This window comes from Arthrobacter sp. TmtSoilC51, from assembly GCF_055388015.1.
In genome coordinates this window covers 57,672-284,549 of the sequence record NZ_AP035877.1, presented here as the reverse complement: position 1 = coordinate 284,549, position 226,878 = coordinate 57,672, and the positions used below count along the sequence as shown (strand labels likewise).

210 protein-coding genes, 1 tRNA gene, 6 rRNA genes and 3 pseudogenes (2 of these 220 running past the window's edge) are annotated in these 226,878 nt (G+C 61.9%); 84 read left to right on the top strand and 136 right to left on the bottom strand.

Translation table 11 applies throughout. The annotated features are described in order from the left end of the window. Positions 1–1,436, top strand: the 3' portion of a protein-coding gene (gene ptsP, locus ACZ5G6_RS01390; RefSeq protein ID WP_498688904.1) for a phosphoenolpyruvate--protein phosphotransferase. 289 nt of this gene lie to the left of the window's left edge; only the last 1,436 of its 1,725 coding nucleotides appear in the window; its start codon lies beyond the left edge, outside the window; the stop codon is at positions 1,434–1,436. Between the two features lie 34 nt (positions 1,437–1,470). Then, a complete protein-coding gene (locus ACZ5G6_RS01385) occupies positions 1,471–1,749 on the top strand; it encodes an HPr family phosphocarrier protein (protein WP_223935423.1) in 279 nt (92 codons plus the stop codon). A gap of 100 nt (positions 1,750–1,849) precedes the next feature. Here ACZ5G6_RS01385 and ACZ5G6_RS01380 read toward each other — a convergent pair whose 3' ends face one another. The 8 genes from ACZ5G6_RS01380 to ACZ5G6_RS01345 all read right to left on the bottom strand — a co-directional run bounded on the left by ACZ5G6_RS01380 (position 1,850) and on the right by ACZ5G6_RS01345 (position 11,177). Continuing rightward, positions 1,850–2,953: a membrane dipeptidase gene (locus ACZ5G6_RS01380; protein WP_498688902.1), complete on the bottom strand. Its 1,104-nt coding sequence runs from the start codon at positions 2,951–2,953 to the stop codon at positions 1,850–1,852. Further along, the gene (locus ACZ5G6_RS01375) at positions 2,934–3,896 is read right to left on the bottom strand and encodes an ABC transporter substrate-binding protein (protein WP_498688900.1); all 963 of its coding nucleotides are present in this window, start codon (positions 3,894–3,896) and stop codon (positions 2,934–2,936) included. Before ACZ5G6_RS01375 ends, ACZ5G6_RS01380 begins: the two co-directional genes overlap by 20 nt. Further along, positions 3,889–5,331, bottom strand: a complete 1,443-nt coding sequence (locus tag ACZ5G6_RS01370) for an MFS transporter (RefSeq protein ID WP_498688898.1) — start codon at positions 5,329–5,331, stop codon at positions 3,889–3,891. Before ACZ5G6_RS01370 ends, ACZ5G6_RS01375 begins: the two co-directional genes overlap by 8 nt. Positions 5,332–5,524: 193 nt before the next feature. Continuing rightward, positions 5,525–6,265 carry an SDR family NAD(P)-dependent oxidoreductase gene (locus ACZ5G6_RS01365; RefSeq protein ID WP_498688896.1) on the bottom strand — a complete coding sequence of 247 codons (741 nt, stop codon included), beginning with the start codon at positions 6,263–6,265 and terminating at the stop codon, positions 5,525–5,527. Next, positions 6,262–7,347, bottom strand: a complete 1,086-nt coding sequence (locus ACZ5G6_RS01360) for an NAD/NADP octopine/nopaline dehydrogenase family protein (protein ID WP_498688894.1) — start codon at positions 7,345–7,347, stop codon at positions 6,262–6,264. The genes ACZ5G6_RS01365 and ACZ5G6_RS01360 overlap by 4 nt, the downstream gene beginning before the upstream one ends. After that, positions 7,344–8,765 carry a dihydroorotase gene (locus tag ACZ5G6_RS01355; RefSeq protein ID WP_498688892.1) on the bottom strand — a complete coding sequence of 474 codons (1,422 nt, stop codon included), beginning with the start codon at positions 8,763–8,765 and terminating at the stop codon, positions 7,344–7,346. The genes ACZ5G6_RS01360 and ACZ5G6_RS01355 overlap by 4 nt, the downstream gene beginning before the upstream one ends. Further along, complete coding sequence (locus tag ACZ5G6_RS01350) at positions 8,765–10,219, bottom strand: aldehyde dehydrogenase family protein (protein WP_498688890.1); 1,455 nt, start codon at positions 10,217–10,219, stop codon at positions 8,765–8,767. The genes ACZ5G6_RS01355 and ACZ5G6_RS01350 overlap by 1 nt, the downstream gene beginning before the upstream one ends. Then, entirely contained in the window at positions 10,158–11,177 is a 1,020-nt protein-coding gene (locus ACZ5G6_RS01345; protein ID WP_498688888.1) for a polysaccharide deacetylase family protein, read from the bottom strand. The genes ACZ5G6_RS01350 and ACZ5G6_RS01345 overlap by 62 nt, the downstream gene beginning before the upstream one ends. Before the next feature lie 182 nt (positions 11,178–11,359). On the opposite strand from ACZ5G6_RS01345, the gene ACZ5G6_RS01340 reads away from it, so the two are divergent. Further along, positions 11,360–12,130 (top strand): FadR/GntR family transcriptional regulator, encoded by a 771-nt coding sequence (locus ACZ5G6_RS01340; RefSeq protein WP_498688886.1) that lies wholly within the window; start codon positions 11,360–11,362, stop codon positions 12,128–12,130. Here the strand turns inward: ACZ5G6_RS01340 and ACZ5G6_RS01335 are convergent. Together ACZ5G6_RS01335 and ACZ5G6_RS01330 are read right to left on the bottom strand one after the other, a co-directional pair. After that, the gene (locus ACZ5G6_RS01335; protein WP_498688884.1) at positions 12,127–13,083 is read right to left on the bottom strand and encodes a DNA topoisomerase IB; all 957 of its coding nucleotides are present in this window, start codon (positions 13,081–13,083) and stop codon (positions 12,127–12,129) included. The two genes, ACZ5G6_RS01340 and ACZ5G6_RS01335, sit on opposite strands and share 4 nt — an antisense overlap. Positions 13,084–13,125: 42 nt before the next feature. Beyond that, positions 13,126–13,605 carry a Dps family protein gene (locus ACZ5G6_RS01330; RefSeq protein ID WP_223935421.1) on the bottom strand — a complete coding sequence of 160 codons (480 nt, stop codon included), beginning with the start codon at positions 13,603–13,605 and terminating at the stop codon, positions 13,126–13,128. A 329-nt stretch (positions 13,606–13,934) separates the two neighbouring features. Between ACZ5G6_RS01330 and ACZ5G6_RS01325 the strand changes: the two genes are divergently transcribed. Next, positions 13,935–14,105, top strand: a complete 171-nt coding sequence (locus tag ACZ5G6_RS01325) for a hypothetical protein (RefSeq protein WP_223935420.1) — start codon at positions 13,935–13,937, stop codon at positions 14,103–14,105. Between the two features lie 221 nt (positions 14,106–14,326). On the opposite strand, the gene ACZ5G6_RS01320 is transcribed toward ACZ5G6_RS01325, so the two are convergent. Next, on the bottom strand, positions 14,327–14,593 hold the full coding sequence (locus ACZ5G6_RS01320) for a hypothetical protein (protein WP_223935419.1): 267 nt from the start codon (positions 14,591–14,593) through the stop codon (positions 14,327–14,329). Positions 14,594–14,708: 115 nt separating this feature from the next. Between ACZ5G6_RS01320 and ACZ5G6_RS01315 the strand changes: the two genes are divergently transcribed. From ACZ5G6_RS01315 to ACZ5G6_RS01305, 3 genes are read left to right on the top strand one after another with little or no spacing between them, the layout of a single operon-like run. Beyond that, complete coding sequence (locus tag ACZ5G6_RS01315; RefSeq protein WP_498688880.1) at positions 14,709–15,227, top strand: DUF6328 family protein; 519 nt, start codon at positions 14,709–14,711, stop codon at positions 15,225–15,227. 53 nt (positions 15,228–15,280) lie between these two features. After that, positions 15,281–15,943 (top strand): DUF6766 family protein, encoded by a 663-nt coding sequence (locus tag ACZ5G6_RS01310; RefSeq protein WP_498688878.1) that lies wholly within the window; start codon positions 15,281–15,283, stop codon positions 15,941–15,943. Positions 15,944–15,968: 25 nt separating this feature from the next. Beyond that, a complete protein-coding gene (locus ACZ5G6_RS01305) occupies positions 15,969–16,235 on the top strand; it encodes a DUF7218 family protein (RefSeq protein ID WP_223935416.1) in 267 nt (88 codons plus the stop codon). 10 nt (positions 16,236–16,245) lie between these two features. On the opposite strand, the gene ACZ5G6_RS01300 is transcribed toward ACZ5G6_RS01305, so the two are convergent. After that, positions 16,246–16,938, bottom strand: a complete 693-nt coding sequence (locus ACZ5G6_RS01300) for a FadR/GntR family transcriptional regulator (protein WP_498688875.1) — start codon at positions 16,936–16,938, stop codon at positions 16,246–16,248. A gap of 281 nt (positions 16,939–17,219) precedes the next feature. Between ACZ5G6_RS01300 and ACZ5G6_RS01295 the strand changes: the two genes are divergently transcribed. The 5 genes from ACZ5G6_RS01295 (at position 17,220) to ACZ5G6_RS01275 (ending at position 23,083) form a co-directional block, all read left to right on the top strand. After that, positions 17,220–18,401, top strand: a complete 1,182-nt coding sequence (locus tag ACZ5G6_RS01295; protein WP_498688873.1) for an aminotransferase class V-fold PLP-dependent enzyme — start codon at positions 17,220–17,222, stop codon at positions 18,399–18,401. 104 nt (positions 18,402–18,505) lie between these two features. Next, the gene (locus tag ACZ5G6_RS01290) at positions 18,506–19,801 is read left to right on the top strand and encodes an ABC transporter substrate-binding protein (RefSeq protein ID WP_498688871.1); all 1,296 of its coding nucleotides are present in this window, start codon (positions 18,506–18,508) and stop codon (positions 19,799–19,801) included. A gap of 6 nt (positions 19,802–19,807) precedes the next feature. After that, positions 19,808–20,767: a carbohydrate ABC transporter permease gene (locus tag ACZ5G6_RS01285; RefSeq protein WP_498688869.1), complete on the top strand. Its 960-nt coding sequence runs from the start codon at positions 19,808–19,810 to the stop codon at positions 20,765–20,767. Then, positions 20,764–21,600 (top strand): carbohydrate ABC transporter permease, encoded by an 837-nt coding sequence (locus ACZ5G6_RS01280; protein WP_223935411.1) that lies wholly within the window; start codon positions 20,764–20,766, stop codon positions 21,598–21,600. Before ACZ5G6_RS01285 ends, ACZ5G6_RS01280 begins: the two co-directional genes overlap by 4 nt. Before the next feature lie 376 nt (positions 21,601–21,976). Beyond that, positions 21,977–23,083 carry an IS110 family RNA-guided transposase gene (locus ACZ5G6_RS01275; RefSeq protein ID WP_498685838.1) on the top strand — a complete coding sequence of 369 codons (1,107 nt, stop codon included), beginning with the start codon at positions 21,977–21,979 and terminating at the stop codon, positions 23,081–23,083. Positions 23,084–23,410: 327 nt separating this feature from the next. On the opposite strand, the gene ku is transcribed toward ACZ5G6_RS01275, so the two are convergent. After that, on the bottom strand, positions 23,411–24,277 hold the full coding sequence (gene ku, locus ACZ5G6_RS01270; protein ID WP_223935410.1) for a non-homologous end joining protein Ku: 867 nt from the start codon (positions 24,275–24,277) through the stop codon (positions 23,411–23,413). 38 nt (positions 24,278–24,315) lie between these two features. Between ku and ACZ5G6_RS01265 the strand changes: the two genes are divergently transcribed. Then, positions 24,316–26,898, top strand: a complete 2,583-nt coding sequence (locus tag ACZ5G6_RS01265; RefSeq protein ID WP_498688867.1) for an ATP-dependent DNA ligase — start codon at positions 24,316–24,318, stop codon at positions 26,896–26,898. Positions 26,899–26,969: 71 nt separating this feature from the next. Here the strand turns inward: ACZ5G6_RS01265 and ACZ5G6_RS01260 are convergent, their stop codons facing one another. Together ACZ5G6_RS01260 and ACZ5G6_RS01255 are read right to left on the bottom strand one after the other, a co-directional pair. Beyond that, a complete protein-coding gene (locus tag ACZ5G6_RS01260) occupies positions 26,970–27,230 on the bottom strand; it encodes a hypothetical protein (RefSeq protein WP_223935408.1) in 261 nt (86 codons plus the stop codon). A gap of 88 nt (positions 27,231–27,318) precedes the next feature. Further along, entirely contained in the window at positions 27,319–27,552 is a 234-nt protein-coding gene (locus ACZ5G6_RS01255) for a hypothetical protein (protein WP_498688865.1), read from the bottom strand. A 240-nt stretch (positions 27,553–27,792) separates the two neighbouring features. Between ACZ5G6_RS01255 and ACZ5G6_RS01250 the strand changes: the two genes are divergently transcribed. Continuing rightward, positions 27,793–28,590 (top strand): putative protein N(5)-glutamine methyltransferase, encoded by a 798-nt coding sequence (locus ACZ5G6_RS01250; protein WP_498688863.1) that lies wholly within the window; start codon positions 27,793–27,795, stop codon positions 28,588–28,590. 271 nt (positions 28,591–28,861) lie between these two features. Beyond that, complete coding sequence (locus tag ACZ5G6_RS01245) at positions 28,862–30,481, top strand: MFS transporter (protein WP_223935405.1); 1,620 nt, start codon at positions 28,862–28,864, stop codon at positions 30,479–30,481. 150 nt (positions 30,482–30,631) lie between these two features. On the opposite strand, the gene ACZ5G6_RS01240 is transcribed toward ACZ5G6_RS01245, so the two are convergent. Further along, the gene (locus tag ACZ5G6_RS01240) at positions 30,632–32,047 is read right to left on the bottom strand and encodes an aminotransferase-like domain-containing protein (RefSeq protein WP_498688861.1); all 1,416 of its coding nucleotides are present in this window, start codon (positions 32,045–32,047) and stop codon (positions 30,632–30,634) included. Here ACZ5G6_RS01240 and ACZ5G6_RS01235 point away from each other — a divergent pair. Together ACZ5G6_RS01235 and ACZ5G6_RS01230 are read left to right on the top strand one after the other, a co-directional pair. After that, a complete protein-coding gene (locus tag ACZ5G6_RS01235) occupies positions 32,046–32,978 on the top strand; it encodes a DMT family transporter (protein WP_498688859.1) in 933 nt (310 codons plus the stop codon). The two genes, ACZ5G6_RS01240 and ACZ5G6_RS01235, sit on opposite strands and share 2 nt — an antisense overlap. Positions 32,979–33,017: 39 nt before the next feature. After that, positions 33,018–33,419, top strand: coding sequence for a VOC family protein (locus ACZ5G6_RS01230; protein ID WP_223935402.1), 402 nt, complete (start codon positions 33,018–33,020; stop codon positions 33,417–33,419). On the opposite strand, the gene ACZ5G6_RS01225 is transcribed toward ACZ5G6_RS01230, so the two are convergent. Genes ACZ5G6_RS01225 through ACZ5G6_RS01215 form a run of 3 tightly spaced genes read right to left on the bottom strand, consistent with a single transcriptional unit; the run spans position 33,420 to position 35,432 of the window. Then, entirely contained in the window at positions 33,420–33,935 is a 516-nt protein-coding gene (locus tag ACZ5G6_RS01225; protein ID WP_498688856.1) for a GNAT family N-acetyltransferase, read from the bottom strand. Next, positions 33,932–34,399, bottom strand: coding sequence for an SRPBCC family protein (locus tag ACZ5G6_RS01220; protein WP_223935400.1), 468 nt, complete (start codon positions 34,397–34,399; stop codon positions 33,932–33,934). The genes ACZ5G6_RS01225 and ACZ5G6_RS01220 overlap by 4 nt, the downstream gene beginning before the upstream one ends. 46 nt (positions 34,400–34,445) lie before the next feature. Further along, the gene (locus ACZ5G6_RS01215) at positions 34,446–35,432 is read right to left on the bottom strand and encodes an aldo/keto reductase (RefSeq protein ID WP_498688855.1); all 987 of its coding nucleotides are present in this window, start codon (positions 35,430–35,432) and stop codon (positions 34,446–34,448) included. 200 nt (positions 35,433–35,632) lie between these two features. Between ACZ5G6_RS01215 and ACZ5G6_RS01210 the strand changes: the two genes are divergently transcribed. Then, on the top strand, positions 35,633–36,721 hold the full coding sequence (locus tag ACZ5G6_RS01210) for an FUSC family protein (RefSeq protein ID WP_498688853.1): 1,089 nt from the start codon (positions 35,633–35,635) through the stop codon (positions 36,719–36,721). On the opposite strand, the gene ACZ5G6_RS01205 is transcribed toward ACZ5G6_RS01210, so the two are convergent. The 4 genes from ACZ5G6_RS01205 to ACZ5G6_RS01190 form a co-directional block, all read right to left on the bottom strand. After that, complete coding sequence (locus ACZ5G6_RS01205) at positions 36,684–37,463, bottom strand: SDR family NAD(P)-dependent oxidoreductase (RefSeq protein WP_223935397.1); 780 nt, start codon at positions 37,461–37,463, stop codon at positions 36,684–36,686. The genes ACZ5G6_RS01210 and ACZ5G6_RS01205 overlap by 38 nt on opposite strands. A gap of 9 nt (positions 37,464–37,472) precedes the next feature. Beyond that, positions 37,473–38,402, bottom strand: coding sequence for a class C sortase (locus tag ACZ5G6_RS01200; protein ID WP_498688850.1), 930 nt, complete (start codon positions 38,400–38,402; stop codon positions 37,473–37,475). Positions 38,403–38,546: 144 nt separating this feature from the next. Then, entirely contained in the window at positions 38,547–40,028 is a 1,482-nt protein-coding gene (locus tag ACZ5G6_RS01195; protein ID WP_498688846.1) for a SpaH/EbpB family LPXTG-anchored major pilin, read from the bottom strand. A 97-nt stretch (positions 40,029–40,125) separates the two neighbouring features. After that, positions 40,126–42,723 (bottom strand): CLIPPER-2 domain-containing protein, encoded by a 2,598-nt coding sequence (locus tag ACZ5G6_RS01190; protein WP_498688844.1) that lies wholly within the window; start codon positions 42,721–42,723, stop codon positions 40,126–40,128. 120 nt (positions 42,724–42,843) lie between these two features. Between ACZ5G6_RS01190 and ACZ5G6_RS01185 the strand changes: the two genes are divergently transcribed. Beyond that, the gene (locus tag ACZ5G6_RS01185) at positions 42,844–43,731 is read left to right on the top strand and encodes a hypothetical protein (RefSeq protein ID WP_498688842.1); all 888 of its coding nucleotides are present in this window, start codon (positions 42,844–42,846) and stop codon (positions 43,729–43,731) included. A gap of 181 nt (positions 43,732–43,912) precedes the next feature. Here the strand turns inward: ACZ5G6_RS01185 and ACZ5G6_RS01180 are convergent, their stop codons facing one another. The 10 genes from ACZ5G6_RS01180 to ACZ5G6_RS01135 all read right to left on the bottom strand — a co-directional run bounded on the left by ACZ5G6_RS01180 (position 43,913) and on the right by ACZ5G6_RS01135 (position 58,518). Next, positions 43,913–45,754, bottom strand: coding sequence for an IucA/IucC family protein (locus ACZ5G6_RS01180; protein WP_498688840.1), 1,842 nt, complete (start codon positions 45,752–45,754; stop codon positions 43,913–43,915). Beyond that, a complete protein-coding gene (locus ACZ5G6_RS01175) occupies positions 45,751–46,341 on the bottom strand; it encodes a GNAT family N-acetyltransferase (protein ID WP_498688838.1) in 591 nt (196 codons plus the stop codon). Before ACZ5G6_RS01175 ends, ACZ5G6_RS01180 begins: the two co-directional genes overlap by 4 nt. Further along, positions 46,338–47,681: a lysine N(6)-hydroxylase/L-ornithine N(5)-oxygenase family protein gene (locus ACZ5G6_RS01170; RefSeq protein ID WP_498688836.1), complete on the bottom strand. Its 1,344-nt coding sequence runs from the start codon at positions 47,679–47,681 to the stop codon at positions 46,338–46,340. The genes ACZ5G6_RS01175 and ACZ5G6_RS01170 overlap by 4 nt, the downstream gene beginning before the upstream one ends. Further along, a complete protein-coding gene (locus ACZ5G6_RS01165; protein ID WP_498688834.1) occupies positions 47,678–49,240 on the bottom strand; it encodes a pyridoxal phosphate-dependent decarboxylase family protein in 1,563 nt (520 codons plus the stop codon). The genes ACZ5G6_RS01170 and ACZ5G6_RS01165 overlap by 4 nt, the downstream gene beginning before the upstream one ends. Before the next feature lie 178 nt (positions 49,241–49,418). Further along, a complete protein-coding gene (locus tag ACZ5G6_RS01160) occupies positions 49,419–52,100 on the bottom strand; it encodes a CLIPPER-2 domain-containing protein (protein ID WP_498688832.1) in 2,682 nt (893 codons plus the stop codon). Positions 52,101–52,302: 202 nt separating this feature from the next. Then, positions 52,303–53,880: a sigma-70 family RNA polymerase sigma factor gene (locus ACZ5G6_RS01155; RefSeq protein WP_223935388.1), complete on the bottom strand. Its 1,578-nt coding sequence runs from the start codon at positions 53,878–53,880 to the stop codon at positions 52,303–52,305. A gap of 170 nt (positions 53,881–54,050) precedes the next feature. Continuing rightward, positions 54,051–54,407 carry a GNAT family N-acetyltransferase gene (locus ACZ5G6_RS01150; RefSeq protein ID WP_223935387.1) on the bottom strand — a complete coding sequence of 119 codons (357 nt, stop codon included), beginning with the start codon at positions 54,405–54,407 and terminating at the stop codon, positions 54,051–54,053. Then, complete coding sequence (locus ACZ5G6_RS01145; protein WP_498688830.1) at positions 54,404–55,801, bottom strand: acyltransferase family protein; 1,398 nt, start codon at positions 55,799–55,801, stop codon at positions 54,404–54,406. The genes ACZ5G6_RS01150 and ACZ5G6_RS01145 overlap by 4 nt, the downstream gene beginning before the upstream one ends. A 90-nt stretch (positions 55,802–55,891) precedes the next feature. Next, positions 55,892–57,103, bottom strand: coding sequence for a M20 family metallopeptidase (locus tag ACZ5G6_RS01140; protein WP_223935385.1), 1,212 nt, complete (start codon positions 57,101–57,103; stop codon positions 55,892–55,894). Beyond that, complete coding sequence (locus ACZ5G6_RS01135) at positions 57,100–58,518, bottom strand: MFS transporter (RefSeq protein ID WP_498688827.1); 1,419 nt, start codon at positions 58,516–58,518, stop codon at positions 57,100–57,102. Before ACZ5G6_RS01135 ends, ACZ5G6_RS01140 begins: the two co-directional genes overlap by 4 nt. Before the next feature lie 142 nt (positions 58,519–58,660). Between ACZ5G6_RS01135 and ACZ5G6_RS01130 the strand changes: the two genes are divergently transcribed. After that, on the top strand, positions 58,661–59,758 hold the full coding sequence (locus tag ACZ5G6_RS01130; protein WP_498688825.1) for an Lrp/AsnC family transcriptional regulator: 1,098 nt from the start codon (positions 58,661–58,663) through the stop codon (positions 59,756–59,758). Here the strand turns inward: ACZ5G6_RS01130 and ACZ5G6_RS01125 are convergent. Next, complete coding sequence (locus ACZ5G6_RS01125) at positions 59,679–60,254, bottom strand: MarR family winged helix-turn-helix transcriptional regulator (protein WP_498688822.1); 576 nt, start codon at positions 60,252–60,254, stop codon at positions 59,679–59,681. The genes ACZ5G6_RS01130 and ACZ5G6_RS01125 overlap by 80 nt on opposite strands. Positions 60,255–60,458: 204 nt before the next feature. On the opposite strand from ACZ5G6_RS01125, the gene ACZ5G6_RS01120 reads away from it, so the two are divergent. Next, positions 60,459–60,977, top strand: a complete 519-nt coding sequence (locus ACZ5G6_RS01120) for a cupin domain-containing protein (RefSeq protein ID WP_498688819.1) — start codon at positions 60,459–60,461, stop codon at positions 60,975–60,977. A 161-nt stretch (positions 60,978–61,138) separates the two neighbouring features. Here ACZ5G6_RS01120 and ACZ5G6_RS01115 read toward each other — a convergent pair whose 3' ends face one another. From ACZ5G6_RS01115 to ACZ5G6_RS01035, 17 genes are all read right to left on the bottom strand, one after another. Beyond that, positions 61,139–62,236 carry a Rieske 2Fe-2S domain-containing protein gene (locus tag ACZ5G6_RS01115; RefSeq protein WP_498688817.1) on the bottom strand — a complete coding sequence of 366 codons (1,098 nt, stop codon included), beginning with the start codon at positions 62,234–62,236 and terminating at the stop codon, positions 61,139–61,141. A gap of 3 nt (positions 62,237–62,239) precedes the next feature. After that, positions 62,240–62,458, bottom strand: a complete 219-nt coding sequence (locus tag ACZ5G6_RS01110; RefSeq protein ID WP_223935379.1) for a recombinase-like helix-turn-helix domain-containing protein — start codon at positions 62,456–62,458, stop codon at positions 62,240–62,242. Continuing rightward, a complete protein-coding gene (locus ACZ5G6_RS01105) occupies positions 62,451–63,077 on the bottom strand; it encodes an alpha/beta fold hydrolase (RefSeq protein WP_498688814.1) in 627 nt (208 codons plus the stop codon). The genes ACZ5G6_RS01110 and ACZ5G6_RS01105 overlap by 8 nt, the downstream gene beginning before the upstream one ends. Beyond that, the gene (locus tag ACZ5G6_RS01100) at positions 63,078–64,763 is read right to left on the bottom strand and encodes a thiamine pyrophosphate-binding protein (RefSeq protein WP_498688813.1); all 1,686 of its coding nucleotides are present in this window, start codon (positions 64,761–64,763) and stop codon (positions 63,078–63,080) included. Between the two features lie 55 nt (positions 64,764–64,818). Beyond that, the gene (locus ACZ5G6_RS01095; RefSeq protein WP_498688812.1) at positions 64,819–65,607 is read right to left on the bottom strand and encodes an SDR family oxidoreductase; all 789 of its coding nucleotides are present in this window, start codon (positions 65,605–65,607) and stop codon (positions 64,819–64,821) included. Between the two features lie 97 nt (positions 65,608–65,704). Further along, a complete protein-coding gene (locus ACZ5G6_RS01090; RefSeq protein ID WP_498688811.1) occupies positions 65,705–66,430 on the bottom strand; it encodes an SDR family oxidoreductase in 726 nt (241 codons plus the stop codon). A 14-nt stretch (positions 66,431–66,444) separates the two neighbouring features. Next, complete coding sequence (locus ACZ5G6_RS01085; RefSeq protein ID WP_498688808.1) at positions 66,445–67,290, bottom strand: alpha/beta fold hydrolase; 846 nt, start codon at positions 67,288–67,290, stop codon at positions 66,445–66,447. Next, on the bottom strand, positions 67,283–68,275 hold the full coding sequence (locus tag ACZ5G6_RS01080; protein WP_498688806.1) for a VOC family protein: 993 nt from the start codon (positions 68,273–68,275) through the stop codon (positions 67,283–67,285). Before ACZ5G6_RS01080 ends, ACZ5G6_RS01085 begins: the two co-directional genes overlap by 8 nt. A 31-nt stretch (positions 68,276–68,306) precedes the next feature. Next, positions 68,307–69,371 (bottom strand): PDR/VanB family oxidoreductase, encoded by a 1,065-nt coding sequence (locus ACZ5G6_RS01075; protein WP_498688805.1) that lies wholly within the window; start codon positions 69,369–69,371, stop codon positions 68,307–68,309. Positions 69,372–69,377: 6 nt separating this feature from the next. Next, positions 69,378–69,722 carry a RidA family protein gene (locus ACZ5G6_RS01070; protein ID WP_223935371.1) on the bottom strand — a complete coding sequence of 115 codons (345 nt, stop codon included), beginning with the start codon at positions 69,720–69,722 and terminating at the stop codon, positions 69,378–69,380. Between the two features lie 4 nt (positions 69,723–69,726). Next, positions 69,727–71,328: an aldehyde dehydrogenase gene (locus ACZ5G6_RS01065; protein WP_498688803.1), complete on the bottom strand. Its 1,602-nt coding sequence runs from the start codon at positions 71,326–71,328 to the stop codon at positions 69,727–69,729. A gap of 218 nt (positions 71,329–71,546) precedes the next feature. Then, positions 71,547–72,731 carry an XdhC family protein gene (locus tag ACZ5G6_RS01060; RefSeq protein ID WP_498688801.1) on the bottom strand — a complete coding sequence of 395 codons (1,185 nt, stop codon included), beginning with the start codon at positions 72,729–72,731 and terminating at the stop codon, positions 71,547–71,549. A 5-nt stretch (positions 72,732–72,736) separates the two neighbouring features. After that, positions 72,737–75,067, bottom strand: coding sequence for a xanthine dehydrogenase family protein molybdopterin-binding subunit (locus tag ACZ5G6_RS01055; RefSeq protein ID WP_498688799.1), 2,331 nt, complete (start codon positions 75,065–75,067; stop codon positions 72,737–72,739). Continuing rightward, entirely contained in the window at positions 75,064–75,606 is a 543-nt protein-coding gene (locus tag ACZ5G6_RS01050; protein ID WP_498688797.1) for a (2Fe-2S)-binding protein, read from the bottom strand. The genes ACZ5G6_RS01055 and ACZ5G6_RS01050 overlap by 4 nt, the downstream gene beginning before the upstream one ends. Positions 75,607–75,616: 10 nt before the next feature. Beyond that, a complete protein-coding gene (locus tag ACZ5G6_RS01045) occupies positions 75,617–76,486 on the bottom strand; it encodes an FAD binding domain-containing protein (RefSeq protein ID WP_498688795.1) in 870 nt (289 codons plus the stop codon). A gap of 145 nt (positions 76,487–76,631) precedes the next feature. Further along, the gene (locus ACZ5G6_RS01040; RefSeq protein ID WP_223935366.1) at positions 76,632–77,486 is read right to left on the bottom strand and encodes a TauD/TfdA dioxygenase family protein; all 855 of its coding nucleotides are present in this window, start codon (positions 77,484–77,486) and stop codon (positions 76,632–76,634) included. A gap of 16 nt (positions 77,487–77,502) precedes the next feature. After that, positions 77,503–78,855, bottom strand: a complete 1,353-nt coding sequence (locus ACZ5G6_RS01035) for an MFS transporter (RefSeq protein WP_223935365.1) — start codon at positions 78,853–78,855, stop codon at positions 77,503–77,505. 235 nt (positions 78,856–79,090) lie between these two features. Between ACZ5G6_RS01035 and ACZ5G6_RS01030 the strand changes: the two genes are divergently transcribed. Then, entirely contained in the window at positions 79,091–79,510 is a 420-nt protein-coding gene (locus ACZ5G6_RS01030; RefSeq protein ID WP_498688792.1) for a VOC family protein, read from the top strand. A 15-nt stretch (positions 79,511–79,525) separates the two neighbouring features. Here ACZ5G6_RS01030 and ACZ5G6_RS01025 read toward each other — a convergent pair whose 3' ends face one another. From ACZ5G6_RS01025 to ACZ5G6_RS01005, 5 genes are all read right to left on the bottom strand, one after another. After that, positions 79,526–79,918, bottom strand: a complete 393-nt coding sequence (locus ACZ5G6_RS01025; RefSeq protein ID WP_223935363.1) for a DUF1304 domain-containing protein — start codon at positions 79,916–79,918, stop codon at positions 79,526–79,528. A gap of 51 nt (positions 79,919–79,969) precedes the next feature. Then, entirely contained in the window at positions 79,970–80,845 is an 876-nt protein-coding gene (locus ACZ5G6_RS01020; protein ID WP_498688789.1) for a class II fructose-bisphosphate aldolase, read from the bottom strand. Continuing rightward, the gene (locus tag ACZ5G6_RS01015; RefSeq protein ID WP_498688787.1) at positions 80,845–82,314 is read right to left on the bottom strand and encodes a GntP family transporter; all 1,470 of its coding nucleotides are present in this window, start codon (positions 82,312–82,314) and stop codon (positions 80,845–80,847) included. The genes ACZ5G6_RS01020 and ACZ5G6_RS01015 overlap by 1 nt, the downstream gene beginning before the upstream one ends. Before the next feature lie 101 nt (positions 82,315–82,415). After that, positions 82,416–83,318, bottom strand: coding sequence for an NAD(P)-dependent oxidoreductase (locus tag ACZ5G6_RS01010; protein ID WP_223935360.1), 903 nt, complete (start codon positions 83,316–83,318; stop codon positions 82,416–82,418). Positions 83,319–83,345: 27 nt separating this feature from the next. Beyond that, positions 83,346–84,839: a four-carbon acid sugar kinase family protein gene (locus ACZ5G6_RS01005; protein WP_498688784.1), complete on the bottom strand. Its 1,494-nt coding sequence runs from the start codon at positions 84,837–84,839 to the stop codon at positions 83,346–83,348. Between the two features lie 131 nt (positions 84,840–84,970). On the opposite strand from ACZ5G6_RS01005, the gene ACZ5G6_RS01000 reads away from it, so the two are divergent. Both ACZ5G6_RS01000 and ACZ5G6_RS00995 read left to right on the top strand, forming a co-directional pair. Continuing rightward, on the top strand, positions 84,971–85,774 hold the full coding sequence (locus tag ACZ5G6_RS01000) for an alpha/beta fold hydrolase (RefSeq protein WP_498688781.1): 804 nt from the start codon (positions 84,971–84,973) through the stop codon (positions 85,772–85,774). A gap of 79 nt (positions 85,775–85,853) precedes the next feature. Further along, positions 85,854–86,564: a FadR/GntR family transcriptional regulator gene (locus ACZ5G6_RS00995; RefSeq protein ID WP_223937450.1), complete on the top strand. Its 711-nt coding sequence runs from the start codon at positions 85,854–85,856 to the stop codon at positions 86,562–86,564. Between the two features lie 62 nt (positions 86,565–86,626). Here ACZ5G6_RS00995 and ACZ5G6_RS00990 read toward each other — a convergent pair whose 3' ends face one another. Beyond that, positions 86,627–87,058 carry a universal stress protein gene (locus ACZ5G6_RS00990; RefSeq protein ID WP_223935357.1) on the bottom strand — a complete coding sequence of 144 codons (432 nt, stop codon included), beginning with the start codon at positions 87,056–87,058 and terminating at the stop codon, positions 86,627–86,629. A gap of 173 nt (positions 87,059–87,231) precedes the next feature. Here ACZ5G6_RS00990 and ACZ5G6_RS00985 point away from each other — a divergent pair, with 173 nt between their 5' ends. Both ACZ5G6_RS00985 and ACZ5G6_RS00980 read left to right on the top strand, forming a co-directional pair. Further along, positions 87,232–88,038 carry an SDR family oxidoreductase gene (locus ACZ5G6_RS00985; RefSeq protein ID WP_498688776.1) on the top strand — a complete coding sequence of 269 codons (807 nt, stop codon included), beginning with the start codon at positions 87,232–87,234 and terminating at the stop codon, positions 88,036–88,038. A 107-nt stretch (positions 88,039–88,145) separates the two neighbouring features. Beyond that, positions 88,146–88,355: a dodecin gene (locus ACZ5G6_RS00980; protein ID WP_216922612.1), complete on the top strand. Its 210-nt coding sequence runs from the start codon at positions 88,146–88,148 to the stop codon at positions 88,353–88,355. Between the two features lie 50 nt (positions 88,356–88,405). Here the strand turns inward: ACZ5G6_RS00980 and ACZ5G6_RS00975 are convergent, their stop codons facing one another. After that, complete coding sequence (locus ACZ5G6_RS00975) at positions 88,406–89,290, bottom strand: helix-turn-helix transcriptional regulator (RefSeq protein WP_223935356.1); 885 nt, start codon at positions 89,288–89,290, stop codon at positions 88,406–88,408. A gap of 232 nt (positions 89,291–89,522) precedes the next feature. On the opposite strand from ACZ5G6_RS00975, the gene ACZ5G6_RS00970 reads away from it, so the two are divergent. The 5 genes from ACZ5G6_RS00970 to ACZ5G6_RS00950 all read left to right on the top strand — a co-directional run bounded on the left by ACZ5G6_RS00970 (position 89,523) and on the right by ACZ5G6_RS00950 (position 94,349). Then, positions 89,523–90,344 carry an aldo/keto reductase gene (locus ACZ5G6_RS00970; RefSeq protein ID WP_223935355.1) on the top strand — a complete coding sequence of 274 codons (822 nt, stop codon included), beginning with the start codon at positions 89,523–89,525 and terminating at the stop codon, positions 90,342–90,344. Positions 90,345–90,379: 35 nt separating this feature from the next. After that, entirely contained in the window at positions 90,380–91,351 is a 972-nt protein-coding gene (locus tag ACZ5G6_RS00965; RefSeq protein ID WP_223935354.1) for an aldo/keto reductase, read from the top strand. Beyond that, positions 91,348–92,370, top strand: coding sequence for an NAD-dependent epimerase/dehydratase family protein (locus tag ACZ5G6_RS00960; RefSeq protein ID WP_498688771.1), 1,023 nt, complete (start codon positions 91,348–91,350; stop codon positions 92,368–92,370). Before ACZ5G6_RS00965 ends, ACZ5G6_RS00960 begins: the two co-directional genes overlap by 4 nt. Positions 92,371–92,453: 83 nt before the next feature. Further along, positions 92,454–93,284 carry an aldo/keto reductase gene (locus ACZ5G6_RS00955; RefSeq protein ID WP_498688769.1) on the top strand — a complete coding sequence of 277 codons (831 nt, stop codon included), beginning with the start codon at positions 92,454–92,456 and terminating at the stop codon, positions 93,282–93,284. A 39-nt stretch (positions 93,285–93,323) separates the two neighbouring features. Next, complete coding sequence (locus tag ACZ5G6_RS00950) at positions 93,324–94,349, top strand: lactonase family protein (RefSeq protein WP_498688767.1); 1,026 nt, start codon at positions 93,324–93,326, stop codon at positions 94,347–94,349. Between the two features lie 11 nt (positions 94,350–94,360). Here the strand turns inward: ACZ5G6_RS00950 and ACZ5G6_RS00945 are convergent, their stop codons facing one another. Together ACZ5G6_RS00945 and ACZ5G6_RS00940 are read right to left on the bottom strand one after the other, a co-directional pair. Continuing rightward, on the bottom strand, positions 94,361–94,591 hold the full coding sequence (locus ACZ5G6_RS00945) for a hypothetical protein (RefSeq protein WP_498688765.1): 231 nt from the start codon (positions 94,589–94,591) through the stop codon (positions 94,361–94,363). Continuing rightward, positions 94,588–94,785, bottom strand: coding sequence for a hypothetical protein (locus ACZ5G6_RS00940; RefSeq protein ID WP_223935350.1), 198 nt, complete (start codon positions 94,783–94,785; stop codon positions 94,588–94,590). Before ACZ5G6_RS00940 ends, ACZ5G6_RS00945 begins: the two co-directional genes overlap by 4 nt. A 411-nt stretch (positions 94,786–95,196) precedes the next feature. On the opposite strand from ACZ5G6_RS00940, the gene ACZ5G6_RS00935 reads away from it, so the two are divergent. Continuing rightward, positions 95,197–97,875 carry an alpha-amylase family glycosyl hydrolase gene (locus ACZ5G6_RS00935; protein WP_498691716.1) on the top strand — a complete coding sequence of 893 codons (2,679 nt, stop codon included), beginning with the start codon at positions 95,197–95,199 and terminating at the stop codon, positions 97,873–97,875. Positions 97,876–97,943: 68 nt separating this feature from the next. Here the strand turns inward: ACZ5G6_RS00935 and ACZ5G6_RS00930 are convergent, their stop codons facing one another. Both ACZ5G6_RS00930 and ACZ5G6_RS00925 read right to left on the bottom strand, forming a co-directional pair. After that, positions 97,944–98,957 (bottom strand): hypothetical protein, encoded by a 1,014-nt coding sequence (locus ACZ5G6_RS00930; RefSeq protein ID WP_498688762.1) that lies wholly within the window; start codon positions 98,955–98,957, stop codon positions 97,944–97,946. 1 nt (position 98,958) lies between these two features. Continuing rightward, complete coding sequence (locus ACZ5G6_RS00925; RefSeq protein WP_498688760.1) at positions 98,959–99,468, bottom strand: RNA polymerase sigma factor; 510 nt, start codon at positions 99,466–99,468, stop codon at positions 98,959–98,961. A 137-nt stretch (positions 99,469–99,605) separates the two neighbouring features. Between ACZ5G6_RS00925 and ACZ5G6_RS00920 the strand changes: the two genes are divergently transcribed. Then, positions 99,606–100,583 carry a serine hydrolase domain-containing protein gene (locus tag ACZ5G6_RS00920; protein WP_223935347.1) on the top strand — a complete coding sequence of 326 codons (978 nt, stop codon included), beginning with the start codon at positions 99,606–99,608 and terminating at the stop codon, positions 100,581–100,583. Here the strand turns inward: ACZ5G6_RS00920 and ACZ5G6_RS00915 are convergent. From ACZ5G6_RS00915 to ACZ5G6_RS00875, 9 genes are all read right to left on the bottom strand, one after another. Next, positions 100,580–101,623 (bottom strand): HoxN/HupN/NixA family nickel/cobalt transporter, encoded by a 1,044-nt coding sequence (locus ACZ5G6_RS00915; RefSeq protein ID WP_498688757.1) that lies wholly within the window; start codon positions 101,621–101,623, stop codon positions 100,580–100,582. The genes ACZ5G6_RS00920 and ACZ5G6_RS00915 overlap by 4 nt on opposite strands. Further along, the gene (locus ACZ5G6_RS00910) at positions 101,624–102,637 is read right to left on the bottom strand and encodes an urease accessory protein UreD (protein WP_498688755.1); all 1,014 of its coding nucleotides are present in this window, start codon (positions 102,635–102,637) and stop codon (positions 101,624–101,626) included. Then, on the bottom strand, positions 102,634–103,251 hold the full coding sequence (ureG, locus tag ACZ5G6_RS00905; RefSeq protein ID WP_223935344.1) for an urease accessory protein UreG: 618 nt from the start codon (positions 103,249–103,251) through the stop codon (positions 102,634–102,636). Before ureG ends, ACZ5G6_RS00910 begins: the two co-directional genes overlap by 4 nt. 12 nt (positions 103,252–103,263) lie before the next feature. Further along, on the bottom strand, positions 103,264–103,935 hold the full coding sequence (locus ACZ5G6_RS00900; protein ID WP_498688753.1) for an urease accessory protein UreF: 672 nt from the start codon (positions 103,933–103,935) through the stop codon (positions 103,264–103,266). A gap of 195 nt (positions 103,936–104,130) precedes the next feature. After that, entirely contained in the window at positions 104,131–104,604 is a 474-nt protein-coding gene (gene ureE, locus ACZ5G6_RS00895) for an urease accessory protein UreE (RefSeq protein WP_223935341.1), read from the bottom strand. Between the two features lie 7 nt (positions 104,605–104,611). Next, the gene (ureC, locus tag ACZ5G6_RS00890) at positions 104,612–106,345 is read right to left on the bottom strand and encodes an urease subunit alpha (protein WP_498688749.1); all 1,734 of its coding nucleotides are present in this window, start codon (positions 106,343–106,345) and stop codon (positions 104,612–104,614) included. After that, on the bottom strand, positions 106,342–106,710 hold the full coding sequence (locus tag ACZ5G6_RS00885) for an urease subunit beta (RefSeq protein ID WP_498688747.1): 369 nt from the start codon (positions 106,708–106,710) through the stop codon (positions 106,342–106,344). Before ACZ5G6_RS00885 ends, ureC begins: the two co-directional genes overlap by 4 nt. A 10-nt stretch (positions 106,711–106,720) precedes the next feature. Continuing rightward, positions 106,721–107,023, bottom strand: a complete 303-nt coding sequence (locus tag ACZ5G6_RS00880; protein ID WP_223935338.1) for an urease subunit gamma — start codon at positions 107,021–107,023, stop codon at positions 106,721–106,723. A 94-nt stretch (positions 107,024–107,117) separates the two neighbouring features. After that, positions 107,118–107,738 carry a DedA family protein gene (locus ACZ5G6_RS00875; RefSeq protein WP_498688744.1) on the bottom strand — a complete coding sequence of 207 codons (621 nt, stop codon included), beginning with the start codon at positions 107,736–107,738 and terminating at the stop codon, positions 107,118–107,120. Between the two features lie 154 nt (positions 107,739–107,892). On the opposite strand from ACZ5G6_RS00875, the gene ACZ5G6_RS00870 reads away from it, so the two are divergent. Then, positions 107,893–109,092 carry a pyridoxal phosphate-dependent aminotransferase gene (locus ACZ5G6_RS00870; RefSeq protein WP_223935336.1) on the top strand — a complete coding sequence of 400 codons (1,200 nt, stop codon included), beginning with the start codon at positions 107,893–107,895 and terminating at the stop codon, positions 109,090–109,092. After that, positions 109,089–110,048 (top strand): 2-hydroxyacid dehydrogenase, encoded by a 960-nt coding sequence (locus ACZ5G6_RS00865; RefSeq protein ID WP_498688741.1) that lies wholly within the window; start codon positions 109,089–109,091, stop codon positions 110,046–110,048. Before ACZ5G6_RS00870 ends, ACZ5G6_RS00865 begins: the two co-directional genes overlap by 4 nt. A 72-nt stretch (positions 110,049–110,120) precedes the next feature. Here the strand turns inward: ACZ5G6_RS00865 and ACZ5G6_RS00860 are convergent, their stop codons facing one another. After that, positions 110,121–111,224: a D-TA family PLP-dependent enzyme gene (locus tag ACZ5G6_RS00860; RefSeq protein ID WP_498688739.1), complete on the bottom strand. Its 1,104-nt coding sequence runs from the start codon at positions 111,222–111,224 to the stop codon at positions 110,121–110,123. 207 nt (positions 111,225–111,431) lie between these two features. Here ACZ5G6_RS00860 and ACZ5G6_RS00855 point away from each other — a divergent pair, with 207 nt between their 5' ends. The 6 genes from ACZ5G6_RS00855 (at position 111,432) to ACZ5G6_RS00830 (ending at position 114,809) form a co-directional block, all read left to right on the top strand. Then, on the top strand, positions 111,432–112,139 hold the full coding sequence (locus tag ACZ5G6_RS00855) for a GAF and ANTAR domain-containing protein (protein ID WP_223935333.1): 708 nt from the start codon (positions 111,432–111,434) through the stop codon (positions 112,137–112,139). Positions 112,140–112,157: 18 nt separating this feature from the next. After that, positions 112,158–112,328, top strand: coding sequence for a hypothetical protein (locus ACZ5G6_RS00850; protein ID WP_498688736.1), 171 nt, complete (start codon positions 112,158–112,160; stop codon positions 112,326–112,328). 9 nt (positions 112,329–112,337) lie between these two features. After that, the gene (locus tag ACZ5G6_RS00845) at positions 112,338–113,132 is read left to right on the top strand and encodes a GAF and ANTAR domain-containing protein (protein ID WP_223935332.1); all 795 of its coding nucleotides are present in this window, start codon (positions 112,338–112,340) and stop codon (positions 113,130–113,132) included. A gap of 127 nt (positions 113,133–113,259) precedes the next feature. Continuing rightward, the gene (locus ACZ5G6_RS00840; RefSeq protein ID WP_498688733.1) at positions 113,260–113,982 is read left to right on the top strand and encodes a GAF and ANTAR domain-containing protein; all 723 of its coding nucleotides are present in this window, start codon (positions 113,260–113,262) and stop codon (positions 113,980–113,982) included. A gap of 11 nt (positions 113,983–113,993) precedes the next feature. After that, complete coding sequence (locus ACZ5G6_RS00835) at positions 113,994–114,308, top strand: hypothetical protein (protein WP_223935330.1); 315 nt, start codon at positions 113,994–113,996, stop codon at positions 114,306–114,308. Between the two features lie 111 nt (positions 114,309–114,419). After that, positions 114,420–114,809, top strand: a complete 390-nt coding sequence (locus ACZ5G6_RS00830; RefSeq protein WP_498688731.1) for a hypothetical protein — start codon at positions 114,420–114,422, stop codon at positions 114,807–114,809. On the opposite strand, the pseudogene ACZ5G6_RS00825 reads toward ACZ5G6_RS00830, so the two are convergent. Beyond that, a pseudogene (locus tag ACZ5G6_RS00825) lies at positions 114,806–115,309 on the bottom strand (alpha-L-arabinofuranosidase C-terminal domain-containing protein); the annotation flags it as partial. The gene ACZ5G6_RS00830 and the pseudogene ACZ5G6_RS00825 sit on opposite strands and share 4 nt — an antisense overlap. A 263-nt stretch (positions 115,310–115,572) precedes the next feature. Further along, a tRNA-Lys gene (locus tag ACZ5G6_RS00820) sits at positions 115,573–115,645 on the bottom strand. A 133-nt stretch (positions 115,646–115,778) separates the two neighbouring features. Between ACZ5G6_RS00820 and ACZ5G6_RS00815 the strand changes: the two genes are divergently transcribed. The 3 genes from ACZ5G6_RS00815 to ACZ5G6_RS00805 all read left to right on the top strand — a co-directional run bounded on the left by ACZ5G6_RS00815 (position 115,779) and on the right by ACZ5G6_RS00805 (position 118,420). After that, positions 115,779–116,438, top strand: coding sequence for a hypothetical protein (locus ACZ5G6_RS00815; protein WP_223935328.1), 660 nt, complete (start codon positions 115,779–115,781; stop codon positions 116,436–116,438). A 346-nt stretch (positions 116,439–116,784) separates the two neighbouring features. Further along, complete coding sequence (locus tag ACZ5G6_RS00810) at positions 116,785–117,402, top strand: DUF47 domain-containing protein (protein WP_223935327.1); 618 nt, start codon at positions 116,785–116,787, stop codon at positions 117,400–117,402. A gap of 1 nt (position 117,403) precedes the next feature. Continuing rightward, positions 117,404–118,420: an inorganic phosphate transporter gene (locus ACZ5G6_RS00805; protein WP_223935326.1), complete on the top strand. Its 1,017-nt coding sequence runs from the start codon at positions 117,404–117,406 to the stop codon at positions 118,418–118,420. 91 nt (positions 118,421–118,511) lie between these two features. Here ACZ5G6_RS00805 and pstB read toward each other — a convergent pair whose 3' ends face one another. The 4 genes from pstB to pstS all read right to left on the bottom strand — a co-directional run bounded on the left by pstB (position 118,512) and on the right by pstS (position 122,660). After that, positions 118,512–119,291 carry a phosphate ABC transporter ATP-binding protein PstB gene (pstB, locus tag ACZ5G6_RS00800; RefSeq protein ID WP_498688725.1) on the bottom strand — a complete coding sequence of 260 codons (780 nt, stop codon included), beginning with the start codon at positions 119,289–119,291 and terminating at the stop codon, positions 118,512–118,514. A 74-nt stretch (positions 119,292–119,365) separates the two neighbouring features. Further along, positions 119,366–120,469 carry a phosphate ABC transporter permease PstA gene (gene pstA, locus ACZ5G6_RS00795; RefSeq protein ID WP_498688723.1) on the bottom strand — a complete coding sequence of 368 codons (1,104 nt, stop codon included), beginning with the start codon at positions 120,467–120,469 and terminating at the stop codon, positions 119,366–119,368. Next, complete coding sequence (pstC, locus tag ACZ5G6_RS00790; protein WP_498688721.1) at positions 120,470–121,402, bottom strand: phosphate ABC transporter permease subunit PstC; 933 nt, start codon at positions 121,400–121,402, stop codon at positions 120,470–120,472. A 136-nt stretch (positions 121,403–121,538) separates the two neighbouring features. Beyond that, the gene (gene pstS, locus ACZ5G6_RS00785) at positions 121,539–122,660 is read right to left on the bottom strand and encodes a phosphate ABC transporter substrate-binding protein PstS (RefSeq protein ID WP_223935322.1); all 1,122 of its coding nucleotides are present in this window, start codon (positions 122,658–122,660) and stop codon (positions 121,539–121,541) included. Positions 122,661–122,907: 247 nt separating this feature from the next. On the opposite strand from pstS, the gene ACZ5G6_RS00780 reads away from it, so the two are divergent. Beyond that, on the top strand, positions 122,908–124,035 hold the full coding sequence (locus ACZ5G6_RS00780) for an FUSC family protein (protein WP_223935321.1): 1,128 nt from the start codon (positions 122,908–122,910) through the stop codon (positions 124,033–124,035). Positions 124,036–124,059: 24 nt separating this feature from the next. Next, entirely contained in the window at positions 124,060–124,779 is a 720-nt protein-coding gene (locus tag ACZ5G6_RS00775) for a phosphatase PAP2 family protein (protein ID WP_498688718.1), read from the top strand. A 108-nt stretch (positions 124,780–124,887) separates the two neighbouring features. Here ACZ5G6_RS00775 and ACZ5G6_RS00770 read toward each other — a convergent pair whose 3' ends face one another. The 6 genes from ACZ5G6_RS00770 to ACZ5G6_RS00745 form a co-directional block, all read right to left on the bottom strand. Continuing rightward, a complete protein-coding gene (locus ACZ5G6_RS00770; protein ID WP_498688716.1) occupies positions 124,888–125,898 on the bottom strand; it encodes a LacI family DNA-binding transcriptional regulator in 1,011 nt (336 codons plus the stop codon). Between the two features lie 46 nt (positions 125,899–125,944). Further along, positions 125,945–128,170, bottom strand: a complete 2,226-nt coding sequence (locus tag ACZ5G6_RS00765) for an arylsulfatase (protein ID WP_498688715.1) — start codon at positions 128,168–128,170, stop codon at positions 125,945–125,947. 102 nt (positions 128,171–128,272) lie between these two features. Then, the gene (locus ACZ5G6_RS00760) at positions 128,273–129,583 is read right to left on the bottom strand and encodes a sulfatase family protein (protein WP_498688713.1); all 1,311 of its coding nucleotides are present in this window, start codon (positions 129,581–129,583) and stop codon (positions 128,273–128,275) included. Between the two features lie 71 nt (positions 129,584–129,654). After that, on the bottom strand, positions 129,655–130,425 hold the full coding sequence (locus ACZ5G6_RS00755; protein WP_498688711.1) for an ABC transporter permease: 771 nt from the start codon (positions 130,423–130,425) through the stop codon (positions 129,655–129,657). Next, positions 130,413–131,237, bottom strand: a complete 825-nt coding sequence (locus ACZ5G6_RS00750; RefSeq protein ID WP_498688710.1) for an ABC transporter ATP-binding protein — start codon at positions 131,235–131,237, stop codon at positions 130,413–130,415. Before ACZ5G6_RS00750 ends, ACZ5G6_RS00755 begins: the two co-directional genes overlap by 13 nt. Beyond that, the gene (locus tag ACZ5G6_RS00745) at positions 131,234–132,208 is read right to left on the bottom strand and encodes an ABC transporter substrate-binding protein (RefSeq protein ID WP_498688709.1); all 975 of its coding nucleotides are present in this window, start codon (positions 132,206–132,208) and stop codon (positions 131,234–131,236) included. Before ACZ5G6_RS00745 ends, ACZ5G6_RS00750 begins: the two co-directional genes overlap by 4 nt. Before the next feature lie 395 nt (positions 132,209–132,603). Here ACZ5G6_RS00745 and ACZ5G6_RS00740 point away from each other — a divergent pair, with 395 nt between their 5' ends. From ACZ5G6_RS00740 to disA, 6 genes are all read left to right on the top strand, one after another. Further along, positions 132,604–133,590, top strand: coding sequence for a nucleoside hydrolase (locus ACZ5G6_RS00740; RefSeq protein WP_498688707.1), 987 nt, complete (start codon positions 132,604–132,606; stop codon positions 133,588–133,590). 8 nt (positions 133,591–133,598) lie between these two features. Beyond that, positions 133,599–134,435, top strand: a complete 837-nt coding sequence (locus ACZ5G6_RS00735) for a ribokinase (RefSeq protein ID WP_498688705.1) — start codon at positions 133,599–133,601, stop codon at positions 134,433–134,435. Then, the gene (locus tag ACZ5G6_RS00730; RefSeq protein WP_498688703.1) at positions 134,436–135,410 is read left to right on the top strand and encodes a formylglycine-generating enzyme family protein; all 975 of its coding nucleotides are present in this window, start codon (positions 134,436–134,438) and stop codon (positions 135,408–135,410) included. Positions 135,411–135,469: 59 nt separating this feature from the next. Next, positions 135,470–136,843 carry a DNA repair protein RadA gene (gene radA / locus ACZ5G6_RS00725; protein WP_223935320.1) on the top strand — a complete coding sequence of 458 codons (1,374 nt, stop codon included), beginning with the start codon at positions 135,470–135,472 and terminating at the stop codon, positions 136,841–136,843. A gap of 81 nt (positions 136,844–136,924) precedes the next feature. Further along, entirely contained in the window at positions 136,925–137,548 is a 624-nt protein-coding gene (locus ACZ5G6_RS00720) for a Pr6Pr family membrane protein (protein WP_498688701.1), read from the top strand. A 264-nt stretch (positions 137,549–137,812) separates the two neighbouring features. After that, on the top strand, positions 137,813–138,889 hold the full coding sequence (gene disA, locus ACZ5G6_RS00715) for a DNA integrity scanning diadenylate cyclase DisA (RefSeq protein WP_223935318.1): 1,077 nt from the start codon (positions 137,813–137,815) through the stop codon (positions 138,887–138,889). Positions 138,890–138,937: 48 nt separating this feature from the next. Here disA and ACZ5G6_RS00710 read toward each other — a convergent pair whose 3' ends face one another. Beyond that, positions 138,938–139,657 (bottom strand): hypothetical protein, encoded by a 720-nt coding sequence (locus tag ACZ5G6_RS00710; protein WP_498688698.1) that lies wholly within the window; start codon positions 139,655–139,657, stop codon positions 138,938–138,940. A 178-nt stretch (positions 139,658–139,835) separates the two neighbouring features. On the opposite strand from ACZ5G6_RS00710, the gene ACZ5G6_RS00705 reads away from it, so the two are divergent. From ACZ5G6_RS00705 to ACZ5G6_RS00690, 4 genes are all read left to right on the top strand, one after another. Beyond that, positions 139,836–140,786 carry an HhH-GPD family protein gene (locus ACZ5G6_RS00705; RefSeq protein WP_498688695.1) on the top strand — a complete coding sequence of 317 codons (951 nt, stop codon included), beginning with the start codon at positions 139,836–139,838 and terminating at the stop codon, positions 140,784–140,786. A gap of 114 nt (positions 140,787–140,900) precedes the next feature. Beyond that, on the top strand, positions 140,901–141,386 hold the full coding sequence (locus ACZ5G6_RS00700) for a hypothetical protein (RefSeq protein ID WP_223935316.1): 486 nt from the start codon (positions 140,901–140,903) through the stop codon (positions 141,384–141,386). 85 nt (positions 141,387–141,471) lie between these two features. Continuing rightward, positions 141,472–142,053: a hypothetical protein gene (locus ACZ5G6_RS00695; protein WP_498688692.1), complete on the top strand. Its 582-nt coding sequence runs from the start codon at positions 141,472–141,474 to the stop codon at positions 142,051–142,053. 141 nt (positions 142,054–142,194) lie between these two features. Beyond that, positions 142,195–143,547 carry a cation:dicarboxylate symporter family transporter gene (locus tag ACZ5G6_RS00690; RefSeq protein ID WP_498688691.1) on the top strand — a complete coding sequence of 451 codons (1,353 nt, stop codon included), beginning with the start codon at positions 142,195–142,197 and terminating at the stop codon, positions 143,545–143,547. A gap of 38 nt (positions 143,548–143,585) precedes the next feature. Here the strand turns inward: ACZ5G6_RS00690 and ACZ5G6_RS00685 are convergent, their stop codons facing one another. Further along, the gene (locus tag ACZ5G6_RS00685) at positions 143,586–144,371 is read right to left on the bottom strand and encodes an AraC family transcriptional regulator (protein WP_498688689.1); all 786 of its coding nucleotides are present in this window, start codon (positions 144,369–144,371) and stop codon (positions 143,586–143,588) included. 73 nt (positions 144,372–144,444) lie between these two features. On the opposite strand from ACZ5G6_RS00685, the gene ACZ5G6_RS00680 reads away from it, so the two are divergent. Continuing rightward, positions 144,445–144,957 (top strand): VOC family protein, encoded by a 513-nt coding sequence (locus ACZ5G6_RS00680; protein WP_498688687.1) that lies wholly within the window; start codon positions 144,445–144,447, stop codon positions 144,955–144,957. Here ACZ5G6_RS00680 and ACZ5G6_RS00675 read toward each other — a convergent pair. The 13 genes from ACZ5G6_RS00675 to lysS all read right to left on the bottom strand — a co-directional run bounded on the left by ACZ5G6_RS00675 (position 144,954) and on the right by lysS (position 158,270). Next, positions 144,954–145,313: a VOC family protein gene (locus tag ACZ5G6_RS00675; RefSeq protein ID WP_223935311.1), complete on the bottom strand. Its 360-nt coding sequence runs from the start codon at positions 145,311–145,313 to the stop codon at positions 144,954–144,956. The genes ACZ5G6_RS00680 and ACZ5G6_RS00675 overlap by 4 nt on opposite strands. A 4-nt stretch (positions 145,314–145,317) precedes the next feature. Next, entirely contained in the window at positions 145,318–145,602 is a 285-nt protein-coding gene (locus ACZ5G6_RS00670; protein ID WP_498688686.1) for a DUF4235 domain-containing protein, read from the bottom strand. A gap of 69 nt (positions 145,603–145,671) precedes the next feature. Next, positions 145,672–145,848, bottom strand: coding sequence for a CsbD family protein (locus ACZ5G6_RS00665; protein WP_223935309.1), 177 nt, complete (start codon positions 145,846–145,848; stop codon positions 145,672–145,674). 98 nt (positions 145,849–145,946) lie between these two features. Further along, a complete protein-coding gene (gene dhaM / locus ACZ5G6_RS00660) occupies positions 145,947–146,636 on the bottom strand; it encodes a dihydroxyacetone kinase phosphoryl donor subunit DhaM (protein WP_223935308.1) in 690 nt (229 codons plus the stop codon). Next, positions 146,633–147,292, bottom strand: a complete 660-nt coding sequence (gene dhaL, locus ACZ5G6_RS00655) for a dihydroxyacetone kinase subunit DhaL (RefSeq protein WP_498688683.1) — start codon at positions 147,290–147,292, stop codon at positions 146,633–146,635. Before dhaL ends, dhaM begins: the two co-directional genes overlap by 4 nt. 2 nt (positions 147,293–147,294) lie before the next feature. Then, complete coding sequence (gene dhaK / locus ACZ5G6_RS00650) at positions 147,295–148,296, bottom strand: dihydroxyacetone kinase subunit DhaK (RefSeq protein ID WP_223935306.1); 1,002 nt, start codon at positions 148,294–148,296, stop codon at positions 147,295–147,297. A gap of 369 nt (positions 148,297–148,665) precedes the next feature. After that, a complete protein-coding gene (locus ACZ5G6_RS00645) occupies positions 148,666–150,141 on the bottom strand; it encodes an FAD-binding oxidoreductase (protein WP_223935305.1) in 1,476 nt (491 codons plus the stop codon). 150 nt (positions 150,142–150,291) lie between these two features. Continuing rightward, positions 150,292–150,801 (bottom strand): amino-acid N-acetyltransferase, encoded by a 510-nt coding sequence (locus ACZ5G6_RS00640; protein ID WP_223935304.1) that lies wholly within the window; start codon positions 150,799–150,801, stop codon positions 150,292–150,294. Positions 150,802–150,944: 143 nt separating this feature from the next. Beyond that, entirely contained in the window at positions 150,945–153,053 is a 2,109-nt protein-coding gene (locus ACZ5G6_RS00635; RefSeq protein ID WP_498688680.1) for a S9 family peptidase, read from the bottom strand. A 154-nt stretch (positions 153,054–153,207) separates the two neighbouring features. Next, entirely contained in the window at positions 153,208–155,700 is a 2,493-nt protein-coding gene (locus ACZ5G6_RS00630; protein ID WP_216922749.1) for an ATP-dependent Clp protease ATP-binding subunit, read from the bottom strand. A gap of 409 nt (positions 155,701–156,109) precedes the next feature. After that, positions 156,110–156,436 carry a histone-like nucleoid-structuring protein Lsr2 gene (locus ACZ5G6_RS00625; RefSeq protein ID WP_223935302.1) on the bottom strand — a complete coding sequence of 109 codons (327 nt, stop codon included), beginning with the start codon at positions 156,434–156,436 and terminating at the stop codon, positions 156,110–156,112. A gap of 128 nt (positions 156,437–156,564) precedes the next feature. Beyond that, positions 156,565–156,738, bottom strand: coding sequence for a hypothetical protein (locus tag ACZ5G6_RS00620; protein WP_223935301.1), 174 nt, complete (start codon positions 156,736–156,738; stop codon positions 156,565–156,567). Between the two features lie 2 nt (positions 156,739–156,740). Continuing rightward, entirely contained in the window at positions 156,741–158,270 is a 1,530-nt protein-coding gene (lysS, locus tag ACZ5G6_RS00615) for a lysine--tRNA ligase (protein ID WP_223935300.1), read from the bottom strand. Positions 158,271–158,326: 56 nt separating this feature from the next. On the opposite strand from lysS, the gene ACZ5G6_RS00610 reads away from it, so the two are divergent. The 3 genes from ACZ5G6_RS00610 (at position 158,327) to ACZ5G6_RS00600 (ending at position 160,989) form a co-directional block, all read left to right on the top strand. Next, complete coding sequence (locus tag ACZ5G6_RS00610) at positions 158,327–159,217, top strand: alpha/beta fold hydrolase (RefSeq protein ID WP_223935299.1); 891 nt, start codon at positions 158,327–158,329, stop codon at positions 159,215–159,217. A gap of 9 nt (positions 159,218–159,226) precedes the next feature. Then, entirely contained in the window at positions 159,227–160,081 is an 855-nt protein-coding gene (locus ACZ5G6_RS00605) for an alpha/beta fold hydrolase (protein ID WP_223935298.1), read from the top strand. Between the two features lie 74 nt (positions 160,082–160,155). Then, positions 160,156–160,989, top strand: coding sequence for an alpha/beta fold hydrolase (locus ACZ5G6_RS00600; protein WP_223935297.1), 834 nt, complete (start codon positions 160,156–160,158; stop codon positions 160,987–160,989). A gap of 104 nt (positions 160,990–161,093) precedes the next feature. Here the strand turns inward: ACZ5G6_RS00600 and rrf (ACZ5G6_RS00595) are convergent. From rrf (ACZ5G6_RS00595) to ACZ5G6_RS00585, 3 genes are all read right to left on the bottom strand, one after another. Further along, positions 161,094–161,210: ribosomal RNA gene (gene rrf, locus ACZ5G6_RS00595) — 5S ribosomal RNA — on the bottom strand. Positions 161,211–161,373: 163 nt separating this feature from the next. Continuing rightward, positions 161,374–164,519: ribosomal RNA gene (locus ACZ5G6_RS00590) — 23S ribosomal RNA — on the bottom strand. A gap of 545 nt (positions 164,520–165,064) precedes the next feature. Beyond that, positions 165,065–166,585: ribosomal RNA gene (locus ACZ5G6_RS00585) — 16S ribosomal RNA — on the bottom strand. The 16S, 23S and 5S rRNA genes sit together here, the layout of an rRNA operon. Positions 166,586–167,078: 493 nt before the next feature. On the opposite strand from ACZ5G6_RS00585, the gene ACZ5G6_RS00580 reads away from it, so the two are divergent. Further along, positions 167,079–167,672, top strand: a complete 594-nt coding sequence (locus tag ACZ5G6_RS00580) for an HhH-GPD-type base excision DNA repair protein (protein ID WP_498688674.1) — start codon at positions 167,079–167,081, stop codon at positions 167,670–167,672. Positions 167,673–167,794: 122 nt separating this feature from the next. Next, a complete protein-coding gene (locus ACZ5G6_RS00575) occupies positions 167,795–169,306 on the top strand; it encodes an HNH endonuclease (protein WP_498688672.1) in 1,512 nt (503 codons plus the stop codon). A 213-nt stretch (positions 169,307–169,519) separates the two neighbouring features. On the opposite strand, the gene rrf (ACZ5G6_RS00570) is transcribed toward ACZ5G6_RS00575, so the two are convergent. From rrf (ACZ5G6_RS00570) to dacB, 19 genes are all read right to left on the bottom strand, one after another. Then, positions 169,520–169,636, bottom strand: a 5S ribosomal RNA gene (rrf, locus tag ACZ5G6_RS00570). A gap of 160 nt (positions 169,637–169,796) precedes the next feature. Then, positions 169,797–172,942 (bottom strand): 23S ribosomal RNA (locus ACZ5G6_RS00565). Between the two features lie 545 nt (positions 172,943–173,487). Beyond that, a 16S ribosomal RNA gene (locus ACZ5G6_RS00560) occupies positions 173,488–175,008 on the bottom strand. 824 nt (positions 175,009–175,832) lie between these two features. Then, on the bottom strand, positions 175,833–177,317 hold the full coding sequence (locus tag ACZ5G6_RS00555) for a DHA2 family efflux MFS transporter permease subunit (protein WP_498688670.1): 1,485 nt from the start codon (positions 177,315–177,317) through the stop codon (positions 175,833–175,835). Between the two features lie 116 nt (positions 177,318–177,433). Then, positions 177,434–178,336 carry a pantoate--beta-alanine ligase gene (gene panC, locus ACZ5G6_RS00550; protein ID WP_223935294.1) on the bottom strand — a complete coding sequence of 301 codons (903 nt, stop codon included), beginning with the start codon at positions 178,334–178,336 and terminating at the stop codon, positions 177,434–177,436. 5 nt (positions 178,337–178,341) lie between these two features. After that, positions 178,342–179,250, bottom strand: coding sequence for a Rossmann-like and DUF2520 domain-containing protein (locus tag ACZ5G6_RS00545; protein ID WP_498688668.1), 909 nt, complete (start codon positions 179,248–179,250; stop codon positions 178,342–178,344). Next, positions 179,243–180,766 carry a PH domain-containing protein gene (locus ACZ5G6_RS00540; RefSeq protein WP_498688665.1) on the bottom strand — a complete coding sequence of 508 codons (1,524 nt, stop codon included), beginning with the start codon at positions 180,764–180,766 and terminating at the stop codon, positions 179,243–179,245. The genes ACZ5G6_RS00545 and ACZ5G6_RS00540 overlap by 8 nt, the downstream gene beginning before the upstream one ends. Positions 180,767–180,786: 20 nt before the next feature. After that, positions 180,787–181,299 (bottom strand): PH domain-containing protein, encoded by a 513-nt coding sequence (locus ACZ5G6_RS00535; RefSeq protein WP_223935291.1) that lies wholly within the window; start codon positions 181,297–181,299, stop codon positions 180,787–180,789. Then, positions 181,280–181,801, bottom strand: a complete 522-nt coding sequence (locus ACZ5G6_RS00530; RefSeq protein ID WP_498688664.1) for a DUF3180 domain-containing protein — start codon at positions 181,799–181,801, stop codon at positions 181,280–181,282. The genes ACZ5G6_RS00535 and ACZ5G6_RS00530 overlap by 20 nt, the downstream gene beginning before the upstream one ends. After that, the gene (gene folK / locus ACZ5G6_RS00525; protein WP_498688662.1) at positions 181,798–182,343 is read right to left on the bottom strand and encodes a 2-amino-4-hydroxy-6-hydroxymethyldihydropteridine diphosphokinase; all 546 of its coding nucleotides are present in this window, start codon (positions 182,341–182,343) and stop codon (positions 181,798–181,800) included. Before folK ends, ACZ5G6_RS00530 begins: the two co-directional genes overlap by 4 nt. After that, on the bottom strand, positions 182,340–182,699 hold the full coding sequence (folB, locus tag ACZ5G6_RS00520; protein ID WP_223935288.1) for a dihydroneopterin aldolase: 360 nt from the start codon (positions 182,697–182,699) through the stop codon (positions 182,340–182,342). The genes folK and folB overlap by 4 nt, the downstream gene beginning before the upstream one ends. 12 nt (positions 182,700–182,711) lie before the next feature. Beyond that, positions 182,712–183,617, bottom strand: a complete 906-nt coding sequence (gene folP / locus ACZ5G6_RS00515) for a dihydropteroate synthase (RefSeq protein ID WP_223935287.1) — start codon at positions 183,615–183,617, stop codon at positions 182,712–182,714. A 7-nt stretch (positions 183,618–183,624) separates the two neighbouring features. Continuing rightward, complete coding sequence (gene folE, locus ACZ5G6_RS00510; protein ID WP_223935286.1) at positions 183,625–184,257, bottom strand: GTP cyclohydrolase I FolE; 633 nt, start codon at positions 184,255–184,257, stop codon at positions 183,625–183,627. A gap of 10 nt (positions 184,258–184,267) precedes the next feature. Further along, entirely contained in the window at positions 184,268–186,337 is a 2,070-nt protein-coding gene (gene ftsH, locus ACZ5G6_RS00505; protein WP_498688660.1) for an ATP-dependent zinc metalloprotease FtsH, read from the bottom strand. A 166-nt stretch (positions 186,338–186,503) separates the two neighbouring features. Beyond that, positions 186,504–187,556: a LacI family DNA-binding transcriptional regulator gene (locus tag ACZ5G6_RS00500; RefSeq protein WP_223935284.1), complete on the bottom strand. Its 1,053-nt coding sequence runs from the start codon at positions 187,554–187,556 to the stop codon at positions 186,504–186,506. A 52-nt stretch (positions 187,557–187,608) separates the two neighbouring features. Continuing rightward, positions 187,609–188,160 carry a hypoxanthine phosphoribosyltransferase gene (gene hpt / locus ACZ5G6_RS00495; RefSeq protein WP_216924216.1) on the bottom strand — a complete coding sequence of 184 codons (552 nt, stop codon included), beginning with the start codon at positions 188,158–188,160 and terminating at the stop codon, positions 187,609–187,611. A 31-nt stretch (positions 188,161–188,191) separates the two neighbouring features. Beyond that, complete coding sequence (gene tilS / locus ACZ5G6_RS00490; RefSeq protein WP_346347181.1) at positions 188,192–189,262, bottom strand: tRNA lysidine(34) synthetase TilS; 1,071 nt, start codon at positions 189,260–189,262, stop codon at positions 188,192–188,194. Positions 189,263–189,387: 125 nt separating this feature from the next. Next, positions 189,388–190,509, bottom strand: a complete 1,122-nt coding sequence (locus tag ACZ5G6_RS00485) for a zinc-dependent metalloprotease (protein ID WP_223935283.1) — start codon at positions 190,507–190,509, stop codon at positions 189,388–189,390. Positions 190,510–190,583: 74 nt separating this feature from the next. After that, positions 190,584–192,029, bottom strand: a complete 1,446-nt coding sequence (gene dacB, locus ACZ5G6_RS00480; RefSeq protein ID WP_498688656.1) for a D-alanyl-D-alanine carboxypeptidase/D-alanyl-D-alanine endopeptidase — start codon at positions 192,027–192,029, stop codon at positions 190,584–190,586. Between the two features lie 143 nt (positions 192,030–192,172). Here dacB and ACZ5G6_RS00475 point away from each other — a divergent pair, with 143 nt between their 5' ends. The 6 genes from ACZ5G6_RS00475 (at position 192,173) to ACZ5G6_RS00450 (ending at position 196,560) form a co-directional block, all read left to right on the top strand. Beyond that, complete coding sequence (locus ACZ5G6_RS00475; RefSeq protein WP_144663396.1) at positions 192,173–192,661, top strand: inorganic diphosphatase; 489 nt, start codon at positions 192,173–192,175, stop codon at positions 192,659–192,661. 199 nt (positions 192,662–192,860) lie between these two features. Further along, a complete protein-coding gene (locus ACZ5G6_RS00470) occupies positions 192,861–193,841 on the top strand; it encodes a hypothetical protein (protein WP_223935281.1) in 981 nt (326 codons plus the stop codon). Then, positions 193,838–194,614, top strand: a complete 777-nt coding sequence (locus ACZ5G6_RS00465; protein ID WP_223935280.1) for a hypothetical protein — start codon at positions 193,838–193,840, stop codon at positions 194,612–194,614. The genes ACZ5G6_RS00470 and ACZ5G6_RS00465 overlap by 4 nt, the downstream gene beginning before the upstream one ends. 4 nt (positions 194,615–194,618) lie before the next feature. Beyond that, positions 194,619–195,254 carry an RDD family protein gene (locus ACZ5G6_RS00460; protein WP_223935279.1) on the top strand — a complete coding sequence of 212 codons (636 nt, stop codon included), beginning with the start codon at positions 194,619–194,621 and terminating at the stop codon, positions 195,252–195,254. Continuing rightward, on the top strand, positions 195,199–195,876 hold the full coding sequence (locus ACZ5G6_RS00455) for a hypothetical protein (protein ID WP_498688653.1): 678 nt from the start codon (positions 195,199–195,201) through the stop codon (positions 195,874–195,876). The genes ACZ5G6_RS00460 and ACZ5G6_RS00455 overlap by 56 nt, the downstream gene beginning before the upstream one ends. An 84-nt stretch (positions 195,877–195,960) precedes the next feature. Continuing rightward, entirely contained in the window at positions 195,961–196,560 is a 600-nt protein-coding gene (locus ACZ5G6_RS00450) for a hypothetical protein (protein ID WP_223935277.1), read from the top strand. A gap of 93 nt (positions 196,561–196,653) precedes the next feature. On the opposite strand, the gene ACZ5G6_RS00445 is transcribed toward ACZ5G6_RS00450, so the two are convergent. The 3 genes from ACZ5G6_RS00445 to ACZ5G6_RS00435 are packed head-to-tail and all read right to left on the bottom strand — an operon-like array spanning position 196,654 to position 198,673. Beyond that, on the bottom strand, positions 196,654–197,229 hold the full coding sequence (locus tag ACZ5G6_RS00445) for a DUF3618 domain-containing protein (RefSeq protein WP_498688651.1): 576 nt from the start codon (positions 197,227–197,229) through the stop codon (positions 196,654–196,656). Next, a complete protein-coding gene (locus ACZ5G6_RS00440) occupies positions 197,226–197,657 on the bottom strand; it encodes a phage holin family protein (protein ID WP_498688650.1) in 432 nt (143 codons plus the stop codon). Before ACZ5G6_RS00440 ends, ACZ5G6_RS00445 begins: the two co-directional genes overlap by 4 nt. Beyond that, positions 197,654–198,673 carry a F0F1 ATP synthase subunit B family protein gene (locus ACZ5G6_RS00435; protein ID WP_498688648.1) on the bottom strand — a complete coding sequence of 340 codons (1,020 nt, stop codon included), beginning with the start codon at positions 198,671–198,673 and terminating at the stop codon, positions 197,654–197,656. Before ACZ5G6_RS00435 ends, ACZ5G6_RS00440 begins: the two co-directional genes overlap by 4 nt. 162 nt (positions 198,674–198,835) lie before the next feature. On the opposite strand from ACZ5G6_RS00435, the gene ACZ5G6_RS00430 reads away from it, so the two are divergent. Next, positions 198,836–199,918: an FUSC family protein gene (locus ACZ5G6_RS00430; RefSeq protein WP_498688647.1), complete on the top strand. Its 1,083-nt coding sequence runs from the start codon at positions 198,836–198,838 to the stop codon at positions 199,916–199,918. A 232-nt stretch (positions 199,919–200,150) separates the two neighbouring features. Here the strand turns inward: ACZ5G6_RS00430 and ACZ5G6_RS00425 are convergent. From ACZ5G6_RS00425 to ACZ5G6_RS00415, 3 genes and pseudogenes are all read right to left on the bottom strand, one after another. After that, positions 200,151–200,661 (bottom strand): annotated as a pseudogene (locus ACZ5G6_RS00425) (glycosyltransferase family 1 protein); the annotation flags it as partial. Further along, a pseudogene (locus ACZ5G6_RS00420) lies at positions 200,658–201,747 on the bottom strand (glycosyltransferase family 9 protein). The pseudogenes ACZ5G6_RS00420 and ACZ5G6_RS00425, both read right to left, overlap by 4 nt. Further along, positions 201,744–202,322 carry a D-glycero-alpha-D-manno-heptose-1,7-bisphosphate 7-phosphatase gene (locus tag ACZ5G6_RS00415; RefSeq protein WP_498688646.1) on the bottom strand — a complete coding sequence of 193 codons (579 nt, stop codon included), beginning with the start codon at positions 202,320–202,322 and terminating at the stop codon, positions 201,744–201,746. Before ACZ5G6_RS00415 ends, ACZ5G6_RS00420 begins: the two are co-directional and overlap by 4 nt. 107 nt (positions 202,323–202,429) lie before the next feature. On the opposite strand from ACZ5G6_RS00415, the gene ACZ5G6_RS00410 reads away from it, so the two are divergent. After that, positions 202,430–203,380, top strand: coding sequence for a glycosyltransferase family 9 protein (locus tag ACZ5G6_RS00410; RefSeq protein ID WP_498688645.1), 951 nt, complete (start codon positions 202,430–202,432; stop codon positions 203,378–203,380). Between the two features lie 84 nt (positions 203,381–203,464). Here ACZ5G6_RS00410 and ACZ5G6_RS00405 read toward each other — a convergent pair whose 3' ends face one another. Beyond that, positions 203,465–204,235 carry a sigma-70 family RNA polymerase sigma factor gene (locus ACZ5G6_RS00405; RefSeq protein WP_498688643.1) on the bottom strand — a complete coding sequence of 257 codons (771 nt, stop codon included), beginning with the start codon at positions 204,233–204,235 and terminating at the stop codon, positions 203,465–203,467. 141 nt (positions 204,236–204,376) lie between these two features. Between ACZ5G6_RS00405 and ACZ5G6_RS00400 the strand changes: the two genes are divergently transcribed. Together ACZ5G6_RS00400 and ACZ5G6_RS00395 are read left to right on the top strand one after the other, a co-directional pair. Then, positions 204,377–205,117, top strand: a complete 741-nt coding sequence (locus ACZ5G6_RS00400; protein WP_223935262.1) for a GAF and ANTAR domain-containing protein — start codon at positions 204,377–204,379, stop codon at positions 205,115–205,117. A 41-nt stretch (positions 205,118–205,158) separates the two neighbouring features. After that, a complete protein-coding gene (locus tag ACZ5G6_RS00395) occupies positions 205,159–205,608 on the top strand; it encodes an SRPBCC family protein (RefSeq protein ID WP_223935261.1) in 450 nt (149 codons plus the stop codon). Positions 205,609–205,661: 53 nt separating this feature from the next. Here the strand turns inward: ACZ5G6_RS00395 and ACZ5G6_RS00390 are convergent, their stop codons facing one another. Next, positions 205,662–206,507, bottom strand: coding sequence for an HAD family hydrolase (locus ACZ5G6_RS00390; RefSeq protein WP_223935260.1), 846 nt, complete (start codon positions 206,505–206,507; stop codon positions 205,662–205,664). Between the two features lie 350 nt (positions 206,508–206,857). Between ACZ5G6_RS00390 and ACZ5G6_RS00385 the strand changes: the two genes are divergently transcribed. After that, positions 206,858–207,766, top strand: a complete 909-nt coding sequence (locus ACZ5G6_RS00385) for a putative endonuclease domain-containing protein (RefSeq protein WP_498688639.1) — start codon at positions 206,858–206,860, stop codon at positions 207,764–207,766. A 34-nt stretch (positions 207,767–207,800) separates the two neighbouring features. On the opposite strand, the gene serS is transcribed toward ACZ5G6_RS00385, so the two are convergent. Then, positions 207,801–209,081 (bottom strand): serine--tRNA ligase, encoded by a 1,281-nt coding sequence (serS, locus tag ACZ5G6_RS00380; RefSeq protein WP_498688638.1) that lies wholly within the window; start codon positions 209,079–209,081, stop codon positions 207,801–207,803. 55 nt (positions 209,082–209,136) lie between these two features. Between serS and ACZ5G6_RS00375 the strand changes: the two genes are divergently transcribed. Further along, a complete protein-coding gene (locus tag ACZ5G6_RS00375) occupies positions 209,137–210,198 on the top strand; it encodes a diacylglycerol/lipid kinase family protein (protein WP_498688636.1) in 1,062 nt (353 codons plus the stop codon). Here ACZ5G6_RS00375 and ACZ5G6_RS00370 read toward each other — a convergent pair. The 3 genes from ACZ5G6_RS00370 to ACZ5G6_RS00360 all read right to left on the bottom strand — a co-directional run bounded on the left by ACZ5G6_RS00370 (position 210,195) and on the right by ACZ5G6_RS00360 (position 211,848). Beyond that, positions 210,195–210,425, bottom strand: a complete 231-nt coding sequence (locus ACZ5G6_RS00370; RefSeq protein ID WP_498688634.1) for a hypothetical protein — start codon at positions 210,423–210,425, stop codon at positions 210,195–210,197. The genes ACZ5G6_RS00375 and ACZ5G6_RS00370 overlap by 4 nt on opposite strands. Before the next feature lie 118 nt (positions 210,426–210,543). Then, positions 210,544–211,473 (bottom strand): prephenate dehydratase, encoded by a 930-nt coding sequence (gene pheA, locus ACZ5G6_RS00365; RefSeq protein WP_498688633.1) that lies wholly within the window; start codon positions 211,471–211,473, stop codon positions 210,544–210,546. A gap of 48 nt (positions 211,474–211,521) precedes the next feature. Next, positions 211,522–211,848: a rhodanese-like domain-containing protein gene (locus ACZ5G6_RS00360; protein WP_216924267.1), complete on the bottom strand. Its 327-nt coding sequence runs from the start codon at positions 211,846–211,848 to the stop codon at positions 211,522–211,524. A 140-nt stretch (positions 211,849–211,988) separates the two neighbouring features. Here ACZ5G6_RS00360 and ACZ5G6_RS00355 point away from each other — a divergent pair, with 140 nt between their 5' ends. The 3 genes from ACZ5G6_RS00355 (at position 211,989) to ACZ5G6_RS00345 (ending at position 215,727) form a co-directional block, all read left to right on the top strand. Continuing rightward, entirely contained in the window at positions 211,989–212,732 is a 744-nt protein-coding gene (locus ACZ5G6_RS00355; protein ID WP_498688631.1) for a Type 1 glutamine amidotransferase-like domain-containing protein, read from the top strand. Further along, complete coding sequence (locus tag ACZ5G6_RS00350) at positions 212,725–214,164, top strand: amidase (RefSeq protein WP_498688630.1); 1,440 nt, start codon at positions 212,725–212,727, stop codon at positions 214,162–214,164. The genes ACZ5G6_RS00355 and ACZ5G6_RS00350 overlap by 8 nt, the downstream gene beginning before the upstream one ends. A 63-nt stretch (positions 214,165–214,227) precedes the next feature. Continuing rightward, entirely contained in the window at positions 214,228–215,727 is a 1,500-nt protein-coding gene (locus ACZ5G6_RS00345) for a peptide MFS transporter (protein ID WP_498692014.1), read from the top strand. Positions 215,728–215,853: 126 nt separating this feature from the next. Here ACZ5G6_RS00345 and ACZ5G6_RS00340 read toward each other — a convergent pair whose 3' ends face one another. Next, the gene (locus ACZ5G6_RS00340; RefSeq protein WP_498688628.1) at positions 215,854–216,522 is read right to left on the bottom strand and encodes a DUF4190 domain-containing protein; all 669 of its coding nucleotides are present in this window, start codon (positions 216,520–216,522) and stop codon (positions 215,854–215,856) included. A 254-nt stretch (positions 216,523–216,776) separates the two neighbouring features. Between ACZ5G6_RS00340 and pgm the strand changes: the two genes are divergently transcribed. Then, positions 216,777–218,438 (top strand): phosphoglucomutase (alpha-D-glucose-1,6-bisphosphate-dependent), encoded by a 1,662-nt coding sequence (gene pgm / locus ACZ5G6_RS00335; RefSeq protein WP_498688626.1) that lies wholly within the window; start codon positions 216,777–216,779, stop codon positions 218,436–218,438. Positions 218,439–218,534: 96 nt separating this feature from the next. Here pgm and ACZ5G6_RS00330 read toward each other — a convergent pair whose 3' ends face one another. After that, on the bottom strand, positions 218,535–219,053 hold the full coding sequence (locus ACZ5G6_RS00330; RefSeq protein WP_498688625.1) for a 2'-5' RNA ligase family protein: 519 nt from the start codon (positions 219,051–219,053) through the stop codon (positions 218,535–218,537). A gap of 178 nt (positions 219,054–219,231) precedes the next feature. Beyond that, positions 219,232–219,837 carry a malonic semialdehyde reductase gene (locus ACZ5G6_RS00325; RefSeq protein WP_223935250.1) on the bottom strand — a complete coding sequence of 202 codons (606 nt, stop codon included), beginning with the start codon at positions 219,835–219,837 and terminating at the stop codon, positions 219,232–219,234. A 259-nt stretch (positions 219,838–220,096) separates the two neighbouring features. Between ACZ5G6_RS00325 and ACZ5G6_RS00320 the strand changes: the two genes are divergently transcribed. The 6 genes from ACZ5G6_RS00320 to ACZ5G6_RS00295 all read left to right on the top strand — a co-directional run. Then, the gene (locus tag ACZ5G6_RS00320; RefSeq protein WP_498688623.1) at positions 220,097–221,446 is read left to right on the top strand and encodes a uracil-xanthine permease family protein; all 1,350 of its coding nucleotides are present in this window, start codon (positions 220,097–220,099) and stop codon (positions 221,444–221,446) included. Positions 221,447–221,650: 204 nt separating this feature from the next. Next, complete coding sequence (locus tag ACZ5G6_RS00315) at positions 221,651–222,217, top strand: type 1 glutamine amidotransferase domain-containing protein (RefSeq protein ID WP_223935248.1); 567 nt, start codon at positions 221,651–221,653, stop codon at positions 222,215–222,217. Between the two features lie 170 nt (positions 222,218–222,387). Next, complete coding sequence (locus ACZ5G6_RS00310) at positions 222,388–222,939, top strand: dihydrofolate reductase family protein (RefSeq protein ID WP_498688621.1); 552 nt, start codon at positions 222,388–222,390, stop codon at positions 222,937–222,939. A gap of 121 nt (positions 222,940–223,060) precedes the next feature. Then, positions 223,061–224,404 carry a purine-cytosine permease family protein gene (locus tag ACZ5G6_RS00305; RefSeq protein ID WP_498688620.1) on the top strand — a complete coding sequence of 448 codons (1,344 nt, stop codon included), beginning with the start codon at positions 223,061–223,063 and terminating at the stop codon, positions 224,402–224,404. Continuing rightward, a complete protein-coding gene (locus ACZ5G6_RS00300; protein WP_498688619.1) occupies positions 224,401–225,957 on the top strand; it encodes a hydantoinase/oxoprolinase N-terminal domain-containing protein in 1,557 nt (518 codons plus the stop codon). The genes ACZ5G6_RS00305 and ACZ5G6_RS00300 overlap by 4 nt, the downstream gene beginning before the upstream one ends. 4 nt (positions 225,958–225,961) lie before the next feature. Continuing rightward, positions 225,962–226,878, top strand: the 5' portion of a protein-coding gene (locus ACZ5G6_RS00295; RefSeq protein ID WP_498688617.1) for an S-methyl thiohydantoin desulfurase family protein. Its footprint extends 226 nt past the window's final position; only the first 917 of its 1,143 coding nucleotides appear in the window; its start codon is at positions 225,962–225,964; its stop codon lies beyond the right edge, outside the window.

The following is a 226,878-nucleotide window of genomic DNA, read 5'->3' as shown; positions in this document are numbered from 1 at the left end:
TGTCCCCTGATGCGCCAGGCGGTGCACGGACTGCGGAACGTGCCATCTGGGAGGCCGGCGGCACGGTTGCCGAGACCCTTAAGAACCTGGGCGGCTACATGGCAGAGCGTGTGGCGGACGTCCTGGATGTCCGGGCTCGCATCGTCTCGGAACTGCGCGGCCTGCCTGCCCCCGGCATCCCGGCCTCCGACGTTCCGTTCATCCTGGCCGCAGAAGACCTGGCTCCCGCGGACACGGCCACCTTGGACCCATCCAAGGTAGTCGCGCTGATTACCTCCAGCGGTGGCCCACAGTCCCACACGGCCATCCTGGCCCGCGCGCTGGGCCTGCCGGCCGTGGTCGCCGCCCTGGGCGTGGACGAGATCGCCGACGGTACCGAGGTCTATGTGGATGGCGCTGCCGGCTCCATCACCGCTGAGCCCGGTGAGGACCTGCGCCTGGCCGCCAAAGCCTGGGCCACCCAGGCCTCCACGCTTGCGGCGTTCAGCGGCACCAACACCATGGCCGACGGTTTCCGTGTGCCGCTGCTCGCCAACGTCGGAACGGGCGCGGACGCGGTCAAGGCCGCCGACGCAGGGGCCGAGGGCGTGGGCCTGCTGCGCACTGAATTCTGCTTCCTGGACCGGGACGACGAACCCACTGTGGAGGAACAGATTGCCGCCTACAGCGCAGTCTTCGCCGCTTTCCCTGGAAAGAAGGTGGTTGTCCGCACGCTCGACGCCGGCGCAGACAAGCCGCTGCCCTTCCTGACAAACGCTGACGAGCCCAACCCCGCACTCGGTGTCCGCGGGTACCGGACGGACCTCACCTCCCCCGGGGTCCTCGAGCGGCAACTGGAAGCCATTGCCGCAGCCGAGGCGGCCAACAGCGCCGAGGTCTGGGTCATGGCCCCCATGATTTCGACGGCGGACGAGGCCGCGCGGTTCGCCACGCTTTGTGCGGCTGCAGGCCTCAAGACACCGGGCGTCATGGTCGAGGTGCCGTCCGCGGCCCTCACTGCCGCCACAGTCCTGCGCGAAGTCAGCTTCGCGTCGCTGGGTACCAACGATCTCACCCAGTACGCCATGGCAGCGGACCGCCAGCTTGGGCCGCTCGCCACCCTGAACGATCCGTGGCAGCCTGCAGTATTGCAGCTGGTCAAGCTAACGGCCGACGGCGCCGCGAAGGTCAGCGGCGAAAGCGGCACGGCTAAGCCGGTTGGCGTCTGCGGTGAGGCAGCAGCGGACCCAGCCCTCGCCGTCGTACTCGTTGGACTCGGCGTAGCGACGCTGTCCATGAGCGCGCGGGCGCTGGCCGCCGTCGCAGCCGTGCTTGCCACGGTGACCGTTGCCCAGGCGCGGCAGCTCGCGGCAACCGCTCTGGCCGCACCCAGCGCAGCCGCGGCGCGCAGCACAGTCCGGGCCCAGCTTCCCATCCTGGACGAGCTCGGCCTCTAGAATTCCCCCAACCACCCACATCAAAGGAGCACCAATGCCTGAACGTACCGCCACCATCGCAAGCCGCGTCGGCCTCCACGCACGCCCGGCAGCCATCTTCGCTGAAGCCGCCGGCGACCTTGACCTCGAGGTCACGATTGCCCGTGAAGGCGAGCCGGCCGATGACGCCATGGATGCAGCAAGCATCCTGTCCCTCATGAGCCTGGGTGCCTCCCACGGTGACGTCGTAGTGCTGCGCGCCGAAGGCGAGGGCGCAGAAGCGGCCCTGGACAGCCTGGTAAAGATCCTCGAAACAGACCACGACGCCGAGTAGGGCGCGAAGCCGCTCGGCGGCACGGAAAAGGCCGGAGGACGCCCGGATGTGAGTGCCCTCCGGCCTTTCTGTGTCTTTTGCAGGAATGCCGTCTTGCGTTCTAGCCGACTACCCGGCTCATCAGGTCAATGAAATTGCCGCCGAGCGCAGCCAGGACGGTGTCGTCATCAACCCCACGGATGACCAGTTCCCGGGTGACGTTGGGAAGGCCCTCGTAAGTTTTGATGCCCTCGGCGTAGGGGTACCACGGGGGGCTGTCCAGACAGCCCGGGCCTTCCCACTTCATCCGCTTGACGTAGAGCGTGCCGTCGTACTGGATATTGAGATATCCATGGTCATCGATGTATGCGGAGTCATAGACGCTCCGTCTGCCCTTGGGAAAGTCCGTGCAGATGCCTACGCCTCCGGCCCCGAAAATTTCCAGAGTATGCATAAGGTGGTCAACCATGTTTGCCACTGTCGGCTTGTATCTATCGTTGATTTCCAAGGGCATGGTGCTCATCATGCCCCCCTTGTCGGCAACCACTTGCATGGTCTCGTCCGTGGCATTCCTGCGGTTCCCGAACACGGAGTAGCAGTTGTTGTGGGAAAAGTATGGCGGCGCATTGGAGGCCCTCGCGGCAGTCAGTTGGGTCCGCTTTCCGCCGTGGGAAAGATCGACCAGCATACCCACCCGGTTCATCTCAGAGATCATGTCGCGACCGATGCTGCTGATCCCGGAGTTTTCCGGCTCAGCGCAGCCGTCGCCCAGGAAGTTGCGCTTGTTGTATGTGACCGCCGATGAGACTACCCCCATGTCTTTGAAGAGTTCTACATTGCCGGGATCATCCCCAAACGGCTTGGCGTTCTGGAAAAGGTAGTACACGCCGATTCGGCCGTCCTCCTTGGCTTGGCGGATGTCGTCGGCGCTGGTGACCTTAACCAGATCCGCCGAGTGCTTGCGGATATTGCGGTTCCAGAAAGTGATCTGGTCCATGGCCGCCCGTTGATCATGCTCCTCTGCCGAGAGGGTCATGCCCACGCAGTCCACGCCTCCGCGGCGAAGGAGGGCGATGGAATCGTCCAGGGATCCGTCCCCACCCGGAGGAATCGCACCGCAGGTGTCCACCACCGTTGCTTGGGCGTGGAGTTCCAGGGCGCGTTGCTCCTCGTCCCTGCTCAGCTCCCGGGAGAGGTAGGGGTGATCAAGCTGCGTCTGTGTCATTCTCTTCTCCTTGGAATTCCTTGCCCGAGGGTTCTTCAATCATTTCCAGGAGTTCCGTGTCGCTTGTGAGCAACCCGGCCCGCACCAGCGCGGCCTTCCACGCATCGAACTCCTCCGGAACGGGCTGTGGCTTCTTCGCCCAGAACCCGATGCGCTGGAACTGTTCAATGGTGGCCCGCAATTCCCCGAGCGGGATGGCAGGAAACCATTCCCCTGCTGCTGCAGCCACATTGGCGGAGCTTTGCGCTGCCAGCCAGGCCTGCGCTTCCTCCAACGCGGCGCGGAAGGCATCGAGTTCGGCGGCGTGATCCTGTGCCCACACCCGGGTGGCGCAGTAGACAGACCATGGGACGGGACCTAGCCCATTGGCCAGGGGGACCGCTTCACGTACACGGGGGTCCTGGGCTTCCTGCCCGCCAGCCAGGAGGAAGTCTCCCGGTCCGCTGAGGAACTCCTCCACCACAACTTCAGGCTGGTAGCCAACCAGGAGCCTGACCTCCCCCAAGGGGATGCCGCGCTGGTGCAGGACCTCCAGGAAGGCGACCCATGATGTAGGGACAAAGCTGGGGGCCACGAGCACAACCCTTCCACGCAGCTCCTGCCAGTCGAAGGAATCCGGGCTTCCACCAATCACTGCGTCAGCCGCTCGTTGAAAGAGGAAATGCCGGGTCTGGGTGTTGCTCACAGCAGCAATGACGCTCGGTGCCGTCCTGTTGAGCCGGTCTGCAAAAACGACGCTTCCCAGGACGAGCTCGGCTTCACCGCGTACCACCGAATCAGTGATAGTGCCATGCCCGGGCTGCTTCTCGATCACCTCGACGTTAATCCCCTGGCCGGCAAAGTAGCCGCGGGAGATTCCCACGTAATGGGGAAGGTAGGCAAGGTTCCGGGCGGCGGCGATGCGTAAGGTGCCGCCCGGAACGGACATCAACGTTTCAGCCATGGAAGACGGGCCTCGCCTCGTTGGCCTCTTCGAGCGTCTGGTCCTTGGTTTCAACCCCAGCCAAAGCCAGGACGGCCGTTATGGCGAACATGATTGCCATGGTGGTGAAGACCCCCGGAAGGCCTGCGCTATCGAAGATGAGGGCAATCAACGGCGGCATGACGATGATGCCCAGGCCACCGGTGCCCTTGACGAAGGAGACTCCGAACCCGCGCACCCTTGTGGGGAACAGTTCCGGGGCCCAGGACCACAAGGTGGTGGTTAGCAGGAGCGTGAAGAACTGGAACAGGGATCCGAAAACCAGAATCAGCGGGTCCGTGTTCGCCAGCAGGCCGAATCCCAGGCCAACCAGGCAGCCCAGCACGGCTCCGGTGACCATAACAGTGCGGCGCTTGAACCGATACGTGACGGTTGCAGCGCAAAGGGCGCCGAATAGACTGCCAATTTGCATGATCAGCGTGTACAGCAAGCTTTGGCCGAGAGTTGAACCGCGGGCGACAAGAAATGTAGGCATAAGGGTCAGGAGTGACATCTGCGCGGCCACAACCATGAAGTATGCGCCACTGGCGGTGGCAGTCCGGCGGCGCAGGCCGCTGGTGAAGATCTCGCCCAAACGTACCTTTCCGGGGCGGACAATGCGGTTGCTGTCTACGGCCTCAAGGTCTTCTTCGCTGATATGGATCTCTTCGTCAGGGACTTTGCCAGCTGCCAGCGCGGTCAGGCTTCGGTTTGCGCCAGCAATGTCGCCCCGCGTGAGGAGAAAGCGCGGTGATTCCGGCATTTTGCGCCGGATCACCAAAACAAGAAGGACCGGCAGGATCAGAAGGCCGAACAGCCAACGCCATGCAACCTGCGGTCCACCGAAGAAGTTACCCAGCGCTACAAGGACCAGGGCGGCGTAAGCAGGGGCGACGACATTGCCAAGCCCACCAGAACCAACATTGAGGGCGGCTACCGCCTGGGCGCGGTATTTGGTGGGCATGATTTCGCAGATCAGCGCAATTCCCACTGCCAGCTCGCCGCCGAGCCCGATACCGACTATCAAACGCGATCCCATGAGAACTTCGTAGTTTGGGGCCAGCGCGCAGAGTACGCCCCCCACCGAGTAGACGATCAGATTTGCTACGAGGGCGAACTTTCGGCCTTTGATATCCGAGAGCATCCCACCCATGTATGCCCCGATCGTGAGTCCGATGAATGTCATGGAGCTGATCAAGGCAAATTCGGCTTTCGAGATGCCGAACGTCGCGATGATTTGGGGGCCGGCTAGTCCAAGGGAGTTGGACTCGAGGATGTCGAAGAACATACCCGCGACAACCAGCAGGATTGTTGTCCAGTGGGTCCGCGTCAGCGGAATCCTGTCGACCGATTCGGAGAGCTTCAACAGCATGGAATTAAGTCTGGGGCTGCCGCCCTTTATGTCTAGTGAACTCATTTTTTTGCCTCCTGAGAATGGGCTGAGTGCTTCCAGAAACAGTGGCTGCACCGTTGCCTGCCACCTGTTACTTGGTGAAGCCGGAGCCTGAGCCCCTTACGGGCTTCAGTGTGATCCGTACCACCAAATGTACTTCATCATCAATGATGATGCAATGATCTTTTTTCCCTTTTATGCCCCCCACTCCGGCCCCCTACCGGGACATGGCGGAGAGGGACAGCCCACCATCCAGGACGACCATCTCCCCCACTGCATAGCTTGCTTCGGGGCCGGCAAGCCACAGGTAGACGCCGGTTATTTCGTCTATGCGCGCGGGTCTCCCCAGCGCTCCGCTGTAGACGCCTGAGTCGGCTGTCTCGCTGAGGAACCTTGTCTGGACATCCCCCGGGCACACACCGTTGACAAGGATCCCCGAGGGTGCAAGCTCCATGGCCATTGACTTCACCAGTCCCATAAGCCCCCACTTGGCAGCTGCATAGACGGCATAGCCGGGCTCAGCCGTCAGGCCTGCTACTGAGGATGTGGCAATGACTCTTCCAGGAACCCCATCCCTGAGCATGCGGGCCGCCCCGCAACGCATCGTATTGAAGGCCCCTCTGAGGTTGTTGTCCATCAGCCAGTCCCAGGTTTTATCCGAGGTGTCCAGGGCGGACTGTTTGGGCAGCGACACGCCGGCGTTGGCTATGACGACGTCGAACGCGTGCTCTGCGTCAGCAAAGAAGCCCTCCGTGGCGCTGGTGTCGGTCACGTCGAGTTCAATGGCCGTGGCATTCGGGATGTCCATTGCCGTCCGCTCAGCTTCCGGCCCGTCCTTGTCGAGCAGGGTGACATGGGCACCTGCGCCCGCGAAGCGCTCGGCAATCCCGCGGCCGATCCCCCGGGCTGCTCCCGTAACCGCAACCCGCTTGCCAGTGTGCGGCGATTCTCCGTTCATTTCAGGGCTCCTACCCGGTGCCGTTGTCCTGCCATGCCGTTTGGTCCCAGACCAGCCACTCGACCGGGCACAGCGGGGTGTTCCCTGAAGTCCTGGCCTTCCAGCGTGCAGATCAAGGAGATCACGGCAGTCATCGCTGGCGTGGGAGTACCTGCCCGTTGGCCGAGTACTTCCAGAGGAACGAGACCGCACGGAACGTCCTCTGTGACGAAGCGCCGTTGGAAGGTTGGACCAACCCGGGGCGGCAGCATTTCCCGCGCATTGGGTCCATAGGCCCGCGACGAGAAGTCGTTCCTGCTTACGCCATGCCGGCCAATGCCAAGGGCTCTCATGACAGCGAGTCGTTCGGCGTCGAGCACGTTACGCAGTGCTTCCAGCGCCGGTGCACCGAAGTCGCCCAAGTGGAACGCCCCCTGGGGTGGGATCAACCCGTGCGCCTCTTGAGAGGCCATGACCGCATTCAGCACCGCTGCGGGTACATGGGCAACGGGGTTCGGGTTGTTCAGGGACGAGGCCACCTGGTGGCGAGCCAGCGTTGCGGCAGGAAACCATGGCGTCAGCAAAGGCATGGCTTTCCTGACGGCAAGCTCACTCGCCCCAGAGACTTCGAACCAGCTCTTCACTGCGGAAATATGTACCGAACCGTCACCAGGGGCGTACGACAGGTGGGGTGTGGTGTTCATCGCAACGACGCAGTCCTCGCCACCGGCGAACCCTGTTGTGGTGAGCGCCTTCGCAAATGCGGATGCCCCGTTGGCGTAACCCGTGGCCAGTACACAAAGTTGGCCTTCGTGCAGGACGCTGGCAAGACCTTGAGCCACAGCCAGATGTCGGTCCGCGGTGGTCGCAATGAAGATCAGTCCGCATTCCGCGAGGCTCTCGTAGCCGTCAGACAACTCTGGAAGAGCAAATACGGCGTCTCCCAGATGACCGCTCATCGTGAGCGTTCCTGAGCGGCGAAGCCTGTCCAACAAATGATGATTCTGATCGACCATCGTCCGTACCGCCCCGCCCTGCTGCGTCACATGCGCGGCAAGGGCAAGCCCCGTGCTTCCGCAGCCGATGATCCCTACCGGTGTCATGGGCGGCCGCCGGGTCGGACCAGCTGACCAAACCCGGGCTGGCCGAGTACCTTGCCGTCCTTGGCGACGATCCGTCCGCGGACATACGTGGCAACCACAGCTCCGCGCATCCGGCGTCCCACCCACAGTTTCGCCGCTTCACGACTCACTGAGTGCTGCCTGCCCGGGTCGATCACGCCGCTTCGGTCCATGTCCACCAGAATGAAGTCCGCATCGGCGCCCTCACGTACTTCGCCTTTGGACACAAGACCGAAAACCTGCGATGCGCGCAGGGAGATTGCCCGCGTGAGCTGGGGCAACGTCAGTTTGCCCTGGTTGACCGCGGTCAACAGTGCAGGCACGACGGACTCCAGCCCATGGACTCCGGATGGTGCGCTCCAGATGTCATCCCAGCCTTTGTCCTTGTCCACGGTGGTGTACGGGGCATGGTCCGTACCGATGTAGTCGATCGTGCCGTCGGCGATGCCTGCCCACAACGCCACAACATCAGCCTCCTCACGTAGGGGCGGATTGATCTTGGCATAGGGGCCCAGATGTTCGCTGGCAGTCAATGTGTGGAACAGGTGATGGGGGCACGCCTCGGCGGTTACCATCTGCCCTTCGGCCTTTGCCCGACGGACGCGCTCCACTGCGGCTCCGGTGCTGATATGGGCAATTGAAAGCCGGGCGCCGGCAGCGCCCGCTAACAGGATGGCCCGGGCCACTGCTTCCTCCTCGGCCAGAGGCGGCCTTGACTCTGCATGTGCGCGCAGGTCTTTGCGTCCGCTTGTTTTCATTTGCGCCGCAAGGCATCCGCAGATGGAGTCGCTTTCTGCGTGAACGACGGCGACACGCCCTGTTGCCGCGATAGCCTTCATCGCAGCAAGAAAGGATGCATCATCCGGGAGGGCGCGCGAATCAAATCCGGGATCCGCTCCGGGCGCAGGTGCGTTCATGAAGGACTTAAAGGCAACTGCACCGGCCTCGGCTTGTTCAGCGATTTGCGCTGTGTTGGTATAGCCGGCGCCTCCGTACAGCCCGTAATCGACATAGGCTTTGGGGCCAACTAGGTCGTTCTTGTACTGCCAGCTTTTGGCATCAGAAACCGCGGGAATCCCGGAAGGCATCTCCAGGACGGTGGTAACCCCACCAACGGCCGCGGCGCTGGTGCCCGTGCCGAAGGTTTCCCGATGTGGATGCCCGGGGTCCCGCAGGTGGACGTGAGTATCAATCATGCCCGCCATGACCATCAGGCCGCTTGCGTCCACAGTCTCAACTCCGGAGAGTTCGGGCGCAGCTTTCGCGGCCGTGTCGTGGCCCAAGCGTTCACGGAGGGCCACGATCTTTCCGTCCCGAACCAGAAGGTCGGCGTCGATAATTCGTTCGGGAAGGACCACCCGCCCCCCGGCAACGACCAGCCCGTTTCGTGACGCGCCCATTAGTGTTCGGCCATCATGATCACGGCACCCTTGGACTGGGTGTAACCAAGAAGCGCCTCATAACTCTTTGATGTCCCATAGCCGGACTGTTTCCGGCCGCTGAACGGCAGTTCCACCCCGTTGGAGAAGGTGTTGACCATCACCTGGCCGCAATTCAGGTCCCGGATCATCCTGTGGGCGCGCCCAACATCAGCGGTCCACACACCTGCCACCAGTCCATAGTCGGTTCCATTGGCCAGTTCCACTGCTTCATCCGTGCTATCAAAACTTGTCACCGTAAGAACGGGTCCGAAGATTTCCTGTTGGGCAATTGATGCGGTCGGCGCCACGCGGTCAAAAATAGTGGGGAGCACAAAGTTTCCTCTGGACAGCGATTCGTTTTCGGGCACTCCCCCACCTACCAGGAGTTCCCCCTCGCCTCGCCCCAGGGCAATGTAATCGAGTACCCGTGCTTGCTGTTTGCGCGAGATCACCGGGCCCAAGCCGGGGTTCTCCAGTCCCGGGCCGAGAGTGGTTCCCTGGAAGATACGCACGAGCCGGTCGACGAATTCATCGTGGACGCTGTCATGGACCAGGAGGCGGGAACCGGCCGAGCACGTCTGGCCGGCGTTCTGCAGGATCGAAGCGGCGACCGTCGAAGCAGCGGCGTCCATGTCTGCGTCCGCGAAGACAATGTTGGGCGATTTTCCGCCCAGTTCCAGGTCTGCCGGGACGAGGTTGGCTGCTGTGGCCTGCCCGATCTTGACGCCGACCGGCACGGAGCCCGTGAAGGAGAGCTTGCCGAGGCCGGGGTGGGCTGCCAACGCGGCTCCCGCTTCTGCCCCGATGCCTGGGACGACATTGAGGACGCCGTCCGGAAGGCCTGCTTCGGACATGATTTCGGCTAGGCGCAGCGCCGATAGTGGTGCTTCTTCAGCGGGTTTGAGCACGCAGCAGTTTCCCGCTGCCAGGGAAGGCGCAAGCGTTCGGGTTGCCAGGCCCAGCGGGTAGTTCCAAGGAGTGATATGCCCGGTGACACCGAATGGTTCTCTGACCGAGAAGGTCATACGGTCCGTCGCGGCGGGAATGACGCTGCCAAATACAGCCTCAACCATGTTGGAGTAGTACTCGAAGAAGCGCGCGGCAAAGTTGACGTCCACCACCGCCTGTCGCAATGGTTTTCCCGTATCCTGGCTCTCTATCCGGGCCAGTTCATCCCCGTTCGCAACAATTGCCGCCGAAATATTGCGAAGAACCCGCGCGCGTTCGGCCGCGGACGTCCGCTTCCATCCGCCGTCGAAAGCCCTGCGTGCTGCGCTTACCGCCTGGTCCACTTCATCGGGGCCGCAGGCCGCCACTTGGGCCAGCTCCAGCCCCGTCGCGGGATCCAGAACAGCGAAGGACTCCTTGGCATCAACAGGTTTTCCGTTGATGTGAGCATTCCGGCGCTGGGTTCCGAGTATCTGATGGGTCATTGTTCTCCTCCTGCGTTTGCTGATGCTTGAAGCTTTTCCCCGCTGCCGGCCGTTCCCGAATCCAATGCCTGGCGATCCCTTCGCGGGTGCTGAACAGCACGTCCCCGGACCCTAGTGCGTGCTCGACAAAGTCGCGCAAGCCCGCCATACGGCCTGCCTGTCCGGTGTGGCGGGGGTGGATGCCGATCGACATCATCTTTGGGAACCCCCGGTGTCCTTCGCGCCTTAGCTCATCGAGGCCGCGGCGACATGTCTCCCAGAAATCGAAGGGACTTGTGAACCCCATGGGCTGAACGAGCCGGCCCTCCGTGTAGGTCAAGGTGTACGGCACCACCAGGTGCTCGCGGGCTCCGACCTCCGTGAAGTAGGGAAGGTCATCGTTATAGGCATCCGAGTCGTAAATGAACCCGCCTTCTTCGACAAGCAGACGACGGGTGTGCAGGCTTGGCCCCGTCCGCGAGCGCCAACCAACCGGCCGGCGTCCGCAGGTCTGCTCTATTGATTCAACCGCCAGCTTGATCCGCTCCCGCTCCTGGTCCTGCGTCAATTCCGCGGGGTCGGTCCAGCGCCAGCCGTGTGCACAGATGTCGTGTCCCCGTTCGGCCACCCATTGGGAGACCTCCGGGTTCTTTTCCAGAGCAACAGCTGGGGCGAAGAGCGTAGCCGGAAGGCTGTACTCATCAAGCAGATCGGCAATCCGCCAGATCCCGGCCCGACTGCCATATTCGTAAATGGACTCGACGGCGAGGTCCCTGTGTCCAGGCTTGGGTTCACGCCCCGGCCCGAGGCTCTCGCCCCGGGCATCCCCATCGAGGATGCTGCGCTCAGCGCCTTCCTCGTAGGCGATGCAGAAGTTCACCACGGCGGCTGCGTTTTGCGGCCAGGATACGCGGGGCTTATGTCTGCCATAGCCAATGAAGTCCCGCACGGGCCCCGGATCACTCGGAGAATTTTTCATTGATTCCACCCACACTTCAAACCTAGGTTCCTCGACAGCATTAGTACTTCATCACCAATGATGAAGTACTAATGCGCCGCAGTCAACAACGGCTTACTGAGCGGTGTCCGTTCCGGGAGCTGTGGGAAGATGGCTTCCATGCAGACGCGCGAACCCCTACGCCACGGGAAAGGAGGCCGCTGGTGACATCGCCCAACCTCGAGATGGAAATCCTGGCACTCACACTGATCCGGGAGTCAGAACGGCCGGTAGGCTCGTCTCGTTTGGCAGAGGCTTTCAATGAGTCGGGCATCCATGTAGCGGAGGCAACGGCCGGGCGTTTCCTGCGCTCACTTGATCAACAGGGCCTCACCCTCATCCCACGCCCGAAGCAGGGACGGGTAGTTACGAAACTAGGCCAGCAGCGACTTGAAGAACTCAGGGCAGCCCTGCGCGTCCAGGAAAACGGAGCAAATCTGGTCCGGGCCGCCAGCACTACCGACCTAAATGAACTCCTGGACATTCTGGTGGTCCGCCGCGCGGTCGAATCCGAGGGCGCCCGCCTGGCCGCGGCAAACGCCTCCGATGAGGAGCTCGACGAGATCTCCCGCCAGGCCACCAGCCATGGCGACGCCGTAGCGGCCGGGGCAACCCCCAACAGGGATTCCTCCACCCTCTTTCATCGCACCGTTGCCGCCGCAACGCACAACAGAATCCTCGAGTCCATGGCGCATCTGCTTATCGAACCGGCCAACCCCAATCTGACCAGCGTCCTCGAAGAAGTTTCGCTAAACTCCCAGGTTGTCTCCGAACAGGCACATGACCACGCGCAGCTGGCCGCCGCCATGGCCCGGCGGGATGCGGACGCTGCGGGGCAACTGATGCACCAACACATCGGCCACTTGATCGATGCGGTAAGGGTCTACCTCGAAAACAGCGCTAAACAAACCGGCCGGGGCGCGAAGCCCAGCTAGCTCTGCTTCCCGATCAGGAACGCAGCGACCGAGCCCTCGGTCGGATTTACCTCCTGCAACTCTCCCGACAGAAATGCCTCCACGATCCTGGGGTCGACATACGAGGTACGCGCCACTGTGGGAGTGTTGCCCAGCAGGTGGGCTGCGTCCTTCATGGCCTTCACCAAAGCCTGGGGGCGTGTCATTGTGCCTTCGGATTTCAAGAGGGATAAGGCTGCGGCCGCGGTCCCCTTCCAGGTCCGGAAGTCCTTGGACGTGTACGCTGCTCCGGCGATGCTCCGCAGATACTCGTTGATCATGGAAGCATCCACGGAAACCCACGAACCTTCGGATTTGTAGGCCAGCAAGCGGTCCTTGCCTGGTCGCCTTGCCAGCGGTTCAAGGAAGGCCGCCAGCGCGGGATCCTGAATGGACATGTCCCACCACTGCCCGCTCTTGCCAGGAAACTTCAGGGCAACCGCGCTCTCCTTGACGCGGGCATGCCTGCACCTGAGCGTGGTGAGTCCGTAGGAGCCGTTTTGACGCATGTAGCTTTCAGAACCCACGCGGAGAGCACCGAGGTCCATAAGCCTGACGGCCGCAGCCAGCGTTTGCTGCTTGGGCGAAGACGTGTCCTTCAAGTGCACGGTGACGGCACGCCTGACCGAGGGAAACACCGAGCCCAGCTCTGCCGCCCGTTGGAACTTCTCGGTGTCTTTGCGTTCCCGCCACCGGGGGTGGTAGATGTACTGGCTCCGACCTGCCGCGTCCACCCCCGTGGCCTGGATGTGCCCATTGCCATCCGGACAAATCCACACCTCGGTCCACGCAGGCGGGATCGCCAGCGCATTAATGCGCTGGCGCTCCTCTTGGTTTACCAGACTTCCATCGGGATACCTGTAACTGAATCCTTTGCCGGCCCGACGGCGTTCGATACCGGGCCTGGAAAGATCACTTCGCCGCAGCCTTGGCACGTTCGCCTGCCTAACCGGTATTGGGTCGGGACCCGGCCTGCACTAGGCTTCGTCGGGATCCGTGACGGCGGCTCCGGCACTCATGATCTCGGCGTTGATCATCCAGACGAGCTGCTCCAGCCGGGCGATGAACTCGTGAAGGAGGTCCGCCGTGGTGGGGTCTTCTTCGTCCACCTCGTCATGGACGTCCCGCATGGTCTGGACGGTGCGCTCCACACGGTCCGTGACCAGCTTGACGGCATTCTTGGTGTTGACCAGCCCGCCGGGGAATTCTTCAAGGCGTGTTCCGGCCGAGATTGTCCCGCTGCGGCCGTCCGGCAGGGCGTGAAGTGCCCTCATCCGCTCGGCTGTGTCATCCGCGAATTTCCGGGTGGCGGCCACGAGTTCGTCCAGCTGGAGGTGGAGGTCCCGGAAGTTCGGACCAACAATGTTCCAGTGCGCCTGCTTTCCCTGGAGCTGTAGCTCAATCAGGTCTGTCAGGACGATTTGAAGGTTGTCTGCAAGCTGCTGTGACGCTTTCATGTGTTCCTCTCCTTGGACGGTCGTGCAAGTTGGACGGTCGTGCAAGCGAAAAACCCTGGTGTCGAATTCCTTCGACGTAGGTTAATCATCAAGTGGCGACTTCAATAACTCTTTCATAAGGTTGCTTAGTAGTACAATGAAGAGTGTTGCTGTTCACATCGGGCGAACTTCACCCCACGGTGAGGGCCGGAAGTGGTAGCGATACAAGGCACTTGGAGGCGGTGGAACGCTCCCAAGTACCCGTACAAATAAATCGAAGTAAATAGGAATGCATAGTCAGGAATCCAAGAGATTCTTTGCGGATTCCCCCAGAAAGGAATGTGCTGACCATGAACACGCTTCTGATCATTGCTGGTGTAGTTGCAATTGTCCTTCTCTTGGTGGGCGGCTTCTCGTCGGCCCTGAACTGGCTGCTGTGGGTAGGCGTCGTCCTCCTCGTCATCGCAGCTATCGGCTGGCTGCTCAGCTTCATGTCGGGCCGCAGGGGACATACGGTATAGGGCACGCACCGCGACAATGACCCGCACCGGCCAAGTACTATGGTCGGCCTGCCGATGAATACCGCGGAACGTGAGGACTGCCCCACTGCAGTGGAACTGCAGGCAGGGGCAGTCCTCCGGCGCATCCGGCACCCGATACCTGCTCCTGAAAGGGTGCTTCAGCCGCCCGTGCTGGTTCTTTAACCGCCCGTGCTGGTTCTTTAACCGCCCGTGCTGGTTCTTTAACCGCCCGTGCTGGGAGGTGGCGCAGCGTCAGGATCCCGCGGTGTGGGGAATTCGTCCGGTGATTCGGGAACGGGAGAGGTATCCGGGTCTTCAGGAGTGGGGCTGCCCTCAGGAGGCTCCCCGGGCCCGGGAGGCGTTCCCGGTGAGGGCCGTTCCGGCGTTTCGCGCTCCGACCCCTGGCCTGGCAATTCCTGCTCGGGTGTTGGCGTGCCGTAACCACCGGCAGCGTCTTCCGGGTTAACCCGGTGTTCGTCCTGACTCATTGCTTCCTCCTTGGAAATGCTTTGAGGCCCCGAAAAATGTTCGAGGAATGCTGACAGTTCGACCGTAGCCCGGTGTACTGTCGTCGTCCACCAATAGCTATCTGGAGGTGTACGAATGGTAGAGCCGGAACAGGTTCCCAGGACCGGCAGGAACGAATCCGTTGAAGAACGGATGGACCGCAACTGGATGGAGTTGATCCAGGAACTGCGGGTGCTCCAGACCGGTGTACAGATCCTGGGCGGATTCCTGCTGACGCTGCCTTTCCAAGCGCGCTTTGAGCACCTGGACGACTGGCAACGCGGCCTCTACCTCTTCAACGTCATGGCAGCAGCCCTCACCACCGCCTTGATTCTGCTTCCGGTCAGCGTGCACCGGAGACTGTTCCGCAGGGGGCTCAAGGCGACACTCGTCTCCAGCGCCGATGCCATTGCCAAATGGGCATTGGCCGGTGTAGCCATCTTGATCGTGGGCTCAGCCACCTTGGTCTTCGATGTCACAGCTGGCCGGATTGCTGCGGTGATTGCAGGCAGCCTCATCATCCTCGTCCTGCTGGTGCTGGTTGTGGCAATGCCTCTGTGGCTGCAACGGCGCGCGCTGCGAAACGGCAACGGCAACAAGGGAATCGGGCACTGAGCAAAATGCTGCGAGCATCTAAACACCAGGATGTTTCAACAAAGGGAGAACCGGTGCGTCAATGGATCAAGGACCATGGCTTGCTGCTCGCGAACGTCGGCTTGTTCGTTGCATTCCTGGCCGGGATGGTGATTTCCGGGGCAGCCACCTACAGCGAAGAGCAGCAGACCCACGGCGGCCAGCCCGTGGGCATTTTGGGGTATCTGGGCACTGGAAACTTCGTGGAAGCCGTCTTTGAAAACTGGGAGTCGGAATTCCTTCAAATGGCCATGTATGTGCTGCTGACGGTGTTCCTGTTCCAGAAGGGCTCCTCCGAATCCAAGCCTGTGGGGAAGCCTGCTCCGCAGGACGAAGATCCACGGGAAGCCAGGAAGTCCGTCAAGACTCCTTGGCCTGTGCGGCGCGGAGGCTGGGTGCTGAAAGTCTACGAGCACTCACTTTCGGGCCTGTTGGGCCTGCTTTTCCTGGCCTCGTTCACTATGCACGCGGTGGGCGGAACGGCCGCCTATAACGAAGAGCAACTCAGCCATGGCCTGCCCGAAGTATCCACGTGGGAGTACATCGGATCCAGCCAGTTCTGGTTCGAATCCTTCCAGAATTGGCAGAGCGAATTTCTTGCCGTGGCTGTGCTGGTAGGCGCATCCGTGTACCTCCGGGAACGTGGCTCGCCGGAGTCCAAACCCGTAGCCGAGCCACATTATGAGACAGGCGCATAATCAATACGCAAAAGGAAAACACGCCATGCCTGGAAAGAAGAATTCAAGTTTGAAGGACCCGAAGCTTTATGAAGAGCTCCGGGATGATGGCGCCTCCAAGGAAAAAGCGGCCCGCATTTCAAATGCTGCTGCCAAGCAGGGGCGCAAGGAAGTAGGGCGCAAGGGGGGCAAGTCCGGCGACTACGACGATTGGACAGTGGACAAACTGAAGTCCCGCGCCAAGGAACTCGGAATCAAGGGCTACTCCGGCAAGAAGAAGTCCGAGATCATTTCAATGCTGCGGAACCACTAGGCACGCGAGTCTAATCCTGCAACCTCGGGGCAGGCCGCAACTTCTTGAGCCAGGACTCAGTCTGGGCAATATGCGCGGCCGTCGCGGTGGCTGCCAACGTAGGGTCCCTACGGGCTATCGCGTCCACGATTGCGCTGTGCCCGGCCGTGCTGCCTTCCCGGACTTGGGCTCCCACCTTGCCGTCGAAGATATGGAAGTGTCCACCGCGGGAACGGAACAGGCGGACAAGTGCCGCGAGAGTCGAATTGCCGCTCGCGCGGCAGATTTCTTCATGAAAGCGTGAATCAAGTTCGGAATATTCGGCAGGGCTATCCGTAGCCTCCATGGTTTCAACGAGCGCCTTCAGCTTGGCCAGGACCTCCGGCGTGGCATTCGCCGCGGCGGTAGCTGCAGCGTGTGATTCCATCAACCTTCGGATCTCGAAGAGTTCCAGCAGGCCGTCCAGCGGAAGCAGGTCCACCAAGAGGGCAAAATTCTGGAGAATAACCGTCGGCTCCAGGGAAGACACATAAGTTCCCGAGCCATGCCGTGACTCCATTACGCCCAAGGCAGACATCGCCCGCACAGCCTCCCGAAGGGAGCTCCGCGATACACCAAGCTGGGCGGCCAACTCGGCTTCTGGCGGGCATTTCTGCCCAGCCGCGAGTTCGCCAGAGGCAATCTTGCTTCTTAGGCCCTGCATGGCCGTTTCGACAGCACCCAATACGTCGCCTCCTTCAGATACTCGTAACAACCTACCGCACGCTCGCGGCGCCTGAGTCGATGAGCCTCATTGTCATACCTCAAACGACAAGACATCGTACCTATACTCCGAGAATCCCGTAAAATTGGCAGCTATTCCGGCGTAATCCACAAAGTCATCTTATGACTATTTCTGATTGTCCGTTGTCTTGGGGCCGGCTGTGATGTAACTTACAGAGCGTTCCCCCTTCCCCGACCCCGAAGAACATCGTGCTCCCAGCGCCACTCACGGCCCCGCCTCCCATGTTGACCCCCGAGGGCGAACCCTCCATGGCCGACTGGAGCCTCACGCCGTCCAAGGTCCACCTCAACCACGGGTCCTACGGCTCCGTCCCCCGCGCAGCCCAGGCCAAGCAGCTCAGCCTCAAGGCACACATGGACCAGAATCCGTGCCCGTGGTTTATGAGTCAGTTTGAACTGGTGGCCACGGCGAGGACAGAGATCGCAGAGTTCCTCAACGTCACGGCTCAGGACACCGCCCTCGTGCACAATGCCAGCGCTGGCGTCAGCACCGTATACAACTCGCTGAGCTTCGAGCCCGGCGCCGAAATTGTGACCACAAACCACGCTTATGGTGCGGTGTTGCAGGGCGCAGAGCGCGTTGCCCGCAGGAACGGTGGCCGGGTGAGGATCGCCGATATACCTCTCGACGCGGACGCCGGGACCGCCTGTTCCCTTGTCATGGGCGAGGTCACCAGCAATACAGCCCTCATCGTGGTCGACCAGATCACGTCCGCCACGGCCCGGGCCTTCCCCGTCGAGGCGATCGCCCAAGCAGCTTCCCGCCTTGGGGTGCCGGTCCTGGTGGACGCAGCCCACGCACCGGGCGTGATGAAGTTCCCCGTACCGGACTTCGAGGGGTTCTGGGTAGGAAATCTCCACAAGTTCGCCTGCGCGCCGCGGGGAACAGCGGCGCTCGTAGCACGCGGCCCAGCGGCGAAGATGCTGGAACCCCTGATCGATTCGTGGGGCTTCCCCTACGACTTCCCGGAGAATTTCGACCATGTCGGAACGCAGGACGTGACCGCGTGGATGGCCGCCCGCACCGCGTTCGACACCATCGAGGAGCGATACGGCTGGGCAACCTTCCGCAGCTACGCCCGTGAACTGTGTGACTACGGACAGACCCTGATTGCCGGCGCCTTTGCCGACGTCACCGGCGAGGATCATACGGTCAAGGTCGGCATGCCGGTGGGTCCCTTGCGCCTGGTCCGGCTGCCGAAAGGCCTCGCCACCACACACGAGGATTCGCATGCCGTCCGCGCCCACATTTCCGATCGGCTGGATATCGAAACGGCCATCACCACCTTCAACGGCGAGGGCTTCCTGCGGCTCTCGGCACACCTGTACAACTCGCCCAAGGACTACGAAACCTTTGCGGAAAGGGCGGTCCCGGAGCTCGTCCGGCTCGCCCGCTCCCGCTAACCACGACCTTGCCAGCAATCTAGTCACCAACTTAGCCACCACCGACCATGCCGCCCCGCCGGGGCAGCGATTACCCACGCTCACCAAGTCATTGGAGGATCCACGTGAAATCAAGATTCATCATGTCTGCCGCAGCCGGTCTCGCGGCCGTCCTTGCGCTTGCCGGATGTGGCGGCGCCGAGCCCGCCAAAGACGGAAAAGTCACGCTGAAAATGGTGGAGAGCCTCACCAATCCGACACGGACAGACACGTTGAAGAAGCTCATTTCCGGCTTCGAGCAAGCGAACCCGAACATCAAAGTTGACCTCATCTCTCCGCCAACTGATCAAGCGGACCAGAAGATCCAGCAGATGCTCCAGTCCGGCAAGGGAATCGACGTCGTCGAGGCCCGCGACATCACCGTGGGATCGTTCGGTGCCAACGAGTGGCTGTATGACATGTCGGCCGACCTCAAAGGCTGGGAGGGCTGGGACAACCTGACGGACAACGCCGTCACGTATTCGAAGCAGAACGGCAAGACGTACTACATTCCTTACGGCTTCTACGGGCTTTCGCTGTTCTACCGTTCCGACGTGGTCAAAGAGGCTGGCTTCTCCGGGCCACCTGCCAGCTGGTCCGAGATGCTGGAGCAAGCGTCGGCCATCAACAAGCCGGCAGAGAACAAGTTCGGCTACGCATTCCGCGGGGGCACCAACGCCAACTCCAACGCCGTCGCCATCATCGAGGCCTACGTGGCTGACGAGATCGACAAGGAAAACGCCTTCAAGCTGACCAGCGGCAAGACGATCTTCTCCTCGCCCAAAGCGCAAGAGGCCATGGATCTCTACATTGATCTCTTCAAGAAGGGTTCGCCGCCATCCTCAGTCGCCTGGGGTTACCCGGAAATGGTGCAGGGCTTCAGCAACGGCTCTACCTCGTTCCTGCTCCAGGACCCTGAGGTCATCGCTACCGTGCGGGAATCCAAGTCCATCAAGGAGGACCAGTGGAACGTGGCTCCGCTGTTGGTAGGACCGAGCGGGAAAGCCATTCAACCCGTGGCATCTGCCGGCTGGGGAATTGCCGCCGCATCCACATCCAAGCCCGAGGCCGTGAAACTCATCAAGTACCTCGCACAAGGCGACGCTGCAACCACGTTCAGCAAGGACAACAGCCTGGTGCCGACCTTGAAGTCCGCCGCCCAGGACAGTTTCTACAGCACCGGTCCTTGGGCCGCCTACGTCAAGATGACGGAAAATCCGGAGACCTATGTCTCCGCTGTCCAGCCGCGAAGCGTGTCCTGGTGGAGCGAATGGATCAAGAAGTCCGACGGTGAACTCCAGCGCGTCCTGACCGGGAAGATGTCCACGAGCGAGTTGCTGGCCAGCTGGGACACTTACTGGTCTCAAAAGTGGGCAGGCTAGGTTCCGGTGAGCCTCGATACCAAGCTCCCCTCGAAGAAGGCCAATGCCGGGTCCGTGGCGGGCACCGGCTCTCAGCCCAAGAAGCGCTTCAATCCCAGGACAGCCTTCACTCTGCTGATCTTCCTGGCCCCGGCTGCAGTGTTCGTCGGCATCTTCACCTACTACCCGATGATCGCAGGCAGCCAGATGGCGTTCCGCAACTGGAACCTGAACGATCTTTCCGACACCTCGTGGGTAGGGTTCGGCAATTTCACAAGCCTGCTCGAAACGCCGGAATTCTGGGGGATCGTCCGAAACACGGTGGTGTGGGTGGTTGGTTCCTTGGTGCCGCAGGTGGTCATTGGCTTTGCCGTGGCGTTATTCCTGAAGCGAAAGTTCAGGATGCGCGGGGCTTACCAGGCCATGATTTTCTTCCCCTGGGCAGTGTCCGGATTCCTGATCGGCATGCTGTTCCGGTGGATGTTCAACGCGGAGTTTGGCGTGGTCAACGACTTGCTGATGAAGGCGGGGATCATTAACTCGCCCATCCCGTGGCTCTCGGACCCCGGATTCGCGATGACCGCCATCATCATTGCCAACATCTGGTACGGCGTCACGTTCTTCGCCATCATGATCCTCGCCGCACTGCAGTCCGTCTCCGACGAAATGTACGAGGCCGCAGCGCTGGACGGCGCCGGGAAGGTACGCACGTTCCTCAACATCACGCTGCCGAGCATCGCTACCACGTTGGCTTTGACCATCCTGCTGAGGGTGATCTGGATCTTCAATTTCCCGGACATCATCTTCGCCATGACAGGCGGCGGTCCGGCTGACCAGACGCACATCATCACGACGTACATGATCAAAGTTACCCAGGAGGGTGACTACGGGAAGGCTTCCGCCCTGGGGCTGATCGTCGTCCTCACGCTTGCCCTCTTCGCCGTCTTTTACCTCATGGCCGTCCGTCCTCGAAAGGAAGCCCGATGATCAATCAGCAGAGCTTCATAGGGCGCGTGGGTAAATTCGTCTTCCTGGGAGCGTGCCTCGTCGCCACGGTTTTCCCGCTGTACTGGATCATCCTGACGTCCTTGAAGGAACCCGGCGCCATTTACTCGCTGCCGTTGGACTATTGGCCCCGGCAGCTCTCCTTCGAAAACTACGTCGGGCTGTTCACCAAGTCGGATTTCGGCCAGTACATGCTCAACAGCTTGGTAGTTGCCCTGGTAGCTTCGACGGTGGCCACTCTGATCTCCTTGCTCTCGGCGTATGTCCTGGCTCGGTTCCACTTTGCAGGTCGCGGCGCGGTGTTGGGGGCCTTCCTGATCACCCAGATGATTCCAGGCTTCATTGCCTTGGGGCCGCTGTATCTGATGATGACCAATATGGGCCTTGTAGATTCCAAGACCGGGCTGATCCTCATTTACATCGCGATCTGCATTCCGTTTTGCACAATCATGCTCCGGGGTTTCTTCGAGAACGTTCCTGACGCTTTGGAAGAGGCCGCGATGATCGATGGCTGTTCGCGGCTGGGTGCGTTGTTCAGGGTTTTGGTTCCAGTGATGCTGCCCGGCGTGGCGGCAAGCTTCGTCTTCAACTTTGTTAACTGCTGGAATGAGCTTTTCTTATCGGTGACCTTGATGAACAGCGATAGTAACAAGACGATTCCGACGGCGTTGGCCGGGTTCATCTCGAGCTTCAACATTGACTGGGGGTCGATGTCCGCCGCGGCGGTCCTGACGGTCGTTCCAACGCTGGCAATCTTTGCCTTTGCAAGCAAGTTCATTGTCCAAGGACTAACGGCCGGGTCAGTCAAGGGCTGAGTCGAACGCACCCAACTGGGTCGCATTTGTGCGCGTTTTGGTCGCCCTAAACGCGCACAAATGCGACCTAGACGATATGTATGGGCTGGCTGCGGTTTGGCTGGTTGGTTTCCTTCTGAGGGGGCGATTGTCGCCGGGCAAGGTTTCGGAGCGCCAGCTTTGGGCGGGCCTTCGGGGGGTTTGTTTGTTGATGGCGCTCCGGAGCCTTGCCCGGCCGGGTCTGGCCCGTATCAGAAGGACGTGTGGGGTGGGGGTTCCGGCGGGCCAGGGCTATGGGTGTGTGGGGGCTGGAACCTTCTCTTCAAAGCATCCCGTGGGTTGCCCCAGACTCGTTTTAGGGGGGTAGAGCCACATTTGAAGTTTGGAGGTTCCAGCTATGTTTGAGCGTACTCATGTGGGCTTGGATGTCCACGCTTTGACTGTCGTCGCGTGCGCGATTGATGGTCAGACCGGCGAGATTTCCCGGGCACGGCTGACGCCGGACCATCAGGAGATTCTGGGATGGATCAAGACACTGCCGGGCCCGTGCCAGGTGGTGTATGAGGCCGGTCCTACCGGTTTTCCGCTGGCAAGGGCTTTGCTGGCTGCTGGGATCGAGTGTCTGGTCGCGGCTCCCTCGAAACTCCAACGCCCGCCCGGGGACAGGGTCAAAACAGACCGCAACGATGCCTTGCATCTGGCCCGGTTGTTGAAACTGGACCAGATCACCGAGGTCACGGTCCCGAGCCCCTCTCAGGAAGCTGCCCGGGACTTGGTCCGTGCCCGCGAGGATATCCGTGGTGATCTGATGCGCGCCCGGCACCGGGTTTCCAAACTCCTGCTGCGCCAAGGCATCCACTACACCGGCGGCAGAACCTGGACCCATGAGCACTTGTCCTGGCTCTACTCCCAGAACTTTGACTCACCGGCACTGCAACTGGCCTACGACCTCGCCGTGGAGTCCGTCATTGAAACACTTGTCCGCCGTGACAGGGCCGATCAAGCCATCCGGACCATGGCCTATGACAGCGAATACACTCCCGTGGTGCGCTCTTTGGAGTGCTTGCGGGGTGTCTCCACGCTGACAGCGTTCGGTCTGGCCGTCGAAATCGGCGACTGGACCCGCTTTACCGGCTCGACGATAGGCGCGTATCTCGGACTCGTTCCCAGCGAGAGTTCATCTGGCGGGCACCGCTCCCAGGGATCCATCACGAAAACAGGCAACACCCACGCCCGCAGGCTCCTGGTCGAAGCGGCCTGGCACCACCGCCGCGCCTACACCCACCCCTCCAAAGAGCTGCTGTCCCGTTGGGAAGCGGCAACCCCCTGGGCAAGAGCCCGTGGCAAAGCCGGCAACAAACGCCTCCACGAACGCTGGCTCGTTTACCAGGAACACCGGAAACGTCCCGTGATCGCCGATGTCGCGATCGCCCGCGAACTTGCCGGGTGGTGCTGGTCACTGGCCAGTGAAGCCCAACGGACAACGCAACACCAAAACCTCTAAACGTCCGGGGGAGCACCCGCACAAAAGGAGGGGACCACCGGTTACACCGGCAGCGCTTGGAGCAACCCGCGACCCAACTATGGGCAACCATCAAGGCCACGCCCGATCCCTAGAGAAGCGATAATCTCCAGGCCGGACACCTCGTCCTGCGGTAATCAACCCGCGCATATTAGTCTGACCACGCCGTCGCCAACGACACGCTGGACCCCCCGAACACAAGCACACCCCCGGACCAAAAAGGAAGCGACCCCGGAACCAACCCGGGATCGCTTCCCCACGCCCATTGACAAACGAAACTACATATTAGTTGGGGCGCCCGACGCCGCGTCAAGCCTTTTTCTTGGCCCGCGTCTTTGGCTTGGTGGCAGCTTTGCTGGCGGCAGCGTCGTCGTCGGCCGCTTTTTCCTTGCCTCGTTTCTTGTCCAGGCTGCGCTTCAGCGCCTCCATGAGGTCGATGACGTCGCCGCCCTCGCCTTCGCCCTCCGTGACACCGAACGTGGCTTCCGTATCCAGTGCCTCGCCCTTCTCCAGCTTGGCCTCGATCAACGTGCGGAGCTGTACCTGGTAGTCGTCGGTGTATTCCTCGGGGTCGAAGTCGTGGGCCATGGAATCCACCAACGCGGAGGACATTTCGAGTTCTTTGTCGGAAATCTTGATGTCCGTCTCGAGGGAGGGAAATTTAGCTTCGCGCACTTCGTCGCCCCAGAGGAGGGCTTGCAGCAGCAATACGTCCCCGCGTACGCGCAGGGCGCCGAGCCGGGTTTTCTGCCGCAGGGCGTACTGGACGATCGCGATCCTGTCCGTGTCCTCCAGCGTCTGGCGCAGCAACATATAGGCCTTGGGCGACTTGGAATCCGGCTCCAGGAAATAGCTGCGCTCGTACATGATCGGGTCCAGCTGCTCGGCAGGGATAAATTCCACTACCTCGATTTCGCGGCTGTTCTCCTCCGGCAAGGACTTTATATCGGCCGCCGTGAGAACCACCGTGCGGCCTTCTTCTTCGTAGGCCTTGTCGATATCCTCATAAGCCACAACGTCGCCGCAGATTTCGCACTTCCGCTGGTACCGAATGCGCCCGCCGTCCTTATTGTGGACTTGATGAAGGCCAATATCGTGGTCCTCCGTGGCGCTGTAAAGCTTCACTGGTACGTTGACCAGACCGAACGCGATAGATCCCTTCCAGATGGCCCTCATGCACCCAGTCAACAGCACAAGACAGCAGAGGAGAAGAGGTGGCAGGCAAGCAACAGGAGCGCGTGAACGTTGAAGGCCACGAGCTGACCCTCACCAATCTGGGCAAGATCATCTACCCCGAGACCGGAACCACCAAAGCCGAGGTCCTGGAGTACTACGCTGCAGTGGCGCCGTTCCTCATTCCCGCGGCAGCCAACAGGCCCGTCACCCGTAAGCGTTGGGTCAATGGCGTCGGCACCGCCGAGCATCCGGGGCAGGTGTTCTTCCAAAAGAACCTTGAAGACTCCGCGCCCAAATGGATCCCCCGCACCACAATCCAGCACTCGGACCACACCAACGTCTACCCCATGGTCAACAACCTCGCCACGCTCACGTGGATGGCACAGATCGCATCCCTGGAGATCCATGTCCCCCAGTGGCAAGTGGACGCAGAGGGTAACCCGCTCCGGCCTGACCGCTTCGTCCTGGATCTTGACCCCGGTCCCGGCGCGGGCCTGCCAGAATGCGTTGAAGTGGCCAAGCTTGCCCGCTCCATCCTGCAGGACATGGGCATGGATCCGGTGCCCGTGACCAGTGGCAGCAAAGGCATACACCTCTACACCGGGCTGGACGGGACGCTGAAGTCCGAGCAGGTCTCGGCCTTCGCCCATGAGCTCGCCCGGGCCCTGGAAGCTGACCATCCAGAGCTGGTGGTCAGCGACATGAAGAAGTCCCTCCGCGAAGGCAAAGTGTTGGTGGACTGGAGCCAGAACAGCGGCAACAAGACCACCATCGTGCCCTACTCGCTCCGAGGGAAAGCCCACCCTACTGTCGCGTCGCCGCGCACGTGGCGCGAACTTTCCTCCGCCAACCTCGATCACCTGGACTACACAGCCGTGATGAAGCGGGTGAAGAGTGGCAAGGACCATTTCGCGCCCATTTCCTCTCGGCATCTCCCGCCGCACGGAGAGTATGCGGATGACGACGACGGTTCAGGCACTGGCAGCGGTTCAGGCACTGGCAGCGGTTCAGGCACTACCGGCCGCCGTGAGCGGGTGGTTACCGTCGAAGGTCGTCTCGCCAAATACGTTGGGATGCGCGATCCTGCCAAGACCCCGGAGCCGTTCCCGGCGTCGTCGTCTCTCGCGCAGGGCGACCAGCCCGCGTCCAAGGGATCATCCGGGCAGCCGCAGCCCGGCGATCCTGCGCCGCCCGGCGGGATCTTCGTCATCCAGGAGCATCACGCCCGGCGCTACCACCTCGATTTCCGTCTGGAGCACGACGGCGTGCTGGCCTCGTGGGCGCTGCCCCGCGGCGTCCCCGAAACGCCCGATCGGAACAACCTCGCCGTTCAAACCGAAGACCACCCCATGGATTACGCGGACTTCGCCGGCGTCATTCCCAAGGGCGAGTACGGCGCCGGGACAGTCAGCATCTGGGACCGCGGCGAGTTCACGTGCGAGAAATGGCGGGATGGCAAGGAAGTGATCGCGACGCTCACCGGTCAGCCAGGAGGTGGGCTCCACGGGACCAAGCGGTTCGCGCTCATCAACACCGGTGACCGTTGGCTGATCCACTTGATGAAGGAGCAGCCTGGAGGACGGCTTCGGAAGGGCGCTCCCAGCCCTTCCGCCAAGGCTTCGCCCGCCACTGCACCCAAGCCAGCCGTTCCACAGCCGATGCCCACTTACACCCCCATGCTTGCCACTTCCGGCACCGTCGCCGACCTTCGTGGTGGCGGCTGGCTCTACGAACTCAAGTGGGACGGAATCCGGGCTATCATCACCGGCACGGAGGGCAAGATCCGTTTGATGAGCCGCAACGGAAACGATCTCACCGCAACCTACCCCGAACTGACGGACCGATCATGCTGGCCCAACGGCGATTTCGTGGCCGACGGTGAAATCGTGGCACTTGGCAAGGGTTCGCGGCCGGACTTCGGCCGCCTGCAGCTGCGGATGAATCTGGTCAAAACCGCGGACATCGAGCGTGCCAGGGCTTCGGTGCCAGTGCAGCTCATGCTGTTCGATCTTCTGTACGACGGCGGCACGGATCTGAGCGGGCTGCCATTCCGCGAGCGCCGGGAACGGCTTGCCGAGTTTGCGGGGCGCTTGCGTGGTGGCTGCCCGCTTCACCTTTCGGCCGTGTTGGACCATGACGTTGAAGACCTCATGACAAGCGCGGGTGAGCTCGGCTTGGAAGGAGTGATGGCGAAAAAAGCAGATAGCCGTTACGTGATCGGCCGGCGAAGCCGCTCATGGATCAAGCTCAAGTTGGAACGGAGCCAGGAAGTGGTGGTTGGCGGCTGGCGTCCCGGCGCTGGCACCCGGAGTGGGACCTTTGGCTCGTTGCTGTTGGGCATTCCGGAGGGCGGGAAGTTGCACTATGTCGGCCGGGTTGGCAGCGGATTCAAGGAGTGGCAGCTGAGGGACATCATGGAGAAACTGGAGTCCCGCCTGGTAGCTGATTCCCCCTTCGCCGACATTCCGCGCGAAGACTCGGCAGGTGCCCGCTGGGTAGATCCGGAGCTGGTGGCTGAAGTGACGTTCGGAGAATGGACGGGGCCGGGCAGGCTACGGCATCCCGTGTGGCGTGGGTGGCGTCCTGACAAGTCCCCGAAAGACGTAAGCCCGCCCAACTAGGTCGCAGCTGAGCGCGTTTTGAGGGTTCAAAACGCGCAGTGCTGCGACCTAGTTGGGCTGGCGGGGCTGGGTTAGGAGGAGTGCGGCATCTGTGGGCGGCTGGTGCGGTGGATCGCCGTCACGGCTGCGCCCTGGCCCATCCGTCCGTGGGCTTGGTCGCGGTCCTTCGGGTGCCGGCGTTTACCGCTGCCGTCCGGCCAGTGCTGTTCCTGGTCCAGACCCAGAGATACGTCGATGGTTGCCGGTTCAGGCATGGGAGCCATGTCCATGGCCTCCACCAAGTGGCTCGCAACCTCAGGATCGATGTTTTCGGCTTGATGCTTTGCAGTCATGGTTCTTCCTTTCCACAGTGAAACGAAGGAATTTCAATACTAGGTGGGCCGAAGATGGTTGTCTGCAGGATTTACCTGCGTACAGGAATCACCAACGGACCTTCTTCTCTGTCTTGGCCCGCTTACCGCTGGCGGTCGTGGGCTTGTGGCCCTTACCAGTGCTTTGCCAGCCAGCGGGAGCGCCGCCGCCGGACTTGCTGGCGAGCATCGCTTTTTGCGCATCTGTCAGTTTGGACTTGATGCCGCCGTAGGCGGGGGCGGACTCTGTACTTCCCGGCGCTGCGGGGTCCGGGGTCTTGTTTTCAGAAGGATTGGCAGTCATAAAAGTGGACTCCTGTTCAGGTGCGAGTCCTGAAGAAGCACTAAAACCATGGCGTGCGGTTCGAGAAAATAGCGTCGACAACGGGAACGGCATGGAGGCAGGGCCTCAACAGGCGTGGATTTTTGTCATGTGAAACTCGGCTGTGCCACTAAAGGCAAGGGCCGGTCTACTCAAAAATCAGTGTTCCCATGGGTCATACCCTAGCCAAGTTTCGCCGCTTTTGTGAACCCCTCGGCTAGCATGGCACCCGTGACCCGGAGAATGTCCATCGCCACCGCCCTCCGCTCCGCCGGGTGCGTTTTCGCGGAGGACGAGGCCCAACTCCTCATCGACGCTGCCCTCAGTCCCGGCCATTTGGACCACATGGTGGATCAGCGCGTCAACGGGCTGCCCTTGGAACACATCCTCGGCTGGGTGGACTTCTGTGGGAGCCGTATGGAAGTTGGACCCGGCGTATTCGTTCCGCGGCGTCGCACGGAGTTCCTGGTGCGCCAGGCGGCGGGAATAACCCGGCCGGGTTCCGCCGTCGTCGATCTTTGCTGCGGCTCGGGAGCCATTGGTGCGGCGCTTAGCGATTTCCTGGGGAGTTGCGAGCTGTACGCCGCTGACATTGATCCAGTCGCGGTAGCCTGCGCGCGCAAGAACGTTGAGCCACGTGGAGGCCGTGTTTTCGTGGGCGACCTCTACGACGCCCTCCCCCTTGAACTTCGGGGACGCGTGGACGTGGTGCTCGCCAATGCACCGTACGTGCCTACGGGTTCCATCGGGATGATGCCGCCAGAGGCGCGCTTGCATGAACCGATGGTGGCGCTCGACGGCGGTACTGACGGTTTGGACGTCCAACGCCGGGTCGCGGAGCGCGCGGCTGAGTGGTTGTCGCCCGGCGGTTGCCTCCTGATTGAAACATCGGAACAGCAAGCACCCGAAACCGCCCGGATCATGAACCAGTGCGGGCTGGCCGCGCGGGTGCTCGTTGACAAGGAATTGGGCGCAACGCTGGTGCTTGGAGCCGCCCCTACCGCCAAAGGCAATCCGTAAGCTTTTGCGCCCGTTTAAGCCGTGTTCGGTGGGCTTGGCTAAACAATTTGGTAACAACGTGCCCGGGAGGGCAAAAACCGCTCGGATTCCGCGCCGTTGCAGGGCAAAAGCAGGTAATGAGATGCAACACACCTAGGCAATTTGCATCCCCAAAGGGCCCAAAAATCGGATCTCAACTGGGGTTTAAGCGGCAAACCCCGTAAAATTGAACACCTGCCCAGAGCGGGGCAGCAGAAGTCGCAAGCAAATGACCTCCCTAGGAGAAGCCCAAATGCCCATAGACCAAAGCAAGACCGTCTCCCCGGATGGCGAAAGGAACACCATCCAAAACCAGGAAACAGCCAACACCCCGGCCGCAGCCAACGCAGTCAAAACCACCAAGAAGTCAAAGCTCCGCAGCAAGCGCCGGTTGAAAGAATCCGACGTCAATGTTGTGGACCAGCCGATGCTGAAGAAAGCACTCGGCGGCACGATCGTCGGCAACACCATGGAATGGTACGACGTCGGCGTGTTCGGCTACCTCATCACCACCATGGGCCCCGTCTTCCTCCCGGAAGCGGACAAGTCCGTTCAGACACTCTTCCTTCTCGGCACCTTCGCCGCAACCTTCATCGCGCGCCCACTGGGTGGCGTCGTGTTCGGCTGGCTTGGCGACAAGGTGGGACGCCAAAAGGTGCTCGCAGCAACACTGATGCTCATGGCGGCAAGTACGTTCGCCGTCGGCCTCTTGCCTGGCTACGCGCAGATCGGCATCTGGGCCGCCGCGCTGCTGGTGATCCTTAAGCTCGTCCAGGGCTTCTCCACCGGTGGCGAATACGCCGGTGCCACCACGTTCGTCAGCGAATATGCCCCGGACAAGCGCCGCGGATTCTTCGCCAGCTTCCTGGACATGGGCAGCTACATCGGTTTCGCCCTCGGCGCCGCGCTGGTGTCCGTCCTGCAGCTCACGCTCGGACAGGCAGCCATGGAGGAATGGGGCTGGAGGCTTCCGTTCCTGATCGCTGGTCCCCTTGGCCTGATCGCCGTGTACTTCCGTAGCAAGATCGAGGAATCCCCGCAGTTCCAGGCCACCCTGGACGCCCAGGAAGCCCTCGCCAAAGACGCCGCGGCACAGGATGCTGCCGTGGCGAAGGGCCCGGTTGGCATCATCAAGGCCTACTGGCGCCAGATCGTCCTGGCCATGATCCTCGCAGCGGCGGCCAACACTGTTGGCTACGCCCTGACCTCATACATGCCTACGTACCTTACGGATTCCAAGGGCTACGACCCCGTTCATGGCACCCTGCTGACCATCCCGGTCCTGGTGATCATGGCACTGTGTATCCCGCTTACCGGTAAGTTGTCCGACCGTATCGGCCGCCGGCCAGTGCTGTGGATCGGCGCGGGCAGTACCATCCTGTTCTCCGTTCCCGCCTTCATGCTGATCGGCATCGGCGATATCTGGTCAACCCTGGCAGGCCTTGCCCTCATCGCCTTCCCCGTGACGTTCTACATTGCCAACCTCGCCTCAGCCCTCCCGGCACTGTTCCCGACGTCCAGCCGGTACGGCGGAATGGGCATCGCCTACAACTTCTCGGTAGCGATCTTCGGTGGCACCACGCCGTTCATCGTCCAGGGCCTCATTGAGGGCACCGGCGACGACATGATGCCTGCGTACTACTTGATGGGAACGTCCATCGTGGGCGCGATCGCCATCTACTTCCTGCGTGAATCAGCCCAGCGTCCGCTGCCCGGCTCAATGCCCAGCGTGGACACTGCCGCCGAGGCCCGCGAACTTGTAGCAACACAGGACACCAACCCGCTCATCAACCTGGAGGAGATGCCGTTCGACGGCCAGCCAATTGATGACGAAGTCTTCGGCCGCCGCGACAAGGACCTGGCTCCCGCCTAGGAACTCTTTGCCTGCAACTTCTGAGCAGCGCTTCCGATAGTTCGCGGCCCCGCCGCACACAGTAGCCACCAACACCAAGGCGCTCTCCTTGGGGTTGGTGGCTACTGCTGTTAACGCTCGACCTGTTAAGTGCTCGACGGCGGCACTCCCCTAGGCCGGCAGCAACCCTTTGACAGCCTCGCCGATAATCCGCGCGCCCTTGGGGAATGCCCCAGGATTGGGGCCGGCGTAGTTGAGCCTGATGTATGGGCCTTCAGGCTCCGCGGGGAACCACTCCGTCCCGGCCGCAATGAGAACCCCCGCCGCTTCGCAATCCTTGGTGAGCTGATCGACGTCGAAGCCGTCCGGCAGCCTCAGCCACAGGTTCAAGCCGCCCTTGGGCAGGTGGCTGAGGTGCGCCTGCGGAACGTGTTCGCGCAGGCTGGTGACCAGCAGGTCGCGGCGCGACTGCAGCTGATGGCCCAGGCCGCGCAGGTGGGTTTGCCACCCCGGCTGGGTAACGACGTCGAGCGCTGCAGCCTGGAGCAGGCCGCTGACATACATCGACTCCGCAGCCTGCGCGCCCATGATCCGTTCCCGGGCCGGACCGCGGGCGATAATCGCTGCCACGCGGATGGATGGCGAGACGCTCTTGGTCAGCGAGCGAATGTAGACCACGTGGCCGGAATCGTCCTGGGCGGCGAGCGGTACGGATTGCGCGGTGATACCGAAATCGTGGGCCCAGTCGTCCTCCACAAGGAATGCGCCGTGCTGGCGGACAATCCGGAGGACCTCCTCGCCCCGTTCGGGAGACCATTGGGCACCTGTGGGGTTGGCGAAGTTGGGCTGGGCGTAGAACATCCTTGCCCCGGATTCCTCGAAAGCCCTCGCCAGTTCGTCGGGATCCGGCCCGTCAGGACCGGAGGGCACCGGAATGACACGAACACCGGCCTGGCCCGCGGCCAGCAGCGCACCCCAGTAACTGGGCGACTCCACCAGCAGGGGCCGCCCATGCCCCACCAGGCCGCGAAAAATCGAGCTAAGTCCGCTCTGGCTCCCTGGAAGTACGACGACGTCGCTAGGCTGGGGTGGCGTGACGCCAACCGGCGTTGAGGTGCTGAGTTCGTGCGCGAACCAGGATTGCAGTTCCGGAAGCCCCTGGGCGGGTGGCCGCGACAGGGCGGCGTCGCCGCGGGCCGCCCGGGTCAGTGCGGCCCGGACGAGCCGCTCCGGCAGGAGTTCCCGGTCCGGATAGCCGGAGTGGAATGCTATGACATCGTTCGATGCACTGCGCATGGCGCCAGAGTTCAAGGGGCGCGGGGTTTGGGCAGCCCGGAGCGCCGCCGTCTGCCAGCCGTAGTCGGACGGTCGCGCCGTAAGGTAAGCCCGGACAAAGGTGCCAACACCTGGGCGGCTTTCTATCAAGCCTTGGGCCGTGAGGGTCCTCAACGCCTTCTGCACTGTCACCGGACTGGCCTGGTATTCGGCCACGAGTTGACGGGTGGATGGCAGTTTGGCTCCCGGGGCGGCGCCTGCGATCCACTCTTTTACTCGCGAGACAATCCGGGAACTGCTATCGTTATTCATGAGTCACAATAGTAGCGCTACTACACTTTCACGGCCAGTGGTATCCAGCGGGACGTCGCGAGGCGTCTGGTGGGGCCTTCTTGGCGTTGTTGCTTTCTCCTTCACGGTCCCCTTTACCCGCGTGGCGGTTGAAGGGTTATCCCCCCTGTTCATTGGGGCGGGAAGGGCGGTAGTCGCCGCCATTCTTGCAGCACTGGCCCTGGGGCTGACCCGTCAACGCTTTCCACGCGGAATTCAGTGGTTTCGACTTGTCGTAGTGGCCGGGGGCATCGTTGCGGGCTTCCCCTTGCTGACAACCTTCGCGCTAACGTCCACCACCGCCAGCCACGGAGCAGTGGTTATCGCGCTACTGCCTGCAGCCACGGCGACGGTAGCGGTTATCAGGGGCAGGGAACGTCCACGGCTCTTGTTCTGGGTCCTGACTGTCATAGGCGTTATCGCTGCACTGGTCTTCGCGTTGGTTCAGTCCGGTGGCTTCGGTTCGCTTCACTGGGCAGACCTGCTGCTTCTGGCCGCAGTGATGGCCGCTGCCATCGGCTACGCGGAAGGAGGCCTGCTGGCACGGGAACTCGGTCCCTGGCAGACAATCTCGTGGGCGCTCGTTGTGGCCTCTCCCTTCATGCTGCTGCTGACGGTCCTTTCCCTTGGATCCGGGGTTCCCTCCGCAACGCCCGGCCAGTGGTTGTCCTTCGCTTATCTGGGGGTCGTGAGCATGTTCCTCGGATTCTTCGCCTGGTACCACGGCCTGGCGATCGGCCCCATCGCGCAAGTCAGCCAGATCCAACTCGTCCAACCGGTCATGACCATCGCGTGGGCAAGCCTGTTGTTGGGAGAATCGATGACGTGGACCACCGCTGTTGGTGGACTCGCTGTGATCCTCTGCGCAGGTGCGGCCGTCCGCATCAGGCTCAACCCGCCGTCGAGAACCTGAAGCTGCCGCCCGAGGGCCCTGATCTCGTAGACTCGGCCCATGCCTGACGCATCTGTGGGTTCCATCCATCACCTTGAGATCTGGGTGCCGCATCTTGAACGTGCCCGGGAGGAGTGGGGCTGGCTCTTGGGCGAACTTGGCTACAAGCCGTTCCAGGACTGGCCTACGGGGTGTAGTTGGAAGCTCAATGGCACCTATGTGGTGGTGGAAGGCTCCGATGCCATCACCGGAACCGCCCACCGACGCACCGATCCCGGGCTCAATCACGTGGCCTTCCATGCTGGTACCCGGGAAAACGTGGACCGGATTCGCGCTCTCGGCGCCGACGCCGGCTGGTATGAGATGTTCGAGTCGAAGTATCCGCACGCCGGAGGTCCGGATCACTATGCCGCATATTTGATCAACACTGACAGCTACGAAGTTGAGCTGGTGGCCGAGTAGCTATGCCGGCGGAACCACGGGACGCCACATGGCCACCCGAGGCCAGCGCGTCAGTCCCAGTTCAGCCTCGTGCTCCATGAGCCTGGCGAGCTCCGGGCCCCAGCTACCGGCGTCGAGCGTTTGAAAGCCCAGGCGCCGATAGTACGGCGAGTTCCAGGGCACATCGCGGAACGTGCTTAAGGTCTGGCGCTGCATGCCATGCCCTCTTGCCCACACACGGGCAGCATGCAGCAGCTCGCGGCCGAGTCCTTGGTGCGCTTGATCCGGGTGGACGCTTACTTGCTCCACGTGCGCGTTGCCGTCAACGATATCCGTCAACAAATACGCCAACGGGTAGTCGAGTCCGTCAACGCACACCCAGGCACGCCCGGGAGCCACGTAGGCGTTCATCTCGTCCAAGGAGAAGGGTTCGTCGTCCGCGATCTGATCCATGCCCAGGCCCCGGAACGCTTCCCCCGCTGCCCGCTCGATGTCCTGCAAACGCGGCAGATCGTCTGTTCGAGCTAGCCGGATCACCGTTTATCCAGTGCGGGAGGTGCCTGTCCGACGAGGAACCCATTGCGGGTTTCGATCAAATCCTGCAGGTATCTGGCCAGCACCAGCTTCTCCAGCAAGCGGCCCAGAGGGCCGAACGGGGCAGCGAACTCCACGGTGTCCACCATCAGGGTCCCGCTGCCGTCAGGCCGGAACTCATGCGTGTGGCGGAGGTACTTGAAAGGGCCGCGCACTTGCTCGTCAGTGAACGACGCCGGTGCCTCCATCCGCGTGATGCGGCTGGTCATGCGGAAACGGACTCCGAGGTGCCACGCCTGCCAAGTGACCTGCTCGCCTTCCGAGATCAGCCCTGTGGTGACGCCGTCTATGGCCTTTTCCCTGCTTTTGGTCATCGAGCCAACGTGGGCGTCGATGTTTCGGGACAGGTCGAACAGCTCCTGCGGTGACATGGCGGAGCGGGTTCGGCAGACGAAAGCTACGGGCATACCTTGATCTTCCCAGACTCTGCCGGGCAGCGCGCTAGTGTTGCTGTTACCTTCCCACGAGGCCCATGTGTTGATCGTTGTAGCGGTTGCCCTGCACTCCGATCCGGCTGGCCACGGCATCCAGATCGGCAACTTCATCAGCGGAGAGCGCAACGTTGGTTGCGGCAGCATTCTCTTCGAGTCGTTCCCGACGTCGTGTGCCCGGGATCGGGACAATCCATGGCTGCTGCGCCAGAAGCCAGGCCAGCGCGATCTGACCCGGTGATGCACCTTTCGAGGCCGCAAGTTCGGCCACATGATCCACCAGTGCTTGATTGGCCGCCCGGTTTTCTGCGGTGAATCGAGGGATAGTGCCACGGACGTCACCCTGCGAAAACTGGGTGGAGGGATCAACAGTACCCGTGAGGAATCCCTTGCCAAGTGGGCTGAATGGGACAAAGCCTATGCCGAGTTCCGCTAGCGCTGGCAGCACCTCCGGTTCCGGATCCCGTGTCCACAACGAATACTCACTCTGGACGGCGGTCACGGGAAAAACTCCGTGGGCGGCGCGAATAGTGGTGGCGGAGGCCTCGGAAAGGCCGAAGTGGCGTACTTTGCCCGCTTGGACCAGCTCACCCACAGCACCTGCGACGTCCTCAATAGGCACATTTGGGTCAACGCGGTGCTGATAAAAAAGGTCCAGGGTCTCCAGGCCAAGCCTGCGGAGCGACTCGTCCGCTACCCGTTTGATCCGTTCAGGAGAACTGTCCAAGCCAACGGACTTGCCGTCTTCGATGCGCCAGCCGAATTTCGTGGCAATGACTACTTGGTCCTTGATAGGAGCAAGCGCCTCGCCGACGAGTTCCTCGTTGACGAACGGCCCGTAGACCTCGGCCGTATCAAAGAAATTGATGCCAAAGTCCACCGCTTCATGGAGCACCTTGATCATCGCCGCCCGGTCCCCCGGATTTGGGCCGTAGCTTTGTGACATGCCCATGCAGCCAAGACCGATGGCCGAGACCTGCAAACCTTGCCCAAGTGTCCGTGTGTGCATGACGCCTCCCTTTGATCCAAGTAACTCGCTTGATCCAGTCAACAACCTTCTCGACGCATATGGGAGGTACTGACGTAAGGGGTACTGCCAGTCCCCTACTACTGGTTGTGACCCGGCTTATGGCGGCCCACCCGCCGCTCCTGATAATTTTCGATACAGATAGCTCGCCCACAAGCCCCAGATGATTGGTGGTGTTTTCCGTGCCCGCATTCATGGCGCATGCCCGCGAGCTCCACAAACTAGGGCCCGCGAACAACGACCGTCTCTCCGCCGTTCGGGTGGCCTTCAGTGTCGCAGTTCCGGGTCTGGTCCTGATTCTCTTAGGCCGTCCGGACCTCATGATGTATGCCGTTTTCGGTGCCCTTACTGGAATGTACGGGCGCAATGAAACCCATCAATTGCGGCTGAAACACCAGGCCCAAGCCGCGCTGGTCCTGGTTGGCGGGCTCACCATCGGCACGTTTCTTTCCGTCAACCACATCCACTCCTGGTGGCTGGTTTTGGTGGCTACGCTCTTTGCAGGTGCGGGTTCCTTATATGCCGACTCGGTTCGCCTTAAACCGATCGGGCCGTTCTTCGGCATCCTCGCATTGGGGGCGTGCGCCTCGGTCCCCACCAGCGTTCCGTTCCTGGTTGCCGTCCTGATCGGTGCTGCTTCCGCTGCGTTTTCGCTTCTGGTGGGATTTGCTGGCTGGCTTCGGCATCGAAAGTGGGAGCCGGGCGCTGCCCGCGACGTCCCAGTCCTCCACGGACCGCTCCGGCAATCTGCCCTTGTTCACGCGGCCCGCTACACCCTCGCTGTCGGTGCCGCCGGGGTGTGTGGCGTGCTCAGTGGGAGCGGCCATCCGCATTGGGCCATGGCCGCAGCGGCCGTGCCGTTGGCAGGTGCGGACCTCCCGAGCCGCGTCCACCGGGGCATCCACCGCATCGTGGGGACGTTCCTCGGGTTGGCGGTGGTCGCCGTCGTACTTTTCCCAACTCCGTTGTCACCGCTGCAGTATTTCCCAACCCACGGCCCTGTAGTCCTGGCTATTGTGGTGGCCCTCTGCCAGTTTCCCACCGAGCTTTTCATGGCGCGGCACTACGGCTGGGCCATGGTGTTCTTCACGCCCGTGGTCCTGCTGATCGCGCAACTGGCGGCGCCCATGGACCCGGGCGTGCTGGTGATGGAACGAGCGGTTGAAACGTTCGTCGGAGCGGTGATTGGAATCGCGGTAGCGGTGCTGGTTAGGGCACCTGGCGTTGCGGTTCCTAAGGCTGCAGGGGCCGGCGCGGCGGGCCGGAAGTAAGCTTCGCCGGCAGGATACGCGCAAAGAAGCTAACCACTTTGTATCGCCGTGTCGGGATGGAAACAGCCTTGCCCTTGGCGTTGTCCTCCAGCCCTTCCCGCACTACGCGGTCTGCGGTGAGCCACAGGAATCGCGGCGCCACGGACTTATCCATGCCCATGCGATCGTGGAATTCGGTGTGGGTGAAGCCAGGGCACACAGCTGTGACCTGCACGCCCGACTTCGCATACGCGATGTTTGCCCACCGGCTGAACGTCACTTGCCAGGCTTTGGCCGCCGAGTAAGTGCCCCTGTTGGCGAAGGCCGCGACGCTGGCGACGTTGATGATCCGGCCCTTGCCTCTGGCCAGCATGACTTCGAGCGCCGCGTGGCACAGCTCCATGGGTGTCTGCACGTGAAGACGCAGATGCCGCCTTTCTTCCTCCAACTCGTTCCGCTCGAACGACTTCAAGAGTCCCATTCCTGCGTTGTTGACCAGGACGTCCACGGGTCGCCCAGCGTCCCGCAGGCGGTCGGCCACCAAGGAAACCCCGACGTCGGTAGTCAGGTCGGCGGACAGAACCTCCGCCGAGATACTAAAGTCGCGTTCAAACTCCTCGGCCTTTTCCTTGAGGCGTTCTTCATCGCGGGCCACCAAGACAAGGTGGTGTCCGGCTTCGGCGAGCTGGCGCGCGAATTCCGCACCGAGCCCAGCCGTGGCACCGGTGACCAGGGCGGTGAGTTCGTTGGCTCGAGTCGTCATGCGCCTAGACTATGCGCTGAAGGCATGTGGCGCCGCTATCTCTTCCTCGGAGGGTCGCTTGCGTGGCTTGGTGGCGAGGATGGCGAGGACTGTCGCGCCCGTGATGCCAAGAATCCACCAAGGGAATCCGGGATCTGTTGTGGTGGAGGGCAGGGTGCGGGGTCCGTCGGCGCTGACGGGTGCAGCGGTGCGTTCACCGCGAACAAGTAGCCGGTGACTGTTAACGCCTTTGGGCGTGCACGTAATGAGGGTGAGGTAATCCTTGCCCTCAACTTTGCGCAAGGCCTCGGTTTGGTCGGGCAGGACAGTGAGGATTTGGTCGACTTTGTAATAGAGGGTTTCGTCGAGCACGTTGATGCTGAAGACGTCGCCTTCATGGACCTTGTCCAGGTCATCGAAAAGGGTGGCGTTGACGAACCCTGAATGAGCGCTCAAGACACTGTGAGTGCCTTTGCCACCGACCGGCAGGGCAGAGCCGAAGAGGTGGCCAGCACCCTTGGAGAGGGTGTCCTCGTCGGTGCCATGGAAGATGGGCAAATCCGCGTGGATAGACGGAATACTGATGCGGCCCATCATGCCTCCAGACCCGACCGACAGCATCTTCTTGTACGCCTCCGAGCCGGCACCGATGGTGGTTTGTTCCCCTGCTTCGTTCAAGGAGTAGGGGTCACGGAGGGGTCCTGAGGGCAGTTCCTCATTGAACTCCCGCGCCTGGTCCAGGAGGGACTTCTTCGCCGAGGGGTTCATTATCTGGACAGAATCCACGTATCCGCTGATCTCGGTGGCGTGGACCCGATCCGAGAACCAGGCTGCGGCGGTGGGATAAAGCAGGATTCCGACGCCGATGACCGCGACCAGCACGATCAGAAGCCGTTGCCGGCTCCAGGGCCCGGTCAGGTGCCGGAGTCCACGACGGGTGCGGGTTTGGGGCTGGGTCATCAAAATCCTGTATCTGGGGTGAAACGGTTATGAGAGGGGTGCAAGTGGAATGCAAGTGGGGAAGAGCGCGTGGTTGGCGTTCTTCCCCACTTTGGGTCACTGTGGAGGCCGCGGTAGCGACCCCCACAGTAGTTGTTGCTGGTGTTAGTTGTTGCTGGTGCGGCGGTTGCGGACGAACATCAGGGCTGCGCCGACAACGAGGAGGGCACCTGCTGCGTAAAGAATGCCGGTTCCAACGCCACCGGTCAGGGGCAGCTGGAAGCCGCTGTTGGACGGGATGTTCTTCACCTGCAGGTCGATACCAACCGTGGTGGTGGTGCCGTTGATCAGGAAGGAGACCGGCTCGGCGAGCAGTTCGTAGCCTGCCGGGGCGGTGGTCTCTACCAGGTAGTACGTGCGGTAGTCGGGGCTTCCGGGTGCGAGGGCTGCGCCGTTGGCCCAGTCCGAGTACCGCAGGCCCGAGATCGTCAGGGTGCCGTCCGCGGCGACGGTGAAGACCGTCTGGCCGTTGAGGTCAACGGGGTTCGTGCCGGCCTTGGCGTCGGCTTCATTGGTGTAGACGGAGAATGCGGCACCGGCAAGGGCTGCACCGTTCTCGTTGACCTTCTGCAGCGTCATTTCGCCCCACTTGGTCACGACCGGGGGTGTGACGATCGGGCCGCCGGGCTGGCCCGGTGCAACGGTGAAGCTGGCAGCATTCGGGTAAACGAGTGCTTCGTTTTCGATTTCACCGATGGTGTTGACCTTGGTGTTCACCATGACCTGCACCCGGGTGTCGGTGTGTGCAGCCAGGATCGCACGGCCCGCGGGGGTGAAGATGACCGAGACGGTGTTGGTAGCGGCGTCGAAGTTCACGGTGTAGTCCGTGCCGGCCGTGATGGGGGTGCCATCAACGAGGGTGGCGGACGCGCCGACGTAGGTCAGTTTCGGGTCCAGGGCGTCCACGATCTTGTAGCCATCGATGACGGCTTCGTTCGGGATGTCACCGGTGATGGTGAAGTCGATCTGGTCCCCGAGTTTGACGTCAGGGGCATCCGTGACGGTCTTTTCCGCACCGGCTACCGAGTTCTTCGGGTAGACGTGGACGTCATAGATCCAGTTGTCCTTGTTATCCGGGTCGGTCAGCGGCACGGATACCAGGAACGGGGCCGAGGGTGTCACGCCTGCCGGGTAGTTCGTTTCTGTCACCAGGTACAGGCCTACAGGCAATGACGTGAAACCTGCGGTGCCCGCGGCATCGGTGGTCTTCGCTTGGGCGGCGCCAAGGGTGTAGCCCGCACCGGTGATCGAACCTGCAGCGTTGGCCGGAGCGAACACGCTGGAGAGGTTGTGTGCTGCGTCCCAACCTGCATTGGTAGACAGGTCAATGGTGTTGACCTGCTGGATCGTGAACTCGATACCGGCCAACGGTGTCAGGCCGGTGGTGTCCACGGACGTGCCGTTGTTCGGCAGGCCCGTCGGGGTGACGGGACGTTCGAACTTGTGGACCGTGATGGAACCGGTCTGGCCCGGATCAACCAGGGGCGCGGCCGAAGCCGGGGCCACGGAGAAGGACATCGCCAACACCGCCCCGGCGATCGTGGCGGCGGCGGTCTTCCAAAGCCGCCCGGTGTGGTGATTACTCACTGTATTTCCTCTTTCATGGTGATGGTGCTGATGCTCGGAAATGAACATTTACTGACCCGGCCCGCAATACTCACGGGGGCTCGGGGGAACTCTTCTTTTAGGTAGTAATGGACTCGCGCCGGCGGCGGTTGCCGGCCGTTGACAGTGCGAGGGCGCCCAGCAGCAGGACGGATCCGGCCGTGGTGAACGGCCACCAGCCGATACCGCCGGACTCGGGAAGCTGAAGCGCCGGCACGTCCCGGACTGTGAGCAGGAAGATCCCATCGCCGTCGGCGTCGGTGCTGGTCACTACTCCGCCGCCAGCGCCTTGGCCCAGGGACACGGCACCGTTCGCTGCGATGGTGAACTGCACGGGCTCGGCCAGCAGGCTGAACCCGTCCGGCGCTGCGGTTTCTTCGAGCCAGTACGTTCCTGCCTGGATTCCCTCGAGCTGGAACCGGCCTGTTTGCCCGCTCACAGCGGTGACGGCTGGGCTGGCCAGCACGGCACCGGGTGCGCCGTTGTTATCGGTATGCACGGCCCACGTGGAGCCCGCCATCGGAACCCACGTACCGCCCGAGGACTCGCCGATCTTCTCGATCAGCACCTTGCCCGGGGTGTGATGCGTCGTGGTGCAGTCAGGTCCCGGCCCTGCCGAGCTTGGCGCGCAGGTCTGCGGTGGCGTGGTAGTTGCTGTGCCCGTCACCACGTTGACAAGCTGTGCGTTCCACGCGCCCGTTTTGACCACCACGCTGTACTTCAGGGTGGCTGTCTGACCGGCAGGCAGCGTGAACGCGGCGGTGCTCAGCAACGTGGACGGCGGCACAGGATCGGCCACAGCCACAGGTGATCCCGTACCAATCACCAGGGTCGCTGAACCGGGCACGAACGTCGCGTCATCCAGGACCTGTGCCAGGTTGTCCTTGAGCACGACCCCGGTGATGGTGCCGCTGATGCTGGTGGCCGTCACGGTGTACACGATGGTCTGCCCCGGGGTGACGGACCCGTTCGCAGGAACTGACCCGTTGACGGTGGCGCTCTTTTTGATCTTCCACGCCGGAGGCGCCGTGACCTGGGCATCATCGGTTGCCGTGACGGGCAAGCCAAGGGGCGGGTTCCCGGTGACCTTCGCCGTGTTGGTCAGTAACCCCGTGGTGACGTCCGGCTGAGTGACCACATACGTTGCGGTGGCAGTCACCGACTGTCCGGGCAAAAGGACCCCGGGAAGGCCAGGCCAAGTGTAGGAAAGGGCGGACATGGTGCCGGTTCCGGAGAATTGGGTCTCGGTGATGACCACCGAGGTGAGCGTCACGTTTCCCGTATTCTTCGCCACGAACGTGTAGGTTGCGGTTTCACCGGCCACCAGCGTGGTCTTGTCCACTGTCTTGACCAGCGTGATCGCCGGAGCAGCCGCAGGAGCAACAGTGAAAACGTAATCCTCCACCTCACCGGAATCGGAGGCACCGATCGGGACCTGGACCTGGGCGGTGGTGTAGCCGATCCGGAACCGCGCATACGTCGTCCCAGCAGTCACCCCCGCAGGGACCGTCGTCCAGGTCAGGGTGGCGGTCGTGGCGCCCGCAGCGAACGTGGCGCAAGCCCGCTCGGCGGTGTTATTGAAAATCCCGTCCTTATTGAAATCAATCCAGCCACAGGTCGTTCCGGCTTTGCTGGCCCCACTGATCGCCACGGTGGTTGAGTAGCTGGTAGCACCCTGTGTCATGGGCGCCAGAACCACGCCGTCGTCCATCAGGTCCTGGGCCGCCGTCGCACCCGCATTCGGCGACGCAGTGCCATTGGCCACCTGAGCGTTATCCTCAGTCACGTTCGCCCCAAGGGCCACATCCGAAAGAACAGCCCGGGCAGCATTGCTCTGATCGTACGAAGCAGGCGCGTCACCGAAATCCTGCGGGACAGTCATCGCCATCAGAAAGTTGTCGGCGTTATGGCCGGAGTCCTGTGGGTCGTTGATCGTGTTGGGCGGCATAGTGCTGGTGGTTTGGGTGAAGATGGCGCTGATGTTGAACGTCAGGGACGTGACAATGCCGTTGATCCGGACGGAGCCGCACGCTGCCGTAGCCACTGCGTCATGCTGAGGAGGCGTGCCACCGTTAACATTCGTGTCGCAGCGAACGCCAGTGTTGTCGTTAGTGGCAGTGATCGAATTTCCCACTACAGCCAGGTTTCCACCCGAAAGCCGGGTCATGGACAAACCTGTCGTTGCCATGTCCAGCACGACGTGGAGTTCGGACTGTTGGTCGACCGTGCCGTTTTTGCCAATATCAAGCCATGAAGTGGCCCCGATTCCGGCAACGTTGAGCACAGGATTCCGAACGGGCTGACTGAACGCGATAGTGACGGTCCCCAAGCCGCTGCACGGACCGATTGCCGCGCAATTATTGATTGCGTTGGTTGCGAATTCAACAGCCGGGGCCCCGGTTCCGACGTTTTGTGAGAAATCAGAGGCCACATATCCACGGCTGCCCATCGTTGTCTGCCCCACGAGGTCGGTATAACCCGACTGGTCAAAGGTGGCGGTCAGACCAGATCCAGGCATTGAAAGTGTGGCGACGCCACCTCCGACGTTCGCCGAGGAGGTCGCGATCTGGTAAGCCTGAGCTGGCGTGCCAAAACCGACCGCCCCGCATGAAAGCCCTCCCAGGACCACCATTAACGCGGCAACGAACGCCGTAATCTTCCCAACCGGATACTTCAAGGGGTTCCTTCCAAAGAACAGTGACCCGGCCGACCCCGCAACCGACGAGCAAAACATTTACATCAAGAGAGACCATCCATTTGCGTCCGGCAGGGTTGGTCTCCAGTCAATGAGTGCGGCGTGGGAAAAGTTCATGCCGCAAAAAGCGAAAACTTTTTCTGGCGCGCGGACGGAACGATGCCGAGCGAGACGGGTGTCCAGTATTTGGACCAAATTGCGTCACGACTTCCACATCCCTGGCACTCATTGGACATGGAAGATCAACTCGCTCACTTGAGAATCGAAAGCAGATCCTTACAGCTCCGTGGGCGCTGGCAGGAACGGAGTCAGCAATCAGGATGGCTATTTCCCGGTGACTGGCTTGTTCCTGAAGTCGAGGACATGCTGAAGGCCCAAGCGGAGGGTGGTGAGCTGCAAATGTCTGCCAAAAATCTTGGGGCGTCCCGCGCCTATCACGGCGTTGGAGTCCGCGAAACCATGCAGGATCTCAGTGCCTTTTTTGAAGCGGCAGGCGTGCCTGCTGATGACGACTCCATGCGGGATCTCGTCGAGGGATGGGCGACGGAAAATGAACGACTTGAGCCGTTCTCCTGCACCGACGTCTATACCGGGCTTGCCACCATGGCGCACTTCGAACGGCTGATCCATGAAATATCGCTCGGCCGCAGCGCCCGGCGGAGAAGCCACACGATAGCAACCCTGCACCTCGGATGGTCTGAAGGCGGCAAGCTGCTCACCTGGGACAAGTTGGCCGAAATGGGACAGATATGCCGAGGGGAACTTGCGGCAGTGGATGCCACCGCCGCCTATCATCGCGGAAGCATTCACACCATGATGACCCGCAAGCGGGAGAGCTACGAGGCATTGTTCCGCTGTCTGCAACTCATCGACGGGCTACACCTGGGCGTTGGGCAGCGAACACTCGTGGAGTTTTTGGATTTTCCCACGTCGCGCGCTGAGTGCGACCGGGCAATCGCAGGCCTCCGATACAGACGGTCAGCCTGGTAAAAGGAAACGCCACGGAATAAGGAAATGCCGTGAAGCCGCGTCCTTTTCCGCAACACGATTCAGCGGCAACTCGTACTACATAGGCGTGGCAGCTGCCTGGGGTCGGATCAGGCAGCCAGTCACGAGGAGGCGCCACCGGATGAAGCAATTTTTCCCGGCGGCGCCTCCGCCAATTTTCCGCTTAAGCGAACTTTGCCAGGGGGTTGGCCAGGCGACCAGCCATCTGCAATCCCCCAGAGGGATCCGAGATATCGAGCATCTGCTGGTTGTTCCGCAACTGCAGCCGATTAAGGCAGGACAACTGGAAGTCCGGAGCGAACAGATCATGCATGGCGAACTGGTCCGCTAGTTCCGGGTGGCGTTCCTGATATTCCCGAACCACGGCAGCGGCAGTCCCCCAGAACTCGTCTTCCCGCAGCGTCCCGTCCTCCACAAGGATGGCCCCAAGGAAACGGAAGATGCAGTCGAATACGTCGGTGAAGATCGCGAGGACCATTTCTTCGGCAGGAATCTGGGCCTTGACGCGGGAGACTTCCTCGGGCAACTCGAGCCGGTCTCCCATCACCACGATTTCCTCAGCGATATCCTTCATGATCGCGCGGACGGGTACACCGTCTTCCAGGATCAGGATGACATTCTCGCCGTGAGGCATGAATGCAAGCTCATACTCGTAGAGGCAGTGGATCAACGGAACGAGGTAGGCCTCAAAGTAGCGGCGCAGCCACTCCGTGGGAGCCAACCCTGAGCGCTGAATCAGGGATGAGACCAGGGATGCCCCGGAGGAATCCACATGCAACAAGGACGCCATGGTGGCCAGCTGCTGGCCGTCTTCAAGCAGCGGGAGGGGACTTTCCCTCCACAGAGCCGAGAGCATCTTCCGGTAAGGCGAGCCCTTGGCCGAAGCAGCCTCGTAGTATTGGTTGTGGTAGCCGATAGCCGCCGTTTCACGGATCATGGCCAGGCCCCGGTCCTGGAGCTCCTGGTCATTGCCGATCAGTTCCTGCAGCCAGTCATTAATGGCCGGCGTTGCCTTCATATACTGCGGAGACAAGCCGCGCATGAAGCCCATGTTCAGCACGGACATGGCCGTTTTGACGTACGCCTTCTCTGGTGAGGTGGTGTTGAAGAACGTACGGATGGACTGCTGCGCCTGGTAGGAGTCCTTGCCGCTGCCCAGGTTCACGATGTGGCGCTGGGCGATTTCTGCCGCGAATGTCACCGTGAGCTTGTTGTCCCATTGCCAAGGGTGCACCGGCATGAACAGGTAGTCCTCAGGATCAAGGCCGGAAGCGCACAGTTCCGCAGTGAACCATGCCAGAGTTGCGGGTCCGAGTTCGGCCTCAAAGTGAGTCCGGTAATCCAGCCCTGCCCTTGACGTATAAACGGCCTTGCTGCGATGCACAGCGATCCACTGAAGCTTCACCACAGCACCGGTTTCCGGCGCGAACGCATGGTAATCGGCAATGCCAAAACCCAACCGGCCATTGTTGGCAACGAAGCACGGATGGCCCTCGGTCATGCTGTGCTCGATCGCCTGGAAATCGACCGCCGGGTCCATGCCGCGGGTGATGCCCGCCGCCAACTCGGCAGAGCTAAATGGTTTGCCTTGCTTGTACGCGTTGCTGGCCAGCGTGCTGCTGATTTCCTCAAGGTAGACCGGCAGCATTTCTTGTCGAATGGCCAACTCTTCACGGAATTCGGTGATGAAGTCCAGGGCATCAAGCGGCAGCTCTTCACCCTCGCGCAGCCGGGCGATGGACTCAGCAGCCACGGAAAAATGTTCAAGCTGCAAGAGTCGCGCACGGAAGCGGTACTCAACGGTGGCGTCGTTGCTGACCACCTTGTAGAGCCCGACGCCGTCGCCCTCCTCACGGATCAGCTCCGGCACCAGGATCCGCTCGTGGGAGAACTCGGCGATCGCCTTGCGGACCAAGTGCCTGTTGGCGGCCGCCCAGCGCTCAGGAGTCAGGTGGGAGACAGGTTCGGCTACGTCGTGGAGGGTGGCTTCAGCGGTAGTGGTCACAGGGATTCTCCTCTGGTCGCCGCGGCAGTCGCGGCCAGAACTGGGGTCAGGGTGGCGAGGAAATCCTCGCGTGTGCAGAAGCTCAGGAGCCCCTGCTTGTGGTCTTCGGCAGGATCGACGGCGGGAAGGGTCACCACGCCGTGCGGGCGGAAGCCCACCTTCTCGTTGAGGACATGGATCTTGTGGTTGCGGGCGTCAGGCTCGACGACGATCCGCTGGGTTGCGGGATCATGGAACAGTTCCGTCATGACGGACTGCATGACGGCGGTGGTGTAACCGGGCTGCGGTTTGCCACTGGGCGGAGACACCAGGAGGTGCATACCCACATCACCGGTCTGGACCTCGTAGACGTCCGCCAACGGCGAGGACTCGGGGCGGTACCGCTCCATCAGGAAAGCGGGGACGCCGTCGTCGAGCCCCAGGAACGCTTGGTGATAGCCGGACTCGGCGATCCTCGAGTACTCCTCCACAACGTCCTGCTCGGTGGCCGACACCATTCCCCAGAACCGGGCGTACTCCTGGCTCACCCAGCTGTGGAGGGTAGGTGCGTCCGCGAGGGGATCCACCGGCCGAAACGTGAAGCTCATACGGTTGCCCCCACGGTGTTCGGAACCGTTGAGGGAACGGGGGCGGGCGCGCCAAACTGCTGGAACGCGATACTCCGCTCGATCGGGTAAATCTCGCTGCCGGTGATTTCCCGCAGGATGCAGGAGTTGCGGTAGGCGGCCATGCCAAGGTCCGGCGTGACGAAACCGTGGGTGTGAAGCTCTGCATTCTGGACGAAGATTTCGCCGGGTTCGACGCCGGTTCCATAGTTGCGCTCGACGTCGAAGCGGCCCTTGGCGTCGCGGCGGATCCGGTCCTGGATGCCCGCAAGGAAGGCGGGTTCTTTATACGTGTAGCCGGTGGCCAGAATCACGGCTTCGGACTCCAACGCGTAGCTCTGGCCGTGTTCCTCGTGGTGCAGCTGGAGGGCATGCGTGCCTGTGGCGGCATTCCATTCTGCAGCGGTGAGCGACGAGTGAGTATGCAGCTGGGTGTCCACCATGCCGGAGAGGCTCTTGGTGTAAAGGAGATCGTAGATGTCGTCAATCAGGTCCGAGTTGATGCCCTTGTACAGGTTCTTCTGGCTCTTGATCAGCGAATCCCGCTGCTCGCCCGGGAGTGAGTGGAAGTAGTCAACGTACTCCGGGGACGTCATCTCGAGCGTCAGCTTGGTGTACTCCAATGGAAAGAAGCGGCCCGAGCGAGTCACCCAGTTGAGCTTGTAGCCGTACACGTCGATTTCCTGCAGGAGTTCGTAGTAGAGCTCCGCGGCACTCTGGCCGCTACCGACGATAGTGATGCTGCGCTTGGATTGCAGCTCACTCTTCCTCGACAGGTACTCGGCATTGTGGAGGACAACTCCCCCGCCTTCCACAATCCCCGCACAGGAGTCCGGAACGTACGGCGAGGTGCCTGTGCCCAGAACGAGCTTGCGGGCTCGAAGCAACTCAGCGCCTCCAGGACCTTGCACCGAAAGCCGGTACACGCCGTCGTCGTACGTCACATCCAGCACATCCGTGCTAAAACGAACCGACTCCAACTGGCCGGCCACCCACTGGCAGTACTGGTTGTATTCCGCGCGCAGCGGGTAGAAGTTTTCCCGGATGTAGAAGCGGTACAAGCGTCCGGTCTGCTTGAGGAAGTTCAAAAACGAGTACGGCGACGTCGGATCGGCCAGGGTCACCAGGTCTGCCATGAACGGGACCTGCAGGTGCGCAGGCTCCAGCATCATCCCCGGGTGCCAGTCGAAAGAGTCGCGACGGTCCAGGAACACACAGTCCAGGCCTTCCACGGGTTCGCTCAGCGCGGCGAGGCCAAGGTTAAAGGGCCCGACGCCGATGCCCGCGACGTCGTAAATCCTGCTGTTGCCTGAGGTGCTCACGCTGCAGCCTCCGTGGTGGCCGAAAGCAGGCTAGCGCCTGTCCGGCGGATAAGTTCGATGATTTCCTGGATATCCCTCAGGGAGGCCTCGGCGTTGAGGAGGGTGAATTTGAGGTAGTGGCGGCCAGCCACCTTGGTACCGGCAACCACGGCTTCGCCTGAAGCAAAGATCGCTGCGCGGATGGCAGGGTTGAGGACGTCTGCGGCGTCCTCGTCCAATGCCACGCCGTCAACGGTCGGGCGATAGCGGAACACCAAAGTGCTCAGCTGGGGTGGGGCAGCAAGCTCAAACTCAGCGTCGTCGGACAGCAGGGCGCCGACCCTGCCAGCGAGGTCGATCGCTTCGTCGAACAGCGCACCAATGGCATCGGCGCCCATGATGCGCAGGGTGAGCCACAGCTTGAGGGCGTCGAAGCGGCGGGTGGTCTGAATGCTCTTGTCCACCTGGTTGGGAATTTTGGCCTTCGCGGCGCTCTCCGGGTTCAGGTAGTCCGCGTAGTAGGTGACGTGGTGCATCATGGAGCCGTTGCGGACCACGACTGCACTGGAGCTGACGGGTTGGAAGAAGGTCTTGTGGAAGTCGACGGTGACGGAGTCGGCAAGGTGGATACCGTTCAGGAGGTGCCGGTGGCGGCCGGACACGATCAAACCCCCACCGTAGGCACCGTCCACGTGCAGCCAGGAATCATAGGCGCGCACCAAGGCCGCCAGCTCGGAAAGCGGGTCGACCGAACCGAAGTCGGTAGTTCCGGCCGTGGCCACGACCGCCATCGGTATCAGACCGGCGTCGTGCGCTTCCGCCAAAGCAGCCGCGAGCGCCATGGGGTCCATGCTGCGGTCGTCAGCGGTGGGCACGGAGATCACGGCGTCGAAACCGAGCCCGAGCATGGAAGCGGACTTCTGGATGCTGAAGTGGCTGTCTGCGGATGTGAAAATCCGGAGACGGTCAAGGAGGTGCGGCAGGCGCGCGTCGCCATTCGTGGCACGCAGCTTGGTGACAGCGTGGTTTCGCGCGATCAGTAGCGCCTGGAAATTGGACTGGCTCCCACCCGATGTGAAGACGCCATCGGCGGTGGTATCAAAACCGATCCGCTCGGCAGTCCAACCGATGAGGCGCCGCTCGATCATTGTGGCGCCGGCACTCTGGTCCCACGTGTCCATGGAGGAATTCACGGCCGAGAGCACGGCTTCACCAACCAGCGCGGGAATGACCACCGGGCAGTTCAAGTGTGCCGCGTAACGGGCATCGTGGAAGTAGATGGCGTCCTTGAGGTAGAGCTCGTCAAGCTCCTCAAGGGCAGCAGCAGTATCCGGCAGCGGACGTTCGAGATCGATGGCCCCAACCTTGGCCTTCAGTTCTGCATGCGCGACGCCGGTGAACGGCCGGGCCGTTCGCTGGACTTTGGTGGAGACCGCGTTTACTCCCTGAAGAACCTGCGCCACATAGCTGGGCGAATTTCGTGCGTTGAACAGCTGGTTGGTGGCAGCGAGGGCCAGCTCCACCTTGGACCCAAAGTCCTGCTCCTGAGCGATCCGCTCTTCGACACTTGGTGACGTCACGTCAGCTTCCTTCCATTACGTTGGGCGCTAGTTAGCAAAGGCAAGCCTTACTTAGGCTTGCCTTTTAGTCAAACTTTTGTGTCCTATTTCGGCATCGACGAACACGGGAATGCGCTGCCGTGCTGCTCACGGCGGCCCTCCTCTTCTGGCACGCCGTGCAGTGGCAACGTAGGCGCGGCTAATCCACAGAGAGCTTTCGACGCCCGAACAGGAGGAGGACGAGACCGGAAAGGATGAGGGCAGCAACCGGCAGGACGGAGAACGTGACTCCCGTGTTGGGCAACGTTCCAACTGATGAATTGCCACTCGTCACCGACTCGCTTGGCTGAACCGACTCGCTTGGCTGTTTCGGATTGGGCCTCAGGGAGGCCTGTTGTCCTGGTTGCGCAGCTATCCGCAGGAAAGCCTCTACGGCCTCCTTCTGCCCCGTGGGCGGGAAAGCCACTGCGGTTATGGCACGATCCGTTGTTACCAGCCCACCCGCCGAAGACGTCGCCGCAGCTGTTGCCGCGTTAGTGATGTTGCCAGCTTTGATGTCCCACCATGTGAGCTTGTAGGTTGCCGAAGCCGTCACCGTTTCACCAGGCAGCAATTCACCGGCGACGCCCGGCCACACGTAAGCCAGTGGCCCGACTCCCGGCACTTGATCCTCCACGGAAACGTCCATGAGGGCGACGTTTCCGACGTTCTTCGCAGCGAAGTTATACGTGATGACTTCGCCCGCCCGGGCAGGATCGCCCACTGCAAAGGCATCTGCAGTGGTCGAGAATTCAAGGCGTGCATCCGGTGATAACCGTGTATCTGAAGCCACGGGCAAGGAGGCCATGAGGCGGCCCGTTCCCGCAACGCCGGCGAGTGTAGCGGAGTTGGCGACCTGACCGGCGTCGAGGTTTGCTTGGGTGACTCTGTACGCAGCAACCGCGGTCAGTGTTTGACCTGGTAGCAGTTGGCCGGGGACCCCGGGCCACGAATATGCCAACGCCGAGAGCCCGGCCAGGGTGTTGTTGATGGCAACGTCCGTCAACGCCACGTTGCCACTGTTTTTCGCCGCAAAGCTGTACTGGATCACATCACCTACCTGCGCTGGGGATTGGACAGCCGTGGCATCAGCGTTGTGAGTAAACCCGAGGCCAGGAAGGGGAGCAGCGGCGCCAGTCAGAATGCACTCAATGTCTGCGCCGGCGACGGGCGTTAGTGCAAACGGCCGGTCAATCGCAGCGCCAGCAGGCAAGCCGGGCTGCAGGCCAGCGGCGTCCGTACAGGTGATGCTCTGGTGGTAATTGGACGGGATTCCTCCCGCTTCCGTGAGGTAGTAGGTAGTGCCCACGTCGGCCACAGTGTGCCCCGTAACACCAGTACCAGCGACAATGAATGCCACAGATCCTACGGTGGTGGATCTTGTTGTGGCATTAACCACGGGCCCGGTAGGAGACCCAGCGCGAATCTCCATAGTGAATTGGTCGGAGCCCACAGCTCGCGCGGTGGTCAGCGCTTTGCTCAGCGCTATCCGGGGAGCCCGGACCACCAGGGAATCCGGTGCGGGAGCGTTCAAGTTGGTCGCAATATCCCCGGATGCGCTGGCATACGTGCCCTCCGCGGCGGCAGTAACATCCACCATAACGGTGCACGAGGCCTGGCCTGCACGGAGGTCGCCGCCGGAGATCGAAAGACTACGGCTCCCCGCATCTGCCAAGCGAGTGAACGGGCTGGTTCCCGGATCCTGAACGCACGTTCCACCGATGTTGGGAGCGGCCGCGACGGCCAGTCCTGGCGGAAGCATCTGATTGATTGACCAGTCATGCTTCGCGTTGAGCTCGCTGGAATTGGTGACCGTGAGGGTGAGGGTGGAAATCTCGCCGGGGCCAACCAACGAGGGCGTGAAGGATTGCTTCAATTGCGGAGTGACGTCAACCAGGCGCACATCATCAAAGGCGCCGTCGTTCCCGTTGGTGGCGCCATTGTTATTCCACATTTCCAGCCCCAGGGAATTGCCAGTGGCCAGGACTGCCGTGTTGGACGTCATCGAGTTGATGTTGACGGTCCTGGTGACCGTTCCCTGGGTTCCGCCGACATCGCTGGTGACTTGTTGCTGGAATGAGTCAACATTGGGATCGTCCGAGGTTTGGCACCCGTTGAGGGGGTTCCCCATGGGCGTGGCTATCCCAGCGTTGTCAACAGTGGCGAACTGATAGGACGGATCCCCCGCTGCCGCACCGCAATTGATGTACGCCGTGTTGACGCCAAAAGTGTAATAGTGGCCCGCGGTCACAGGGATCGGGCTGGCAGTCTTGAACATCACCCCATCAGTGGGCCCTGACGGGATGGCATCGCACACCGATCCGCTTGAGCTGGTGGAGGGGCATTCCGTGTAAGAGCTGTTGACGTGGTTGGTGGCGGGCGAAGAAGGGGTGAACTGCTGGCCCATGGCCAAGGCCAGCATGCGCATGTACTGATAGCTGCGGACATCCGAGAGCTCGGCACACCGATTGTTGTTGCCGGCGGCGACCGTCCCGGACTGCGCCCAGGTGGGCGTCGTGGAATTCCGGTAGCTCAGGACGACGCCATTGCACCTCGCGGCGTCGATCCAACTTGGGGAACCTGTATACGCTTGGCCGCCCTTGCCAACGTACTGCTTTGACCCGGGCGCGGAGTAAGACTGCGCACCGAGAGCCGAGTTAGGGCTGCCGTGCTCAAAATCTTCCGAGAACACCACAGTGCCCGGCTGGGGAGCATCGGAGGCGGCGGGTGCTGAGGGCGTCGTCGCCTGCGCAGGAGAAAGTTGAAGGCCGCCCACCGCCGAAGCAGCAGTAAGGGTGGAGAGAAGTATCACCAAAGTTCTGGCCAAGAGGGAATTCTTCACGGCTGTTGCTTGTCTTTCCATCGTCCCCAAGCGCCCCAGCCTCGACTCCGAAGCGACAGCGCTTGGCGCTTCCGCTTCCAAGGAAGCCGATTCGCACAGATATTGTCAGCCTCTTAGTGTGGGCTGAGTCAGAATCGTGACGGAGAAAATCGAAAAAGTTTTGGGCATTTCTTCGAGGAGTTCCGAAGACAGCGCTCAGCGGCTAATGGAAGCCGTTGGCGAAGGACTTGGCAATGATGTGTTGGCCGGCAAACTGGTAGTTCAGAGTGCTTCCTTCGGCCGAATTTGAGATTGAAACGCCCAATTCGAATGCCAGGCTGGCAGGATCGATCGAGGCTATGGTGCAGCGGATCCGACGACTCTCCGCGGCAGGGTCTGAGCACGACCAGCCGGACGGCGCGGAGAACTTCCCCGGGATGAATGTGGCATTCTCTGACAGGCTGAAGATTGCTTCACCGGAGCCCGGTGTCCCGTCCCCCAGCAGTGAGAAGCCCACACTGATATCGCGCTCAGGTACCCCGCCTCCGGATTCCATGCCAAAGGCAGCATCGACCGTCTGCGATGCGGCAGCCATTGAAGGAGTGGCCTCTGTGGTTGAGGACACCGTTCCGGAGTTCGTGACATCCGCTGCCCGTTTGGGTGCGATTTCAGTGGATGCAGGACTCGGCGGAACCTCGATAGGCGTAAAAAGTTGCGGGAGCTGCGCCGCCGTTGGAGCTGGGGACGGGTGGGCTGGCGGCTGTGCCGTAGCCGTTGTTGGGTTGGATTCCCCGGGCGACGCGGAGGTGCCCGGGGCATCGTTGGCGTTGCTGGTTTCCGCGCCGGACTGCCCGAACCATGCAACCAGACCAAGAATCGCCACCCCTGCGGCCATTACCGCAACAACAGCCACCTTCCACACGTTGCCGAGGGATCGAACTGTTACAGCGCTCTGCCCAGTGACGCCGGACGGATTCGATGCCGCGAGCAATCCCGCAGTTGCGCCAGGAGTCAACAGGATGCCCGTCACCAAGGGGAAGAGAGCCGCCCTCATGGCACCCTGGATGTGGTTAAGTTCAAAGAGGAGCGCAGTGCACTTGGAACAGGTCTCCAGATGCGCACTGACTTTTTCGCGTGAGGTCCGTTTCAGGGCGTTCCGTGCATACTTGCCCAACTGGCCGGAATACTCCGAACACTCATCATCGGGTGCCAGCACCACGTGGTTTTGCAAATACGCCTGGCGGAGTCCCTCTCTTGCCCGGATCAGCAAAGACGACACTCCATTGGGGCTGACACCGATGAACGGCGCAGCAGCAGCCGGTTTCATCCCCTCAATGTCGACGTGCCAGAGCACCGCTTGCCAACGCTCGGGAAGCGACTTGAACGCCGCCGCCACAGCTGAGGATTCGAATTCCCTCAAGATGGGATCGGCGTCGACGACGGCGGAATCCAGGGTGGCATCATCCGGCGCGGACTGGGTAAGCCTTGCTTTCCGGTTCCGCGCATGCGCTGTCCGCTGGACCACTGTCAGCAGGTAGGCGCGAAAAAACTCCCGCGGTCCTTTGCCGCTGCTAAGAGCCTGGAACACTGATGCGAATGCCTCGGCTACGACGTCGTCGGCGTCGCTCGGGTTATCAGTATTCGCTCGCGCAACGTATTGAGCCGCCGCCAGATGCCGGCGGTACAACAAGTCGAACGCATCAGTGTCGCCTCCACGGACCGTCGCAATGATTTCCTGATCGCTGACTGGTCCAGCGGTGATGGTTCCACCGCTGGAGCCAGTATCAAAATCGCTCCCCATAGGCCCAGTGTGACAGCAAATTCCGGGATGACTTGAATCGCAGGATGCTTAGGACTATGGGCTCAAATAACTCGGAATTTCCGCGACACGATCCGGCAGGAACGTGCACTAATCAGTTGGGAGCCTTCATGAACCAGCCGCGCTCGAAACGTCGATTTGGACCCGAAACCCTACTCGTTGTCCGGTTCGCCTACAGGCTTCTCTGCAGGCCAGTCGACGTCCTGCTCATAACCCTCATGCTTCTGCAGGTACGCGGCGATGTACGGGCAATGCGGAATGATGCGCTTGCCTGACGCCACCACATCATCCAAGGCAAAGTGGGCCAATACCTTGGCCAATCCCTGGCCCTTGAACTGGGACCTAGTTTCTGTGTGCGTGAAATCGATGTGACCGGGCCTATCGATGAATTGGGAAATCACCGCCAACTCACCGTCTACGCGGAGTTCATAGCGGTGGAATTTGTCGTTGCGCACTGTTGTGACGCCAGCGCGGAAGGAGTCTGCCAATGATTCGGTGTGCTCGGTCATGATTCGAGATTGGCACGTAAACCGTGCGCTGGCAATGTGGAAAGCTTCCCCTCGCGCTTTCGTGTCCCGTCCTGTACCGGCGGCGGTAGCACCGGCGTCGGGACCCTGCCAAGCAGCAGGACCGCGAGCGCGAAGCATGCAGCTCCCCCGCCCAGAAGCGCCAGCGTCAGGCCATTGAAGGCGGCATCGGCAACCGGGATAAGGACCACGACGGCGGCAGTCACCACAGCGGTCCGCGAGGGACCCCGGGCGTGGCTGGCCGCCGTCGGACGGTTCTCAAGGCGACCAAGGAGCAAGACGACCGGCAGCAGCAGGCCGATGACTGCGAAGAAGACGAGGATGCGCGCCCACCACCATTCCGCTGTACCGGCTGCCGGTTTGGGAAACTCGGTGAGGAGCAGGAGTCCGGACATACCTACCAACAGCGGAAGGTGCCAGAGGTAGACGGTCATGGAGCGGCGGCCCGCCACGGCAATGATCGTCCGTATCCAGCGCACGGAGGCGATCCACCGTATGCCCGTGCCCAGGAGTTGGAGGGTTGCAGTCTGCGAGATGCCCAGGAGGAGCAGGCAAAGGCTGGGCGGATTGATGTTTACCACCATGTTGCCCGGATACACGCCCACGCCGGTCACCAGTCCGAGCAGAACGTTACTGACTACGATCGCCCCTACCAGCCAGGTTCTGCTGCGGTGCTCAAAAAAGCCGTCGGCCATGAGGAAGCCGAGCTGCTGGACTGCGCACCAGACAAACACCATGTTGATGAAGGCCAGCACGGGGACCGCTCCGCGCAGGGAATCAACGGTAATGATCAGCGCCACGAGTATGCCTATGGTCGGCAGTGGGGCACGTTGGTGGAGCCCGGCCATCAGCGGGATGCTGAGCTGGGCTGTGAGGTACGCAGCCAGGAACCAAAGGGGCATCGCGGCCCCCGTGGTCATCAATTGGATCACCTGTGGATCCACGCCGAGGAGCAGTGCCACCCAGAGTCCTGCCCACATGGTCCCGAGAAGGGCCATGGCCGGACGGACCAGGCGCAGCAGTCTCAGCTGGGCGAAGTCAAAGCCGGTGCCACCACGTGCCCTCAACCGTCGCCACGACTGCAACCCGGTTACGCCGCCCAGGACGAAGAACAACGGGACGATCATGAGCACCCAAACCACGGGCGTGAACCAACTTTGCTCCATGAGCGTGTTTTCCGTGGTGACTTTCCCGTCCCTGTGCAGAACGGGGCTGACCATCATGCAGTGGGCCGCGACCACCAGGAGCAGGCAGATGAAACGGACAAGGTCGATCGCTGGATCCCGCCGCACAGCCGGTTCCAGCCGCACAGCCGAAGCTCCCGGCACAGCCGTGGTCCGGCTGGCGGGAGGACGAACCGGCTTTGCCCGTTCCATGGCCCTCCCTACAAATACACGCGCCTGCGTGCTGACTCCATTGTCCGCCCGCAGCGCGGCGGGGGCCAGCCGCACTGCAGTTGGCACATGCTAAGCGCTCGTCCTGGTCAATAGCCGGCTCCGTTCCTCCGGATCCAAGGCGGTAGCGGACGCAGCGGCCGCCAGGCCAAACGCGGCGTCCAGCACAGCTTTGTCCGCGGAGGCCGAAGCGCCAAAGGCGGCGAACTCGGCCGTGTGATGGGCCGCGCCCCTCACGTCGTAGCCGACGATCGGGTGGATGCTCGGCACCAGCTGGGAGACGTTGCCCATGTCCGTGGAAGCCACTGGCTCGGCATTGAAGGAAACGTCCCTTCCGATGGCCGTCATGGCTGCCCGGTAGGCGTGGGACAGGAACGGGTCTTGGCGGAGTTCGGCGTAGTCGTTGCCGGTTGGCGTGACTTGCAGGGTGCAACCGCTGGCGTGGGCGCCTGCTTCGAGGCACCGCCGGACCTTGTCCTGGATGATGCGCAGCTTCTCGATGCTCGGAGCCCGCATCTCAACGCTCGCCCGTGCACGCTCGGGGATGACGTTGACGGCGCTTCCGCCTTCAGTGACGATCAGCGAAACGATCGACGCCGTCGGGAGCTGCTGCCTCGCCAGCGCAATGGCGGTCTGCGCGACGACTAACGCGTCCAGGGCGTTGACCCCTTCCATCGGGGCAGCAGCGGCGTGGGCCGGCCTGCCCTCGAACAACACGTCCCACATGGACATCGCCAAGGACGAACCGCCCACGACGTCTCCCCCGCCGGCGTGGACCATCATCGCCAGTGAGACGTCTTCGAAAAAGCCTTCCTCGATCAGGTTCACTTTGCCGCCGGTGGTCTCTTCCGCGGGCGTTCCGAGCACTTTGACAGTGATGCCGAGTTCGTCGGCCACCGCCGCCAGGGCCAGCGCCGCCCCCACGGCACTGGCAGCATTGACGTTGTGTCCGCAGGCGTGGCCGATGTCCGGCAGGGCGTCATACTCAACACAGAGGGCCACAACCAGTTCACCGCTTCCGTAGCTCGCGCTGAACGCGGTGGCCTGGAGTGGCTGGCGATTATCGAAGCGGAACCCGGCTGTCCGAAGCAGCCGCCTGACGCGCTTCACGGCACGGAACTCCTGGCCGCCGAGCTCCGGATCAGCGTGGATGGCGTGGCTGAGGTCCAGCAGGTCCGGTTTCCAGCGTTCTGTGGCGGCCTTCAGCGTAGCCTCGACGTCGCCTTGGGATTCGCGTACGACGCCGGCCCCGCGACTCATGCTGTTAAGTCCGGTGGCGGTCATGCGGACGCCTCGGCTTTCTCGCGCTTCGGGTAGCGGGCGCTTGCCGCGGCCGCAATCAGTGCGGCCACTGCCAGTGCTCCCCAGATGGACAGAAGCCCGGCCTCGGTGATGCGGCCGGATTCCACAGAGGCTGAGGACAGCAGCTTCACGACGGCGGCACCCACCGCGATGCCGACGGACAGGGCCAGCTCGTTGAGCCCGGCCGCCGTCGACGTTTCTTCCAGCGGAACGCCTTCCACGGACAGCGAGCGCGTGCCTGCCTGGTACATCCCCAGGCTCAGGTTGAACATCGCAAAACCCACGCAGTACCAGGACAAGGACCCGTGGGCCACGATCATGACCAGGAAGCCGCCTGCCAGCAGCAGGCCCGCAAATACCAGGGTGGCGCGTTCGCCGAATCGGCGCAGTGCCCGTGCCGTCAGCAGCGAGGAAACCAGTGAGAGAACGGAAGCCAAAGCCAGCACAATCGCGATCATCAGCGGGCTGAGCGCGAACCCATATCCGGTCTTGTCCGGGTTGGAATGCAGGAAGATGCCGTTGGTGCCGAAGTAGCTGATGGACGCGAAGCCGAAGAAGAACGTGGCCACGGAAATGGCACGGATCCGTGGATTGGCCAGCATCCGAAGGTCCATGAACCTGCCGCCATGGGCCCCGCTGTAGTCGCGCTTTGCCCAGTAGGCCAGCAGGGCGAACCCCACCAGGCCGGCAGCCAGCGTGCGGGCGTCGAGCCAGCCCCATTCAGGCGCCATGGAGAGTGCCACCACGAAACCAATCAGCCCGAGGGAACAGGCCAGAAGCGGGAGCAAAGCGATGCCCTCACGAGTGGGGACCCCGGCGTCGGGCAGTACGAAGGAACAGACGAAGGCGATGACCGCGAACGGAACGGCAACCCAGAATCCAAGCGTCGGATCGGTGACGCCGACGATTCCTGCAAGCAGCCCGCCGGCTCCCACCATGATCATGAGCATGCCGATCATGACGCTCACGCCGGTCCGGGTGTGTGCCGGGCTGCTGACGCGGAGGATTCCCATCATCAGCGGGATGAAGCCCACAACGCAGGTCAGCATGACGACGCCAACCGTCACCGTCCACAGCGACGGCCAGAGCGCCATCTGGAGCACGCCCACCGCTACGACGCCGGTGGACCAGCGTAGAACAAGCCGGTATCCATAGCTGTCGCCAAGCCTGGAAATGATCGGCGTGAGAACCGCAAAACTGACGTTGGAGATGAGGAAGATGCCGTTGATGGTGGGGTCATCAATCTCGAAGACGGGTCCCAGCGCAGGCAGTATCGGGTTCAGGTATCCCTGCGTGACTCCGCTGAGCGACTCGATCAGTGCCATTGCCAGGATCATTCCCGCGATAGTCCTGCGCGTTGTGGCCCCTGTCGCAGGAGGTGCTGTCTTGCTTGCCATGTGATTCCTTGTGGTGTTGTGCCTGTGGTCTTCGGCGGATTCGCCGGCGGTGATGCGAGTCACAACGCTAGTGTTAGCGGTTACACTGACCATGAAATTGTTGGAAAATCACTTGAGGCAGGCAATTTTGAAAGAATCAGCCATGATCTCAGAGCTTGACCTCGAAATCGTTAATGCGCTCCAGATCAATCCCCGCGCCGAATGGAGCCGCGTGGCGGACGTGCTGGAACTGTCTGGCCCCACTGTGGCACGCCGCTGGCAAGCGCTTTCGGAGCAGGGCTTGGCATGGATCACGCCGTCACCAGGCCCGCGGTATTTGAGCGCCGGGTGGTCCGCGTTCATCCAGCTATCGTCGCTGCCCAGCGAAAATGAAGCTCTGGTCCGGCAATTGTGCGCGGAACCTGCCTACGGAACCGTATCGCTGGTCTCCGGATCCCATGATTTGTTCGTGGATTGCTTCGCATCGAGCCACGAAGAACTCATGGACATCGTCACGGGATCCTTCCCGTCCCTGCCTGGCATCACGCACAGGGAGGTCGTATTCGTCACCAAGCTGTACCGGCAGGCATCCGAGTGGCGCAGCGGAACGTTGGAACCTTCACGGGCCCGGCTCATGTCGACGGAACCGCTGCCTGCGCCGGCAGCCTATTCGCCCGACACGTTGGACGCGACCCTTTTGGAAGAACTGGCTTCGGATGGGAGGGCAAGCTGGGCGGACCTTGGTGCGGCTTGCGGAGTTTCACCGCAAACCGCCCGACGCCGGGTGGAACGCGTCCTTGCCTCGGGCTACATGACGCTGAGGTGCGATACGTCCGGAGCTGCCAACCGGGGATTGCGCGAGGTCACGCTTATGCTCAATGTCCCCGCCCGCGACGTAGACGATGTGGGGCGCTACTTCGCTGCGCAGCCGAATTGCCGCCTTAGCGCCCAGGTGCTCGGCGCGCAGAACCTCGTAGTCACACTGTGGGTCCGCGACTATTTGGAAGCCCAGGCGTTTGAACGCGAGCTCGCGGAGCGTGCACCCGGGAGCTCAGTGATCTCGCGGCAAGCCGTGGTCCGGACGTACAAACGCCTTGGCCACATCCTTGACGAATCCGGGCGCAGCCGCAGCGTGGTGCCGTTGCCCCTGTGGAGGGAAACGCTGGATGGAACTCCGTCAACTAACCGTTGGCGGAAACTTCCTCAGGCGCGGGTGCAGCCTGCGAATCAAAGGCCGCAATCGATAGCTCAGCTTTCTTGAGGAGCACCGCCAGCTGCTCGACTTCCTCGGGCGTAAGTCCAGCCAGCATGTTGTGCTGCGTATCAAAGTGCTTCGAAATAACCTCGTCTATGAGCGCCTTGCCATGCTCGGTCATCTGGGCAAAGACGACGCGGCGATCCTCCCGCGACCGGACGCGCTCAATGAGGTTTTGCTCCTCCATCCGGTCCAGCCTGAAGGTGATTCCACCGGTGGTCAGCATGGAAGAATTTGCCAGTTCACCGGCAGTTTTCCTGTGCGGCGGTCCGGAGCGGCGCAGGTTGGCCAGTACATCGAAGGACGCCAAGGTGAGCCCATACGGCTCATAGATCGAGTCCTGCACGGCACGCTGTGCGGCCACTACGCGCAGCAGTCGCCCAAACACCGCGATTGCGCTGGGATCAAGGTCGGGCCGTTCGCGACGCCAGTCCTCGATGACCAATTCAACGACGTCGGATTCAGCGGCGTCGGATTCAGCGTTTGGTGTCACAGGGACCATTGGTATCCTCCTTGTTCGGTCTAAGCATCTTAACACTGAGTTTCCCAATAACATGGACTGTTTATGCCAATTTCGATACTCAGATCCTTGTGACGCCTTCCAATTTACCTTAGTATTGAGATAGTTAGAGTCGAGGGAACCGGAGCGAAGGCTCCCCACCGGCTCAACGGTCCCATCACAACAAATCCGAAGTGAGGTCCAATCATGAGTAAAGCCCTCGATGCAACGACTGCTGAGCTCGAGGAGCTGATCGATTCGTCCATCGCCTCCCTTGAGAGCCGGGTTGTCGATTTCGATACGCTCAAGTTCCAAACCAAGATGGGGGAAAAGTTCCGGCGCGGCCAGGTCCGTTACATAGGATCAGGGGCCACCGGTGACCACTCGGACGATAACAACATCCTCCAGGCAGAACATTTCACGTTCTCCAACATGGTGTTGCCCGCCGGATGCGTCGGTCCAGAACATACCCACCCGGACGTCGAAGAGGTGTTCTTCGTCCTCGAAGGGCAGGTCGAGTTCAGCGTGCATGACGTGGAAGACGGCACCAGGATGGCAAGCCGCGTGTTGGGCTACCGGGACTTGATCCGGGTTCCAGCCGGCGTTCCCCGTAGCCTGCGCACCGTCGGTGACCAGGACGCCATCATCTGCGTGATCATTGGAGCCAAAAAGCCCGAGATTCCCTTCTACCCACCCACGTCCGAGATGCATGGCGTGACGCGCTAGGGACCTCTTCAAACACGAAACCCGGGTACCGCCGATACGGCTGGTACCCGGGTTTTGTGTTTCCAGGGGGTGCTTCAGAGAAGAAGCATGGATATGCAAATAGATAGAGCCTGCGGTTCGGGATTCCCCGAGCCGCAGGCTCTACCAAATACCTTCCGACCTCAGGCGTTCCCGTCCAGGAGAATGGCAGCCTGCTTCTGGGCATCAGCCTCGTGGACCCGACGGATCCGGGCTACGCCAAGATCGTGCTGGTACAAATGCTCACCCCTGTCCGCGTCCGCGGCCAGTGCCTCAAGCAATTCACGGTCCTGTTCCAAGACCGCCCAGTGCTTCTCCTCAAGAGTGGCCTTGTACATGAAGCGCCAAACGTCCCTCTCCCAGTCTGAGACAGTCCGAGTCCGCCAGTGGAAAACAGCCGAGGTGTTTTCATCAATAGGCGTGGACATTCCGACAATGCCGAAGGACCCTCCGGGGCCTGCCGATTCCGCGTAGGGGATCTCCAGGTCCACGTAATCCATGGATTCGCGGCAGAATTCCACCCAGTCGAAGTTCTTGCCACGCTGGTCCGTCTTTTCGAAGAAGAACCCGCGATCAGTTTCACGGATGCGGAACCGGGCGCTGGTATCGCCGCCAAACATCGAGTGGGAGTCGCGGTGCAGGAACGCGCCATGCATCGGATCCAGGACATTGTCCATGTAGTAGCGCCAAGGACTAATCCATTCAGCGTAGTTTGAAAACCAGGAAATCTCCGGGTTGTCCAACCGGTCTGGAAGCTTGAACCCCGTGACCTCCGAATCTTCGGTGAGCGGCACGAAAGCAAAGATGGTGTCAGCCCCTTCCGCGACCGCCAGCGAGGCAGTAACCGTCCTGCCCTCCAGCGCGCAGCCGGGCATGCCCGGAACCGACACAACCGTCCCATGGCCATCGACCTGGACGCCGTGGTACTTGCAAGCCACGCGGTCCCCCAAGTGCTGGCCCACCGACAGCGGGGCGCTGCGGTGGGGGCAGCGGTCCTCCAACATGCGGATCTGGCCAGTGGCATCACGGAACAGCAGCCAGTCCACACCCAACCGTTTGACTTTGACCATGTCCCCCGTGCCAACAAAGCGCGAGGGGTAAATCGGGTACCAGCGATCCCTCAGTCCGGTGGCAGCGAGCTCGGCAGCATCGAGCTGGCGTCGGGTACCGACGACGTATTTCCTCTTGCCTTTGCCGGCAGCCTTGCTTCCAGCGGCAGCTGTGGCCGTTTCAGTTGTCATGTCCTACTCTCCCAGTCGTCGCATTTCAGAACGGAAACGGGCTTCATCCCAAGGCTGGCCATCGGGGGCGTTCAACCCCAGGTTGTTCAGCCCCGTGATGATCGCCGGAAGCTCATGGGTTCCACTGGCAAAGATCTCTGTCAGCGCCCCCGCCAGCTTCTGTTCGTAAGGATGAGGCGGACCCACCCGGGACTGGTTTGCTTCAAGATACTGTTCAAGCATTGGCTTCCTCCTGTGGTGAGCCGACGGCGTGCAGGCCTTCGGCGATTTTCATAAATGACTTGGTCCACTCGTTGAAGGAGTGGGGCCGGCTGTGGTGCGCTGGCGCGGGGGTGTTGTCGATGATGACAAAGACCCCATTGTCGATGCCGCCGGCAACGCTTTGAGGCTTCGAGATATCTGTGTCGCTCCGCGGCGCCGCGGCGATAACGAGCGAGGGAGCCTGCACGCGTCGGAGCGTGGTGGCGTATCCCTCAACGGTGGTGTCAACCTCGGGGTCACCTAGGATGATGCTCTTGACCTGCTCGGGGTATGTGGCAGCCAGCATTATGGCGCCATAGGCCGCCGCGCCCGTCGCCAGAATGTGCGCTGGGCCCGACGGGGACCCGCGCAGCGCCGAGGAGGCTGCGTCGACCCACATCTCCAGCTGGCGCGGTGAACTGCCGACGTCGATGGCAAGGCTGATCTGGGGTTCCCAGACACGGGCCCCAAGAGCGTCCACCTGGCTGGCAAACCATTCGCTGGCTGAAGTTCCGGCATTCAGGCACACGACGTCGTGCTGTGGCGTGGACTCCTCGGGCTCATATCCGAAGTCAGAATCAATAACCGTACTCAATGTCATCTACTCCCCTGTTCCTTTTTCGTCCCGGGTTGGAACATGCACCGGCGGCACGAATGCGCCCGGTACGGGATCGAGTGCCGTGACATCGATCTCGATTACCGCGGGCCCCCGAACCGCAAGCGCTTCGGCCAGGGCTTGATCAAAGGTCCCGGTACCTCGAACCCGCCAGAATGGCAGCTGCAGCGACTGGGCCAGCAAGTCAAAGTCGGGCGTATGCAGGTTGACGCCTGCTTCGGCAAAGCCGTTGGCTTTCTGCATGTTGCGCAGCACGCCGTAACCGGCATCGTTGAAGACCAGCACGACGCACCAGACACCCGAGCCACCCAGGGAGGCGAGTTCACCGAGGTGGACGGCCAGGCCGCCGTCCCCGGCAATAACTACCGTGGGAACATCGGGACGGGCGCAGGCAGCGCCAATGCCCATCGCCAGCCCTTGGCCGATGCCGCCTCCGAGCGGGAAAATGTTGGTTTCCCGGGAGTATATTTCGAGCAGGCGGTTGCCCCACTGGCTGGAAGGAATCGTGACATCCCGTGCGATAACGGATTCCCGGTCCAGTCGCCGTCGAACGCTGGTGCAGATTTCGGCATAACCTCCTATGTATTCAGTCAGTGCGTTCCGCACGTCCCGCCGGACGGTCCGCACCTGATCGGCCCACCCGGGTTCCACTGAATGGGTGGCCAGCTGGTTGCCGATCGCCTCCAAGATGGTCCGGGAGTCTCCCACCAAGCCCAGATCGGCCGGATAGACACGGCCCACGGCAGCAGGGTCCAGGTCCAACTGGATGTGCGGGGTGGGCAGCTTGAGCGCGTAGTGCTGGGTCTCGTTGGAACGGAAGTGCGTTCCAATGCTCAGCAGCAGGTCGGACTCCCCGATCAGCCGGATCGTACCGGGGTTGGAGGCGAAATTGCCGATCACGAGATCGTCGTCCTCCGGGACCACGCCGCGGCCGGAGTTGCTGGTCAGCAAACCAGCGCCCAAACGGTGCAGCAGATCCCGAAGCTCCTTTTCCGCGCCAGCGGCACCTCCACCGGCCCAGATCAGTGGCCTTTTGGCGCCCGCCAGAAGCTTCACAGCCTTCGCAACAGCTTCGGGCTCGTAGTCCGGCAAGGGCTTGACCTGCGCGTCGATTGGACGCTGGTCCTCCGGAAGCGCCAGATATTGCAGATCCGTGGGCCATTCGATGCTGGCGGGTGTGTGCGGCGCCGAATACAGGTGCGCGATTGCCTCCTCCAGATCGGCCTCCACGTCCTTGGCATTGAAAATCGTGCGCGCGTAGCCGGAAACCGCGTGGAGCATCTGCAGCTGGCGCGGCACCTCATGGATCACTCCGCGGGAGCTGCCCATGAATTCGCTATCGATCTGGCCTGTCACGTGCAGCACGCGGCTTCCAGCGGTGAGCGCCTCAACCATGGATCCAGCCGCATTGCCGGCTCCCGTACCGGTGCTGGTCAGGGCAACGCCGATTTTGCCCGAGGCACGGGCATAGGCATCAGCGGCGTTGACTGCTGCTGCCTCATGCCGGACGGCTACAAAGTTCAACTCACGGTCCACTGCCTCCACGAGTGGCAGGTTGTGGATGCTGATGACCCCGAAGGCCGTGTCGATGCCGTGCCTGCGCATTACCCGGACAAGGACATCGCCGCCCGTTTGCTCTCTTGGGACGGCTGCTGCTTGCGGTTCTGACATGTCTGGATCTCTTTCATGTTGAAGGTCCGGCCGGGCAGGAAGTTTCGGAGACTGCTTAGACATACCGGCCCACTCCCCCGCCGACGTCGATTGAGGCGCCCGTGGTGTAACCGCTCAGTGGCGACAGCAAGCTGACGATGTGGAACGCAACTTCCTCGGCTGTGCCGAAGCGACCCAGTTTGATCCCGCGGTCCTTGGCTATTTCCGCACTCCAAGCCTCGTAGTCCAGCTCAGTGGCGGCATTTTCGAAACGCCTGCGCCATTGGCCGGTGTCCACCAGCCCCAGCAACACCGAGTTCACGCGGGTACCGTCTTCGGCCAGGTCCTCAGCGAGGGAATGCGTAAGATTCAGCAGTCCGGCACGGGCAGCAGATGTGGCGGCCAGACGCAGCTCAGGTTGCCTGGACAGGATTGCGTTTACGTTAACCACCGAGCCATGTGCCGATGCAGCCAGGGCAGACCTGGCGGAGCGGACCATATTCAAGACGCCGAAGATCTTCAAACTGAATTCGTCCCGGATCTGTTGGTCGGTGGTTTCCTGGAGCGTGGCCATCAGGGAGCGGCCAGCGTTGCAGACGAGCCCATCAACCGTGCCAAAGCTGTCAAGCGTGCCGGCGATAAACTTGTTCGTCGCGTCCTGGTCGGTGACGTCACAGGACGCCAGGTAAACCGAGCGCCTGTCAGCCCACGAAAATTCATCGAAGGCAGCTGCCAGGCGGCCAGCGTCGCGGGCGCAGGCTGCAACCTGGGCGCCTTCGCCGAGCAGGTATCGGGCGGTGGCAAGGCCGACGCCTGAACTCGCCCCGGTAATAACGACAGTGCGGTCCTTCAATTGCAAGTCCATGTGGGCTTCTCCTTATTCAGTGGCTTTGCCTCTGAGCGTGCATTCGTGGGTGGTAATTTCCGGCGGGACTGGCACGTAGTTCATGGTTCAGAGTGGTTTAGTGGCCCATAACAAAGCCGCCGTCGACCACGATGGTCTGGCCAGTGATGAAACCTGCGGCATCGGAAAGCAGGAACTGGACAACGCCTGAGACGTCCTGGGGCTGCTGGTCCCGGGCCAACACCCTGTTGTCCGCGTAGAGCTGGTATCGGGAGGCAGGTACCGACTCGGTGGCTTCCACCCGGGTCAGGCCCGGGGCGACTGCATTGACCCGGACTCCGGACGCGCCCGCATCACGGGCCATGGTCCGGGTCATTGCCAGGACGGCCCCTTTTGATCCGACGTAGTGGACCAGTCTCGGGGAGCCGTAGAGTGCCGCGTCGGATGCGATGTTAACAATCGAACCCGCCTGCTTTTTGGCCATTTGTGGATAGAGGTGTTTGCTGACGAGCCAGGTCCCGAACGCATTCACCGTCATGACCCGTTGGAAGAAGTCTTCGTCCAATTCCCAGAAAGTGTCTCCGCCCACGCCGTCGGCCAAGGCGGCATTGTTGACCAGCGCATCCGCGCCACCGAGCTGTTGCACCGCGTCGGCCAAGGCCGCGACCGAGGCGCTGTCCGCGATGTCGGTGACGACCGCCGTCGCATCAAGCCCTTGTCCGCGCAGAGTTGCCGCGGCCTGCTCGGCCAAGTCCGCATTCTTCTCGGCAATGACCAGGCGGTCCCCGCCGCTCCCCAGCCGTTCGGCGATATCGAAGCCGAGGCCTCGGCCAGATCCAGTCACTACCACTAGTCGTGTCACTTGAGTCTCTTCCAAAAAGTGAGGATGGCAGCGGACATTTCCGCCGGTTTCTCTTGTATGGCGGCGTGTCCGGCACCAGGGATGATTTCAAAGGCGGCACCCGGAATGTTCTGCGCAAGGATCCTGGATTCCGTCACGCCGGTGACCACATCGTCCTCGCCTACCAAAACCAGTGCCGGGACCTGCAAGTGGGGCAGGAGGGCGCTGGTGTCGCTTTCCGCCATCATCGTCGCCGCTGCCGAATAGCCGGGCAGGCGGACCGCTGCCATACCGGCTCGCACAGCTTCTGCGATCGACGGCGGGGCGGACTGCGAGACCAGATTCGGCGCCCGCCGGGCGGCCAGGGCATGAGGGCCGGCCGCTGCCAGTTCCGGCACGCGCGCCAGCATGCGCTCCGCCCCTTCCTTTGTGGTCGCTGAGCCCCGTGTGCTGTCCGCCAGCACGATGGACCGCACTGCCTCCGGCGCCTGTGCTGCTACCCGGGTGGCAATCACGCCTCCCCAGGAGGTGCCGATTAGATGGACCGGCCCGATGCCGAGGCAGGCAAGAACATCCAGGACGACGCCGGAATGGTCCACCTTTCCTGCCGGGTCCGCGGATGCGCCATAGCCCGGGGCATCCCAGCAAAGCGTCCTGTAGCCCTGCGCGCTCAGCATTGCGGCCAGGGGCCCGCATGATGACGCGTTGCCGCCGATGCCATGCATCAGGAAGACCGGCGTCCCTTCACCGCGAACCGCCAGCGAAATCCCTTGCGGCGAAGTCCACCGTTCAGTTCTCGGCTGCCCGGTTTCTGCTTGGAGGGGCGGAGAGTCGACTGGCCGCGGCGGAGGGCGGCTAGGCATGGACTTTTTCTGCGGCAGAGGTTTCAGGAACCGTGAAATAGTCCTCACGTCCCGGGACCACGAGGGAACGGTATCCGCTATCCGGAATGCCCGCCATTGCGGTGCGGACGGCTGAGGTAGGCGGACCTGCGGTTCCCCACTGGTCGGACAGCTCGGGAGTCCGCTTCCACGTGCGGCACAGCCAACTGTCCTCGTCCACTTGGGCCACTTCCGACGTGTACTCGCAGACCAGGCCGGACGGGTCCGTGAAGTAGGAGAAGGTGTTATCGCCGGGGCCGTGCCGGCCCGGCCCCCACTGCGGCGCGATGTTGTGTCGCTTGAGGCTGCCGATGCCGCGCATGAAGTGATCGATGCTCTGCATTTCGTAGGCAACGTGGTTCACGGATGTCCACGGAGCCTGGTTGAACGCGATGACGTGGTGCTCGCTGTTGCAGCGCAGGAAGGCCATCTGGTGCTCCGACCAGTCGGAAATCCGCATCCCGAGCACCTGTGTATAGAAGGCGGTGGCGCGGTCAATATCAATGGTGTTGAGCACCACGTGGGCGATCTTGCGGGGAATGGCGCGCCGACCGGAGGGCTCCTGGCTGACCACGGCATGGACATTGGCGGAGAGTTCCACCAGGCGGCCCTCTGGATCCACCAGTTGCAGGCCATAACCGCCGGCAGCATCGTCCAAGGGGCCGGGCTCGCGAAAGAGAGGAATGCCCAAAGCGGCTAGCTTAGTGGCAGCAAGATCCACGTCCTGCGGTGTAGCGAGGGCGAAGGAGACCCTGCCGAGGGCATTATGTTCGCCCTTTTCCAGCTTCAGGATGTGGTGTTCGGAGCCGGTTCCGCGGAGCCAGAACTTATCGGTGTCCTCCTCCACCATCGAGAGCCCCCAGACCTCTTGGTAGAAGTCCTTTGCCGGCACGGAGTCGGGCACTTTAAGGGATACGGAACGCAGTGACCGCAGGTTACAGACGGGCTCTGCTGCAAAGTAGTTCATGGGATCAACCTTTAGTCGGGTGGTAGATGTACTAGAGATCCAAAATCAGTTCTCGGGACCGGCAGCGTGAGACGCAGACGAACATCGATTTGCTCTCGGTCCGCTCGGCCGGGGTGAGCAGGAAATCGCGGTGCTCAACATCGCCCTTGATGACGCGGGTTTCGCAGGTTCCGCAGATGCCTTCGGCGCAGGAGCTGGGAACGTCCACGCCGGCTTCGTTCAGGGCATCGAGCACGGAGACATCGGGGGCCACCGGGATCCGTTGTCCGGTGCTTTCGCAGATGACGTCGAAGCCTGTATCCGACTGATCCGGTTGTGGGAGGATTTCCGGTGCCTTGAACCGTTCGATCCTCAGCCGCGATTCGTCGGTCATAGCGTGGGCAACAGCCTGCATCAGCGCTTCAGGACCGCAGGCATAGACCAGTGCTTCAGAGGGCAACGCGCCAACTGCAGCGGCGAGATCAGCATGGTCCCCATTGGCTTCATCCATCGCGTGGATGGTTACCCTCTCCTGCGGGAGCGCAGCGATTTCGGCCAGGAAAGCCATCGTGGAACGGGAACGTCCGGTGTACAGCAGAGACCAGTCAGCCCCTGCGGCCTGCAAGCGCCGCACCATGGAGATGATCGGCGTAATGCCGATACCGCCTGCGACCAGCACGTACCGTTCAGCCTCGTCCAGCTCAAAGTTGTTGCGCGGGCCTTCTACTGTGATGAGCGCGCCGACCGGCAATTGCTCATGGATCAGCTTGCTGCCACCGCGGGAATCGGACGTGCGCAGCACGGCCACGGTCCAGCTCCTGGCGTCCTCGGGAGCCGAGCACAGAGAGTATTCGCGGGTCAGGCCGTTAGGCAGGTGCAAGCTCAGGTGGGCTCCGGGAAGCCACTGCGGGAGCGGCGCACCGTCAGGATCCACAAGGGTAATGCTGGCGATGCCGTCAGCTTCCCAGGTTTTTTGCTGGACCCGGAGATGACGCACTGCCGTGCCCTTGATTCCCAGGCCTTCCTGCTGCCCCGGGCTGCCCCCGGGCGACGGAACGTCCTCATACCCCATGACGTCACGGTCTAACGGTCCGCGGTTCTGAGTCTCGATACTCATCAGTACTCAATTCCGCCGGTGCGCGATCGCTTCGATTTCAACCGTTGCCCCGTAAGGTAATGCGGCTACTTCCACAAAGGAGCGCGCCGGGCGGGGTTCGTCAAAGAGCAGCTCGTAGTGGCTGTTCGCCTCATCCCGCATTGTCACGTCAGTGACGAAGTAGGTGGTTTTGACCACGTCCCGCAGGGTCATGCCAACCGATCCCAGTCGCTCGGACAGCCGCGCCGCTGCAGCCACCAGGGCTTCCGTACGGCCGGTCACGGCGGTGCCGTTTTCGTCCACGGACAACGCCCCGGAGACAAAGCCGAATCCTCCGGCTGCAAACGCTGGGCTGTAGGGGTGAGCGTTCATTTACTTACCTTTCTGAGTGCAAATTTGAGTCAGCAGGCTCGGACAAGGCGCCGGCCCATGGGAGGGGTGCGCCGGAGAGATCGACGTAGATGCTCTTCTGGCGCATATAGGAACGAATACCGTCGCGGCCTTTTTCTGTGCCGAGACCGCTTTGTTTGAACCCGCTGAACGGGGTGGCAATGCTGAATTGCTTGTAGGTATTGACCCAGACAGTGCCAGCCGAAACCGCCCGCGCAATTCTCCAGGCCACGCGGTAGTCGGCGGTCCAGATGCCGCAGGCGAGCCCGAAGACGCTGTCGTTTGCCTGGACGATCAGGTCGGCTTCATCGTCAAACGGCAGGACTACGGCCACCGGGCCGAAAATCTCCTCTTGGCAGATGGGCTCAGAGTTGGCCACGCCGGCAATGATGGTGGGCAGGTAGTATGCGCCAGCTTGCAGTTCCTGGTCCGCGGGAGCCGCGCCGCCGCAGAGAATCCGGGCCCCGGATTCCCGGGAATCGTCCACCATCCTGGCAACGCCGTCGCGGTGGGCAAGGGCAACCAGTGGTCCCACCTGCGTGCGCGGATCCGTTCCAGGCCCCACCCGCAAAGATTCCGCTCCCTTGACGAGCCGTTCCACCACGGCGGCGTAGATGGAGCGTTGAATAAAGACACGGGAGCCTGCAATGCAGCTCTGCCCGCTCGAAGAAAAGATCCCGAACAGAACACCGGCAACGGCTTGGTCCAGATCGGCATCCGCGAAAATGATGGTCGGCGATTTCCCGCCCAGCTCCAAGGTGATCGGCATGATCTTCTCGGCGGCAATGTGGCCCAGTTGACGGCCAGTGGAAGTGCCACCTGTGAAGGAAATCTTGCCCACATCCGGGTGTCGTGCCAGTGCGTCACCAACGGTCCGCCCGGGGCCGGGAAGCACGGAGAGCAGACCTGCCGGCAGGCCGGCTTCGTCGCATATCCGTGCCAGCAGCAGCGATACCCAGGGCGCCCATACGGGTGGCTTCACTACGACGGCGTTACCCGCCGCGAGGGCGGGGGCCACCTTTTGTGCGTCGCTGGCAATCGGTGAGTTCCAAGGCGTGATGGCGCCTACCACCCCGATCGGTTCATAGGTGGACAGGCTCAGGTAGTTCCCGCGAGGAGGCGTCACTGCATCCTCCATGGTCTCCAGCGCGGATGCAGTGAACCGGAAAGTGGCTGCCGCGCTCAAGGCCAGCGCCCGGGTTTCCGCAAGGGTCTTGCCGGTGTCCAAAGTCTGCAAGGCGGCGATCCGGTCCGCGTTGAGCTCGATGGCGGTGCCGATCCGGTGCAGCACGGCAGCGCGTTCGTGGGGTAATTTCCGCGCCCATCCAGACTGTTCCACCGCCTTTAGACCTGCTGCTACCGCCTTGTCGACGTCCTCCGTGGTGGCGCCGCGCAATGTCGCGAATACCTCGGAAGTGGCTGGATTCACCGAATCGATCACGGCACCGCCGCCTCGGGTCCACGTGCCCCCGACATAGATTTCGTCCAAAGTGTCCAGGCAGAGTTCGGTCTTGAACTTGTTGTTCTCAATCGGAGCGTCCGCGTCAATAAGCCGCGGTGCGCTCCCTGCAATGCTGTCCGTACTCATCTTCAGCTTCCGTCCATCTTCTTCATCGGCTTCGGCGCCTGCTACGTGCTGGCTGTTGGCCCGGGCTTCCGCCTCAAGCTGTGAGCTACACCATAGATCTAAGAATATCAGTATTAAGATACTTTAGGTCAAGACTTTTTTGATGCTGGCTTTTTTGTGGTCTTTCAGGGCTTCCGGCCGGGCCAGGAAACCCCATGCGTGATTGGGCTAGCGCCAGGTCATGCGCAGCTGAAGTCGTGACTGCGTCCATCCGGCCGGCTGGGGCTGGTCTCCCCGCGTAGGGCGCCCCGGTGGATGGGATGACTGATTTGGCTCAGGGGGAGGCCGGAGGCATTCCCCTTGGCCGCGATCACCTCTGCCATGATGGAAACTGCGGTTTCGCCGGCCGTGCCAGCGGAGAGATCCAAGCCGATCGGGGACCGGAGCGATGCAAGAGTCGCGTCCGTGTGGCCCAATCCGACCAACCGGTCCCGGCGGTCGCGGTCAGTTCGACGGGAGCCCATGGCACCGATGTAGGCGAATCCATGTCTGAGTGCTGCATCAAGGACCGGAACATCGAACTTGGGATCATGGGTCAACACGCAGATGACGGCATCCCGAGCAAGCGCTCCCCGTGCGATTTCCTGCCGAAGGTAGCGGTCTGGTTGGTCAACTACGATCTCGTGCGCCCCTGGGATCCGCGCGGCTGTGGCGAAGACAGCCCGAGCATCGCATACGGTGACGTGGAAACCAAGAAAAGACCCTAGATGGGCAAGGGAGGCGGAGAAATCGATGGCGCCGAAGATCAGCAGCCGACGGGGCGGACGGTAGACATCGATCAACAAAGACACTGATCCTGCAGTGCCGGTCGTGGCGAACGTGACCGGCAACGTAGTTCCGGAGGCTATGGCTTGCTGCACCGCATCGTTTGCCGCGCTGACAGTTGCGAACGGAAGGGTACTCCCGACGGACAGCCCGGTGATTTCTGCATCCTGTAAAACCAACTCCGAGTGGCCGACGAGATCAGCTGGTCCGTCGAAAACCGTGACCATGGCGCAGGGCAGATTTTCCCTCCGCGCCCGCAGGAGTTCGACATATTCCGGGCATGAGGCTGGCGCATACGGTTGGATGAAGATCTCAATGCTGCCCCCGCAAGTCAGGCCGATGGCTAAACCGTCGTCGTCAGTTATGCCAAAACGGTGTAGTTCGGGCACGCCCGAGGCCAGCACGTCCGCGGCGGATTCCAACACACTTGCCTCTACGCAACCACCCGAAACGGAGCCGACGGGCGTGCCTTCGTCGCTGACCACCATGGATGTTCCAACGGCCCGTGGGGCAGAGCCTTCCGTGCGGACCACGGTAGCCAACGCAACGCGGGAGTTGTCCCGCAGCGCCTCCTCAAGGACCTCCAGCACCTCCCGCATTCCCGTCAGACCCGCCTCTGGTGGGCCTGCGCAACGCGGACAGCGTTGTAGACACTTTCCGGCGTCATGGGCAGGGAGGTGAGCTGGCCCCCGGTGGCGTCGGCGATAGCCTGGGCAATCGCCGGAGCAATCGGCAACATGCCACCCTCGCCCATCCCCTTGGCCCCAAACGGGCCCGCACCGTGGCCCTGTTCCTGGGTAATGGAAGAAAACCTACGCGGGATGTCCTCGGCCAATGGGACACGATATAGGAGCGCCTCGGCGTTAAGCAGCTGGCCGTCGTCGTCGTATCGCATTTCCTCAAAAAGGGCTTGCGCCAGTCCGAAGACCGCCGCTCCCTCGTCCTGGCCGCGGCAACCCAGCTTGTTCACAACCTTGCCGGCGTCCCCGCTGACCACCAGCTGCAACAGCTCCACTTTGCCGGTTTCCGGATCGACGGACACTTCGGCAGCGGCCCAGCCGATCTCCCAGAACACGCATGGTGCCTCCAGCGGTGCACGGAGGGAGCCACGGACCTTGAAGTATCCGTCCGCGGTGAACTCGAAACCTGTTCCGCCAAAACTGTGCATGATATGGGGCGAAAGCGGATGGGTTTTGCCGTCAGAGTCAATGATTTGCCAGTTGACGAGGCGGATCGATTCGCGGTCCAAATCCATGTTTTCGGCCGCGAAGTCCAGCACGGAGTTCCTAACCCGTTCAGCGGCTTGGAGTACCGCCTGACCCATCACTGCGATGCCGGAGGACGCGTTCGTACCCTGGTCGAAAGGAGTATTGTCCGTGTCAATCGGTGCGTATTTGACCCGCTGCGGATCACACGCAAGCACCTCCGCGACAATTTGGCAGAGGGCTGAATGACCTCCTTGCCCCATCTCCGTCAGACCGCAATTCAGCACCACATCACCGTTGGCCGTCACTTTGACCCGCGCCTGGGCGGGCTTGTTCACGCCGCCGCCATCTTTCAGACCAATCGCAACGCCCATGCCGCGGTTACCCGAACGGTCACGGTTGCGGTAACCGATCGCATCTGCCAGGAGATTCAGGCCATGCTTGAGGTCCGAGTCGATGGGTGTTTCTCCGGGAACGAAATCCTCGCCCAGATTTTTCACGTTCTTGAGCCGAAGCTCCAGCGGGTCCAGGCCCAGCCGCTCAGCAATGAGGTCCACCTGCCTCTCGCTGGCCCAAGTGGCCTGGGTTGCACCAAAACCACGGAAAGCGCCGGCCGGCACGGTATTGGTGATGACGGCTTGGCAGACTGAATCGATCCGCTTCCAGCGGTAGGCCCCCGGCATCCGATATCCCGCCTTTTCGGCCACGAGCGGACTGGCGTCCGCATAGGCGCCACCGTTGAGCAGCACGCGTGATTGGCGGGCGACGAATTCCCCGTCTGCCTTCAACCCGGATTTCACCGTGAGAACCGCGTCATGCTGGCTCAATGTCAGGAAGACTTCCTCCGTGGCCATGCTGTAACGAACCGGCCGACCACCCGAGAGTTGTGAGAGCCGAATGGCGATCGGCTCAGTTTTTGGGCCGTTCTTGGCGCCGAAAGCCCCTCCCAAGAGCGGAACGTTCACCCGGATGCGGTTTTCCGCCAGCCCGAATATCTTCGCCAGCTCCTGGCGCATCGGGAAGGGACTTTGGGTGGACGTCCACACCTCGATCTCCTCGGACGTGGCCACGGCAACAGTCGCAAACGGCTCAAGATGCATGTGGTTCATGCGGGAGAAGGTGAAGGTGTCCTCGAAGATGTAGTCGCATTCCGTCCAGGCATTCTCCGGTCCCGTTTGGTAGCGGAATTCATAGCTGACATTGTGGCCGCTGAGCGCCGTTCCCGAGGCACCGTCGCCATAGTCGGGAAAGGCAGCGAATGGCTCTTCGGGGAAAATCAGGGGTGCGGAAGGATCCAGCGCTGCTTGTGGGTCGAAGACCGCCGGGAGCAGTTCGTAGCTGACACGAATCAGATCCAGTGCGGCGAACGCGGTGCGTTCATCCTCGGCTGCCACGGCAGCAACGACGTCGCCCACGTAGCGGACCGAGTCGCTGGCCACGATTGGCTGGTCTTTGACGTATGTGCCGTAGCAGTTTAGTCCCTGGATTTCGTCGCGGGTGACGACGGCGGTGACTCCTGCCATGGATCTGGCCGCCGAAGCATCGATACTGAGGATCCGGGCATGCGCATGCGGACTACGCAGTACCTTGGCGTGGAGCATTCCAGGCCTTTCGACGTCCACTGTGTAGACGGCGCGTCCGGTGACTTTTGCTGTGGCGTCGAGCCGCGGGAGGTTGCGTCCAACGATCGGCTGGTCTGCAATGGCGACAGGAGTGGCGGCGTCGGTCATGAGGACTCCTCATCCCGCTGTTGCTCCCGGGCTAGTTCGGCGGCCCGCTCCACGGATTCCAGGATCATCTCGTAGCCGGTGCAGCGGCAGGTGTTCGAACTTATCCATTCCCGGATCTCCTCCCGATCCGGCTGCGGATTTGCACGAAGCAGCCCGGTGGTCAGCATCAACATGCCGGACGTACAGAAGCCGCATTGGAAGCCGCCGCACTCCCGGAACGCGCGCTGCTGGGCGCTCAGTGTCCCGTCGTGGGCAGCCAAACCCTCAACTGTTTCAACGCGTGTACCGTCAATATCGAAGGCAAACGTGGAACAGGCAGCCACAGGAAGATCATCCACGAGCACAGTGCAAGCACCGCAGACACTGCGCTCACATGAACTGCGTACGCCGCGTTTACCGAAGCCGTTTCGGAGCAGGTCCAGGACGGTGGTGCTCGTGGGGACGGCCTGTTTTTCCACGCTTCCGTTCAGCTCAAATTCAAGCTCAACGGTGAGCTCGTCGCTGCCGGCGGCTCGGGGATCTTGTGAGTCGAGGCTCATGGTCGGGTCCTCATTTCTTTTGGTTTCCGGTCGCCCTGGCAAGAAGGCGGCGGGTGAGTACGCTCACCAGATGGCGCCGGTAGGCGATCGTTCCTGCGTAGTCTCCAGCCTCGTCCGGCAGCTGAGCCGCGAGCGCGGTGCCCACGAAGTCCGCATCCAACTCGGCAATGGTGGATGCCTCGGCAGCATGTGACAGCACGAACGGCCGCCGGTACTCGCTGCCGCAGACAGCCGTGATGGCGAGCCCCGCCACTGCATGCTTGCGCACTGCGAGCGACACCGTGCTCACTGGACGCATGGAGCGCTCATAGCCGTACCACAGCAGTGTTCCTGTCTCTACAGACACAGAGGTCAAGATGCCGGAGATCCCGGCGTCACTGGCCCACAGCGATGACACGGGAAGGGTGGCGAGGTCTTCGCCGGCCTGAAAATGCATGTGCCCGTCAAGTGCCGAGAAAATGATCGGCAGCTCGTACCGGAATCGGCGTGCAAGAAGGTTGCCGCCGAGAGTGCCGCGGTAGCGGATACGAACAGTGGCTATCGATCCCCAGGCAGCTGCCAGGGCGGGCAACGACGAAAGGATTTCCGGGCTCGTGCTCCCGCCGTGGTGAGTGACCAAGGAGCCGATCCGCAAGACTCCGCGCTCTTGGGAAATGGCGCGCAATTCGTCGACATGCTGCAGGGAGATCAGGACGCCGGGTTCACACCCTTCGCGAAACTGAGCCATCAGATCCGAACAACCTGCGGCAATCACCGCCTCGGGGTGTTCTTGAGTGAGAGCCGCAGCTTCGGCCAGGGAAGTAGGCCGATACAGGATGAATGGAGGCAGTGCGGACTGGTTCTGGGCTATCAACCCTGCCCCCAACTTTTGGGCACGCAATAATGGGCCTTCCTTCGCTTTGGCTTGAATCAATACCAAGTATCTGAATGCTAAGTTTTCCAGGTGTGGCGTGCAATAGCCCAGCCCCAAGTGCATGCCGGGCGACCCTCGGTTGGGTCATCCAGCATGCACTTGGATAAGGCGTTTACGCCGGGCGATCGCCCCGGAGAGTTACGCGGTGCATGAGCCTGTAGTGCGGGTTGTAATCGCCCACGGCATAGTGTTGCGTCGATCGGTTATCCCAGATCACCAGCGAGTTGGGCTCCCAGCGGAATCGGACTTGGTATTCAGGCGTCTTTGCCAGCCCGGTGAGCATGTTTCGCAAGGAGTCGCTGAGCTGCGTAGGAACTCCGGAGATGCGGGAGGTGAACAGTTCGTTGACATAGACAAGCTTGCGGCCGGTTTCCGGATGCTTGCGCACCACAGGGTGGGTCATGGGTGGGTACTTGCGGCGGGTTTCCTCGTATCGAGCCTCGCCGTTCTCGCCTTGGCGGACAACGGCTGTGAGCTCCTTTTCCCAGTCATGCACAGCCTCAAGGCCGTCAATGAGGTCCTTCATCGTTTCCGGCAGTGCATCGTACGCGGCGGTCATGCTGGCCCAAAGCGTATCGCCGCCGCAGGGTGGGATTTGCTGGGCATGGAGGCAAGTCGCTGAATTCGGCGTCGCCTGCCACGTCAGATCGGAGTGCCAGACGTCGGTTCCGGCAGCACGCCCACGGGACTCAAGTACTTCGATGTACGGATTTCCAGGGAGCGAGGGGAAGAACGCACTTACTTCCTGGGGGTCACCGAATACTTTGGCGAACCGGATCTGGTCCTCTGGGCCGATGTGCTGATCGCGAAGAAACAACACCTCGTGTTCCAGGAAGGCTGAGCGTAGCTCTTCTTGGCACTCAGGCGTGATCTCCTCGCGAAGATCCAGCCCATGGATAAAGGCACCGATGGTAGGTGTTGCCCGTTCCAGGGTGAATGTTTTGAACGCTGACTCGTTGCTGCTCATAGTAGTTCCTTTCTCTTTATGCGTTGGTTCTGGTGCCTGTTGCAGTTGGCATGGTCTTCTTGCTGGGATCGCCACTACCCTGCGCCTTTTTCCGGTTCGCCCTTCCGAGCAAAACGGCACACGCGAAGGACATGCCGCCAGCGACAAAGACGTAGAGCGAAGTGGATACCGAGGCGTGCGTTGCGGTCATCAGCAACCCTGCTATCAGTGGTGCGATGGCACTGCCGAAGAGGTTGCCGAGGGTGGTTGCCAGTGACAATCCGCTGTAGCGGACCCTCGCATCAAAGGCATCGGAGAAATATGCGGGCTGCAGTGCCCACGGGATATAGACGGCTATGGTCGAGGCGACATACAAGACTGCAATGAAGGCATAGATGCCTGAGTCGAGCGCCCAGTAGAGAGGGAAGGCCAGGATGCCGATGAGGCCAAGACCTATCAGGTAGATCCGCTGACGACCGAACCTGTCCGAGAGCATGCCGGCGATCGGGGTGACGACGAATCCCACTGCCGAGGTGACAATCACCAGAATCAGCATGGAATTTTGACTCAAAGCTCCTGGCTCCTTGGCGTACACAAAGTTGTACACGGTGAGCAGGTAGAAGAAGATGCCTGGCGACAGGCTTGCGCCGGCGACAAGCAGCACCTGCTTGGGGTGCGTACGAAGAACTTCGACGATGGGGATGCGCACTACAGCGTGGGCATCCTTGACCCGGTCGAACTCCGGGCTCTCTGCAACCCGGGCCCGGATGATGAGGCCAGTAATGACAAGTACCGCGCTGAGCAGGAACGGGACACGCCACCCCCAGGCCATGAAGCCATCAGTGGGCATCTCAGCCAGCGGCAAGTAAACGGTCATAGCCAGGATCAGCCCGACGGCCACACCCGCCTGCGGCCAGCTACCGAAGAATCCGCGCCGGCCTTCCGGGGAATGTTCGGTAGCCATGAGCACGGCACCGCCCCATTCCCCACCGAGCGCGAATCCCTGCGTCAGGCGCAACGCCACCAGCAGCGCGGGGGCGAAGAAACCTATCGTGGCATAGGTCGGCAATAAGCCGATCAATACGGTGGCGGCGCCCATGATCAGGATCGTGATGACCATCATCGGCTTTCGGCCAATCCTGTCACCAAAGTGGCCGAACACGATTGCACCGACCGGACGGGCGACGAAACCGGCAGCGAAGGTCGAGAAAGCAAGCAAAGTTCCGGTCGCAGGATCGAAGCCGGGGAAGAAGTGCTGATTGAAGACGAGCACCGCAGCGGTGCTGTAGATGAAGAAGTCGTACCACTCGATGGTTGTGCCGATGATGCTCGCTAGGGCGACCTTCCGCGGCGAACTTGTGCCCGCTGGTCGTGCGACTGCACCACTCATATTGTGCCTCCCGGCTAATTGGCAAACATACGGTCACGCGGCGCGTGAACCTTGGCAAATCAGGGTGCTTCCCGGGACACGCTGACTTCTAACAGCTCTGCAGACGGAAGTTTCGAAATACTTCAGTGGTAATTATCTTATCGCTGAGATGAATTGTGCGCAAGATCACATGGGGCGCGATTTTTTAGGCTGGCGCAGTCTGGACGGCACGCTGAATCACCGGGAGGATCGACCCATGACTACCTCCATTTTCGTCAACCTGCCAGTCAGCGACCTCGAGGCGTCCAAGGCCTTCTATACGGCCCTCGGCTACTCCATCAACCCGAACTTCACTGATGAGACGGCTGCATGCGTCGTCTTCAGCGACACCATCTATGCCATGCTCCTGACCCACGCCAAGTTCAGCGAGTTCACCAAGCAGCCAATCGCGGACACCCAAAACTCGACGGCGGCGATCGTCGCCATTTCGGCCGACAGCCGCGATGCCGTGGACGCCCTGGCCACCAAGGCACTCGAAGCGGGCGGGTCAGAGACCTACGATCCCCAGGACCTCGGGTTCATGTACAGCCGGGCGTTCCGCGATCTCGATGGCCACCATTGGGAAGTCCTGTGGATGGATGAAGCCGCAGCCCAGTCTGGCCCGCCGGAGCACTAAGGCGCCTCTGCGTCGTTAGCGCAGCGTCACGGCCAGCACGCCAAGTACGACGGCGAGCAACGGCGTGGTGCCTTGGAGAGCCGCAGCGCGGAGGTACTTTTTGCCGCTCGCAGCGAGCACCAGAGCGGCAAGGAGCATGGAGCCGCAGCAGCTGAACACGAGGGTCCAGCCGACCTGAGGCGAACCAGCCCAGACGGCGATGATGCCGACCAGCGCGCCGATGGCAAGGAACAGGTTGTAGAAGCCCTGGTTATAGGCGAGTGGTTTGGTGGTTTCGGCGTCTGCCTGCGACGTGAGGCTGAAGCGCTTCCACGTGGCTGGCTTGGTCCAAGTGATGGACTCCATGGTGAAGATGTAAACGTGCAGCAACGCCGCAACCAGGGCAAAAATCAGGGAGGCCAGGATCATGGTCTGATCCTAGCCTCCCTGTATTACAGAGCTTGCGATGGACGGTTTGCGTCAGGCGCTCAGCATCGCCAGCGTTGCGCCCGCGAACGACCACGCAGAGCCCTTCCAGCGGGCCAGCAAACCCTGGAGGTTTTCGCCATCGGCCCGGTGGGCAGCGGTCTCGGCCTCGAGGGTGGCAAGGATTCCAGTGCGAAGCTCCGTATTGAAGTTCACCTTGCCCACCTGCATGGAGGGCGCCTTCGCGAGCTCGTCGGCCGGGATTCCGGACGCGCCATGGAGCACCAGCGGAACGTCGGTCCGTGCTGCAACTTCCTGCAGCACGTCCCAGCGGATGTTGGGTTCTCCCTTGTACTTTCCGTGCACGTTCCCCACGGCGATAGCCAGGAGTTGCGCGCCGGTACGCTCAACGAATTCGGCCACCTGCGCGGGGTTCGTGAGTCCCGCAACTGAAGTGCCGGCGTCGTGCGCTGAATCTTCAGCACCGAACGCCTTGTCCTCGTCACCCGCCAGGCCGCCCAGCTCTGCCTCGATCACGACGTCGGACGCACCTTGCGCATCCAGCGCAGCACGGACTTCGCGAACCAAGGCGATGTTGTCCTCGAACGGTAAGGACGAACCATCAGCCAGCACGGCATCGGCGCCGGCAGCCACGGAGTCGCGGATGACCTGCAGGTCCGAGGCATGGTCCAGCTGGACCGGGACTGGGACGCTGGCGTCATCGGCCAACCCGCGCAGGGCTGCAATAAGGCGAAGTCCGTTGGGGGTGGAAGCCGTCTTGGGAGCCACAAGCAGGATTACGCCGAGCCGGGCTTCTTCTGCCGCCGAAACAACGGCCAGAGCCGTGGTGAAGTCGTAGCAGGTGAAGGCCGGAACAGCGGATCCGGAGGCAAGTGCGGAAGCAACGAGGTGGTCGAGTTTGGCGCGCATTAGTGGGCCAGTCCTCCCACCAGGATCCACGCGACGTAGGTGAGTGCGAAGCCAGCCAGGCCGAGGATGGTGGTGAGGACGGTCCAGGTCTTGAGGCCGTCCGTGACAGTGAGCCCGTAGTAGCGGATGACGGTCCAGAAACCTGCATCCGTCACGTGGGACAGCCCCAGCGCGCCGAATCCAATGGCGATCACGATCACGGCGATCTGGGCGGGAGTGTAGCCGCCTTCCACCACTGCGGAGGTGAGCAGGCCGGTGGTCGTGACAATCGCAACTGTGGCCGAACCTTGGGCGGCCCGGAGTGCCAGGGAGATGATGAACCCGAGCACGATCACCGGCAGTCCGAGGCTGTCCAGGGTGTGGGACAGTGCGGCGCCGATGCCGGAGGTGCGGAGGACTTCACCGAACACGCCTCCCGCGGCGACCACCATGAGGATGGACGCAATGGGAGGAAGCGCGCCTTCGAAGATCTCGCCGGTTTCCTTGAGGGACCAGTTGCGGCGAACCGCCAGCAGGAAGAAGGAGAGGGCTACAGCCACGAGCAGTGCGAAGAACGGGTTGCCAACGAACGCGGCCACGCCATACAAGTAGTTGTCCTTGGCGAGAGTCAGCGTCCCCAAGGTGCCGACGAGTATCTGGACGATCGGAGCAGCGATCAGGAACATGATCAGGCCGGGACGCGGAGGGGCGATTGCGCGGGCGCCGGGACCGTTAGAGCCAACGTGCACCAGCGAATCAGCCGAACCGAACTCGTCCACCTGCGCCTTGACGCCGGGGAGCAGTTCGTAGTCCTTGCGGTTCATGATGCTGGCAACCCAGTAGGACAGGAAACCGAGGGGCACGCAGATGATCAGCGAGATCAGGGTGATCAGTCCAATGTCGGCGCCAAAGACGCCGGCGCCTGCAACAATGCCCGGGTGCGGCGGGACGGCCACATGGATAGACAGCATGATGCCAGCCATGGGCAAGCCGAACTTGATCGGGTGAACGTTGGCGATCTTGGCGAAAGCGTAGACGATCGGCACGAGGACGATAACGCCGACCTCAAAGAACACGGGGATAGCAACCAGGAAGCCCACGGCCGTCAAGGCGATGGCGACACGCTTTGCACCGAGCTTCTCAGTGAAGTGGCTGGCCAGCGACTGCACGCCGCCGGAGACCTCGATCATGCGGCCAAGAATGGCTCCGAGGGCAATCAACAAAGCGACCTTGCCCATGGTGCTGCCAACGCCGTTGGCCACCACAGTGAAGATGTCCTTGAGCGGGATCTGGGCTGCGACGCCCACCAGGATGCTGACGGCCAACAGTGCAACAAAGGCCTGGATCTTGAAGCGGATGATCAGCACCAGCAGCAGGGCAATGCCCGCGGCCGCAATGGTCAGCAACAGGGGTGTTCCCAGTTCCACTGCCGGTTTGATAGCGGGGGCATCAGCAGCCCGGACCATCAAGGAGTTGATGAGGGGATTCATTGGGGGTGTCTCCTTTGACATACCAGTCTAGAGAAGACCGGCGGGAGGTGGCGGCGACGGCGAAGGGGGGATCGCCGTCGTCGCAGGTTTTATTGGGGTGCTTAGGCGGTGCGCTTTGCGGGCGCTACAACCTTGATGACGGCGGAGTCGTCGGCGGCGGCGAGGCCCTGGGCCTGGCCGAGAAGGTAAAGCTGTTCCGCAGCAGCAGCAACGGGTGCGGCAAGGCCGGCAGCGCGGGTGGCCTTGCCGACGATGCCCATGTCCTTGACGAAGATGTCCAGGCGGCTGAGGACCTCGGCTCCTTCGTCGGTGTAGGCCTCGAGGATGCGCGGGCCACGGTTGGAGAGCATGAAGGAGCCTGCAGCGCCGGCTTCGAGAGCCGCGAGCGTCTTGGCTTGGTCGAGGCCGAGGGCGTCGGCAAGGGCCATGGCCTCAGCAGCGGCGGCAATGTGTACGCCGCAGAGGAGCTGGTTTACGGTCTTGAGGGCCTGGCCGTCGCCGGGCTTGTCACCCACGATGCTCAGGGTGGACGCGAGCAGTTCCAGCGCAGGGCGGGCCTTTTCCAGGGCCTCGGGTTCGGCCCCAACAACGATCAGCAGGTCACCTTCGCCGGCACGCTTGGGGCCGCCGGACAGAGGAGCGTCCACCAGCGCGACGCCGTACTCGGCCAGCTTGGCCACCGTGGCCGGGATGGCTTCGGTGCCGACGGTGCTGCCGAGGATGACCACGGCTCCCGGCTTCAACACCGAGGCCACGCCATTCTCGCCGAAAAGGACATCGTTGAGCTGCTCGCCGTTCCGGACGGCGAGGAGCAGCGCGTCGGCGTCCTGGGAAGCTTCGCGGGCTGAGGCGAAGGTCTTGATGCCCGCCGCCGCGGCAAGCTCCAAGCGGGGCTCTGCGATGTCGAAGCCGTGGACGGTCAGCTGGGACGCGAGGCGGGTTGCCATGGGCAGGCCCATGGCACCAAGGCCCAGGACGGTGACGGTGTAGTTGCTGCTGGTCATGGTGTTCTCCATTGAATTCAGGTGGTTCTAGAAGGTGGCGCTGAGTTTGCGGGTGACCTGGGCCAGGGACTGGTCGTCGCCCACGTTGCCGGCGAACACGATGTACGGGATGCCCTTCGCGGGGCCGTCCACCGGTTCCCAGAGGGAGACGATGCCCGGCAGCATGGGACCGCGGACTATCGAGTGGCGGATCTCCAGTCCGTGCGCGGCGACGTCAGAGGACGTGATGCCACCCTTGGCGATAACGAACCGCGGCGGGAAGGTCTTCAGCGTCCGGTTCACAACAGCCACGACGGCGGCCGAGACCGTGCGGGCGATCTTCAGGCTCGCTGCGGCGTCGTCGGTCTTGATGAGCAGGCGGCTGGTGTGGACGATGACGTCGCCTTGGTGCAGGGCATCGACGACGTCGGACACGACGGTTGCGATGTATGCGTCGGCTTCTGCAGCTGTGTGGGTTTCGGCAACGAGTTTCTCCACGTTGATCTCGATGGTCCGGGCCGAGCTGTGCGCGGCCGTCAGGGCGTTGAGCTGGCGGGTGGTGACGCCAACGTGCGAGCCAACCACAATCAGGCCGCCGGCTGTGGAGGGAGTGTTGCCGGCGTAGGCCTCTTCGGAGGTCAGTGCGGTGCGGATTTCCTGGCCGATGCGGCCACGGACGAACGGCGGGCCCACGCGGTAGAGGAGCTTCTTGCCGCGGCGTTCGGCTTCTTCGAGGCCCAGGGCCAGGGCACGGAAGTCGTTTTCGGTGACGATGTCGGCCACGATCGGCGTGGAGTTCGTGGCCGACTCAATGGCGTCGGCGATGGCCTTCGCCGAGATGGCCGGGTCCTGGGCCGATGCGCCGGCACGGATGGTGTTGAGGTCAAGGACGATCACATCGCTGGCGGGGAACCGGCCCTGCGACTTCTCCTCCACGTACTTGGCCATCTCGGAGTTGGCGAAACCGAAGGACGCGTCCTTCGCGAATTCTGTCTCGGCAACTGGGGTTAGGGTGCCGGCATCGCCGCGCATGTAGTGCACACCGCCGATGGTGACCCTGCCGGCGTCGGGGAATGCCGGAACGATGACGACGCCGTCGGTGACCTCACCGGTTTCGGCGGCCACAGTAGCGGCAATGACGTCCGGTTCCAGGGGGTAGTGGCCGCGGAGGGTGGAGTCGCTGCGGCTGACGAAGCCAAGGCTGACCTTTCCGGCCGCTGCTGCCAGTGCATTCCGAACGATTTCCTCGTTCCGTGCTGCTGCTTCGGCCGGGTCCAGGCTGCGGGTGTTGGTGAGGACGTAGACGGCGGGCTTGGTCTGGTTCTCGTGAATGTGGGTGAACGCCCACGTGAAGTCCGCGACGTCCCAGCGGGTGAGTACCGCCAGATCCGCAACGGACTGCGTGCCGGTGGGGTCGTCGTCGAGGACTACCAGGACTCGGGGGGACGTCGCCGAGGACGCGGCAACGGCGTCGGCAACCAACTGAGCCGGAATCTGGACCTCCGCCGGGAAAGCGGCCAGAACGTCTGCTTCAAGGGTCACGGTGCACTCCATCGTGGGAAATCTGCCTAGCGGTTTAGTGAATGTAAGATGTCAGACATCTAACATTTGATTGCTAGTGTGACACACAGCTCTTCACCGCGCAAGGTGGCCCGCGTCACTAGGCTGGACGCATGGCTAACAGCGTGGTTCCGATCCCTTTCATAGACGTTCGGTCACCCGCGGACACTGCCGGCGATCAGCTTCCAGCCGTGCTCATCCACGGCTGGGCTTCGGGATCCGTGTACTGGGAGCCGTTAGCGAAGTTACTGCTCGACGCCGGACGCGAAGTTTGGATCCTCGACCTCCCGGGGTACCACCCAGGCGAGGAACTGCCGACGGACTTCGAGTGGACGCTGGACTCTGCTGCCGCTTCGGTGGCCGCCGCAGTTCAGGCGCGGACTGACGGTCCGGTGCACGTGGTGGGGCACTCCATGGGCGGCAGCGTCTCACTGACCCTGGCAGCAAAGCATCCAGGACTAGTGGCAACAGTGACGCTGGTAGGAATGGTTCCGGCGCCACCGAACGAGGCCTTCAAGAACCTCCTGCTGTCACAGCTGGAGCAGGGATTCTTCGACGCCGATACCAAGCTGAAGCTCATGAACGCCTGGTACGGGCAACTGTCCGCGGAAGACATGGAGCGGCTCAGCAAAGGGTTCGATACGCCGTTCCCTATCCTGGCTGCCAGCGCCTGGGCGGCTACCACCGGCGTCGAACCTTCAGTGCCCGCGCGTGTCCATGCGCCGCTGCTGGTGCTGGCCGGAACCGGGGACCGCGTGCGGTCCCTCGAGCAGATGACCGCGTTCGTGGGGGCCAGTCCAACGCGGAGCTTGAAGGCGATTCCCAACGCCGGACACAACGTCCACTGGGAGCAGCCAGACGAATGCGCCAAGACGTTGCATGAATTTTGGAAAGAGAGCTGGCCACCGCCAGCGTAAGATGTCTGGCAACCATCTGTGCCTGAAGGAAAACATCCACGAGGCACCGGACGGTCTGAAATACAGGAAATGGGGATACATGGCACGCAAGTCGCTGGTCGGCGTAGTTGCTGATGAGCTGCTGGATCGGATCATCGCGGGCGAATTTCCGCCAGGAACGATTGTCCCGGGCGAACTGGAGCTCAGCGCCCGGCACGAGGTGAGCCGCATGACCGTGCGCGAAGCCATGAAAACACTTGAGGCCCAGCGGATCCTCAGCGTGGAACGCGGCCGCGGTACGTTCGTTAACCCGCTGAACCAGTGGGCATCCCTGGAGGCCGTCCTGCGTGCGGCATCCGAAGGAACCAAAGACGCGGCTGCCGCCGTGCAGCTAATCGAGCTACGCCGCATGCTCGAGACGGGCGCTTGTGAACTCGCCGCGGAACGCATCTCGGACGACGAGCTGATAACGCTCAAAGAACACGTGGAAAAAATGCACTCGGCCCACGAAGTTAATGACGTTGCCGCCTTTGTGGAAGCCGATCTTGCCTTCCACGATGTCATCCTCCACGCCTCCGGCAACGTCTTCGTAGCCGTGCTGTTCGAGCCGCTGCACCGCGTGCTCGAGGCCCGCCGCGCCCAGACCTCGGCATTCCCGGAAATCCAGGAGCACGCAATCGGCCATCACCGGAAGATCGCGGCGGCCCTGGAGTCACGGAATCCACAGGAGGCACGGCTGGCCATGGACGCCCACATGCAGCAAACCTTGGACGACCTGAAGACGTACGTCCTGGAGGCGAAACCCAACTGAGGGACAGCACTTGTCGCTACGCGTGCTCAGAGCGACAAGTGCTGTCCTCTACATGGGAGGGGCTACGCGTCCACGTCCGTGTTCACGATGTAGACGTCGCACGGAGCGCCATGTGCCACGCTGTTGGCGATGCTGCCCAGAACACGGCCAATGCCCTTCATCCGCTTGTTGCCCACAACGATCAACGAGGCGTTGTTGGTCTCGGCGTAGTTGATGAGCGCGTTGGCTGGCGTGCCACGGGCTGCGAAGTACTTGATGTTACCGCTGGGAACATCGAGTTCCTCAGAGACCTTACGGGCTACGTATTCTGCAGAGTCCGCCGAAGAAACCGTGATGCGGTCGCTGCCACTGCCAAATTCTTCAATGCGGTCATCGGAGAACCCGCTGATGACGTGCAGCTCGGCGCCAAGGGCTGTGGCGAGCTTCGCTGCTGCCACTGCTGCGCGTTTGGCCGTTTCGCTGCTGTCAACGCCGACAACAATAACTTCTGACATGAGTACTCCTGGTTGTGGGAATTCACTGGTGCTGCAGCTAAGAATCTACACGCCCTAATGATCTGCCGCGGGGATGCGGGAAGAACGGGTATCTTCCCGCCAGGTGTTTACGGTCGGGTGCGTCCGGGTAGGGATTAGTCATCGGAACCACCACGCGACCGAAAGGCAAGGACATGAGCGATGCATCGTTTTCCCCGCAAACCGCCATCGTCACAGGATCAGACTCAGGCATAGGCCGCGCCACGGCCGTTGCGCTGGCCAAGGCAGGCATGGACGTGGGCATCACCTGGCACACAGACCAGCAGGGTGCCGAGGACACGGCAGAAGAAGTCCGCGGACTGGGCCGCAAGGCGGTGGTGCACCATCTGGACACCACCAAAGTCTCCGAAACCGCCGCCAGCATTGACAAGCTCGCCGAGGAACTCGGGGGCGTGGACGTGTTCGTCAACAACTCCGGAACGGGCGATGGCACCAAATTCCTGGAACTGGACTACGAAACCTGGATGTCCACTTTGGACACCAACCTCAACGGTGCTTTCGTGGCCATGCAGGCAGCCGCCAAACGCATGGTCAACGCTGGCCGCGGCGGACGCATCATCGCTGTCACCAGCGTCCACGAGTTCCAGCCGCGCGTTGGAGCCTCTGCCTACGACGCCTCGAAGCACGGGCTTGGCGGGCTCATCAAGACCATGGCGCTGGAGCTCGCGGAGTTCGGCATTACTGCCAACAACGTTGCGCCCGGCGAGATCGCAACACCCATGACGGGGCAAACGGACGAGGACCCAAGGCAGAAGGAACGGCCGGGCGTGCCGCTTGGCCGTCCCGGTGACGCACGCGAAATTGCGGCGGTTATCGCTTTCCTGGCTTCCCCGGATTCCAGCTACGTCACTGGCGCCTCGTGGCCTGTGGACGGTGGAATGCTCCAGATGGGACCGCATGCGGGATCGCACATCACGGGCAATGAATGGCGCGAAAGCTGAGCCCGCCGGACCTCTGGCCCGCACGGACGTCCGTGGGCTAGTCTGCATGAACGGCCTGCCGAGCGGGCCAGCATTTTCAAGATTCAGGGACGATGATGAGGAGCACCATGGCTGACCACACATATAGCGTTTCCGAAATTGTTGGCACTTCTTCCGAGGGCGTCGATGCGGCCGTCAGGAATGGCATCGCCGCAGCCGCCCAGACCTTGCGTAACCTCGACTGGTTCGAGGTGAAGGAGATCCGCGGCCACCTGGAGGACGGCGCAATTGCCGATTGGCAGGTAACCATCAAGCTTGGCTTCCGTTTGGAGCGCTAATCCCTCCGCGGGATGACAGTTAACGCCCATGTTTCCCAAAAATATGGGCGTTAACTGTCATCCCGGCGGGCAGGTTCGGGTGCAGAAACAGGCTCAGCGCCAACCTCCCCAAAGCTGCTGAGCAGCGTCAGGGCGTCCGACGACGCCGAGCCCACCTTTGCGGAATACACCCGCAGGAGCTGGTCGGGATCGTCCGGGAGACTCAGCGTCTCAAAGTTCAATTCGAGGTCACCGACAATCGCGTGGTGCAACCTCACTGTGCCGGCTGAGCGCGAGGCCACCCGGTGCCCGGCCCACCATTGGCGGAAATGCTCACTGTGCACCGCTAGTTCGCCCACGAGCTGGTTGGTCTGGGGATCGTTGGGGTGCCGGCCGACATCCATCCGCAATGCCCCCACTGCCTCGGCGGCAACGGTCTTCCAGTCCCTGAAAAGGTCCTTGGCTGCAGGATCCAGAATGATCCATCGGGTGAGGTTCCGTTCAGCGGCGGGCAGTGATGGGAAGTCCGTGAAAAGCAGGTGCGCCATCCGGTTTCCGGCCAATACGTCTGCGCGTCGTCCCAGGACCATCGCCGGAACATCCCCGACGGCGTCCAGCAGCTGCCGCAAGGCAGGGCGCACCTTTTGGGCTGGGCCGGGATTACCGGCCGAGCTGGCGCAGTGCTCCAGAAGGTCCATCATGTGTGCCTGCTCCCCCGCGTCCAGGCGCAGTGCCCTTGCTACAGACTCCAGGACAGCCTTGGAGGGGTGGATGTTCCGGCCTTGCTCCAGGCGCGTGTAGTAGTCGGTGCTCACGCCGGATAGCCTCGCCACCTCTTCGCGGCGGAGGCCCGGAACCCTGCGGGAGCCGCTGGAGTCCGGAGCCCCGGCGTCCTCGGGCGAGAGGCGGGCACGCATGACTTTGAGGAATTTTCCGAACTCGGCACTTTGACCCATTCGTCCATTCTGCCGTTATCGCAGCCGGCAGGACCAGAGCAGACCCACCATTTTGGGTAGGACTATCAGACCTAGGAAAAACAGAATCAGGCTGGATTGCTGACTCTGCCACGAAAACTGAATAGGCTCAGTACAGAGCCTCCCGAAAACGCTTTCTGGCAACCGGCGCACACAGCCGAACCCACAGGAAGCAGCGGCCAGGCCCAGAAATATCTACCCCTAAGGAGACCTCATGCCAGAGCTGACCCTAAACAACGGCGTCACCATTCCCCAGCTCGGATTCGGCGTTTTCCAGGTGCCTCCGGAAGAAACACAGAAGGTGGTGGAGGACGCTTTGGAGGCAGGCTACCGGCACATCGATACCGCGGCCGCCTACCGTAACGAGGCAGGTGTGGGCGCAGCCATCGCCGCTTCGGGCCTTCCCAGGGAAGACCTTTTCATTACCACCAAGCTCCGGAACGGCGAGCAAGGCGAGGCCTACGATGCTTTCCAGCGCAGCCGCGACGCACTTGGCCTGGAAGCAGTGGACCTGTACCTGATCCACTGGCCCGTCCCTTCGCAGGGGCTGTACACCCAGGCTTGGAAGGAGATGGAGAAGCTCTACCAGGACAAGCAGATCCGGGCCATCGGCGTTTCCAACTTCCTTGCGGACCACCTGGATACCTTGCTGCGGGAAGCGGACATAGTGCCGGCCGTCAACCAGATCGAGCTTCACCCCACGTACCAACAGGGCGATCTGGCAAACAAATGCCGCGATCTCAGCATCGCTGTGGAGGCCTACAGCCCCTTGGGACAGGGCAAGGACCTGAACGCCGAGGTGGTGGCCCTGGTGGCTGCGGCACATGAAACCACCCCGGCACAGGTGATCCTGGCCTGGCACCTCGCACAGGGAACAATCGTGATCCCCAAGTCCGCGGACTCAGCCAGGATGCGCGAAAACCTCGCAGCCGCCGACCTCACCCTCACCCAATCCGAGCTGGCCGCCATCACGGCACTGGAGGCCGGAGCGCGCATAGGTTCCGATCCCGCCGTGGCGGCTTTTACGCAGTTCTAAGCACCCCTACGCAGTTCTAAACAAAGGACAAGAACATGCAGTACACCCACCTTGGCCGTTCCGGCCTTAAAGTCTCCCGTCTCTGCCTGGGCACCATGAACTTCGGCCCGCAGACTGACGAGGCCACCGCGCACTCAATCATGGATTCCGCGCTGGATTCCGGCATTAACTTCTTCGATACCGCCAACGTCTACGGCGGCTCGGGTCACCGGGGCTGGACCGAGGAAATCATCGGGCGCTGGTTCGCAAAGGGCGGCGAGCGCCGGGAACGGACGGTGTTGGCCACCAAGCTGTACGGGACCATGACGGATCGTCCCAATGAGTCCAAGCTCTCCGCCCTGAACATCCGTCGTGCCCTGGACGCCAGCCTGAAGCGGTTGCAGACGGACTACATCGACATCTACCAGTTCCATCACATCGACCGCCAGACGCCGTGGGATGAGATCTGGCAGGCGATTGAGGTGGCCGTGCAGCAGGGCAAGATCCTGTATTCGGGAAGCAGCAATTTTGCGGGCTGGCACATCGCCCAGGCCCAGGAAGCCGCCCGCAGGCGCAATTACACGGGCTTGGTCAGCGAGCAGTCCATCTATAACCTCTTCCGGCGCGAACTGGAGCTTGAAGTCATTCCCGCCGCGCAGCAGTACGGACTCGGCTTGATCCCTTGGTCTCCCCTGCAGGGCGGTTTGCTGGGTGGGGTGCTGAAGAAGGAGGAGCAGGGCGTCCGCCGCACGGAAGGCCGTGCGCTGGAGACGCTGCGCAAGCATGAGGACCAGATCCGTCAGTACGAGGATTTTGCGGACGAACTCGGGCAGAAACCCGGCGATGTCGCCTTGGCTTGGCTTCTTCATCAGCCTGCCGTGACGGCGCCGATCGTTGGACCGCGCACGCAGGAGCAATTGGATGCTGCAATCCGCGCCCTGGATGTAACCCTCAACGAGGATGCCCTCAAGCGGCTGGACGACATTTTCCCGGGACACCGCCCCGCCCCGGAGGACTACGCCTGGTGAGCAGCCTCCTCCCACAAGCGGACACCGTCTCGCCGCGGAACATACTGTTCATCGGCGGGACCGGGGTCATCAGCGCGGCGGCGGCTGAACGCGCCGTCGCCCTGGGCCACCGGCTGACCATCCTCAACAGGGGACGGTCAGCCGGGCGGCCGGTTCCCGAGGGCGCCGAGGTACTCCATGCAGACATCCGGGACAGCGGGGCTGTGCGGGAGGTGCTTCGCGGAAGGGAGTACGACGCCGTCGCGGACTTCATCTCGTTCACCCCGGATCACGCGCGGGCGGGCTTGGAGCTGTTCCAGGGAAGGACCGGTCAATACGTTTTCATCAGTTCCGCGTCGGCATACCAAAAGCCACCCACAACCCTGCCCATCAGGGAATCGACTCCGCTGAAGAATCCGTTTTGGAAGTACTCGCAGGACAAGATTGCCTGCGAGGAGTTGCTGTTTGAGGCATACCGGGAGCAGGACTTCCCTGTGACGGTGGTCCGGCCATCCCACACCTACGACCGGACCAAGATCGCCATGGTGGGAGGTTGGACCGACATCCACCGTATGCGTGCGGGAATGCCGGTGCTGGTTCATGGGGACGGAACCTCGCTCTGGACACTGACCCATAGCCGCGATTTCGCCAAGGCTTTCGTTGGGATCCTGGGACGGCCGCAGGCTGTCGGAGAGAGCTACACCATCACCTCGGACGAGTTTCTGCCGTGGAACCAGATCTACCGCCTATTCGCCCGGGCAGCCGGAGTTCCTGAACCGGAGCTGTTTCATGTTTCCTCCGAGACCATTGCCGCCCATCACAAAGAACTCGGCCCCAACCTCCTGGGCGACCGCTCACACTCGGTAGTGTTCGATAACTCCAAGATCAAGGCACTCGTGCCCGACTTCACGGCAACCATCCCGTTCGCCGACGGTGCGAGGGAAATCGTGGACTGGCACGATCAGCATCCCGGACTGCAGGTGGTGGCGGAAGACTTCATGGAGTTGAGCGATCGGCTCTACGACTGGTCGCGGCGGTAGCTGTTGCCAAGCAGTCAATGGCCAGCGTAGAACAGCAAAGAGACCCGCCCGTCGAGTTTCATGGAATAGAGGAGATCAAGCCCATGACACCTGCCCCGCTCATCGAACTCAACGACGGCTACAAGATCCCGCAACTGGGCTTGGGTACGTGGCCCCTGGATGATGCCCAGGTTGCCGATGCCGTGGTGGAGGCTGTTTCCTGCGGCTACCGGCACATTGATACGGCGGTCAAATACGGGAATGAGAAGGGAGTCGGCAACGGTATCCGCGCCTGCGGTGTGGACCGGGGCGAGCTCTTCATTACTACCAAGCTCGACGGCGAGTTCCAAGGCTCGGGCAAGGCGGTGGCGGGGCTCGATGGCTCGCTGCGACGCCTGGGGCTGGACTACGTTGACCTGCTGCTGATCCACTGGCCACTCCCCCGCCGCGACGAGTTCGTCTCCACGTGGAAGACCTTCGAGGAACTGCAGGCCTCGGGCAAGGTACGTTCCATCGGCGTTTCCAATTTCAAGCCAGCGCACCTGGAACGCCTGTTCCGGGAAACGGACGTCGTGCCGGCTGTCAACCAGATCCAGGTCAGTCCCTCCATCCCCCGCCCCGTTGCCATCGCGTTCAATAGGCAGCACGGCATTGTCACGGAGTCCTACAGTCCCTTGGGCGCCAGCAGCGATCTCCTTAATGCACCCGTACTGGCAGGAATCGGCAACAAGTATGGAAAGACCCCCGGCCAGGTGGTTCTCCGCTGGCACGTCCAGCAGGGCCTGGTGGCCATCCCCAAGACTTCAAATCCGCAGCGTATGCAGGAGAACCTTGATGTCTTCGACTTCGAACTGGACCAGGACGATCTCCTAAGGTTGCAGACCCTCGACTCCGGGCCTGATGCCGGCGTCGACTCGGACGTACAGGGACACTAAGGAATGGGGGAACAACGCTTGGAAGCAACTGGTACAGGAATGATTTGGACCGGATCCTACACGGCCGACCGGAACGGGAATGGCGAAGGAATCGGCGCACTTAACGTGGATGCGGATGGGGAGTTGACCTCCCTTGGCCTGGCTGTCGCAGCGAACTCGCCGTCCTTCCTCGCCGTCCACCCAACCCTCCCGGTGCTCTACGCCGTGGCTGAGGAGGGCAAGATGGTGCGGGCTTACCGCCGCAGCGGCGCCGCTGAACTGGAGGAAATGGGCCAATCGTGGCCGGCAGGGGAGGCCGCTTGCCACGTCGCGGCGGATCCCCAAGGGCGTTTCATTGTGGTCACCTGCTGGGGTGATGGCCAAGTGATCCTCTACGAACTGGACCACGACGGCGCTATGACCTCGCGCACCAGCGCGGAAGCCGCCGTCGACCCCCATCAGGCCGGCCCCACCGACGAGCCCCGCCCCAGCCGTGCACACTCCAGCATCATGCTTCCCGATGGTCGCGTGATGACCACGGACCTGGGGCACGATCTTGTTCGGGTCTGGCGCTACGAGCCAGGCCAGGGACTGCTGCCCGACCACCAGGTGATCCTGCCCAGGGGCTCCGGCCCGCGGCACATGGTGCGGCATCCGAGCGGAACGGTGTTCATCGACACCGAATACTCGATTGAGGTTGCCGTCGTCAGGGCCGAACCGCAGGGAGTGTACGAACTCACCGCCATGGTTCCCGCCAGCGTGAATAAAGCGTTCGACGGCGACTCCGCGGCCGAGATTGCGATGTCGCCCGACGGTCGATTCGTCTATGTGGGCGTGCGTGGCTCAAACCGGATCTGCGTCCTGAAGGTGGGTGGCCAAGGCACGGAGCTGACGCCCTTGGCCGACGTGCCCAGCGGCGGCGATAGGCCTCGGCACCACTTGGTCCGCGATGGCTGGCTCTTCGTGGCGCATGAAGGTTCCAACGACGTCCTGAGCTTCAGGCTGGACCCGGAAACGGGACTGCCTGACGGACCAGTGGGCCGGGTGGAAACCGGGTCCCCAAGCGCACTGGTTCCCGCGGCTTGAGTTCCCGCGGCTTAAGCCGCCCAGACCTCGACGTCGTCTGTTCCGCAGATCAGCCTGCGGCCAGTAGGTTCAAGGACCACCCACAGCAGTTCCTGATGCTGCGAAACGTCGTCAACACGTCCGGTCCCGGCACCCCATGCGACGTCGTAGATCCATACGGGATCGCCAGCGCTGAGTTCGGTCCATTGCGCCGCCGGCACGTGCCGGTAGTCCAGGGGCCTGTTCAGGATGGTGCTGGTCATGCTGACGCTTCACCGGCGGTCCGGCGCCGCCAGACAGTGGGTACTCCGTTGTGCGCAGGCAGCACGTGACCTTCGGCGAATACCTGGACCGCATCCGGCTCAGAATCCGGGCTCCACAAACCCGAGGCCGGGCAGTGGGAACCGGTGGGCATGACACGGGTGGCTCGCTCGCGCAGGAGGGCGATGCTCTTCATCGTTGAAACTCATCCTTGGTAGTTCAGGGCACTGCACGTTGTGTAGCAGGGCGTGGTGTGAAGCAGATCTCTTCAACCCTATGCAAGTCATAAGTGCTTCGTTATGGGCAGTTGCATAGCATTTCGCCGTGGTGCCATGCAGGCGAACAATGGGAAATCCGCGAAATTTCAGCTAGTCGGACTGCAAACGTTTCCAGCCTGGATTGGCGTAACAGCTCTTCACATCCAGAAAACCTTCAATTTCTGTGGATCAAAGGAACGCAAGCGCTTACAGTTGTGAGTTGCCACACAGCAGAGTCGCTTAGCGGAAGGTTTCATTACTTGCTATCTCACAGCTTTAGATCCGTTGTCCCCGCCATCGTGCTCGCCACCGCAGTCGTGACGGCATCCACCGTCCTGCCCGCGAGCGCGATGGTCGCCACTAAGAAAGCTGCGCCTGATCCCGCCGGCCAACACTCGGTCCGCGGCGGCGTCAGCGACCAGAACTTCTATTTCGTCATGGCTGACCGCTTCAACAACGGCACCAAAGCCAACGACGACGGCGGACTGGGCTCCGATCCGATGGTGTCCGGCTACGATGCCACCCGCAAGGGCTTCTACAACGGCGGGGACCTGTTGGGCCTCCAGGGCCGCTTGGACTACATCCAGGGTTTGGGCACCAATGCCCTCTGGCTTACACCGAGCTTCAAGAACAAGGCAGTCCAGGGTGACGGGTCAGTGGAGAACAGCTCGGCGGGGTACCACGGGTACTGGGTCACGGACTTCACGCAGATCGATCCCCACCTGGGCACGAATGCTGAGCTGAAGACGCTGATCGATGCCGCCCATGCACGCGGCATGAAGGTGTATTTCGACATCATCACCAACCACACGGCGGACGTGATCCAGTACCAGGAGTCAGATTCGGCTCCCTACATTTCCAAGGAAACGGAGCCGTACCGTACGGCAGCGGGCGAGGCCTTCGATGACCACGACTACGCTGGTACGCAAGACTTTCCAGCACTGGATCCAGCCACGTCCTTCCCTTACACACCCGTAGTCCCGGAAGCCGAGCAGGACGTCAAGGTTCCCGCATGGCTCAACGACGCCACGCTCTATCACAACCGCGGCAACACGACCTTTTCCGGTGAGGACGCGCTCTACGGCGACTTCTTCGGCCTGGATGACCTGTTCACCGAGAACCCTCGGGTGGTCAATGGATTTGTTGATATCTACAAGACGTGGATCCGCGACTTCGGGATCGATGGTTTCCGCATCGACACCATGAAGCACGTCAATGACGAGTTCTGGCAGCAGTTCGGTCCGCAGGTGCTCAGCTATGCCAAAGAGCAAGGCAAGGACGAGTTCTTCATGTTCGGCGAGGTCTTCGATACCTCCAAGAGCGTCACGTCCAAATTCACCACCAAGAACAAGATGCAGGCTGTTCTCGACTTCGGTTTCCAGGGTGCCGCGCGCAGCTTCGCTTCCCAGGGCAGCAAGGCCAGCGGTTTGGCCGACTTCTTCAACGCCGATGACTGGTACACCGACGCCGACTCCAACGTGTACCAACTGCCCACCTTCCTGGGGAACCACGACATGGGCCGTATCGGCACGTTCATCGCCCAGGACAATGCTGGCGCGTCCGACGCCGAACTCGTGGAGCGCGACGAACTCGCCCACGAGCTGATGTACTTCTCGCGCGGCAACCCGGTTGTCTATTACGGCGACGAGCAAGGTTTCACCGGCGCAGGCGGGGACCAGGACTCGCGGCAATCCATGTTTGCCAGCCAGGTTCAGGAATACCTCGACGACGACCTGCTGGGTACAAGCGCCACGCACGCCACGGACAACTTCGATACCCAACACCCGCTCTACAAGAAGATCAGTGAGCTTGCGTCCCTCACGGCGGAGCACCCGACCCTCCGCAGCGGTGCCCAGCAGAACCGCTACGCATCCGATGATGCGGGGATCTACGCCTTCTCCCGCATCGACGCCAAGGACCAGCGCGAGTACGTGGTTGCCGTGAACAACAGCGAAAGTGCCCAAACGGCGGAGATCCCAACCTACGAAGCCAAGCAGCCGTTCAACCTCGTCTACGGTGATGCAGCAGCTGATGCCAAGACCGACGCGCAAGCGAAACTGTCCGTCACCGTCCCTCCGCTTTCCACAGTGGTGTACCAAGCAGCGGGGCGACTTGCGCAGTCCAAGGCGGCTCCCGGCGTCGTACTCAAGAAGCCAGTCACCGCTGCCGGTGACGCTACGCGCATGAAGGTAACGGCCGACGTCGACGGTAGCTCGTTCTATGAAGTCACCTTCCAGGCGCGGACTGCGGGCGGCGAATGGGAGTCGATCGGCACGGACGACAACGCGCCGTACCAGGTCTTCCACGATGTGTCCGAGATGCAGTCCGGCACGTCGGTGGAGTACCGTGCCGTGGTGCTGGACAACGCCGGCCACACGTCGGCGAGTGAGCCGCGCAGCGGTGTTGTGGGCGAGCCAGCCCAGCCCGAAACGGTCACCGTGGCTGGCAGCCTCAACACCGAGCTGGGCTGCCCGGAGGACTGGCAGGCGTCGTGCGAGCAGGCTTTCATGAGCTACGAACCGACGCATCGGTTGTGGCAGCTGAGGGCCCGGAACCTGCCAGCCGGGACGTACGAGTTCAAGGCTGCGCTCAATGGCACATGGGATGAGAACTATGGTGCAGGTGGTGAGCCGAATGGCCCGAATGTGGTGTTCACGCACACCGGAGGGGCCGTGACCTTCCTCTACGACCACGCAACCAACGTGACCAGCGCCGTGACCGCGGGCCAGCAACCTGCCGCCGTATCAGTGCCCGGGAGCCTGAACTCGGAGCTGGGCTGCACCGGTGACTGGATGCCCGATTGCGCCCAGGCCCAGCTGGCTTTGGATCCTTCGGACGGTATCTGGAAGCTATCTGTGCCGGACTTGGCTGCGGGTAGCTACGAGTTCAAGGCCGCGATCAACGGCTCCTGGGCTGAGAACTACGGCCTGGGCGGCGCCGTGAACGGCAGCAACATCACGCTGAACCACGACGGCGGACCGGTCTCCTTCCGGTATGACCACGCGAGTCACCTGATCACTGTGAGCTAGCCCAAACTAGCTAGCAGTTGTGGTTGTTTTGACGCGTCATTACAACCACAACTGCTAGTCAGGTGGGGTTAGTTGTAGCTCAGGCTCAGCAGCAGGGCCTTCAGCTGCGAGTACTGTTCGCTTCCCATCCAGGCCTTCGCGGCTTCGGGGGTGGCGAAGGTGGGCTGCTTTTCAAAGTCGAACAGAACACGGGCGGACATGACTCCGTTGGGCATCATGATCTGGTTGGTCCCCGAACTCCTCTCCCCCGCTTCGAACTCCGAGGAAAGACGCACATCCATGAAGTAGTACGGTCGGCTGTCCGCAGGGACTGTGGGTTTGGGCTTCCCCTCTTCCGGATAAATCAAACCTAGATCCGACCCGAAACCGAACTCCACAGGATTGCCTGATTTGTCGGTGATCCCCGGGACCGACGCCCTATCCAGGACGGTCCTTTTCACCCATCCACCGGTGCCATCCCCATAGAAACCGCTGTACACGTAGGCGACTTCCGCGCCCGTGCTGTCCACGAGAGTGGCGCCGACCGATGCCGCCTTCGTTTCCTCCGAAAGATACGGACCCTGCTCCGCTCGGACAGTCCAGCCGCTCGGGTACCTGAACGACAAATGCCCGTCCGGGAAAGTGAACGTTTGCAGCGTGGCAGCTGGCGGCTGGGTAGGCGCCGTAGTAGCAGCCGCCGGCGGAACAATCGCTGGAGCCGATTGGCTTGCAGTCGGCGTCGGGGTGCCGGACGACGTGGCGGACGCGCTGGGCGAAGGCGTGGGTGTGGGCGTGGCAGATACGCTCGGTGTTGATTCCGGAGTGACAGTGACAGCCGGAGCGGGCGTCGAGCTCACCGGGCCGAAATTGGATGCAACCAGGACACCAGCAGTCACTGCTGCCGCGCCCAACAGGAGTCCGGCCGCGATCCGCATCTTGCGGTTCCTGCGTCCTTCGAGCGACGCCACGCCAGCGGGCAACGTGTCACTGAATACGCGCGGGCCGGATAACATGCGGCTCAGGGCCTCAGCCCCGTTAATCTCAGACTCCGGCTCATTCTTCAGAGGGTCGATCGCGGAAATCTGGCTCTTGATCGGATCCATCTCAGACTCCCATCTTCTGTGTGGTCGATTCGGCTCCGGCAGGCATCTGCTTCCGGAACGCAGTCCGGGCCCGATGAAGCCGGACCTTGGCGGCGGATTCGCTGCACTGCAGGACGCCGGCAATTTCGGCGGTCCCCAAACCGTCCCAATAAGCCATTTGCAGGATGTCCCGGTCCTGCACCCGCAAGCGGTCCATCGCATCCTGTACCGCGACGTTCCCGGAGTCGTCCCCGAAACGCTCCACCGCCGTCGCGCGCAGTTTTTCCTGCAGAGCCTGCTGACGTTCGCGGCTGCGGTAGGCATTACCCACAAGGTTGCGCGCTATGGCGAGCAAGTATCCGAGTTCCGGCCGGGCATCATCGGCCCACTTTTGCCAAACGACGCGGAACACGTCTGCCGCGATTTCTTCGGCCATCTCCGCCGATTCAACCCGTCGGCGGACAAACCTGAAAACGGACGGATAACTGTCTTTGTGAATGGCGATAAACGCCAGTTCGCGCTCGGAAAGCACGATTTTCCCCCTGAAAGTAGTGTCCTGAAGTGCAGGATACTTCTATAGTTTCCGGCCGGGCTCCCGCGGTTACACGCGGCTAGGAGAATCTTCGATAGATTCTTTTCACCTAACCCGAGCGAAAGTGTGGAACAGCCATGGTGGAAACAGGTCCCGCGGCGGACTGGGCCCGAAAGCAAGTCGATCTGGGGCGTGTGCCCGTTGCGGTCCTTGGTATTGCCTCCAGCGAGGGCATCTCGGACCTTGTCGCTTTTGGGCACGACGGCGGCAGGCAAGCAACGGCCGACGACCACTTCGCGCTGTTCTCAGTCACGAAACCCATCACCTCGATGACTGTGATGCGGCAGGTTGAGCTGGGGAAACTATCCCTTGGAGCTTCCCTGGGTGAAGCACTTCCCGGTTTTGGCTCAGACCGCACCGACACCGTCACATTGGAACACCTTTTGAGCCACCGCTCGGGCATTGCGGACCCGGAGCTCGACGGCGGCGCGCCGCTCCGCGAGGACCTCACCTCTGCGGAGCAAGCCTTTTACGCGGGCTCGTTGGTCCAATACTGCAATGTCGCTTTCGAGGGTGCCGCGGCCATGGCCGAATGGGCAGACGGGCGCCCGTTCGATGAGCAGCTCCGTTCGTTGGCAACCGACACCGGGGCCAAGGGCCTCACCTTCGAAACCGATTGCAACCCCCACACAGTCCACGGCACAGAGGCGGCGGGCCTGGACGTTGAGGCTATGTACAAGAAGAAGCACCCCGGTGCCGGGCTCTTCGGTACGGCCACGGACCTGCTCAATCTCGGATCTGAACTGCTGCGGAATTCCGGCAAGGCTGTCCGGCCTGCGACCCTTGCCTCCATGCGTCGGCCGCGAACCACCGGGCTTTCCCACATCTCCATCCGGCCCAAGCCCCTGCGCCATACCGGGCTTGGGTTCCAGATGCCCGCAAACGAATCCGAGCTCCTGGCCCGTGGGATCTATGGCCACCCCGGCTGGTCAGGCACGGAATGGTGGATGTTCCCGGAAGAGGACCGCTGCGTCGTGTTCCTGACCAACGTGCTGGATACACCCGACCTTGGCGTGGACACGAACGAGCTGTTCAACGCAGTGGCGGCTTCCTAGGGGGCGGGCTTCATCCGGCCGCGCCAGCCAGAGATTGCCCACATCACCACGAACAGGCCAACAAGGAGCAGGCCGGCGTCGCCGAGGTCGATTTCCCCGAGCCACGTGGTCAGCGGGTCCTCCAAGTCCAAGGCAGCGTTGAGGAATCCGCCCAGCGTGATTACGGAGATGAACAGGGCCGAGGCAGCCGAGATGCCGGTGATCACCACATTGAAGCCAAGCTTCCGTTGGGGGTCATTGATGGCCGATTTGTACATCTTCATCATGGCCACGCCATTGATGGAATCGCACAGCGTCATGGCCGCAGTGAACGCGAACGGGAGTGCCATTAAGGCGAGAAGTGAGACTCCGGCGAGTGACGCCGTCGTGGTGATAACCAGTAGTCCGATGGTGGTGGCGGTATCGAACCCCAGCCCGAACAGGAAGCCGATGACATAAATGTTCCGTGGCCGCTCCACCTTCGACAGGGGCTTGGCCAGCAACCTCGCAACAAATCCTTTCGCCTCGAGGTCGTCTTCGTGGATCCCGGCGCCGGCCTGAACACTCCTGTACACCTGTCTGGCGCGGACGAACGCGGAACCGTTGAACAGGCCCATTGCGAGCAAGAACAGCCCGGACACGCCGCTGCCGATCAGGCCGAGAACCCTGTTTCCAGTGGTGCCGTCTTCCATGAACTGCCCGATCACCGTTGCGCCGGCAACCACCAGCAAACCGGCCAGGATGACCACGGAACTGTGGCCCAAGCTGAACGCAAAACCCACGCTGACGGGATCCTTGCGCTGCGAAACGAACTTTCGCGTGGAGTTGTCGATCGCGGCGATGTGGTCCCAGTCGTAGCTGTGCTTGATTCCAGCCACGTACGCGGTAACAACCAAACCGAGCGCCAACGGCTGCGTGGCGCTTGCCCCTCCTGGCAGCAGGAGCACGACGGCGGCAACGTGCAGGGCGGCCACCGCACCGAACGTAAAGAGCAGCCGGGTCCGCAAGGACAGGTTCTCCCGTTCCCGGTACAGCGTGGCGAACTCAGTCAGCGCAGTCATCTAGTACTTCCTCAGGTTCAAGGGCTCCTGCCCGTGCCAGCGCTTGCGGAGAAGCGCCGTGCAGGTACCCAGCAGAATATTGAGTTCTTCCGTGCTGTTCGACAACGATCGCAGCACGAGGCCCGTGGTACCGCAAACAGTATTGGTCAGGGAAACGCCCGTATAGGCGTCCAGGTGGCGGGTGAGCTCGTGCAGCTCATCGGCCAGTTCCTGATCCACCCTATGATCTACCACTATCAGGGAACCCAGGTGACTGAAGCCCTCCATGAAACCCATGCCTGTGACCTCGCCGAGGGACGGCCGGATCAGGAGATTATCGAGGGCCAACAGCTTGGGTCCGTCCACCGTTTCGACGTGAATCTCGTTCCTCAGCCGCAGCTCCTCGTACCGGAACTCCCCACCGTCCGGGGCCCACCCCGGCGTGATGACCTCAGCCATGACAAGGCTCGACGTCGGGTGGAGGCTGATGTGCGAATTCTGCCGATAGCTCGCCTCCCGATAGGCAATCAACTGGTCAGGCACGAACTCCAACAGTGCCCCCTCCCCCAACCGCACACTCATGCGCTGCTCAGCAAACGAGCCCGGAGTCCGATAAACCTTGGTGGCAGACTGCGTCGTCAACAAAAGATCCGCCCCAGCCTGGACGTCCAAATCAATAAGGAACAGATCGGCCCCCAAATACGCCCCGCCAGGATTGACCATGACGTAGCAAACCTGCCCGGACTGATCCAAATAATGCGGCCGGAGCACCCTCAAAGCGCCCTCATGGAATTGCCGAGAAGCAACAGACCTCCCGCCACGCGCACTGACCCCGAGCTCCAGCCGCCCCCGCGCAGGGCGGTGAGCGGACGCGGATGAAGGGGGCCGCGGCGTGGCGGGTTCCGCGGGGGGCCCACTGCCGCGAGGGCCCCGGCTCGAGCTTGCGAGAGTTGGGAGCGGCTGGGGACGGGCACGGCCCCCTTCATCCGCGGGCGCCGCCCCAGGTGAGATGAGAACGGACTTGGGCGGGGTCATGACGCCAAGTCGAGCATCAGGACGTCGCGTCGGATCCAGTTCAGGACCTGCTCGAGGCCTTCGTCGGTTTTGAGATTGGTGAAGCAGAAGGGTTTGTTGCCTCGGAATTCCTTGGAGTCGCGTTCCATCACGGAGAGGTCTGCTCCGACGTGGGGCGCGAGGTCCGTTTTGTTGATGATGAAGAGGTCGGATTTGATCATGCCTTGGCCGGCTTTGCGGGGGATCTTTTCGCCCTGGGCGACATCGATGATGTAGATGGAGAAGTCGACGAGCTCGGGACTGAACGTGGCGGAGAGGTTGTCGCCGCCGGATTCGACGAAGATGACCTGCAGGTCCGCATGGCGCCTCTTGAGTTCCTCGATGGCGGCGGTGTTCATGGAGGTGTCTTCGCGGATCGCGGTGTGTGGGCAACCGCCGGTTTCGACGCCGATGATCCGGTCTTCGGGCAGGACACCGTTGGCCGCGAGGATTTTGGCGTCTTCAATGGTGTAGATGTCGTTGGTGATGGCGGCCATGGAAATGTCGCCGCTCATGTGCCGGGTGATCCGCTCGACGAGTTGCGTCTTGCCGGCGCCGACCGGCCCGCCGACGCCGATTTTGATGGGTTCAGACATGTGTCCTCCTGATTAGCTCATGAACATGCGGGCGCGCTGCCGTTCGTGCCGCATTTGTGAAATTTCGAGTCCGGGGCTCACGGCCCCAAAGTCGTCCCAGCACAGCCGTGCTACATCCCGCACAACGGCAGCAACGGCGTCGTGCGCGTCCCGAAGTACCCGCTGCCCGGCGTTTTGACCGAGCGGAATGGCGCGCACGGCGTTCTGCGTCAGACAAGTAACGGTGGCAAACAAATAGGCAGAAAGAGCCTCTTCGTATGGAACCTGCAGTGACCGAGCAATCACCCCAAAAGCCAAAGGTTGATGCCCCTGTGCCCGCCCCTCCCGGACCAGTTCCCGATAAGCATCCAACTCCCCCGACGGGAACACCTCCCCGCCAATCTCGAGCAACCGCCCACCCATCTTCAAAGAAGCCTCCCGAACCTCCCGAGCCAACAGCTGCGCAGACAACACGCCATCCAACAAGCCAACATCCACCCCCTCATACAAAAACCGCACGGCCAACCCATCCGAATAGGTCAACTGCTGCCCAACAAAAGCAGAAAGCCACCCCCCAAACGACCCCTCATCCCGAACCAGCCCGCGCTCGATGTAGCTCTCAAACCCCAAAGAATGAGCAAACGCCCCAGTAGGCAACGCAGAGTCGGTCAACTGTTGAAGAGCCAGCTGATATGTCGCACTCAAAGCACACCGCGCTGGAGCAGTGCCCGAGAAGCGGAGGCGGGTGATAGGGGCCGCGGCGTGGCGGGCCACGCGGGGGGCCCACTGCCGCGAGGGCCCCGACCTGAGCTTGCGAAGGTTGGGAGCGGCTGGGGACGGGCACGGCCCCTATCACCCGACGGAGGCTTGCCAACCACTAAAGCCAGCACCGGCAAACGCTTAGTGCGAATGCTCAGCATGGCGGAATGGCACCGGCATGACCCGCTCTTGCCTGTCGTAGGGGACGCCGACGCTCTTCAGGTAGTCCTCGACGGTGTGGTCGTACTGGCACACCATGACGTCGGCCCCGTACTCAGAGAGGGAGTCGAAGAACTGTGCCTGCAGGTGCCGGTTGCCGAGGGAATGCGCCACGACGCCCATTTCGTGGATGGTCCTTGGCGCAATCACCAGGACGTCCGTGGGCAGCACGGAGATAACGATGAGGTTGGCGTCGTCGATGGCGAGGATGTCGCCGTCGCGCAGGTCGCCGGATCCGGTGGGGAGCCGGATGCCGAGTTCTTTGCCGTGGTCGGTGGTGACGCGCTGGATGCGTTTGACGAGCAGGGCGCTGGGGAGGACCACTTTTTCCTTGTGGTGGCCGGCAAAGGCGTCGGGCTGTTCGTGGAGGTTGCCCAGTATTTTTTCGATGATCATGAGGGTCCTAGAAGAGGAAGTAGCGCTGCGCCATGGGCAGCACGTCGGAGGGTTCGCAGGTGGCTTCGACGCCGTCGACTGTCACCTTGTAGGTCTCGGGGTCGACGACGATGTCCGGGGTTTCGCCGTTGAACTTCAGGTCGGCTTTGCGCAGATTGCGGATGCCGGAGACGGGCCGGATGATGCGTTCGAGTCCGAGTTTTTCGGGGATACCGGCGTCGATCGCGGCTTTGGATAGGAACGTGATGGACGTTTGTTGGAGTGCTCTGCCGTAGCTGGCGAACATGGGCCGCATGGTGCGTGGCTGCGGAGTGGGAATGGAGGCGTTGGAGTCGCCCATGAGTGCGTAGGCGATCTGACCGCCCTTGATGACGAGTTCGGGTTTCACTCCGAAGAAGGCGGGGTCCCACAACACCAGGTCAGCGAATTTGCCTTCTTCGACGGAGCCAATGACATCCGCCATGCCCTGTGCGATGGCGGGGTTGATGGTGTATTTGGCTACGTAGCGTTTGAGCCGGAAGTTGTCGCTTTCCGCCGAGCCGTGCGAGGTACCGGATGGGTCGTTCAGCACGCCGCGCTGCCGTTTCATGGCATCGGCCACCTGCCAGGTCCGGGTGATCACTTCTCCCACGCGGCCCATGGCCTGCGAGTCTGAGGACGTGATGGCGAAGACGCCGAGATCGTGGAGGACGTCCTCCGCCGCAATGGTCTCGGCACGGATGCGGGAGTCCGCGAAGGCCACGTCTTCCGGGATGTCCGGGTTGAGGTGATGGCAGACCATGAGCATGTCCAGGTGCTCTTCGATGGTGTTCTTGGTGTACGGCAGCGTGGGGTTGGTGGACGCGGGGAGCACGTTGGGCAGGCCTGCGATCTTGATGATGTCCGGGGCGTGCCCACCGCCGGCGCCCTCCGTGTGGAAGGTGTGGATCACCCTGCCGTCGATCGCTTTGATGGTGTCCTCCACGAAGCCGCATTCGTTGAGGGTGTCTGTGTGGATAGCTACTTGGACGTCGTATTCGTCGGCCACGCGTAGGGACATGTCTATGGAGGACGTCGTGGAGCCCCAGTCCTCATGGACTTTGAGCCCCACGGCACCAGCTTGGATCTGCTCAGCGAGGGGTTCGACGGCGGACGCGTGGCCTTTGCCGAGCAAGCCGATGTTGATGGGGAGTCCTTCGGCCGCTTGGAGCATCCGCGAGATATGCCACGATCCGGGTGTGATGGTGGTGGCTTTAGTACCTTCCGCTGGTCCCGTGCCTCCGCCCACCATCGTGGTGACCCCGCTGCAGAGAGCAGTGGGAACCTGTTCGGGGGAAATGAAGTGGATGTGGGTGTCGATGCCACCAGCTGTGAGGATCTTCCGCTCGCCGGCGATGATTTCCGTGCTGGCGCCGATCACGATGTCCACGCCGTCCATGATCTGCGGGTTGCCGGCTTTGCCGATCTTGAAAATGTGCCCGTCCTTCAGGGCTACATCGGCCTTGTAGATGCCTGAGTAGTCCAGGACAACGACGTTTGTGATGACTGTGTCAGGCACTCCGCCGCCGTCACGCGTCATCTGGCCGTTCTGGCCCATGCCGTCGCGGATTACTTTGCCGCCCCCGAAGACCACTTCTTCGCCGTAGACGGTGTAGTCGTTTTCGATTTCGAGGAACAGTTCCGTGTCCGCCAAGCGGATGGAGTCACCTGTCGTTGGGCCGTAAAGCTCGGCGTATTGCCGGCGGGGAAGCTCGAAGCTCACTTGGTGTCTCCTTCCGTAGCCGCGCCCGGGCGAGCGGTCCCGCCGAGGCGGGTTCCGCCGTCGAGCGCTCCATTGACGGCGTTACTCAAGCCAAAAACCTCACGGGCACCTGCCAATCCCACCAGCTGGACGGTCTTCTTATCGCCTGGTTCGAACCGGGCAGCGGTGCCGGCAGGAATGTCCAGGCGGCGGCCATAAGCGGCTTCACGATCAAATTCCAGGGCGCGGTTAGCCTCCGCGAAGTGGTAGTGCGAACCGATCTGGACTGGGCGGTCGCCTCGATTGACAACCTCGACGGCGATCGCCTCACGGCCGTTGTTGCATGCGATGGGCTCGGGGCGGAGCCTGTACTCACCGGGGATCATGGGGTGGCTCCTATCGGATGGGGTGGTGGACTGTGACGAGCTTTGTGCCATCGGGGAAGGTGGCTTCGATTTGGACGTCGTGGATCATCTCCGGCACGCCTTCCATCACGTCTTCGCGGCGCAGCAAAGTGGTTCCGTAGCTCATGAGCTCCGCAACGGATTTGCCGTCACGGGCGCCCTCGATGAGTTCGTAGCTGATGATCGCGATGGCTTCCGGGTAGTTCAGCTTCAATCCGCGCGCCTGCCTTCGTCTGGCCAGATCGGCGGCTACCACGATCATGAGTTTTTCCTGCTCACGGGGTAAAAGATGCATCGATTCTCCTCAAAGCCACTACCTGGGTGCACACGGAGGGACAGTTTGTGATCAGCGTAAGGACTGGACGTTTCAGCCACGTTTCCAGAGGGTCTCAGTCAGCTGTGGGTTTGGCCGCCGTTCGATGCTTTCGGACCTGCCACACGCCGAGGATGACAATCACGACGACGCCCACCACCGCTGCGGCACCGCGCCCCACTGCATGGGCTAGTTCCTCGTAGGAGCTGCCGGCGATGAATCCCAGGGTCACGAACAGGGCACCCCAAATGATGCCGCCGGTGAAGTTCCAGATGGCGAAGCGGCGGTATGGCATTCGGCTGAGCCCGGCGAGTGCGGGCATGACGGCGCGGAAAAAGGCGGTGAAGCGGCCCAGGAATACTGCCAGGCCGCCACGGCGGGCAAGGAAATCCTCGGCTTTCTGCAGCTGGGCCCGTCTCTTATCCAGGAGTTTTAGGGCCATAATCCGGGGGCCCAAGTGCTTGCCAATCTCGTAGCCCACCGTGTCTCCGAGGATGGCTGCCGAGATGACGATCATGATCATGCTCCACAGCGGAAGATCACCCCGGCTGGCAAAGACTCCCCCCACCACGGCAGCCGTTTCGCCTGGGATCACGAAGCCGATAAACAAGGCATCCTCGGCAAAGACCAGTGCGAACACGATGCACATCACCACCAGTGGGCTGGCGTGAAGGAGTCCGTCGAACAACGACTGCATGGGCTTGAGTGTGTCAGATCAGCCAGCCTGACGGGAGTCGTTTTCAGCTCCGCTTAATTGCGGGTTTATCCATAGACAGCCTAATACATCACTAATATACTAGTTGAGTACTTCACGTGAGACGTGATCAGCTCGATGAGGAGTTAAACAGCAGATGCAGAAACTCGCACACCGGCTCGAACGCCTGGGCACCGAAACTGCTTTCAGCGTCGCGCAGGCCGCTGCCGCTTGGAAGTCGAAGGGAAACCTGGTGTATCCCTTCCACCTCGGCGACATCAATATCCCGACGGCCCCGCACATTATTGAGGCCATGAACAAGGGAATCGCCGACGGGCACACCGGCTACTGCCCGGGCCCTGGCATCCCCCAGCTCCGGGAAGCCCTGGCCGAGGACCTCGGGTCGCGGCGTGGCATGGAGTTCTCTCCCGAGAACGTGGTGGTGATGACCGGCGGCAAGCCCGTGATCACCAAGTTCCTGCAAGCCGTGATGAACCCTGGCCAGGAAGTGCTCTACCCCAACCCTGGTTTCCCGATCTACGAATCGCAGATCGAATACCTCGGCGGCACGGCCGTGCCGTACCGTTACGTGCCCACAAGCAAGGGCTTCGCGATCGACCTGGACCAGGTCCGGGCCTCGATCACGCCGAACACGGCCGCAATCATCTACAACGACCTGCAGAACCCCATCTCTGCCGAGTCCACGGCGGCCGAACGTGAAGCCATCGCCCAGATCGCGATCGAGCACGACCTCTGGGTGCTCTCCGATGAAGCGTATTTCGAAACCCGCTACGAGGGTGTCTCCAGCTCGATTGCTTCCCTTCCGGGCATGGCCGAGCGCACCGTGATCCTGTACACGTTCAGCAAGAAGTTCGCCATGACCGGTTCACGCCTTGGCTGTGCTGTGGCGCCGCGCGAGATCGCCCAGGTGCTCAGCACCCTGAACACCAACGATGAATCGTGCACCACGCACTACGTGCAGTGGGCCGGCATCGAAGCCCTCCGCGGCCCCCAGGAACCGGTCCAGCAGATGCTGGACATCCTGAAGGAACGCCGGGACGCCGCGTGCGGGATCGTCAATGCCATCCCCGGCATGAGCGTGGCCGTGCCGCAGTCGACGTTCTACCTGTTCCCGGACGTCACCGAGGCCATGCAGCGGCTGGGCTACACCGCAGTTGGCGACTTCGCTTCCGACGCCCTCTACAAGACGGGCGTTTCCTTCTGCACCCGTGAACACTTCGGCCGGCGCCTGCCAGGCGAAGAGCGGCAGTACATCCGCCTGGCCTACTCGGGCATCGAATCGGACGCCATCCGTGAGGGCCTGGGCCGCCTGCGTGAATGGATCGAAACCGCATGAGCCGGGTAGTCGTCACCGGACGCGTACCCGAGCCCGCACTCGAAAAGCTCCGCGCCATGCACGAGGTCGATGCCTGGGAGGGGTCGGAGTCCATCAGCCGCCAGGAACTTCTGCGGCGGGTGGCCGGAGCCGACGCGATCGTGAGCCTGCTCACCGAACGCATCGACGCTGAGCTACTCGACGCCGCGGGCCCGCAGCTCAAAGTCGTCGCGAACGTCGCCGTTGGCTATGACAACATCGACGTGCCTGCCTGCACCGAACGCGGGATCATCGCCACCAACACCCCGGGCGTGCTCACCGAGGCCACTGCGGACATCGCTTTCGGACTTATCCTCATGGCCACCCGCCGCCTCGGCGAAGGCGAACGGCTCATCCGGGCGGGCCAGCCATGGAAGTGGGGCATGTTCTTCCTGCTCGGGTCCAGCCTGCAGAGCAAGACCTTGGGCGTGGTGGGAATGGGCGGCATCGGCCAAGCCACGGCGCGCCGCGCCAAAGCCTTCGGCATGGAGATCGTCTACCAGTCCCGCAGCGAAATCGACCCCGCCATCGCCACTGAACTCGGCGCCCGGCGGGTGGAACTCGACGAACTGCTGGCCATCTCCGACGTCGTCTCACTGCACTGCCCCTACGGCCCGAACACGCATCACCTGATCGGCGCCGAGCAACTCGCCACGATGAAGGACACCGCCTACCTCGTCAACACCGCCCGCGGACCTATCATCGACGAATCCGCACTCGCCCTGGCCCTGCGCGAAGGACAGATCGCAGGCGCCGGGCTTGACGTCTTCGAGCAGGAACCCAAAGTCCATCCCTGGTTGCTGGAGCTGGAAAACGTGGCCCTGGTGCCGCACCTCGGCTCCGCCACCGTCGAGACGCGTACTGCCATGGCGGTACTCGCGGCGGACAACACGCTCGCCGTACTCGGAGGCAAACAACCGCCGACTCCTATCGGCTAAGGGACGCGAGAGTTGCTGTGACGGCGGGTAAATTTCCGCCCGCCGTCACAGCCTGATACCCCAAGCGACAGGCTAGTTATTCTTGCCGCGCGCTGCGACCCTCCATGTGTCCACCACTGTGCCCCCGCGAACCACGGTGACCTCGTCCACCAGGTTCATGGCCAGGCAAACGTGGTTCGGGATCAGCCTGAGCCGCGTGCCTAGTGCCGGCAGTTCCTCCGACTCCGGCCAAACCACCGTGGCGTGGTGTTCGGAGAGCGCAGTTATCCGGGCCTCCCGGTATTCCGGCAGCCGCCCGTATCCGGTGGCCCAGTCCGGACGGTCGCTGCCCAGTATCTTGCTGCCCGCGTCCACAACCACCCGCCGGACGTTCCCGCCCTTGGACTCGTGGCGGCTCACCACAGTCGCAGCGACGGTCAGAGCGATGTCGTCCCACGTGCAACGTTCCAGTTCAAGCTGCTGGGCATCACCAAAAACGTAGACGCCGGGGCGGAGCTCAGTGGCCAGCGTTTCGGCGTCGAGCAGTGCGGTCGGGGTGGAACCGCCGCTGATGGTGCGGACCTCAAAGCCGGCATGCTCCAGTGCGGCGGAAGCACGGCCGAGGGCCTCATTCTCGTTACTCGCTGCATCCCTTGGCATTCCCGGTTTGTAGCTGTGTCCGGGGAATGTGAAGACGCCAGCAACGTTCAGGCCGCTTGCTGCGGCCGCGCGCGCAACCCCCACCACTTCTTCGGGCAGAACTCCGCTGCGGTGATGACCGCTGTCCACTTCGATCAGCACATCGATGCTTCTAGCGTCTGCGCCTAACTGGCGGCCCATCGCCGTCGCGCTTTCCGCTGAATCAGTGCCGACCGCAATGCTGCACGTCTTGGCAAGATTCCTGAGCCGCTCCGCATGGCGCGCCTCCACCCACAGCGGGTAGGCGATGAAAATATCCGTGGCACCCCCGGCCGCGAAGACCTCGGCTTCCCCGATCGTCGCTACCGTGAGCCCAACTGCTCCGGCAGCGAGCTGCTTGGCTGCGATCTCCAGGGTCTTGTGTGTCTTCACATGCGGGCGGAGCCTTAGCCCCCGGCTGAGCATGCTCGATGCCATCCGTTGGATATTCCGGTCGAGGATATCGACGTCGATCATGATGGCTGGTGTGACGATTCCGTCCGGGACTGCGTGATTCATTCTTAGAACAGTAACGTCCTACCGACGGACTGCGGGACGCGGACGAGAACGCCACTGTTGCGCTGCATGCCTCAGGCGTAGTGTCGATAGTAGGAGATTTCGGGAGTGGCAAAGGGTCCGGAGTTGAATATCCGGGTTGTGCGCGAACTCGAGCGCACTGCCGCCAGCCGGAGTCAATCGCTCTGGCGTTGCCTGGAATGAGGCCGAATGGCCCAGAACGATGCAGTACCCACAGCGGAACAGTTGCAGGACCTGCTGTTGGAGAGCCCCGGCTTTACGGAATTCCTTCTGGGATTGACCACCATTTCGGCTTCCTTGTTGGGCGGGGATGTCCCCATGCTGTGCGCCATCACCGTTGAGCGTAACGGAGGACCGTCGACGGTGGCGAGCAGTACTGAGGCGGCTCAACGCCTGGATGAAAAGCAGTACGAGTTCGACGACGGACCATGCCTTACGGCGCTCCGGCAGCAGCAGACCGTTTTGGTTGAGGACCTTCAGGCCGATGTGCGCTGGCACCACTACGCCGACACTGTTTCGCAGGAAGGTATCACCACCATGCTGGCGGTCCCCATCGCAACGGATGACGACTCACGGGCGGCGTTGAACTGCTACTCCACCGAAGCAGGCACTTTCGATCCAGAGACCGTGGCATCCATACGGAAGCACGCAGAATCCTTGTCGAGGGTTCTCCGGCTGGCCCTGCGCTTGCACACCCCGGATCCATATCCTGTGCATCTGCGTTCCGCCTTGGAGTCGCGGGCCATAGTGGATGCGGCTGTTTCCCTGATCATGATGCAGAACCGCTGCAGCAGGGACTCCGCCATCAGACTCATCCAGATGGCGTCCCGTAACAGCGATAAGCGGCTCCACGAAATAGCCGAAGACATTCTGAAACGGGCAGGCGACGAACGGTAAGGAGGATAAGCAGGTTCTATGAATGCCGAACCTTGGGGGGCATCGGAACACGATGGAAAAATGGACCAGCGGATGCGGGGACTTCTGGTTCTTGCCCCAGGCCAGATGGAACTCGTAGATATTGCCTTCAGGGAACTCACCTCAGACGGCCGGACGAATCCGCCGGGCAGTAGTGCCGAGCGGCAGTAAGGAAAGACAATGACTGAAACCCAGCCGGCACGGCACGTCGCCAGCCCTCCCAGGTTCCTTGGCACGTATGCGGACAAGGTGGATCTCACGGACTTCGTGGAACATCTGCAGGATCTCTTGGTGGAGAATGCCGATATCCGTGAATTCCTCCAGGACCTCGCCTCATTGATCGCGAAGAAGCTCACCAGGAACGGAAACACGATTGCCTGCGGAGTGACCGTCATCCGGCAGAAGAAACCTGTAGCCGTGGCCGATAGCGATCCCCTTGCCCGGAAGTTGGACGACATCCAGAACAGCTTCAGCGATGGCCCTTGCCTTTCGGCCCTTCGAACACGCACCATCACCCACGTCCCTGATGTCCACCGCGAAGATCGCTGGCCTGAGTACATGCGGGCGGCTGCGGGCACGAATGTGGGCTCCATCCTGGCCTTTCCCATGGAATTGAACAGCACGGCGGAGGCTGTGGTGAATCTTTACTCCGCGCGGGCTCACGGTTTCTCCCACGAGGACGTTTTGTCGGCAGAGCGCGTCACGGCCACTGGCGCGAAAGCCCTCCACTTGGCATTGAAGATCGCCCAGCTGCGGGATGCCCGCGAGAACCTCGCCGCCGCTCTGGAGTCCCGCACGACCATTGACACCGCCGTCGGAATCATCATGGCGCAGAACCGCTGCAGCAGGGATGCCGCCTTCCAAATCCTGGTCAGGGCTTCCAGCCACCGCAACATCAAACTCCGCCTGGTGGCGCAGGGGATAATCGCCCATGTTGCTGGAGATCGGAAGATCGCAGCACCTTTTGAGGAATAGCAGGCAGCGTGCCTACATGCGGATTTCCTGGCCAAAAACCCATTAGGCTGGATTTACAACACGGGAGTCCAGCGATTCTAAGATTGTTTCAGTCGGCCAGCCGACCTGAACGGCCGGAAAGAACACCATGACCAAGAAGCATCTTCCTCTGGATGAGTTGTCTGCTGCCGTCGGTCGGATTCTGGGTCTTCTCCTGACCGAAGAGAAAGTGGACCGTGCCGTCCAGAACCTCTCCAAGGCCATTCAGGAGTCGGTGCCCGGCACCCTCGGAGCGGGGGTTTCCATCCTGGATGCCCAAGGCCGCCGGACGAGTGCGGGGTTTACCGACCCGGTAGTGGAGCAGGCGGACATCCTGCAATACGAGTTAGGCCAAGGGCCGTGCCTCACAGCGTGGGCTTCGGAAGAAACTGTGATCGCCCAGGATATCGGCACTGACCCCCGCTGGCCGGAGTGGTCGGCCACCGTCAGTGGCCTGCCCATCAAGTCGGTGGTCAGCGCACCCCTGTTGGCCGACGGGCACAGCATCGGTGCCATGAAGGTTTATGCCGCCCAACCCTTTTCTTATGACGACACCACGGCGTCCCTCATGGAGCTTTTTTCGTCCCCGGCCGCAACGCTTCTATCCCATATCCAAAGCGCTGAAACGCCCAGGCGCATCAGCGAGGGCCTGCAATCCGCCCTCTACAGCAGGGATGTGGTCAACCGTGCCTGCGGGATACTCATGGAACGCCACAAAATCCCGCACCCAGATGCCCTGCAGATATTGATGGGATACGCGCGCGATCAACGCAGTACATTGCAGGAAGCCAGCGCCGAGCTCGTAGCCGGAACACCGGCCGATCCGCGATAGGGCCGCAGGACATGGGCTTCGACATCAACGAACCCGAGCAACGCCGCAAGCTTAAAGCGGCGCTCTCCGCCGCGCGAATCAGCACGGCAGCGTTGTGGCTCCACTACTTCAGCATCGGCGGGTCAGTGGGTGAATACGAAGTTGAGGCCTATTTGCAGGGAATGCTGTCCATTCCGGAGCTGGAAAGGGACCTCCTGGCCATGGCAGCAAACGAACTGTTGAACAGCCAGTCCGGCCCCCGTGCGCCCTACGCTGATGAGCTTCCCCATCCGGATTCGGCTGGTTCCGAACCGGATGTTCCAGGCGAGGAAGCCGAGCCCTCCTAGCTGTCACACACCGCTCATGCGCCTGCAACGCTCCTGCAACATGAATGCGGAAGGCTGGGGTCACGAGGCCGATGAGCCCATGGGACAGCAGCCAGCATGAGGGGAGCAGACATGAGCACTGCAAACAGGGATCTTTTTCAGGCGCTGAAAATGCAGGCCAGCTTGGCACAGGCTTTCGGCACGGTGCCGGGCAACCAGGAGGAGCCGCACCTTCTCAGCCAAGGAGAATACATAGAGGCTTGGCACAACGGGCGCCTCTACCACCGGGGCACGGTGCTCAAGACAATCGCAGGTACTGACCTGTTCTGGCTCCAGGATGCAGAAACCGGAAGCCGGCGGCTGCTGGATATGGAATCGCTGGAAATCGTCGCCGCTGAGCAACCGGCTCCGACGCCCGCAATGCAGACGCCAGGAACCTTCCAGGACGACCCCGCGGAAGCAACAGTCACACCGATTTCGCTGTATCCGGTTTTCCAAGACGGCTCGCAGGCGATCGCCTAGGAATCCAGCGACAACCGGATCATTGTCCAGCTCACGGCCGGAAGCCCGGCGGTGAGCCGCCCGCCGTCGAGCGTTACACTGACGTTCTCTGAAGGCAGGACGGACGTCGAATCATCCGCGGTTGCCTGCCAGTACGGGTCCTTGTTCGTGTAGGTGACGGCCTCGATGACGCTGGCGGTCCCCAAACCCCCGACGGCGGCGTCGAGCGTAAGTGCGTCCGTCGCCGAACGGTTCACGGCGAAAACTACAACCTCCTTGGCTTCGGCGTCGTAGGTAGCCACGGCTGACAGTGGGCTGAAGCTGGCCGTCTTACCGCTGTCCAGCTTCGGCGCCTCGACAGCAAGGTTCAGCACCGTACCCGAGGCGTGCTTCGAGGTGAGCGTGAAGGGGTGGAACGTGGTCTGCTTCCAGGAGCGCCCGCCCGGCTCGGTCATGATCGGTGCAATGACGTTGACCAGCTGCGCGAGGCTGGCCGAGTGGACGCGATCCGTGTTGCGAAGTGCTCGACGAAGGCACCGAAGGTCTTCCGCCTGACGGGACCCACGATAAATGCGGGATCAATGGTGATTTTGGCGGTCGGGGTTTCCGGGTTCTGAGTTCCCAAGGGGCGTCCTTGAGAAGTTTTTTGGGGAAACACCGGCCAAAGGACAATTCACCCCTGCGTGCGGCAGTGATTTGTCCGTTGACGGGGGTCGGGCTGCGCCGGCCAAGCGGGAGACAAAAAACAGGCCGGAGACTCAACGTCTCCGGCCTGCAGGAAGGGTGGGCCCTGTGGGGATCGAACCCACGACCCACGGATTAAAAGTCCGATGCTCTACCAACTGAGCTAAAGGCCCCTTCAGCTGTTGAAACAGCCATGAATACTGTACCTCAACGTCAAGCCTGTCGAGGAACGGGCCCGGAAGCAACACCCACCAGCCCAAGAAACCGTTACTCGACCCCATCAGAGCACAGGAGTACGGTGAACTCATGAGCGAACAGCCAGGACCACGTGCGTACGGCGGAGCGAACAGGCACCACAAGCCCAAGCCCTTCGCGCCCATCGATTTCGAACCGTTCGCCGGTGGGGCAGACCCAGCCCGCGTCTCCGAGGCTGCCCATCTGGCGGCCCAGGCGCTCGTAAAACGTGGCCGTGACAGTGATGACCCCAAGGTCACCCGACGCCTGGTAAAGCTGGCCGATGAGCAGGGCCTTGAAGCCATCGCCGAGATGTGGGCCGAAAGCCCGGCCCGTTCCCTTCCCGGCGCGCTGTGGAGACTGTACGCCCTCCGCGCCGCCACCATCCAAAACCCAGAGCGCATCTCCGTGTACTTCCGCGCCGGACGCGATACCGCCCAAGTATCCAATGTGGTCGCAGGCGCGGCTGAACCACCTGGCGCCGACGAAATGAAGTCCATGGCGGACGCCATTTTGTCAGGCGCCTTCGACGGCGATTTCGACGTCGCGCTGGAACGTTCGGCTGCATTCTGCCGGGTTGTGGCGCTCGGCCAGGCAACCCTGGCGGACGGGGCGGAGCACAGCAATGAAAGCCATGCAAGCAAGCTCACACGCAACTCGCACCAGCTGGTAAAGACGGCCGAGGACCTCGAACACGCAGCCAATGCTTGGCGCTTGGGAGAGCTGGATTAGGGCCCAAAAACCCCTGAATCTACCCACGTCCGGCCCTGCCTGTCAATGTTGACTTAGCCCCACCGACGTAGAACACTGAAACTGGTGCCGAACCGCGAAACCCCCGGGCTTCAACTTATAGCCGCTCCGAGCGGCCTACCGCCGAGAGGCGTATCCGGTTCGGCACCATTTTTATGCCCGGACTTTTTTGCCCGTACCCAGTTCCCGGCTAGCCACCCCCGACGGTAGTTGCGACAACACCTGCAGACTTAGCGGCGGCCGTCGTCGTACCGGTAAAGTTGGGGCCGAAGCGGGAAGCGTCAAGTCAAGCGGCCCGCGGCCCATCCGTCCCCGGCCCGGAAGCGATATGAAGCTGCGCCTTTTCCCCCAGGAACCTGCCGGGCTCGTACTGCTCGCGCAGATGGCCGGCGTCATTGTTGCCGCCACCGGAACACTCTCAGAGATCCTCGGTGCCCAGGCCAGCGAGCACGGACGCCTGACAGAGGAACTTCACGAGCACGAGTCGAAATCCCTGGACCTGCACTTTGCGCTCCTGACGCATATGCGCACCAGCTTTGTGAACCCGCTCCCCCGCGAGGACATGTACACGCTGTCCCGCCACCTCAACGAGGCCATGGAGAAGCTCGACGCCGCGGGCGAACTGGTCGCCCTCTACAAGCTGGAGCGGCTGCCAAAACGCGCTGCCGACCAACTGGAAATCATCAGCCGCCAAGCCGAGCTGACAGTGGACGCCATGCGGAAGCTCGAGGACCTGGACGAACTTGAGGACTACTGGATCGAGATCCTCAGGCTGGCGAAGCGTGCCGAGCGAACCCACCGGACCTGGGTGGCCGAGATGCTGAAGGATATGAAATCCGCGCAGTACGCGCGGCATCGAGACATCGCCAACCAGTTGGTGGAAGTCACCAAGGACATGCGGAAGATAGCCACGCAGGTAGGCAGCATCATCGTCAAGGAATCATGACGTGACCGTTGCATTCCTGATCCTCGTGGTGGGTTTAGCTTCAGGGTTCGCGTTCCTCAACGGCTTCCGTGACGTCTCCAATGCCGTAGCACTTTCCACGAGGACACGAGCCCTCACGCCGTCCGTGGCGGTGCTCCTTGCAGCTGTTTTCAACTTCCTTGGCGCCATGCTCAGCGGCAGCTTCGTCCTTGCGTTTACCCAGTCCTGGATCAAACTGCCCAACGGCATTAGCGGGCTCACAATGCTGACCTCTGCCCTCGCCGCCGCCATCATCTGGGGCATCTACGCATGGTGGCGGGGCATTCCTTTATCCTCCACCCACTCACTTGTAGGCGGATTAATCGGCGCCGGCGGTGCGAGCGTACTGGTTGGTGGGAATTCGATCAACGGCGTGGACAACGTCCTCCTTACCCAGGTGGCTTTGCCTTTGGTCCTCTCCCCAGTGATCGCATTCCTGGCGGCCTACTTGCTCGTGTGGCCGGTGACGTGGGCGGCACGCTATACGCAGCCGAATGTCATCAACAGGCGTTTTCGCCGTGCGCAGGCCGTTTCTGCCGCAGCCGTGGCGTTCGGCCATGGCCTCCAGGATGGGCAGCGTACTGCCGCCGTCCTCCTGCTGGCCTTGGTAGCGGCCGGGTTGTCCAGCGGGGGTGAGTTGCCCCTTTGGATTCTGCTTCTGACGGCGATCATGCTCACAGCGGGCACCATGTTTGGTGGCTGGAGGATCTCGCACACCCTGGGTTACAAGTTGATCCGCGTGGACCCTCTTCGAGGGTTCGTGGCGCAAACCCTGACGTCCGTGATGCTCTTCATCGGAGCAATCGGACTCCAGTTACCGCTGTCCACAACCCACACGCTGACCGCGTCCGTGCTGGGAGCGGGCACCCACCAGCGTTTCGCCACCACCAACAGGCGCCTTGTGCGGAGGATTCTCCTGTTCTGGGTGGCCACGCCTCTCGTTACAGCCGCCATGGCTTTCATCCTGGAGTTGGCGTTCTCGCCCCTCTCGGACCTGTAAATCCAACAAAAAGTGACGGCGGCCGTACCCCCAAGGCGACGGCCGCCGTCGTTCATTGCCGGCTCCCCCAAAAGCCGGAACCTGCTGACCCTTATCCGAAGCGGCCGGAGACGTAGTCTTCCGTGGCCTTCTGGGTGGGGTTGTTGAAGATACTGGTGGTGTCCGCGAACTCGATCAGCTTTCCGGGCTTTCCGGTGCCGGCGATGTTGAAGAACGCAGTCTTGTCGGACACGCGGGCCGCCTGCTGCATATTGTGGGTCACGATCACCACGGTGTACTGGTCCTTGAGCTCATTGATGAGGTCCTCAACAGCCAGCGTGGAGATGGGGTCCAGCGCGGAGCAGGGCTCGTCCATGAGGATCACCTGCGGTTCCACGGCGATTGCGCGGGCGATGCACAGACGCTGCTGCTGGCCGCCGGAAAGGCCGGAACCGGGCTTGTCCAGACGATCCTTGACCTCATTCCACAGGTTGGCTCCGACCAAGGACTTCTCCACCAGGGCATCGGCTTCGCCCTTGGAGATCTTCTTGTTGTTCAGCTTCACGCCGGCCAGAACATTGTCCCGGATGGACATGGTGGGGAACGGGTTGGGGCGCTGGAAGACCATGCCAACCTGGGTGCGAACAGTAACGGGGTCAACGCCGGGGGCGTAGAGGTTGTCGCCATCCAGCAGGACCTCACCTTCGACGCGTGCGCCGGGAAGGACCTCGTGCATGCGGTTGAGAGTGCGGAGGAAGGTGGACTTGCCACAACCGGACGGACCGATGAAGGCCGTGACGGATTTGGCTTCAATGTTGATGTTGACGTCCTCGACAGCCAGGAAGCTGCCGTAGTAGACATTCAAGTCTTTGACGTCGATGCGCTTGGACATGGTGTTCCTTATTCCTTGGGGGTTTTGGGAAGTTGTTCGTTTGGGCGGGCCCGGAAATCTGACGACCGGCCCGGCTAGCGTCCCTTTTTGGGAGCGAACAGACGGGCAATGAGGCGGGCTCCGAGGTTCAGGAGCATCACCAGGATGATCAGAACCAGGGCGGCGCCCCAAGCCCGCTGGTCAGAAGGACCGGGGTTGGACGGCGACGTCGGGTTCAGGATCTGGGTGTAGATGAACGTCGGCAACGAGGCCATCCAACCGCCAAACACGTTGTTGTTGATGGTGGTGGCGAAGCCTGCAGTGACCAGGATCGGGGCGGTCTCGCCGATTACCCGGGCGATCGCCAAGGTGACGCCGGACGCAATGCCTGAGATCGCCGTCGGGATAACCACCTTGGTGATGGTGCGCCATTTACGCACGCCGAGCGCGTACGAGGCCTCGCGGAGCTCGTTGGGGACGATCTTGAGCATTTCCTCGCTGGAGCGGACAACTACCGGGATCATCAGTACGGAAAGCGCGACGGCGGCTACCGCACCGGTCTTTGTGCCGGGGCCGACAACCGCGAAGAAGAACGCTGCCGCGAAGAGGCCGGCCACGATGGAGGGAATGCCTGTCATGACATCCACGAAGAACGTGATGGCGCGGGCCAGCGGGCGGTCATTGCCGTATTCCACCAGGTAGATCGCGGTGAGAAGGCCGACCGGCACGGAGATGACCGTGGCAAGGAGCGTGATCTGGAGGGTGCCCAGCAGTGCGTGGTAAATGCCGCCGAGGACTTTGCCGCCTTCTTCCGCAGCTTTGTTGTCGAAGGCACCGGTGACGCCGTTCATGGACGTACCCAGGAATCCGGGAGTTACCAGGCCGGGAATGCCGTTCACCAACACAGTCCAGATGACGGAGATCAACGGCAGGAGGGCAATCAGGAAAGCCCCGACAATCAGGCACGTGGCCAGCTTGTCCTTTGCCTTTCGGGCACCTTCAACAGCAGCGCTCCAGGAGGCCAGGCCAATGGTGAAGAGGATCGCGGAGACAAGTCCCCAGCCGAAGGCGTTGAAACCGATGAGGGCCAGGATGGCTGCGCCCACGATCAGTGCAACTGCCAGGACGATGTAGGGCGCGAACTTGGGCAGTTGGCCCTTGGTGAGCGCCGAACGCTTGCGGACTACGGTGGCGGTCATTTAGTTGGCTCCCGAGAATTCTTTGTGCTTGGTGATGATCCAGCGGGCAATCATGTTCACGCCAAGGGTGATGACGAACAGCACCAGGCCTGCTGCGATCAACGTGTTGACCTTGAGTCCACTGGCTTCCGGGAAGTTCAAGGCGATTTCGGCGGCGATGGTCTGGTTGCCCGACTGGATGAGGCTCGCAGTCAGGACTCCAGAGGAAAGCACCAGCGCAACGGCCATGGTCTCGCCAAGGGCACGGCCCAAGCCAAGCATGATGGCGCTCACGATTCCCGGACGGCCGAACGGAAGAACAGCCATTCGGATCATTTCCCAGCGGGTGGCTCCCAATGCGAGCGCAGCTTCCTCGTGCAGCTTGGGGGTCTGCAGGAAGATTTCGCGCGACAGGGAGGTGATGATGGGCAGGACCATGACGGACAGGACGATGCCGGCGGTCAGGATGGTCTTGCCGGTGGCCGATGCCGGGCCCTGGAAAATGGGGATCCAGCCCAGGTTGTTTGCGAGCCAGTCGTAGGCCGGGGAGATTTCCTTGGCCAGGAACGCGGCACCCCAAGCACCGTAGACAACGGAGGGGATGGCGGCCAGCAGGTCCACAACGTAGCCAAGCCCCGAGGCCAACCGGCGCGGGGCGTAGTGCGAGATGAACAGTGCCACGCCAATCGCGACGGGCGTGGCGATGACGAGCGCGATCAGGGCAGCGATGAGCGTGCCCACCACGATCGGGGCGATGTAGGCGAAGAAGCCGTGGCCGCCTTGGATGTCCTCAGGCGGCGCGACGAGCGCGGGGATTGCCTGCACCACGAGGAACAGGGCGACTCCGAAGAGAACCGCAAGAATCAGGCACCCTGCGGCCATGGCGGCCCCGGAGAAAACCTTGTCCCCGGCGCGGCCTGCGCCTTGGGAGGTTGTCAGGGAGTTGGTGGTCACTTCACGATCCTTCAGTCTCAGTGAACTGGTCTTACATGGCTAAGTTCCCTGCCCCGCCGAAGTGGCACTGTGGCAACTTCGCACGGGACAGGGAACTTCAGTGTTTAGCCGGGTTCAGGCAAACCCGCCGGAAACCTTAGGCCTTGGCCTTGATGGTTTCGATGGCGGCCTTGGCCTTGTCCTGCAGAGTCTTGGAGAGCGGTGCGGACTTGGCAGCGTCAGCGGCGGTCTTCTGTCCTTCGTCGGAAACTACGTAGCTTTCGAAGGCCTTGACCAGGTCAGCAACGTCCTTGGTCGGGTACGTGGTGCACACGACGTGGTAGGAAACGAGCACTACCGGGTAGGCGCCCGATGCGGTGGTCTTGCGGTCCAGCTTGATGGCAACATCGTTGGCCGCGCGGCCATCAACGGGCTTGCCGGCTTCGACAGCCTTGGAAGCGGCATCAGCGGAGATCTTGACGAATTCCTCGCCAACCTTGATGGAAGCGGTGCCCAGCTTGCCGGAGACAGCGGAATCGTCGGCATAGGTCACGGCGCCCGGGGTGTCGGTGACGGTCTTGACCACGCCGGAGGTGCCCTTGGCGTTCTCGCCCTTCAGGGTTGCCGGCCAGATGCCTGCGGCCTTGTCCGTCCAGACCTCAGGAGCAGCAGCTGCGAGGTAGTCGGTGAAGTTGGTGGTGGTTCCGGAGTCGTCAGAGCGGTTCACCGGCGTGACCTTGAGGTCCGGCAGGGTAACGCCAGCGTTCAGGGCGGCGATTGCGGGGTCGTTCCAGTTGGCGATTTCGCCGCGGAAAATCTTGGCGACCGTTGCGGCGTCGAGCTTCAGGTCCGTGACGCCCGGAACGTTGAAGGCGACGGCGATCGGCGAAATGTAGACCGGGATGTTGATGGCGCCTTCGGGGCCGCACTTGGCCTTGGAGCTCTCGAGCTCTTCGTCCTTCAGGTACGCGTCCGAGCCTGCGAACTGTGCCGAACCATCGATGATGGCCTTGCGGCCTGCGCCGGAACCGTCCGGGGAGTACTGCACGGTTGCGCCCTGGTTGGCTGTTGCGAAGCCGGCCTTCCAGGCGTCCATGGCTGCGCCGGTGGAGGAAGCACCGATGCCGGTCAGTGTGCCGGTGACCTTGGTGCCTGATGCTGCCGACTGGGTGCCAGCGGCGGTGCCGGTTGCGTTGTCTGAACCGCAAGCGGTAAGCGCGAGAGCGCCAGCTGCGATGACCGCGATTGCCGCGTTGCGGCCGAAGCGAGTTGCCTTCACTTGGATGTACCCCTTCCAGGGATTCTCTGATGCGGGCCGAACGGAGATTTCGGCGTGCGTGAGCTGTGGACCTTTTGTGCCTTTACTGAAGGTAAGCAGCGCAGGTAACGGGACCTGACGTGGAAGGTGAACGCAAGGTGAACGACGGCGGACCATTGGGTTATGTGGCGCGTGCCACCTTGAGTGGGACCCTGCTTAGTGTCCTTCACGTCATCGCTGCCCGGGTTCGGCAAATAGACTGGTGGACATGGCTGCCGCGAAGGGATTTTCTGCAAGCAAGAGGTTCCTGCGTGCCAGAGTCCGGACAGGTTTGGTACGGAGCCGGAACTCCCTGACGCCAGCTATTCAAATGACGGTGTGTGCCGTTGGCGCCTACGCTTTCGCAGAGTACGTTCTGGGCCACCAAGGGCCTTTGTTCGCAGCGACTTCTTCGTTGATTGCCCTGGGCTTCTCCCGCGATCCGCGCTTGCGTCGTGTTGTGGAGGTTGGTCTGGGCTGCACGCTTGGCATCGTGGTGGGCGACCTCCTGCTCCACTGGCTGGGCGCTGGGATCCTGCAGGCCGCCGTCGTGCTTCTTTTCTCTATCCTGCTGGCAAGGTTCCTGGACAGCGGCACGATCTTTACCACCCAGCTGGGGCTCCAATCGCTGTTGGTGGTCCTGCTGCCGGCCCCGGCAGGCGGGCCGTTCACGCGAAGCCTGGATGCCGTGGTGGGCGGGGTGTTCGCGTTGCTGGTGACTATTTTGGTGCCAAAGGATCCACGCCGGGAGCCGCGAAAAGACGTCCAGAAGATCCTCCACGAACTCGCCGAAGTGCTGCGCGAGTGCGCCAAGGCCATGGTCGAAAGCGACTCCACTATCGCCTGGCATGCCCTGATTCGGGGGCGTAATTGCCAGCCTTTGGTGGACCGGATGCGGCAGACCCTGCGGGCCTCGGGAGAAGTAGCGACGCTGGCTCCTGCACATCGCAGGCACCGCGATGAGCTTGCTGGTCTGGAGCACTCATTGGAATACATCGACCTCGCGCTCCGTAACAGCCGGGTTTTTGCCCGCAGGCTCACCAGCGCAATCAACCACGCTGCGTTGTCCGACGAAGCAATCGAAAGCATCTCCGAGGTGCTGCAGGAAACTGCCGCTGCCATCGATGAGCTGACCATCGGTTTGGCGGAGCAGAGCGAGGGAACACGCCGCGTCCACATACGGCACGCCCGTAATGAGCTGACAGACATCGCCTCGCGCCTGCACCCCAAAATGCTGGACGTTCAGAAACTTGAGGGCGAAACCGTGGTGATGCTGTTCCGGCCGCTCATGGTGGACCTGTTGGAGGCGAGCGGACTGGAATCCGACGAGGCACGGGCCGTGCTGCCGGCTCTGTAGGTTCCCGCCTCCCAGCGAAGTCCCATGCCCATTGGGGATAATGAGCTGATGTTCCCTGCATTGCCCGTCAATCTCCAAGCGGCCCCGGAGCTCCGCGTTCGCCAGCGCCCACTGTTTCTTTGGGCTGGCGCACTGTTCGTCGCTGGTGACGTCATATTCTGGCTGATGTTCGTCGCCGTTCTTTCGGACAGCGGACTGGCCACCCTGGACGGCACGGTGCACAGCGCCCTGGTTGATTCCCGCAGCGCGGTTGCCACCGCTATCCTCACGGCCGTTTCGAGGGTGACGTCGCCGACCGCAATGACCGCCATCGGCGCCGTCCTGGCCGTCGGGTGGGCCATGTGGAAAAGAGAGTTGTGGCGGCCGGCCGTGCTCATGGGTGGCATGGTGCTTGCCTTGGTGCTGTCCACCGTCATCAAATTCCAAGTCAGCCGCTCCCGCCCGCCGTCGTCGGATTTTCTGCTCGGCCCCGACGATGCCTTGTCTTTCCTCTCCGGCCACACCCTTGGAGCTGGAATCTTCGTTTTGGTCCTCACCTACCTTCTCGTCTCGCGATCCGGAACCCGCACGACCGCGGTATTCGCCTTTGTGGGTGCTGCGCTGCTCACGCTCTTGGTCGCCTTCAGCCGCTTGTATCTCGGCTACCACTGGCTCACGGATGTGGTTGCATCCCTGGGCTTGGCCCTTGGCGTCACAGGGCTGGCCGTTTTCGTGGACGCAGCGCGGCATGGGCGGGCCGCGTAGGACGCCCGCGTTGGCCGCCGCTCAGTCCATTTCGACGACTCGCTGCGGTTTAGACGGTTTCTACCATCGAATGCGCAGCGCGTCATCGAATCGGGCGCCTCTTTGGCCCTACGTATCGAGGGATGATTCCCGAACAATCAACTCGTGCGGAATGATGCAGTTTTCGTGGGACACATTCCCGGACATGATCCGCAGCAGCAGACCAAAAGCCTGCGCACCGTATTCGTTCATGTCAGTGCCCACGGAGGTGATGGACGGGAGGATGAACTGGGCGTCCGGGACGTCCTCACACGAAACCACAGCAACGTCTCCCGGCACCTTGAGACCAGCTTCCTTCAGGGCGCGGATTGCTCCGATGGCCATCGGCGTATTGGCCGTCACGATTCCGTCCGGCCGGTATCCGCCAAGTAGCAGCCGGGTCAAGGCCTTGCGTGCAGGTTCATGCTGGTAGCGTCCGTTGACTATTTTGAGGCTGGCCTTTCCGTCACCCGCTTCGCGGACGGCCTCACGCACGCCAGAGTGCAGGATGCGGGAGTAAGCCGAGGCGTTGCCGCCTCCAATCAGCACCAGCAGGTTGTCGCCACGCCCGATCAAGTGATTGGCCGCATCCTTTCCCACCTGCTTGATGTCCTCAAGGACGCTGGGTACGCCCATCGAGCTGACTGACTGCGACGTGGTGACCAAGGGGATCCCTTGGCGTCGAAGTTCCTCGATTGCGTCCCTCACCACCGGGCGGTCAAGGTCAGCCGCTGTCGAAAGCAGCACACCATCGACGCCGCGTTTGGGGAGGGCTTGTAAGAAACCAAGAAGACGGCCTTCGCTATTGTCGAGGTCACCCAGGGTGACGCTGTACCCATGCTCTTCGGCAGCGGCTTCCACAGCTTTCGCCATCCGTCCGTGAAACGGTTGTGAGATATCCCCGACCAGCAGTGCCACATTGCGGAAGCTCTTCAAGCGCAAGGTGCGCGCCGAAAGGCTCGGCTCAAATTTGAGCTGCTCAATGGCACTGAGCACCCGTCGGCGTTTCTCTTCGGCGACGATTTCCGGCCGGTTCAGGACACGGGAAACGGTGGCCTCCGAAACGCCGGCAGCTTGGGCCACATCACTGATCGTGGTCACGGTATGTCACTCATTTCTGTCATGGGTACAGCAATCACCCTAGCGGTCATTCAATATGCTCAAGCGCCTCGGCGATTTCGGCGATTGGCGGCGAATCATGGAAATCGATCGTGATGTTCTGGATGGTTCCTGCGCGTAAGGGAAATTCGCCCTCGTAGTTCGCGCTGACCTGACGCCCAACGTCACGCCCGATGTCGGCGCCCCAAAAACTGAGGTGGGCGCTGGTCAAGGGAAGGTGCACCTTTGCCACAGGCTGACCGTTCACAAGCAGCACGGCGTGCGAACTCCGGTCCGGCGAACGCTGCAGTTCCACCCCTATGCACACATCGCCGTACGGCAGCGGATCCACAGTTGATGCATAGGCCTCACGGCCCAAGGCCGTGTGCTCGAAATGGACTGAACCATCCTTCAGATAAAGGCTGTAGCCGCCACGGGAATTCCCGCTGCTGAACAACACTCCGGCATCCCCAGGTTCGAGGCCTTTCAGCTGTGCCGTTATCCGCATGGAGCGCTCAGACCCGGTAATTCCCGAGGAGAAAGGAACATGCCCGGAACCACTCTGGAGAACCACTTGCCGGCGCGCTGTCAGCGCGAACGGGGAACGGAGGTCCAAGAGCTGTACGAGTGGGCGGTCATCCAGTGGCAGTACCTGGTGGTCCACGGCTTCGCTCCACCACAGTCGCTGAAGCTGATCGATCTTGTGAGGGTGGCTTGCAGCCACGTCCGTAGACTCGCTGGGATCGGTAACCGTGTTGTAAAGCCGCCACTTGTCTTTCTCAAAGGGTGTCCCTGGAACGTGTTCCGTGACCGCTTTCCAGTCCTTGTGCCAGATGGCCCGATGACCGAGCATTTCCCAGTACTGGGTATCACGGGCAGGAGGAGCTCCGGGCTCATTCAGCGATCGAACAAAACTGGATCCATCCACTGCCGGGTTTGGTATTCCGGCCAGCTCGAGCAGAGTAGGCATGACATCGATGACGTGTATGAAGTTTCGGCGTATCTCATTGTGAAGAGGGAAACGGGAAGGCCACGAAAGGACGAATGGTGACCTGACGCCTCCAAGATCCACATACTGTTTGTACTTCCGGAAAGGCGTATTCCCGGCCATCGCCCACCCCATCGGGTAATGCGCCGGCCCGTCTGGTCCACCAATGTCTTGGAGCTTGGAAAGCTGCTCTGCAACCGTCTGCGGATTTCCGCTGTAGGGGGCATTACAATCAACGGCACCGTTCTGCCCGCCCTCCCTGCTGGCACCGTTGTCCGACATGACAATCAAGATGGTGTTATCCAGTTGGTCCATGTCTTTCAGCGCCTGGACAATCCTGCCAACCTGGGCGTCCGCGTGATCAAGGAACCCTGCATAGGCCGCCTGGAGATGCGAGAAGAGCAACTGCTCATCATCGTTCAGGGTGTCCCATGGCCGGATGTCGCCATCGCGGTCTGTCAGGATCGAACCGCGGGGCATGACTCCCATCTGGACCTGCCGAAGAAGCCTGTCCTTCCGGGTTTGGTCCCAGCCCTTGGAGAAGACGTCCACGTACTTTTCCACGTATTCACGCGGCACTTGGAAGGGAGCATGGGTCGCGCCCATCGCAAACTGCATGTAGAAAGGCGTCCCCGGCCGATAGCTGGTGTGTTCCGCTACGTAGCTGATGGCGCGGTCAGCGAGATCTTCGCTGAGATGGTAGTCCTCGACGGCCGGAACAGCGACCTGATGGTTATCCTCGAAGAGTTCCGGAGTGAACTGGTCGGTGCAGCCGTCGAGGAAGCCGTAGAACCTGTCGAAGCCACGGCTCAGGGGCCAATTCCTGTGCGGACCCGCGGGGGTAATTTCATGGAGGGGTGCCAGATGCCACTTGCCAACCAAGTAGGTTCCGTAACCCTCGCCTCGGAGTACTTCGGGAAGCATCGGGATGTCAGGATGAACACAGCCACGGGAGTTCGGAAACCCCGTGTCTGTATCTGCAAGGAACCTCATCCCCACTGCATGGTGGTTCCGGCCTGTGAGCAATGACGCCCGGGTAGGGGAACAAAGCGGCGTCACGTGGAAGTTTGTGTAACGGGCTCCGCGTTCAGCAATGGAATCAAAGGTGGGCGTCTGGATCTCGGAGCCAAAGCATCCGAAGTCGGACCAACCCGTATCGTCCAGGACAACGACCATGATGTTCGGTCGGCCCGGGTTCTCCGCGTTCTTGTCCCGCACCCAGGATGGGGAAGATTCCGGGACGGTTCTGCCGATGATTCCGGCAAATTCCGGTTCGAGCATGTTCATGTTTTGAGCCTCCATCAGGACCGTGGTCCAACGGGAAATTGGCATCCCTCGGCTTTGGCCTGGTTCGGGGATAGTGTCTGCAAGGAATTGTTGGGGCGGGTTTCACGTGTCCGCCCAGAGATGGTTGTCGCGCACCAGCGTGGCTTCATCTGCGAGTTTGAAATCGTCGGATTCGTAGTAGGCCCAATCCCGCCCGCCGGTTTCACGCCACCAGTCATCGACGGCGTTCCGGAGTCGCGCACGAATTGCGCTGTGGTCCGGGTTTTGGGCAAGATTTACGCACTCATCGGGATCGACGGCGAGGTGGTACAGCTCTTCCTCACCATCATCCGGGCCGTAATAGCGCACGTACTTATGCGTCTTGGTGACAACCATCCGGAAGGGATGCCAACCCCAGTACGCTCCATAGTGCTCCATGAAGACCTGATCCGGACCTTCATCGTCGCCCTCGAGTCCCGCCAGGGCTTCCCTGTCCGGCCATGAGTCGGGGCGCGGCACTCCGGCGAGGTCCATCAGCGTCCCCGGCAACTGAACATTGACGTTCAATTCATCGACGACGCGGTTGCCCGGCAAGTGCGGCGCACGAATGATCAAGGGAACCCGGAACAGTTCTTCGTAAGGGAGGGGGCCTTTCAGCCTGAGGCCGTGGGCTCCCATCATGTCCCCGTGGTCCGAGGTGAATGCGGCGATGGTATGGTCCCAGGAGTCTGAAGACTTCACGCCAGCGATGACCCTTCCCACTTCATGGTCCACGGCGCTGATCATGGAGCAGTACTTCGCCATTTCGGACCGAAGCTGCTCCTCGTCGTACCCTCCGCCCTGTTGGCGGCGGCGATCACGTTGGAAACGTGGTTTTCCTGACAGGTCGTCCCCCCAAAACGAGTGCGGCAGGTCCAACTGCTGCGGGCTTATCCCCGCGAAGAAAGGTTCCGCTTCTTCGAACGGCGGATGCGGCTGATGCCATGACACCACCAGAAACAGCGGTTGATCCGCGGGGTGTCCAGCAAGGAAACCGATGGCATCGTCAGTGATTTGGCGATCGACGGCGGCGAGAGACTCGCCGCCGCCTCGCTCGATGCCCGAGTCGAAACCCAGCTCTTCGATCGGGTAGCCGAAGTGTGTCTTCCCGAAGATGGCCGTTGCATAGCCGGCCGCCTTGAACGCATGGGCCAAGGTTGTATGCCTGGGTCCCAAGTGCCCTGTGTGCCCGCCGAAGCCATAGATCACCATCACCCCTGACTCGTGCGGGTACTGGCCTGTTTGCAACGAAGCACGCGATGGGGTGCACTGGGCATTCGAACAGTACGCCCGGTTGAACGAAGTGCCTTCGGCGGCCAGAAGGTCGAGGTTTGGGGTGAGGGATCCGGGGGTTCCGTTCAAGGCCCACCCGCCGCCGAGACGCTGCTGCTGCATTTGATCACAAATGAGCAAAACGACATTGGGGCGTCGGTGGTTCTCCCCTGTGGCTTGCGGCAGGGCTGTCATCAGTAGCTCGCAGCTGCGCCAGTGAACCGGCTGATGATGGTCCGACCGAACAGTTTCCACAGCCGGTCACTGATGTAGCCGATCAGCCCAAGGCAAACGATGCCCACCAGTGCCCAGTCCGTCCGGAAGTACAACCTGGAATTCCAGATGATGAAGCCGAGGCCTGCGTTGGCGGCCAACGCTTCGACGGCAACGATGACCAGGAACGACTGGGCCATGGCCAGGCGCATGCCGGTGAACATTGCCGGTATCGACGCCGGCACGGTCACGTCGAGGAAGACCCGCCAAGGGGTTGCGCCCAGGCAACGGGCAGCGCTGAGCTTGTCCGGTTGTATGGAGGCGGCACCAACGGCCGTATTGACGGTGACGGTGAAAGCCGTTGCGTACCCAATGAGGGCCACCTTGGACATTTCGCCCACCCCAAACCAGATGATGAACAGTGAAATCAGCGCAATGGCAGGGACGAACCGGAAGAAGTGGATAAACGGATCCAGGATTGCCCGTCCGATGCGCGTCGCACCTGCGATGAGGCCAATTGGAATCGCGATCAAGCTGCCGACCGCCCAGCCGGTAAAGATGCGCTGGAGGCTGGCTCCGATGGAGGCCAATAGCGTGCCATCCATAGCCATGTCAGCCCCGGCGGCGAGGACGTCCGTCGGCGCGGGCAGGAAGTCGCGCTCGATGAGGGTTCCGGAGGCAAGTTGCCAGAAGATCAGAAAACCTGCGATTGAGGCAACCGACCAAAGGACCGTGCGGTTCAGTCTTCCCATGTTTTGCTCACTTCTTCCTGAATGTCTGCTTCTACCAAGCGGGCAAGTTCACCGAACCGGGCGTCGAACTCATCGCGGGGGTATGGGAGGTCAATCGTGCGGCAGGATTTGATGCCCGATCGCGGCGCAGCGCTCATCACCGCAACCCGTTCGCCGAGCAAGACCGCTTCTCTGATGTCGTGGGTGATGTAAACGAAGGTCTTGCGTTCTTCCGCCCAGATCTTCGAGATCTCAGCCTGGAGCAGTCGCCGCGACTGCGCGTCGAGGGCGGCGAAGGGTTCGTCCATGAGAATGATGTCCGGACGGATCGCAAGGATTCGTGCGATCTGCACCCTCTGTTTCATTCCGCCGGAGAGTTCACGCGGATACTTGTCCGCTGCCCTCTGAAGGCCAACCTTGGCGAGGTACTTGGCGGCAACTTCCCGCCGTTCCTTGCGGCCCATGCCTTGGATCTTCAAACCGAATTCCACGTTCTGACGGGCCGTGAGCCAGTCCATCAGTGGCGCATCAACAGACTGGAAGACCATGCCGCGATCCGGTCCGGGGCCAGTCACCGGCCCCGAGGCCAACAGTGCCTGGCCCTCTGTTGCCTCGGCTATCCCGGCCAGAACACGCAGCAGTGTTGACTTGCCACACCCACTGGGACCGACGAGGACGAAGAACTCACCCTTCTTAATCTCGAGATCGAGGTTTTGCAGGACCCAGTCGCTGTCTTTGCCAAAGCGAAGGCCCAGGTTGTCGAAGCGTATTGCATTATCTGCCCCATTCGTTTGCGCCATCCTCGTATGGGTCGTCAGGTGCTGGTTGCTCACAGTTTCACCTTCCCGGGCAGAACAGCCTGCAGGGCCGTGCTGTCGACATAGGTATTTACATCGGAACCGGGTTTGAGCAGCTTGCGTTCCACGGCAAACTTCTGAACCTCAGCCAGCCCTTGCAGCTGGTCCTTGGTCAGGGAGATTCCGAACTTGGTGGTGGGGATGACGCTTTTCAGGGTGGCGGGGTCGCTCTGCGTGCTTTTTGCAATCGCTTCTGCCGTCTCATCTGGATGAGTGTTGACGTACGTGCTTCCCTCGTCCAGCGATTTCAGCACGTTTCGCACAGTTTCCGGGTTCTGCTTGATGAAATCGACGCCAGCGACGAGGAAGATCGAGGATGAGCTGCGCACCGCACTGTCGTCAGCGAGCATTTTTGTGTTGCCGCTCTTCGTCGCTTCCTTGACGTCGGTGGCACGTACCCACCCGGCGTCGATCTTGCCGGTCCGCAGGGCGGCCACCACCTCGGAGAAGTCGGTGAACTTCTGGATGTCTACGCCGCTTTCGTCAATCTTGTTGTCTGCGAGATAACGGCTTCCGATGTATTCCTGGACGGTTCCTGCGACCGTTCCCAACCTCTTGCCGGCAAGATCCGCCGGTTTATTGATTGAGTTGCTCACGATCAGCTTGTTGAAGCCCGGGTCCGGAGTCGCGGTCGCTGCGACGATCTTGATGCGTCCAGTCTGCAACCGGGAAAGTACGGCGAAGTCCAAGGCGGACGCAAAGTCCATCTGCCCGCCCAGCACCGCATCGACGCCTTGAACTGCGAGGAAGCGCTGAGTGGTCACCTCCACGCCGTTCTTTTTGAAGATGCCCTGTTCGACTGCGGCGAGGGCCGGCATGCTCGATGTTGGATCCACGGAGATCCGTGCCGCAGGACCCCCGACTGTGGAGCTCCCTCCACAACCAGCGAGGGCAATGGCGGCTGCAGTGAGGGCGGCAACCAAAGTAGTGCGAAGTGTTGCTTTCATTGCTTCTCCTTGAAAAGGATTTCAGAATAAGTCTAGGTTTGACCGTGGCCTGCGTCAATGATTTTGTGCTGGTGCCGGCTTCGGGGTGATGGCCTGGTCGCGGCTTGTCTTCCCCGTTTATCTAGCTGACTTCGGCTTGTGAGCCGACTGATTGGAATAGGCCCACGCGAAGTGGCTTCCTATCGCTCCGAGCCTTCCGGGCTGATTTTCCGGGGAAAGTACCCTTTGTGCTCGAAATCGATTTCAATCTAAGCTAGGTTCGCATCGCCAAGATGTCAACAGGCATCCAGCGAACACCGCCGACTCAAGCACGTTCCCAGAGGACACCTTCGGTCACCGCCCTCCCCCATTGCGGAACGTCTTCCCCACCGAACTGAAATTGGAGCCAGACCTAAATGACAAGACCTCAAACCCGCGAATGCGTGCCAGTCATTGCCGATGTCGACACGGGCATCGACGATGCACTGGCGCTCTTCCTGCTTGCGCGGAGCAAACACATCAGGCTGAAGGCCGTTACCTGCGTGGCCGGCAATACGAACGTTGACCAAGTGGTCCGAAACACCCTGGACGTGCTGGATTTGGCCGGGGCCGGCGTGGTGCCCGTGGGTCGCGGCGCGGAACGGCCCTTGATCAACAAGCTTCGGACCGCCCACGGATTTCACGGTTCCAACGGCCTGGGTGAATTCGCCCTACCGCAGAGCCCCCACTTGGCGTCTCCGTTGGCGGCACCAGAGCTCATCCGCAAGACGGTTGCGGACAGCGCGGAGCCGCTGACCCTGCTGGCCTTGGGTCCGCTAACGAACGTAGCCCTTTTTATTCGTGTCTACCCGGAATACGCCTCCCGGCTGGCCCGGATTGTCTTCATGGGTGGGTCGGGCGGCGTGGGAAACGCCTCGCCCGTGGCGGAGTTCAATGCCTGGCATGACCCCGAGGCCTTGGCCATCGTTTTGGATTCCGGCATCCCCATCACCATGTATGGCCTGGACGTCTTCTACCAGGCGAACGTTCCGGACAACGACTACCTTCCGTTGCTGGAGGCCAGCGATCCCGGATCACGCCTCGTGGGCAAATTGTTGAGGTATGCGGCGCTGCGGGAGGCGGACGACAGCCGGCTTGCTGAGGGCGCGACGATCGGGGACGCAGGGGCTGCGTGTTTGATCGCCAACCATCACGTGGCGCTGTTGGAGGAATACCCGGTCTCCGTAGTCCTGAGCGGCAGTTCGCGCGGTCAGACGATGGTGGACCGACGCACAAAGTCGGGCGAAAGCGAACTGCATGGCCAGTCTCCCGACGCTCGCGCGATCAACGTGGCCACTGCCATCGACCCGGCCTTAATGCGCGAAACCTTCCTCTCCGCCATCAATGAAATGGCGTCGCGATGAGTTGCCTCGTGACCGTTGTCGGATCACTGAATATCGATACTGTGGTTGGCGTGGAGCGGCATCCCCGGCCGGGAGAGACCGTCCTTGGCCTGGAGCTTATCGACAGGCCCGGCGGAAAGGGGGCCAACCAGGCCTTGGCCGTCAGCCGCGCTGGGGCCCAGGCGCTGCTGATCGGTCGCGTCGGAATGGATGAGGACGGACGAATGTACCGAGAGGCACTGTCCGCCAGGGGCGTCGACGTGCAGCACTTGCAACTGACACCCAGCATCGAAAGCGGACGCGCGATTGTCTGTGTTGATGGACGTGCAGAGAACAGCATCGTCGTCATCCCGGGAGCAAACACTGCCCTCAGCAGGGAGGATGTCATGGCAGCAGAGGCCTCCATCGCGGCCTCAGCAGTGCTTCTCCTCCAGCTCGAATCTCCCGGTGAGGCTGTGGAGCTGGCCCTGCAACTGGCCAGGAAACACGGTGTTTTCTCCGTGCTCAATGCCTCCCCGGTCACGCCATCGGCTGAGGACCTTGCCAGCCAGGCCGATCTCGTCATCGTCAATGAACATGAGCGGGCCCAACTTCCTAACATCAAGAACGCTTGCGTCACGCTTGGGGCAGACGGTGCCAGCTGGCTCTCCCACACCAAACGGCCTTCCCCCGCGGCAGTAGTGGACACGACAGGAGCCGGCGACGCCTTTGCAGGCACATTGGCGGGATACCTTGCACTCGGGTGGGATCCCGCGGACGCCCTCGAAAAGGCTGTCGCGGCGGGCGCAGAGGCTACAACTTGGCCAGGGGCACAGCCGTGGGTCTTTGACGCGACGCACGAGCTACGGGCAGATGGGATTCGATAAATGTCGAATGGCCGCCCAGAAGAAAACCATCCCACGGAATGTTGTTCAGCGCCCCGGACAATTGCGGCTCCCCAGCCCAGGGAGTCTTACCCAACTCACGTCAGCCCGTCGAAACAGGCGGCGCCCCGGCATCATAGTGTGTTGCTTCCCGGGGGAACGTTTTCCATGGGTGATGTCTTCGGTGAAGGCTACCCGGACGACGGCGAGACACCTGTTCACAGCGTGCGTCTGGACGAGTTCAGGATCGATTCCACAACCGTGACGAACCGCATGTTCGCGCACTTCGTCGAGGAGACCTGCTACAAGACCGAAGCCGAGCGCTACGGCTCATCCGCTGTCTTTCATTTGCTCTCCACCGCCAGTGGCGGGGATATCCTCGGTGTCGCCGCCGGCGCACCTTGGTGGCTGAACATCCGAGGCGCCAGCTGGGCCCGCCCGACTGGTCCGTCATCCAGCTGGACCACTGTCCGGGACCACCCGGTGGTGCACGTCTCCCACCATGACGCCTTGGCCTACTGCCAGTGGGCTAACCGGCGCTTGCCTACGGAAGCCGAGTGGGAATACGCCGCGCGCGGAGGGCTGGACGGCATGCGCTACGCCTGGGGAAATGAACTCACGCCGGATGGTGTGCACCTGTGCAACATCTGGCAAGGCACCTTTCCCACCGTCAATACCGGCGATGATGGCCACCTAGGCACCGCCCCCGTAAGAGCGTTTCGCCCCAACGGCTACGGACTGTTCGAGATGGCCGGCAACGTCTGGGAATGGTGTGCAGACTGGTTCCTGCCGAAGTACTACCGCAACTCCCCCATTGACAACCCGCAGGGTCCCAGCATTGGCAGGGGCCGGGTGATGCGGGGCGGCTCTTACCTTTGCCACGATTCCTACTGCAACAGGTACCGGGTAGCGGCACGAACATCGAATACACCTGAGTCCTCCAGTGGCAACTGCGGTTTCCGAACAGTGGGGTTGTAAATGAGTACGCACGTGGACCCTGCCAAATACTGTCAGTCCCCCCGACTAACCTTGAACCCATGGCTTCCAAGACCTCCCGCGCATCCAAGACACCCGCTTACAAATGCGCCGAATGCGGCTGGACGGCCATCAAGTGGGTGGGCAGGTGCGGTGAGTGCCAGGCGTGGGGAACAGTTGAAGAGTTCGGCGCCACAGTCGCGCGTACGACGGCGGCCGCCACAGTTTTGGAGCCGGCCCGCCGTATCGCTGAGGTAGATGGCACTACCGCGGCGTTCCTGCCCACCGGCGTCGACGAACTCGACCGCGTTCTGGGAGGAGGGCTCGTACCCGGTGCCGTCATCCTGCTCGCTGGGGAACCCGGCGTCGGGAAGTCCACGCTGCTGCTGGACGTCGCCGCGAAGTTCGCGCGCACCGGGCAGGACGTCCTATACATCACCGGTGAAGAATCCGCCGCGCAGGTGAAACTGCGCGCGGAGCGGATCGACGCCGTCGCCCATACTCTTTATCTTTCGGCGGAAACGGATCTGGGGCAGGCGCTCGGCCAAGTCGAGAAACTCGAACCCAAGCTACTGATCGTGGACTCTGTGCAGACGCTCAGCAGTGCCGACGTCGAAGGAAGCGCCGGTGGCGTCTCCCAGGTGCGGGAAGTAGCTGCATCGATCATCGCTGCGGCCAAGCGGCGGAACATGACCACCCTGTTGGTGGGGCATGTGACCAAGGACGGCACCATCGCTGGGCCTCGCCTCCTGGAACACTTGGTGGACGTCGTGTGTCAGTTTGAAGGCGAGCGCCATTCGCGGCTAAGGCTGCTCCGGGCCGTCAAGAACCGGTACGGCGCCACGGACGACGTCGGCTGCTTTGACCTGAACGAGGCCGGCATTGAAGGCCTGGCCGATCCCAGTGGGCTGTTTGTGTCGCGAACCCGGGAGCCCGTCTCAGGCACGTGCATCACGGTGACCATGGAAGGCCGCCGCCCGTTGCTCGCTGAGGTCCAGTCGCTGCTCGCCGAGAGCGCCAATGCCCAACCCCGGCGGGCTACCAGCGGGCTGGAGAGCTCCCGTGTGGCCATGTTGCTGGCAGTCCTTCAGCAGCGCGCGGGGTGCATGCTTCACAAGGACGATTCCTATGTGGCTACTGTCGGTGGCGTAAAGCTCAGCGAACCTGCCACGGACCTGGCCGTTGCTTTGGCCGTGGCCTCGGCAAAATCGCGGAAGGCACTCCCCCAACGGCTCATTGCCTTCGGTGAAGTTGGGCTGGCAGGCGAGGTCCGCCCCGTCCCGGGCATTAACCAACGCATCCAAGAGGCACACCGCCTGGGCTTCACGCACGCCATTGTTCCTGCCAGTCCGGCCGGTGCGGGCGTTATCCCGGAGGGCTTCTCCGTGCGCGAAGTGGGGCATCTTGCCGAGGCATTGGAGCTGCTGATCACGTAGCGGGCGGGCGTGGCCGGAGTGCTGGGCCGCTCCCGGAGTGTCGCAGGCATGCGGCGACGCGGCTTCGGCAAGGATTGGGCCATGACCAAAAGGACTGTGCTTATTGGGGGACGCCTCTTCTTTGGCCTTTTGACCTTGGTGGCCGTGGGAACGCAGCTGACGGTTCATTTAGGCATGGGGTACAACGTCTGGAACTTCTTCAGCTACTTCACCAACCTGTCCAATATCTTCGCGGCCGTGGTGCTGCTCATCAGCGGATACAGGGTCCTGATCCGGAAACGACCCAGCGAAATCGACGACGTCACCCGCGGCACGGCGACCATCGCCATGGCCGTAGTTGGACTGGTATTCGGAGCTTTGCTTGCCGGCGAGGACCTGGGCTCACTTCTTCCCTGGGTCAACTTCGTGGTCCACTACCTGATCCCTGTGGTCATGGTGATGGACTGGCTCCTCCAACCACCCCGGGCAACCCTGACCACCCGCCATATCTGGTACTGGCTGCTCTACCCTGTGGGCTACCTGGTCTACAGCCTGATACGCGGCGCTTTCGTGAACTGGTACCCCTATTGGTTCATCGACCCCAGCCGGGCAGGCGGCTGGGGCGGCGTTATTGTCTTTGCCCTGGCCATTTCCGTCGGCTTCCTCGCGGTGAGCCTGGCGATGCTATGGCTGGGAAACAAGCTCAAGCGGCAGGTGGATTACTAGAATATCTACACCAATTTGTTATATCGGCGCACGTCAACCACCCAATAGGCCCAAAAAGCCCTTGCCAGCGAGGCAAGAAAACGCACCTTCAGGCAGTTCCCGTACATAACGAAATGACCCACTTTGGGGCTTGCTGGTGCGGTTAACGGTGCCCGGAAGCCATATCATGGTGCTAGTCGTCATCAGGGCATTTTTCGAAGCGCCCGCAGATGCCGGATTCAGCTTTTCTGTGAGCCATGGCTTGCACCTTCGAAGGGAAACCCTATGGCCCGGAGCCCGGAAGAGTCGCTCAAGGCGACTCTGGCCAGAGTCGCACCCGGAACTCCCTTACGGGACGGCTTGGAGCGCATCCTTCGTGGACGCACCGGCGCCTTGATTGTGTTGGGCTCGGACCGCACGATCGATTCCATCTGTTCCGGCGGCTTCGATATCGGCATCGAATTCTCGCCCACCCGTCTGCGTGAGCTCGCCAAGATGGACGGCGCCATCATCTGCGACAAAGACGCCAGCAATATTGTCCGCGCCGCTGTGCAGCTTGTTCCCGACTCGAGCATCGAGACCCAGGAATCCGGCACCAGGCACCGCACAGCCGAGCGCGTCGCCATCCAGACCGGCGTTCCCGTTATCTCTGTCAGCCAGTCCATGCAGATCATCGCGCTGTACGTGAATGGCTTGCGCCACGTGCTGGAGGGCTCGGAGAAAGTCCTCGCCCGCGCCAACCAGGCCCTCGCAACGTTGGAGCGGTACAGCGCCAGGCTGGACCAAGTCACCAGTTCCCTTTCAGCACTTGAGATTGAAGCACTGGTCACCGTCAGGGACGTCGCGGTCACCCTACAACGCCAGGAAATGGTCCGGCGCATTTCCGAGGAAATTGCCCAATATGTCCTGGAACTGGGCGAAGACGGCCGCTTGCTCTCGCTGCAGGTGGAGGAACTCACCATGGGCCGCGGCCCCGGCAGCGACGTCATCATCCGCGATTACTCAGATCCGGACGCCACACCCGAGGACATCGAGGAAGCCGTGCAGGCACTCCTTAACCTTGGCCCGACGGAATTGATTGACCTCAGCAGGATCGCCCACATCATCGGCTTCGCTGGTGGCGTTGAGCAGCTGGATGCTGTGGTCCAACCCCGCGGCTACCGTCTCCTGTCCGGCCTCAAGTCCGTGCCGAAGGCCGTCGCCGATCGCTTGGTGGATTACTTCGGCGGCTTGCAGAACCTCATGGCAGCCACCATCGATGACCTCATGACCGTGGATGGAATCGGCGATCAGCGCGCCCGCACAGTCCGCGAAGGTTTGAGCCGCATGGCCGAGGCAAGCTTGCTGGACCGTTTCCTCTAAAAGCCGTTTGCCGCCGTCGGACGCTTTCCGGTCGCCCTCAACCAGCCGCTAGTTCAGTTGAAATACCGCCTTGGCGCTGGACTTGTTCCCCAACCGGGCCTCGAACGTGTAGTAGGCGCCGCCTGTGCCGGGCTTTGCGTCGATCGCAGCGCAGCCTTCCAGCGTCCGGTTGCGTTGCCATGGGAAGTTTGCGGTCTCGCCCTTGCCGGGCTGGATGGTCTTGACCAGGTCTTCACTTCCTGCCTGGCAATCCTTGGAGGAGAAGATCCGGTCCGAGCCGCTCATCACCACATACTCCATCTGCGACGTGCCAACGTTGACCTCGCATGGCGCCGTCCCGCCGTTGGTGATGGTCATGGTGAGCAGCGGCTTTTCTTCCGCCCCGTAGGCTGGCTGGTCGGTAGCAGCAGCGACGGTCACCAGGTTCAGGTCGCATACCGGCGTGGGCTTTGCGGAAGGGGAAGCGGTGCCTGCTGTGGGCGCATTCCCTTGGGTGGGGACCTGCGATGGTTCCACCGTGTTGATCGCTTGCGGCTCGGACTTACTCGCAAGCGCACCGCTGATTGCCATCACGCCAGCCACCACCAGGGCGATCACCAGCAGCAGCGCACCGAAGACAAACTGCCTACGACGGCGGTATACGGCCTGGCTTGGACGTCGCCTCTGCGTCGGGGTGCCTTGGCTGCCTGCACCGCCCGAATTACGGGCAGAACCCTTCGCCGGCGCTGATGTGCGCGCGGACGACTGGTTCTTACCCTGATTGGCCATGTTTCTAGGCTAGGCGGGCCCACTCCGCAGCGCGCCACCACCACGCCGCCGGACGCCAAACCCGCCCTGTGTGACGTGCACCGCAGCAGCATTGCCGTTCCGGTTTCCACTACAGTAGAGGGCAGAATTCCGGCGCTCCGGCGCCAGCCAAACCTCAACAGTCCGGGAGATCTGACGCATGGCACTTCCCGGTACCGACCACCTCGGTGAGCTCCACCACGCCCTGGACGAGTGGTTCGGCGAGACCGCAAGAGACCTCCCGTGGCGCGAGGCTGAGTGCAGCGCTTGGGGGATCCTGGTCAGCGAAGTCATGCTCCAACAGACCCCGGTGGTCCGCGTGCTGCCGGTCTGGCGGGACTGGATGGAACGCTGGCCCACGCCCGCCCACCTTGCCGGCGAGCCTTCAGGGGAGGCGGTGCGCCATTGGGGCCGTCTTGGCTATCCGCGCCGGGCGCTGCGACTGCACGCGGCCGCCGTCGCAATCCGGAACGAGCACGGAGGCGAGGTCCCGGACAGCTATCCGGAGCTCCTTACCTTGCCGGGCGTCGGGAATTACACCGCTGCCGCCGTCGCCGCCTTTGCTTTCGGACGCCGCGAAACAGTGGTGGACACCAACATTCGCCGCGTACATGCACGCCTCATCTCCGGTCACGCCCTGCCCGCTCCGACGCTCACCGCAGCGGAGATGCGCCTGGCCGACGCCCTGCTGCCCGAAGACCGCACCCTGTCCGTGCGGTGGAACGCCTCCGTCATGGAACTCGGTGCCATGGTGTGCACTGCGCGCAATCCCAAATGCGTGGAGTGCCCCGTGCGCTCGAGCTGCGCCTGGCTCGCGGCAGGTGAGCCGCCGCCGTCGTACACGCCCAAGGGCCAGTCCTGGCATGGCACGGACCGGCAAGTCCGCGGAGCCGTGATGGCCGTCCTCCGCGAAGCTGATACCCCGATTCCTCGGGAAATGTTTGAACAGGCGCCTGCCGACCTCGGTTTCGCCCCATCCGGCGTCGGGGTCCCGCTAGCGGCGCTGCACCGGCTCAATTCAGCACCGGAACAGCTGGAACGGGCACTCGACGGGTTGCTGCTCGACGGCCTCGCGGAAATGCACGACGGCGGATTGCGGCTTCCAGCCTAGGCGGCAATAGCGGCGTGGTGTCGGTTCGGCAACGGGCCCGTGGGTGCCGTAACGATGCGGGTGCTTTTGCCTGGGATCCGGGTGCAGGGACCAAGGCCCGGCTTACGCTGAATCATGGGCAAGATCGGGTTGGCCTGGACCCTTGCGGCGATGACCTCGCTGATTCCTGGTTGCTATCCGGAATCGCCACCCCCGTGCCCGGCCATCGCTATGGCGCCGGTGGTGGCCCTGACCATTCAGGCCAGCTACGTGGACGGGGTTAAGTCCATTCGCATGAAGGCATGCCAAGATGGCGCCTGCACGGAGGCGGAGCTGGAACTGTTTCCCGGAAGCGTCTCCGTAGATCAGGGCTGCGCACCGGAGGGCGTGTGCTCGGCAACGTCCTCCCCGGACGGCACTCTGCACGGCAACCTCTTCCTGCCCAACCTGACGGAATCCCCCATTGATGCCACCGTGAGCGGCACCTCTCCGTCCGGGACCGCATTGCCGGTGCGGACTCTGACGTTCACGCCCAAGGGCGACTATCCGTTTGGTGAGCAGTGCGGTCGTTTCATCACGGCCAACCTTGTGTTGGATGCCGACGGGCTGCGGCAAGGGTAAAGCTGGCCGTTTCCTCTAGCGATTTGATTTTTGGAACGGTATTCTCGTCTCACCCGTGCCATGTTGATCGATTCCTGGAGGTGTTGTGCACCGGCCTGAGCAGCCTCTCCGTGACACGTTTTCTCTTGCAGCGCCCGTTCCCCCGGCCGTCGACGCACCTGCAAACACCGCAGAAGAGGGACCGTTGGCCAAGGACCTCAACGCGAGGATCCGCAATAAACATGGCGCCGAACTCAATGAACTCCGGCAGGCAGTCAGCGGGCTTTCACACCGCGATGGCCACATCGGCCGGCGACTCCACCGAATGGGTCCCGCTTCTTCGTTCGAGAACGAGAACATCAACGTGACGATCGTCGTCGAGACCGTGGAATGGGGCTGGTTTGCCGCGGGCCCAGCCCCCGCAGGAACATGTGTCACGGTGTCCATTGCTGCTCATAGCAGGGATAGCGGAATTCAAGCTTCACTCTCGTTGACTGAGTGCGACTCGTGGCTTCGAGCCCTCTTGCCCGGCCCGTGGATGACGCACGTCTACCGATGCTGCTGCTCCACCGGTTCCGTGAACGCGGGCGTTGTCTCCTACAGGTTGTTTCTCGATGAGCTCCACAAGCCGACGACAAAGCCATCTGAAGTGCTTGCCGAAGGCTGCCGACCACTTCAACTGAACTAGCGTTTTCGTATCGTGAAATCTTGATTCCGATATTAAACACAAAGAGGCATTGAAATTAGCATTTCCGAAACACGCCCCTCATAGCGTCATGTGTGATCCCCGGCCGTGACCCTGCATGGCCTCGCACAGATAGGCGCCACCTTGAAGACTCCCGCACTTGCTGTTGCTGCGAGCCCAGCGGCAAAGAAGCCACTCTATAAATCCCTGTTCTTCCAGATCCTGGTGGCGGTGGTGCTGGGGGTCGCCATCGGCTACCTCTGGCCGGGTATCGGGTCTGCGCTTCGCCCCCTCGGCGACGGCTTCATTCAGCTCATCAAAATGATCATTGCTCCACTGATATTCCTGGTCATCGTCACCGGCATCTCGGCTGTGGGCGACGTGAAGTCGGTTGGCCGGGTTGGCGTCAAAGCGCTCATCTATTTCACCGCCGCAACTCTCTTCGCGCTGGCATTCGGGCTACTCGTGGCCAACATCGTCCAGCCGGGAGCCGGCTTGAACATTGATCCGGCCTCCCTGTCCGAGGACGCCGTCAACGCCAAGACCACGACGGCCCCACCCAAGGATGCAGGACAATTCCTGCTGGGCATCATCCCCACCAGCGTGGTTGGAGCTTTCGCATCCAACACCCTGCTGCAGGTCCTCTGTTTCGCCGTCTTCTTCGGAGCCGCAATCGTTGTGGTGGGAAGGGAGAAGTGCAAGCCCGTCATCGACCTCATGGAGACGACCCTGGAACTCTTCTTCAAGATCATGGCCTGGGTGATGCGGGTTGCCCCGGTGGGGGCCTTCGGGGCAATGGCATTCATCATCGGCCAGTACGGACTCAGTTCTTTGAGCACGTACGCCCTGCTGGTGGCTGCATGCTACGGTTCGGCACTGGTCTTCATCGGACTGCTGTTCATCGTGGCTTGGGTCTACCCACGTGTTCCACTGTGGCAGTTCATCAAGTACTCCCGCGAAGAGTTCATCCTGGCACTGGGCACCGCATCCACGGAATCAGTGCTGCCGCGCATCATGGCCAAGCTGACAAATGCCGGATGTTCCCGGGCAACCACGGGGCTGGTAGTTCCCACCGGCTACTCTTTCAACCTCGACGGCGCCGCGCTCTACCTTTCGATCTCCTTGCTGTTCCTCGCCCAAGCGTTCGGCCATAACCTCGATTTGGGCCAACAACTGGCTGCCCTGGGCATTCTCATGCTGACTTCCAAAGGCATGGCCGGCGTTCCCGGTTCAGCCTTCCTTGCCCTCTCCGCTACGGCAGGAGCCTTGGGAATCTTTCCCGTGGCGGGCGTGGCACTGCTTCTCGGAGCCGACAGGCTGATGGATTCCATGCGCGTGGTGGTCAACCTGCTTGGCAACTGCGTTGCCACGTTCGTGGTGTCAAAGTGGGAGGGACAACTCGATCGCGAGGCGATGCTGGCCGCCTTCCGCGGGGAGACCACGACGCCGGAAGTCAGCAAGGGGGCGACCGAACCTTCGGTGCGGGTTTCTGCGTAGTTGGCAGCAGGGTCAACCCTGCTGCTGCGGGAGCGCGGCTAACTGCCGACGGCACGCCGATAGGTGCTAGGCGTGAGCCCCAAAAACTTCTGGAAGTCGTTCGTGAGGTGTGCGTGGTCGGTGTACCCAAGCTCGGCGGCGATGTCCGCAAGATCAGCGGAAGGATCCAAACGTGCCTTCTCGGCGGCGTCCTGCAGGCGACAGCGACGGATCAGCGCAGACGGGCTGATCCCAATGTATTTCCTCGCAATTCGCTGGAGCGTCCGGCCCGAAACGGCAAGCCGGGCGGCGACGTCGTCAACCCGGGCCACCTCCGGATCGGACCCAATAATGTCCATCATCCGGTTCGCCAGCAAGGCTTCTTCGGAAGGTGAGTAGCCAAGGGCACCCAGCCACGACGCAAAGGCGTCCACTGCCCTCTCTCGCCGGGTGCCGCCGTCGGGGGCGTTCATGGCCCTCGCGACGGAACTCTGGAGGTCCCCCAACGGCAATGCAAGTTCGGCGTCGCGCATGCTGCCGGGATCGTCAGTGAACACAGGAACCGCGGCCGGGCGCAGCAGCGCTCCCACTGCCCAACCCCGGCCATTCAAGTCGCGATAACCGGCACGGGTTGTAGGACCGGAATACACCACGTTATCCATCTGCACAACGAGGTTGGCCGCGGGGTAAGCGATCAGATGCTGCCGGGAGGTGCGGCCTGGTTCAATATCCCATTCGGGAATCCAGAACCACTGGACCAACTCCGCAACAGATTCCGGCGCCGCCAAACGGTTGAACGTGGGAAGTCGTGCGGGGTACAGAATGCCCTTGAACGAACCATCCATGAGGCCCCTCCCCAACAAAGTCTGTCGCGAATCTCCAAGCGCCGGGGACAGCCCGGCCCGTAGCGTCGTGGACATGACAGATACTACAAGCACAGAGCCAGCCACTGCCGCCCACGGCAAGTACACCACCCACGGAATTCCCAACGGCCTGACCAGCCTCACGCCGTTCCTTGCCATACCCAATGCCAAAGATGCGATCTCGTTCTACACGGACGTTTTCGGCGCACGGCTGGTTGGCGCTACGGAGATGGGCGGAGTTGTGGTCCATGCCGAACTCGACCTTGGCAACGGCCACCTTCAGCTCGGCGAGCCAAACCAGGAATATCACTTGGTCCCGGCACCCGATGGCGATGATGACTGCTACTCCATGGGCTTCTACTGCCCGGACGCAGACGCACTTGTGCAACGGGCGGAACAAGCCGGGGCCACCATCCGCGAACCGCTCACCACGTTCGTCTCAGGGGATCGATATGCCAGCATCCGCGATCCTTTCGGCGTCCGCTGGTCCATCATGACCCGCGTGGAAGATCTCTCCGAAGAGGAAAGCAACCGGCGCGTTGAGGAGTGGGCGGCCCAGCAGGGTTAGGACAGGCACAGGCAGAACGGATGGCCGGCCGGATCAAGGAACACCCTAAAGGTGGTCCCCGGCTGGTGCTCCGCTTTGCTTGCACCGAGCGAAAGAGCCACTTCCTCGCCCTTGTCCAGGTCCTCCACCATCAGATCAAGATGCATCTGTTGAGGAACCGTTTGCCCCGGCCAGTCCGGCGCGTGATAGGACTCCACCTGTTGGAAGGCGATGCAGTTGTTCCCATCACTTGGACGGATCTCGAACCAATCAGTTTCGCCCTTGACATCCCAGCCCAGCAATTCGCCGTAAAAGGCAGCCAGGGCGGGGGCGTCCGGGCAATCGATAACAACACTGGGGAATCTTGCTACAGCCATTTTCCTAGACCTCGTCTGCCGTTTTCTTAAAGCGAGCCAGTGCACTCTTGGTTCCCCGTTGGGTGAGAACGTGAACCACCGCACCAACGCCCGCCGAAACCACGGCGAACACCAGTACTCCAGGCAAGGAATCGTTCAGGTTGGTTCCGTCCTTGGGGGCAGGCTTTCCTGTCTTCTTCTCCCAGAGCCCTTCAAGCGTCTTGTTTGCCAGCACACCAGCTCCGAGGCTGACTGCCAGACCGAACAATTTCACCAGCAAATTCACGAAGAATCCTCCATCTGATCGCACGGGGTATTCCCTATTAAACGCAAAAGCAAGGCGGGGCCGCTGCAAATTGCAGCGGCCCCGCCCGAATTCCTAGTCGTTCTTGAAGGCGTCCTTCACCTTCTCGCCGGCACCCTTGAGGTCGCTCTTGACCTGGTCGCCCTTGCCTTCGGCTTCCAGACGCTCGTTGTCGGTAAGCTTTCCGGCAGCTTCCTTGGCCTTGCCTGCGATCTTCTCGCCAGCGTTCTCCATCTTGTCGTCAGCACCCATGTCGCACCTCTTCCTAGTAGTGAACCTGTACCTCTACAACATCACTAATCAGCATACTTAGCAATATTTGGGCCGGCGCGGTTTGTTGAAGCTTGTGTTTACAGCTCCCCGAACCCCTCGCCTACCAGCCGCCCGACATACTGAACAGCCTTTGCTGCATCCTTGCCACGGGCCTGCACGCGCAAGGTTGCGCCCTGCCCTGCCGCGAGCGTCATCAGCGCCATCATGGACGTCCCGTCAACGTCGTTGATAGTCACCTCAGCGTCAAGGCCAGACAGTCCACCGGCTATCTTGGCCGCCGGCCGGGCGTGGATGCCCATGGGGTTAATCAGCTCAAAATCGCCGGTAGCATCTGGTTCGGGCGACGCGCTGGAAGCGGCCTTCGCGCCAGTAGCAGTGGAAGCCGCGGATCCAACAGCCTCCGCCGCCTTACGCACCTCCTCGACGCCGGCCCCGCCCTGAGCCGCGACAGCCGCAGCCACCAGCCCTTCAACCAGAGGCGCATCGGCAAGCAATATGGCGTCGGGATCGCTGGCGAATTCGATCGCGGATTCAGCAGTCATCACCGCCGAGCCCAAGTCCGTCAGCACCACCACGCCGTCGCCTCCCGCATCAATCAGTGACTGTTCGACGGCGGCCAGCACCTTCTCGAGGCTGGTACCGATCCGTTCGTCGTCAGTGCCCCCGGCGGCGACGAGTTCGACGTCGGGCGCCATCTGGGCTGCGAGCTCCACAGCGCCTTCAGCGATTTTGCTGCTGTGCGAGACAACCACAATCCCAACCGTCATACGGCGTCGGTTCCCGTGTTTCCTGCGGAGCCGGCTGCAGCTGCTGCGGCGCGCATGAGCAAAGCCGTGGAAGCCGCACCTGGATCGCGATGCCCCGCGCTTCGCTCCCCCAGGTAGCTGGCGCGGCCTTTGCGGGCCACCAGCGGGTCAGTGGCCACGGCCCCCACTTCGGCCGCTTCGGCAGCAGCTTCCAAAACGGCGAGCACGTCGCTGCCATTGGACGCGGCGTTCTGCGCCGCCTCCACTGCCGGCGTCCACGCGTCAACCATGGTCTTGTCGCCTGTCTCGGCTTTGCCGCGGGCCACCACGCCATCCCGGGCAGCCGCGAGCGCGGAAGCCAACGCATCGCCTTCGATGTCAGTCGAGTCGCCCAATGAAGTGGCGGCACGCAGATATGCCGTTCCATACAGCGGCCCGGCAGCTCCACCCACCTTGGACATCAGCGCCATCGCAGCAGCCTTCAGCGCAGCTCCCGGCGTCTCCGGTGGCGTCTCATCCAGCTTCTGCAGCACGGCCTGGAATCCACGGTCCATGTTTTCGCCGTGGTCCGAATCGCCGATTGCCCGGTCCAGCTCAATCAGCTCCGTTCGGTGTTCGGCCATGGCTTTCGCCGAGAGCTTCAGCCAGTCCACCGCCCAATCAACGCCCAGGCCCATGCTCACGCTCCCCAACGCAGGGCAGCCGTGTGGACTGGAGCATCCCACAACCGCACCATTTCGTCGTCGAGGCGCAGAACGGACACCGAGCAACCCTGCATTTCAAGGGACGTTACGTAGTTTCCCACCAGTGAGCGCTCCACAGATGCCCCACGCTCGGCGAGTACCTGGGCAGCCCTTCGGTAGACGATGTAGAGCTCGCTCTGCGGCGTGCCGCCCATGCCGTTGACGAACAGCAGCACCCTGTCTCCGGACGAGATGGCGAGATCTTCGAGCACTGGTTCCAGCAGACGGTCGGTAATCGCGTCGGCGCCTTCCATGGCCATCCTGTGGCGTCCGGGTTCGCCATGGATACCGATGCCGATCTCGATCTCGTCATCCGCCAGCTCGAAGCTCGGTGTACCCGCGTGCGGAACCGTGCAGCCAGAAAGCGCGACTCCCATGGTGCGCACGTTGGCCACCACCCGCTCGGCGATGGCGGCAACAGCCTCAAGACCGTCACCCCGCTCGGCGGCAGCACCCGCAATCTTCTCCACGAGGACAGTCCCAGCCACTCCACGGCGGCCCGCCGTGTACAACGAGTCCTCCACGGCGACATCGTCGTTTACCAGCACCGAACGTACGTGGACGCCTTCGGCCTGCGCCATCTCCGCCGCAGTCTCAAAGTTCAGGACGTCGCCTGTGTAGTTCTTGACGATATGCACGACGCCGGCCCCTGAGTCGACAGCGACGGTCGCCGGTATGATCTGGTCTGGCGTGGGCGAAGTAAAGACGGCACCGGGCACAGCGGCGTCGAGCATGCCGAGGCCGACGAAACCCGCGTGGAGTGGCTCGTGGCCGCTGCCGCCGCCGGATACCAAGGCAACCTTGCCCGCTATGGGTGCGCCTTTCCGGATAACGTATTTTGGCTCGGGATGGACGACCACGATGTCGGCATGGGCCATGCCGAAACCTTCAACGGACTCGTCCACAACGGCGCGTGGATCATTGATGAGCTTTTTCATGACGTGCTCCTGGGCGTGCGCTGGCTGGTGCTCTGACCCTACTACCGGGGCCCGGGCACACGGTAGGGGCCAGAGGGACAGGCCCAGGCCAAGGCCCGTTAAAGGCCGGCAGGGACGGTCCCAAAGACCTGTCCCTGCCGGTATGACAACGCTATTTGTCGGGAAGCCCGGGCTCCGCGGCGGTGGCTGCAGGACTGATCTCCGCCTCGCTCCGGGCGTGGAAATCGAGCCAAAATGCTGAGTACAGGTCCGGGTTTGAGTGGGCTGTCCCCGGCCAGAAAGATTCGTTCGGCCAGGATCCGCGTGGGATGTCTATCTGGAAAGCTGAAAAGTCCGGAAACGTGACACGATCTTGCACGGTCCGCCCCCTCAACTGTTCAGCACGGCGTCGCCGCCGGAGGTGACGACGCCTTCGAGCAGCACGGTCTGATCCATAACCACCGGCTGTTCCGTGACGGGGAGCCCGACTACATGCCCAAAGCTGAACATGTTCTTCGGATCCAGCTCCGCCTTCGCCTTCTTGAGCCGCTCCCGCGCGCTGGGACCCCATGGCCGCTCTCTGTCTTCGGCATCCACAAAGTGCCCGTGAAGGTTTACAAATGTGCCTGCATTGGCAGCCGGCCGAAGGTCTGTGTGCACGGCCTCGAAGACTTTCGGCAGCATCTCAACAACAGGGGGCACAGCCATGGCACCCATGAAGAAGCTGAACGCCGCGTCACGGCCACCCACAATGTCCTCGCCCTCCGCGCTCTTGGCGAGGGCGCCGCCCAGCAGCCGAAGTTCGGCCAACAACACCGGGCTCTCGACACCCGGACCAAAATGCCGCAGGATTGCCTCGGCGGCCTCCTCATCCAAGCGGTCGAGCAGGAAACCATGCTCACGGACCGGGACCGGCTGGTCCGGATCCTGGTGGATGGTGTCGAATTGGCTTGCCTCCAGGGGCCCGGTGGCATCCATCATGAACGGTGCGCTCCGGCGCATGGGCTCAAGGAGATCCGCCGCAGTTGCCAGGTCGCCTTGGTAGGCGTAGCGGAGGTGGATTACAAACTTTCCCCGAAGCGGCTCCGGAATCATGTCCATCTCAGGAAGGCGCAAAAACGCCAACGACGCCGATGCCTCAACGGGGAGGGACGGCACCCATTCCCTGAACGCCCCCAAAACTTCCGGGGCGTGTTCGCCGTCGAAGTAAACGCCCCCGGCATAGAGATCGGCGGCGGGGAAGAGATGGAATTCCATGGCGGTCACAATGCCCAGGTTGCCCTTGCCGCCTCGAAGGAGGAAGAACAGCTCGGGGTTCTCGTCCTTGGTCACCCTTTGCTGGGTGCCATCGGCTGTGACCAACTCGAAAGCGATGGCATGATCCGAGGCGAAGCCATACTTACGGCCAAGGATCGGCAGGCCACCGCCCAGCGTGTAACCCACCACGCCTACGTCGGTGGTTGAACCACAGAGGCCCATCAAACCGAAGGTCGAAGCAAGTTCAACCACGGCCTTCCAGCGGACACCTGCCCCGACGCGGGCAGTCTTCTCAAGGGGGTCGATGCTGAGCTCAAGCATGCGGCGGGTACTGATGAGCAGCCCGCCTTCTATCGCGTTTGTTGCACCATGCCCCGTGGACTGGACGGCTACGGGCATTCCCCGTTCCGCCGCCCATCTGACCGCCGCCGAAACGTCCTCTGCATCGAGGGCCCCGAAGGCAAGGTCCGGCTGGTGTTGAGTAGAGAGGTTGAAGGCCGCTACCTCGGTTGCGAAGCCGGGATCGGCAGGCGTGAACACGGGACCGCGCACGCTGAGTTGGAGTTCTGAAACGCTTGAATTACCTGAAAACGACGCGTGGGACTGCATGATCTTCTCTCGATTGACCGATTGGCGGAAGCTCCCCAGCAAGCCTCCATCAGTTTATCCATCAACTTTAGATAAGAGAAGAGCGTTTAAATCACGCATAATCCGGGCAGGGTTAGTCTCCGTATCCGTCAGCTCTTGTTGCGGGTCTTCCTAGAGGTGCCGGATCATGCGGGTATTGCCCAGGGTATTCGGCTTTACCCGCGCCAGATCCAGGAACTCCGCCACGCCTTCATCATGCGAGCGCAGCAACTCCGAGTACACCTGCGGGTCCACGGCTGACTGATCCTCCATGACCTCGAAGCCGTGACGTTTGAAGAAGTCCACCTCAAACGTCAAGCAGAAGACGCGGCTGACGCCGAGCTCCTTGGCTTTTTCCAAGAGATCCTCCACCAGTACGTGTCCCACGCCCCGGCCACGCCACGCGTCCGCTGCCGCCAAGGTGCGGATCTCTGCAAGGTCTTCCCACATGACGTGCAGGGCGCCGCAGCCAATCACGTCGCCGTCAAGGGATTCGGCAATCCGGAATTCCTGGAGGCTCTCGTAGTACGCCACAGTTTCCTTGGCCATCAGAATCCGCTGCTCCGCCAATGGCGCCACCAACCTCTTAATCGCCGCCACATCGCTAGTGCGGGCAGGACGAAGGCTAAAGGTCGAATTCACTCCCCCATACTACGAGGCAAAGAGGTGCTGGGCGGCGCATGACGGACGCCACTGTCACGAGCGAAATGTCTGGGACATTTACGTAGCGTGCGTCTAAGCGAGGAACGAGCGAGCACGCGGTAAATGTCCCAGACATTTCGCGCTTAGAGTCCCAGCTCCTCCGGCAGGCCCACCTCCTCGCCCAGCACCTGCTTTGCCAGGAAGTGCTCCACCACTCCGTACCAAACCTTGGCGTGCTGCGGCTGCAGTACCCAGTGATTCTCGTCGGGGAAGTACAGGAACCGGTGCGGGCTCTGGCCGTTTTCATCCGCTGGCAGCTGCGACGAGGACAATAGTTCGTACCAAAGCCGCAGGCCTTCACCTATCGGGACGCGGTAGTCCTTGTCGCCATGGATCACCAGCATGGGCGTCTTGATGTTGCGTACATTCAGGTGCGGCGAGTTCTCCATCGCCATTTCCACGGTCATTTCCTTCAGCCAGTACTGTGCGGCATCCGTCGTGGGACCGAACTGGTCCAGCGCCCACAAACTGGCGTGGGTCACGATCGCCTTGAAGCGGTCAGTCTGGCCGGCCACCCAGTTGGCCATGTAGCCGCCGAAGGATCCGCCCATCGCCGCTGTACGCGACTCGTCGATATCCGCCCGCTCAACTACGGCATCGGTGATAGCCATGAGGTCCGAGAAGGGCTTCTTGCCCCATTCACCCCACCCACGCTGGATAAACTCCTGCCCGTAACCTGTGGAGAGCCCAGGGTCAGGCAGCAGCACGGCATAGCCTTTGGCAACCAGCAGCCACGGGTTCCAACGCCAGGTCCACGCGTTCCATGAGCCCAGCGGTCCACCGTGGATCCAGAGCAGGAGTGGAGCAGGGTTGTCACCGGATGCAGCTTCCGGGAGTGCCAGGTATGCCGGCACTCGAGAGCCGTCCTCCGCGGTCGTTTCCACGCGTTCGAGGTGCCCCTTGAATACAGGCCGTTCCGCCGGCGCGTTCAATCTGACCACATCCCCGGTGGAGAGCTCGATCCGCACAGCCTCAGCGGGAAACTCGTATGAGCTCCGGAGTGCGTACGCTGTGGTTCCGTCCGGCGAAACTACGACGTCGGAATATGCGGCGGCATCTTTCGTCACCCGCGTCACGCCACCGTCGGCGACGTCGATCCGGAAAACCGGCGACGCGCCGTCGTCGTCCGCTTTCACCAGGATGGCACTGCCATCCGGGAGCCAGGCCAAGGCAGTAGCCCAGCGGTCCCACTGGTGGGCGAGCGGCTCCAGGTCCGTTGTTTCGCTTCCTGATACGTCGAGCAGGTGCAACTTGACCTGCGGAGCCTGGGTTGGCGTGGTGTCACTCTCGCTCTCCACCACCAGAGTGCGGTTGTCCGGGCTGACAGGGCCCGGGAAATAGCTCATGCCTTCGCGGTCCAGAAGCACCTTGAGGGTCCCAGTGGCGACGTCGACGGCGGCAAGTACCTCACGGCTATCGGCTTTGGCGAGTGCTTTGGTGAGGCTCGTGTAAATGGTCTTCCCATCGGGGCTCACGACAGATTTGGCTTCCCGCAGGGATCCTCCGACGCCGGACGTCAGGTTCCGCAGCTTAAGACGGGCCGGGGCGTCAACGGTGGTTGGCTTGCCGGCTTCTTCCTCCTCGCCCGGCTCCACTACGAACAGGCGCGGCTCTGAAGGACCCAGGTCCGCATCCCAATAGCGGACAGGATAGCCACTATGCAGGATGGCGGATACTTTGATGTCTTTGCGGGCCTTGCGGCGTTTTTCGTCGTCCTCCTCATTGCTGGAGCCTGCCAAAACCTCGGCGTTGACGAAGATGGCGTCCGCATTCCTAGCGGCCATGACGGACCCGATACCTCCGGCGCGCGAGTGCACAACACGGGCCTCTCCCCCATCGGCGGGGAGCTGCCACAGCGCATTCACGGGATCGGCGTCAGGATCTGAATTGTCGGGATCGGGGCGGGAAGACGTGAAGTACAGATCGCCGTTGGCCGCAAAGGCGGCGCCAGCCTCTCCTTTGGAGCTCCGCGTAATCCGTCGGGCATGGCTTTGGCCGGTGGGATCGATTTCCCACAGCGCGTTGACGAACTCAGTGCCCTTGCCGTTCAGGGTTGAAACGGTTGTGACCAGGCGTTTGCCGTCGGGGCTCAGCGCCAGACCACTGACCCTGGGAATGCAGAGGTAGTGGTCGATGTCGTGAAAAGGGGTTTCAGGTCGCGTGCCCGGGGTTGGGGTCTCAGTCGAATCCATGCTCCGATTCAACACGTATTGTGCGCTTGATCACAGAGTAGTTCACTCACAGTGAAACACTACTTTCAGATATTCGCATTCGATTCGCTGGGCTTGGAAACGCCGAGGCCCCGCTCATTCCTTGCGGAATGGCGGGGCCTCAATGCTTGACACCTTACGCGGTAGGAGCAATCTCCGGGATTCGCGGCTTGGCGTTGCCTGCAAACGTGAACTTCGCGTCGTCGCCTTCGCCATCCACATCCACCACAACGATGTCACCGGAGTGCAACTCGCCGAAGAGGATCTTCTCGGAGAGTTGGTCCTCGATCTCCCGCTGGATGGTGCGGCGGAGGGGCCGGGCACCCATTGCTGGATCGTAACCACGAGTGGCCAGGAGAACCTTGGCTGCCGTGGTGAGCTCGATGCCCATGTCCTTGTCCTTGAGGCGGCGCTCCAGGCGGGTAACGAACATGTCCACGATCTCGATGATTTCGTCCTGGGTGAGCTGCGGGAACACCACGACGTCGTCAACACGGTTGAGGAACTCGGGGCGGAAGTGCTGCTTGAGCTCCTCCGTGACCCGGGCACGCATCCGGTTGTAACCGGTCTGGGTGTCCGTGCCGGACTGGAAGCCGGTTGCGACGCTCTTGGAGATATCGCGGGTACCCAGGTTGGTGGTCATGATGATCACGGTGTTCTTGAAGTCCACCACGCGGCCCTGGGAGTCGGTCAAGCGGCCATCTTCCAGGATCTGCAGGAGCGAGTTGAAGAGGTCCGCGTGGGCCTTCTCAACTTCGTCGAACAGGACCACGGAGAACGGACGGCGACGAACCTTCTCGGTCAGCTGGCCGCCTTCTTCGTAGCCGACATACCCCGGAGGTGCACCGAAGAGTCGCGAAACCGTGTGCTTCTCGGAGTACTCGGACATGTCCAGCGTGATGAGGGCGTCCTCTTCACCGAACAGGAACTCGGCAAGGGCCTTGGCGAGCTCGGTCTTGCCGACACCCGTAGGCCCGGCGAAGATGAACGAGCCACCCGGACGCTTGGGGTCCTTCAGGCCTGCACGTGTGCGGCGGATAGCCTGGGACAGGGCCTTGATGGCCTCGTCCTGGCCGACGACGCGCTTGTGCAGTTCGTCTTCCATCTTGAGGAGCCGCGAAGACTCTTCTTCGGTGAGCTTGAAGACGGGGATACCGGTGGAGTTCGCGAGAACCTCAGCGATCAGGTCTTCATCAACCTCGGAGATGTCATCCATGCCGCCGGACTTCCAGTTGCGTTCCTTCTCAGCGCGTTCGGCAATGAGCTTCTGCTCTTTGTCGCGCAGCGAAGCGGCACCCTCAAAGTCCTGGGCGTCGATGGCGGATTCCTTCTCCATCTTGACGTCGGCAATGCGCTCGTCCATGGCCTTGAGCTCCGGCGGAGCGGTCATGCGGCGGATACGCAGGCGCGCACCGGCTTCATCGATGAGGTCAATCGCCTTGTCCGGCAGGAAGCGGTCCGAAATGTAGCGTTCGGCCAGCTGCGCGGCTGAGGCGAGGGCGCCGTCGGTAATCGTTACGCGGTGGTGTGCCTCGTAGCGGTCCCGGAGGCCCTTCAGGATCTCGATCGCGTGGGCAACGGAAGGCTCCTTGACCTGGATCGGCTGGAACCGGCGTTCGAGCGCGGCATCCTTCTCAATGTGCTTGCGGTACTCATCCAGCGTGGTGGCACCAATAGTCTGGAGTTCACCACGGGCAAGCATCGGCTTCAGGATGGATGCAGCATCGATGGCGCCTTCAGCAGCACCTGCACCAACGAGGGTGTGGATCTCGTCGATGAAGAGGATGATGTCACCGCGCGTGCGGATCTCCTTGAGGACCTTCTTCAGGCGCTCCTCGAAGTCACCACGGTAACGCGAGCCGGCAACCAGCGAACCAAGGTCAAGCGTGTACAGCTGCTTGTCCTTGATGGTCTCCGGGACGTCGCCGCGGACAATCGCCTGGGCAAGGCCTTCGACGACGGCCGTCTTACCGACGCCGGGCTCACCGATCAGCACGGGGTTGTTCTTGGTGCGGCGGGAGAGGACCTGCATGACGCGTTCCATCTCCTGCTCGCGGCCGATCACGGGATCGAGCTTGTTCTCGCGTGCAGCCTGGGTGAGGTTGCGTCCGAACTGGTCCAGCACCACCGAACCTGCCGGGGTTCCCTCCGGCTGGCCCTGGCTGGAACCCGAACCGGCGGCTTCCTTGCCCTGGTAGCCGGAAAGCAGCTGGATGACCTGCTGGCGGACACGGTTAAGGTCCGCACCGAGCTTGACCAGCACCTGGGCAGCAACGCCTTCGCCCTCACGGATGAGGCCGAGCAGGATGTGCTCAGTTCCGATGTAATTGTGGCCGAGCTGCAGTGCTTCGCGGAGCGAAAGCTCAAGCACCTTCTTGGCGCGCGGCGTGAAGGGGATGTGCCCGGACGGAGCCTGCTGGCCCTGGCCGATGATCTCCTGCACCTGTTCGCGGACGCCATCGAGCGAAATGCTCAGGGACTCAAGCGCCTTTGCGGCAACGCCTTCACCCTCGTGGATCAGACCCAAGAGGATGTGCTCGGTACCAATGTAATTGTGATTGAGCATCCGTGCCTCTTCTTGGGCAAGGACAACCACGCGACGGGCACGGTCCGTAAATCTCTCAAACATTTCGCCACACTCCTAGCTACGACGTACTTTGATGCTACGTGCCGAAGCCCGACTTTTGGAGCGTGTTCGCCACAGGGGAAACATGACGCCCAGCGGAATAAACCTGGCACCCCCCTCGCTGCGAGGATGGCCGCCCGGGGAACGCCGTCCCGCCTGGACGCGGCGGCGCGCCAACGAGGTATTCAGCTTGTTCAGGGCACCGGCTGGTCGAGCAAACGCGGGCAAGTGGCCGACCCTCGCTTTGGGCTGTCCCAAAAGTCCCGGATAAACCCGGCTGTGGGTGCCGGAACGATTCACGGAATATTCCCAGGGGTGGTCCGGGCATGCCTCCGGAAGGCCAGCCAACAAACTATGGGCTTAAAAACCTAATGCCCCGGCAGTACCTGCCGGGGCATTGAAGGCGGGTGAATCAGGAATTGGCCTTCTGGTACGCTTCCTGAATTTCAGCCTGAATGCGTCCGCGACTGTTTACGGTGTAACCGTTGTCACGGGCCCATTGACGGATCTGCGCCGAATCCTGGTTTCTGGTGGCAGTTGCACGGCCACGTGTTGCACGGCCCGAGGAGGTCTTCCTGGCTTTGGCTACATAGGGCTCCAGTGCTTTGCGCAAGGAGTCTGCGTTAGCCGTGGACAAGTCCATCTCGTAGCTCACGCCGTCCAGCCCGAAGCGGACAGTTTCGTCCGCTGACCCTTCATCCAGGTCATCAACGAGGATGATTTTTACTTTCTGTGCCATGAGTAGCCTCTCTTTTGGAGGGTTGGATAATCAGAAATATGAGGGTTCCTATTCCTGATTATCGTTCACGCCGAGCATGCACGTCAAAGGCACATTTGGATTCCTGCTAAGGGCACCCAATTTGCAGGCTATTTAGCCGCCGGGCCCTCACCCTCGGGGCCGGAATTCCGCAAATTTGCCTCCGCCTGGGCACGGGCTTCTGCCTGCCGCTCGGATTTGTCCGCATTGAAGATGGACTTCATGGCAAACCAGAAGATCAATCCAACAACGACCGATGGCGCCAGGACTGCGATGTATTCCATGGTCAGTGTCCTTCGGGCTTCAGCAGGGGGAACAAAATGGTCTCGCGGATACCCGCGCCGGTGAACAACATGACCAGGCGATCAATGCCGAGCCCGATGCCACCCATGGGCGGGGCACCGTATTCAAGGGCGCGAAGGAAGTCTTCGTCCAGTTGCATGGCCTCCACGTCGCCTGCGGCAGAACGGCGTGACTGCTCAGTGAGCCGTTCGCGCTGGATAACGGGGTCGATGAGTTCGGAGAATGCCGTCCCGCGCTCCATGCCCCCAATGATCAGGTCCCATGCCTCGATGAGCCGGCCGTCTTCGCGATGCGGACGGGCGAGCGGTTGGGCGGACGGCGGGTAGTCGTACACGAACGTCGGGTTCAGCAGCGTGGGCTCCACGATCTCGCCAAAGAGCTCCACCACGATCTTCTCGGCTTCCCACTTGGGGTCAACCTTGACCTCGTGCTTGGCGGCGAGCGCCAGCAGCTCCTCCACCGTAGTGTCCGGAGTGACCTCCACGCCAACGGCTTCGGAAAGACCCGGGTACACCGATACCCAAGCCCATTCGCCGTCGAGGTTGATCTCGCCGGCGTCCGTCTGGATGGTACGGGTACCAACAACGTCCGCCACGTTCAGGATGATTTCCTTCATGCGCTCAGCCATGACGAACTGGTCCGCCCAGGCTTCGTAGCATTCCAGGGTGGTGAATTCGGGGCTGTGCGTGGAGTCCACGCCTTCGTTGCGGAAAACACGGCCCATGTCGTAAACGCGGTCGATGCCACCAACAACTGCGCGCTTAAGGAAGAGCTCGGTAGCGATGCGCAGGGTCATCTTCTGGTCGAACGCATTCATGTGCGTCTCGAACGGACGGGCCGTAGCACCACCATGGACCAGCTGCAGGATGGGAGTCTCCACCTCCACGTAACCGTGGCGGTCCAGGGTGTCGCGGACGGACCTCGTGATGGCGGCGCGCTTATAGACCATCTCCCGGGCTTCGTCACGGACCATGAGGTCCACGTAGCGCTGACGAACACGGGTTTCCTCGTTCAGCTCTGCGTGCAGGACCGGGAGCGGGCGCAGGGCCTTGGAGGCCATGGACCACGAATCTGCCATGACGGAGAGCTCACCACGACGGGAGGAAATGACCTCACCCTTGATGAACACGTGGTCGCCAAGGTCAACCAGGGCCTTCCAATCGGCCAACGCTTCCTCGCCCACATTGGCCAGGCTCAGCATTGCCTGGAGGCGGACGCCCTTGCCGTCAACGCCACCTTCCTGGAGGGTGGCGAAGCAGAGCTTGCCCGTGTTGCGAACGAACACGACCCGGCCCGTGACGCCCACGATGTCACCGGTGGTCTCGTCGGCTTCCAGGTGTGCATACTTTTCGCGGATCTCACTCAAGGAATGCGTCCGCTCAACGCCCACAGGATAGGCCTCCGTGCCGCGTTCGATCAGCTTGGCGCGCTTGTCCATGCGGATACGCATTTGCTCGCTGGCGTCGACGGGCTCTGCGGAGGTGTTCAGGGCTGGGGTGTTTGCGGAAGTCACAGTCCTTAAGTTTACCGTTGATTACGGGCCTCTACGTCCGGACATAGACTCGGGCTGTGGAGACGTGGACAGTTGAAACGGACGACGGCGGCGGGCAGCTTGAGGTGCACTCCTTCCGGCCCGTTTCCGGTGCATCAATTCCGGGGTCCAAGGCACCTGCTGAACCGTCCGGCGTCGTCGTGATCCATGGCACTTTGGTGACCGATTCCCTTTACTGGCCCTTCGCGCGGACGTTGAGCCTCATGCTGGGACGACCGGTTCATTGCTACAACCGTCGCGGACGCGGCCATTCGGCGCCGCAACCGCCCGGATACTCCGCCGACACCGAGATTGCCGACCTTCAGTCAGTGATGCGCAGGACAGGTTCAACGGACGTCGTGGCGCACAGCTATGGGGGTTTCGTGGCGCTTCAGGCAGCGCGCAGCACGAAGATCCACCGCTTGGTCACCTATGATGCCGCTGTCTCGTTATCCGGAAATCTGCATGGCCGGTGGCGTCCGGAACTGGAAGCGGCGGTCACCGCCGGCCAACTGGATCACGCGTGGGCCCATCTGGTGCAGGGTTTGGGAACCGCCGGTCCCATCTCGTACCTGCCCATGGGGGCCTTGCGGATGTTGAGCATCCTCTCAGCACAGACGCGGCTGGGCCTGGAAATGCGCTCCCTGTTGCCCACCGCCGTCGCCGAGATGCGCGCGGTCCTCGACGCCGACACACACCTTCAAGACTTCACTTCGCTCGTGACTCCGACACTTATGCTTAGTGGTGGTTGGAGTCCGTCCTACTTCGCCGAAACCGGCCGCATCCTCGCTGGAGCCGTTCCGGCCATCGACTTCGCCATTGTTCCCCTGCAGTTCCATGAGGGTCCTTTGCGACCCGGCAGGCGGCTTGCAGCCCGAATCGCCCGCTTCCTTTCAGGAGGGCCCGTACCCACAGCCAGCGCGTCCTAGGATGAACCGGTGAGGGAACGCGACATCAAAACGCACGACGGCGGCAACCTGGCCCTGTACAGCTACGGCACGGAAGACGCACCCGGGGAGCGCCGCGTGGTCCTGATCGGCGGCGCGTTCCTCACCGCCCTCATCTACCGGCCCTTTTCCATCGCCCTCGCCAAGGGCCTCGGTGACGGGTGGGCAGTGGACGTCTACGATCGCAGGGGCCGCGGCAAGTCCAGTGACCAACCACATAACTACTCCATGGCCACGGAAATTGCGGACGTGCGCACCATCATGGATGCCACCAATGCGAGGAACATCCTCGGCCACAGCTTGGGTGGATCGGTGGCCCTCAACGCTGCTCAGGCGTTCGCCGGTACACCCCACCAACCGGATAGGCTCGCCGTTTACGATGCCGCCGTGAATATCGACGGAAGCATGGATACCAACTGGATGGCCGGTTTCGAGGACTCCGTGAACAAAGGCAATATCAACGTTGCAATGGCCAGGATGAAGCGGGGAATGCATCCCGGAAGTGCCCTGGCCCGGATCCCTGAACCAGTACTGGTGGGCCTCATGGCGGTGGTTTCGCGGACCAAGGTCAACACGATGTTCCGTGAGCTCATGCCATCGGGGGTCGGAGAACTCAAGGCCGCATTTGACGCGTCGGAAACTCCGCGCGATTTCTCCGTCCTACCTCGCAACACCCACTTCATGGTGGGCAAGAAGAGCCCGCAGTACTACAAGGTGACCGCAGCACGTTTGCACGCGGCTGTTCCCGGAAGCACCCTCGAGATATCGCCAAAGGGCTTCCATGGTTCGGTTCCCGCGGCTGTCTCGGAACTCGTCACGGACATTTCTGACTACTTCAAGACCTGACAGGTATGGGCCCGTTGTCCACATAAAGGGTGGGCGTGCTGCAAGCTTTCAGGTGGCTCGGTTAGGCTCAAGACATGACGCGCGAGATCATCACCACAGCGGACGGCGGACACCTCGAAGTACTGACCACTGGCGGTGACCTGGCAGCGGCGGGGTCCGGCGTTGTGGTTGTGCCTGCCTCAATGGTGACAGCCTCTGATTACACACGTTTCGCGCAGAAACTAAGCGAGTCCCTTGGCCGGCCTGTCCACACTTTCAACCGCCGCGGACGCGGTCAATCGTCTCCCCAGGCCGAGGACTATACCCTCGAAGCCGACATCCGGGACCTCGATTCGGTCATGAAACACACCTCCAGCACGGACGTGTTCGGGCACAGCTTTGGCGGCGCAGTGGCGCTGCATGCAGCACGGACGTTGCCCGTGGAGCGACTCGCTGTTTACGATCCCGCTGTCTCGGTCAACCACAGCGTCAAGGCTGACTGGACGCCGGACTATGAACGCGCGACGGCGGCAGGAGACTACGATCGCGGCCTCGCCGTACTCATCAAGGGAGTAGAGACAGGTGGCGCCTTTGCGCGCATGCCCCTGTCCATGTTGACGCTGGCTACGAAGCTGACCGCCGGAACACCCATGGGCAAGCAGATGCGGGAGCTCATGACCTGTGGTGTCCGCGAAATCAAAGCCGTGATTGCTGCCGACATGCCCGCCGAGCCGTTCCTTGAACTGCCCCTTGAAACGCTGATCGTTGTGGGGGAGAAAAGCCCCGCATACTTCGGCGTCGCATGCGGCCAAATCCACGACGTCCTGTCCGGTTCGAGCTACACAATCCTCCCCGGATTTGGGCACGACGGTCCTAACAAGGCGCCGGACAAGCTCATCGCGGAGTTGTCTGGGTTCTTCTCAGGCTAGGGATTTCCCACAACTGCCCCGGCCGTGAGGGTCGGGGCTTGCCTGGTTTAAATGTGGGAGACCCCCCGACCTGGTGTGGGTTGGGGGGTCTCTACCTAATGTGTGTCCGGCGGTGTCCTACTCTCCCACACCCTCCCGGGTGCAGTACCATCGGCGCTGTGGGTCTTAGCTTCCGGGTTCGGAATGGGACCGGGCGTTTCCCCCACGCTATGACCGCCGTAACCTTGTTACCCGTCCCCCGCCTTTTTTGCCGGTTGGTTCCGGTTGGGGGTGGGAAGTTTTGTGGTTACAACATTGTGGTGTTGTTATTTAGTTGTGTTTGTTCCTGTGAGCAACGGTGTTGTTGTTCGGGAACCACATAGTGGACGCGTGCAGTGTTTGTGTGTGGTGTAAGTTGTTGGCCTATTAGTACCGGTCAGCTTCACGAGTCTTTGGTCCTCGCTTCCACATCCGGCCTATCAACCCAGTGGTCTGGCTGGGGGCCTCTCACACAAATTGTGTATGGAAATCTCATCTTGAAGCGAGCTTCCCGCTTAGATGCTTTCAGCGGTTATCCCATCCGAACGTAGCTAATCAGCGGTGCACTTGGCAGTACAACTGACACACCAGAGGTTCGTCCGTCCCGGTCCTCTCGTACTAAGGACAGCCCTTCTCAAATTTCCTGCGCGCGCAGCGGATAGGGACCGAACTGTCTCACGACGTTCTAAACCCAGCTCGCGTACCGCTTTAATGGGCGAACAGCCCAACCCTTGGGACCTACTCCAGCCCCAGGATGCGACGAGCCGACATCGAGGTGCCAAACCATGCCGTCGATATGGACTCTTGGGCAAGATCAGCCTGTTATCCCCGAGGTACCTTTTATCCGTTGAGCGACGGCCATTCCACAATGTACCGCCGGATCACTAGTCCCGACTTTCGTCCCTGCTTGAGATGTCTCTCTCACAGTCAAGCTCCCTTGTGCACTTACACTCGACACCTGATTGCCAACCAGGCTGAGGGAACCTTTGGGCGCCTCCGTTACTTTTTAGGAGGCAACCGCCCCAGTTAAACTACCCATCAGGCACTGTCCCTGACCCGGATCACGGGCCGAAGTTAGATGTCCAAAGTGACCAGAGTGGTATTTCAACGATGACTCCACCCGAACTGGCGTCCGGGTTTCAACGTCTCCCACCTATCCTACACAAGCCACTCCGAACACCAATACCAAACTATAGTAAAGGTCTCGGGGTCTTTCCGTCCTGCTGCGCGTAACGAGCATCTTTACTCGTACTGCAATTTCGCCGAGTTTATGGTTGAGACAGCGGGGAAGTCGTTACTCCATTCGTGCAGGTCGGAACTTACCCGACAAGGAATTTCGCTACCTTAGGATGGTTATAGTTACCACCGCCGTTTACTGGGGCTTAAATTCTCAGCTTCGCCACACAAGGTGGCTAACCGGTCCTCTTAACCTTCCAGCACCGGGCAGGAGTCAGTCCGTATACATCGTCTTGCGACTTCGCACGGACCTGTGTTTTTAGTAAACAGTCGCTTCCCCCTGGTCTCTGCGGCCCACACCCGCTCCACAGAGCAAGTCTGTATCACGGGGCAGGCCCCCCTTCTCCCGAAGTTACGGGGGCATTTTGCCGAGTTCCTTAACCATAATTCTCTCGATCGCCTTGGTATTCTCTACCTGATCACCTGTGTCGGTTTGGGGTACGGGCGGCTAAAACCTCGCGTCGATGCTTTTCTTGGCAGCATAGGATCACCGGATCCCCCCTTACGGGAGTCCCATCAGATCTCAGGATCGTGCTCGAAACACACAGGAACGGATTTGCCTATCCCTGACCCTACATCCTTGGACCGGGGCAACCATCGCCCGGCCCGGCTACCTTCCTGCGTCACACCTGTTAATACGCTTACCTCCCGGGATCAGGTCCCGCGCTCGGCCAAAACCCACACACCACAAGGGTGATAGGGCAGGCTCCGGGCGGTTAGTATCCCCCGCTTGGCATGGGCGGTTTTTCGCCGGTACGGGAATATCAACCCGTTGTCCATCGACTACGCCTGTCGGCCTCGCCTTAGGTCCCGACTTACCCAGGGCAGATTAGCTTGACCCTGGAACCCTTGATCATTCGGCGGACGGGTTTCTCACCCGTCTTTCGCTACTCATGCCTGCATTCTCACTCGTGTAGGCTCCACCGCTGGTTTCCACCGCGACTTCACTGCCCACACGACGCTCCCCTACCACTCCACACCCCTGAACCACGAAGGCTAGGGCAATGTGTGAAATCCACAACTTCGGCGGTGTACTTGAGCCCCGCTACATTGTCGGCGCGGAATCACTTGACCAGTGAGCTATTACGCACTCTTTCAAGGATGGCTGCTTCTAAGCCAACCTCCTGGTTGTCTTCGCAACTCCACATCCTTTCCCACTTAGCACACGCTTAGGGGCCTTAGTTGGTGGTCTGGGCTGTTTCCCTCTCGACTATGAAGCTTATCCCCCACAGTCTCACTGCTGCGCTCTCACTTACCGGCATTCGGAGTTTGGCTGACGTCAGTAACCTTGTAGGGCCCATCGGCCATCCAGTAGCTCTACCTCCGGCAAGAAACACGCAACGCTGCACCTAAATGCATTTCGGGGAGAACCAGCTATCACGGAGTTTGATTGGCCTTTCACCCCTACCCACAGCTCATCCCCTCCATTTTCAACTGAAGTGGGTTCGGTCCTCCACGACGTCTTACCGTCGCTTCAACCTGGCCATGGGTAGATCACTCCGCTTCGGGTCTAGATCACGCCACTACACTCGCCCTGTTCAGACTCGCTTTCGCTACGGCTACCCCACACGGGTTAACCTCGCGACGTAACACTAACTCGCAGGCTCATTCTTCAAAAGGCACGCCGTCACCAGAATCAGACTGGCTCCGACGGATTGTAAGCACACGGTTTCAGGTACTGTTTCACTCCCCTCCCGGGGTACTTTTCACCTTTCCCTCACGGTACTGGTCCGCTATCGGTCATTAGGAAGTATTTAGGCTTATCAGGTGGTCCTGACAGATTCGCACGGGATTTCTCGGGCCCCGTGCTACTTGGGATCCTCTCCAGGCGGTACACAACATTACGGTTACGGGGCTCACACCCTCTCTGGCCGGCCTTTCAAGACCGTTCACCTATGCCTGCACTACACACCCCACCAGTCCGGCAGAACCAGTACGGAAAGTCCCACAACCCCGCCCATGCAACGCCCGCCGGCTATCACACATGGAAACGGTTTAGCCTGATCCGCGTTCGCTCGCCACTACTAACGGAATCACTCTTGTTTTCTCTTCCTGCGGGTACTGAGATGTTTCACTTCCCCGCGTTCCCCCCACGCACCCTATGTGTTCAGATGCGGGTCACACAATCACCTTGCAGCGTTGTGCGGGGTTTCCCCATTCGGACATCCTGGGATCAACGCTCGGTTATCAACTCCCCCAGGCTTATCGCAGATTCCTACGTCCTTCTTCGGCTCCTAATGCCAAGGCATCCACCGTGTGCCCTTAAAAACTTGACCACACAAGATCAATAAACTTACTCGAGAGAACCATGCGCCACTTGGGCCCAAGGTTCATTCATAAGAAATTGCTGTAAGAACACACACACGTGTGTGTGTGTGTTCTAGATGCTCGCGTCCACTATGTAGTTCTCAAACAACAACCCCATCAACCAGACCCCCGGACACCACAACCCACAACACGGGGCTGATAACAGTGACCGGCAATACCGGAAGCAGGAACAAGAAGAAACACCAGAACTGTGCCCCCCTGCATTGCTGCAAAAGGTCCTGTTGCCTCAGGACCCAACAGTGCGCCAAACACAACCCACACAATCCACGCCCCGGCACGTTCCTGACAACACCCCACCACCACAAAAGCAGAAAAAGGCGTTGCCGTACTGGCACCAGGACACAACCGGTAAAGGCCATGCCAAAAAACTTTGATTCGTTGATATTCCACCCATGAGCACCCACCGCAGAACAGACGCCTGCGCAATGGGCAACACTGACAACCACCACGCACCCGCATACACGGACACCAGCAGTTGTTAGCAGCTCCTTAGAAAGGAGGTGATCCAGCCGCACCTTCCGGTACGGCTACCTTGTTACGACTTAGTCCCAATCGCCGGTCCCACCTTCGACGGCTCCCCCCACAAGGGTTAGGCCACCGGCTTCGGGTGTTACCAACTTTCGTGACTTGACGGGCGGTGTGTACAAGGCCCGGGAACGTATTCACCGCAGCGTTGCTGATCTGCGATTACTAGCGACTCCGACTTCATGGGGTCGAGTTGCAGACCCCAATCCGAACTGAGACCGGCTTTTTGGGATTAGCTCCACCTCACAGTATCGCAACCCTTTGTACCGGCCATTGTAGCATGCGTGAAGCCCAAGACATAAGGGGCATGATGATTTGACGTCGTCCCCACCTTCCTCCGAGTTGACCCCGGCAGTCTCCTATGAGTCCCCGGCCGAACCGCTGGCAACATAGAACGAGGGTTGCGCTCGTTGCGGGACTTAACCCAACATCTCACGACACGAGCTGACGACAACCATGCACCACCTGTAAACCGGCCGCAAGCGGGGCACCTGTTTCCAGGTCTTTCCGGTTCATGTCAAGCCTTGGTAAGGTTCTTCGCGTTGCATCGAATTAATCCGCATGCTCCGCCGCTTGTGCGGGCCCCCGTCAATTCCTTTGAGTTTTAGCCTTGCGGCCGTACTCCCCAGGCGGGGCACTTAATGCGTTAGCTACGGCGCGGAAAACGTGGAATGTCCCCCACACCTAGTGCCCAACGTTTACGGCATGGACTACCAGGGTATCTAATCCTGTTCGCTCCCCATGCTTTCGCTCCTCAGCGTCAGTTACAGCCCAGAGACCTGCCTTCGCCATCGGTGTTCCTCCTGATATCTGCGCATTTCACCGCTACACCAGGAATTCCAGTCTCCCCTACTGCACTCTAGTCTGCCCGTACCCACTGCAGAACCGGAGTTGAGCCCCGGTCTTTCACAGCAGACGCGACAAACCGCCTACGAGCTCTTTACGCCCAATAATTCCGGATAACGCTTGCGCCCTACGTATTACCGCGGCTGCTGGCACGTAGTTAGCCGGCGCTTCTTCTGCAGGTACCGTCACTTTCGCTTCTTCCCTACTGAAAGAGGTTTACAACCCGAAGGCCGTCATCCCTCACGCGGCGTCGCTGCATCAGGCTTTCGCCCATTGTGCAATATTCCCCACTGCTGCCTCCCGTAGGAGTCTGGGCCGTGTCTCAGTCCCAGTGTGGCCGGTCACCCTCTCAGGCCGGCTACCCGTCGTCGCCTTGGTAGGCCATTACCCCACCAACAAGCTGATAGGCCGCGAGTCCATCCAAAACCACAAAAGCTTTCCACCCCCCACCATGCGATGAGGAGTCATATCCGGTATTAGACCCAGTTTCCCAGGCTTATCCCAGAGTCAAGGGCAGGTTACTCACGTGTTACTCACCCGTTCGCCACTAATCCCCCCAGCAAGCTGGAGATCATCGTTCGACTTGCATGTGTTAAGCACGCCGCCAGCGTTCATCCTGAGCCAGGATCAAACTCTCCGTTGAAAACAAAAAAATCAAACAGACACAACCACACCCACCGGAAATAACGACGGACCATGGCTGCACAAAATTCGAAACCAGCTGAAAACCAGACCACTACACACGGGGGTGCGCAGCAATCCGGCCATAATTTCAACCAATCAATAAAACAATCGGCATCAACAAACTTGGCACACTATTGAGTTCTCAAACAACAGACCCTCCAAAACATCACCCCGCACAGCGCACCACAAAAGCAGCGCACCCAACAAGGCCATTGGAAAAGAAGAGTTATTTTTGGCCGCCTACCGAACCGTACACACCTTCCGGCTTTCCGTTTCGCACCCGGCGACTCAGAAAACAATACACGCCCCACAACCCCAACGCAAATCCACCCCAACAACCATCAAACACACCCCCCAAACCCCGCCAGCCGGCCGTCGTCGACCACTTCTTTCACCCCAGTAGTGTGGCCACGAAGCTGCCTCCGATGACGGCCGTGCGCACTGGTGGGAGGATGGAAAGCATGGAACTTCACATCACAGGAGATGCCGCCGCCGATCAGCTGTTGAGTGACGATGCTTTCGCCTTGCTGACCGGCATGTTGCTCGACCAACAGGTAACCATGGAGTCCGCATTTGCCGGTCCTGAGAAAATCCGTGCGCGGCTTGGATCACTGGATCCCGGCACGATCGCAGGCTACGATCCCGAGGGCTTCGTGGAAGTTTTCAAAGAACGCCCCGCCGTCCACCGATTCCCAGGCTCCATGGCCGGCAGAGTCCAAGCCCTCGCCGAAACGGTACACCGGGATTGGAATGGAGACGCCGCGGCAATCTGGACCAGCGGCAATCCCGACGGCTCTGAGGTACTGCGTCGGCTCAAGGCCTTGCCTGGCTTCGGAGAGCAGAAGGCAAAGATCTTCCTGGCCCTCCTTGGCAAGCAATGCGGCCTTCAAGCCAACGGTTGGCGGGAAGCAGCCGGCCACTATGGCGAAGAAGGCGCATACCTCTCTGTGGCCGACATCGTCGATCCTGACTCCCTAGTGAAGGTCCGGGCCAGCAAGCAAGCGGCCAAAGCAGCCGCGAAGGCTTCGAAGACATCGAACGCCTGACTTCGTCAGAGCCACCGGCACCTAACGCGCTGTTCTTCATGGCATTCCGCACTTTCCAGCTTTATCCACATAGATGGACTTAGGCCTGCTGTGGGGCTGTGCAGGCTGGAAGAGTGTTTTCCATGGACGGCGTTCTGGAGCGGGATGAGGCTACTGAGGTTTCGGGCGCGCTTGTTCTTGTGCCTGGTGGCTCGGAGGTTGGGGCGTTGCTCGCCGTGTTGGGCTCTTTTCGCGTCAGCGCGGACAGCGCCGGTCTAATCGACCAGATAAGAGGCCTGGAAAACGCGAAATCCGCCATCGCAGCCTTGCAGGCGAAAGCGTCGGTGGCGTTTGACCTGGCCCACCGCCATGAACAAGCGGCCGCCGGGGTGCCCGTATCGGAGCAGGGCCAGGGTGTGGCTGCGCAGCTCGCGTTGGCCCGGCGCGAATCGCCCAACCGCGGATCGCGTCTCCTCGGATTGGCGAAAGCCCTCGTCACGGAGATGCCCCGCACCATGGCCGCCCTGGAAACCGGGCAGCTCAACGAATGGCGGGCCACCCTGCTCGTGAAGGAAACAGCCTGCCTGTCCGCCGAAGACCGCTGCGTGGTGGATGAGGAGCTCGCCCCCGATACCGGAACCTTCGACGGCGCCGGAGATCGGGCGATCATCGCCGCCGCGAAAGCCGCCGCCTACCGCCGGGATCCCCGCTCCATCACCCAGCGCGCGGCCCGCGCCGCAACCGAACGGCACGTCAGCCTTCGCCCGGCGCCGGACACCATGACCATCCTCACCGCCCTGCTGCCCGTCGCCCAAGGCGTCGCAGCCTACACCGCGCTCACCCGGGCGGCTGATTCGGCCCGATCCGGCGGTGACACCCGCACCCGCGGCCAGCTCATGGCCGACACCCTCGTCGAACGCCTCACCGGCACACCCGGCGGCATCACCGGCGTTGACGTCCAACTGGTGATGACGGACCGCACGCTTTTCCAAGGCGATGCCGAACCCGCACGGCTCCAAGGCTACGGAATCGTCCCCGCAGAATGGGCAAGAACGTTACTCGCTGGCGGACCCGCTGAAGCCGAGCGCGGTGAGGACCGTCCTACGGAACCCGCGCACACTGGGTCTGGCCCCACGGAGCCCGGACCCGCGAGGCGCAGCCCCACTGACCCAGGCACAGGGCATGACTTCAAGGTGTTTCTCCGCCGGCTCTACACCTCCCCCGCCAGCGGCGAACTGCTGGCCATGGACTCCAAAGCACGACTCTTCCCACCCAGGATGCGCCGCTTCATCGAAACCCGCGACGACACCTGCCGCACCCCCTACTGCGACGCACCCATCCGCCACATCGACCACGTCATTCCCTGGCACGACGGCGGACCCACCAGCCTGGAAAACGGCGCCGGGCTCTGCGAAGCCTGCAACCAAACCAAAGAAAAAAGTGGCTGGAACGTAAGAACGATTCCCAGATCCGGGACCCTACGCGGGAACGTGCCTCACGACGTGCACACACTTCGAATCGGGACCCCGACAGGACACGCCTATCTATCGACGGCGCCCCCGTTGCCTGGGCACGTCCGTGTTGCGGGTTCAGCCAGAAGCGATGTGGATTCGGCGCCGCGGCATCTGCGTGCCCGCCCTGTTATGGGGTCGTGAACCTCGGGAGCTAGCGGTGGGCCAGGTGTGGGTGGTCGATCATTTGGGTACTGGCCAGCGCGCGCCGGACTACAAGGGAAGTTAACGACAAAAGGGCCTCCACGATGGTGGCGGCCCTTTATTGGGTTCACAGATAGGCTGACGCGGCTTGCCTGGTTAAATGTGGGAGACCCCCCGACCTGGTGTGGGTTGGGGGGTCTCTACCTAATGTGTGTCCGGCGGTGTCCTACTCTCCCACACCCTCCCGGGTGCAGTACCATCGGCGCTGTGGGTCTTAGCTTCCGGGTTCGGAATGGGACCGGGCGTTTCCCCCACGCTATGACCGCCGTAACCTTGTTACCCGTCCCCCCGCTTGGCCGGTTGTGGTCCGGTGGGGGTGGGAAGTTTTGTGGTTACAACATTGTGGTGTTGTTATTTAGTTGTGTTTGTTCCTGTGAGCAACGGTGTTGTTGTTCGGGAACCACATAGTGGACGCGTGCAGTGTTTGTGTGTGGTGTAAGTTGTTGGCCTATTAGTACCGGTCAGCTTCACGAGTCTTTGGTCCTCGCTTCCACATCCGGCCTATCAACCCAGTGGTCTGGCTGGGGGCCTCTCACACAAATTGTGTATGGAAATCTCATCTTGAAGCGAGCTTCCCGCTTAGATGCTTTCAGCGGTTATCCCATCCGAACGTAGCTAATCAGCGGTGCACTTGGCAGTACAACTGACACACCAGAGGTTCGTCCGTCCCGGTCCTCTCGTACTAAGGACAGCCCTTCTCAAATTTCCTGCGCGCGCAGCGGATAGGGACCGAACTGTCTCACGACGTTCTAAACCCAGCTCGCGTACCGCTTTAATGGGCGAACAGCCCAACCCTTGGGACCTACTCCAGCCCCAGGATGCGACGAGCCGACATCGAGGTGCCAAACCATGCCGTCGATATGGACTCTTGGGCAAGATCAGCCTGTTATCCCCGAGGTACCTTTTATCCGTTGAGCGACGGCCATTCCACAATGTACCGCCGGATCACTAGTCCCGACTTTCGTCCCTGCTTGAGATGTCTCTCTCACAGTCAAGCTCCCTTGTGCACTTACACTCGACACCTGATTGCCAACCAGGCTGAGGGAACCTTTGGGCGCCTCCGTTACTTTTTAGGAGGCAACCGCCCCAGTTAAACTACCCATCAGGCACTGTCCCTGACCCGGATCACGGGCCGAAGTTAGATGTCCAAAGTGACCAGAGTGGTATTTCAACGATGACTCCACCCGAACTGGCGTCCGGGTTTCAACGTCTCCCACCTATCCTACACAAGCCACTCCGAACACCAATACCAAACTATAGTAAAGGTCTCGGGGTCTTTCCGTCCTGCTGCGCGTAACGAGCATCTTTACTCGTACTGCAATTTCGCCGAGTTTATGGTTGAGACAGCGGGGAAGTCGTTACTCCATTCGTGCAGGTCGGAACTTACCCGACAAGGAATTTCGCTACCTTAGGATGGTTATAGTTACCACCGCCGTTTACTGGGGCTTAAATTCTCAGCTTCGCCACACAAGGTGGCTAACCGGTCCTCTTAACCTTCCAGCACCGGGCAGGAGTCAGTCCGTATACATCGTCTTGCGACTTCGCACGGACCTGTGTTTTTAGTAAACAGTCGCTTCCCCCTGGTCTCTGCGGCCCACACCCGCTCCACAGAGCAAGTCTGTATCACGGGGCAGGCCCCCCTTCTCCCGAAGTTACGGGGGCATTTTGCCGAGTTCCTTAACCATAATTCTCTCGATCGCCTTGGTATTCTCTACCTGATCACCTGTGTCGGTTTGGGGTACGGGCGGCTAAAACCTCGCGTCGATGCTTTTCTTGGCAGCATAGGATCACCGGATCCCCCCTTACGGGAGTCCCATCAGATCTCAGGATCGTGCTCGAAACACACAGGAACGGATTTGCCTATCCCTGACCCTACATCCTTGGACCGGGGCAACCATCGCCCGGCCCGGCTACCTTCCTGCGTCACACCTGTTAATACGCTTACCTCCCGGGATCAGGTCCCGCGCTCGGCCAAAACCCACACACCACAAGGGTGATAGGGCAGGCTCCGGGCGGTTAGTATCCCCCGCTTGGCATGGGCGGTTTTTCGCCGGTACGGGAATATCAACCCGTTGTCCATCGACTACGCCTGTCGGCCTCGCCTTAGGTCCCGACTTACCCAGGGCAGATTAGCTTGACCCTGGAACCCTTGATCATTCGGCGGACGGGTTTCTCACCCGTCTTTCGCTACTCATGCCTGCATTCTCACTCGTGTAGGCTCCACCGCTGGTTTCCACCGCGACTTCACTGCCCACACGACGCTCCCCTACCACTCCACACCCCTGAACCACGAAGGCTAGGGCAATGTGTGAAATCCACAACTTCGGCGGTGTACTTGAGCCCCGCTACATTGTCGGCGCGGAATCACTTGACCAGTGAGCTATTACGCACTCTTTCAAGGATGGCTGCTTCTAAGCCAACCTCCTGGTTGTCTTCGCAACTCCACATCCTTTCCCACTTAGCACACGCTTAGGGGCCTTAGTTGGTGGTCTGGGCTGTTTCCCTCTCGACTATGAAGCTTATCCCCCACAGTCTCACTGCTGCGCTCTCACTTACCGGCATTCGGAGTTTGGCTGACGTCAGTAACCTTGTAGGGCCCATCGGCCATCCAGTAGCTCTACCTCCGGCAAGAAACACGCAACGCTGCACCTAAATGCATTTCGGGGAGAACCAGCTATCACGGAGTTTGATTGGCCTTTCACCCCTACCCACAGCTCATCCCCTCCATTTTCAACTGAAGTGGGTTCGGTCCTCCACGACGTCTTACCGTCGCTTCAACCTGGCCATGGGTAGATCACTCCGCTTCGGGTCTAGATCACGCCACTACACTCGCCCTGTTCAGACTCGCTTTCGCTACGGCTACCCCACACGGGTTAACCTCGCGACGTAACACTAACTCGCAGGCTCATTCTTCAAAAGGCACGCCGTCACCAGAATCAGACTGGCTCCGACGGATTGTAAGCACACGGTTTCAGGTACTGTTTCACTCCCCTCCCGGGGTACTTTTCACCTTTCCCTCACGGTACTGGTCCGCTATCGGTCATTAGGAAGTATTTAGGCTTATCAGGTGGTCCTGACAGATTCGCACGGGATTTCTCGGGCCCCGTGCTACTTGGGATCCTCTCCAGGCGGTACACAACATTACGGTTACGGGGCTCACACCCTCTCTGGCCGGCCTTTCAAGACCGTTCACCTATGCCTGCACTACACACCCCACCAGTCCGGCAGAACCAGTACGGAAAGTCCCACAACCCCGCCCATGCAACGCCCGCCGGCTATCACACATGGAAACGGTTTAGCCTGATCCGCGTTCGCTCGCCACTACTAACGGAATCACTCTTGTTTTCTCTTCCTGCGGGTACTGAGATGTTTCACTTCCCCGCGTTCCCCCCACGCACCCTATGTGTTCAGATGCGGGTCACACAATCACCTTGCAGCGTTGTGCGGGGTTTCCCCATTCGGACATCCTGGGATCAACGCTCGGTTATCAACTCCCCCAGGCTTATCGCAGATTCCTACGTCCTTCTTCGGCTCCTAATGCCAAGGCATCCACCGTGTGCCCTTAAAAACTTGACCACACAAGATCAATAAACTTACTCGAGAGAACCATGCGCCACTTGGGCCCAAGGTTCATTCATAAGAAATTGCTGTAAGAACACACACACACACGTGTGTGTGTCCTAGATGCTCGCGTCCACTATGTAGTTCTCAAACAACAACCCCATCAACCAGACCCCCGGACACCACAACCCACAACACGGGGCTGATAACAGTGACCGGCAATACCGGAAGCAGGAACAAGAAGAAACACCAGAACTGTGCCCCCCTGCATTGCTGCAAAAGGTCCTGTTGCCTCAGGACCCAACAGTGCGCCAAACACAACCCACACAATCCACGCCCCGGCACGTTCCTGACAACACCCCACCACCACAAAAGCAGAAAAAGGCGTTGCCGTACTGGCACCAGGACACAACCGGTAAAGGCCATGCCAAAAAACTTTGATTCGTTGATATTCCACCCATGAGCACCCACCGCAGAACAGACGCCTGCGCAATGGGCAACACTGACAACCACCACGCACCCGCATACACGGACACCAGCAGTTGTTAGCAGCTCCTTAGAAAGGAGGTGATCCAGCCGCACCTTCCGGTACGGCTACCTTGTTACGACTTAGTCCCAATCGCCGGTCCCACCTTCGACGGCTCCCCCCACAAGGGTTAGGCCACCGGCTTCGGGTGTTACCAACTTTCGTGACTTGACGGGCGGTGTGTACAAGGCCCGGGAACGTATTCACCGCAGCGTTGCTGATCTGCGATTACTAGCGACTCCGACTTCATGGGGTCGAGTTGCAGACCCCAATCCGAACTGAGACCGGCTTTTTGGGATTAGCTCCACCTCACAGTATCGCAACCCTTTGTACCGGCCATTGTAGCATGCGTGAAGCCCAAGACATAAGGGGCATGATGATTTGACGTCGTCCCCACCTTCCTCCGAGTTGACCCCGGCAGTCTCCTATGAGTCCCCGGCCGAACCGCTGGCAACATAGAACGAGGGTTGCGCTCGTTGCGGGACTTAACCCAACATCTCACGACACGAGCTGACGACAACCATGCACCACCTGTAAACCGACCGCAAGCGGGGCACCTGTTTCCAGGTCTTTCCGGTTCATGTCAAGCCTTGGTAAGGTTCTTCGCGTTGCATCGAATTAATCCGCATGCTCCGCCGCTTGTGCGGGCCCCCGTCAATTCCTTTGAGTTTTAGCCTTGCGGCCGTACTCCCCAGGCGGGGCACTTAATGCGTTAGCTACGGCGCGGAAAACGTGGAATGTCCCCCACACCTAGTGCCCAACGTTTACGGCATGGACTACCAGGGTATCTAATCCTGTTCGCTCCCCATGCTTTCGCTCCTCAGCGTCAGTTACAGCCCAGAGACCTGCCTTCGCCATCGGTGTTCCTCCTGATATCTGCGCATTTCACCGCTACACCAGGAATTCCAGTCTCCCCTACTGCACTCTAGTCTGCCCGTACCCACTGCAGAACCGGAGTTGAGCCCCGGTCTTTCACAGCAGACGCGACAAACCGCCTACGAGCTCTTTACGCCCAATAATTCCGGATAACGCTTGCGCCCTACGTATTACCGCGGCTGCTGGCACGTAGTTAGCCGGCGCTTCTTCTGCAGGTACCGTCACTTTCGCTTCTTCCCTACTGAAAGAGGTTTACAACCCGAAGGCCGTCATCCCTCACGCGGCGTCGCTGCATCAGGCTTTCGCCCATTGTGCAATATTCCCCACTGCTGCCTCCCGTAGGAGTCTGGGCCGTGTCTCAGTCCCAGTGTGGCCGGTCACCCTCTCAGGCCGGCTACCCGTCGTCGCCTTGGTAGGCCATTACCCCACCAACAAGCTGATAGGCCGCGAGTCCATCCAAAACCACAAAAGCTTTCCACCCCCCACCATGCGATGAGGAGTCATATCCGGTATTAGACCCAGTTTCCCAGGCTTATCCCAGAGTCAAGGGCAGGTTACTCACGTGTTACTCACCCGTTCGCCACTAATCCCCCCAGCAAGCTGGAGATCATCGTTCGACTTGCATGTGTTAAGCACGCCGCCAGCGTTCATCCTGAGCCAGGATCAAACTCTCCGTTGAAAACAAAAAAATCAAACAGACACAACCACACCCACCGGAAATAACGACGGACCATGGCTGCACAAAATTCGAAACCAGCTGAAAACCAGACCACCACACACGGGGGTGCGCAGCAATCCGGCCATAATTTCAACCAATCAATAAAACAATCGGCATCAACAAACTTGGCACACTATTGAGTTCTCAAACAACAGACACTACCGGCACCACCACCAACCCAAACGGGCCACTGGATCGCTCCGGAGCAACTTTTCAAACTTACCCGAACCGGTCGCATAAAGCAAGCCGCCCTCAGGCCTCCCCAACCAGGTCAGAGGCGCAGAAAGCACCACCGAAAACCGGTAATTTGAAGGGGAATTCGTCACCATCATTTCCGCATCAGCGGCGGCGACTCAGATAACTTTACACGTGCCGCACCGTCCGAACAAATCCACCCCACCACCACCCAAAACCCCTGCAAACACTGGGGAAACAGCCCTGAAACACCTCAATTCCAGCAGGACGGTTTTCCGTGAAGCCCGTCACACACAGAAGATCCGACGTAAGGTGCGCCTTGAAACGGCACCCAAGCACCGCCGTCGGACCGGCCAAACACCTCAGGATGTGAGCGAGCAACCGGCCAAACACCTCAGGATGTGAGCGAGCAACCGGCCAAACACCTCAGGATCTGAGCGAGCAACCGGCCAAACACCTCAGGATGTGAGAGAGCAACCGGCCAAACACCTCAGGATGTGAGAGAGGATCGGGGGAAGGGTGACGCGCACAGAGGAGGCCCGCCAAATGGCCCGGCCCAGCCAAGGCACAATGGCCCGGCCCGGCCGGGCTCAGTGGCCCCCGTGGCCCGCACCCTCGGTCTTGCGCATCATCGCACCGAGCACCACGGCAGCTCCGGCAATGATGGTTGCCGCCAGGAACGCGGCCTGCATGCCCGCTACCAGGCCGGAGGATGCGGACACCACCGCGAAGATGGACACGAGCAGCGCAGTGCCAGCGGCACCGGCTACTTGCTGGGCGGTGCTCATGATCGCCGATCCGTGGGAGTACAGGTGCGGCGGCAGGGGGTTCAGGCCTGTGGTGAAGGCTGGCGTAAAGAGCAGGGCCAGGCCGAGGCTCAACGTCACGTGCAGTGCAATCACCCACCCCAGGGCGCTGGCCTGATCGAGCCGCGAGAACTGCCAGAGGGTCAGGACCATGAGGACTGAACCGGATACGGTCAAGGGCAGGGGACCAACTTTGTCGAAGATCCGCCCAATCACCGGACCCAACAGACCCATGGCCAATCCGCCCGGCAAAAGCGCCAGGCCGGTTTCCATGGGCTGCAGGTGCAGCGTGTTCTGCAGGTAGAGCGGGAGCAGGATGACGCCACCGAACAGGGCCATCATTGCTACGACCATGAGCAGCGTGGACACCGTGAACATCCGGAAGTTGAAGGCCCGGAGATCCAGCAGCGGAGCGTCGGACTTCTGCAATTTGAGCTGGCGGAAGACGAACAGCGCCAGGCACACGAGTCCCACAACGAGTGCGATGATCGGGACTACCCCAGCGTTGGCGCCACCGATCTGGCTCAGGCCGTAGACCAGCCCACCGAAGGCAGGCACGGTGAGGACAACCGAAGTGAAGTCCAAACCAGTCTTGCCGCGCTCCCCTACGTTGGTGAGGTACTTGGCACCAATCGCCAAGGCAGCAAGAGCCACGGGCAGCACGAACACAAACATGAAGCGCCAGGAGAAGTGGTCCAGGATGATGCCTGAAACGGTGGGGCCCATTGCGGGAGCGACCGAGATGGCGATGCTGACGTTACCCATGACAGCTCCGCGCCGGGACATCGGCACAAGGGTGAGGATTGTGGTCATCAGCAATGGCAGCATGATGGCCGTGCCGCCGGCCTGGACGATTCGCGCGAGGAGCAGCACGGGAAACCCGGGCGCCAGCGCGGCGAGCAGCGTTCCGCCGCTGAAGAGTCCCATCGCGAGCATGAACGAGCCGCGGGTGGTCAATCGCTGCAGTATGAACCCGGTGGTCGGGATGACGACCGCCATGGTCAGCATGAAGCCGGTGGCGAGCCACTGGACCGTGGGCGCATCCACCTTGAGGTCGGTCATCAGCCGCTGGAGCGCGACGTTCATGATGGTCTCGTTGAGGATCACCACAAAGGTGGCAACCAGCAAGGTGACAATGACCGTGACGGACTCACGGGACATCTTTCCTGAGACAGGAGCCTGCGTGAGCGCTTCCTCTGTGGAGGCAGCGCCTGCGGACGCGCCAGAACCGGGCTCGCTGTTGGCGTCGGACGTGACGTCGGTAGACATGAGGATTCCTCAGGTTTGGGCTTGGATTCCGGCGATCAATACCGGTGAAGACAGAAACAGTCTAGACGCCCAGGAGATTCCCGTCAGCAGAAAATCCAAACGTTAGGTATTCAACCTCAGGAGTTAAGCGGAGCGTTGTCTATCAACCGAACGGGACCTACCTTGGCGGCAATAATTGCAAGCCCTTCGCCGCGGAACGGGGTCTCTTTGCAGTTCTCGGCCAGCGGCTCGAGCGTGGTGGGATCCACGACGTCGAAGTAGTCCAGTTCCACCAGGGGCTGGGATTCAACGAGTTCGACGGCGGAGTCCAAGTCGAGCGGTTCGTGCGCGTTTGCGCGGGACTCGATAAGGCGCAGAGCCCGCGACAGCACCAGCGCCGCCTCGCGCTCTTCGTCCGAGAGGAAGCGGTTACGGCTGGAAAGCGCCAGGCCGTCCTCACTGCGGACGATTGGCACGGGCACGATCTCCACCGGGAAGTTCAGATCGGCGACCATCCGCTTCACGAGGGCAAGTTGCTGGGCGTCCTTCTGGCCAAAGTAGGCGCGGTAGGCCGGCGTCGAACCGTCCGCAGCTGCACCGCCCGGAAGTCCATAGTGCAGCAACTTGGCTACCACAGTCAGGGCGCCATCGAAGTGGCCGGGGCGCGAGGCGCCCTCCCATTTCCCACCGAGCGGGCCGGCGGATACACGGACCAGCGGCTGGCCACCCGGGTACACCTCGTCAACGGAAGGTGCGAAGACAAGGTCAACTCCTTCGGCATTGAGGAGAGCCATATCCGCCTCGAGCGTGCGGGGATAGCGGTCGAGGTCCACGGCGTCGCCGAACTGGAGGGGATTCACGAAAATGGTGGCTACCACGACGTCGTTCTCAGCCACTGCGGTCCTCGCCAAGGCTGCGTGGCCGGAATGCAGGGCGCCCATGGTCGGCACCAGGCCTTGGGAACTTCCCCGCTTGGAAGCCAGGAGACGGGCGCTCTCGGCACGCAGTTCGGCTGCGGTGGTCACGAGTTTGATGGCCATGCTGTTCAGATTCCTTCCGGCGCGGTGGGTTCAGTTCCCAGTGCCTCGCCAATGTCACTCAGTTGTTCGGGGCGCAGCAGTCCGCGGTTACCGGCACGCCGGGCCGTCGCCTGTGCCATGGCCTGATAGGCCGCCAGCACGTCGCCGCCAGCACCGCCGTCGTATTCCTTCAGAGCCTGGACGTGTGCAGCAACGGTGCCTACATCGCCGCGCGCCACGGGTCCGGTCAGTGCCGACTCGCCGGACGCAAGGGCGTTCTCCAATGTCGCGCGCAGCAGCGGACCCAGCATTGACTCCGGGGATTCGACGCCGATCTCCCGCAGCAGCTGCGACGCCTGCGCCACCAGCGTGACCATGTGGTTGGAACTGTGCGCGAGAGCAGCGTGGTAGAGGGTGCGGTCGGCCTCGGCAATCGCTACCGGTTCGGCGCCCATCTCCACAACCAGGGCCTGGGCAATCGGCAACATAGCAGCGTCCGCGGTGACTCCGAACGTGCAATCCATGAGGCGGGTCAGGTCCAGGCTCATGCCGGTGAAGGTCATGGCAGGATGCATCGCCAGAGGGATGGCACCCGCCGCGCGGATCGGTTGCAGGATCCCCACACCGAAACGGCCCGAGGTATGAGCCACCAGTTGGCCCGGTTGCCACGCACCAAGCTTCGCCAGTCCGGCGACCAGCTCGCCGAGGGCATCGTCCGGAACGGCAAGCAGCACTAACTCCGACCGCTCTACGATCTCCTGGATCCCAAGGATCGGGACACCAGGCAGCAACGTCTCCGCCCGCTCCCGGCTCGCCTCGGATACGGCAGAAACCCCGACGACGGCGTGCTCGGCCGCGCGCAGAGCGGCACCCAGGACGGCACCCACTTTGCCGGCGCCGATGATGCCGACTCCGAGTCTTCCTGGCCTAACCATGCTGTGGATCCTCCTGCGTTGACGATTGTGTTGGCGCTTGTGGCGGTGATTGGCGTGGGGCTTGCCCCGTTACCTGTGCAAGCCATTGCTCGCTGGTCTGCCGCCTTCTGGCTTCGCGGGCACGGGCAGCCTGTTTGTCAAAGAGCTGGACAGCCTGCTCCACGCCGGCTTGATAGAGGCGGGGCGCGACGGGTCCGGCCGTGGTGTGGAGGATAAGATCAGCCACCCCGAAACGCCGCGCCAGCGGACCTTGCTGCAAGGCCATGGACTGCGTGCGCTGATGCGGAACCAGGACCAGGGCACGCCACCATCGGCCCGAGCGAATCAACAACGCCGTTCGCGTGGCCAGGAAACCATTGCGCCGCCATCCCAGCGGGGCAAGGAGCCGGGCCCGGCGCGGAGTGGTGACGAAACCATCCGTGGACGTAAGCCCGCCTGATCCGGAGCCCGCCGGCGCCAAACCCTCCAGCCCGGAAATAAACACCCGTTCCGGATCCTCAACACCGGGGTCTGGCAGCACGAGGGAGAGCATGCGCATGACGTCAGGCTTCATGCCCACAGGCAGCAAGGTGGTGCGGGCTGCGTTCTCATTGCCAGCGGCGCCACCGTAGCCGGCCACGTTAACGTGCATGCGGTACCAGCCAAAGATTCTCCAGATGGGCGGCTGCGTGACCTTCAGTGCCTGGATTCGACCCGGCGGCAAGGTCTGGGCTTGCGTGTCCAGGAGCCCGTAGCGTAGCCGGATCCCATCGGGCGAAATTGCGGCCGTGAAGTTGTAACCCTTGTTAAATGAGCTCCAATAGGCAGCACCGATACCCAGGACAGCCGGGATCAGTGCCAGGAAGATTGCGCTGTTTTCTGTGTACACGGAGATAGCTATGGATGCCGCGGCGCCGAGCAGGATTCCGACGGTCTGCTCGCTCAGCAGGAGCGAGCCAATCAGCCGGGAAGGTGGCACGGACAATACAACGTGCTCCGGAGCTTCGGGGATTTCTTCCGCGGTCTCGGGCCCGCTGACCACTCCCGCGGCCCGGGCAAGGATAGTGGCACGCAACTGTTTGGCTTGGGCCAGTGGAAGGTAAGCGAGCCGCACTGCCGACTCGCCGGCGTCGGCGACTTCAAACTTGAGTTCAGCGAGGCCAAAGATCCTCGCCAAAAGAGGCTGCACGATGTCGATCGCCTGGACACGGTCCAACCGCGCCTGCCGCTGCTGCTTGAAGAGGAATCCGGTATTGACCCGGACATACCCTTCCGCGACCTGGTAGCGCGTGAAGTACCAACTCAGGATGAATCCACCCACGGTCAGGAGCAGCAGGATGCCACCGCCAGCCAAAAGCCAGGGCACCCGTCCATTGAGGTTGGGATCCAGGATGTCGCGGCCCTGCAGAATGCGTTCAAAGGCGTCACGACCGAAAAAATACCCGACGGCGGCCAGCGCGACCCAGCCGCGCACGAACGGTGACGCTAGGTGCACTCGCCGCCAATCGGCGTCGACGGCTTTACCTGGGAGGCTCACGGCTGCGCTATCTTCCGGGCTCACAGCCCGGCCAGCCTGGCTTCTCCGCGTGCCGAGAGCTGTTCACGCAGCCGTGCGCCTTCCTCTGCAGGGAGCCCGGGCAGGTAAGCACTGGTGCCGGCAGATGCCGTGTGGAGCTTCAAAGTACAGAGTCCCAGTCCACGTTCCACCGGTCCAACAGAAACGTCCACATACTGCATGCGCCCATAAGGGACCACCATGGTGCGCTGGAAAAAGATGCCACGGCGGATCAGGAGATCGTCATCGCGCTCTGCGTAACCGATGGCCCGGACCTGGCGCGGAATCAGGACGAGCCGCCATAACGCCAGCACGAGCATCACCGCGGGTACCGTGATGGCGAGCCATAGTGGCGGCCAACGCCACCAACCCAGCTGTACAAACACGAGCGGGAGGCTGAGGATCGCCACCATCACAAGGTTTCCGATGGCCCATTCCACCAAGCGGACGGTGACGTACTTCGGGGAGACCCGCAGCCATTGGACGCCGGGAGGGTCAATCGCCTCGGTACGCATACTCGCCTTCGCCCTTGGCTTCACCGCGGCGGGTTTCCGGTCCGGGGGCGCCGCCTTCGAGGTCCTCCGGTGGGATGCGGCAGAACCGTTCGACTACCAGGCCGACGATCACCATCACCACGCCACCGCCGCCCATCAGCACGGCGTTCCACAGGATGCCCTCGCCACTGCGCAAGCTCCCGATCCGAAGAAGATCAAAGGAGATGCCGGCGTGCCAGCCCAGCAGGAGCGTCCCGGCATACGCGCAAGCCTGGGCAAGGATCAGCGTCCTGGCAGCCAGGATCGGGTTGAGCATGTTCTTCTTCTTGCCGTTGCGCCACCGCAGGACCCGGATCCCCATGACCAGGGTGAGTACAGCGATGACGCCCATTGTGACCAGCGCGGAGACTGGGAGCACGGGAGTGGGCATGCTGAGGCGGTTGGTTGCCGCCGTGGCCAGCCAGCCTATGGCGGCAGCGATGATGGCGATGATCACCAGGACCGCGGGGCGCATGGCTTTCACTGCTGCTCCACCGCTCCCGTCGCAGGAACACCGGCGACATCGCCGTAACCGTCGAACCTACGGATGCCGGGCATATCTTCAGCTGAGGCGGCCAGTTCGGCGACGCTCCGCCCGTTCAGTTGGGCATTTGGCTCCAGCAGGGACCATGGGTACAGGACGAAGGCGCGTTCAGCAGCCCGGGGATGCGGCAGGGTCAGGACAGGATCGTCGCTGACCACGTCACCGAAAACGATGATGTCTACATCCAGTGTCCGCGGACCCCAACGGACCTCGCGGGTGCGGTGGTGCTTCTGCTCGACCTCGTGGCAGTGCTGCAGCAGCTCAAGGGGACTCAGCGTCGTCTCGACTGCCATGACCATGTTCAGAAAATCGGGTTGCCCTTCCGGCCCGCCCACTGCCTTGGTCTGGACCACCGGAGACACTCCAAGGAGCCTTACGTCCGGCGGGTCTACGAGATCGGCGACGGCGGTGGAAAGGGTGTCGTTCCGCTCGCCAAGGTTGCTGCCGAGAGCCAGGATCGCTTTGGTGTATCCCGAGTTCATGACCGCTCCCTGTGGACACTCACGGTGACGTCGCCGAACGGAACCTCAATGGGGGCCTTCGGTTTGTGGACAGTGACATCGACGGCGGCCACTTCATAGTTGGCAAGGATGCCGTCGGCGATCCTCACGGCCAGGCCCTCAATCAGGTTCAACGGCTCGCCCTCGATGTGCGAGGTAATAAGCTCGGCAACCTCGCCGTAGTGCGCTGTGTACTGGAGGTCATCGGTCTCCGCGGCCTTGGTGAAGTCCGTATGAAGGACGGCGTCAACGACGAATGGCTGGCCGTCGCGGCGCTCGAAATCGAACACTCCATGATGGCCGACGGCGGTAACACCGGTCAGCGTGATCCTGTCCACAAAGTCCTCCGGTCAGCGGGCGATTCGAGCGGCAACCTTGACGGCGTCAAGGCTGGGACCGACGTCGTGGACGCGGACAGCCCAAGCGCCCTTCGCGGCGCTCAAAGCAGTAATGGCTGCGGTGGCGGCGTCCCGTTCCAGTGGTGCGGCGGACTTGCCGGCAACGGTCAGGAGAGAACCAAGGAACCGCTTCCGTGAGGCTGCCACCATGACCTTATGGCCGAGCGCGAAAAGCTTGTCCAGGTTCCCGAGGATTTCCCAGTTCTGGTCCTCGTTCTTGGAGAAGCCAATACCCGGATCAATGATGATCTGCTCCGGAGCAACGCCCGCTGCATACAGTTTGTCGCGGATACCGCTGAGCTCCGCCACGACGTCCTCAGTCACGTTGTTGTATTCAGTGAGGCTGTCCATGGTGCGGGCATCGCCACGACGATGCGTGAGGATATACGGAACCTTGGTGCGTGCCACGAGTTCGGGCATGTCCGGCTCGATGGTCAGGCCGGAAACGTCGTTAATAATCGCAGCGCCGGCTTCCACGGCAGCTGCCGCCGTTGACGTGTGCATGGTATCGATACTCACCAGCGCGCCGGCCTTGACCAGCGCCTGGATCACCGGGAGCACCCGGCGTTGTTCTTCTTCAGGGGAGACGGGTTCGGCCCCGGAGCGCGTGGACTCGCCACCGACGTCGATGATGTCCGCACCGGCATAGAACATGCGCAAGCCGAGGGCGATGGCGGTGTCCGGCGTGCGGTGGTTGCCGCCATCGCTAAAGGAATCCGGGGTGACATTGAGAATTCCCATGACGAGCGTGCGGTCCGTTGGCAGGTCCTCAAACCTGGCCGCCGGCCGCGGCTTGCGGAGAATCGGCAGTGGGCTTGTGGCCGGGCCGGTTCCGGGTGCTGCAGCGAGGGAATCCATATATTGCTTACCTTCCGATGATGAGGCTCATGGCCTCGGCGCGCGTGGCCGGGTCATGGAGCTGACCGCGCACCGCACTGGTGACGGTCTTGGCGCCGGGCTTGCGGATGCCGCGCATGGACATGCACATGTGTTCGCATTCGACGACGACAATCGCCCCGCGGGGGTTGAGGTGCTTTACGAGTGCCTCGACGATCTGCGTGGTGAGCCGTTCCTGCACCTGCGGCCGGCGTGCATAAATATCCACCAAACGGGCCAGCTTGCTCAGTCCCGTCACCTTGCCGTCATGTGACGGAATATAACCAACATGAGCTACCCCATGGAACGGAACCAGGTGGTGTTCGCACGTCGAATAGAAGGGAATGTCCTTCACGAGGACAAGCTCTTCATGGTCGAGGTCAAACGTGGTGGAAAGGACATCCGCCGGGTGCTGGTGAAGGCCCGCAAAGACCTCCGCATAGGCCTTGGCAACCCGCTTGGGTGTGTCCTTCAGGCCTCCGCGGTCGGGGTCTTCACCAATAGCGAGCAGGATTTCACGTACTGCTGCTTCAATGCGCGGGCGGTCCACTTTATTGCCCCGCTTGCCGTCCGTGGCTGAGCCGTGGGCGGCGGCGAGGTCGTCGTCGTCGAAATGAGTCACAGCAGAAAGCTTAGCCGTGAAGCGGAGAGTCGGTGCCGCCGTCGGGTCCCGGTGACTGGAATGACTCCTGGCTGCTGACGCCCTGGGAGTGCGGGGCCACAGCGTCCAGCGGCTCGTCCAAGCGGGCCTTTTTGGCCTGTTCCTGGGCCTCGCGCTCAGCTTTCTCTGCGCGGGACTCAACCGGCGGAATCGACTGGACAGGACGGGACTCTTTAGACAGCCAGATCTCGCGGAAATCACGCTTGCGGATGTCGTGGAAGATCTCGGCGATCTCGGCCTGGTTGAGGGTCTCCCGCTCAAGCAGTTCCAGTGCCAGACGGTCCAGGACATCGCGGTTTTCGGTGAGGATGGCGTAAGCCTCGTCGTGCGCCTGGTCGATCAGGCGACGTACTTCCTCGTCCACGACGTAGGCGATCTGGTCGGAGAAGTTGCGCTCCTGCGCGGCGTCGCGGCCGAGGAACGGCTCGCCGCCGCCCTGGCCAAGCTTCACTGCACCAACACGTTCGCTCATGCCGTACTGGGTGACCATCTTCCGGGCCGTTGACGTGGCCTTCTCGATGTCGTTGGACGCGCCGGTGGAGGGGTCATGGAACACGATTTCCTCAGCAACGCGGCCACCCATGGCGTAGGCCATCTGGTCCAGCAGTTCGTTGCGGGTAACCGAGTACTTGTCGTCCTCGGGAATCACCATGGTGTAACCGAGTGCACGGCCACGCGGAAGGATGGTGATCTTGGTGACCGGAGCTGAGTTCCGCAAGGCAGCTGCAACGAGTGCGTGGCCACCTTCGTGGTAGGCGGTGATCTTGCGCTCGAGTTCCTTCATGACGCGGCTGCGTTTCTGCGGGCCCGCCATGACGCGGTCGATTGCCTCGTCCAAAGCGCGGTCATCGATCAGGTTGGCGTTTGAACGAGCCGTCAGCAGGGCTGCCTCGTTGAGGACGTTGGCCAGGTCAGCACCCGTGTAACCGGGGGTCTTCTTGGCAACAGCCCGGAGGTCGATGCCCTGGGCCATCGGCTTGCCCTTGGCGTGGACGTTCAGAATCTGCTCGCGGCCCACCATGTCAGGGGCTTCAACGGTGATCTGGCGGTCAAAGCGGCCTGGGCGGAGCAGCGCGGGGTCCAGGACGTCCGGACGGTTGGTGGCTGCGATGAGAATAACGTTGGTCTTGACGTCGAAGCCGTCCATTTCCACAAGGAGCTGGTTCAAGGTCTGTTCGCGTTCATCGTTACCGCCACCGATTCCGGCGCCACGGTGACGGCCAACGGCGTCGATTTCATCCACGAAGATGATGGCCGGCGAGCTCGCCTTCGCCTGTTCAAAAAGGTCGCGGACACGCGAAGCGCCAACGCCGACGAACATTTCCACGAAGTCCGAGCCGGAGATGGAGAAGAAGGGGACACCGGCTTCACCCGCAACAGCGCGGGCCAGCAGCGTTTTACCGGTACCTGGAGGGCCGTAAAGCAGCACGCCCTTGGGGATCTTGGCGCCAACAGCCTGGAACTTTGCCGGTTCCTGGAGGAACTCCTTGATTTCCTGGAGCTCTTCCACTGCTTCGTCAGCACCGGCGACGTCGGAGAAGGTCACCTGCGGCATGTCCTTGTTGACCAGCTTGGCCTTGGACTTGCCGAACTGCATCACCTTGGAGCCGCCACCCTGCATGCGGGAGAGCAGGAACCAGAACAGCACACCGAGCAGCAGCACGGGGATGAGCAAAGAGAACAGTCCGGAGAACCAGTTGTTCTCGATCGGCTGGTCCGTGAAGCCCTTGTCCGGGTTGGCGCTGGTAACGGCCTTGACGACGTCCGGACCACGGTCCGTGACGTAGAAGAACTGGACGTTTTTCCCTTTGTCCTGGCCATCGATGTTCAGGCTGTCTTTGAGCACCAGGTCAACGCGGTTCTCGGCGTCGAAAATCTTGGCCTGCTCAACCTTGCCGCTTTGCGCGAGGAGCTCCAGGCCGTCCTTGGTGTCAATGCGTGTGGAACCGCCCGGAGCCAGCGTTGCGAATGCCACCAGGAGCAAGCCGACGACGACAACAATCCAGATGCCCGGGCCCTTGAAGAAACTCTTAGCTTTCATCTGATCGGGGTTTCGCCCCGTCCCTCCTGGTAGTGCTGCGAGGCGCAACTTCTGCGCGCGAATGGTGCTGCTTCAGTTTCTAGCTATACACCGTTCCCAGTTATTCACGCACTGGAATGCTCAAAAGTTCCCTCTGGGCGTACACAGGATACTCGCCTATGACGGGCTAGGACAGACCTGCATGGGGATCAGTGATGGAATCACGGGTCACCAGGGGACATTCCAGAATCGTCGGTTTGGAAGCAAGGACAGCGAGGTCTGTTTTGCCTTCGATGGCATCAATCAGGCGCTCGGTGGCCCAGGCACCCATCTCGTAGTGGGGCAAGGCCACTGTGGTCAGGCCTGGGTGGAGGTTGGCCGCGATGAGCTCCTGGTCATCGAAACCCACCACGGAAAGTTCGTTGGGAATGCTGATTCCCAACTCTGCCGCTGCGCGGTAGGCGCCCATGGCCATGCGGTCGTTGTAGCAAAACAGGCCCGTGGGCCGGTCCTCGCGCTTGAACATCCGCAAGGCGGCAACATAGCCGCCCTGCACTTCGGAAAGTTCGGACTCCACAGGTGCGGCACCGCCGTCGAGCCCTGCTTCGTTCAAGGCGTTCCGGAAACCACGCAGGCGGTCCCGGGTTGCCGGGACGTCGTCGGTGTTGTTCAGGAAACCGATCCGTCGGTGGCCGGCGTCCAGAAGGCTCTGCACGGCTACCCTTGCGCCGCCCTCTTCATCGGGGACTACCGAAGCGACGCTGCCCGCCAGGCTTTCAGCGTCCACAAGCACCGCGGGAACCGAACTCAGGTTCTCCGGCAAAGTGACCTCGCGGTGGTACATGGTGGCATACAGGATGCCATCAACGCGGCGCTCCAGAAGGGCCTCGACGTCGGCCTGCCGGGACTCGTCGCTTGCCGCACCAGAGGTGTTGATGATCATCAGGTTGTAGCCCCGCGCCCTGGCGGCCTCATCCGCACCAAGGATGATCCGCCCTGCGTGTGGTGTGGTGGCAATTTCCTCGCTGATGAGCCCCAGCATCCCGGTACGCTGCGTGCGCAAGGCCTGGGCCAGGCGGTTTGGGCCGTAGCCGAGGCGTTCCGCCGTGGCTTTGACCTTCTCCCGTGTTTCCGCGCTGATGCGGGCGTAGGCCACGTCATTCAGAACGTGGGAAACAGTGGTGACAGACACGCCGGCGGCAACTGCTACATCCTTGATGCCAATGCTTTTGTTCGTCAACGGCTTCCCACGTCCTTATGTTTGCCTGAAAAAGGCGCAAGTAAAGGGCAGGTTACTCGTAAACGTGTGGGGCCAGCGTGCCCACGAAGTCCAGGTTGCGGTACTTCTCCGCGTAATCCAGGCCATAGCCAACAACGAACTCGTTGGGGATGTCGTAGCCGACGTATTTGACGTCGATCTCGACCTTGGCCGCGGTGGGCTTACGGAAGGCCGTGCAGATCTCGACGCTGGCCGTACCGCGCGATTCCAGGTTCGACTTGAGCCACGAAAGCGTCAGGCCGGAGTCGATGATGTCCTCGACGATCAGCACGTCCTTGCCCATGAGGTCCGTATCGAGGTCCTTCAGGATCCGGACAACGCCCGAGGATTGCGTGCCGGAGCCGTAGGAAGAAACCGCCATCCAGTCCATGCTGACGTGGCTGTGCAAAGCACGCGCCAAGTCCGCCATGACCATCACGGCACCCTTCAGGACACCAACGATCAGCAGTTCGCGGCCTTCGTAGTCCTTGTCGATCTGCGCAGCCAGTTCAGCGATGCGCGTTTGGATCTGCTCTTTGGTGTAAAGAACGTGCTTGAGATCTGCCTGGACGTCGTTTGAATCCACCAATGGCTCCTGTTTTGATGCTCGGGTGCGGCTACTGTTGGGGCGATTTCTGATGCCGGAATACTAGCTTCCCACAGCGCGCGGCCTCGCGGGGACCGCCGGTGGCCGAATCGCCCGTCCCGGCAGCAGCCGAAGCAACGGAAGAACCAGCCCGCTCCTGCTCCAAATCGCTGAGGGACAGGCGATATACGCTAACGTGGCCGGGAAGTTCAACGGGTCCCGCCGAACCCTGGCGACGAAGCAGCGCTTCCGCGGCTTGGAGCCGCCCGTACCCGGGTTGCTGGCCCCCGACGTCGGCCGCCGCCTTCGCGATGACGCGGAACCTCAACGCTGCCGGAAGCCCGCGGACGGCGTCCTCCGGCATCCACGAGCCGTCTTCAGTTCGGTGTACCAGGGAGAGATACGTCTCGTTTGCGAGATCCTCAAGGAAATCGGCGTCCTGCTGCAGAATCGCGGCAGTCCTGGCCAAAGATTCGGCAACACCCGGCCCCAGCTTTTCTTCCAGCACAGGCATGACCTCGGCGCGTGTCCGCGAGCGCGCGAACGCAGGGTCATTGTTGCTCGGATCATGCCACGGCTCCAGGTCCTCAACCTCGCAGATTTCCAGGGTTTCTTCCCGCCGGAGGCCCAGGAAGGGACGGAGCAGGCGTCCCCGGACCGGCCTCATGCCAGCCAAGGAACGTGTGCCTGAGCCACGGGCAAGGCCCAGGAGCACCTGTTCGGCCTGGTCATCCAAGGTGTGCCCGAGCAGGATGTGATCACAACCGAGGTCATCTGCGGCGGCTTCGAGTGCTGCGTGCCGGGCATCGCGGGCTGCAGCTTCAGGCCCGAACCCAGTGGATGCGACCTCCACCGTGCGCACTTCTACAGGTGCAAGCCCCAGATCCCGCAATACAGCTGCCGTCCGGGAAGCTACCTCTGCCGAGCCAGCCTGAAGTTGGTGGTCAACCACGACGCCAGCCACGGAGATCGGGTGCCCGTCCACATGGCCGCGCCGGGCGAAGTATCCAGCCACAGCTGCGAGCGCAAGTGAATCCGGCCCTCCGCTGCAAGCTACGAGCACACGCTCCGGGTAACCCGCAGCGGCCAGGGCGTTCTGCAGCTGCTTCCGCGCCTTGCCGACGACTGGCGCCAAACGGCCCGGCCGGCGTCGGCCCTTGCCTGTCATTCCACTGCCGGAACCACTATCAGAACCACTATCGATGCCGCCATCAAAGACAGGTACGCTCAAAGCCCCATCCGCTCAAGCCACTGCCTGGAATTGTGGATCTCTTCCTCGGTGGGAAGGTTTTCTGCTGAGTTCCACACCTTGTTGAAGCCTTCCATTCCGCCGACTTCAACAACCTCGCGCACGAACTTTGCGCCGTCCGTGTACTGGCGCATCTTGGCGTCGAGACCGAGGAGGTTACGGATGAACTTCTCAATGATGCCGCGGTCCTTGCCGCGGTCATTGAAGCGTTGGCGGATCGTCTTCACCGACGGGACGATGCTGGAATCCACGGCATCCATCACCACATTGGCATGACCTTCGAGGAGGCTCATGACGGCAGTGATGTGGGACAGGGAAGCCTTCTCCTCGGGATCCTGCAGGAGGTCCAGAATTGCACCCCGGCCCGGCACGTTGCCCGATGCGGCGCGGTCCTTCAGGGACTTGGCTACGGCAGCCGCCCGTTCGACCAGGGAATCCATGTTGCCGAGGAGATGGCTGCTGAGCTTCTCGATTTCGCCCAGCATATGGTCGCGCAACCAAGGGGCGGCGGCAAACTGAACGCGGTGGGTTTGCTCGTGAAGGCATACCCAAAGCCTAAAGTCGTCCGGGTGCACATTGAGTTCGCGTTCCACGGAGATGATGTTGGGTGCAACGAGGAGAAGGCGCCCGCCCTGGGGAACGTGGGCTTCCGGGGCCAACGCCGCGAAGGGGTCGTATTGCCCCAGGACTTTGCTGGACAGGAAAGCAAGGATCGCACCGAGCTGGCTGCCCGTGATGGCACCGCTGGCGGCAGCGGCAGCCGGTGTCATGGACAAACTGCTGCGGGACTCCAGCATTTTCTCCAGGGCCGGCTGGAGCATGACGGAGAAGCTCTGGGTGTTGGCTTTGGACCATGAAGCGCGGTCTACGACGAGGACGTGCGAATCCCGCAGGTCCCGCGCCGCTTCAAGCCCGGTGATGTCGTGGACGTGCGGGACAGAGATATCCGCGTTGAAACGCAGGTTGTCCACCGCCTTGCCGATTTCCCCAGCGCTCAGCGCGGGACCGGGAGGGGTAAGCCGGGCAGCCGTGGAGGCGGCCAGGTCCCAATTGATCAGGGACGGGGCCCCTGCTGACGAATCTCGGGCAGATGACACCATACGGTCCATCACACCACATGACACTGACAATGGGCCCTTAAGTTCGCTCCGCGCGGAGCGGGGGGAGTTTGCTTCTAGCGGCACCCGCAAGAGGCCAGCACAGACGCCGAGCGGTCCATCGCCACCTTGTTTCCAGCAGCACCCGGTTCCAGGCCATTGCCGATGAACGAGAACACCAGTAGTCGCCCATCAGCGTCAACGACGTACCCGCTCAAAGCAATGACGGTGTTGAGCGTCCCGGTTTTGGCACGGACAAGGCCTGCACCCTCGGCAGTGCTTGGGTCCACATACCTGTCGTCCAGGGTGCCGGTAAGTCCCGCCACCGGGAATCCGTCCAGGGCGGTCCGCAGGCTGAGGTCCGGTCCGCTGGTGATGGCACGGACTACTTCCGCAAACTGGCGGGCACTGACCTGGTTCTCCAAGGCAAGGCCCGAAACATCGGCCAACTGCATCGGAGCCGCGGCGATTCCCAACTCCCCCAGCCGTTGCCGCACGGCTGCAGTGGCGCCGTCGTACGTGGCTTCCTGTCCGGAAGCAATGGCGGTCATGCGCCCGAGCGCCTCGGCCAGGAAGTTGTCCGAGGTTTCCAACATGAGGTCCACTTGCTCGCTCACGGTTGCGGACTCAGCGGCGGCCAGCACCTTCGCCGGGACGCCCTTGCCGCGTTCGACGCCGGGACGCACCTCGACGCCGGCAGCCACTAACTGTTCGGCGAAAGCCTGGGCGGTGGTGAATGCCGAATCCTGGGGACGCGCCCCGGTGGTAATCGTGGATGAATAGCGCCCGGAGTTCAGGGCGAGGGAAAACAAGGGGGCAGTCTCACCGGCGGCGACGTCGTCAAGGCTCCACGCAGGATTCAGTGGCGCGCCCGTGAACAGCGAGTCATCCACCTGCACGGTCACGGGCCCTTTGACCCCATCGGTAGCCAAAGAAGCGGCAGTATCGGCGGCCAGGGTTGCAAGCCCGGCCCGGCCCATCACAGCCGCGGGATCGGAAGCACCTCCGCCGAGCAGCACGTCCCCTCCCCCGGTCAGCACCACTGTTGACGCGTCAGCACCGGCCAACACACGGGTGGTAAAGCGCGATTCGGGACGGAGCGCCTTCAAAGCGGCCGCTGCGGTCAACAGCTTCATGTTCGACGCCGGGATGCGGTTCGCGTTGGCATCGCGGTCGAACAGGACCGTGCCTGTGGAGGCGTCCATGACCACGCCAGTGATGCTGCCGGCACCGGACGGTTTCAGGGCCTCATTCAAAAGGCGTGACAGTTCAGCTGGTACCGGTGTTGGCGCATCAGGGTCCAGGGGAAGCACGCCGTTGGCCTGGGACAGGCGGCCGGGCTCCTGCTGCCATGGCGGCGCGGAAGGTGACGGCTTGGGTGCGCTGAAGAGTCCTGGCACCATGCCGACCACCACGATCGCCCCCACGCACAGTAGAACCAACGTCAACAGCATCGGCCACTTCAAGCGCCCCCACGCCGTGGACACCCACTTCCGGGCACCCCCGTTTTTAACGCCCTTCATGCAGTTGCTTGGTCCTGTCAGTCCTGAAAATGTCCCGCCGGTTCAAGAAACCCGGGCCTCTCGCTATATCCTCAATAGTAGTCGGCGGCGCCGGCTGCACTTTCGCCTGCCGCGCCCCACCCCCACCCGTCAAGGAGCACGCCATGAAGCACGACGTGACCATCGAGATCCCCAAGGGATCGCGCGTCAAGTACGAAGTTGACCACGAAACCGGCCGCGTCCGCCTGGACCGCGTCCTCTTCACCTCCATGCAGTACCCGACGCACTACGGATTCTTTGAGAACACCCTGGGCGAAGACGGCGACCCCCTGGACGCACTGGTGCTCCTGCAGGACTTCGACCTGCACCCGGGCGTCATCGTTGAGTCCCGCCCCATCGGCGTATTCAACATGACCGACGACGGCGGCGGAGACGCCAAGGTCCTCTGCGTTCCGGTTGACGCACGCTTCGACCACATCCAGGAAGTCAGCGACGTCAGCGAATTCCTGATCAAGGAAATCGAGCACTTCTTCACACGTTACAAGGACCTGGAGCCCGGCAAGTGGGTTAAGGCCGAGGGCTGGGGCGACCGCGCCGCTGCCGAAGCCGAGCTGGAAGCTTCCATCAAGCGCTTCTCGGCCGAAGGCCACTAACGGCCCTGCCTTTGGCACGCAGGCGCCCTGCGCTTGACTTGCCCGACGGCGGCTGGTGCGGTTCCATGTGAACCGCACCAGCCGCCGTCGCACTTTAAGTCGGAGTTATGCACATGGGGATGTCTCCCCATCGCTGCCGCTTCCAGGTCCGCCTAGGCTGGGACGAGACTTTACGACGCATGTACACAGGGGGTTTCACATGGCTGGGTTCTACGGCGCGGACATTGCGCAGCTACGCAGTCTGGCCGGCGTCATGGGCAAAGCTGCCGACGCCATCAATTTGCAGAGCGCGCAGCTGTCCAACGCCATCAACTCGGCAACGGCGTGGCAAGGACGCGATGCCACAGTCTTCAAGAGCGATTGGAACAGCCAGCACAGGCAGAGCCTGGTGAAGGCCGCCAACATGCTGCGGGACAACGCGAGCCAGCTCAAGAAGCACGCCAACCAGCAGGAATTTGCAAGCCACAATGACGGCTCCGGCACATCGGTGGGCGTCCTGAAAGATGTTTATGACACAGCAACAGGTGTCAAGGAACTGGGTGCGCAGCTCTGGACTGCCTACAAGTACGGCAAGCTTGGTCACGCCGAATGGGTCAAGACCCGCGAGGTACTCACCAATTGGCGGGCCGGCGGTACAGTGCTGCGGGATGCCCTAAGTGCCCTGCGCAGCGGCGAGAAGGTCACTGACGTCATCACGGACCTCAAGGCGAACATTCCTTACAGCCAGGCTTTTCAGGACGCCACGAAGTTCTCCAAGGGCCTCCGGATCGCTGGGGCGTTGGCGGCGCCGCTAAATATCGTGGGCGGCATCAGCGACATGATCAGTCCCGAGCACGACGGTTGGCGCGGTACGGGAGACCGGGTTGCCGGCGGCCTGTCCGTAGTGGGCGGCGTGGGAAGCATCATGCTCATGACAGCTGGCGGCGCAGCCCTGCTGGGGCCCATCGGCGCCCCGATCGTGATCGGTGCGGGCATCGTTGCCGGCGCCTGGGCCCTGGGCAACCTGGTGGCTGACAACTGGGATTCCATTAGTAACTTCGCGCGGAACCCTGGCAGTTATGTCGCCGATGGCGCCCGGGAAGTGGGCAATTTTGCCAAGGATGTAGGCAGTAAGGTGGCAGACGGGGTCGGTAATGCCGCCAAGTCAGTCGGAAACTTTGTCGGAGGGATATTCGGATGACCACCAGCACCATGAAATGGACCGAACGGGACGTACAGGCTGCAGCCAAGGTCCTGGCGTCGGCCAGCGCGGTCGGCAAGTCCTTGCCGACGTTGACTGATGAAGAGGTTGTTGCACTGGACGGCGTCCAGCACGAACAAATCGTCGCCCTTCCGTGGCTCACAGCGCAGGATGCCAGTAAGGAGCTTATGTGCGCGGTGGCCCTGCGCGGACTGCTCGCCAAGGAACTCGTCTACCCTGTCATCTTTGAAGGCGAGACCGAACCCACCCGCTTGCACGCCACCGAGGAAATCACCGGTGCCCTGACGCTTCGCCGCAGCGGCAGCAGCGTTGTGTCCGTGGAACGGACCGTTTCCACCGGCAAGCGCTGGCTCTACGGCTACATCCACGATGACGGCGTGCTGCTGGAGGAAGTGGACGAAGGCGGGCTGCACGGCTTCACCGTTGTCACCCGCGATCAACTGGCTCCGCGCCTTGCTGAATTTGTTGATCCGAACACGGTGGCCCACCGCGACACTGACCCGAATGTTTACACGGAGGCCGAGTTCGAAGAGTACGCGGCGACCGCTCTGGCCGACACCCAAGCGGCCAGCAACGTGGTGGTCTTCAACGCCGACACAAACGACTTTCCTACTGTCACCGTGTACACCGGTCCCAGCAGCGTGCACGTCCTGACTCCGCGGGTAGAGGGCGAATCTGTCTCACTTGAATTGAAGGAAACTTCTTCAGCTACGTTGGCCGACGTCCTCGGCGGGCTGGCTGGGCTGGCCTGACCTCATGAGCACTCCGAAGTCCCAAACCGCCACTGGCTTGGTTGATGCCGTCAACGGCCGCCCTGTACGCCGTCATCCCGGGACTGGCGCGTACTTCGTGAAAGCATCCGGAGGAGCCCACTTCTGGGGCCGCGTCCTTGACGCAGTCGTGTTCCTTGCGGGCTACGGCGTCCTGGCCACGATCACGGCGGTTGCACGCAATGCCATGATGAACAGCGGCTCACTCCTGGCCTTCAATGACGGCTTCTGGCTGACTCTCTACGTCGTTCTCTGGTTCGTTGGCTTGTTCGTATACGGCATGATCTGGGGCACTGCCGGAAGCGTCGGCGATGCCGCTGCGGGCATGCGATCCGTGCGGATCAAGGACGGCACGACGGCGGGCGCCTGGTTGGGCGGATGGCGTGCCATCTGCTGGTCCTTCTTCCCGTTCTTCGTGGTCATGCTGATTCTGGCGGCGTTCAGCGGGAGCTCGGGCGATACGTGGGACCCGAAATTTGCCGCGCTCGATCGGCGATCCGGCGTGGCAAATGGGCAGCAGCCCGTTCCGGATCCGAAGGTCCTTGCGGCTGCCCAAGCCGCCGATATTGAGCGGCAGAACCTGCCAAATCTCTACGGCCAGCGTCCTGATGCGCGGCCGTAACTGGCTGGTAAGGCGCACTGAGCGCAGGCTCGGCCCCGAGCTGGGACAGCTACGTCATATCGCGTCCTCGCGGCACGTCTTCTGGAAGCTCCTCATTCCCTGTTTGGCAGTGGGATTCCTTTTCGGCGCAATCGGTGAGTTCATCACGCCAACAACCTCCACGCGGGAGCCTGGCCACTTCGCCGATCCGGGCCTTTTCATCGTGGCCAGCACACTTACAGGCTTGGTTCTCTGGTCCATGACACTGCTGGGCAGCTTCCGCAAGCTCCTGGTGTTCGATCGCGGGATCGTGGCCCGCTATTCCCAGACGCACAGCACGCTGGTGTTCCCGTGGGCAGAGATCGCTCCCGCTTACATCAAGGCGGTGACCACCGCGGATGGCACTGATCCCGACCGCCGCCTGGTGGCGCGGGAAAAGACGTCGCTGGGTGTTGCCGGAAGGAACGCTCTGGTCTTCCGTGCACGTAACAAGTTCTGGGTATTTTCCAGCGATGAGGATCCTGCCGCCGTAGTGGGTGCCATCCAGAATGCGATGCATAACGCCGGGATATCCGAGGCCCGCCGGGTGTCGGCAGGTGCGCTGCCCGCCGTCGTCGTCACCGGACGCACCGCCCTGGACTGACGCACCCCTGAACCAGGGGTGCTAAAGAAATAAGGAAAACAAGCCCTTGCAGAGCGGCTACCAGCCGGTAGCATGTGATCCACTATGTTCACTCTGACCATCAACCAACGCGACAGTCGTCGGGACGGTGACCTCGTGCCCGAGCTCCTCAAGGACCTGCGGCATATCCCGGCACGGCTCGACTTCGACCGTTCGGTTGAGGATGAGGTGCAGGGCATCGTCGAGTCCGGCCACCAAGCTGTCGACACAGCATTGATCGCCCTCCGCACGGGTCAGTGGTACGTGGGAATCGGCGTGGGGCCCATCAACGAACCCCTTCCCAACCAGGTCAAAGATGCTTCCGGTCACGGCCTGGTCTATGCCCGGCGGGCTGTTGACCGTCTCCGCAGCGGGAAGGAACGAATCCCCGTTGCTGTTGATGGTCCGTTCACGGCATTGGCAGCAGAAGCCGAAGCTGTATTGCGGCTTCTCGGACACATCGTGCAGCACCGGAGCGCGGCCGAGTGGCGGGTGCTGGACCTCCTCACTCCCGGTGTCCGCGGCCAGCAAAAGGCCGTGGCGCACGAGCTCGGCATCACCACGCAGGCGGTCAGCAAGGCCTTGGCCCGCGCGCAGTGGGTGGAGGAACACGCCGCGCGGCCAGCCGCAGCACGCCTGCTGCAGATGATCCTCGAAGTGCACTAATTACCTGCCGCGCACCCAACTGAGTCGCAGTTAATGCCGTTTTGAGGGCTCAAGACGGCATCTGCTGCGACTCAGTTGGGTTGAGCCATGCAATTACTGGTTGCCGAGGTTGTCCCTGGCAGTCGTGGCACGATCCTGGACATCCGCAGCCGCGGCCTGTCCTTCGTCCTTAACGTTGGCAGCTGCCTCACTGGCGCTGTCTTTGACGTTCTGGAGAGCGTCCTGCGCTGGCTCCTTGAGGTGCTCCGCCATCTCCTGCGCGGCGTGGCTCAGCTCGTCGGTCAATGGCTGGGCCGCTTCCTTGACTGCCTGTGCAGCCTCGCGCTCCGTGTCCGACGGTGGGATGAGGGCGGAAACCAACAGACCGGCACCGAAGGCGATCAAGCCGGCGGCGATGGGGTTGCCTTGGGCCTTTCGTGTAATCACCTGGGGTGCGTCGCCGATGTCCGAAACCACCCCGGAAACAGCGTCCTGGGCTTCGTGGGCTGCGTGGGCCGCCCGGTCCTGCACATCGTCGCGCGCGCCAAACACGGCCGTCTTGATCCTGTCCACCCTCCGGTTAACGATGTGCGAGGGAGTGACCTTGTCAGCAACGGCGTCAACGTTGGTACTGAGCCGCCTGCGAGTTTGTTCGATGTCGGCGCGCAGGGCGTCGGGGTTCTGCGTCATCGTGTCTCCTCAGTATTCGGTTTGAAGGTTGGAGGTATTTCCTTGACTGTCTCGGTGGTGCGCGGCATGCCCTTGATAGTGTTCAGTTCCTTCCGACCCATCGAGGCAAGCACCGCCGCGACTATGCCCCAAATGACCGCCACAACAACTGCGGACCATCCCAGGCCTATGAGCTGGCCCAAGGCCCACCAAAGCGCCAGGGACAGGAACAACATGGTCAAATGCCCGGCCCAAGCGGCTCCGGCCATCATCCCGGCGCCCTTTCCGGCCTTGGTGGCCGATTCCTTGAGCTCTACCTTGGCCAGCTCGACTTCCTGCCGCATCAACGTGGAGACGTCGCGGGTCAGGTCGCTCAGCAGTTCGCCGAGGGGTACGGTTTCCGCTTTGATGTGTGCTTCGGTGGGAGGAAGGTCGGCAGGACTACTCATCGGGGACCTCCATATACGGGATCATCGGGATCGCTGGGATCGTCGGGACGTGCGAGCGGATCACCTTGCGCCTTAACCCCGCCGGCTTCGGTTTCCGGGTACGGGACGGTTGATCCCTCGAGGCCACCGGTGGTGCCAGCGCCATATCCCGTGTCCGCTCCGGCACCCGTGGCGGTTGTTCCGGCACCAGCGGTTGTTCCGGCACCCGTCGTTCCGTATCCACCCGTCGTTCCGTATCCAGCGGTTGTCGCCTGTGGTCCGGGCAGGTCAACTGCCGGAGGCGACACAGCCCCACCCTGCGTGGGGTAGTACCTGGCACGTGGCGTCTGGGTGGTGGCATCCGATGTACCGGTCCCAGTCATGGGCGAGTTATCGGCCATCCCCCGTCCAAGCCGTCCGGCGAGGACACCCGCACCGGCGGCCAACAGTAAGAACGTGCCCGGCTTGCGGCGGGCAAAGCTCTTCACCTCATCCAGGAGGGAGCCCGGATCCCGGTTCTCCAACCATTGGGCAATGGAGGAAGACCGTTGGGCCGCTTGCTGGACCAAGTCCGTGGCCACCCCACCGTCTTGGGACGCATTGGCCATGGTGGATAGCTCGTCGGAGATGGACCGCAAGCCTTCGGCAACCCTCTGCTGTTGGGTAGCGGCCTGCTCTGTCAACTCACCCTTGGTCTGCGTCAGCAACTGCCGCGCGTTTATCTTGACTTCCTGGGCCACGTTTCCGGCCTCGGCCTTGGCTGTTTCGACGACCCCGCCAGCTGCATCGCGCGCTACTTCAGCTACTTCGGCAGCCTCTTGCTTGGCGGAATCAACGGTCCCGGATCCCCCGGTCGTGCTTCCGTAACCGGTGCCTCCATAACCGGTGGTTCCCGCTTCGGCGTCGGTTTCCATGCCGGTGGGTTCGGTTTCGACCGGCGAGTCCAGGTAACTTCCCGAATATGGCTCGGTCCCTGCGGGGACCCCAGTTCGTGGCGCCGCGAAGCTTCCGTCCTGCGGCGATTGGCTCTCAGTCATTGTCGCTCTCTTTCCACAGTTGGCAGGCTGCGGACAGCAGCCGGGATAGTAAGTATCGTTACTATCAATGGGTGTGTACCCGCTTGCGGGGGATTCAATCGCCCCATACCGAATCGAAATCCCGACTCGACACACGGAGCAAGACCTGCCAACGTTGGATCAATGAGCCACAAGCCCTATAGGCGGCGGCTGATTCCCGCGCTTCGAAAAGCCGTAACGCGTCACCGACTCCTGTTCGCCGTCAAAACCGCTGCGGCGGCCGGACTGGCCTGGTACCTCGCGCCCTTCATGCCAGGTCCTGCGGCGTCCTACCCTTATTACGCACCGCTCGGCGCACTGGTGAGCATGCATCCCACAGTGGCGGATTCCGCCAGGAACGGCCTGCAGAGCCTCATGGGCCTCGCCTTGGGCATTGGCATGGCTTTCGCCGTGACCACTGTGGCAGCACCCACGGCATTGGCAGTTGCCTTGGTGGTGGGATTGGGCGTGATCATCGGTGGTCTCCCCCGACTGGGCGCCGCCTCCGAATGGGTTCCCATGGCGGCCCTGTTCGTCCTTGTCCTTGGGGACTCCAATGCAGAGGGCTTCTCCTTTGCCTACGTCCTGCAAATGGCCATGGGTGTTGCAGTTGGCTTCGCTGTCAATTGGCTGGTGTTTCCACCGCTGCACCTCGAAGGAATAGACCCCGCTCTGGCAGGGCACCAACGGGCTTTGTCCCAACAATTGAAGGACATGGCACGCGCCATGGAGGAATCGTGGCCGCCCAACCATGAAGCGTGGGCCAGTCGCAGCGGCGAACTGGCAGCAACCGCCGCAGCAGTGCGGACCGCCGTCCATGAAGCGGAATTGAGCGCGAAAGCGAACCCCAGGTCCCGGCGTCGTGCTGGCCGCCTGCCAAGCGATCTGGCTGGCTTGCGCACTGTGGAGCGGCTGACGTTCCACGTGCAGGACATCACGGACGTCCTGGCCAGCGTGATCTGGGAAGAGGACGCCGGGACCGTCATTCCGGACAGCGTCATAGCGAATCTGTCCGAGGCACTGGAGGCGGTGTCAAGCGTCATTGATCAGTGGCGTGACGGGGAAGCCGGGGAATTGAAGAGCCATTTGGCAGGGGCGAAGGAAAGCGTATCGGCTCTCGGGGATGCGGTCACGGAAGCTGCTGCTGGCCAGGCCTCGGTGAACGCGGCGGCGTCAGTGGCCATGAGCCTGCGCAGAATCATCACCGTGGTTTCCACGGCGGATTAGAAGCCCCGAACAGCAAAGCTAGCGTGGCGTCAACGGCGGCGAGGCCTTCCGTCCCTTGCCGGCGCCGAGGCCATCCAGCACTTCCGTCAGGGCACCGCGGCGGTCCGGGAGGCATCGAGCCAGCCCGCCTTCGCAGCGGCCCGGGCCTCTCCGACGTTGGGCGTCACGACGGCGACACCGGCCCGGGCGCGCCTGAGTTGGCTGGCGGCGTCGTGACCATCACGCGCAAGCAGAGCATCCGGCGGGCGAACCGTTGAAGTTCGTCCACATTGTTCGAGACAAGTCCGGCTCCCTCCGGGACAGCGCGGGTCGCCTCAGTGGTTGCGAGCGCCAGGACCGGCATTCCGAGGTGCATGGCTTGCTCGTTGACAACCACACCCATTTCTTCGCTTTCACCGGTATAGAGCAGGCCGGGATCGGGGATGCCGTGCTCGATCACCACTGTCGGCGTGTATCCGGTGTCCCAGAAGAACTGGTTGACGTGCGTCGCATGAACCACCGGGATGTCGTGCTGATCGGCCAGTGGATGGAGTGTGAACGGGACGTTGCAGGACCACCACGTCCACGCTGTCCGGATCGACGGTATCGAGGTCAATCTCCTGCGCGGCCACCGGCCACTCACGGCCACCCCGCCCCAAACCCCAAGCACCGCCGTCGGGCTCTACCGGAAGGAGGTATTCGTGCCGGCCCCTGACGAAAGCCTCCACCCATCCTCCGTGGATGTGCCAGACCAGGATCCTCATGGTTTCCACACCTTCCTTCGGGTACTGAGGGAGGAAACTCCCCCCAATAGCCGTTCCACCGCCTCCAGGACTTGTTCCGGGGTGACCGAACTGAGGCAGGGGTGGCCCGGAACCGGGCAGGTTCGTGCCCGCGTGTTCCTGCACGCTGCTTCCTGGTCGCCGAGCAGTTCCAGCGGAACGCCGTAGGGCGCCCAACGAATGGCTGGAACCACGGGGGCGAACAGGCACACCACCGGCGTTCCGACCGCTGCGGCAAGGTGTGCGGGTCCCGTGTTGCCGGTGACCACGACGGCGGGCGCCCGCGAGTACCGCCGCCAGCGTGCGCAAGTCTGTCCTGCCCCCGAGATTGCTCGCCGAAGGCCCTGCCACAGTTGCCGTCAGCGATGTTTCGCCCGGCGTCCCCGTGACCACCACGCGGTGCCCGTACGCTTCAAGGAGTTCCACTGTGGCCGCGTGGTGGAGTGCAGGCCATGCCCTCGCCGGAGCGGCTGCGCCAGGATGGACCACGATGTATGGGCCCTTTTGGGTGAGTTCGTCCACCAGCTCTTCGGGTTCGCCCATCGGCTTGATGTGCAGCTTGGCGTCGTCCCCTTGGGGAAGCTGAAAGCCGGCCGCCTGCGCAATCCCCAAAGCGCGGACCACTTCAGGTTGGTCCTCGGGGAAGTCTTCGCCGGGTTTCAACCGGATGTCCAGGAGGGAGCCCGCATAGTCAGTGGAGGCGCCCGTGATGTGTTCGACGCCTGCCAGCCGGAGCAACAGTGCCAGCGGAAGCGGGGACTGGTGGAAGGAAGTGAGGATCACGGCTTCCTCAATCCTGGAACTGCGCACGAACTCGATCAGGCCATTGGTCAGTTCAGCCGTCGCAGCCGGCGGCGGATTGACGATCCATGGGCACGGCCATGTGTGGATCTGCGTCACTCCCGGGAGCATTTCCGCGGCACCGGCACCTTCGGGGCCACAGAGGAGGACGACGTCGTTGGCTCGGCTGCCGTCCGGCCTGCTTCCGTTCGCCACGGCACGCACGGCGGGTCCGGCAAGGAGGACATCGCCCATGCTGTCCAGCCGGGCCACCAGGACGCGGCTCATGCAGGTGGGTCCTGCCTGGCGTCGGGTTTCCGCGATGCTCCCCCTGTCGCCGCGCCCAACAACAGCTCGACGGCGCCATGCCGGTTCTCCGCCACTACCTCTGCAGCTTCGATTTCCTCGATCCGGGTTACGTGGGTGGGCACCAGTACGGCACGCGAGCCGGCCGCGGCCGCCGCTTCCATGTCTGCACCGATGTCGCCAACAAAGGCCACCTGGGAAGGGTGCAGCCCCAGCGTGCAGCACGCGGCGAGAATCATTCCCGGCGCAGGCTTACGGCAGGCGCAGCCATCCACTGGATCGTGCGGGCAGATTTCCCACACATCGAACGGGCCGAGGAGCTCGTCCACGCGCTGGTTCACGGCGAGGACCTGATTCATGGTCAGCAAGCCACGGGCAATGCCCGACTGGTTGCTCACGACACCTGTTGCCAGTCCGGCCCGGCGTACGCGCTCCAGTGCCGGAAGGGCACTTTCCATGGGCCGCACCAGTTGCGGGTCGCGGTTATATGGCACGTCAACGACGAGCGTCCCATCGCGGTCAAACAGGACCACTTTCAACGTTCCAGTTCCTCCCATACCCGCAACGTTCCCCAGTTCTCCCGACGCTAAACAGTGCGACGACGACAAGTTTCCCGGGGCCCCGGCGTCCACAGAGGCCGTTAGACTCCTAGCGGGAGGCCACCATGGACACAGCCGAAATGACCGGACAACCCCTGCTGCTTGCCCTGCGCGCCTTGAAACTCGGGGACCTCCTGGTTGCCGTTCCGGCGCTGCGCGGACTGCGCCGGGCGTTCCCGGAACACCGGATTTTGTATGCGGCGCCAGCTTGGATTGCCGAGGCCCTGGACCTGGTGGGCGGCATCGACCACCTGCCCACGCCGGGCCTCGATGACCCCCTGGCCATTCCCCCCGGCGCTGTGGATATCGCCGCGAACCTGCACGGGAATGGACCCGAAAGCCGCCAACGCATCAAAGAACTTCAAGCCACGCGGGTGCTCGCGCACCAAGCGCCGGGGCTCGACGGGCCGATATGGACAACCGGCATCCCCGAGCGCGAGCGCTGGACCCGTTTGCTCAATTGGCACGGCATCGATGCTGATCCCCTGGACTACCGCCTCAACAAGCCAAGCGTTCCCTCACCCCGGCGCGGCGCCACCGTAATCCATGTGGGTGCCGCGTACGGCAGCAGGCTCTGGCCCATTGAGCGATTCGCGGAAGTCGCCGTTGAGCTCTCCCGGGCCGGGCACGATGTCGTGCTTACCGGTGGCACGTCAGAGCGCGAGCGCGCAATGGCGACTGCCGCCTTGGCGAAGCTCAACGGAGCAAACCTCGACGACGTCGTGCTGGCCGGGCGACAGGGCCTCGCAGAGTTTGCAGCGACCATCGCCGATGCCCGGCTTGTGGTCTCCGCGGACACCGGCGCCGCCCACTTGGCGTCCGCCTATGCCCGCCCGTCCGTAGTCCTCTTCGGCCCGGCTCCCGCCGAAGAATGGGGTCCGCCTCCCGGACCGCACGTGGTGCTCACCGCCGTCGAACTCCGCCGCGGTGACGTATTTGCCGCCGATCCCGATCCAGCGCTCCTTGCCGTGACCGTTCGTGATGTGTTGGAAGCCGTGGAGGGACTGGGCTGCTGAGTCTTGACGGCTCTTGTTGTGGCACTGGTTCTTGTTGTGGCACTGGTTCTTGTTGTGGCACTGGTTCTTGTTGTGGCAGTGTTCTTAAGGCGCCGTTCCGTCCTGGAGGTGCGCTTCCTCATCCAGCAATTGCGTCTGCAGGGACACCAGGATCCTGGAAAGCCGCCGCGAGACCTGCATCTGGGACATCCCCAGTGCCTCGGCGATCGTGGACTGCGTTTCCTCCCGGTAGTACCGACGGTAAAGGAGGTGTCTGTCTTCCGCATACAAGCCCCGGATTGCATTCCGCAGCGCGAGCACATCCTCCAAGCGATCCGTAGGGCAGCCGAAAGCTGAAAGGAATCCTTGCAGGCCGTCGCGGCCCTCCGCAGCCGGAGCGTCGAGGGAATCCGGCCGCTTGCTGGTGCCGGCCATCAACGCTTCCCTGACTTGGCAGGGTTCCAGCCGAAGGTCCATCGCCACTTCTTCGGGCGTTGGAGTCCTCTGCAGCTTCTGCGTCAGTTCCTCTGTTCTGGCGAGCACTTGGCGCCGCACATCCTGGATGGGCCTCGGTGGCCGCACCACCCAGCAGTGATCGCGGAGATACCTCTTGACCTCACCCGCAATGGTCGGGGCGGCATAGGCCGGGAAACTGACGCCTTTGCTTTCGTCATATCCTCGCGCCGCCTTGATCAAGCCCATGTACGCAACCTGCCGGACGTCGTCGAGGTCGTGCGTGTGGGCTGAATACCTGGCGGCAATGGACTTTGCAAGATTGAGATGGTCCAAAACCAAGCTGTCCTGGAAACTTTGGCGGATGGTGCTCTCCGGCGCAGGGTGCCGGGTTTGGACGTCGAATGGTCGGGCTTGTCGCATGTGGCTTCAATCCTTAGACCTGCTGGGGTAGGTGAGCCCACGTCAAGACTCCTTAAAAAGAGAAGCACACTTACTATTAGCTTTCAACGGGTATTCAGGACTACGCTCGAAGGGTAGCCTCGTCCAGGATCGGAGATCCACGTGGAAGACCAACAACTCACCGAGCCCCAACTTGTTGCAGCGGACATCCAGGACCTACTCCTCGATACACCGGACGTGGAAGCCTTCCTTACCGAGCTGGCACGCCACTCCGCGGCGATATTCTCCCAGCCGGGCAACGAAGTATTTTGCGGCATCACCCTGCTCAGACATCGCGCGGCCGCCACAGTGGCCAGCAGCAGCGAACGCGCGCAGATGCTGGACGAACTCCAGTACCAGTTCGCTGATGGCCCGTGCATCCATTGCTGCCAGCAGGGCACGCAAGTACACATTCCGGACTTCGAAAAAGACAACACTTGGCCTGACTACAACGAAATGGCCGTGGCGAATGGTGTTCATTCAGTCCTGGCTGTGCCCTTCCCAATGGCGGATGACTCGGCACGGGCCGGGCTCAACCTCTACTCCGAACGGCCCAACGGCTTTGACCAAGCCGCAGTGCAGCGGGCCAGTGATTATGTCCAGCAGGCATCCAAGGGCCTTCAACTGGCGGTGCTGATCGCGCAGCATAGCCAGACCGCCGCCAACCTGCGCGCGGCCATGGCATCCCGGACGGTCATCGACGTCGCCACGGGCATCATCATCGCCCAAAACAGGTGCAGCCAAGCTGAAGCCGTGGAGCTCATCAAAAAGGCCTCAAGCAACCGGAACGTCAAGCTCCGGGACGTGGCGCAGGCAATCGTTGACTCAGCCGGCGGCGGCCCCGTCCAAACCCATTTCACTTAACCCCTCACCTAAACCAGAACAATCCAAACGAGGTGTGTCCCATGCAAACGGTCACGAAGGCCATCGAGGTAGAGGTGCCGGTATCGGTCGCCTATAACCAATGGACCCAGTTCGAAAAGTTTCCCGAGTTCATGAGCGGCGTGGAAAGTGTCCGCCAGATCGATGATTCAACACTGCACTTCTCAACCAAGGTGGGCGGGGTAAGGCGCGAATATGACGCTCGCATCACCCAACAAGTTCCGGATACCGTGATCGCCTGGGAAAGCATCGACGCACCACGCAACGCCGGCTCAGTCCGCTTCGACAACCTTGGACCCGGGCACTGCGGCGTCAACGTGACCCTGGAATGGGAGCCCGAAGGATTCGTGGAGAAGGCCGGCGCCGCGCTCTCCGCAGACGAGATGCAGGTGGCCGCGGACCTGGACAAATTCAAGGAATTCATCGAGGACCGCGGCCACGAAACCGGTGCTTGGCGGGGGCGGGTGGACTAGCGCGCGGTTCTTCCGGGCTGAGCTGGGCGGCTGTCCGGGCTGCCGTGCGGCTGTTACAGCAGGCTACGCAAAACCAGGGCGGCGCCGTCGTCGAATACTGACGCGGTGACCTCGTCCGCGACGGCGATTACTTCCTCGGGAGCTTGGCCCATAGCCACTCCCCGGCCAGCCCATGTAAGCATCTCGATGTCATTGCGGCCATCTCCCACTGCCACCGTGTTGACCTGTTCCGTGCCGATCTTCTGGCGCAGTGCCTCAAGGGCGCTGGCCTTGGTAACGCCCTCCGCGGCAATGTCCAGCCACGCAGTCCAGCCCACCGAGTACGTCACGCCTGAAAGGCCGATGTGACGGATGGCGTGGTTGAAGTCGTCCGAAGTGTTGTCACTGCTGAAGACCACCACGCGCACGGCTGTGGCCTCCAACATGGTCTGGAAGTCCACTCCGATTGCCTCGACGCCGAAGCTGGCGTCCTGGAAGCGCTCCGTGGAGAGGAAGTTCCCATCCTCATCCTCCAGCGCGTACTTCGCGTTGGGCAGGCGTTCGCGAAGTGCCCTTAGCGCCGGGGCGGGATCGAACGTTGCCTTGTGGATGATCTCGTAGCCGGTTTCAAGGGTGGGATCCAGCCGGAGGGTCACGCCGCCATTGCAGCACACGGCGTAGCCGCGTTCCAGGCCGATCTGTTGGATGATCGGAAGGGTTGCATTGAGGGACCGGCCGGTGGCGATCATGACGTCGTGGCCGCTGGCGACCACTTGCTGCGCGGCGGTCCGGACACCTGGGGACATGTGGCCATCGTGGTCGACGAGCGTGCCGTCAACGTCCAAGGCGATCATGAGTTTGTTGTTGTCATTTGGCTGGTCATCGATGCCAGCAACTGGTGTATCAGTCAAAATAGTCATGGTTCCAGTAGATCAGACACCTCTGACACCGCACTAGGACCGAGGACACAGCACCAGATTAACGCAGCGTGAACACTCCGCGCCTAGCCCCCGCCAGTCACCCTCCACCGGACAATTCACCTTCGCGCGCGGAGGTGAATTGTCCGCTGGAGGGTGAAACGCGATGAGCTTTTCCACATAGCCCCACCTGTCGGTCCCACGGGCCCCCTCTTCCACCGAAGGTTGTTTCCATGACCGAAACAGCCGAGTTCCTAGTGTCCGCCCAGCAGAGAGCCAACACGGGAGATATTCGTTCGCTCAGCAGGCGATTTACGAAGGGTGAACTAGTCAGAGTGCGCAAGGGAGTCTATATGGACAAGAGCCGGTGGATCTCTCTGAAGCCTTGGGAGCGCTACTCCGCGACCATCAGGGCAGTCGCTTTGGAACTCCCTTCTGCACACTTTTGCTACGAGACGGCAGCCGTGCTCTGGGGGATGCAGGTTGTCGGGATCCCGGCGCACATCCATTTGGCCAATTCGTCATCCGGCCACGCTGGTTCCAAGCGATCGACCACTAAGGCCTCGGGAGACACGAAGTCGGGCAGCACAGGACTGGAGGGCATCAGGAGTTACGGCACCTATCGCCATGCCTACCAAGCGAGCCCAGTGCACCTGACCGGGCTGACCGTCACGGACCTTCACTCAACAGCGGCTGACGTAATGGCCCGGCTTCCCTTCGCACGGGCGGTGGTTCTAGCGGATCACGCCATCAGCCAAGCAAGGTTCGGACCGTCGGCCGCCAGCGTTAAAGACCTGCGTCATGCAGGAGGGAGCCTGGCATCCGGCGCCAAGAGACGGTGGGTCAGCTCGGTCCTTGACTTCGCCGATGCTCGCTCGGGTTCAGCGGGTGAGTCCCTGAGCCGTGCCCAAATGCATCTACTTGGTTTTCCAGCCCCCGAGCTTCAGGCGGAATTTTATGACGCCTTGGGATTCGTTGCCCGGACCGATTTCTACTGGCGGGGACTCAAGATTATTGGCGAGTTCGACGGAGAGGCAAAGTACCTCAATGACGAGTACCTCAACGGGGGAACTGCACGTGAAGCCGTGCTCAAGGAGAAGAAGCGCGAGGACAGACTCCGTGCCATGGGCTTCCAGGTAGTGCGGTGGGACTGGGCAACAGCCATCAGGCCGGAGAAGCTGCTTGCAAAGCTCGAAGCAGCCGGACTTTCCAGGACAGGAAACCCCGCCCTACGGACCATTCACCGCCGGGCGCGAGGGTGATTCGTCCGTTGGACGGGGTCTTCCGGGAAGAGAACTACAGGACCGGCAGAACCTCAAGCCCGCCAATGTACTTCTGCAGGGCCTTGGGAACGTTGACCGAGCCGTCCGGGTTCTGGTGGTGCTCAAGCAGGGCCACAATCCAACGGGTGGTGGCCAAGGTGCCGTTCAGGGTTGCCACGGCGCGGGTGCCCTTGGCAACGCCTTCCTCGTTGATCACGCGTTCGCGGATGTTGAGGCGGCGGGCCTGGAACGTGGTGCAGTTGGACGTAGACGTGAGCTCGCGGTAGGCGTTCTGGGTGGGAACCCAGGCTTCACAGTCGAACTTGCGGGCCGCGGACATGCCGAGGTCGCCCGCAGCTGTATCGATCACGCGGTAGGGAAGCTCGCACTTGGCCAGCATTTCCTCTTCCCAGGCAAGCAGGCGTTCGTGTTCTGCAGCAGCTTCCTCAACAGTGGTGTAGATGAACATCTCCACCTTGTTGAACTGGTGCACCCGGATGATGCCGCGGGTGTCCTTGCCGTGCGAACCGGCTTCGCGGCGGTAGCAGGAGCTCTGGCCGGCGTAGCGGATGGGGCCCCCGGAGAAGTCCAGGATCTCGTCAGCGTGGTAGCCGGCGAGGGCCACTTCCGAGGTTCCCACCAGGTAAAGGTCGTCTTCAGCGAGACGGTAGATCTCGGCGTCGTGCTTTACGTCGAAACCGGTGCCCTGCATGGTCTCCGGCCGCACCAAAGTGGGGGTGATCATCGGGACGAAGCCGGCCTCGATCGCCTGGTCCATGGCCATCTGCAGCAGAGCCATTTCCAAGCGGGCACCCACGCCACGCAGGAAGTAGAAGCGCGCACCGGAAACCTTGGCGCCGCGTTCCATGTCGATCGCACCAATGAGCTCACCGATTTCCAGGTGGTCCTTCGGCTCGAAATCGGTGAACTGACGGGGTTCGCCAACGGTCTTGACCACTACGTAGTCGTCCTCGCCGCCCTCGGGCACGCCGTCCACGATCAGGTTGGGAATGATGCGCAGCAGCTCTTCCTGCTTGGCCTGGGCGGCATCCGCCTGGGCGGAAGCGGCCTTGACCGAGTTGGCCAGTTCCTTGACCTCGGCCAGCAGGGCCTGCTTTTCCTCGCCCTTGGCCTGGGCCACCTTCTTGCCGAAGACGTTTTGCTCGGCGCGGAGGGTTTCGTAGCGGATCAGCGCGGCGCGGCGATCGGAGTCTGCGGAGATGATCGCGTCCACAACGGACTCATCGGCGCCACGGGCGCGCTGGCTGGCACGGAACTTGTCCGGATTTTCGCTGAGGTCTTTTACGTCGATCACCACACAAGAGTATCGAATCTGACGTGGCCGCCCAGGACGATAGTGTTGGAGCAGCATGAGCGACTGGATCCTGTACGTGATTCTCGCTGGGGGCGTGGTATTTGCCGTCTCCAGTTGGTGGGGTGTGCGCCGATTGCGGGCCCGGCACATCAGGAGCGCGGTTCGGGAGGGCACCCACAAACCCGAGCCTGGGCACCAGAAGGTTGCGGTGGTCCTCAACCCGGTGAAAAACAAGTCGCTCGACGCCCGCCAAGCAATCATCGACGCTTGCGACCTCGCCGGTTGGGACAGCCCGAGGTTCTTTGAAACCACTCTGGAGGACCCCGGTTACGGGCAGTCGCGCCAAGCGCTGGAGTACGGGGCCGACGTCGTTCTTGTGTGCGGCGGCGACGGTACAGTGCGCGTGGTGGCTGAGTCTCTGGCGCATAAAGGCGTGGCGATGGGCCTCATTCCCCTGGGCACCGGAAACCTCTTGGCACGCAACGTCGAACTGGACGTCAACGACATCGCCGATTGCATCCAGATCGCCCTCTTTGGCCACCAACGCTTCATCGATACCGCCAGCATGGGCATAGACAACAGCATTACCGGAGAATCATCCACGCATACATTCCTGGTGATCGCGGGTATGGGCCTGGATGCCGAGGTTGTTGGCGATACCAAGGAAGACCTGAAGAAGACCGTGGGCTGGCTGGCCTACACCGAGGCCGGGGTCCGGCATTTACCCGGCCGGCGCAAGCGGGTCACCATCACCATGGATGACCAGCCGGAGCAGGCCAGGAAAATCCGGAGCGTGCTTTTCGCCAATTGCGGCCTGATTCCGGGTGGCATTGACTTCATTCCGGAAGCCATGATCGACGACGGCATGCTGGACATCGTCGTCATGAGCCCGCGCAGCGCATTTGGATGGATCGCCATGTACGCAAAGATCCTGTTCAAGCACAAGCGGAACCTGCCGGTGATGAATTTCTACCGCTCCGGCAAGGTCACCATCCGCAGCCAGGAACCCATGGCGACGCAACTCGACGGCGACCCCGCGGGTGAGGCAACCGAGGTCACCGTTCAGGTCCAGCCCGGTTCATTGCTGGTGCGGGTACCGAAGGCTCGAACCCTCTAGACTGCGCCCTTATCGGGTTGCGCCGCATTTGCTGCGGCTGCTTCAGCCGCCGCCTTCGCTGCAGCCCGGGCCTCGGCCTGCTCACGGATCATCGCTTGTTCTTCTTCAAAACGGAGTCGATCCGCGCGGTCAGCTTCATCGCCGTCCCAGTCGTCCTTGTTCTCGCCGGAGGGCTTGGGATTGACGATCATGCCCTGGCCGTCTTTGTCATCTCGGTGGACAGTCATGACCGCTCCCTTCTTTTGGGCATTCATCCATTGCTTATGGATCAGGCAAGCATACGCACACTTGCATCACTGCGAAAGGGGTTGAAGGTTCAATTATTTGCAGCCACGCAAAGGCGGCCTAGCCCTTCAGAATTGCTTCGACCCACGCATGGGCAGAGGCAAATGCTGCGTCCGAAGTATGCGGGGCCACCACGGCGGCTTGCTTGTCGGCACGCGCATATGAGCCCAGGAAGCGAGTTGCCGGGCTGATCCGGTGAAGACCCGCGAGGGCGTCGGCAACACGGGAGTCCGACGCATGACCGTCCGCATCGATGCTGAAGAAGTAGTGGCCCAGGTACTGGCCAGTGGGGCGTGACTCGATGCGGCTAAGGTTCACACCTCGCGATGCGAATTGGTCAAGGATTTCCATGAGTGCCCCCGGGTGGTCCTCCGGCAGTGGGACAACAACGGTGGTTTTGTCCGCGCCCGTTCGTTCGGGCAATGTACCCGGCTTGCTCACCAGGATGAAGCGGGTGACTGCATCGGGGTTGTCTCCGATGTTTTCGGCCAGAACATTGAGCCCAGGTTGTTCCGCCGCAATTAGCGGGGCGCAAATAGCGGCATCGTAGGGGGCGTCTCCCTCCAGGAGGCCCATGGCAGATGCTGCGGTAGAGGAACCGGGTACATAATCCGCGTTCGGAATATGTTCGTCCACCCAGAGGCGGCACTGGGCCCACGCATGGCCGTGTGTGGAGATGCGCTTTATATCGGAAATCACGACGCCGGGCCTCGCCACGAGCACGAACGTAATAGGAACCAGGGCCTCGCGGATGATCCGGAGTTCGGGCCCTGTGGCAATGGCATCCAGCGTTGCAGTGACGCCGCCCTCCACCGAGTTCTCAATGGGAACCATGGCAGCATCGGCCTCACCATTGCGCACCCGCTCAAGGGCCGTGTTCACGTTGGTGCAAGGAATGCGGGTGGCATCAGCGGCGCCGGGGACCTGCATGAGGGCGGCCTCAGTGAACGTTCCTTCCGGGCCCAGGAACGTATAGGTAGGTGCTGACATGGGAATATTCCTTGCTGGTTATGCGCGGGAGAAGGTCTGGAGCCGGTGCTAGAGAACCACTGGCTTAAGGCCGTTGTCCGACACCATGGGCCGGCCGGCCTCGAACCACATGTCCATCCCACCGGCCACGTTCACGGCGGAGTAGCCCTGGCCCACCAGCCACTGCACTACGCGGAAGGAACGGCCACCGGTCCTGCAGATGACGAAGAGGTCGTCGTCGGGGTCCAGTTCATCCAACCGGGCGGGCAGTTGGTCCATGGGAATATGACGTGCGCCCTCAGCATGCCCGGCAACCCATTCATAGTCTTCACGAACGTCAAGGATGCTGGCATCAGCCGGAATGTCGCCCACAGGCACGGTTTCGAAGTCGCTCATGGCGTTTCCTTCCCATCGATTTAGGTCACCATCCAGCCTAGTCCCAGAGGCCACCCAGCGAGACGCCGCTTGCGCGGCGGAGTCCCGGAGCTAAGACTGGGACCCAAAGACTCCCTGAATCGGCTGTTAGGAGCAGGACAATGGCGGCTGGCCAACCCACCATCCTCGCAACATCCGGCGGTTACAAGCCGGGCAGCCGGACCCGCATCGAGTTCGACCACCTCATGCATTACGCCGTGGAGCTTGCCGGCGTAAATGGCCGCGCACCGCGGGTGACCCATATTGGCACCGCATCGGGCGATCAACGCTGGTGGGCGGCAGAAATGGATCAGGCCGCCCGCATTGCGGGGTTTGATTTCACTCATCTCAACCTCTTCACCATGCCCAACATTGAGGATCCGGACGCCCATCTCCTTGAGCAGGACGTGGTGTGGGTCCACGGTGGCTCGGTGGTCAACCTCCTTGCCGTGTGGAGGGCGCACGGCCTGGATGGAATATTGCGGAAGGCTTGGGAAAGCGGTGTGGTCCTGGCTGGCGTTTCCGCAGGTTCCATCTGTTGGTTCAAGGGCGGCGTGACCGACTCCTTCGGCCCTGAACTGAAGCCTGTCACCAACTCACTTGGCTTCCTTCCCTACGCAAACGGCGTCCACTATGACTCTGAACCCACCCGCGCCCCTGCCATCCACAAGTTGGTGGCAAACGGCACGCTCGGCGAGGCGCACTGCACGGACGACGGCGTGGGTCTGGTTTACCGGGGCACTGAGCTTGTGGAGGTGGTGTCCGAAGTCAAGAACAAGGCCGCCTTCCGGGTGACCGCGGGTGCGGGCGAGAGCGTAGACGCCATTGCTGTGGAGGAACGGTTGGAGTCGCGTTTCCTTGGTTGATCCTTCCCCGGCAAAGCTGCAGCAGCTCACCGCGGTGCAGCTTCGCGACGCCCTCGCATCCGGTGAGCTCTCGGCGAGGGAGGCCACCGCACATTTCCTCTCCGTCATCGAGGCACGCAACAAACACTTAGGTGCGTTTGTCACGGTCACGGCCGAACAGGCAATGGACGGTGCCAAGGCTGCGGACAACCTGCACGCGCAACTCTCCCGCACACACCGCCTTTCCGAATTGCCCCTCCTGCACGGCATGCCCCTTGCCTTCAAGGACCTCACGGACGTGGCCGGCATTCCCACCACCCATGGCAGCGCTGCCCTGGAGCACAAGCCAGCGCCGGAGGATGGCGCCCTCGCAGCCACCTTGAAAGGCCAAGGCGCAATCTCGCTGGGCAAAACGCAGGTTCCGGAGTTCGGGCTCACCACGTACAGCGAAAACCGCATCGCACCGCCGTCGCGCAATCCGCATTCCTTAAGTCGAAGTTCCGGCGGATCGTCAGGCGGAAGCGCTGCCGCGGTGGCGGCTGGCATGGTTCCTTTCGCTCCCGGGACCGACGGCGGCGGGTCCATCCGCATTCCTGCCGGCGCCTGTGGGCTGGTGGGGCTCAAGCCAGGCCGGGGCGTAGTGCCGTCCGGGGCAAGTGCTGGGGATGCTGCAAAATTGGTGGTCGCCGGACCACTTGCGCGCACGGCTGCGGACGCGGCGTTGCTTATGGACGCGCTGGTCCCGCAGGAACAAGCGCCCGACGGCGGTTACCTCGCCAACGTTGGCCACGCGCCGCTGCCGCTCAAAGTGGGCGTGAGCCTGGATAGCCCATGGGCCGGAGTGTTTCCTTTCGACGTGGAGCAGGAAGCAATGGACTCCCTGGCCCGGGGAATCCTGCTGCTTGAGGAGGCCGGCCACCGCGTCGCGGAAGCGGAGATCCGGTACGACAACCGCTACCCCGATGCGTTCACCGCTGCCTGGACGGCCGGCGTCGGGAGTGCCCGGATAGCACCCCAGCGGGAGGCGCTGCTGACGCCGCTGACCCGCGTATTCCGGCGTCGGGCGCAACAACGCAGCGCGTTGAAAGTGAATGAAGCCCTGGGTTTCCTGCGGCAGTTCGAGCACGACACGATCGCGCAATACGCGGAGTGGGACGTCATCCTCATGCCCACGCTGGCGCAGACACCGCGGCCGATCGGTTGGTTCACCGGCGGCGGCCACAGTGGCGAGCCGTGGCCCAGCGAGTGGGCCGGTGACGCGGACGAAGACTACAAAAGGCAGTGCGAGTACGCGCCGTGGTCCTCCATGGTCAATGTGTGTGGGTTGCCGGCCATCAGCATTCCCGTCCACGTGACAGCGAGCGGCCTGCCGATGGGCATTCAGGTGATCGGCAAACCGGGCTCTGAGCTGCAGCTTCTTCAACTCGCGGCGGTTCTGGAGTCCTTTAAGTAGGCGGGCCTGTGCGGCTGTCTACCATATGGATAGTGGTTGCCATGGGCATCCATCGATGTGACAATGCCCGCAGTCAATGCCAGCATTGAGGAAATGAGCACACCTCTAACCACGGCTACGTCCCAAAAACCATCGGGCGATACCTCATTCTTCGGCCACCCAAAGATGCTGGCCAGCCTCTTCTCCGTGGAGATGTGGGAGCGATTCTCCTTCTACGGCATGCAAGGCATCCTGCTTTACTACATGTACTTCACCGCCGAGCAGGGCGGGTTGTCGATCGACAAGGGCCTCGCCGCCGGCTTGGTTGGCGCTTATGGTGGCGGCGTCTACCTGTCCACGATCCTGGGCGCATGGCTCGCAGACCGGATCTTCGGTTCCGAAAAGGTCCTCTTCGGCTCGGCCCTCATGATCATGGCCGGCCATATCGCCCTTGCCCTCCTGCCTGGCATTCCCGGACTGATCGCTGGCCTTGTGCTCGTGGGCATCGGATCCGGCGGCCTGAAAGCCAATGCCACCGCGCTGGTCGGCAGCCTGTACGGCGAGAAGGATGAACGCCGCGACGCCGGCTTCTCCATCTTCTACATGGGCATCAACATCGGCGGACTCATCGGCCCGCTGGTCACGGGCTGGCTCCAGGAGAGCAAAGGCTTCCACTGGGGCTTCGGCGCAGCAGCGGTGGGCATGGCGATCGGCCTTGTCATCTACTCGCTCGGCCGCAACAAGCTCCCCGAGGAAGCGCACCGCGTTCCCAACCCGCTCCCGGCCGCCGAACGCACACGGTATGGGCTGATCTTCCTGGGCATCCTCGCGATCATAGGAGTGCTGCTGGGCACGGGGATCGTGAATGCCGATAACCTTGCCCGCAGCATGGCTTACGCTGCCATCGGCGCCTCGGTGATCTACCTCTTCCTGATCTTCCGCAGCCCCAAGGTAACCGGCGTGGAACGCAAGCGCGTACTCGCCTTCATCCCGCTGTACATCGCCTCAGCCGCGTTCTGGGCACTGTTCCAGCAGCAGTTCACCTTCATCGCCGTGTACTCCGAAGAGAAGCTGGACCGCAACCTGTTCGGTTGGGAAATGCCCGCCGCCTGGGTTCAGTCCATCAACCCGGTGTTCATCATCATCTTCGCGGGCGTCATGGCAGCGCTGTGGACCAAACTGGGCTCCAAGCAGCCGAGTTCCCCACTGAAATTCTCGGCGGGCCTGCTCATCATGGGCTTGGCCTTCCTCGCCTTCATCCCGCTGGCCGGCGATGGCAAGACCCCGCTCTTGGCACTGGTGGGCATCCTGTTCCTCTTTACGCTGGCGGAACTCTTCCTTTCCCCGATAGGTCTGTCCGTGAGCACCAAGCTCGCTCCGCAGGCATTCCACACCCAGATGGTGGCGCTGTTCTTCCTGTCCGTCTCCCTGGGCACCACCCTTGCGGGCATCCTCGCTGGCCTTTACAACCCCGACGACGAACTCCCGTACTTCCTGGGCATCGGCGGCGTGGCAGTGGTATTGGCTGTGGCCCTGGCTGCTGGATCCCCGGCGATCAAGAAGTTGATGGGCGGCGTGCGGTAGCCTTCGGGCTCGCAAACGGCTAACGCCACCCAAACGGACAACGACGGCGACCCTTGCGTTCGGTGGAATTCCCACCCGGGCGAGGACCGCCGTCGTTCGCGTTTGCCTAGTAGCGGTAGCTGCTGCCTAGTAGCGGTAGCTGCTGGAGGCGCCGATCGCGGCAAAGAAGAAGATCAGGACCACCACCGTGATCGCCACGCCGACGTAACCCATGATCAGGCCGGCAATCGCCATGCCCTTGCCTGCGGGTTCGCGGTTGAGGGCAAGGTGGCCCAGGATGACAGCTGCGATCTGCGGCAGGATGAAGAACCCGAAGCCAATGAATGTTGCAATGCCGCAGCACATGCTCGCAATGCTCAAACCCTTGGGTTGGGTGGGCATGGCGTAATAGGCGGGCTGGCCGTACGGGTTCTGCTGGCCATAGGGCTGCTGCTGGTAGGGCTGCTGCTGGTACGGGCCCTGGTTGTATTGGCCTTGGTTGTATTGGCTCTGGTTATAAGGGCTCGGCGGCTGGCCGTAGGGCGATGGGCTCGGCTGGCTGTAGTCACCGGGCGTGTACGCGCTCTGGCTGGATGTGCCCTGGCTGGCACCACCCTGGCTGGCTGGTGGGACCGGCTGCGTGTAGAAGTCGTCCTGGCCTTGGGCGTTCTGCGTGTACGCATTCTGGTCGTACGGCGGAAGCGGCTGGGTGGGTGAGCTCGGCTCCGGCGCGCTGAATTCGGCGGGTGGGATGTACTGCGGTGGTTCGTAGCCCGCCGGTTTGTCCTCGTTGCCCTTGGATGGTTGGTCTGACATGGGAATCCCCCTCGCTAAGTCTTTGTTTCCCACACTACCGCCGCCGGGTGCGCCGCATAAGGTAGCCCGGCTCGTGGCGCCACAGCCGCCTCCGGGCATCCCGGGGCGGAATCCTCCCACTAAAGCCGCAGCTCGTAAACGCAAGGTAAATCTTTGGCTCATCCGGCGCCACATCACCGCCATTCTGCGTCACAGGGGCCGGATCCCCGGACATTTGCTGTCAGCGGACGGGGTGGTCTGGCATGCTGGACGACATGGCTAGCCGAGCGGGCACAGTTGCCCTTCCCCAGGACCTTGTTGACATCACAGCCCTGCTGGACGCGTACTTCGACGTCACCCCGGATTTGGGCGATCCCGCGCAACGCGTGGCGTTTGGAACGTCGGGCCACCGCGGATCCAGCTTGAAGTCGTCGTTTAACGAGCCGCACATCCTCGCGATCACGCAGGCAATCGTTGAATACCGCGGCCGCCAGGGCATCACCGGGCCGCTGTTTATCGGGCGGGACACCCACGCCCTGAGCGAGCCCGCGCAGAACTCCGCGCTGGAGGTCCTCGCGGCCAACGGCGTCACTGTGCTCGTGGATGCCCGCCACGGCTACACGCCCACGCCCGCGCTAAGCCACGCAATCCTCAAGTACAACCGCGAAGCTGCGCCGGGTACGCCGCAGGCTGACGGCATTGTTGTCACGCCCAGCCACAACCCGCCCGGCGACGGTGGCTTCAAGTACAACCCCCCGCACGGCGGCCCGGCCGACACCGACGCCACGGGTTGGATCGCCGAACGCGCCAACCAGCTCCTTGAGAACGGCCTCCGGGGCGTCAAGCGCATTCCGTTGAACGATGCTTTGAATGCGGACACCACCGGAAAGTTCGACTTCCTCAGCAGCTACGTTGACGATCTCCCGTCCGTCCTGGACCTGGACGCGATCCGCAACGCGGGTGTCCGTATCGGCGCCGATCCAATGGGCGGCGCGTCCGTTGACTACTGGGGTGAGATCGGCGAGCGGCACCAGCTCAACCTGACGGTGGTGAACCCCACCGTCGATCCTCAGTGGGCTTTCATGACCCTGGACTGGGACGAGAAGATCCGCATGGACTGCTCCTCGCCGTCGGCTATGGCTTCGCTCATCAAGCGCATGGCTTCCTCGGACGGTGGCCGCTCGGCTTACGACGTCGCCACGGGTAACGACGCCGACGCCGACCGCCATGGCATTGTCACGCCGGATGGTGGTCTCATGAACCCGAACCATTACTTGGCCGTAGCCATTGACTACCTGTACCGCAACCGCAGTGGCTGGAATCCCGAGTCCGTCGTGGGCAAGACACTGGTTTCGTCCTCGATCATCGACCGCGTTGCTGCCGGACTTGGGCGCAAACTGGTTGAGGTTCCTGTTGGCTTCAAGTGGTTCGTTCCCGGCCTGCTGTCCGGCGAGGGTGCCTTCGGTGGCGAAGAGTCTGCCGGCGCCTCCTTCAACAAGCGCGATGGCAGCGTCTGGACCACGGACAAGGACGGCATCCTGCTTGCCCTGTTGGCCTCGGAGATCACGGCCGTCACCGGCAAGTCTCCGTCGCAGTTGTACAAGGGGCTGACGGATAAGTTCGGCGCGCCGGTCTACGCCCGAATCGATGCCGCTGCCACGCGCGAGCAGAAGGCCAAGCTGGGCAAGCTCTCGGCATCCGACGTCACCGCCACCACCCTGGCTGGCGAGGACATCACTGCCAAACTCACGGAAGCCCCAGGCAACGGAGCTTCGATCGGCGGTTTGAAGGTTGTTACCGAGAACGCCTGGTTCGCGGCCCGCCCTTCCGGCACCGAGGACGTTTACAAGATCTACGCCGAGTCCTTCAAGGGCGCCGACCACCTGGCCAAGGTGCAGGAGGAAGCCAAGGCTTTGGTGGATGGGGTCATTGCGTAAGTTCTGATTCGCTGGCGACGCGCATTTTCGCTGGCGACATGGAAACGGGCTGAGGCCGCTTGGATGTGGGTGGCCCCAGCCCGTTTCTGTGTGTCTTCAAGCAGATTGCGTGTCCTCAGCCTCTGCAGTGTCCTGGGTCCAGAGCCTGAGGATGCGCCGGATGGTGTGGTTGCCTTCCGGCGCCATGTCCACCAGCGCAACCTGGTCAAGCACGACGACGTCTCCCGGCTTTGGGCGCTTGCCGTCGTGATGAGAGATGTGTGGTCGGTAGCGTTCGAGGACGTAGTTCGGCGTAGCGATGCGCCCGCCCACGCTGACCACCGCGTCGAAGAGTTCCTCGTGCAGGCCTTGGAGCAACGGGTTTTGTTCCACCAGGCTCACGGGAATCGACCCCATGTGGCCGAAGCCCGCCTCTTCCCCAATGGTCAGTTCCGTTCCAAGGGCTCCCTGGACCGGCGCCCCGGCCAAGTCCGCGAGGACGTCGGCGACGTCGGCACTCACGTCAGTTCCGACGTCGAACCTTAACAACGTGATGTGAAGGGGCCAGTCGCTGCGCGGAAACACCAGCCCTGGCCGTACTGGCTCGGTAAACGCCACCCAGATGAGGTTCCGCATAGCCATAGTTTGCCACTCAGCGAGTCAGAACTGACCGGATCTGCGAGAGGGATGCCAAAATATGCGCAGGAAGTGAGAGCGCAACTGAAACCCCCGGATCCTCGCTCACATCGTCGCCTTTAAACGACGATGCTCTCGCACATCACGTGCGAGAGCATCGTCGGAACAGGAGGAAAAACTAGACCGTGCGGACAACGTCCTCGTAGGCGAACTTCGGCTTTGCTTCGCCCCAGGCGTCCGGGCCGGGCTGGCCAATGTTGACCACGAGGAAGCTCTTCTGGTCACCCTCGGGGAAGAATTCGGCGTCGATCGCGGAGAAGTCGGCACCGGTCATCGGGCCAGCGGCGAAACCGAGTGAGCGGACGGCGAGGATGAAATAGCCGGCCTGCAGGTGGGCGTTGTTGTTGCCCGTGGTGGCGGTGAAGGCGGGGTCGGCGTCGTACATGGCCTTGGGGGCGGCGTAGACGGGAAGGAACTTGTCCCACTGCTCATGCCACGCGGTGTCGTAGGACAGGATGGCGACCAGCGGGGCGGAGGCGGTCTTGGCCTGGTTGCCCTTGGAGAGGGCGTCGACCAGCTTGGCGCGTGCCTCATCCGAGCGGACGTAGGTCACGCGGAGGGGCTGGGAGTTGAAGGCGGTGGGGCCGAACTTGGTGAGCTCGTAGATGGCGCGGGCCTGCTCGTCGGTGACCTCACCGGCAAAGCTGTTCGCGGTACGGGCTTCGGCAAAAATGGCGTCGACTGCTGCGGCGTCAATGACTGCTTCTTCGTGGGCGATCGTCATTCGTGAACCTTTCGCTGGGCCCTTGCCTTTGGGGACGGCCGGGCACTTCTGCTTTCCATGGTTGCAACTTCAACTTCCGTTGTCCTCTTCCCGTGACGGCCCGTGACGTTGCGCACACTGCGTGACTCCGCGCGTCGGTTCGTTGCGTTGCGAGGCCCGTGTTGCGCCCTATTTGGCGCGCGAGGCACGTAGAGCAGGCCCCGCAACGGCGGTAATGTTGCACCGAACCCATCACTTCTCCTCTGGAAGGCTCCCGGCCATGACTCTGCTCGGCACCAAATGGAAGCTTCATGGCAACGGAAAGTCCATCCGGCCCGGCCACGTGGTGGCACCCGAGGAGCGGCTGGCCTGGCCCCTGACCATCGGCGTGGGCATGCAGCACGTCGTGGCGATGTTCGGCGCGACCTTCCTGGTCCCGATCATCACCGGCATGCCGCCGGCTACCACCCTGTTCTTCTCTGGTATCGGCACGCTGCTGTTCCTCGTCATCACCAAGGGCCGCGTGCCCAGCTACCTGGGTTCGAGCTTCGCCTTCATCGCGCCGATCCTGGCGTCGCAGCAGCAGTACGGCGTTCCTGGCGCGCTGGGCGGCGTGGTGCTGGCCGGCGTCGTACTGGCGCTTATTGGTGCGATCGTCCAGAGGTTCGGCGCCGAATGGATCAACCGGCTCATGCCGCCGATCGTCACCGGCGCGATTGTGGCGCTGATCGGCCTCAACTTGGCGCCAGCCGCGAAGAACAACTTCGACGCCGCTCCCGTCACCGCGCTGATCACCTTGGTCACGATCATCTTGGTCAGCGTGCTGTTCCGCGGAATCCTGGGGCGCCTGAGCATCCTGGTGGGCGTTGTGGTGGGGTATCTCGTGGCGATGATGCGCGGCGAGGTGGACTACGCGAAGATGGACGCCGCCGCGTGGGTAGGTCTTCCGCAGTTCCAGACGCCCGAATTCCACTTGGGCGTCGTGGGCCTGTTCGTCCCGGTGGTGCTGGTCCTCGTGGCCGAGAACATTGGGCACGTGAAGTCCGTGGCCGCGATGACCGGTCAAAACCTCGACGGCGTCTCCGGCCGCGCGCTGATGGCCGACGGCGCCGCAACGGTACTTGCCGGTTTCGGCGGCGGTTCCGGTACTACGACTTACGCGGAGAACATTGGCGTCATGGCCGCCACCAAGGTCTACTCGACGGCGGCCTACTGGGTGGCCGGTATCTTCGCCATCCTGCTGAGCTTCTCCCCGAAATTCGGCGAACTCATCGCGACCGTCCCACCCGGCGTCCTGGGCGGCGCCGCGACCATGCTCTACGGCATGATCGGCGTGCTCGGCGTGAAGATCTGGGTTCAGAACAAGGTCAACTTCTCCAACCCGGTCAACCTGACCACGGCCGCTGTGGCTTTGATTATTGGCATTGCCGATTACACGTGGACCATTGGGGAGCTGAAGTTCACCGGCATCGCTCTTGGTTCCGCGGCTGCACTTGTGATCTACCACGGCATGAAGAGCCTGGCCCGTTGGCGCGGGACCGTCGCAGAGCCGGAAACCGAGACGACGGGGCTGCCGCCTGCGGTGAAGTCGGCGATGAATGCTGCGGCGAAGCGGGGGAAAAAGAAGTAGGGGCAGACCCGGAGACCGGCAGTCACCAGGCTCATGGTGGTGGCGATGCTGGTGACCAGCGGTGCGCCCCCGGAATTAACGGCAAATGAATACTCAGCTTGCTTACTAAATGACCTTCCCTAGGCTTGAACAGGTCAGACAAACAACTCTCACAGCGGCGGCCCACGCTCAAAAAGCAATCCGCCGCGCAATGGAGGAGGAACAATGTCAGAACACAGCATCACAGGCAAGAAGGTCGCATTCCTTCTGACGGACGGCGTGGAGCAGGTTGAACTCACCAGCCCCTGGCAAGCCGTGAAGGACGCTGGGGGCCAGCCAACGCTCGTGGCACTTTCGAAGGGAAAGCTGCAGGGATTCAACGGCGTGGAGAAGGGTGACACTTTCGACGTCGACCTTGCAGTCGCCGACGCCAATGCATCGGACTTTGACGCCCTGGTACTCCCCGGCGGCGTGGTAAACGCCGATCACCTCCGCGTGGACAAGGATGCGCAGAACTTCACGCGCGCCTTCTTCGAGCAACACAAGCCGGTGGCCTCGATCTGCCACGGACCGTGGATCCTCATCGACGCGGGCGTCATCAAGGGCCGCAACGTCACCTCCTATCACACGCTCCAAACCGACATAAGGAACGCTGGCGCCAACTGGACCGATGAAGAAGTCGTGGTGGACCAAGGCCTCGTCACCAGCCGGAATCCGGACGACCTCCCGGCGTTCAACCGCAAGGTAGTAGAGGAAATCTCCGAGGGCCAACACGCTGGCCAGACCGCCTAGCGCGCACCCAGCAGACCCGCATAACGTGAGTGCCGCCGTCGAACGTCCACAGCGGACGACGGCGGCACTTGCCTCGTGCGAGATACCGGCGGCCAGCCGCGCCGCCTAAAAGCTTCCCAAGTACGCCACCACCACATACCGTGATGCCTGAGAACCCTATGGAGGCACGTATGCGCAAAGTTACCGCCGGTCTTTTCCACTCCGTGGATGGCGTAGTTCAGGACCCGTTCAAGTTCCAGTTCGACAGCTTCGACGATGAGCTGGGCAAGGGACTGACCAAGATGATCAACACTGTGGACACGGTGGTGCTAGGCCGCATCAGCTATCAGGAGTGGGCCGGATATTGGCCCAATGCTTCGCAAGACGAAGATTTTGCCGCATTCATCAACCCCGTGGAGAAGTTCGTGGCATCCCGCACGCTGTCCGAGCCCCTCGAATGGGAAAACTCGCACCTCATCAATGGTCCGCTGGAGGAGTTCGTCACCGACCTCAAAACGCGCGACGGTGGGGAGATCGCCGTGTGCGGCAGCATCTCCCTGGTGCGGCAGTTGCTCTTCGCAGGCATCCTGGATGAGCTCACGCTCATGACGCATCCCGTGGTGGCTGGCACTGGGCGGCGGCTCTTCGAGGACGGCGATCCACTGAACAGGCTCGAACTCAAAGACCAGTACGCAACGAGCAAGGGCAACGTGGTGAGCACCTACAGCCTGCGCAAGGAGTAAACCAAACAGCAGTGCTTGTGCAATGTGCAAGCGGGCAAGCCATCAACACTGCATATCGCCCAATGACCTTCGAGTGACCCGCAGATACTGTGAAATGAATCACTCGAAAGGAATGTATGTCATGTCCACATCCGACAAAGGGCACGATGACTACCCCATCACCAGGGTTCCCGCAACGAAGCGGAAGCACTGGTTCGGCATCGCGGTCCAACGCTTTGGCCAGACGTCCGACCTGAGCCAGTTTCTTCTCGGGGCAACCTTCGGCTTCGGAATGACGTTCTGGGACGCGTTCTGGGCTTTCACCGTCGGCGCATTGATCGTCGAAGCACTCATGATTTTCGTCGGCATCGCCGGCATGCGCCAAGGCCTCACAACGTCCATGCTCGCCCGCTGGACAGGCTTCGGCCGGGGCGGCGCCTCGGTTCTCGGCCTCGCCATCTGCATCAGCCTCATCGGCTGGTTCGGCATTCAGTCAGGGATCTCCGGCGCTGGGCTGAACCAGATCGTCCCCGAAATTCCCACGTGGGCTTGGTCGCTGGCCTTTGGCCTGGTGGTCACGCTGATCGTTGTCCGCGGCTTCGACTCAATGCAGTGGTTGGCAAACATCACGGTGCCACTGTTCATGATCCTGATCGCGTGGGCCGCGTGGGCCGAGCTGAGCAACCATTCCATCAGCCAACTCATGAACGATGCCCCTCCGGGCCCGCAGCTGGATTTCGTCACCGCTACCACCATCGTTGCTGGAAGCGCTGTTCTCGGGGCAGTCATTACGCCCGACATGACCCGCTACAACAGGAGCGCCGGGGACGTCGTCAAGCAGACGGTGGTCGGAATGACACTCGGCAACTACAGCATCGGCATGATCGGGGTCCTGCTGGCCCACGCCGTAAAGACGGCAGACGTCACCCAGATCATCTTCTCCTCGGTGGGCTGGGTGGGCATCCTGATCATCGTGCTGGGCACGTCCAAGATCAACGACTGGAATCTCTACAGCGCCGGGCTCGGCGTCGTGTCCTTCTTCAACAGCGCCATGAACAAACGCCTGAACCGCGGGCACGTCACGCTACTGTTGGGCGTCGTTGGAACGGTGCTGGCCGCGATCGGCATCTTGGACAAGTTCATCGACATCCTCATGGTGCTGGGCGTCGTCTTCCCACCAGTAGCAGGCATCATCATGGCCGAATACTTCGTCATCAAGAAGTGGCGGCCACTCTTGGAAGCAAGCCGGGACTCGGGCCTCCCGCCAGCCGAATCGCCAAACTGGATCCCGGCCACGTTCGTCATCTGGGCGGTCTCCGCAGCGCTGGGCTACTTCATCGCCTTCGGTCTCCCGGCATTCAACTCCCTGGCCGCGGCGTTCGTCCTCTACATCATCGCCGGCAAGCTGAACCTCCTGCGGTCCTACGGCGACAACCAACCAACAAACGAAACCACCACAAAGGAAGAAGCGGTAACCGCACCATGAGTAGCCTGAGAATCGGCATCGACGTCGGCGGCACCAACACAGACGCCGTGCTGCTGGATGGAGCGCAGGTGCTGGCTTCCACCAAAGTCCCCACCACCAGGGACGTCACCAGCGGCATCACCCAGGTGCTCACTGCACTAAAGGAATTGAACGGCTTCAGCCCTGACGACATCCGGGGCGTCATGATCGGAACCACGCATTTCATCAACGCTCTCATTGAGGCAAGGGACCTCTGCCCAACAGCCGCGATCCGGCTGGGGCTCCCCGCCACCGCTTCCCTGCCGCCGTTCACGGACTGGCCGGACGCCCTCACTCACGCCGTCAGCGGCCGCGCCTACATGGCCCACGGCGGACATGAGTTCGACGGCCGCGCCATCAGCCCGTTCGATCCCGACGAGATCCGGCGGCACGCAGCCGACATTGCCGCCAACGGCATCCGCTCGGTGGCGGTTTCCAGTGTATTTTCCCCGGTCAACGACGAATTCGAACAACGAACGCTGTCTATCCTTCGCGAAGAATTGGGCCCGGAATTTCCTGTCTCGCTGTCCCACGAAATCGGCAGGGTGGGCCTCCTGGAGCGAGAGAACGCGACCATCGTCAACGCGTCCTTGGCGGAGATGGCGAACAGGATCGTTGACGGGCTCGCCAAGGCTGTCCTGGAGCAGGGCATCGCGGCGCCGCTGTACGTCAGCCAGAACGATGGCACCCTCATGGACATCGAATACACGCGGCGTTACCCGGTGGCCACGTTCGCCTCAGGACCGACCAACTCCATGCGCGGAGCAGCGGCACTCTCCGGGTTCTCCGATTGCCTGATCGTGGACATCGGCGGCACCACCACCGACGTCGGCGTCCTCGTGAACGGCTTTCCCCGCGAATCCAGCACCCACGTCCGCCTCGCAGGCCTGCGAACCAACTTCCGGATGCCGGACGTCCTCTCGGCAGGCCTCGGCGGCGGCTCCAGGGTGCGGACCGATCAAGCAACTGTTGGCCCGGACTCGGTGGGCTACCGCCTGACCGAGGAGTCGATGGTCTTTGGCGGATCGGTCCTGACGGCAACGGACATCGCGGTCCGCAGTGGAAGGGCCGACGTCGGAGACGCATCTTTGGTGGGCCACATTAGTGACGCCGTGGTCCGGTCAGCCCTGGACCAGATCGATCGAACCATCGCCGACATTGCCGACAGGATCCGGACCTCGTCCGCGGAGCTGCCGGTTGTTGCCGTCGGTGGTGGATCCATCCTGTTGGCAGACAAACTGGAAGGCCTGGGCACCATTCACAGGCCAGAGAACTTCGACGTCGCCAACGCTTACGGTGCCGCCATCGCCCAGATCAGCGGCGAGGTGGACCGCGTGTCCTACATCGCGGACGGTGATCAAAAGCGCGCCATGGAATCCGCGCGGCAGGAAGCCGTGGACCGCGCCGTTGCCGCAGGTGCCAGTCCGGACACGGTCTCGATCGTTGAGCAGGAAGCCATCCCGATCCCCTACCTTCCCGGAAACGCCATGCGCGTCCGCGTCAAGGCGGCCGGCAACCTCAAGCTAGGAAAGTGAAGAAATGACTTTGGAAGTAGCGCACCGACGCCGGCTCAAGCGGATCACAGTGGAGGACATTGACTCCCTGGCCCGTGGGGCGGCCATCCTTGGCACGGGTGGAGGAGGCGATCCCTATATTGGCGCCCTCCTGGCGAAACAGGCGATCGAGGAGTTCGGGCCCGTGGAGCTCGTCTCCGTTGAAGACCTGGCCGACGACGCCTTCATTGTTCCCATTGCGGCGATCGGCGCGCCCACGGTGTCCGTGGAGAAGCTCGACACCGTGGAGAACCTGTCCCTGACCATCAAGAAACTCGCTGCGGCATTGAACAAGGCGGCCACCCACACAGCCTGCCTGGAAATCGGCGGATCGAACTCCATGCTGCCTATCGTCGCCGCCGCGCAGCTCGGCATTCCGCTGATCGACGGCGACCTGATCGGCCGGGCCTTTCCGGAAATCCAGATGGGAATGGCACCGCTGTACGGAATCCAGGCCACACCCATGGCATTGGCTGACGAGAAGGGCAACACCCTTGTCATTGAAGCCATCGACTCGTTCTGGGCTGAGCGATTTGCCCGGCAGGCTTCCATCGAGATGGGATGCAACGCCTTCAACAGCACGTACGCCATGACCGGCGCCCAGGCCCGCGAGAGCTTCGTGGCCGGCTCAATGTCCTTCGCCATCACCATCGGCGATGCCGTCGCCAACGCGCAACACAACAACCTTAACCCGTGTGATGTGCTGGCGGAAACGCTCAGCGGCCGCGTGGTCCACCTGGGCAAGGTCACCGACCTGCAGCGCCAAACAACCGGTGGCTTCGCCAAAGGCCAGGCCATGATCGAGGGCATGGGCCCCGACGCAGGCTCCGTTCTTTCCCTGCATTTCCAGAACGAACATCTGCTCGCCACCAAAGACGGCATCGTGGTCACCACGACGCCGGA

What these genes read in the sequence shown, in the direction of transcription:
- ACZ5G6_RS00445 (WP_498688651.1), bottom strand. Translation starts at nt 197,229, where the DNA reads ATGACGCAGAACCCCGACGCCCTGCGCGCCGACATCGAACAAACTCGC.
- ACZ5G6_RS00830 (WP_498688731.1), top strand. Translation starts at nt 114,420, where the DNA reads ATGAGCACTGCAAACAGGGATCTTTTTCAGGCGCTGAAAATGCAGGCC.
- ACZ5G6_RS01025 (WP_223935363.1), bottom strand. Translation starts at nt 79,918, where the DNA reads ATGATCCTGGCCTCCCTGATTTTTGCCCTGGTTGCGGCGTTGCTGCAC.
- ACZ5G6_RS00630 (WP_216922749.1), bottom strand. Translation starts at nt 155,700, where the DNA reads ATGTTTGAGAGATTTACGGACCGTGCCCGTCGCGTGGTTGTCCTTGCC.
- ACZ5G6_RS00970 (WP_223935355.1), top strand. Translation starts at nt 89,523, where the DNA reads ATGCCAGAGCTGACCCTAAACAACGGCGTCACCATTCCCCAGCTCGGA.
- ACZ5G6_RS00930 (WP_498688762.1), bottom strand. Translation starts at nt 98,957, where the DNA reads ATGGATCCGATCAAGAGCCAGATTTCCGCGATCGACCCTCTGAAGAAT.
- ACZ5G6_RS01370 (WP_498688898.1), bottom strand. Translation starts at nt 5,331, where the DNA reads ATGAGTTCACTAGACATAAAGGGCGGCAGCCCCAGACTTAATTCCATG.
- ACZ5G6_RS00985 (WP_498688776.1), top strand. Translation starts at nt 87,232, where the DNA reads ATGAGCGATGCATCGTTTTCCCCGCAAACCGCCATCGTCACAGGATCA.
- ACZ5G6_RS00975 (WP_223935356.1), bottom strand. Translation starts at nt 89,290, where the DNA reads ATGGGTCAAAGTGCCGAGTTCGGAAAATTCCTCAAAGTCATGCGTGCC.
- ACZ5G6_RS00370 (WP_498688634.1), bottom strand. Translation starts at nt 210,425, where the DNA reads ATGACTGTCCACCGAGATGACAAAGACGGCCAGGGCATGATCGTCAAT.
- ACZ5G6_RS01260 (WP_223935408.1), bottom strand. Translation starts at nt 27,230, where the DNA reads ATGACTGCAAAGCATCAAGCCGAAAACATCGATCCTGAGGTTGCGAGC.
- folK (WP_498688662.1), bottom strand. Translation starts at nt 182,343, where the DNA reads ATGAACTCGGGATACACCAAAGCGATCCTGGCTCTCGGCAGCAACCTT.
- ACZ5G6_RS00755 (WP_498688711.1), bottom strand. Translation starts at nt 130,425, where the DNA reads ATGGGAAGACTGAACCGCACGGTCCTTTGGTCGGTTGCCTCAATCGCA.
- ACZ5G6_RS00840 (WP_498688733.1), top strand. Translation starts at nt 113,260, where the DNA reads ATGACCAAGAAGCATCTTCCTCTGGATGAGTTGTCTGCTGCCGTCGGT.
- ACZ5G6_RS01150 (WP_223935387.1), bottom strand. Translation starts at nt 54,407, where the DNA reads ATGACCGAGCACACCGAATCATTGGCAGACTCCTTCCGCGCTGGCGTC.
- ACZ5G6_RS00935 (WP_498691716.1), top strand. Translation starts at nt 95,197, where the DNA reads ATGGTCGCCACTAAGAAAGCTGCGCCTGATCCCGCCGGCCAACACTCG.
- ureE (WP_223935341.1), bottom strand. Translation starts at nt 104,604, where the DNA reads ATGATCATCGAAAAAATACTGGGCAACCTCCACGAACAGCCCGACGCC.
- ACZ5G6_RS00325 (WP_223935250.1), bottom strand. Translation starts at nt 219,837, where the DNA reads ATGACGATCGCCCACGAAGAAGCAGTCATTGACGCCGCAGCAGTCGAC.
- ACZ5G6_RS00390 (WP_223935260.1), bottom strand. Translation starts at nt 206,507, where the DNA reads ATGACTATTTTGACTGATACACCAGTTGCTGGCATCGATGACCAGCCA.
- ureG (WP_223935344.1), bottom strand. Translation starts at nt 103,251, where the DNA reads ATGTCTGAACCCATCAAAATCGGCGTCGGCGGGCCGGTCGGCGCCGGC.
- ACZ5G6_RS00710 (WP_498688698.1), bottom strand. Translation starts at nt 139,657, where the DNA reads ATGGCCAATCAGGGTAAGAACCAGTCGTCCGCGCGCACATCAGCGCCG.
- ACZ5G6_RS00865 (WP_498688741.1), top strand. Translation starts at nt 109,089, where the DNA reads ATGAGCCGGGTAGTCGTCACCGGACGCGTACCCGAGCCCGCACTCGAA.
- ACZ5G6_RS01070 (WP_223935371.1), bottom strand. Translation starts at nt 69,722, where the DNA reads ATGAACGCTCACCCCTACAGCCCAGCGTTTGCAGCCGGAGGATTCGGC.
- ACZ5G6_RS00940 (WP_223935350.1), bottom strand. Translation starts at nt 94,785, where the DNA reads ATGAAGAGCATCGCCCTCCTGCGCGAGCGAGCCACCCGTGTCATGCCC.
- ACZ5G6_RS00810 (WP_223935327.1), top strand. Translation starts at nt 116,785, where the DNA reads ATGAAGCTGCGCCTTTTCCCCCAGGAACCTGCCGGGCTCGTACTGCTC.
- ACZ5G6_RS00545 (WP_498688668.1), bottom strand. Translation starts at nt 179,250, where the DNA reads ATGGTTAGGCCAGGAAGACTCGGAGTCGGCATCATCGGCGCCGGCAAA.
- ACZ5G6_RS01100 (WP_498688813.1), bottom strand. Translation starts at nt 64,763, where the DNA reads ATGTCAGAACCGCAAGCAGCAGCCGTCCCAAGAGAGCAAACGGGCGGC.
- ACZ5G6_RS00645 (WP_223935305.1), bottom strand. Translation starts at nt 150,141, where the DNA reads ATGCAGTCCCACGCGTCGTTTTCAGGTAATTCAAGCGTTTCAGAACTC.
- ACZ5G6_RS00705 (WP_498688695.1), top strand. Translation starts at nt 139,836, where the DNA reads ATGGCACTTCCCGGTACCGACCACCTCGGTGAGCTCCACCACGCCCTG.
- ACZ5G6_RS00600 (WP_223935297.1), top strand. Translation starts at nt 160,156, where the DNA reads ATGACGCGCGAGATCATCACCACAGCGGACGGCGGACACCTCGAAGTA.
- ACZ5G6_RS01055 (WP_498688799.1), bottom strand. Translation starts at nt 75,067, where the DNA reads ATGACCGACGCCGCCACTCCTGTCGCCATTGCAGACCAGCCGATCGTT.
- ACZ5G6_RS00990 (WP_223935357.1), bottom strand. Translation starts at nt 87,058, where the DNA reads ATGTCAGAAGTTATTGTTGTCGGCGTTGACAGCAGCGAAACGGCCAAA.
- ACZ5G6_RS01345 (WP_498688888.1), bottom strand. Translation starts at nt 11,177, where the DNA reads ATGAAAAATTCTCCGAGTGATCCGGGGCCCGTGCGGGACTTCATTGGC.
- ACZ5G6_RS01355 (WP_498688892.1), bottom strand. Translation starts at nt 8,765, where the DNA reads ATGGGCGCGTCACGAAACGGGCTGGTCGTTGCCGGGGGGCGGGTGGTC.
- ACZ5G6_RS01080 (WP_498688806.1), bottom strand. Translation starts at nt 68,275, where the DNA reads ATGAACTACTTTGCAGCAGAGCCCGTCTGTAACCTGCGGTCACTGCGT.
- ACZ5G6_RS01295 (WP_498688873.1), top strand. Translation starts at nt 17,220, where the DNA reads ATGTTGACCCCCGAGGGCGAACCCTCCATGGCCGACTGGAGCCTCACG.
- ACZ5G6_RS00430 (WP_498688647.1), top strand. Translation starts at nt 198,836, where the DNA reads ATGAGCCACAAGCCCTATAGGCGGCGGCTGATTCCCGCGCTTCGAAAA.
- ACZ5G6_RS01205 (WP_223935397.1), bottom strand. Translation starts at nt 37,463, where the DNA reads ATGACGACTCGAGCCAACGAACTCACCGCCCTGGTCACCGGTGCCACG.
- ACZ5G6_RS00980 (WP_216922612.1), top strand. Translation starts at nt 88,146, where the DNA reads ATGGCTGACCACACATATAGCGTTTCCGAAATTGTTGGCACTTCTTCC.
- ACZ5G6_RS00345 (WP_498692014.1), top strand. Translation starts at nt 214,228, where the DNA reads ATGCCCGCAGTCAATGCCAGCATTGAGGAAATGAGCACACCTCTAACC.
- ACZ5G6_RS00945 (WP_498688765.1), bottom strand. Translation starts at nt 94,591, where the DNA reads ATGACCAGCACCATCCTGAACAGGCCCCTGGACTACCGGCACGTGCCG.
- dhaK (WP_223935306.1), bottom strand. Translation starts at nt 148,296, where the DNA reads ATGAAAAAGCTCATCAATGATCCACGCGCCGTTGTGGACGAGTCCGTT.
- ACZ5G6_RS00410 (WP_498688645.1), top strand. Translation starts at nt 202,430, where the DNA reads ATGGACACAGCCGAAATGACCGGACAACCCCTGCTGCTTGCCCTGCGC.
- ACZ5G6_RS00460 (WP_223935279.1), top strand. Translation starts at nt 194,619, where the DNA reads ATGAGCACTCCGAAGTCCCAAACCGCCACTGGCTTGGTTGATGCCGTC.
- ACZ5G6_RS01325 (WP_223935420.1), top strand. Translation starts at nt 13,935, where the DNA reads ATGAACACGCTTCTGATCATTGCTGGTGTAGTTGCAATTGTCCTTCTC.
- ACZ5G6_RS00555 (WP_498688670.1), bottom strand. Translation starts at nt 177,317, where the DNA reads ATGTCTACCGACGTCACGTCCGACGCCAACAGCGAGCCCGGTTCTGGC.
- ACZ5G6_RS00910 (WP_498688755.1), bottom strand. Translation starts at nt 102,637, where the DNA reads ATGACCCCGCCCAAGTCCGTTCTCATCTCACCTGGGGCGGCGCCCGCG.
- pstB (WP_498688725.1), bottom strand. Translation starts at nt 119,291, where the DNA reads ATGTCCAAGCGCATCGACGTCAAAGACTTGAATGTCTACTACGGCAGC.
- ACZ5G6_RS01350 (WP_498688890.1), bottom strand. Translation starts at nt 10,219, where the DNA reads ATGACCCATCAGATACTCGGAACCCAGCGCCGGAATGCTCACATCAAC.
- ACZ5G6_RS00310 (WP_498688621.1), top strand. Translation starts at nt 222,388, where the DNA reads ATGCGCAAAGTTACCGCCGGTCTTTTCCACTCCGTGGATGGCGTAGTT.
- ACZ5G6_RS01250 (WP_498688863.1), top strand. Translation starts at nt 27,793, where the DNA reads ATGGCACCCGTGACCCGGAGAATGTCCATCGCCACCGCCCTCCGCTCC.
- ACZ5G6_RS00475 (WP_144663396.1), top strand. Translation starts at nt 192,173, where the DNA reads ATGAAGCACGACGTGACCATCGAGATCCCCAAGGGATCGCGCGTCAAG.
- ACZ5G6_RS00360 (WP_216924267.1), bottom strand. Translation starts at nt 211,848, where the DNA reads ATGAGCGACTTCGAAACCGTGCCTGTGGGCGACATTCCGGCTGATGCC.
- ACZ5G6_RS01085 (WP_498688808.1), bottom strand. Translation starts at nt 67,290, where the DNA reads ATGCCTAGCCGCCCTCCGCCGCGGCCAGTCGACTCTCCGCCCCTCCAA.
- ACZ5G6_RS00875 (WP_498688744.1), bottom strand. Translation starts at nt 107,738, where the DNA reads ATGCAGTCGTTGTTCGACGGACTCCTTCACGCCAGCCCACTGGTGGTG.
- ACZ5G6_RS01375 (WP_498688900.1), bottom strand. Translation starts at nt 3,896, where the DNA reads ATGGCTGAAACGTTGATGTCCGTTCCGGGCGGCACCTTACGCATCGCC.
- ACZ5G6_RS01000 (WP_498688781.1), top strand. Translation starts at nt 84,971, where the DNA reads ATGGCTAACAGCGTGGTTCCGATCCCTTTCATAGACGTTCGGTCACCC.
- ACZ5G6_RS00775 (WP_498688718.1), top strand. Translation starts at nt 124,060, where the DNA reads ATGCCCATTGGGGATAATGAGCTGATGTTCCCTGCATTGCCCGTCAAT.
- ACZ5G6_RS00575 (WP_498688672.1), top strand. Translation starts at nt 167,795, where the DNA reads ATGGACGGCGTTCTGGAGCGGGATGAGGCTACTGAGGTTTCGGGCGCG.
- ACZ5G6_RS00850 (WP_498688736.1), top strand. Translation starts at nt 112,158, where the DNA reads ATGAATGCCGAACCTTGGGGGGCATCGGAACACGATGGAAAAATGGAC.
- ACZ5G6_RS01230 (WP_223935402.1), top strand. Translation starts at nt 33,018, where the DNA reads ATGCCTGACGCATCTGTGGGTTCCATCCATCACCTTGAGATCTGGGTG.
- ACZ5G6_RS01040 (WP_223935366.1), bottom strand. Translation starts at nt 77,486, where the DNA reads ATGAGCAGCAACGAGTCAGCGTTCAAAACATTCACCCTGGAACGGGCA.
- ACZ5G6_RS00340 (WP_498688628.1), bottom strand. Translation starts at nt 216,522, where the DNA reads ATGTCAGACCAACCATCCAAGGGCAACGAGGACAAACCGGCGGGCTAC.
- ACZ5G6_RS01120 (WP_498688819.1), top strand. Translation starts at nt 60,459, where the DNA reads ATGAGTAAAGCCCTCGATGCAACGACTGCTGAGCTCGAGGAGCTGATC.
- ACZ5G6_RS01280 (WP_223935411.1), top strand. Translation starts at nt 20,764, where the DNA reads ATGATCAATCAGCAGAGCTTCATAGGGCGCGTGGGTAAATTCGTCTTC.
- ACZ5G6_RS00955 (WP_498688769.1), top strand. Translation starts at nt 92,454, where the DNA reads ATGACACCTGCCCCGCTCATCGAACTCAACGACGGCTACAAGATCCCG.
- ACZ5G6_RS01360 (WP_498688894.1), bottom strand. Translation starts at nt 7,347, where the DNA reads ATGACACCGGTAGGGATCATCGGCTGCGGAAGCACGGGGCTTGCCCTT.
- ACZ5G6_RS00965 (WP_223935354.1), top strand. Translation starts at nt 90,380, where the DNA reads ATGCAGTACACCCACCTTGGCCGTTCCGGCCTTAAAGTCTCCCGTCTC.
- ACZ5G6_RS00765 (WP_498688715.1), bottom strand. Translation starts at nt 128,170, where the DNA reads ATGAACATGCTCGAACCGGAATTTGCCGGAATCATCGGCAGAACCGTC.
- ftsH (WP_498688660.1), bottom strand. Translation starts at nt 186,337, where the DNA reads ATGAAAGCTAAGAGTTTCTTCAAGGGCCCGGGCATCTGGATTGTTGTC.
- ACZ5G6_RS00950 (WP_498688767.1), top strand. Translation starts at nt 93,324, where the DNA reads ATGATTTGGACCGGATCCTACACGGCCGACCGGAACGGGAATGGCGAA.
- dhaM (WP_223935308.1), bottom strand. Translation starts at nt 146,636, where the DNA reads ATGACGGTTGGGATTGTGGTTGTCTCGCACAGCAGCAAAATCGCTGAA.
- ACZ5G6_RS01030 (WP_498688792.1), top strand. Translation starts at nt 79,091, where the DNA reads ATGACTACCTCCATTTTCGTCAACCTGCCAGTCAGCGACCTCGAGGCG.
- ACZ5G6_RS00740 (WP_498688707.1), top strand. Translation starts at nt 132,604, where the DNA reads ATGACAAGACCTCAAACCCGCGAATGCGTGCCAGTCATTGCCGATGTC.
- pgm (WP_498688626.1), top strand. Translation starts at nt 216,777, where the DNA reads ATGGCTAGCCGAGCGGGCACAGTTGCCCTTCCCCAGGACCTTGTTGAC.
- ACZ5G6_RS01125 (WP_498688822.1), bottom strand. Translation starts at nt 60,254, where the DNA reads ATGGTCCCTGTGACACCAAACGCTGAATCCGACGCCGCTGAATCCGAC.
- ACZ5G6_RS00440 (WP_498688650.1), bottom strand. Translation starts at nt 197,657, where the DNA reads ATGAGTAGTCCTGCCGACCTTCCTCCCACCGAAGCACACATCAAAGCG.
- ACZ5G6_RS00780 (WP_223935321.1), top strand. Translation starts at nt 122,908, where the DNA reads ATGGCTGCCGCGAAGGGATTTTCTGCAAGCAAGAGGTTCCTGCGTGCC.
- ACZ5G6_RS00305 (WP_498688620.1), top strand. Translation starts at nt 223,061, where the DNA reads ATGTCCACATCCGACAAAGGGCACGATGACTACCCCATCACCAGGGTT.
- ACZ5G6_RS00760 (WP_498688713.1), bottom strand. Translation starts at nt 129,583, where the DNA reads ATGCAGCAGCAGCGTCTCGGCGGCGGGTGGGCCTTGAACGGAACCCCC.
- pheA (WP_498688633.1), bottom strand. Translation starts at nt 211,473, where the DNA reads ATGTCAGCACCTACCTATACGTTCCTGGGCCCGGAAGGAACGTTCACT.
- ACZ5G6_RS00995 (WP_223937450.1), top strand. Translation starts at nt 85,854, where the DNA reads ATGGCACGCAAGTCGCTGGTCGGCGTAGTTGCTGATGAGCTGCTGGAT.
- ACZ5G6_RS00675 (WP_223935311.1), bottom strand. Translation starts at nt 145,313, where the DNA reads ATGGCTGTAGCAAGATTCCCCAGTGTTGTTATCGATTGCCCGGACGCC.
- ACZ5G6_RS00880 (WP_223935338.1), bottom strand. Translation starts at nt 107,023, where the DNA reads ATGCATCTTTTACCCCGTGAGCAGGAAAAACTCATGATCGTGGTAGCC.
- ACZ5G6_RS00330 (WP_498688625.1), bottom strand. Translation starts at nt 219,053, where the DNA reads ATGCGGAACCTCATCTGGGTGGCGTTTACCGAGCCAGTACGGCCAGGG.
- radA (WP_223935320.1), top strand. Translation starts at nt 135,470, where the DNA reads ATGGCTTCCAAGACCTCCCGCGCATCCAAGACACCCGCTTACAAATGC.
- ACZ5G6_RS01130 (WP_498688825.1), top strand. Translation starts at nt 58,661, where the DNA reads ATGATCTCAGAGCTTGACCTCGAAATCGTTAATGCGCTCCAGATCAAT.
- ACZ5G6_RS01155 (WP_223935388.1), bottom strand. Translation starts at nt 53,880, where the DNA reads ATGGGGAGCGATTTTGATACTGGCTCCAGCGGTGGAACCATCACCGCT.
- ACZ5G6_RS01015 (WP_498688787.1), bottom strand. Translation starts at nt 82,314, where the DNA reads ATGAATCCCCTCATCAACTCCTTGATGGTCCGGGCTGCTGATGCCCCC.
- ACZ5G6_RS01320 (WP_223935419.1), bottom strand. Translation starts at nt 14,593, where the DNA reads ATGAGTCAGGACGAACACCGGGTTAACCCGGAAGACGCTGCCGGTGGT.
- ACZ5G6_RS01115 (WP_498688817.1), bottom strand. Translation starts at nt 62,236, where the DNA reads ATGACAACTGAAACGGCCACAGCTGCCGCTGGAAGCAAGGCTGCCGGC.
- ACZ5G6_RS00845 (WP_223935332.1), top strand. Translation starts at nt 112,338, where the DNA reads ATGACTGAAACCCAGCCGGCACGGCACGTCGCCAGCCCTCCCAGGTTC.
- ACZ5G6_RS00915 (WP_498688757.1), bottom strand. Translation starts at nt 101,623, where the DNA reads ATGACTGCGCTGACTGAGTTCGCCACGCTGTACCGGGAACGGGAGAAC.
- ACZ5G6_RS01380 (WP_498688902.1), bottom strand. Translation starts at nt 2,953, where the DNA reads ATGACACAGACGCAGCTTGATCACCCCTACCTCTCCCGGGAGCTGAGC.
- ACZ5G6_RS00665 (WP_223935309.1), bottom strand. Translation starts at nt 145,848, where the DNA reads ATGGGTGCTGACGACAAGATGGAGAACGCTGGCGAGAAGATCGCAGGC.
- ACZ5G6_RS01365 (WP_498688896.1), bottom strand. Translation starts at nt 6,265, where the DNA reads ATGAACGGAGAATCGCCGCACACTGGCAAGCGGGTTGCGGTTACGGGA.
- ACZ5G6_RS00730 (WP_498688703.1), top strand. Translation starts at nt 134,436, where the DNA reads ATGTCGAATGGCCGCCCAGAAGAAAACCATCCCACGGAATGTTGTTCA.
- ACZ5G6_RS00720 (WP_498688701.1), top strand. Translation starts at nt 136,925, where the DNA reads ATGACCAAAAGGACTGTGCTTATTGGGGGACGCCTCTTCTTTGGCCTT.
- dhaL (WP_498688683.1), bottom strand. Translation starts at nt 147,292, where the DNA reads ATGGGCCTGGGCGTTGATTGGGCGGTGGACTGGCTGAAGCTCTCGGCG.
- dacB (WP_498688656.1), bottom strand. Translation starts at nt 192,029, where the DNA reads ATGAAGGGCGTTAAAAACGGGGGTGCCCGGAAGTGGGTGTCCACGGCG.
- ACZ5G6_RS01140 (WP_223935385.1), bottom strand. Translation starts at nt 57,103, where the DNA reads ATGACCGCCACCGGACTTAACAGCATGAGTCGCGGGGCCGGCGTCGTA.
- ACZ5G6_RS00320 (WP_498688623.1), top strand. Translation starts at nt 220,097, where the DNA reads ATGACTCTGCTCGGCACCAAATGGAAGCTTCATGGCAACGGAAAGTCC.
- disA (WP_223935318.1), top strand. Translation starts at nt 137,813, where the DNA reads ATGGCCCGGAGCCCGGAAGAGTCGCTCAAGGCGACTCTGGCCAGAGTC.
- ACZ5G6_RS01240 (WP_498688861.1), bottom strand. Translation starts at nt 32,047, where the DNA reads ATGAATAACGATAGCAGTTCCCGGATTGTCTCGCGAGTAAAAGAGTGG.
- ACZ5G6_RS00435 (WP_498688648.1), bottom strand. Translation starts at nt 198,673, where the DNA reads ATGACTGAGAGCCAATCGCCGCAGGACGGAAGCTTCGCGGCGCCACGA.
- ACZ5G6_RS01235 (WP_498688859.1), top strand. Translation starts at nt 32,046, where the DNA reads ATGAGTCACAATAGTAGCGCTACTACACTTTCACGGCCAGTGGTATCC.
- ACZ5G6_RS00685 (WP_498688689.1), bottom strand. Translation starts at nt 144,371, where the DNA reads ATGGATGGTTCGTTCAAGGGCATTCTGTACCCCGCACGACTTCCCACG.
- ACZ5G6_RS01010 (WP_223935360.1), bottom strand. Translation starts at nt 83,318, where the DNA reads ATGACCAGCAGCAACTACACCGTCACCGTCCTGGGCCTTGGTGCCATG.
- ACZ5G6_RS01075 (WP_498688805.1), bottom strand. Translation starts at nt 69,371, where the DNA reads ATGAGTATCGAGACTCAGAACCGCGGACCGTTAGACCGTGACGTCATG.
- ACZ5G6_RS01305 (WP_223935416.1), top strand. Translation starts at nt 15,969, where the DNA reads ATGCCTGGAAAGAAGAATTCAAGTTTGAAGGACCCGAAGCTTTATGAA.
- ACZ5G6_RS00885 (WP_498688747.1), bottom strand. Translation starts at nt 106,710, where the DNA reads ATGATCCCCGGTGAGTACAGGCTCCGCCCCGAGCCCATCGCATGCAAC.
- ku (WP_223935410.1), bottom strand. Translation starts at nt 24,277, where the DNA reads ATGAGGGCCATCTGGAAGGGATCTATCGCGTTCGGTCTGGTCAACGTA.
- ACZ5G6_RS00385 (WP_498688639.1), top strand. Translation starts at nt 206,858, where the DNA reads ATGGACAAGAGCCGGTGGATCTCTCTGAAGCCTTGGGAGCGCTACTCC.
- ACZ5G6_RS00580 (WP_498688674.1), top strand. Translation starts at nt 167,079, where the DNA reads ATGGAAAGCATGGAACTTCACATCACAGGAGATGCCGCCGCCGATCAG.
- ACZ5G6_RS00355 (WP_498688631.1), top strand. Translation starts at nt 211,989, where the DNA reads ATGGCGGCTGGCCAACCCACCATCCTCGCAACATCCGGCGGTTACAAG.
- folP (WP_223935287.1), bottom strand. Translation starts at nt 183,617, where the DNA reads ATGGATTCCCTCGCTGCAGCACCCGGAACCGGCCCGGCCACAAGCCCA.
- ACZ5G6_RS00700 (WP_223935316.1), top strand. Translation starts at nt 140,901, where the DNA reads ATGGGCAAGATCGGGTTGGCCTGGACCCTTGCGGCGATGACCTCGCTG.
- ACZ5G6_RS00395 (WP_223935261.1), top strand. Translation starts at nt 205,159, where the DNA reads ATGCAAACGGTCACGAAGGCCATCGAGGTAGAGGTGCCGGTATCGGTC.
- ACZ5G6_RS01135 (WP_498688827.1), bottom strand. Translation starts at nt 58,518, where the DNA reads ATGGCAAGCAAGACAGCACCTCCTGCGACAGGGGCCACAACGCGCAGG.
- ACZ5G6_RS01330 (WP_223935421.1), bottom strand. Translation starts at nt 13,605, where the DNA reads ATGAAAGCGTCACAGCAGCTTGCAGACAACCTTCAAATCGTCCTGACA.
- ACZ5G6_RS00835 (WP_223935330.1), top strand. Translation starts at nt 113,994, where the DNA reads ATGGGCTTCGACATCAACGAACCCGAGCAACGCCGCAAGCTTAAAGCG.
- ACZ5G6_RS01175 (WP_498688838.1), bottom strand. Translation starts at nt 46,341, where the DNA reads ATGAGCTTCACGTTTCGGCCGGTGGATCCCCTCGCGGACGCACCTACC.
- ACZ5G6_RS01275 (WP_498685838.1), top strand. Translation starts at nt 21,977, where the DNA reads ATGTTTGAGCGTACTCATGTGGGCTTGGATGTCCACGCTTTGACTGTC.
- ACZ5G6_RS00470 (WP_223935281.1), top strand. Translation starts at nt 192,861, where the DNA reads ATGGCTGGGTTCTACGGCGCGGACATTGCGCAGCTACGCAGTCTGGCC.
- ACZ5G6_RS00635 (WP_498688680.1), bottom strand. Translation starts at nt 153,053, where the DNA reads ATGGATTCGACTGAGACCCCAACCCCGGGCACGCGACCTGAAACCCCT.
- ACZ5G6_RS00450 (WP_223935277.1), top strand. Translation starts at nt 195,961, where the DNA reads ATGTTCACTCTGACCATCAACCAACGCGACAGTCGTCGGGACGGTGAC.
- ACZ5G6_RS00405 (WP_498688643.1), bottom strand. Translation starts at nt 204,235, where the DNA reads ATGCGACAAGCCCGACCATTCGACGTCCAAACCCGGCACCCTGCGCCG.
- ACZ5G6_RS01315 (WP_498688880.1), top strand. Translation starts at nt 14,709, where the DNA reads ATGGTAGAGCCGGAACAGGTTCCCAGGACCGGCAGGAACGAATCCGTT.
- ACZ5G6_RS00625 (WP_223935302.1), bottom strand. Translation starts at nt 156,436, where the DNA reads ATGGCACAGAAAGTAAAAATCATCCTCGTTGATGACCTGGATGAAGGG.
- ACZ5G6_RS01095 (WP_498688812.1), bottom strand. Translation starts at nt 65,607, where the DNA reads ATGGACTTGCAATTGAAGGACCGCACTGTCGTTATTACCGGGGCGAGT.
- ACZ5G6_RS00855 (WP_223935333.1), top strand. Translation starts at nt 111,432, where the DNA reads ATGGCCCAGAACGATGCAGTACCCACAGCGGAACAGTTGCAGGACCTG.
- ACZ5G6_RS00870 (WP_223935336.1), top strand. Translation starts at nt 107,893, where the DNA reads ATGCAGAAACTCGCACACCGGCTCGAACGCCTGGGCACCGAAACTGCT.
- ACZ5G6_RS01105 (WP_498688814.1), bottom strand. Translation starts at nt 63,077, where the DNA reads ATGACATTGAGTACGGTTATTGATTCTGACTTCGGATATGAGCCCGAG.
- ACZ5G6_RS01060 (WP_498688801.1), bottom strand. Translation starts at nt 72,731, where the DNA reads ATGCGGGAGGTGCTGGAGGTCCTTGAGGAGGCGCTGCGGGACAACTCC.
- ACZ5G6_RS00860 (WP_498688739.1), bottom strand. Translation starts at nt 111,224, where the DNA reads ATGAATCACGCAGTCCCGGACGGAATCGTCACACCAGCCATCATGATC.
- panC (WP_223935294.1), bottom strand. Translation starts at nt 178,336, where the DNA reads ATGGCCATCAAACTCGTGACCACCGCAGCCGAACTGCGTGCCGAGAGC.
- ACZ5G6_RS00920 (WP_223935347.1), top strand. Translation starts at nt 99,606, where the DNA reads ATGGTGGAAACAGGTCCCGCGGCGGACTGGGCCCGAAAGCAAGTCGAT.
- ACZ5G6_RS01385 (WP_223935423.1), top strand. Translation starts at nt 1,471, where the DNA reads ATGCCTGAACGTACCGCCACCATCGCAAGCCGCGTCGGCCTCCACGCA.
- ACZ5G6_RS00375 (WP_498688636.1), top strand. Translation starts at nt 209,137, where the DNA reads ATGAGCGACTGGATCCTGTACGTGATTCTCGCTGGGGGCGTGGTATTT.
- ACZ5G6_RS01255 (WP_498688865.1), bottom strand. Translation starts at nt 27,552, where the DNA reads ATGACTGCCAATCCTTCTGAAAACAAGACCCCGGACCCCGCAGCGCCG.
- ACZ5G6_RS00465 (WP_223935280.1), top strand. Translation starts at nt 193,838, where the DNA reads ATGACCACCAGCACCATGAAATGGACCGAACGGGACGTACAGGCTGCA.
- ACZ5G6_RS01215 (WP_498688855.1), bottom strand. Translation starts at nt 35,432, where the DNA reads ATGCACACACGGACACTTGGGCAAGGTTTGCAGGTCTCGGCCATCGGT.
- ACZ5G6_RS00415 (WP_498688646.1), bottom strand. Translation starts at nt 202,322, where the DNA reads ATGGGAGGAACTGGAACGTTGAAAGTGGTCCTGTTTGACCGCGATGGG.
- ACZ5G6_RS00815 (WP_223935328.1), top strand. Translation starts at nt 115,779, where the DNA reads ATGAGCGAACAGCCAGGACCACGTGCGTACGGCGGAGCGAACAGGCAC.
- pstA (WP_498688723.1), bottom strand. Translation starts at nt 120,469, where the DNA reads ATGACCGCCACCGTAGTCCGCAAGCGTTCGGCGCTCACCAAGGGCCAA.
- ACZ5G6_RS00535 (WP_223935291.1), bottom strand. Translation starts at nt 181,299, where the DNA reads ATGCGTACCGAGGCGATTGACCCTCCCGGCGTCCAATGGCTGCGGGTC.
- ACZ5G6_RS01065 (WP_498688803.1), bottom strand. Translation starts at nt 71,328, where the DNA reads ATGAGTACGGACAGCATTGCAGGGAGCGCACCGCGGCTTATTGACGCG.
- ACZ5G6_RS01020 (WP_498688789.1), bottom strand. Translation starts at nt 80,845, where the DNA reads ATGCGCGCCAAACTCGACCACCTCGTTGCTTCCGCACTTGCCTCCGGA.
- ACZ5G6_RS01110 (WP_223935379.1), bottom strand. Translation starts at nt 62,458, where the DNA reads ATGCTTGAACAGTATCTTGAAGCAAACCAGTCCCGGGTGGGTCCGCCT.
- ACZ5G6_RS00315 (WP_223935248.1), top strand. Translation starts at nt 221,651, where the DNA reads ATGTCAGAACACAGCATCACAGGCAAGAAGGTCGCATTCCTTCTGACG.
- ACZ5G6_RS00300 (WP_498688619.1), top strand. Translation starts at nt 224,401, where the DNA reads ATGAGTAGCCTGAGAATCGGCATCGACGTCGGCGGCACCAACACAGAC.
- ACZ5G6_RS00680 (WP_498688687.1), top strand. Translation starts at nt 144,445, where the DNA reads ATGACAGATACTACAAGCACAGAGCCAGCCACTGCCGCCCACGGCAAG.
- ACZ5G6_RS01220 (WP_223935400.1), bottom strand. Translation starts at nt 34,399, where the DNA reads ATGCCCGTAGCTTTCGTCTGCCGAACCCGCTCCGCCATGTCACCGCAG.
- ACZ5G6_RS00745 (WP_498688709.1), bottom strand. Translation starts at nt 132,208, where the DNA reads ATGAAAGCAACACTTCGCACTACTTTGGTTGCCGCCCTCACTGCAGCC.
- ACZ5G6_RS01200 (WP_498688850.1), bottom strand. Translation starts at nt 38,402, where the DNA reads ATGACCCAGCCCCAAACCCGCACCCGTCGTGGACTCCGGCACCTGACC.
- ACZ5G6_RS00620 (WP_223935301.1), bottom strand. Translation starts at nt 156,738, where the DNA reads ATGGAATACATCGCAGTCCTGGCGCCATCGGTCGTTGTTGGATTGATC.
- ACZ5G6_RS01050 (WP_498688797.1), bottom strand. Translation starts at nt 75,606, where the DNA reads ATGAGCCTCGACTCACAAGATCCCCGAGCCGCCGGCAGCGACGAGCTC.
- ACZ5G6_RS01145 (WP_498688830.1), bottom strand. Translation starts at nt 55,801, where the DNA reads ATGGAACGGGCAAAGCCGGTTCGTCCTCCCGCCAGCCGGACCACGGCT.
- ACZ5G6_RS01035 (WP_223935365.1), bottom strand. Translation starts at nt 78,855, where the DNA reads ATGAGTGGTGCAGTCGCACGACCAGCGGGCACAAGTTCGCCGCGGAAG.
- ACZ5G6_RS01245 (WP_223935405.1), top strand. Translation starts at nt 28,862, where the DNA reads ATGCCCATAGACCAAAGCAAGACCGTCTCCCCGGATGGCGAAAGGAAC.
- ACZ5G6_RS00485 (WP_223935283.1), bottom strand. Translation starts at nt 190,509, where the DNA reads ATGGTGTCATCTGCCCGAGATTCGTCAGCAGGGGCCCCGTCCCTGATC.